Annotated in this window: 205 protein-coding genes and 3 tRNA genes (1 of these 208 only partly in view); 134 read left to right on the forward strand and 74 right to left on the reverse strand. The window is 59.1% G+C overall.

Annotated features, from left to right (window positions below):
• Positions 1-100: 100 nt before the first annotated feature.
• Together Q0Y02_RS00170 and Q0Y02_RS00175 are read right to left on the reverse strand one after the other, a co-directional pair.
• Positions 101-176 (reverse strand) — tRNA-Asn (locus tag Q0Y02_RS00170).
• A 68-nt stretch (positions 177-244) separates the two neighbouring features.
• The gene (locus Q0Y02_RS00175) at positions 245-1,435 is read right to left on the reverse strand and encodes a pyridoxal phosphate-dependent aminotransferase (protein ID WP_297762695.1); all 1,191 of its coding nucleotides are present in this window, start codon (positions 1,433-1,435) and stop codon (positions 245-247) included.
• Positions 1,436-1,989: 554 nt separating this feature from the next.
• On the opposite strand from Q0Y02_RS00175, the gene uvrB reads away from it, so the two are divergent.
• The gene (gene uvrB, locus Q0Y02_RS00180; RefSeq protein WP_297762697.1) at positions 1,990-4,008 is read left to right on the forward strand and encodes an excinuclease ABC subunit UvrB; all 2,019 of its coding nucleotides are present in this window, start codon (positions 1,990-1,992) and stop codon (positions 4,006-4,008) included.
• A 141-nt stretch (positions 4,009-4,149) separates the two neighbouring features.
• On the opposite strand, the gene cysZ is transcribed toward uvrB, so the two are convergent.
• On the reverse strand, positions 4,150-4,923 hold the full coding sequence (gene cysZ, locus Q0Y02_RS00185) for a sulfate transporter CysZ (protein ID WP_297762699.1): 774 nt from the start codon (positions 4,921-4,923) through the stop codon (positions 4,150-4,152).
• Positions 4,924-5,489: 566 nt separating this feature from the next.
• Here cysZ and smc point away from each other — a divergent pair.
• From smc to Q0Y02_RS00215, 6 genes are all read left to right on the forward strand, one after another.
• Positions 5,490-8,987 (forward strand): chromosome segregation protein SMC, encoded by a 3,498-nt coding sequence (gene smc, locus Q0Y02_RS00190; RefSeq protein WP_297762702.1) that lies wholly within the window; start codon positions 5,490-5,492, stop codon positions 8,985-8,987.
• A 58-nt stretch (positions 8,988-9,045) separates the two neighbouring features.
• Positions 9,046-9,969, forward strand: a complete 924-nt coding sequence (gene zipA, locus Q0Y02_RS00195) for a cell division protein ZipA (RefSeq protein WP_297762704.1) — start codon at positions 9,046-9,048, stop codon at positions 9,967-9,969.
• 271 nt (positions 9,970-10,240) lie between these two features.
• A complete protein-coding gene (gene ligA / locus Q0Y02_RS00200; RefSeq protein WP_297762706.1) occupies positions 10,241-12,577 on the forward strand; it encodes an NAD-dependent DNA ligase LigA in 2,337 nt (778 codons plus the stop codon).
• Positions 12,574-13,155 (forward strand): transglycosylase SLT domain-containing protein, encoded by a 582-nt coding sequence (locus tag Q0Y02_RS00205; protein WP_297762708.1) that lies wholly within the window; start codon positions 12,574-12,576, stop codon positions 13,153-13,155. Before ligA ends, Q0Y02_RS00205 begins: the two co-directional genes overlap by 4 nt.
• 251 nt (positions 13,156-13,406) lie before the next feature.
• The gene (locus Q0Y02_RS00210; protein ID WP_297762710.1) at positions 13,407-14,087 is read left to right on the forward strand and encodes a fimbria/pilus periplasmic chaperone; all 681 of its coding nucleotides are present in this window, start codon (positions 13,407-13,409) and stop codon (positions 14,085-14,087) included.
• A 14-nt stretch (positions 14,088-14,101) separates the two neighbouring features.
• Complete coding sequence (locus tag Q0Y02_RS00215; RefSeq protein ID WP_297762712.1) at positions 14,102-16,534, forward strand: TcfC E-set like domain-containing protein; 2,433 nt, start codon at positions 14,102-14,104, stop codon at positions 16,532-16,534.
• Positions 16,535-16,674: 140 nt separating this feature from the next.
• On the opposite strand, the gene Q0Y02_RS00220 is transcribed toward Q0Y02_RS00215, so the two are convergent.
• Entirely contained in the window at positions 16,675-17,583 is a 909-nt protein-coding gene (locus Q0Y02_RS00220; RefSeq protein ID WP_297762714.1) for a hypothetical protein, read from the reverse strand.
• Between the two features lie 70 nt (positions 17,584-17,653).
• The gene (locus Q0Y02_RS00225) at positions 17,654-18,196 is read right to left on the reverse strand and encodes a hypothetical protein (protein ID WP_297762716.1); all 543 of its coding nucleotides are present in this window, start codon (positions 18,194-18,196) and stop codon (positions 17,654-17,656) included.
• A 267-nt stretch (positions 18,197-18,463) separates the two neighbouring features.
• Here Q0Y02_RS00225 and Q0Y02_RS00230 point away from each other — a divergent pair, with 267 nt between their 5' ends.
• Positions 18,464-18,892: a hypothetical protein gene (locus tag Q0Y02_RS00230; protein ID WP_297762718.1), complete on the forward strand. Its 429-nt coding sequence runs from the start codon at positions 18,464-18,466 to the stop codon at positions 18,890-18,892.
• Positions 18,893-19,036: 144 nt separating this feature from the next.
• On the opposite strand, the gene Q0Y02_RS00235 is transcribed toward Q0Y02_RS00230, so the two are convergent.
• The 4 genes from Q0Y02_RS00235 to Q0Y02_RS00250 form a co-directional block, all read right to left on the reverse strand.
• Positions 19,037-19,279: a YheU family protein gene (locus Q0Y02_RS00235; protein WP_366516894.1), complete on the reverse strand. Its 243-nt coding sequence runs from the start codon at positions 19,277-19,279 to the stop codon at positions 19,037-19,039.
• A 118-nt stretch (positions 19,280-19,397) separates the two neighbouring features.
• Complete coding sequence (locus tag Q0Y02_RS00240; RefSeq protein WP_297762720.1) at positions 19,398-19,790, reverse strand: MAPEG family protein; 393 nt, start codon at positions 19,788-19,790, stop codon at positions 19,398-19,400.
• Positions 19,787-21,652, reverse strand: a complete 1,866-nt coding sequence (mnmC, locus tag Q0Y02_RS00245) for a bifunctional tRNA (5-methylaminomethyl-2-thiouridine)(34)-methyltransferase MnmD/FAD-dependent 5-carboxymethylaminomethyl-2-thiouridine(34) oxidoreductase MnmC (RefSeq protein ID WP_297762722.1) — start codon at positions 21,650-21,652, stop codon at positions 19,787-19,789. Before mnmC ends, Q0Y02_RS00240 begins: the two co-directional genes overlap by 4 nt.
• Before the next feature lie 131 nt (positions 21,653-21,783).
• Positions 21,784-22,437, reverse strand: a complete 654-nt coding sequence (locus Q0Y02_RS00250; protein ID WP_297762724.1) for a hypothetical protein — start codon at positions 22,435-22,437, stop codon at positions 21,784-21,786.
• 108 nt (positions 22,438-22,545) lie between these two features.
• On the opposite strand from Q0Y02_RS00250, the gene Q0Y02_RS00255 reads away from it, so the two are divergent.
• Positions 22,546-25,104, forward strand: coding sequence for an ATP-binding protein (locus tag Q0Y02_RS00255; protein ID WP_297762726.1), 2,559 nt, complete (start codon positions 22,546-22,548; stop codon positions 25,102-25,104).
• On the opposite strand, the gene Q0Y02_RS00260 is transcribed toward Q0Y02_RS00255, so the two are convergent.
• Positions 25,094-25,435 carry a DUF1275 family protein gene (locus tag Q0Y02_RS00260; protein WP_366516895.1) on the reverse strand — a complete coding sequence of 114 codons (342 nt, stop codon included), beginning with the start codon at positions 25,433-25,435 and terminating at the stop codon, positions 25,094-25,096. The genes Q0Y02_RS00255 and Q0Y02_RS00260 overlap by 11 nt on opposite strands.
• A 186-nt stretch (positions 25,436-25,621) precedes the next feature.
• Between Q0Y02_RS00260 and Q0Y02_RS00265 the strand changes: the two genes are divergently transcribed.
• From Q0Y02_RS00265 to cmoB, 3 genes are all read left to right on the forward strand, one after another.
• On the forward strand, positions 25,622-26,068 hold the full coding sequence (locus Q0Y02_RS00265; protein WP_297762730.1) for a hypothetical protein: 447 nt from the start codon (positions 25,622-25,624) through the stop codon (positions 26,066-26,068).
• Positions 26,069-26,255: 187 nt separating this feature from the next.
• Positions 26,256-26,987, forward strand: coding sequence for a carboxy-S-adenosyl-L-methionine synthase CmoA (gene cmoA / locus Q0Y02_RS00270; RefSeq protein ID WP_297762732.1), 732 nt, complete (start codon positions 26,256-26,258; stop codon positions 26,985-26,987).
• Positions 26,987-27,955, forward strand: a complete 969-nt coding sequence (gene cmoB / locus Q0Y02_RS00275; RefSeq protein ID WP_297762734.1) for a tRNA 5-methoxyuridine(34)/uridine 5-oxyacetic acid(34) synthase CmoB — start codon at positions 26,987-26,989, stop codon at positions 27,953-27,955. The genes cmoA and cmoB overlap by 1 nt, the downstream gene beginning before the upstream one ends.
• A 131-nt stretch (positions 27,956-28,086) precedes the next feature.
• On the opposite strand, the gene Q0Y02_RS00280 is transcribed toward cmoB, so the two are convergent.
• Entirely contained in the window at positions 28,087-28,779 is a 693-nt protein-coding gene (locus tag Q0Y02_RS00280; RefSeq protein ID WP_297762736.1) for a diguanylate cyclase, read from the reverse strand.
• Positions 28,780-28,995: 216 nt separating this feature from the next.
• Between Q0Y02_RS00280 and Q0Y02_RS00285 the strand changes: the two genes are divergently transcribed.
• Complete coding sequence (locus Q0Y02_RS00285; RefSeq protein ID WP_297762738.1) at positions 28,996-29,319, forward strand: hypothetical protein; 324 nt, start codon at positions 28,996-28,998, stop codon at positions 29,317-29,319.
• A gap of 191 nt (positions 29,320-29,510) precedes the next feature.
• Here Q0Y02_RS00285 and Q0Y02_RS00290 read toward each other — a convergent pair whose 3' ends face one another.
• A complete protein-coding gene (locus Q0Y02_RS00290) occupies positions 29,511-30,266 on the reverse strand; it encodes a hypothetical protein (protein ID WP_297762740.1) in 756 nt (251 codons plus the stop codon).
• 264 nt (positions 30,267-30,530) lie between these two features.
• On the opposite strand from Q0Y02_RS00290, the gene Q0Y02_RS00295 reads away from it, so the two are divergent.
• The 3 genes from Q0Y02_RS00295 (at position 30,531) to Q0Y02_RS00305 (ending at position 32,698) form a co-directional block, all read left to right on the forward strand.
• On the forward strand, positions 30,531-31,751 hold the full coding sequence (locus Q0Y02_RS00295) for a hypothetical protein (RefSeq protein ID WP_297762741.1): 1,221 nt from the start codon (positions 30,531-30,533) through the stop codon (positions 31,749-31,751).
• Positions 31,751-32,068, forward strand: coding sequence for a hypothetical protein (locus Q0Y02_RS00300; protein WP_297762743.1), 318 nt, complete (start codon positions 31,751-31,753; stop codon positions 32,066-32,068). Before Q0Y02_RS00295 ends, Q0Y02_RS00300 begins: the two co-directional genes overlap by 1 nt.
• Before the next feature lie 165 nt (positions 32,069-32,233).
• Positions 32,234-32,698 carry a phasin family protein gene (locus tag Q0Y02_RS00305; RefSeq protein ID WP_297762745.1) on the forward strand — a complete coding sequence of 155 codons (465 nt, stop codon included), beginning with the start codon at positions 32,234-32,236 and terminating at the stop codon, positions 32,696-32,698.
• Positions 32,699-34,045: 1,347 nt separating this feature from the next.
• On the opposite strand, the gene Q0Y02_RS00310 is transcribed toward Q0Y02_RS00305, so the two are convergent.
• The 7 genes from Q0Y02_RS00310 to Q0Y02_RS00340 all read right to left on the reverse strand — a co-directional run bounded on the left by Q0Y02_RS00310 (position 34,046) and on the right by Q0Y02_RS00340 (position 45,083).
• Positions 34,046-35,875, reverse strand: coding sequence for a long-chain-acyl-CoA synthetase (locus tag Q0Y02_RS00310; RefSeq protein WP_297762747.1), 1,830 nt, complete (start codon positions 35,873-35,875; stop codon positions 34,046-34,048).
• A 301-nt stretch (positions 35,876-36,176) separates the two neighbouring features.
• The gene (locus Q0Y02_RS00315) at positions 36,177-38,132 is read right to left on the reverse strand and encodes an acetyl/propionyl/methylcrotonyl-CoA carboxylase subunit alpha (protein ID WP_297762749.1); all 1,956 of its coding nucleotides are present in this window, start codon (positions 38,130-38,132) and stop codon (positions 36,177-36,179) included.
• Positions 38,133-38,323: 191 nt separating this feature from the next.
• The gene (locus Q0Y02_RS00320) at positions 38,324-39,130 is read right to left on the reverse strand and encodes an enoyl-CoA hydratase-related protein (RefSeq protein ID WP_297763803.1); all 807 of its coding nucleotides are present in this window, start codon (positions 39,128-39,130) and stop codon (positions 38,324-38,326) included.
• Between the two features lie 220 nt (positions 39,131-39,350).
• On the reverse strand, positions 39,351-40,508 hold the full coding sequence (locus Q0Y02_RS00325) for an acyl-CoA dehydrogenase family protein (RefSeq protein WP_297762751.1): 1,158 nt from the start codon (positions 40,506-40,508) through the stop codon (positions 39,351-39,353).
• Between the two features lie 192 nt (positions 40,509-40,700).
• Complete coding sequence (locus Q0Y02_RS00330; RefSeq protein WP_297762753.1) at positions 40,701-42,311, reverse strand: acyl-CoA carboxylase subunit beta; 1,611 nt, start codon at positions 42,309-42,311, stop codon at positions 40,701-40,703.
• Positions 42,311-43,180, reverse strand: coding sequence for an SDR family oxidoreductase (locus Q0Y02_RS00335; RefSeq protein ID WP_297762755.1), 870 nt, complete (start codon positions 43,178-43,180; stop codon positions 42,311-42,313). Before Q0Y02_RS00335 ends, Q0Y02_RS00330 begins: the two co-directional genes overlap by 1 nt.
• Before the next feature lie 115 nt (positions 43,181-43,295).
• On the reverse strand, positions 43,296-45,083 hold the full coding sequence (locus tag Q0Y02_RS00340) for an acyclic terpene utilization AtuA family protein (protein WP_297762757.1): 1,788 nt from the start codon (positions 45,081-45,083) through the stop codon (positions 43,296-43,298).
• Positions 45,084-45,399: 316 nt separating this feature from the next.
• Here Q0Y02_RS00340 and Q0Y02_RS00345 point away from each other — a divergent pair, with 316 nt between their 5' ends.
• From Q0Y02_RS00345 to Q0Y02_RS00415, 15 genes are all read left to right on the forward strand, one after another.
• Positions 45,400-45,996 carry a TetR/AcrR family transcriptional regulator gene (locus Q0Y02_RS00345; RefSeq protein ID WP_273008812.1) on the forward strand — a complete coding sequence of 199 codons (597 nt, stop codon included), beginning with the start codon at positions 45,400-45,402 and terminating at the stop codon, positions 45,994-45,996.
• Positions 45,986-46,180 carry a hypothetical protein gene (locus Q0Y02_RS00350; protein WP_273008811.1) on the forward strand — a complete coding sequence of 65 codons (195 nt, stop codon included), beginning with the start codon at positions 45,986-45,988 and terminating at the stop codon, positions 46,178-46,180. The genes Q0Y02_RS00345 and Q0Y02_RS00350 overlap by 11 nt, the downstream gene beginning before the upstream one ends.
• 347 nt (positions 46,181-46,527) lie before the next feature.
• A tRNA-Val gene (locus Q0Y02_RS00355) sits at positions 46,528-46,603 on the forward strand.
• Between the two features lie 34 nt (positions 46,604-46,637).
• Positions 46,638-46,714 (forward strand) — tRNA-Asp (locus Q0Y02_RS00360).
• Positions 46,715-47,382: 668 nt separating this feature from the next.
• Positions 47,383-48,759 carry a hypothetical protein gene (locus Q0Y02_RS00365; protein ID WP_273008810.1) on the forward strand — a complete coding sequence of 459 codons (1,377 nt, stop codon included), beginning with the start codon at positions 47,383-47,385 and terminating at the stop codon, positions 48,757-48,759.
• Positions 48,760-48,869: 110 nt separating this feature from the next.
• Positions 48,870-49,943 carry a cyclic nucleotide-binding domain-containing protein gene (locus Q0Y02_RS00370; protein ID WP_273008809.1) on the forward strand — a complete coding sequence of 358 codons (1,074 nt, stop codon included), beginning with the start codon at positions 48,870-48,872 and terminating at the stop codon, positions 49,941-49,943.
• Between the two features lie 78 nt (positions 49,944-50,021).
• On the forward strand, positions 50,022-50,951 hold the full coding sequence (locus Q0Y02_RS00375; RefSeq protein ID WP_273008808.1) for an NAD(+) kinase: 930 nt from the start codon (positions 50,022-50,024) through the stop codon (positions 50,949-50,951).
• Between the two features lie 144 nt (positions 50,952-51,095).
• On the forward strand, positions 51,096-51,368 hold the full coding sequence (locus Q0Y02_RS00380) for a DUF1315 family protein (protein WP_297762765.1): 273 nt from the start codon (positions 51,096-51,098) through the stop codon (positions 51,366-51,368).
• 126 nt (positions 51,369-51,494) lie between these two features.
• The gene (locus Q0Y02_RS00385; protein ID WP_297762767.1) at positions 51,495-53,981 is read left to right on the forward strand and encodes a hypothetical protein; all 2,487 of its coding nucleotides are present in this window, start codon (positions 51,495-51,497) and stop codon (positions 53,979-53,981) included.
• 104 nt (positions 53,982-54,085) lie between these two features.
• Entirely contained in the window at positions 54,086-56,698 is a 2,613-nt protein-coding gene (gene pepN, locus Q0Y02_RS00390; protein ID WP_297762771.1) for an aminopeptidase N, read from the forward strand.
• Positions 56,699-56,913: 215 nt separating this feature from the next.
• The gene (locus tag Q0Y02_RS00395; RefSeq protein ID WP_297762774.1) at positions 56,914-58,884 is read left to right on the forward strand and encodes a DUF1302 domain-containing protein; all 1,971 of its coding nucleotides are present in this window, start codon (positions 56,914-56,916) and stop codon (positions 58,882-58,884) included.
• Between the two features lie 45 nt (positions 58,885-58,929).
• Entirely contained in the window at positions 58,930-60,336 is a 1,407-nt protein-coding gene (locus Q0Y02_RS00400; protein WP_286828144.1) for a DUF1329 domain-containing protein, read from the forward strand.
• A gap of 116 nt (positions 60,337-60,452) precedes the next feature.
• Positions 60,453-61,544, forward strand: coding sequence for a YCF48-related protein (locus Q0Y02_RS00405; protein WP_286828145.1), 1,092 nt, complete (start codon positions 60,453-60,455; stop codon positions 61,542-61,544).
• A 10-nt stretch (positions 61,545-61,554) separates the two neighbouring features.
• Positions 61,555-63,936, forward strand: a complete 2,382-nt coding sequence (locus Q0Y02_RS00410) for an MMPL family transporter (protein WP_297762780.1) — start codon at positions 61,555-61,557, stop codon at positions 63,934-63,936.
• 239 nt (positions 63,937-64,175) lie between these two features.
• Positions 64,176-65,186 carry a quinone-dependent dihydroorotate dehydrogenase gene (locus tag Q0Y02_RS00415; protein ID WP_297762783.1) on the forward strand — a complete coding sequence of 337 codons (1,011 nt, stop codon included), beginning with the start codon at positions 64,176-64,178 and terminating at the stop codon, positions 65,184-65,186.
• Between the two features lie 287 nt (positions 65,187-65,473).
• Here Q0Y02_RS00415 and rmf read toward each other — a convergent pair whose 3' ends face one another.
• Positions 65,474-65,680, reverse strand: a complete 207-nt coding sequence (gene rmf, locus Q0Y02_RS00420; RefSeq protein ID WP_035247144.1) for a ribosome modulation factor — start codon at positions 65,678-65,680, stop codon at positions 65,474-65,476.
• 252 nt (positions 65,681-65,932) lie between these two features.
• On the opposite strand from rmf, the gene rlmKL reads away from it, so the two are divergent.
• The 3 genes from rlmKL to Q0Y02_RS00435 are packed head-to-tail and all read left to right on the forward strand — an operon-like array spanning position 65,933 to position 68,614.
• Positions 65,933-68,044, forward strand: a complete 2,112-nt coding sequence (rlmKL, locus tag Q0Y02_RS00425) for a bifunctional 23S rRNA (guanine(2069)-N(7))-methyltransferase RlmK/23S rRNA (guanine(2445)-N(2))-methyltransferase RlmL (protein WP_297762786.1) — start codon at positions 65,933-65,935, stop codon at positions 68,042-68,044.
• Positions 68,044-68,268, forward strand: coding sequence for a glutaredoxin family protein (locus tag Q0Y02_RS00430; RefSeq protein ID WP_297762789.1), 225 nt, complete (start codon positions 68,044-68,046; stop codon positions 68,266-68,268). The genes rlmKL and Q0Y02_RS00430 overlap by 1 nt, the downstream gene beginning before the upstream one ends.
• A gap of 40 nt (positions 68,269-68,308) precedes the next feature.
• A complete protein-coding gene (locus tag Q0Y02_RS00435) occupies positions 68,309-68,614 on the forward strand; it encodes a DUF6482 family protein (RefSeq protein WP_297762792.1) in 306 nt (101 codons plus the stop codon).
• Positions 68,615-68,685: 71 nt separating this feature from the next.
• Here the strand turns inward: Q0Y02_RS00435 and Q0Y02_RS00440 are convergent, their stop codons facing one another.
• The 3 genes from Q0Y02_RS00440 to lexA are packed head-to-tail and all read right to left on the reverse strand — an operon-like array spanning position 68,686 to position 70,526.
• Positions 68,686-69,516 carry a TatD family hydrolase gene (locus tag Q0Y02_RS00440; RefSeq protein WP_297762795.1) on the reverse strand — a complete coding sequence of 277 codons (831 nt, stop codon included), beginning with the start codon at positions 69,514-69,516 and terminating at the stop codon, positions 68,686-68,688.
• Positions 69,464-69,880 (reverse strand): DUF1499 domain-containing protein, encoded by a 417-nt coding sequence (locus Q0Y02_RS00445; RefSeq protein ID WP_297762798.1) that lies wholly within the window; start codon positions 69,878-69,880, stop codon positions 69,464-69,466. The genes Q0Y02_RS00440 and Q0Y02_RS00445 overlap by 53 nt, the downstream gene beginning before the upstream one ends.
• Positions 69,881-69,911: 31 nt before the next feature.
• The gene (gene lexA / locus Q0Y02_RS00450; protein ID WP_297762801.1) at positions 69,912-70,526 is read right to left on the reverse strand and encodes a transcriptional repressor LexA; all 615 of its coding nucleotides are present in this window, start codon (positions 70,524-70,526) and stop codon (positions 69,912-69,914) included.
• Between the two features lie 318 nt (positions 70,527-70,844).
• On the opposite strand from lexA, the gene Q0Y02_RS00455 reads away from it, so the two are divergent.
• A complete protein-coding gene (locus Q0Y02_RS00455; protein ID WP_297762804.1) occupies positions 70,845-71,495 on the forward strand; it encodes a cyclic nucleotide-binding domain-containing protein in 651 nt (216 codons plus the stop codon).
• A gap of 144 nt (positions 71,496-71,639) precedes the next feature.
• On the opposite strand, the gene Q0Y02_RS00460 is transcribed toward Q0Y02_RS00455, so the two are convergent.
• Positions 71,640-72,086, reverse strand: a complete 447-nt coding sequence (locus tag Q0Y02_RS00460; RefSeq protein WP_297762807.1) for a universal stress protein — start codon at positions 72,084-72,086, stop codon at positions 71,640-71,642.
• A gap of 270 nt (positions 72,087-72,356) precedes the next feature.
• On the opposite strand from Q0Y02_RS00460, the gene topA reads away from it, so the two are divergent.
• The 17 genes from topA (at position 72,357) to Q0Y02_RS00545 (ending at position 90,873) form a co-directional block, all read left to right on the forward strand.
• Entirely contained in the window at positions 72,357-75,092 is a 2,736-nt protein-coding gene (topA, locus tag Q0Y02_RS00465; RefSeq protein ID WP_297762810.1) for a type I DNA topoisomerase, read from the forward strand.
• A gap of 127 nt (positions 75,093-75,219) precedes the next feature.
• Complete coding sequence (locus Q0Y02_RS00470) at positions 75,220-75,750, forward strand: DUF6586 family protein (protein ID WP_272975633.1); 531 nt, start codon at positions 75,220-75,222, stop codon at positions 75,748-75,750.
• Between the two features lie 275 nt (positions 75,751-76,025).
• Positions 76,026-76,814, forward strand: coding sequence for an outer membrane lipoprotein-sorting protein (locus tag Q0Y02_RS00475; RefSeq protein ID WP_272975634.1), 789 nt, complete (start codon positions 76,026-76,028; stop codon positions 76,812-76,814).
• Between the two features lie 2 nt (positions 76,815-76,816).
• Entirely contained in the window at positions 76,817-78,100 is a 1,284-nt protein-coding gene (locus tag Q0Y02_RS00480) for a hypothetical protein (RefSeq protein WP_297762817.1), read from the forward strand.
• A gap of 201 nt (positions 78,101-78,301) precedes the next feature.
• Positions 78,302-78,937 (forward strand): TetR/AcrR family transcriptional regulator, encoded by a 636-nt coding sequence (locus tag Q0Y02_RS00485; protein ID WP_297762820.1) that lies wholly within the window; start codon positions 78,302-78,304, stop codon positions 78,935-78,937.
• 127 nt (positions 78,938-79,064) lie between these two features.
• Complete coding sequence (locus tag Q0Y02_RS00490; protein WP_297762822.1) at positions 79,065-79,535, forward strand: L,D-transpeptidase; 471 nt, start codon at positions 79,065-79,067, stop codon at positions 79,533-79,535.
• Between the two features lie 11 nt (positions 79,536-79,546).
• Positions 79,547-80,560: a beta-N-acetylhexosaminidase gene (gene nagZ / locus Q0Y02_RS00495; RefSeq protein ID WP_297762825.1), complete on the forward strand. Its 1,014-nt coding sequence runs from the start codon at positions 79,547-79,549 to the stop codon at positions 80,558-80,560.
• Between the two features lie 8 nt (positions 80,561-80,568).
• Entirely contained in the window at positions 80,569-81,726 is a 1,158-nt protein-coding gene (locus Q0Y02_RS00500; RefSeq protein WP_297762828.1) for a mechanosensitive ion channel family protein, read from the forward strand.
• Entirely contained in the window at positions 81,713-82,279 is a 567-nt protein-coding gene (locus Q0Y02_RS00505; protein ID WP_297762831.1) for a hypoxanthine-guanine phosphoribosyltransferase, read from the forward strand. Before Q0Y02_RS00500 ends, Q0Y02_RS00505 begins: the two co-directional genes overlap by 14 nt.
• A gap of 2 nt (positions 82,280-82,281) precedes the next feature.
• On the forward strand, positions 82,282-83,022 hold the full coding sequence (locus tag Q0Y02_RS00510) for an S-methyl-5'-thioinosine phosphorylase (RefSeq protein ID WP_297762833.1): 741 nt from the start codon (positions 82,282-82,284) through the stop codon (positions 83,020-83,022).
• A gap of 48 nt (positions 83,023-83,070) precedes the next feature.
• Positions 83,071-84,096 (forward strand): CNNM domain-containing protein, encoded by a 1,026-nt coding sequence (locus Q0Y02_RS00515; protein ID WP_297762836.1) that lies wholly within the window; start codon positions 83,071-83,073, stop codon positions 84,094-84,096.
• Positions 84,097-84,129: 33 nt separating this feature from the next.
• Positions 84,130-85,098: a cysteine synthase A gene (gene cysK / locus Q0Y02_RS00520; protein WP_297762839.1), complete on the forward strand. Its 969-nt coding sequence runs from the start codon at positions 84,130-84,132 to the stop codon at positions 85,096-85,098.
• Between the two features lie 153 nt (positions 85,099-85,251).
• Positions 85,252-85,515 (forward strand): hypothetical protein, encoded by a 264-nt coding sequence (locus Q0Y02_RS00525; protein ID WP_297762842.1) that lies wholly within the window; start codon positions 85,252-85,254, stop codon positions 85,513-85,515.
• 123 nt (positions 85,516-85,638) lie between these two features.
• On the forward strand, positions 85,639-86,829 hold the full coding sequence (locus Q0Y02_RS00530) for an NAD(P)/FAD-dependent oxidoreductase (protein WP_297762845.1): 1,191 nt from the start codon (positions 85,639-85,641) through the stop codon (positions 86,827-86,829).
• A 162-nt stretch (positions 86,830-86,991) separates the two neighbouring features.
• On the forward strand, positions 86,992-87,378 hold the full coding sequence (locus tag Q0Y02_RS00535) for a DUF6394 family protein (protein WP_297762848.1): 387 nt from the start codon (positions 86,992-86,994) through the stop codon (positions 87,376-87,378).
• A gap of 5 nt (positions 87,379-87,383) precedes the next feature.
• Entirely contained in the window at positions 87,384-89,102 is a 1,719-nt protein-coding gene (locus tag Q0Y02_RS00540; RefSeq protein ID WP_297762851.1) for an NAD-binding protein, read from the forward strand.
• Between the two features lie 79 nt (positions 89,103-89,181).
• Positions 89,182-90,873 carry an alpha/beta hydrolase gene (locus Q0Y02_RS00545; RefSeq protein WP_297762853.1) on the forward strand — a complete coding sequence of 564 codons (1,692 nt, stop codon included), beginning with the start codon at positions 89,182-89,184 and terminating at the stop codon, positions 90,871-90,873.
• A 54-nt stretch (positions 90,874-90,927) separates the two neighbouring features.
• Here the strand turns inward: Q0Y02_RS00545 and Q0Y02_RS00550 are convergent, their stop codons facing one another.
• The 7 genes from Q0Y02_RS00550 to Q0Y02_RS00580 form a co-directional block, all read right to left on the reverse strand.
• On the reverse strand, positions 90,928-91,359 hold the full coding sequence (locus Q0Y02_RS00550) for a thioesterase family protein (protein WP_297762856.1): 432 nt from the start codon (positions 91,357-91,359) through the stop codon (positions 90,928-90,930).
• Between the two features lie 196 nt (positions 91,360-91,555).
• The gene (locus Q0Y02_RS00555) at positions 91,556-91,915 is read right to left on the reverse strand and encodes a hypothetical protein (protein WP_297762859.1); all 360 of its coding nucleotides are present in this window, start codon (positions 91,913-91,915) and stop codon (positions 91,556-91,558) included.
• Between the two features lie 41 nt (positions 91,916-91,956).
• Positions 91,957-92,367 carry a roadblock/LC7 domain-containing protein gene (locus Q0Y02_RS00560; RefSeq protein ID WP_297762862.1) on the reverse strand — a complete coding sequence of 137 codons (411 nt, stop codon included), beginning with the start codon at positions 92,365-92,367 and terminating at the stop codon, positions 91,957-91,959.
• Positions 92,364-92,915, reverse strand: a complete 552-nt coding sequence (locus tag Q0Y02_RS00565; RefSeq protein ID WP_297762866.1) for an ATP-binding protein — start codon at positions 92,913-92,915, stop codon at positions 92,364-92,366. The genes Q0Y02_RS00560 and Q0Y02_RS00565 overlap by 4 nt, the downstream gene beginning before the upstream one ends.
• Before the next feature lie 4 nt (positions 92,916-92,919).
• Complete coding sequence (locus Q0Y02_RS00570) at positions 92,920-93,891, reverse strand: hypothetical protein (protein ID WP_297762868.1); 972 nt, start codon at positions 93,889-93,891, stop codon at positions 92,920-92,922.
• 374 nt (positions 93,892-94,265) lie between these two features.
• The gene (locus Q0Y02_RS00575; RefSeq protein WP_297762871.1) at positions 94,266-95,801 is read right to left on the reverse strand and encodes a glutamate synthase-related protein; all 1,536 of its coding nucleotides are present in this window, start codon (positions 95,799-95,801) and stop codon (positions 94,266-94,268) included.
• A gap of 153 nt (positions 95,802-95,954) precedes the next feature.
• Entirely contained in the window at positions 95,955-96,806 is an 852-nt protein-coding gene (locus Q0Y02_RS00580) for an SDR family NAD(P)-dependent oxidoreductase (RefSeq protein WP_297762874.1), read from the reverse strand.
• A gap of 251 nt (positions 96,807-97,057) precedes the next feature.
• Between Q0Y02_RS00580 and Q0Y02_RS00585 the strand changes: the two genes are divergently transcribed.
• The gene (locus tag Q0Y02_RS00585; RefSeq protein WP_297762877.1) at positions 97,058-97,966 is read left to right on the forward strand and encodes an oxidoreductase; all 909 of its coding nucleotides are present in this window, start codon (positions 97,058-97,060) and stop codon (positions 97,964-97,966) included.
• 103 nt (positions 97,967-98,069) lie between these two features.
• Positions 98,070-98,792 carry a YebC/PmpR family DNA-binding transcriptional regulator gene (locus tag Q0Y02_RS00590; protein WP_297762879.1) on the forward strand — a complete coding sequence of 241 codons (723 nt, stop codon included), beginning with the start codon at positions 98,070-98,072 and terminating at the stop codon, positions 98,790-98,792.
• A 55-nt stretch (positions 98,793-98,847) separates the two neighbouring features.
• Here the strand turns inward: Q0Y02_RS00590 and Q0Y02_RS00595 are convergent, their stop codons facing one another.
• From Q0Y02_RS00595 to mfd, 6 genes are all read right to left on the reverse strand, one after another.
• A complete protein-coding gene (locus Q0Y02_RS00595; protein WP_297762881.1) occupies positions 98,848-99,963 on the reverse strand; it encodes a dihydrolipoamide acetyltransferase family protein in 1,116 nt (371 codons plus the stop codon).
• Between the two features lie 181 nt (positions 99,964-100,144).
• Positions 100,145-101,152 (reverse strand): alpha-ketoacid dehydrogenase subunit beta, encoded by a 1,008-nt coding sequence (locus Q0Y02_RS00600; protein WP_297762883.1) that lies wholly within the window; start codon positions 101,150-101,152, stop codon positions 100,145-100,147.
• Entirely contained in the window at positions 101,145-102,215 is a 1,071-nt protein-coding gene (gene pdhA, locus Q0Y02_RS00605) for a pyruvate dehydrogenase (acetyl-transferring) E1 component subunit alpha (protein ID WP_297762886.1), read from the reverse strand. Before pdhA ends, Q0Y02_RS00600 begins: the two co-directional genes overlap by 8 nt.
• Before the next feature lie 20 nt (positions 102,216-102,235).
• Positions 102,236-103,288 carry a Glu/Leu/Phe/Val dehydrogenase dimerization domain-containing protein gene (locus Q0Y02_RS00610; RefSeq protein ID WP_297762889.1) on the reverse strand — a complete coding sequence of 351 codons (1,053 nt, stop codon included), beginning with the start codon at positions 103,286-103,288 and terminating at the stop codon, positions 102,236-102,238.
• Between the two features lie 231 nt (positions 103,289-103,519).
• Complete coding sequence (locus tag Q0Y02_RS00615; RefSeq protein ID WP_297762893.1) at positions 103,520-104,113, reverse strand: peptidoglycan binding protein CsiV; 594 nt, start codon at positions 104,111-104,113, stop codon at positions 103,520-103,522.
• A gap of 249 nt (positions 104,114-104,362) precedes the next feature.
• Positions 104,363-107,854: a transcription-repair coupling factor gene (gene mfd, locus Q0Y02_RS00620; protein ID WP_297762896.1), complete on the reverse strand. Its 3,492-nt coding sequence runs from the start codon at positions 107,852-107,854 to the stop codon at positions 104,363-104,365.
• A gap of 99 nt (positions 107,855-107,953) precedes the next feature.
• Here mfd and Q0Y02_RS00625 point away from each other — a divergent pair, with 99 nt between their 5' ends.
• The gene (locus tag Q0Y02_RS00625) at positions 107,954-108,241 is read left to right on the forward strand and encodes a hypothetical protein (protein WP_035247234.1); all 288 of its coding nucleotides are present in this window, start codon (positions 107,954-107,956) and stop codon (positions 108,239-108,241) included.
• Here the strand turns inward: Q0Y02_RS00625 and Q0Y02_RS00630 are convergent.
• Genes Q0Y02_RS00630 through Q0Y02_RS00655 form a run of 6 tightly spaced genes read right to left on the reverse strand, consistent with a single transcriptional unit; the run spans position 108,216 to position 111,949 of the window.
• On the reverse strand, positions 108,216-108,689 hold the full coding sequence (locus tag Q0Y02_RS00630; RefSeq protein WP_297762898.1) for a GNAT family N-acetyltransferase: 474 nt from the start codon (positions 108,687-108,689) through the stop codon (positions 108,216-108,218). The genes Q0Y02_RS00625 and Q0Y02_RS00630 overlap by 26 nt on opposite strands.
• Positions 108,689-109,105, reverse strand: coding sequence for a tail fiber protein (locus Q0Y02_RS00635; protein ID WP_035247238.1), 417 nt, complete (start codon positions 109,103-109,105; stop codon positions 108,689-108,691). Before Q0Y02_RS00635 ends, Q0Y02_RS00630 begins: the two co-directional genes overlap by 1 nt.
• A gap of 8 nt (positions 109,106-109,113) precedes the next feature.
• Positions 109,114-109,524 (reverse strand): tail fiber protein, encoded by a 411-nt coding sequence (locus Q0Y02_RS00640; RefSeq protein WP_035247240.1) that lies wholly within the window; start codon positions 109,522-109,524, stop codon positions 109,114-109,116.
• Between the two features lie 13 nt (positions 109,525-109,537).
• Positions 109,538-109,951: a tail fiber protein gene (locus tag Q0Y02_RS00645; protein ID WP_035247242.1), complete on the reverse strand. Its 414-nt coding sequence runs from the start codon at positions 109,949-109,951 to the stop codon at positions 109,538-109,540.
• 7 nt (positions 109,952-109,958) lie between these two features.
• Complete coding sequence (locus tag Q0Y02_RS00650) at positions 109,959-110,732, reverse strand: hypothetical protein (RefSeq protein WP_297762903.1); 774 nt, start codon at positions 110,730-110,732, stop codon at positions 109,959-109,961.
• A complete protein-coding gene (locus tag Q0Y02_RS00655) occupies positions 110,732-111,949 on the reverse strand; it encodes a hypothetical protein (RefSeq protein WP_297762905.1) in 1,218 nt (405 codons plus the stop codon). The genes Q0Y02_RS00650 and Q0Y02_RS00655 overlap by 1 nt, the downstream gene beginning before the upstream one ends.
• 282 nt (positions 111,950-112,231) lie before the next feature.
• On the opposite strand from Q0Y02_RS00655, the gene tesB reads away from it, so the two are divergent.
• From tesB to nqrM, 11 genes are all read left to right on the forward strand, one after another.
• Complete coding sequence (tesB, locus tag Q0Y02_RS00660; protein WP_035247246.1) at positions 112,232-113,110, forward strand: acyl-CoA thioesterase II; 879 nt, start codon at positions 112,232-112,234, stop codon at positions 113,108-113,110.
• Complete coding sequence (locus Q0Y02_RS00665; protein WP_297762907.1) at positions 113,107-113,694, forward strand: uracil-DNA glycosylase family protein; 588 nt, start codon at positions 113,107-113,109, stop codon at positions 113,692-113,694. The genes tesB and Q0Y02_RS00665 overlap by 4 nt, the downstream gene beginning before the upstream one ends.
• A gap of 412 nt (positions 113,695-114,106) precedes the next feature.
• Positions 114,107-115,546, forward strand: coding sequence for a glyceraldehyde-3-phosphate dehydrogenase (locus Q0Y02_RS00670; protein WP_084573447.1), 1,440 nt, complete (start codon positions 114,107-114,109; stop codon positions 115,544-115,546).
• Between the two features lie 269 nt (positions 115,547-115,815).
• A complete protein-coding gene (locus tag Q0Y02_RS00675; RefSeq protein ID WP_297762913.1) occupies positions 115,816-117,162 on the forward strand; it encodes a Na(+)-translocating NADH-quinone reductase subunit A in 1,347 nt (448 codons plus the stop codon).
• Between the two features lie 2 nt (positions 117,163-117,164).
• On the forward strand, positions 117,165-118,397 hold the full coding sequence (locus Q0Y02_RS00680) for an NADH:ubiquinone reductase (Na(+)-transporting) subunit B (RefSeq protein ID WP_035247253.1): 1,233 nt from the start codon (positions 117,165-117,167) through the stop codon (positions 118,395-118,397).
• On the forward strand, positions 118,398-119,195 hold the full coding sequence (locus Q0Y02_RS00685; RefSeq protein WP_035247256.1) for a Na(+)-translocating NADH-quinone reductase subunit C: 798 nt from the start codon (positions 118,398-118,400) through the stop codon (positions 119,193-119,195).
• Positions 119,195-119,860 carry an NADH:ubiquinone reductase (Na(+)-transporting) subunit D gene (locus tag Q0Y02_RS00690; RefSeq protein ID WP_297762918.1) on the forward strand — a complete coding sequence of 222 codons (666 nt, stop codon included), beginning with the start codon at positions 119,195-119,197 and terminating at the stop codon, positions 119,858-119,860. Before Q0Y02_RS00685 ends, Q0Y02_RS00690 begins: the two co-directional genes overlap by 1 nt.
• Before the next feature lie 12 nt (positions 119,861-119,872).
• Positions 119,873-120,493, forward strand: a complete 621-nt coding sequence (gene nqrE, locus Q0Y02_RS00695; RefSeq protein WP_297762920.1) for an NADH:ubiquinone reductase (Na(+)-transporting) subunit E — start codon at positions 119,873-119,875, stop codon at positions 120,491-120,493.
• A 16-nt stretch (positions 120,494-120,509) separates the two neighbouring features.
• Positions 120,510-121,739: an NADH:ubiquinone reductase (Na(+)-transporting) subunit F gene (nqrF, locus tag Q0Y02_RS00700; RefSeq protein ID WP_297762923.1), complete on the forward strand. Its 1,230-nt coding sequence runs from the start codon at positions 120,510-120,512 to the stop codon at positions 121,737-121,739.
• Positions 121,740-121,912: 173 nt separating this feature from the next.
• Positions 121,913-122,923 (forward strand): FAD:protein FMN transferase, encoded by a 1,011-nt coding sequence (locus Q0Y02_RS00705; RefSeq protein ID WP_297762925.1) that lies wholly within the window; start codon positions 121,913-121,915, stop codon positions 122,921-122,923.
• A gap of 1 nt (position 122,924) precedes the next feature.
• Positions 122,925-123,161, forward strand: a complete 237-nt coding sequence (gene nqrM / locus Q0Y02_RS00710; RefSeq protein ID WP_198030647.1) for a (Na+)-NQR maturation NqrM — start codon at positions 122,925-122,927, stop codon at positions 123,159-123,161.
• A 233-nt stretch (positions 123,162-123,394) separates the two neighbouring features.
• Here the strand turns inward: nqrM and Q0Y02_RS00715 are convergent, their stop codons facing one another.
• The gene (locus Q0Y02_RS00715; RefSeq protein WP_297762929.1) at positions 123,395-124,492 is read right to left on the reverse strand and encodes a GNAT family N-acetyltransferase/peptidase C39 family protein; all 1,098 of its coding nucleotides are present in this window, start codon (positions 124,490-124,492) and stop codon (positions 123,395-123,397) included.
• Between the two features lie 120 nt (positions 124,493-124,612).
• Here Q0Y02_RS00715 and Q0Y02_RS00720 point away from each other — a divergent pair, with 120 nt between their 5' ends.
• On the forward strand, positions 124,613-125,782 hold the full coding sequence (locus Q0Y02_RS00720; protein ID WP_297762931.1) for a patatin-like phospholipase family protein: 1,170 nt from the start codon (positions 124,613-124,615) through the stop codon (positions 125,780-125,782).
• Here the strand turns inward: Q0Y02_RS00720 and Q0Y02_RS00725 are convergent.
• Complete coding sequence (locus tag Q0Y02_RS00725) at positions 125,746-126,537, reverse strand: glycerophosphodiester phosphodiesterase (RefSeq protein WP_297762933.1); 792 nt, start codon at positions 126,535-126,537, stop codon at positions 125,746-125,748. The two genes, Q0Y02_RS00720 and Q0Y02_RS00725, sit on opposite strands and share 37 nt — an antisense overlap.
• A gap of 134 nt (positions 126,538-126,671) precedes the next feature.
• Between Q0Y02_RS00725 and Q0Y02_RS00730 the strand changes: the two genes are divergently transcribed.
• The 3 genes from Q0Y02_RS00730 (at position 126,672) to Q0Y02_RS00740 (ending at position 129,936) form a co-directional block, all read left to right on the forward strand.
• Complete coding sequence (locus Q0Y02_RS00730) at positions 126,672-127,826, forward strand: sulfotransferase (RefSeq protein ID WP_297762936.1); 1,155 nt, start codon at positions 126,672-126,674, stop codon at positions 127,824-127,826.
• A gap of 201 nt (positions 127,827-128,027) precedes the next feature.
• Positions 128,028-129,206: a glycosyltransferase gene (locus Q0Y02_RS00735; RefSeq protein WP_297762941.1), complete on the forward strand. Its 1,179-nt coding sequence runs from the start codon at positions 128,028-128,030 to the stop codon at positions 129,204-129,206.
• The gene (locus Q0Y02_RS00740) at positions 129,187-129,936 is read left to right on the forward strand and encodes a polysaccharide deacetylase family protein (RefSeq protein WP_297762944.1); all 750 of its coding nucleotides are present in this window, start codon (positions 129,187-129,189) and stop codon (positions 129,934-129,936) included. Before Q0Y02_RS00735 ends, Q0Y02_RS00740 begins: the two co-directional genes overlap by 20 nt.
• A gap of 149 nt (positions 129,937-130,085) precedes the next feature.
• Here the strand turns inward: Q0Y02_RS00740 and yecR are convergent, their stop codons facing one another.
• The 4 genes from yecR to Q0Y02_RS00760 all read right to left on the reverse strand — a co-directional run bounded on the left by yecR (position 130,086) and on the right by Q0Y02_RS00760 (position 133,401).
• A complete protein-coding gene (gene yecR, locus Q0Y02_RS00745; RefSeq protein ID WP_297762946.1) occupies positions 130,086-130,412 on the reverse strand; it encodes a YecR family lipoprotein in 327 nt (108 codons plus the stop codon).
• Between the two features lie 96 nt (positions 130,413-130,508).
• Positions 130,509-131,402, reverse strand: a complete 894-nt coding sequence (locus Q0Y02_RS00750) for a carbon-nitrogen hydrolase (RefSeq protein ID WP_297762948.1) — start codon at positions 131,400-131,402, stop codon at positions 130,509-130,511.
• 22 nt (positions 131,403-131,424) lie between these two features.
• Positions 131,425-132,432, reverse strand: coding sequence for an agmatine/peptidylarginine deiminase (locus tag Q0Y02_RS00755; protein WP_297762950.1), 1,008 nt, complete (start codon positions 132,430-132,432; stop codon positions 131,425-131,427).
• 42 nt (positions 132,433-132,474) lie between these two features.
• Positions 132,475-133,401, reverse strand: a complete 927-nt coding sequence (locus Q0Y02_RS00760) for a hypothetical protein (RefSeq protein ID WP_297762952.1) — start codon at positions 133,399-133,401, stop codon at positions 132,475-132,477.
• A gap of 169 nt (positions 133,402-133,570) precedes the next feature.
• Here Q0Y02_RS00760 and Q0Y02_RS00765 point away from each other — a divergent pair, with 169 nt between their 5' ends.
• On the forward strand, positions 133,571-134,806 hold the full coding sequence (locus Q0Y02_RS00765) for a lipoprotein-releasing ABC transporter permease subunit (protein ID WP_297762954.1): 1,236 nt from the start codon (positions 133,571-133,573) through the stop codon (positions 134,804-134,806).
• Positions 134,799-135,506: a lipoprotein-releasing ABC transporter ATP-binding protein LolD gene (gene lolD / locus Q0Y02_RS00770; protein ID WP_297762957.1), complete on the forward strand. Its 708-nt coding sequence runs from the start codon at positions 134,799-134,801 to the stop codon at positions 135,504-135,506. The genes Q0Y02_RS00765 and lolD overlap by 8 nt, the downstream gene beginning before the upstream one ends.
• On the opposite strand, the gene Q0Y02_RS00775 is transcribed toward lolD, so the two are convergent.
• A complete protein-coding gene (locus Q0Y02_RS00775) occupies positions 135,486-136,064 on the reverse strand; it encodes a DUF2062 domain-containing protein (protein ID WP_297762960.1) in 579 nt (192 codons plus the stop codon). The genes lolD and Q0Y02_RS00775 overlap by 21 nt on opposite strands.
• 298 nt (positions 136,065-136,362) lie before the next feature.
• Between Q0Y02_RS00775 and Q0Y02_RS00780 the strand changes: the two genes are divergently transcribed.
• The 8 genes from Q0Y02_RS00780 to murB all read left to right on the forward strand — a co-directional run bounded on the left by Q0Y02_RS00780 (position 136,363) and on the right by murB (position 144,848).
• Complete coding sequence (locus Q0Y02_RS00780; RefSeq protein ID WP_297762963.1) at positions 136,363-138,588, forward strand: DNA internalization-related competence protein ComEC/Rec2; 2,226 nt, start codon at positions 136,363-136,365, stop codon at positions 138,586-138,588.
• A gap of 56 nt (positions 138,589-138,644) precedes the next feature.
• Positions 138,645-139,274 carry a MotA/TolQ/ExbB proton channel family protein gene (locus Q0Y02_RS00785; protein ID WP_297762965.1) on the forward strand — a complete coding sequence of 210 codons (630 nt, stop codon included), beginning with the start codon at positions 138,645-138,647 and terminating at the stop codon, positions 139,272-139,274.
• On the forward strand, positions 139,271-139,696 hold the full coding sequence (locus Q0Y02_RS00790; protein WP_035247299.1) for a biopolymer transporter ExbD: 426 nt from the start codon (positions 139,271-139,273) through the stop codon (positions 139,694-139,696). Before Q0Y02_RS00785 ends, Q0Y02_RS00790 begins: the two co-directional genes overlap by 4 nt.
• A complete protein-coding gene (gene msbA, locus Q0Y02_RS00795; protein WP_297762969.1) occupies positions 139,693-141,435 on the forward strand; it encodes a lipid A export permease/ATP-binding protein MsbA in 1,743 nt (580 codons plus the stop codon). Before Q0Y02_RS00790 ends, msbA begins: the two co-directional genes overlap by 4 nt.
• A gap of 7 nt (positions 141,436-141,442) precedes the next feature.
• A complete protein-coding gene (gene lpxK, locus Q0Y02_RS00800; protein WP_297762974.1) occupies positions 141,443-142,426 on the forward strand; it encodes a tetraacyldisaccharide 4'-kinase in 984 nt (327 codons plus the stop codon).
• A gap of 165 nt (positions 142,427-142,591) precedes the next feature.
• Complete coding sequence (kdsB, locus tag Q0Y02_RS00805) at positions 142,592-143,350, forward strand: 3-deoxy-manno-octulosonate cytidylyltransferase (protein ID WP_297762977.1); 759 nt, start codon at positions 142,592-142,594, stop codon at positions 143,348-143,350.
• Positions 143,347-143,820 carry a low molecular weight protein-tyrosine-phosphatase gene (locus Q0Y02_RS00810; protein ID WP_297762980.1) on the forward strand — a complete coding sequence of 158 codons (474 nt, stop codon included), beginning with the start codon at positions 143,347-143,349 and terminating at the stop codon, positions 143,818-143,820. Before kdsB ends, Q0Y02_RS00810 begins: the two co-directional genes overlap by 4 nt.
• Positions 143,817-144,848, forward strand: a complete 1,032-nt coding sequence (gene murB, locus Q0Y02_RS00815; protein WP_297762982.1) for a UDP-N-acetylmuramate dehydrogenase — start codon at positions 143,817-143,819, stop codon at positions 144,846-144,848. Before Q0Y02_RS00810 ends, murB begins: the two co-directional genes overlap by 4 nt.
• 282 nt (positions 144,849-145,130) lie before the next feature.
• Here the strand turns inward: murB and rne are convergent, their stop codons facing one another.
• Positions 145,131-148,322: a ribonuclease E gene (rne, locus tag Q0Y02_RS00820; protein ID WP_297762984.1), complete on the reverse strand. Its 3,192-nt coding sequence runs from the start codon at positions 148,320-148,322 to the stop codon at positions 145,131-145,133.
• A 738-nt stretch (positions 148,323-149,060) separates the two neighbouring features.
• Between rne and Q0Y02_RS00825 the strand changes: the two genes are divergently transcribed.
• The 3 genes from Q0Y02_RS00825 to sppA are packed head-to-tail and all read left to right on the forward strand — an operon-like array spanning position 149,061 to position 151,663.
• On the forward strand, positions 149,061-150,014 hold the full coding sequence (locus Q0Y02_RS00825) for an RluA family pseudouridine synthase (protein ID WP_297762986.1): 954 nt from the start codon (positions 149,061-149,063) through the stop codon (positions 150,012-150,014).
• On the forward strand, positions 150,011-150,688 hold the full coding sequence (locus tag Q0Y02_RS00830; protein WP_297762989.1) for an HAD-IA family hydrolase: 678 nt from the start codon (positions 150,011-150,013) through the stop codon (positions 150,686-150,688). Before Q0Y02_RS00825 ends, Q0Y02_RS00830 begins: the two co-directional genes overlap by 4 nt.
• Complete coding sequence (sppA, locus tag Q0Y02_RS00835) at positions 150,689-151,663, forward strand: signal peptide peptidase SppA (RefSeq protein WP_297762992.1); 975 nt, start codon at positions 150,689-150,691, stop codon at positions 151,661-151,663.
• A 130-nt stretch (positions 151,664-151,793) separates the two neighbouring features.
• Here sppA and Q0Y02_RS00840 read toward each other — a convergent pair whose 3' ends face one another.
• Entirely contained in the window at positions 151,794-152,384 is a 591-nt protein-coding gene (locus tag Q0Y02_RS00840) for a nucleoside triphosphate pyrophosphatase (protein ID WP_297762995.1), read from the reverse strand.
• Between Q0Y02_RS00840 and Q0Y02_RS00845 the strand changes: the two genes are divergently transcribed.
• The 16 genes from Q0Y02_RS00845 to Q0Y02_RS00920 all read left to right on the forward strand — a co-directional run bounded on the left by Q0Y02_RS00845 (position 152,383) and on the right by Q0Y02_RS00920 (position 166,522).
• Positions 152,383-152,592 carry a hypothetical protein gene (locus tag Q0Y02_RS00845; protein WP_272963459.1) on the forward strand — a complete coding sequence of 70 codons (210 nt, stop codon included), beginning with the start codon at positions 152,383-152,385 and terminating at the stop codon, positions 152,590-152,592. The genes Q0Y02_RS00840 and Q0Y02_RS00845 overlap by 2 nt on opposite strands.
• 12 nt (positions 152,593-152,604) lie before the next feature.
• Complete coding sequence (locus tag Q0Y02_RS00850; RefSeq protein ID WP_035247324.1) at positions 152,605-153,120, forward strand: YceD family protein; 516 nt, start codon at positions 152,605-152,607, stop codon at positions 153,118-153,120.
• Positions 153,121-153,153: 33 nt separating this feature from the next.
• Entirely contained in the window at positions 153,154-153,342 is a 189-nt protein-coding gene (gene rpmF / locus Q0Y02_RS00855; RefSeq protein ID WP_035247326.1) for a 50S ribosomal protein L32, read from the forward strand.
• Between the two features lie 165 nt (positions 153,343-153,507).
• Entirely contained in the window at positions 153,508-154,533 is a 1,026-nt protein-coding gene (gene plsX, locus Q0Y02_RS00860; protein ID WP_272963460.1) for a phosphate acyltransferase PlsX, read from the forward strand.
• 90 nt (positions 154,534-154,623) lie between these two features.
• Positions 154,624-155,553, forward strand: coding sequence for an ACP S-malonyltransferase (gene fabD, locus Q0Y02_RS00865; RefSeq protein ID WP_272963461.1), 930 nt, complete (start codon positions 154,624-154,626; stop codon positions 155,551-155,553).
• 2 nt (positions 155,554-155,555) lie between these two features.
• A complete protein-coding gene (gene fabG / locus Q0Y02_RS00870; RefSeq protein ID WP_035247334.1) occupies positions 155,556-156,287 on the forward strand; it encodes a 3-oxoacyl-ACP reductase FabG in 732 nt (243 codons plus the stop codon).
• A 186-nt stretch (positions 156,288-156,473) separates the two neighbouring features.
• Positions 156,474-156,707, forward strand: coding sequence for an acyl carrier protein (acpP, locus tag Q0Y02_RS00875; RefSeq protein WP_035247337.1), 234 nt, complete (start codon positions 156,474-156,476; stop codon positions 156,705-156,707).
• Between the two features lie 236 nt (positions 156,708-156,943).
• Positions 156,944-158,182: a beta-ketoacyl-ACP synthase II gene (gene fabF, locus Q0Y02_RS00880; RefSeq protein ID WP_297763017.1), complete on the forward strand. Its 1,239-nt coding sequence runs from the start codon at positions 156,944-156,946 to the stop codon at positions 158,180-158,182.
• The gene (pabC, locus tag Q0Y02_RS00885) at positions 158,182-158,982 is read left to right on the forward strand and encodes an aminodeoxychorismate lyase (protein WP_297763020.1); all 801 of its coding nucleotides are present in this window, start codon (positions 158,182-158,184) and stop codon (positions 158,980-158,982) included. Before fabF ends, pabC begins: the two co-directional genes overlap by 1 nt.
• Before the next feature lie 166 nt (positions 158,983-159,148).
• Positions 159,149-160,207 carry an endolytic transglycosylase MltG gene (gene mltG / locus Q0Y02_RS00890; protein WP_297763023.1) on the forward strand — a complete coding sequence of 353 codons (1,059 nt, stop codon included), beginning with the start codon at positions 159,149-159,151 and terminating at the stop codon, positions 160,205-160,207.
• Positions 160,204-160,830, forward strand: coding sequence for a dTMP kinase (tmk, locus tag Q0Y02_RS00895; protein WP_290498111.1), 627 nt, complete (start codon positions 160,204-160,206; stop codon positions 160,828-160,830). Before mltG ends, tmk begins: the two co-directional genes overlap by 4 nt.
• Complete coding sequence (locus Q0Y02_RS00900) at positions 160,821-161,828, forward strand: DNA polymerase III subunit delta' (RefSeq protein ID WP_297763029.1); 1,008 nt, start codon at positions 160,821-160,823, stop codon at positions 161,826-161,828. The genes tmk and Q0Y02_RS00900 overlap by 10 nt, the downstream gene beginning before the upstream one ends.
• Positions 161,829-161,919: 91 nt before the next feature.
• A complete protein-coding gene (locus Q0Y02_RS00905) occupies positions 161,920-162,267 on the forward strand; it encodes a PilZ domain-containing protein (protein ID WP_062816575.1) in 348 nt (115 codons plus the stop codon).
• Between the two features lie 213 nt (positions 162,268-162,480).
• Positions 162,481-163,272, forward strand: coding sequence for a TatD family hydrolase (locus Q0Y02_RS00910; protein WP_290498116.1), 792 nt, complete (start codon positions 162,481-162,483; stop codon positions 163,270-163,272).
• Positions 163,269-164,606, forward strand: a complete 1,338-nt coding sequence (rmuC, locus tag Q0Y02_RS00915) for a DNA recombination protein RmuC (protein ID WP_297763039.1) — start codon at positions 163,269-163,271, stop codon at positions 164,604-164,606. The genes Q0Y02_RS00910 and rmuC overlap by 4 nt, the downstream gene beginning before the upstream one ends.
• Positions 164,607-164,887: 281 nt before the next feature.
• On the forward strand, positions 164,888-166,522 hold the full coding sequence (locus Q0Y02_RS00920; RefSeq protein WP_297763041.1) for a serine protease: 1,635 nt from the start codon (positions 164,888-164,890) through the stop codon (positions 166,520-166,522).
• On the opposite strand, the gene Q0Y02_RS00925 is transcribed toward Q0Y02_RS00920, so the two are convergent.
• Both Q0Y02_RS00925 and Q0Y02_RS00930 read right to left on the reverse strand, forming a co-directional pair.
• Positions 166,487-167,329, reverse strand: a complete 843-nt coding sequence (locus tag Q0Y02_RS00925; protein ID WP_297763044.1) for a hypothetical protein — start codon at positions 167,327-167,329, stop codon at positions 166,487-166,489. The genes Q0Y02_RS00920 and Q0Y02_RS00925 overlap by 36 nt on opposite strands.
• Positions 167,330-167,364: 35 nt before the next feature.
• On the reverse strand, positions 167,365-168,471 hold the full coding sequence (locus tag Q0Y02_RS00930; RefSeq protein ID WP_297763046.1) for an aminotransferase class V-fold PLP-dependent enzyme: 1,107 nt from the start codon (positions 168,469-168,471) through the stop codon (positions 167,365-167,367).
• A 155-nt stretch (positions 168,472-168,626) separates the two neighbouring features.
• Here Q0Y02_RS00930 and Q0Y02_RS00935 point away from each other — a divergent pair, with 155 nt between their 5' ends.
• Both Q0Y02_RS00935 and Q0Y02_RS00940 read left to right on the forward strand, forming a co-directional pair.
• Positions 168,627-169,262, forward strand: coding sequence for a TetR/AcrR family transcriptional regulator (locus tag Q0Y02_RS00935; RefSeq protein ID WP_290511076.1), 636 nt, complete (start codon positions 168,627-168,629; stop codon positions 169,260-169,262).
• Positions 169,259-169,810 (forward strand): DUF1285 domain-containing protein, encoded by a 552-nt coding sequence (locus Q0Y02_RS00940; RefSeq protein ID WP_297763051.1) that lies wholly within the window; start codon positions 169,259-169,261, stop codon positions 169,808-169,810. Before Q0Y02_RS00935 ends, Q0Y02_RS00940 begins: the two co-directional genes overlap by 4 nt.
• 157 nt (positions 169,811-169,967) lie before the next feature.
• Here Q0Y02_RS00940 and Q0Y02_RS00945 read toward each other — a convergent pair whose 3' ends face one another.
• The gene (locus Q0Y02_RS00945; RefSeq protein ID WP_297763055.1) at positions 169,968-171,674 is read right to left on the reverse strand and encodes a bifunctional protein-serine/threonine kinase/phosphatase; all 1,707 of its coding nucleotides are present in this window, start codon (positions 171,672-171,674) and stop codon (positions 169,968-169,970) included.
• 35 nt (positions 171,675-171,709) lie between these two features.
• Positions 171,710-173,179, reverse strand: a complete 1,470-nt coding sequence (locus Q0Y02_RS00950; protein WP_297763057.1) for a NarK family nitrate/nitrite MFS transporter — start codon at positions 173,177-173,179, stop codon at positions 171,710-171,712.
• Between the two features lie 322 nt (positions 173,180-173,501).
• On the opposite strand from Q0Y02_RS00950, the gene nirB reads away from it, so the two are divergent.
• The 6 genes from nirB (at position 173,502) to Q0Y02_RS00980 (ending at position 184,883) form a co-directional block, all read left to right on the forward strand.
• The gene (gene nirB, locus Q0Y02_RS00955; protein WP_297763060.1) at positions 173,502-176,030 is read left to right on the forward strand and encodes a nitrite reductase large subunit NirB; all 2,529 of its coding nucleotides are present in this window, start codon (positions 173,502-173,504) and stop codon (positions 176,028-176,030) included.
• A gap of 2 nt (positions 176,031-176,032) precedes the next feature.
• Complete coding sequence (gene nirD, locus Q0Y02_RS00960) at positions 176,033-176,377, forward strand: nitrite reductase small subunit NirD (protein ID WP_297763063.1); 345 nt, start codon at positions 176,033-176,035, stop codon at positions 176,375-176,377.
• 22 nt (positions 176,378-176,399) lie between these two features.
• Positions 176,400-177,632, forward strand: coding sequence for an FAD-dependent oxidoreductase (locus tag Q0Y02_RS00965; protein WP_297763066.1), 1,233 nt, complete (start codon positions 176,400-176,402; stop codon positions 177,630-177,632).
• On the forward strand, positions 177,629-180,241 hold the full coding sequence (locus Q0Y02_RS00970; RefSeq protein WP_297763071.1) for a nitrate reductase: 2,613 nt from the start codon (positions 177,629-177,631) through the stop codon (positions 180,239-180,241). Before Q0Y02_RS00965 ends, Q0Y02_RS00970 begins: the two co-directional genes overlap by 4 nt.
• Positions 180,242-180,569: 328 nt before the next feature.
• Positions 180,570-181,583 (forward strand): alpha/beta hydrolase, encoded by a 1,014-nt coding sequence (locus tag Q0Y02_RS00975; protein ID WP_297763073.1) that lies wholly within the window; start codon positions 180,570-180,572, stop codon positions 181,581-181,583.
• A 177-nt stretch (positions 181,584-181,760) separates the two neighbouring features.
• A complete protein-coding gene (locus Q0Y02_RS00980) occupies positions 181,761-184,883 on the forward strand; it encodes a hypothetical protein (RefSeq protein WP_297763075.1) in 3,123 nt (1,040 codons plus the stop codon).
• 361 nt (positions 184,884-185,244) lie between these two features.
• Here Q0Y02_RS00980 and Q0Y02_RS00985 read toward each other — a convergent pair whose 3' ends face one another.
• Complete coding sequence (locus Q0Y02_RS00985) at positions 185,245-186,318, reverse strand: 3-deoxy-7-phosphoheptulonate synthase (RefSeq protein ID WP_297763079.1); 1,074 nt, start codon at positions 186,316-186,318, stop codon at positions 185,245-185,247.
• Between the two features lie 274 nt (positions 186,319-186,592).
• A complete protein-coding gene (gene cobB, locus Q0Y02_RS00990; RefSeq protein ID WP_297763083.1) occupies positions 186,593-187,303 on the reverse strand; it encodes a Sir2 family NAD+-dependent deacetylase in 711 nt (236 codons plus the stop codon).
• Positions 187,304-187,336: 33 nt separating this feature from the next.
• On the opposite strand from cobB, the gene Q0Y02_RS00995 reads away from it, so the two are divergent.
• The 5 genes from Q0Y02_RS00995 to Q0Y02_RS01015 all read left to right on the forward strand — a co-directional run bounded on the left by Q0Y02_RS00995 (position 187,337) and on the right by Q0Y02_RS01015 (position 191,818).
• Complete coding sequence (locus Q0Y02_RS00995; RefSeq protein ID WP_035244741.1) at positions 187,337-187,711, forward strand: hypothetical protein; 375 nt, start codon at positions 187,337-187,339, stop codon at positions 187,709-187,711.
• Between the two features lie 52 nt (positions 187,712-187,763).
• The gene (locus Q0Y02_RS01000) at positions 187,764-189,296 is read left to right on the forward strand and encodes a bifunctional GNAT family N-acetyltransferase/carbon-nitrogen hydrolase family protein (protein WP_297763088.1); all 1,533 of its coding nucleotides are present in this window, start codon (positions 187,764-187,766) and stop codon (positions 189,294-189,296) included.
• Positions 189,297-189,637: 341 nt separating this feature from the next.
• Entirely contained in the window at positions 189,638-190,477 is an 840-nt protein-coding gene (locus Q0Y02_RS01005) for a nucleotide-binding protein (protein WP_297763092.1), read from the forward strand.
• A gap of 78 nt (positions 190,478-190,555) precedes the next feature.
• Positions 190,556-191,362: an abortive infection system antitoxin AbiGi family protein gene (locus Q0Y02_RS01010; protein ID WP_297763094.1), complete on the forward strand. Its 807-nt coding sequence runs from the start codon at positions 190,556-190,558 to the stop codon at positions 191,360-191,362.
• Between the two features lie 57 nt (positions 191,363-191,419).
• Complete coding sequence (locus tag Q0Y02_RS01015; RefSeq protein WP_297763096.1) at positions 191,420-191,818, forward strand: hypothetical protein; 399 nt, start codon at positions 191,420-191,422, stop codon at positions 191,816-191,818.
• A 105-nt stretch (positions 191,819-191,923) separates the two neighbouring features.
• Here the strand turns inward: Q0Y02_RS01015 and Q0Y02_RS01020 are convergent, their stop codons facing one another.
• Positions 191,924-192,148 carry a hypothetical protein gene (locus tag Q0Y02_RS01020; RefSeq protein ID WP_297763099.1) on the reverse strand — a complete coding sequence of 75 codons (225 nt, stop codon included), beginning with the start codon at positions 192,146-192,148 and terminating at the stop codon, positions 191,924-191,926.
• 311 nt (positions 192,149-192,459) lie between these two features.
• Here Q0Y02_RS01020 and Q0Y02_RS01025 point away from each other — a divergent pair, with 311 nt between their 5' ends.
• The 4 genes from Q0Y02_RS01025 to Q0Y02_RS01040 all read left to right on the forward strand — a co-directional run bounded on the left by Q0Y02_RS01025 (position 192,460) and on the right by Q0Y02_RS01040 (position 196,219).
• Entirely contained in the window at positions 192,460-193,311 is an 852-nt protein-coding gene (locus tag Q0Y02_RS01025; RefSeq protein ID WP_297763101.1) for a metal-dependent hydrolase, read from the forward strand.
• A gap of 13 nt (positions 193,312-193,324) precedes the next feature.
• Positions 193,325-194,839 carry an NAD(P)/FAD-dependent oxidoreductase gene (locus Q0Y02_RS01030; protein WP_297763104.1) on the forward strand — a complete coding sequence of 505 codons (1,515 nt, stop codon included), beginning with the start codon at positions 193,325-193,327 and terminating at the stop codon, positions 194,837-194,839.
• Between the two features lie 130 nt (positions 194,840-194,969).
• Positions 194,970-195,437: a DUF3465 domain-containing protein gene (locus Q0Y02_RS01035; protein WP_297763107.1), complete on the forward strand. Its 468-nt coding sequence runs from the start codon at positions 194,970-194,972 to the stop codon at positions 195,435-195,437.
• A gap of 71 nt (positions 195,438-195,508) precedes the next feature.
• A complete protein-coding gene (locus Q0Y02_RS01040) occupies positions 195,509-196,219 on the forward strand; it encodes a 16S rRNA pseudouridine(516) synthase (protein ID WP_297763111.1) in 711 nt (236 codons plus the stop codon).
• A gap of 157 nt (positions 196,220-196,376) precedes the next feature.
• Here the strand turns inward: Q0Y02_RS01040 and Q0Y02_RS01045 are convergent, their stop codons facing one another.
• Both Q0Y02_RS01045 and Q0Y02_RS01050 read right to left on the reverse strand, forming a co-directional pair.
• The gene (locus tag Q0Y02_RS01045; RefSeq protein WP_297763114.1) at positions 196,377-197,261 is read right to left on the reverse strand and encodes an oxygenase MpaB family protein; all 885 of its coding nucleotides are present in this window, start codon (positions 197,259-197,261) and stop codon (positions 196,377-196,379) included.
• Positions 197,262-197,388: 127 nt separating this feature from the next.
• Complete coding sequence (locus tag Q0Y02_RS01050) at positions 197,389-198,273, reverse strand: LysR substrate-binding domain-containing protein (protein ID WP_297763117.1); 885 nt, start codon at positions 198,271-198,273, stop codon at positions 197,389-197,391.
• 129 nt (positions 198,274-198,402) lie between these two features.
• Here Q0Y02_RS01050 and Q0Y02_RS01055 point away from each other — a divergent pair, with 129 nt between their 5' ends.
• Positions 198,403-198,603 (forward strand): hypothetical protein, encoded by a 201-nt coding sequence (locus tag Q0Y02_RS01055; protein ID WP_297763120.1) that lies wholly within the window; start codon positions 198,403-198,405, stop codon positions 198,601-198,603.
• A gap of 186 nt (positions 198,604-198,789) precedes the next feature.
• Here Q0Y02_RS01055 and Q0Y02_RS01060 read toward each other — a convergent pair whose 3' ends face one another.
• On the reverse strand, positions 198,790-200,445 hold the full coding sequence (locus tag Q0Y02_RS01060; RefSeq protein WP_297763125.1) for an electron transfer flavoprotein-ubiquinone oxidoreductase: 1,656 nt from the start codon (positions 200,443-200,445) through the stop codon (positions 198,790-198,792).
• 480 nt (positions 200,446-200,925) lie between these two features.
• On the opposite strand from Q0Y02_RS01060, the gene Q0Y02_RS01065 reads away from it, so the two are divergent.
• From Q0Y02_RS01065 to Q0Y02_RS01075, 3 genes are all read left to right on the forward strand, one after another.
• Complete coding sequence (locus tag Q0Y02_RS01065; RefSeq protein ID WP_035244876.1) at positions 200,926-201,675, forward strand: electron transfer flavoprotein subunit beta/FixA family protein; 750 nt, start codon at positions 200,926-200,928, stop codon at positions 201,673-201,675.
• Positions 201,675-202,604 carry an FAD-binding protein gene (locus tag Q0Y02_RS01070; RefSeq protein ID WP_297763129.1) on the forward strand — a complete coding sequence of 310 codons (930 nt, stop codon included), beginning with the start codon at positions 201,675-201,677 and terminating at the stop codon, positions 202,602-202,604. Before Q0Y02_RS01065 ends, Q0Y02_RS01070 begins: the two co-directional genes overlap by 1 nt.
• Positions 202,605-202,991: 387 nt before the next feature.
• Positions 202,992-203,759, forward strand: a complete 768-nt coding sequence (locus tag Q0Y02_RS01075) for an SDR family oxidoreductase (RefSeq protein WP_297763133.1) — start codon at positions 202,992-202,994, stop codon at positions 203,757-203,759.
• Between the two features lie 115 nt (positions 203,760-203,874).
• On the opposite strand, the gene Q0Y02_RS01080 is transcribed toward Q0Y02_RS01075, so the two are convergent.
• Both Q0Y02_RS01080 and Q0Y02_RS01085 read right to left on the reverse strand, forming a co-directional pair.
• A complete protein-coding gene (locus Q0Y02_RS01080) occupies positions 203,875-204,978 on the reverse strand; it encodes an NAD(P)/FAD-dependent oxidoreductase (RefSeq protein ID WP_297763136.1) in 1,104 nt (367 codons plus the stop codon).
• A 70-nt stretch (positions 204,979-205,048) separates the two neighbouring features.
• The gene (locus Q0Y02_RS01085) at positions 205,049-207,085 is read right to left on the reverse strand and encodes an LTA synthase family protein (RefSeq protein ID WP_297763139.1); all 2,037 of its coding nucleotides are present in this window, start codon (positions 207,083-207,085) and stop codon (positions 205,049-205,051) included.
• Positions 207,086-207,294: 209 nt separating this feature from the next.
• Here Q0Y02_RS01085 and Q0Y02_RS01090 point away from each other — a divergent pair, with 209 nt between their 5' ends.
• Complete coding sequence (locus Q0Y02_RS01090; RefSeq protein WP_297763144.1) at positions 207,295-208,080, forward strand: thioesterase family protein; 786 nt, start codon at positions 207,295-207,297, stop codon at positions 208,078-208,080.
• The gene (locus Q0Y02_RS01095) at positions 208,077-208,718 is read left to right on the forward strand and encodes a 1-acyl-sn-glycerol-3-phosphate acyltransferase (protein ID WP_297763147.1); all 642 of its coding nucleotides are present in this window, start codon (positions 208,077-208,079) and stop codon (positions 208,716-208,718) included. The genes Q0Y02_RS01090 and Q0Y02_RS01095 overlap by 4 nt, the downstream gene beginning before the upstream one ends.
• Here the strand turns inward: Q0Y02_RS01095 and Q0Y02_RS01100 are convergent.
• Positions 208,709-209,935 (reverse strand): GAF domain-containing protein, encoded by a 1,227-nt coding sequence (locus Q0Y02_RS01100; RefSeq protein WP_297763150.1) that lies wholly within the window; start codon positions 209,933-209,935, stop codon positions 208,709-208,711. The genes Q0Y02_RS01095 and Q0Y02_RS01100 overlap by 10 nt on opposite strands.
• Before the next feature lie 390 nt (positions 209,936-210,325).
• On the opposite strand from Q0Y02_RS01100, the gene Q0Y02_RS01105 reads away from it, so the two are divergent.
• Positions 210,326-210,592, forward strand: a complete 267-nt coding sequence (locus Q0Y02_RS01105; RefSeq protein ID WP_297763153.1) for an acyl-CoA-binding protein — start codon at positions 210,326-210,328, stop codon at positions 210,590-210,592.
• A gap of 19 nt (positions 210,593-210,611) precedes the next feature.
• Here Q0Y02_RS01105 and Q0Y02_RS01110 read toward each other — a convergent pair whose 3' ends face one another.
• The 3 genes from Q0Y02_RS01110 to Q0Y02_RS01120 form a co-directional block, all read right to left on the reverse strand.
• Positions 210,612-211,775: an OmpH family outer membrane protein gene (locus Q0Y02_RS01110; RefSeq protein WP_297763156.1), complete on the reverse strand. Its 1,164-nt coding sequence runs from the start codon at positions 211,773-211,775 to the stop codon at positions 210,612-210,614.
• Positions 211,776-212,042: 267 nt separating this feature from the next.
• Entirely contained in the window at positions 212,043-212,669 is a 627-nt protein-coding gene (locus Q0Y02_RS01115; protein ID WP_297763159.1) for a hypothetical protein, read from the reverse strand.
• A gap of 30 nt (positions 212,670-212,699) precedes the next feature.
• Complete coding sequence (locus Q0Y02_RS01120; protein ID WP_297763162.1) at positions 212,700-213,659, reverse strand: DMT family transporter; 960 nt, start codon at positions 213,657-213,659, stop codon at positions 212,700-212,702.
• A 289-nt stretch (positions 213,660-213,948) separates the two neighbouring features.
• Here Q0Y02_RS01120 and Q0Y02_RS01125 point away from each other — a divergent pair, with 289 nt between their 5' ends.
• Complete coding sequence (locus Q0Y02_RS01125; protein ID WP_297763165.1) at positions 213,949-214,701, forward strand: M90 family metallopeptidase; 753 nt, start codon at positions 213,949-213,951, stop codon at positions 214,699-214,701.
• A complete protein-coding gene (locus tag Q0Y02_RS01130) occupies positions 214,698-215,006 on the forward strand; it encodes an antibiotic biosynthesis monooxygenase (RefSeq protein ID WP_035244699.1) in 309 nt (102 codons plus the stop codon). Before Q0Y02_RS01125 ends, Q0Y02_RS01130 begins: the two co-directional genes overlap by 4 nt.
• Before the next feature lie 138 nt (positions 215,007-215,144).
• On the opposite strand, the gene minE is transcribed toward Q0Y02_RS01130, so the two are convergent.
• From minE to Q0Y02_RS01150, 4 genes are all read right to left on the reverse strand, one after another.
• Entirely contained in the window at positions 215,145-215,414 is a 270-nt protein-coding gene (gene minE / locus Q0Y02_RS01135) for a cell division topological specificity factor MinE (protein ID WP_297763169.1), read from the reverse strand.
• 3 nt (positions 215,415-215,417) lie between these two features.
• On the reverse strand, positions 215,418-216,233 hold the full coding sequence (minD, locus tag Q0Y02_RS01140; protein ID WP_290538225.1) for a septum site-determining protein MinD: 816 nt from the start codon (positions 216,231-216,233) through the stop codon (positions 215,418-215,420).
• 33 nt (positions 216,234-216,266) lie between these two features.
• Complete coding sequence (gene minC / locus Q0Y02_RS01145; RefSeq protein WP_297763176.1) at positions 216,267-216,992, reverse strand: septum site-determining protein MinC; 726 nt, start codon at positions 216,990-216,992, stop codon at positions 216,267-216,269.
• 505 nt (positions 216,993-217,497) lie between these two features.
• Positions 217,498-219,954, reverse strand: a complete 2,457-nt coding sequence (locus Q0Y02_RS01150; protein ID WP_297763179.1) for an acyl-CoA dehydrogenase — start codon at positions 219,952-219,954, stop codon at positions 217,498-217,500.
• Between the two features lie 219 nt (positions 219,955-220,173).
• Here Q0Y02_RS01150 and Q0Y02_RS01155 point away from each other — a divergent pair, with 219 nt between their 5' ends.
• From Q0Y02_RS01155 to Q0Y02_RS01170, 4 genes are all read left to right on the forward strand, one after another.
• Positions 220,174-221,043: a tetratricopeptide repeat protein gene (locus tag Q0Y02_RS01155; RefSeq protein WP_297763181.1), complete on the forward strand. Its 870-nt coding sequence runs from the start codon at positions 220,174-220,176 to the stop codon at positions 221,041-221,043.
• 344 nt (positions 221,044-221,387) lie between these two features.
• Entirely contained in the window at positions 221,388-221,726 is a 339-nt protein-coding gene (locus tag Q0Y02_RS01160; protein ID WP_297763184.1) for a P-II family nitrogen regulator, read from the forward strand.
• A gap of 10 nt (positions 221,727-221,736) precedes the next feature.
• Complete coding sequence (locus tag Q0Y02_RS01165) at positions 221,737-223,023, forward strand: ammonium transporter (RefSeq protein ID WP_297763187.1); 1,287 nt, start codon at positions 221,737-221,739, stop codon at positions 223,021-223,023.
• A 193-nt stretch (positions 223,024-223,216) separates the two neighbouring features.
• A complete protein-coding gene (locus Q0Y02_RS01170; protein ID WP_035244687.1) occupies positions 223,217-223,603 on the forward strand; it encodes an SCP2 sterol-binding domain-containing protein in 387 nt (128 codons plus the stop codon).
• Between the two features lie 105 nt (positions 223,604-223,708).
• Here the strand turns inward: Q0Y02_RS01170 and Q0Y02_RS01175 are convergent, their stop codons facing one another.
• Positions 223,709-224,260: a molybdenum cofactor guanylyltransferase gene (locus tag Q0Y02_RS01175; protein WP_297763193.1), complete on the reverse strand. Its 552-nt coding sequence runs from the start codon at positions 224,258-224,260 to the stop codon at positions 223,709-223,711.
• A gap of 143 nt (positions 224,261-224,403) precedes the next feature.
• On the opposite strand from Q0Y02_RS01175, the gene Q0Y02_RS01180 reads away from it, so the two are divergent.
• The 5 genes from Q0Y02_RS01180 to Q0Y02_RS01200 all read left to right on the forward strand — a co-directional run bounded on the left by Q0Y02_RS01180 (position 224,404) and on the right by Q0Y02_RS01200 (position 229,096).
• On the forward strand, positions 224,404-226,359 hold the full coding sequence (locus Q0Y02_RS01180) for an ATP-dependent DNA helicase (RefSeq protein WP_297763196.1): 1,956 nt from the start codon (positions 224,404-224,406) through the stop codon (positions 226,357-226,359).
• Positions 226,356-227,030 (forward strand): tRNA (adenosine(37)-N6)-threonylcarbamoyltransferase complex dimerization subunit type 1 TsaB, encoded by a 675-nt coding sequence (gene tsaB, locus Q0Y02_RS01185; RefSeq protein ID WP_297763199.1) that lies wholly within the window; start codon positions 226,356-226,358, stop codon positions 227,028-227,030. The genes Q0Y02_RS01180 and tsaB overlap by 4 nt, the downstream gene beginning before the upstream one ends.
• Positions 227,027-227,464, forward strand: a complete 438-nt coding sequence (locus tag Q0Y02_RS01190) for a thioesterase family protein (RefSeq protein ID WP_052042436.1) — start codon at positions 227,027-227,029, stop codon at positions 227,462-227,464. The genes tsaB and Q0Y02_RS01190 overlap by 4 nt, the downstream gene beginning before the upstream one ends.
• A 107-nt stretch (positions 227,465-227,571) precedes the next feature.
• A complete protein-coding gene (locus tag Q0Y02_RS01195) occupies positions 227,572-228,369 on the forward strand; it encodes an undecaprenyl-diphosphate phosphatase (RefSeq protein WP_297763204.1) in 798 nt (265 codons plus the stop codon).
• Entirely contained in the window at positions 228,341-229,096 is a 756-nt protein-coding gene (locus Q0Y02_RS01200; RefSeq protein ID WP_297763207.1) for a class I SAM-dependent methyltransferase, read from the forward strand. Before Q0Y02_RS01195 ends, Q0Y02_RS01200 begins: the two co-directional genes overlap by 29 nt.
• 181 nt (positions 229,097-229,277) lie before the next feature.
• Here the strand turns inward: Q0Y02_RS01200 and plsB are convergent, their stop codons facing one another.
• On the reverse strand, positions 229,278-229,353 hold the 3' end of the coding sequence (plsB, locus tag Q0Y02_RS01205; protein WP_297763209.1) for a glycerol-3-phosphate 1-O-acyltransferase PlsB. Its footprint extends 2,420 nt past the window's final position; 76 of the gene's 2,496 nt are visible here — the last part of the coding sequence; its start codon lies beyond the right edge, outside the window; it ends in the stop codon at positions 229,278-229,280.

Raw genomic sequence — 229,353 nt, forward strand, 5'->3', positions numbered from 1 at the left:
AATTCGCTGAATTCACCAATGATTAACTGTCGACCGCAGGGCGACCCATCATTGGGGTAAAGAAAAAGGGCTTACCCGATGGATAAGCCCTTTTCTTATTTGGCTCCGCCTGCTGGGCTCGAACCAGCGACCCAATGATTAACAGTCATTTGCTCTACCAACTGAGCTAAGGCGGAATGTCTTGAGGCGCGTATATTAGTGACGCCTTCCGGGGTCGTCAACACCCCGGAGGCGCGTTTGTTGCTTATTTAGCCAATGCTTGCTCAATGCGGCGCATGGCTTCTTTCAGCGTGTCCATGCCAACGGCGAAGGACAGGCGCATGCAGCCGGGCGCGCCGAAGGCGGAACCGGGTACCAGCGCCACTTCCGCGGTTTCCAGCAGCAGGGCGGCCAGGTCGGTGTCGGATTCCACGCCGTCCAGGTTGGCAATCGCTTCGGAGAAGTCCGGGAAGGCATAGAAGGTGCCGTCACCCTGGGCGCATTTCACGCCGGGCAGGGCATCCAGTGCCGCGGTGAGGTAGTCGTGGCGCTCTTTGAATGCCTTGACCATCTCGTCCACGCAGCCCTGATCGCCGGCCAGCGCGGCTTCTGCCGCTGCCTGGCTGATGGAGGCCGGGTTGGAGGTGGACTGGGACTGGACCTTTTTCATGGCCGCAATCAGCTTCTGCGGGCCGCCGGCATAGCCGATGCGCCAGCCGGTCATGGAGTAGGCCTTGGAAACGCCATTCATGACCACGGTGCGGTCGTACAGCTCCGGGCAGGCGTTGACGATGTTCACGAACGGCTTGCCGGTCCACAGGATGTGCTCGTACATGTCATCGGTGGCGATGATGATGTCCGGGTGCTTCTTCAGCACTTCACCCAGGGCCGCCAGCTCTTCGATGGAGTAGGCCATGCCGGAGGGGTTGGACGGGCTGTTGATCACGAACAGGCGGGTTTTCGGCGTGATGGCCGCTTCCAGCTGTTCCGGGGTGATCTTGAAGCGGCTGTTCACGTCGGTTTCGAGTACCTTGGGAACACCGCCGGCAACCAGCACCATGTCCGGGTAGCTGACCCAATAGGGAGCAGGGATAATGGCTTCGTCGCCGTCGTTCAGCAGGGCCAGGGCCATGTTGAAGAAGGACTGCTTGCCGCCGCTGGACACCAGGATCTGGTTGGGCTCGTAGTCCAGGCTGTTGTCGCGCTTGAACTTGTCGATGATGGCCTTTTTCAGGCCGGGAGTGCCGTCTACCGGGGTATATTTGGTCTTGCCGGCGTTGATCGCTTCAATGGCGGCTTGTTTGATATGATCCGGGGTATCGAAATCCGGCTCACCGGCACCCAGCCCAATAATGTCTTTTCCCTGTGCGCGAAGTTCACCGGCTTTGGCGGTGATGGCAAGGGTAGGGGACGGCTTGATGCGTTGTACGCGGTCGGAAAGGCTGATATCGGACATGCACTCCTCATTCGTCTAAAGAGTCGTATTGGCTGCGCTTTTGGCGCAGAAAGGGGCGTGTATTTTAGCGGGTCAGGGCTGAAATGTCCCGTATTTCCTTGTGGAGCCGGTGAGAGGTGGCGCGTCAACCGGGGCGCGGCTTGTAGGGCACGAGCTCTCTACAGAGCCTCTGTAGGAGTTCCCTTCCAGGGGACGAATCTGCGCAGGGCCTTTCAGGCCAGGTGAATACCGGCCGGACACTCTGCCATCATCCAAAACCTTCGCCCTTTGGGCGTTTCGCGCTGCGCGCGGTTCGTCCCTCGAGAGGAATTATTCGCTACGCTCACCCTTCGGGCCGCACGGAACTACGTGCGTTACTCCGCTACGCTCCGTTCCTATAGGGGTCTCGGCCTCGATTCGTTCAGCAAGCTGCATCTCCTACGGGGGAAATCCGGTGTTTCTGGCGTTGTTATTCCACCGCGCATTCACGCCGGCTCTGCTACACTATTTGCCGATTTTAAAACCATGATTTTGCTGCCTTCCTGGCTCGGGAGGGCGGCCACCAGGATATCTCCATGTCCGACAGCCTTTTCAAGCTTCACTCCGATTACCAGCCTGCCGGTGATCAGCCGAAAGCCATTGCCCAGTTGATCGAAGGGATCGACGACGGCCTGGGTCACCAGACCCTGCTGGGGGTAACCGGGTCCGGCAAGACTTTCACCATGGCCAACGTGATCGAGCAGACCGGGCGGCCCACCATCATCATGGCGCCCAACAAGACGCTGGCGGCCCAGTTGTACGGGGAGTTCAAGGAGTTCTTCCCGGAGAATGCGGTGGAGTACTTCGTTTCCTATTACGACTACTACCAGCCGGAAGCCTATGTGCCGAGCTCGGATACCTTTATCGAAAAGGATGCCTCGGTGAACGAGCAGATCGAGCAGATGCGGCTGTCTGCCACCAAGGCCATTCTGGAGCGGCCGGACACCATTATTGTGGCGACCGTGTCTGCCATTTACGGCCTGGGTGACCCGGCCAGCTACCACGCCATGGTGTTGCACCTGGTGCGCGGTGATCGCATCGACCAACGCGAGCTGCTGCGGCGGCTGGCGGAGCTGCAGTACACCCGCAATGAAATGGATTTCCGGCGTGCCACCTACCGGGTGCGCGGCGATGTGATCGATATTTTTCCGGCGGAAGAGGAAAAAGAGGCGGTTCGCATCGAGCTGTTCGATGACGAGGTGGAAACCATCAGCATCTTCGATCCGCTCACCGGCGAGGTGCTCAAGCGGGTAGGGCGCATTACCGTCTATCCCAAGAGCCATTACGTGACGCCCCGGGAGACCGTGCTCAAGGCGATCGAGATGATCAAGGAAGAGCTCACTGAACGGCTGGCCGAGCTCAAGGAACAGAACAAGCTGGTGGAAGCCCAGCGGCTGGAACAGCGGACCCGTTTCGACATCGAGATGCTGCAGGAACTGGGCTACTGCAACGGGGTGGAAAACTATTCCCGGCTGTTCTCCGGCCGGGCGCCGGGGGATGCGCCGCCGACCCTGTTTGATTACCTGCCGGAAAATGCCCTGCTGATCGCGGATGAGTCCCACGTGACCATTCCCCAGCTGGGTGCCATGTACAAGGGCGACCGTTCGCGCAAGGAAACCCTGGTGAGCTTCGGGTTCCGCCTGCCTTCTGCCATGGATAATCGGCCGCTGAAATTCGAGGAATGGGAGCGTCTGGCGCCGCAGATGGTGTTCGTGTCGGCCACGCCGGGCCCCTACGAGGCAAAATACGCGGGCCAGGTGGTGGAGCAGGTGGTGCGGCCTACCGGCCTGGTGGACCCGCAGATCGAAATCCGCCCGGCGATTACCCAGGTGGACGACTTGCTGGGCGAGGCCAAGGAGGCCATCGCCAAGGAACAGCGGGTACTGGTGACCACGCTCACCAAGCGTATGGCCGAGGATCTCACCGAATACCTGAACGAACACGGCATCAAGGTGCGCTATCTGCATTCGGACATCGACACGGTGGAGCGGGTGGAAATTATCCGCGACCTGCGGTTGGGCAAATTCGACGTGCTGGTGGGCATCAACCTGCTGCGTGAGGGTCTGGATATGCCCGAGGTGGCACTGGTGGCCATTCTGGATGCGGACAAGGAGGGCTTCCTGCGCTCGGATCGCTCGCTGATCCAGACCATTGGCCGGGCAGCGCGGAACGTGGATGGCCGTGCCATTCTCTATGCGGACAAGATGACCGGCTCCATGGAACGGGCCATCGATGAGACCAATCGACGCCGCGAGAAGCAGGAAGCCTTCAACAAGGAGCACGGCATCACGCCGCAGAAGCTCAACAAGAAGGTCCGCGACATCATGGACGACAGCGGCGGTAGCCGTTTCGACCGCAAATACAAGGGCGACAAGGGCAAGAAGGTGGCCGAGTCAGCCTCGAAATACGAAGCCATGTCCCCGGCGGAAGTGGCCCGCGAAATCAAGGCCCTGGAAAACAAGATGATGGAGCACGCCAAGAACCTGGAATTCGAGGACGCGGCGGCGACACGGGACAGGATTCATCAGCTGCGCGAGCTTGGATTTATGCGGTAAAAGGCAATTAACAGTTAACAGTGAATAGTTAACAGCGACGCGGAGCAGGATTGGTTTGGCCTGAAACCTAAGAGGCCGCGCCCACAGGTTGGGCGCGGCCTCATTGTTTGAAGATGGCGGCAAGCGTAGCTCGCGCAGCTGTTAACTGTTAACTGTTCCTTGTTCACTGAGCTCTTCCACCCAGATCAACGTCCCCGCGATCACAGCCACCGGCATGATGAACAGGTTCACCAGCGGCAGCATGGTCAGGCCCATGACCACGGCGCCGAAGGTGAGTACCAGCCAGCGTTTGCTTTTCAGGCGCTCCAGCATTACCTCAAAGGGCACCTGGCGGTTATCGGCGCCGAAGTCGATGTACTGCATGGCCAGCAGCCAGCCGGACCACAGGAACCAGATGGCCGAGGCGAACACGTTCACTACCGGGATGAAGTAGACCACCAGCACCACAAACAGAATCAGCACTGCCCGCCACAGCCAGTACCAGGTCTTGCGCAGTTCGCGCTTGAAAGTCCGCAGGATCATGGCCGGGATGGATTCGTCGGGCATGGGGTGGCCGGTGGTCTGGATGTCTACCTTTTCCGCCAGAAAGCCCATGAAGGGGGCGGCGATCAACTGCACGCCGATGGAGAAGACGCTGGCAAACAGTGCCAGCAGCAGGACCCAGACCAGCAGAATGGCGGCGTCGACCAGGAAATGCAGGGCCCCGTTGAGGAAGCTCAACGACCCGGTCAGTGCCCAGTCCGCTGTGGCCGCAGCGATCCAGCCAGCGATCCAGCTGCCGCTGAGCCAGTAGAGGCCGCCGAACACCAGGATGTTGAAGATCAGAGGAATGATCACATAGGTTCGCAGCTCCCGGCTTTTCGCCATGGTGACACTGCGTTTGAGATAGCTGATGGCGTCGGCAACTTGAGACACGGCAAATCCTTGGCTGTGAGAAAGCAGCTACAAGCTACAAGCAGACAGCGAAAAGGGAAAGCCCCTGCCGGCAAGTCTCATCCTCCCGTGCTCGTTGGAGCCTTGCTGGCAAGGTAAAGGGCTATCAGGGTCAGCCAGCCACCGTTTCCGGGTCACCGGTCCACTGTTGGAGCCTTGCTTGCAAGGCGAACGCCTTGACCGGGAGCTCTTTGCCTTGCGAGTAAGGCTCCAACGGGTGTCGGTGTAGGCAAGGGCTGGGCAGAGCGTGTGAACCGGGCCCGACTTTTGCACTTGTTTTCAATTCGCCTCCGACTTTGCAGGAGTCCATGCTTGCATGGCGAACCGCCCGGCGACGGCATGATCGCCATGTAACCAGAGCGCCCGGAGGGGCTCGGCATTCTTGGCCTTATTGTAAACAGGGCGTTGCGGCTGATGAATTCAGTCCGGGTTGTCGCTAGACTTACCCCTTTTAATGCCCACGGTGCGCCGTAATCGCTTCAGGGGGCGGCGAAAATCCCTGTTTTCGCCCAATTTTTGGCCTGTTGGCCCGAGTTTAAGCAGACACTATGCGACTGAAATCCATAAAACTGGCCGGGTTCAAATCCTTTGTGGACCCTACCACCACCAATTTCCCGGAGAATCTCACCGCCGTGGTGGGGCCCAACGGGTGTGGGAAGTCCAATATCATTGATGCGGTCCGCTGGGTGATGGGGGAATCTTCCGCCAAGCACCTGCGTGGTGAGTCCATGGCGGACGTGATCTTCAATGGCTCCAATGCCCGCAAGCCTGTGGCCCAGGCCTCCATCGAGCTGATCTTCGATAACTCCGATGCCACTGTCACCGGCGAATACGGCAAGTTCAACGAGATCTCGGTGAAGCGCCAGGTCACCCGCGACGGCCAGTCCAACTATTTCCTCAACGGCACCAAGTGCCGGCGCAAGGACATTTCCGACATCTTCCTGGGCACCGGCCTGGGCCCGCGCAGCTACGCGATTATCGAGCAGGGGATGATTTCCCGTCTGATCGAAGCCAAGCCGGAAGAGCTGCGGGTCTATATCGAAGAAGCGGCAGGGATTTCCAAGTACAAGGCCCGCCGTCGCGAGACCGAAAACCGCATCCGCCGCACCCGGGAGAACCTGGAACGCCTCACCGATATCCGTGACGAGCTGGAGCGCCAGCTGGAGCGCCTCAGCCGTCAGGCCAGCGCGGCGGAAAAGTACAAGCAGTACAAGGAAGAGGAGCGCCTCAAGGGCGCCCAGCTCAAGGCGTTGCGCTGGAAGGGGCTGGATGGCCAGGTAAAGCAGCTCGACCACGTGATTGGCGAGCTGGATGTCTCCATGGAAGCCAAGGTGGCCGAGCAGCGCCATGTGGACGCAGAAGTGGAGCGCCTGCGTGAGAAGCACCACGAGGTGCAGGAACACTTCAACCAGGTGCAGCAGCATTTCTACGCCCTGGGCGCGGAAGTGGCGCGGCTGGAACAGAGCATTCAACACCAGCGCGAGCGCAAGCAGCAGCTCTATGAAGAGCTGGACCAGATCAAGGCCAGCTGGCAGGAATCCGATGAACACCTGCGGGTGGACAGCGAGAAGGTGGCGGAACTGGATGCCATCCTCGCCGAGCGCGAGCCGGAGCTGGAGCTGATCAGTGAGCAGCAGGAAGCGTCCGCCGAGGCGTTGGCCCTGGCCGAAGAAACCATGCAGAACTGGCAGCAGGAGTGGGAAGAATTCAACGGCCAGTCCGGGGAATCCCGCCGCCAGGCCGAGGTGGAGCAGTCCCGCATTCAGCATCTGGAAAAATCCCAGGATCGCCTGAAAGAGCGGATCGAGCGCCTCAAGAAAGAACAGGAATCCCTGGATTCCGGTCCGCTGGCCCAGGAAATGCGCCAGCTGGAAGAGCAGGTGGAACAATATCGCGGCCAGTCAGAAGAAAACGAACTGCGCAGCGAATCCCTGCAGGAAGACATCAACCGCATGCGCCGGGAAAACGGCGACCGGGGCCGTCAGCTGGACGAGGCCCGCGAGAAGCTGCAAACCCTGAAGGGCCGTCGTACCTCTCTGGAAGCCTTGCAAAAAGCCGCCATGGGCGATGATGGGGCGGTGAGCGACTGGCTCAACCGTCACGAGCTGGATGCCGAACCGCGCCTGGCCGATCAGGTGCAGGTAGACGAAGGGTGGGAAAAGGCCCTGGAAGCGGTGCTGGGTGACAGCATCCAGGCGGTGGCGATCAGCGGCCTGGACCAGGTCAGCGACTGGCTGGGCGATCTGTCCCATGGCCGCCTGGCCCTGTTCAGCCCGGCCTCGGTGAAGGGCTCAGGCAGCAAGGGCAAACTGCTCCGAGATCATGTACAGGGCCAGGTACCGGAAGGCCTGCTCGCCGGCGTCTATGTGGCGGATGACCTGAACGCCGCTCTGGCCCTGCGCGGGCAACTGGACGCTTACGAATCCGTGGTCACCCGTGACGGCATCTGCCTGGGCCCGGACTGGCTGAAAGTGGCCAAAGAGGAAGATCAGGAAGCCGGTATTCTCGAGCGCCGTCGCGAGCTGGAGCAACTGGAGGGCGAGATCGAGACCCTGCAGGCCACCGTGGACGACCTGAAAGAACAACTGGACAGCACCCGGGAACAGATCGGTGAACTGGAAGAAGAGCGCGAGGACGTGCAGCGCCAGGCCAGCCGCATCAACCGGGAGCTGGGTGAGATCAATGCCCAGGTCAGCGCCCGCCAGGTGCGTCTGGAGCAGATCACCATGCGCCGTGAGCGTCTGGGCCGTGAGCTGGAAGAAGCCAATGAGCAGCACGCCCAGGAACAGGAACAGATGAAAGAGGCTCGGGGTGTGCTGGCAGAAGCGCTGGACGCCATGGAGGCCGACAGCGGTCAGCGTGAAGCCTTGCTGTCCCGCCGTGATGAGCTGCGCTTGCGTCTGGATGAGGCACGCCAGAAAGCCCGCCATGCCCGTGACCAGTCCCACCATCTGGCCATGGAAGTGCAGGGCGCCCGCACTCAGGCGGATTCCCTGCGCCAGAATCTGAGCCGCCTGGAATCGCAGGTGCAGGCCCTGGCCGAGCGCAAGGCGCTGCTGGAAGAGCAGACCAACGAGGGCGACGAGCCGGGCACCGAGCTGCAGATGCAGCTGGAAGAGAAACTGGAAGTGCGCCTGGAAGCGGAGCACAAGCTCACCGAGGCCCGCCGTGAACTGGAAGCGGTGGACCACGAGATGCGTAACCTGGAAGGCCAGCGCGGCCAGTTCGAGCGCCAGGCCCAGGAAATCCGCAGCACCATGGATCAGAAGCGGATGCAGTGGCAGGACCTGACCACCCGCCGCCAGACCGTGGCCGAGCAGCTGGGCGAGCACAACTTCGACTTGGACACCGTGCTGGAAAACCTGCCCGAGGAAGCCAACGAGCAGGAGTGGGCCCGGGAAATGGATATGATCGGCCAGCGTATTTCACGGTTGGGCCAGATCAACCTGGCGGCCATCGACGAATACCAGCAGCAGTCCGAGCGCAAGAACTACCTGGACAGCCAGAACGCGGACCTGGAAGACGCGCTCAACACCCTGGAAAACGCCATTCGCAAGATCGACCGGGAAACCCGGGCGCGCTTCAAGGAATACTTCGACCGCATCAACCGGGGCCTGCAGGAACTGTTCCCCAAGGTGTTCGGCGGCGGTCACGCCTACCTGGAGCTCACCGGCGACGACCTGCTCGATACCGGTGTGACGATCATGGCGCGGCCCCCGGGCAAGCGCAACAGCACCATTCACCTGTTGTCAGGCGGGGAGAAGGCGTTGACCGCTTTGTCCCTGGTATTCAGTATCTTCCAGCTCAACCCGGCACCATTCTGTCTCCTCGATGAGGTGGATGCGCCGCTGGACGATGCGAACGTGGGGCGTTTCTGTAACCTGGTGTCGGAAATGTCCGCAAAAGTACAATTCATCTACATTACTCATAACAAGATTGCGATGGAGATGGCTGCTACCCTGATGGGGGTCACCATGCACGAGCCTGGTGTGTCCCGTCTGGTATCGGTCGATGTGGAAGAAGCTGCCGAAATGGCGGCTATGTAAGGCAATCCGGTGCTCTCCGTAATGGTGGCACTTCAGCGCAAGCAAGGAAGATGAGGCAATGGGCCTGAATCTGGAAACATTGATTGGCATTCTGGTTATTTTGATCCTGCTGATCCTGGCGGACGGTGTCCGTCGTATGATCAAGGAACGGCAGGGTCGGCTGCGTATGCGTATCGACCCGCGTTACCGGGATGCTCAGGAAGACGAACCCGAGAAAAGCGATTACAACCCGGAGCTGATTGGCACCGCCCGTGTGGTACGTCGGGCCATGGAAATGGACTCGCAGGAGCGGGCTGACGCGCCGCCCACCATGATGGAGCCGGACGAAGCCGTTACCGAAGAGATCCCCACCGCCGAACAACAGAACCTGTTCGACGGCGACAGGGAGCCCGAGCCGGTGGACGAGCCCAAGACATACCGGGAACCGCCGAAACAACCGGAACCGCCCCGCGAGCCGCCGAAACCGGCAGTGGAGCAACGGCCTGTCGAGAAGAAACCGGTCGAGCGACCGCAGGAAAGAAAGACGGAGCGCCACCGCGAACCCCAGCCGGTGCTGGAAGTGATCGTGGTGCACCTGATTGCCCATCGTGGCGCGCCCTTTGCCGGTAACGATCTGCTGCGATTGCTGCTGGAATCCGGCCTGCGTTACGGGCAGATGAACATCTTCCATCGGCATGTCACTCTGGATGGCCGCGATGAGCTGCAGTTTTCCATGGCTAATGCGGTAGAGCCGGGCACCTTCGACCTGGACACCATGGAAGAGAAAACCTTTGCCGGTGTGACCTTCTTCCTGAAACTGCCGGGTGCCACGGACGCTCTGGGTGCGCTGGACAAGATGCTGTCCATCTGCCGCCGCCTGGCCAGTGAGCTGGATGGTGACCTGAAAGACGAACAGCACAGTGTGCTGACCCCGCAGACCATGGAACATTTGCGCCAGCGGGTGCAGGAATTCGAACGTCGTCAGCGGGTGCCGAGCGCGTAAAAAGCAGCTACTAGCTTCGAGCTGCTAGCTGCGAGGAAAAGCCGCACCGTTGCGGGCTGGAACGTAGGGTGCACTGAGCCTACGCGAACTGCACCATGCAAAGGCCGGAAAGGTGCAGTTCGCTTGGGCTCAGTGCACCCTACGTTTATTACGGCACCGTAGGAGCGCCGCTTGAGGCGCGAACCGGTGGAAAGAAGGCAACACCGATACAGCGCCGGTTCGCGCCTCAACCCGCCTCCTAAAAAGATAAGACACAGGAAATCCCCGTCCCGTGAGCCAGCCTTCCCAAGACATCATTCACAAAGCCCAGCACCTCCGCGATCAGCTCAATGACTGGTCCTATCGCTATTATGTGCTCGACGATCCGGCGGTGCCGGATGCGGAGTACGATCGTATTTATCGGGAATTGCAGGCCCTGGAGGCGGCGCATCCGTCGTTGGTGTCTGCGGATTCGCCCACCCAGCGGGTGGGCGATGTGCCGTTGGAGGCGTTCGATCAGGTGCAGCACGAAGTGCCCATGCTCAGCCTGGACAACGCTTTTGATGATGACGAGTTGCGTGCCTTCGACAAGCGAGTGCGTGAGCGACTGGATGTGTCGGACGCCGTGGATTATGTGGCCGAGCCCAAGCTGGACGGGTTGGCGATTTCCCTGTTGTATCTGGACGGCGAACTGGTTCGGGCGGCAACCCGTGGCGATGGCCAGACCGGTGAGAACATCACCGTTAATGCCCGCACCATACGTTCTGTACCTTTGACCCTACGGGGTGACAAGGTGCCTTCGCGGCTTGAGGTTCGGGGCGAAGTCGTGATGCCCCATGAGGGCTTTGCGGCGCTGAACGCCCGGCAGGAAGAGGCGGGGCAGAAGGTCTTCGCCAACCCCCGCAATGCCGCCGCCGGTAGCCTGCGGCAACTGGATTCGCGGATCACTGCCAGTCGACCGCTGGAGTTTTACGCCTATTCCATGGCGCAACTGGAAGGCGTCCCCGAACCGGCCACCCACGCCGACATGCTCGATGCCCTGCGCAGCTGGAGTTTGCGAGTCAATCCGGAAGTGCGCGTGTGTGCAGGGGTCGAGGCATTGCTGGATTTCTACCACGGCATTCTGGAAAAGCGTGACCGCCTCGGTTACGACATCGATGGTGTGGTCTACAAGGTCAACCGGTTTGATTGGCAGCGGGACCTGGGCTTTGTCAGCCGGGCACCGCGCTGGGCGATTGCCCACAAGTTTCCTGCCCAGGAAGAACTCACTGTGCTCAACGGCGTGGACTGGCAGGTGGGGCGCACTGGTGCCCTGACCCCGGTGGCGCGGCTGGAGCCGGTGCAGGTGGGTGGCGTTACCGTGAGCAACGCCACCTTGCACAATATCGACGAAATCCAGCGGCTGGATATTCGCATTGGCGATACCGTGGTGGTGTACCGGGCCGGGGATGTGATCCCCAAGGTAGTACGGGCGTTGCCGGAACGGCGCCCGGCGGAGGCACAGGGTATTTCCCTGCCGCCGAGCTGTCCGGTGTGTGGCAGCGAGATTCTCCGTGGTGATGACCAGGTGGTGGCCCGTTGTACCGGTGGCCTGATCTGCGGCGCTCAGCAGCGTGAGGCGATCAAGCATTTTGCCTCGCGCCGGGCCATGGATATCGATGGCCTGGGCGACAAGCTGGTGGATGCGCTGGTGGATCAGCAGCTCATTGCCACCGTGGCCGATCTTTACCGGCTGAAGGCGGAGCAGGTGGCTGGCCTTGAGCGCATGGGCGAAAAGTCTGCGGATAACCTGATCGCCGCGCTGGAAGATTCCAAGACGGTGGGCCTGGGGCGTTTTCTGTTTGCCCTGGGCATTTTGCAGATTGGCGAGGAAACGGCCAAAAGCCTGGCGGACTGTTTTGGTGACCTGGACACGATTCGTCGGGCCCCGTTGTTATTGCTGCTGGCGGTGCCGGATGTGGGCATGGAAGTGGCCAAGGCCATTGGCGCCTTCTTTGCCGAAGCCGATAACGAGGCAGTGATTGATGGCCTGCTGGCCGCCGGGGTGAACCCGCAGTCCAGCGGTGAACCGTCTGCGGCGTTTGTGAACGGCCTGACATTGGCGCAGCTGCTGAAATCCGCGAAGCGGTTGGGGATGAACCTTGAGGGTATCGGTGACAAGTCACTGGACGCGCTGGGCAACCATTACCGCAGCGTTACCGAGCTGAGTGCCGGGGCTGCGGAAGGCGCCGGTGCAGAACCCAAAGGGGTACGCTCCGGTGTGATGACGCAGCTGGCCAAGGCATTGGCGGACAACAGCTGGCAGGCCCGCTTGCAGGACGCTGAAGCCATGGTGGCCGAGCTGGTCGCCCGCGCTCCGGCGCAGACGGAAAGTCGCCCCCTGGAAGGGCAGACCTGGGTGCTCACTGGCACTCTGGAACAATTCACCCGTGACCAGGCAAAGCAGGGCCTGCAGCAGTTGGGAGCCAAAGTGTCCGGCTCGGTGTCCAAGAATACATCCATGGTAGTGGCCGGCGCTGCCGCCGGTTCCAAGCTTGCCAAGGCGGAGTCCCTGGGGGTTGAGGTCTGTGATGAGGCCGCGCTACTGTCCGTATTCGAACAACACGGTATTGATCCGGGAGCATTATGAGAATCAGGCTTACCCTGCTGTTGGCGGCACTGCTTCTGGGTGGCTGCGCTGGCACCCCGACCCAGACAGACAATGTCTGTGCGGTGTTCGACCAGCGGGGTGGCTGGTTCAACAACTGGTACAAGTACGCCAAGAACACGGAAAAGGAATACGGCGTGCCGGTACCGGTGTTAATGGCGACCATCTACAAGGAATCTGGCTTCAATGCCCGGGCCAAACCGCCCCGTACCAAGCTGTTGGGGTTTATCCCCTGGAAGCGGCCTTCCTCGGCCTACGGTTATCCCCAGGCGCTGGATTCCACCTGGCAATGGTATCAGGATGACACCGGTCGCCATGGTGCAGATCGCGATGACTTCAAAGATGCGGTGCGGTTTGTGGGCTGGTATCACTATCAGAGCCACAGGAAAAACGGCGTCGCCCGTAACGATACCTACAACTTGTACCTCAATTATTATGCAGGTCACGGCGGTTATGCCCGTGGCACCTGGAAGAACAATAAATGGATGAAGGGCGCGGCACAGCGCACCGCCAGCATGGCTAACCGCTATCAGCAGCAGATGAATAGCTGCGGGCGGTAGGAGAGCAGCTTCTAGCTACGAGCTGGAAGCTAAATCAAAACCTTCCGGCGCTGTTTCGCGTTGATTCATTTAGCAACAAACTTGCCCGCGTTGCCGCTAGCAGCTCGCAGCTAGTCACTGCCTTTTACCGCTGAACTGCCGTTTTTCCGGTCTTATCGGAATCCGGTCGGTTTGAATGTGGTTCGCTGTGAAAATGTGATCAGAAGCACAAAAAAGGTCTTTGCGGACCGATGGATTAAGGGGAACACACTTTGCGTTTTGTATTCGGTCTGCTGCTGTGGGCAGGTGGGGCCATGGCCGCGTATGCCATGCAGGTGGACAAGGCCATTGTTCATTTTCCCGCCGACAAATCACCGCGTCAGGATGTGGTCATCGGTAATCCCGGTGAGGAGCCCCTGTTTGTGGATGTGGGCATTCTTACCGTGAGTGATCCCGGTACCGATCGTGAGCAGCGCTTGCCGGTGAAGGATCCGGAGTCTGCGCCTTTAATTGCAACGCCACGACGGCTGATGGTGCCGCCGGGAGGAAGCCGCCGGGTGCGACTGGTGAATCTGGATGGTAATGGCGACATGGAGAAGGTCTACCGGGTAGATCTGAAGCCTGTGGCGCCGCCGGAGCAGATGGAGGGCACCGGAGTACGGGTGCTGGTGGGTTACCAGCTGCTGGTGTTTGTGGCCCCGTCGCAAAGCGGGGTGTCGCTGGAAGGCCAGCGCGATGGCAAGTCCCTGACGTTGACCAACAAGGGCAACGTCAATGTGCTGCTGCATGAAGGGGAGCAGTGCCCACCGAGCCCGTCGACCCAGCCCTGTCAGCCAGTGCAGGGGCGCCGCCTCTATCCGGGTAACAGCGTTACCCTGGCATTACCCATGGATGCGCCGGTGCGTTTCAATCTCACCACTGCCGGTGAGACCCGGCAGCAGCGTTACCCCTGATCGGAACGGTCGTCATGGGCAAGCGTTGGCAGGTCGGGTGGATTGCCCTGCTGGTTGCTGTGCTGGCAGGACAGGCCATGGCGGCGGATTATGCGGTGCCGCCCGGGTTCGAAACGCTAATGGAGCCGCAGGAAACCCTGGTGGATGTGTACTTCGGCGATCGCCTGGTGATGTCTACCCCTGCCCGTTATTCCCCTGAGGAAATCACCTTCCTGGAGCCGGATGCGTTGATCGGCGCCATGCCTCAGGTGAAACCGGAGCCCTGGCTGCTGGCGGTGCTGTCCACGCCGCTGGACCCCCACGGTGACAAGGTTTGTGTCAGCGAACACCAGCAGGACTGCGGTCTGATCGAGCCGAAAGTCGCCGGTGTGATTTTCGACGAGCAGCGCTTCCGGGCAGACCTGTTTATCCACCCCAACTACCTGGACGCCCCGGAAGCGCTGGCGCCCCGTTATCTGCCTGAGCCCACAGAAACCCGCTGGGGCGGTGTGCAGAATCTGAGCTTCAGTCACGCAGGGAGTGCCGAAGGGGAGAACAACACCAGTTTGTTTGGCCGTAGCCTGGTAGGCCGGGGGGCCCAGTATGGCTTTGCCAACTGGGTCAGCACCGATGAGCAGTCCCTGTCGATTGATGAGCTGGGCTGGCAGCGCAACTACCCGGATCACCAGGTCACCGCCGGCCTGTTTCAGCCCAACAGTGACATGCTGACGGTGATTGACCGCCAGCCGATCGCCGGGGTCGGTGTGTCCCGTTCGCTGGTGCGCCGTCAGGACCTTGAGGAAGCCTTTGCCACGTCCGTGGAAGTGTTCCTGTCATCGCGAAGCCGCATTGAGGTGTACAAGGATGGCCGCCTTTACGGCAGCCAGTTTCTGGAATCCGGGCGCCGCCGCCTGGAGACCGCCCGTCTGCCCACCGGGGCCTACACGCTGGAATTGCGCATCACCGATGCCAATGGCAACACCCGCGTGGAAGAACAGTTTTTTGTGAAAAGTCGCCGTCTGGCGCCGCAGGGCGAGAAGTTGTGGTTCGCCCAGCTCGGCCAGGCAACGGCCTTCGCCCGTGACCAGGTGTTGCCGGAAGACAGACAGACCGCCCTCTTTATGACGGGTTTGCGCCAGCGTTTCGCGGATTCCTGGGGTGGCGGGGTGGCGATGGCGGCTACCGGTGAGCAGGCCTTGCTGGAAGTCAGTGGTGACTGGTTTTCCCGTTATTCCCAGCTATTTGCCAGCACCTTTGTGGAAAGTGAGGGTGGCAGTGGTTTTACCCTGCGCGGTAATGCCAACTTCAGGGACTTGCGCTTCCAGTTCGACAGCCAGCGGGTCTGGACTGACGATCCGGCCGTCTTCGATGTTGAGTTTGATGTAGAGGAGTATCGGCTGCTGCCTCGCTCTGTGCGCCGTGACAGCGCCGAGCTCTGGGTGCCGGCAGGGCGAGGGCAGCTGGTATTTTCCCATCGTCGCCAGCGACTGGGTCGTGCCAACGAACAGACCATCAGTTCGGCAGCCTATCTGCATACCTTTCGGGTGGGCAGTGGTCAGGTGGTCAACCTGTCTGCAAGCCTGACGCGAAACGACGGTGACAATCAGATTCTGCTTGGCGCCAACTGGTTGATGACCCGTCCGGACTGGCAGCATCAGGCCAACCTGGGCTGGGTTCAGGACGATGCGCCCGGTACCGAGGATGGGGTGAATGCCGCCTGGGCCAGTGCCTGGAATGACCGGGACCGTTTTGATGCGGACCTGACGCTGGGGGCGGGGGTCAACTTTGATCCGGGTCGTCAGTCCGTGCTGCTCAACAGTGAATACGGCTCCCGCCATGGACGTGGTCGGGCCGATGTGGCCTTTAACGATTCCGACCGTGGTGGCCGCGATACCCTGACCAGCGTGCGTTATGACACCAGTCTGGTGATTGGTGATGGTGCCGCTCTGGGTGGTGAACAGCTGAATGATTCGGCGGTGCTGCTGAAGCTCGATGGCGCCGACGGCGCGTTATTCGACGTGCTGGTCGACGGAAATCCGGAGATGGTGGTGAAGGGGGGGAGCTCGGCCACCCTGACGTTACCGGCCTATCAGGTACACAAGATCGCCCTGCGTGATCGCGGTACCGACTTTGTGAATCTGGATAGCACGCCCCGCGACGTGGTGCTGTACCCGGGCAATGTGGCGATGCTGGCCTGGGAGCTGCAAAGAGTGATGGTGGCCCTGGGGCGTCTGCAGGATAGCGAAGGCAATATCCTTTCCCGTGCCCGCATTCAGGGTCCCGGTTTCGACAATCTGGTATTCACCGACGAGGATGGCTACTTCCAGCTGGAACTCCCGGAATCCAGTCTGGGCAGCCTTTATGTGGAAACCGCTGAAGGTCGCTGCACCCTGCAGACCGGGGCGGCGCAGATCCAGCACGGGGTGGCGCGGTTGGGGGCGGTGGTTTGTTCAGTTAACAGTGAATAGTTAACAGTGAATAGCTGCGCGTGAAAATTGGTTGTGTGTTGAAAACAAAGAGGCCGCGTCCAGAGTTTGGGCGCGGCCTCTTGGCGTTCAGAACCAACAAGCCGGTCCCGCGAAGCTGTTCACTATTCACTGTTAACTGTTCACTGCATTTCAACCATGATCGTCAGCACGCCGCTGTGGGTGCCGGATGCAGTGGCGGCGCTCATATCGGTAGCGAGTACGTCAACGCTGACGGTGGCATTGTTGCTGGCGCCACCATTGCATTGTGGGTCGCCGCTGCGGCTGTTACCCATGCCGGGCAGGGGGATGCCGGCGGTGGCGGTCTGGGCGCCGTTGCCATCGTTCCAACTCACCGCATAGGGCACGCTGCTGCCAGCGGATATCAGCTCAAAGGCGCCGCCGTTGCCGCTGCCGGTGAGGGTAACCGCGTACTGGCCGCCATTGGCCTGGTAAACGCAAAGGGTTTCGGAGCGGGTAATATTGTTGTTGCCATCGAACGTCCCCAGGGCGATGTCATCGATCTGGGTGACCTGGATGGAGTTGGGGATGGTGATATCCACGCTGACGGTGAAGTTGGCGGAAGACTTGCCCCTGCCTGAGTTGGTGGCGGTGAAATTGAACTGGCTAGTGTAGGTACCAGGGGGCACGGCCTGGATGTCTGTGCCACTGGCATATACGTCCAGACGGGCGTTATTGCCGCCGGGGCAGTAACGCGCAGCACCAGTAAAGATTTCTGCGGTAGAGAGGTTTGGTTGCAGTGTCGCTGCTTGGCCACCGACAAGGTCGTCCCACGACAGCGTAACCGGAATGCTGTCGGCGCCGGAAACTACCTCAAAAGGGCCCTGAGCCTCGACGGCATAATCAATCGGTGTGTTGCCTTGCGGATTGGGTTGCTGCACGGAGCTGACACACAGTTCAAAGCTGTGATTCAGATCGCCGCCGTTCCAGGTAAAGGTGGTAGTAAAGGCATTTGGATCGGTGCGGATGTGGGCCTGAGCATGTGCTGTGAAAAAAAGCAGCATGCTGCTTGCGATAATACGCAACCACATAGGGTTCTCTTTATCGTAAAATTAGCACTATAGCAGATGGGCCGGGGTTTCCGGCCCATCTGTCTGGTGCTTATTCCGCAGTGATGATCACGGTCAGTGTATCGGTGTGATCGGTAGCAGTAGTGGCTGCACCCACCTGATTCTCCGTAGCACTGACGCCGAGGGCCACATTGGGGCCAGAGGTCTGGCAGTTGGCTTCGGTGGTATTGCTGCTCGTGAGGCCTGTTTCGGCGGTATCTTCGGTCAGCGTAGTCCCATCCCAGGTTACAGAATAGTTGACCTCACTGGTGCCGCCGTCACTCAGAGTGAAAGCGCCGCTGGTACCGGCTCCGTTAGCGTCATTGCTGCTCTGCGCCACGACGCCATAGCCACCGGCCAGATTACGGAACACGCACACGTTATCGGTGGCGGAAAAGCTGTTTCCCTGGTTGATGGTCATGTCGTTCATGTCGCTGATCTTGATCAGGTCTGGCACGTTCAGGGTAATCACGGCAGTACCAGTGGACGAGGCACTGGCGCCGGTTCCCATGCTGCCATCGGATGCAGCCATGGCCAGGCCGGAGGCAAGCAGGGCGCTGGAGAAGATAGCCGGTACAAAGAATTTGATTGTCATGGTGTCATTCCCTTAAGCGGATGGACAAGAGTGTTATGTAAGCCTGGACAACCCCAATCGCGCCTCAGGCCTTATATTGAAAGCGATACTGCCATGTGTGCAGTGGAATGTGATCTGCATCTCGTTATTTATGCGATGGGCGGTGTCTCTGCTTTACTGATTTGCGTTCAGTACAGCAATTTCACGTGTTTCAACGATTTACCGCTCACAAAAGCGGATGGCTTTGCTAAAGTGCGGGTCAGATGAGCAGTGCAGTCAGGGGGCAGCTTGGATAACGAATCCATCGTTTACGGGTGTATAAAACATTTGCCGTTTGGCAGCTTGCAGGAACGCAAGACCCATTGCTTTCATAACCGCCGGGCCGTTCGCCAGCTCCCGCAGGCCGATGAATGGCCGTTCTTGTGCCGGGAAATGTTCTCTGTACCCGGCGATGACCTGATGGGAGGTACCTTCCAGACCCAGGTGATCCACTTCGGTATGTCCTACCGGGCGGTGGAGTATGAGTGGGAGCACTGGATCGCCAAGTTCGAATCCCTGCTCAAGAACATGTACTGGGTGAATGCGGTGGTACACCTGGAAACCGAGCTGTCCGGCTTCCACACTTTTGTCTGGGACAGTGCAGAAGTGTGCCATGAGCCTTCCGAGGCGCCGTTGAGAGTGCGTTGTGAGTGGGCGCGGGAAGGGGCGATCGCTTGAAAGGCAGTTAATAGTGAATAGTTAATAGCGTCGCGGGCTGGTTTTTCAGGTTTTTGAAGCGCAAGAGGCCGCGTCCAGACTTTGGGCGCGGCCTCTTTCGTTTCAGAACAATAAACGCGGTTTCGCGTAGCTGTTAACTATTCACTATTCACTGTTAACTGCCTCATTAGCCTGCTCCTTGCCCATCACCGACACGCTCTCCGTCACCTCATCGAATACCACAAACGCTTCCTGTTTCTTTAGCTGATTGCGGACCTGCTCCACTTTGGTGGAGGTGGGGATTTCCTGATCACCGTAATCGGTGCCGTCTCGGGTGACGAACTCTTCGATCAGGTTGGTGAGGGTGTCGGGTGGGAGGTCTTTCCAGGGGACGATGATGGGAGGCATAAGATTCCATGTTGACTGAGGCATTTATTCCGTAGGAGCGGCGCTTGATCCGCGAGTGCTTCGGCAATATTGCTCCAAATGCTTCGCGGCTCAAGCGCCGCTCCTACGGAAAGGGTCTTCAAATCACCAGCAGCTGAATACCGGCACCCAGTATCACCAGCCAGGAGGTCACCACGCCCAGCTGGCGAGCCAGGTTGGCGCTGCTGCGGGGGATTAGCATGCCGTAGCTGTAGAGGGCTCGGCCGCCTACCAGCAGGATGCCGTAAAGGTGCAGGGCGGTACTGCCGCCGCCGTTGATTTCCAGCAGGGCCATGAGGATCAGCGCTAGCGGAATGTATTCAATGGTGTTGCCGTGGGCGCGGATGGCGCGGCTTACGTCCTTGTGGCCGCCATCGCCCAGGGAGACTTTCTTGCCCAGACGAAGACGCACCACGTTGGCGGCCAGGGCGATGATCAGGAAGCCGCTGAGGGCGGCGTAGAGGGCGGTAATCGGCAAGCTGACTAGGGTCATGGCATCCACTCGGGTTGTTTTTTGCGTTTGCGGACAATAAACCGGGCCGGGGCCAGGGCGTCAATCATTTCCTGATCCGTCGGTAGCGGCTGGCCACAGATCATGTCGGCGATCAGCTCCGCACACAAGGGGCTGCCGGTAATGCCGCGGCTGCCGTGGGCCACATTCAGGTAGAGCCCTTGTGCCGGGCGGTGGGGATTGTCCGTGGCCACGGGCAACGGGCCGCACAGGGGGAGGAAATCGATGCTCTGGCAACGGAATGCCACACGCCGGTCGACGATCTGGATGTGGTCGCCACCCAGCTCCTGCCAGAGGGTGGGGAGGTAGTGCTTCAGCTGGGCCAGGTTTTCCGCATCGTCGCTGTCGGTGGCATGGGTGTGATCTTCGTGGAGCTTGAAGGTGGCGCCGACGCAGTGCAGGTCGTTCAGGGCCGGGGTCAGGTAACCGCCATGACATTGGGCCTGTTGCCAGCGTCGGGATGCCTCGGTGGCCCGACAATAGCTCACCTGCCCCCGGATATGTTTGAGCGGTAACCAGCCCAGGCCAGGCAGGGACTCGCTTTGCCCGGCGGTACAGAGGACGACGGCATCGGCACTGAGCGTCTCCCCGTGTTCCAGCGTCACCCGCGCCGGGGCGCCTTCTTCCAGGGACACCACCCGGGCTGACAGCTGGCTGATGGCGGGGTGGTTGAGCAGATGCTGGCACCAGCGGTCCGGCCGCAGATAGCCGCCGCCGAGCAGTTGCACGGCATTATCGCCGTAGGGCTGAAGCAGCTCCTGTGGCCAGGCCCCGGTTGCCATGGCCTGCTCCAGCTTGTCCCGCTGGCGCTCATCCACGTAGTGCTGGATCACCCCGTTCAGGTTGCCGTCTTCCGGTTGTGCCGGGTATCCGTGGCGGTGCAACCAGCGCAGGGCGTGGCCGTAGCTTTGCTGATAGAAGCGGTTCTGGGAGGTGAGATGGGGGCTGGGGGTGCTGTAGACCACCCCGGCCAGGTTGCCGGACGCATGGTTGGCGACACCATCCGGGTCCAGCACCGTTACCCGGCAGCCCCGCTCGGCCAGGGCCCGGGCTGTGGTGGACCCGGCGAGCCCGGCACCGACGACCAGGATGTGCCCTGATGCCGGTGCGGGGTGGGGGGCTTGCAGGCCCTCGATCTCGCCAACCAACATATGCCGTTTGTGGCCGAAACCATCGCGCTTGTGCATGACAAAGCCGACCTCGGCCAATCCACGACGGACAACCCCGGCGGCCGTAAAAGTGGCCAGGGTGGTGCCGGGCCGACTCAGTCTGGCCAGTTGGGCGAACAGTTCTGGCTGCCACATGTCCGGGTTGCGGGCCGGGGCAAAGCCGTCCAGGAACCAGGCATCCATCGGGTGGTGGAATTGTGGCCACAACGCCAGGGCATCGCCATGGAGCAGGGTCAGCTGCACACGAGGGTGCAGCTGAAGACGGTGAAAGCCCGGTGCGGGTGCCGGATACTCTGTCAGCAAGGTGTCTGCCAGAGAGGAAAGGGCAGGCCAGTGAGCCAGGGCCCTGGCCAGATCCGCTTTGCATAGCGGGTGCTTTTCCACGGAGATCAGGTGCAGCCGGGTGCTGTCCGGGGCATGTTCCAGAAAATCCCGCGCTGCCAGCAGGCAATTCAGACCGGTACCGAAGCCGGTTTCACCGATAACGAAAGTAGCGCCGGCGGCCATTGCCCGGAAGCGCTCCGGCAGTCGGTTGCCCTGCAGAAACACGTAATCGCTCTCGGCCATGCCGTCCTGACGGGAGAAATAGGGATCGTCAAAATCCACCGCCACCGGGGTGGTCTCTTGCCAGTCAACGATGGCCGGCTGGATGGGGGAGAAGGTTGGGGGTGTCATCGCGAGCCGGGATTGGTCTGCTGTTGGTGCCTGTAGGGAAGGCAGGATACCTTGCGGGTCTCACCATTAACAGGCATGGAGGCTGGGGTGAGATAGCGCCAGCAACGATTCGCAGGCTCGGACCGGGTTTATCAGCTGCCAACTGCCTTCTGTGCCGCCTTGAACTCGGCCAGCGCCCGTTTGCCATGCTGCAGCAGCCAGCGGGGACTCTGCTGGTAGCTGGCATTGTTGATGCGGATGTAAACACCATCGATCAGCGTTACCAGCAGGGACTGGTTCTGGATCGGCCTTCCCTTTTCCACCCAGCGCATTTGTGCCTGGGCGGAGGGCTGACCCTCCAGATCCAGCAGGGTTTCGCTGAGGATGGTCAAGGCATTGGCGCTGTCTTGCAGGGCCTGGTTCACCCGTCTTTGTCGTACCTCGCTGTAGTAACTGGCGACAGCACGCTGTGCCGGCATGTTATCCCAGCCCGCAGGCAGGCCGCTGAGGGTCAGCGATAACTGTTCTTTTTTATCTTCGCTTCGATAGTGCAGGGTGCGACCCCGTTGGGTACTGATTTCCCCGTCCAGTTTCAGACCGGCCAGGTGCTGGGGAGCCTGGAAGTGCGACAGGTCCACGGCCTGGGCGGTTGGCGTCACCGGCAGGCGTTGTTGGTCGCTTGATTCAGTGCTGAGTTTTGGCAGCTTCAGGGCCGTGGGGGGTTGCTCCCGGTTGGGCTGTGTGGCGCAAGAAACCAGGCCCAGCACAGCGATCAGCGGCAACAGATAGCAAACTTTTACATTCATCTTTGTCATCATGAGGCAAGGTGTTCCGGGTTTTCCTGATGTGGCGGCGATTTTCTGGTGGCACAATACAAGTTACCCGATGAGGATACCCTTTATAGGGAAAGGCGGATGGAAAAACCATCACATAACGGTATGCGCACTGGCGTTGCAATGGCATTGCTGTTTGCCATTATTACCGTCCCCTTTGCGATTGCGTCTTTCCTGATGGTTCAACACCGTCTGGATCTGCTGTCGGGTTACAAGACCATGCAGGGCGATCTCAGGTTGTTCGAAAGTGGTCTGGCTGCCTTTTCGCCCCTGGATGACATGCGTGACCTGGCTCCGGTGATGATTCATACCCAGCATCCGGAGATCGTGTCCCGCTTTGAACTTAGCGGGGCGAGAGCGGACAGCCGCTTACAGGCCTTTCTGGAGCAGGTGCGTGAACGGGATATTCCCGGCCTGAATGATCAGGCAGGGCTGCTCAGCGAAACCTGGTCTGGCCTGACGGTGAAAACCGGGATTCCCCTGGAAGACGTGGCGGGCCCCTACGATAACGTCAATCGCATTGCCCAGCGTCTGGGCAATGCCCTTTCCTCAGTACTGATCGCTTCGGATATGTCTGTGGGGGAGGGGTTGGAGCCCAATGAAGTGTTGTCCCTGACGCTGGGCTCGTTTCGTCAGGCACAAAATGACATCGGGTTGATTCGTGCCCTGGCGCTTTATGTCAGCCAGCGTGGAGGATACCTGGGGGATAACGACGCCCGTCGTCTGGAAAATGCCTGGCAGCGTCTGCAGCAGCAGCTCTCGGTCATCGACAGCGAGATCAAGGCGCTGTCCGCGAGAACCGGCGCCATTGAGCTGCAACAGCAGTGGCGACTGGTGAAGGACGAACTGCAACGGTTTCTATTATGGTCTGAACAAGAGCTGATTCTGGCGCCCCGGGTCCAGGTAAGCTGGGAACAGGCCTACGATCGCAGCCGCCACGCCATGCAGTCCCTGGATGGCTTGTCTGACAACCTGGTAGAGCTGTCAGTACAGTTGGTAGAGCACACTCGCCAGGAGAAACTGCGAGGCAGCATTTTCCTGATGCTGGCGGTGCTGTTGCTCTACGCCCTGGTGTTGGGTTTGGCGCTGCTGGTTTACCGCTCCAATTCCCGCGCCATCAGTGCTCGGGCAGAAAGTCTGGCCAAGGGGCAGTTCCTTGCTCGCATGAGCCATGAAATTCGTACTCCCCTCAATGGGGTGATCGGTCTGGCAGAGCTGTTACGTGAAACCGACCCTACGCCCCGACAGCAGGAATACATCAGCCTGATCGACAGTGCCGGGCGCACCCTCACCGCGCTTATCAATGATGTACTCGATTTCGCCAAGATCGAGGCCGGCAAATTGCAGTTGGTGGAAGAGCCGTTTGATCTGCCCCTGCTGATGGCCGAGTGCGCCCAGATGTTCAATCTGCCCGCCAGTGATAACGGAACCCTGGTGCTGCTCGATATGGACAGCAATATGCCTTCCCGGGTGGTGGGTGATCCTACCCGCCTGCGCCAGGTGCTGATCAACCTGTTGGGCAATGCGGTCAAATTCACCCGTAACGGCAGAGTGGTACTGTCTCTGGCCTATCGTCAGGTGAGTCATGAACAGCCCTTGTTCAGCTTTGCCGTGACCGATACCGGCATTGGCCTCAGCCAGGAAGAGCAAGCCCGGTTGTTTCAGCATTTTGCCCAGGCCTCGGCGGATACGGCGAAACGCTTTGGCGGTACGGGGCTGGGATTGTCGATCAGCCGTGAACTGGTGGCCCTGATGGGGGCAGACATCCGTGTGGAAAGTGCCCCCGGTAAGGGGGCTCGTTTCAGCTTCAGCGTTCAGATGCCAGCGGACAAGGGGGATGTGCCCACGATGGAGCAGGAGGCGCCACCGGCCTGGTTGTGGGATGTGCAGGGCAATCTGGCGGACTGGATGCTGGCGGATCGGCGGTTTCAGGCGGTTCAGCGGGTCAGTAACAGCTCGCAACTGGCGGCGCTGGGATCACTGGAAGGGGCTGGGGTTCTGTTGATCAACGGTATGCCTGACCGGGATCTGTTGGAAGAAACCCTGCAGCTGGTGCGCCTCAGTCAGGTGCCACTGCAGATTCTGCTGCTTACCGGGATGCGCTCGCACGCTCCCGACTGGCTGCCCCCACAGGTGCATTTGCTGCGGCGGTCGGTGCTCACAGTCAATGAACTCAAGCAGTTACTGGGTCGACAGATGCCCAGTAGTATTCCGATTATTTCACAGGTGGAAGGGGAAGAAGCCGTTGCCGCACTGCGGGTGCTGGTGGTGGAGGACAACCCGGTGAACCAGATGGTGACAAAGGGGTATCTGGAGCGGCTGGGAATCAGCCTGATTCATATTGCCGAGGATGGCGCCCGTGCGCTGGACATGTTCCAGGACGCTGCGGGTGCTTATGACCTGGTACTGATGGACCTGGACATGCCGGTGATGGACGGGTTCACCAGTGCCGGGCGAATGCGCGATTGTGAAGAACGCGAACACTGGCCTCCTTGCCAGATTCTTGCGCTGAGCGCCCATGCGGTATCCGAGCTGGGAGGGCGGGTACAGCGATCAGGAATGAACGGCCAGTTGATCAAACCGCTTTCTTTGACCGCTATGCGAGATGCCATTTCTCGGTACATGGACATCAAGGCGTGAGGTATTCGAGAAAATCCTGAAAGGGGAGAGGCATCAAGGGTGCCAGTGTTACCAGTAACCCCAGTGTCATCAGCACCAGGAGTTCCAGGCGCCAGGCCCGATGACGCCGCCATCCATGAAAACACAGAGCCACGGCGGTCAGAACCACGCCGGCATGGAAACTGGCCATGCTCACCAGTTGCCACTGCACATCCTGTAAAGCCAGCATCACTCCACATAGCATCAGAAGCAGGGCTCCGCAGGTCAGGGCATTGGCGGAGTCATGCTTGCGGAAAGCGGGCATATCGATATCTCCAATCGTGCAAGTGATCTTGTTTGATAGCCTAAGCAATAGTTATGCCTGTTTTGTCAGAGATTCTAGGAAGGATTAATGACTGCCGTATGAAGCCAGAATATTGCATTTCGTCACTTTTTTGCCATCTTTATGTGTGAGGGTGGTTAACTTATGTAGTGTTTAATTCGTATAATCCGCCTCTGACGATTGTGTCTTCCGGGTTTTGGGATAGAGGGTTCCTGCATGCGTTATTTGTCTTTTGTCCTGTTTGTCGTGCTGGCGCTGCCGGCCCATGCACAAATCAGTAGCGGCATGAGCGAGCGGCTGTGTCTGGCGGCGAGCCAGGAGAGTGCTTTCGGCGCCCTGGTCGATGATTTGATTGAAAGCGATGAGCTGGCGCTAACCTCCGGTGAGCAAGTGCTCTCATTGTCCTGCCAGGATGGCAGCAGCGTGCTGGAAAAGATGGTGCTGGCCCGTCAGGCAGAGAATCTGGAGTACGCAGTGATTGACCTGGGCCTTAACCTGAGCGCCTCCCAGGTAGCGCTCCATGGGCAGACCCTGCCCCTGAAAGAAGCCCTTCGGCGCCTTGGCGAGCAGGGTGACAGCGACGTTCAGGATTTTGTGCAAAGCTACCTGAGCGACCTGGCCGACGAAGATTTCAACCCGAACCTGCGGATCAGCCTGAAGTAAGGCAAATTCTGGCTTTGCTGTGGGAGCGGTCGTTCGACCGCGACCCTTGCCCGAAGCTATCGCGGTCGAACGACGGCTCCCACAGAGAACTGAAGGGGCTGCACTGATTGCGATCTGTGTTGTCCCCATTTCTACCCACCGGTATCACCCGCTATAATTCGCCCCGCATTGTGATACCGGAACCCCTATGTCTGATCAGCAGGATCGCATTTACGCCACGGCGCACCAGCAGGTGACCCGTTTCTCGTTCGATGACACCGTGGTGCGTGTCTTCCCGGACATGATTCGCCGCTCTGTGCCCGGCTACCCCACTATCATTGACATGATAGGGGTGCTGGCGGCTCGTTATGCCCAGCCGGATACCTGCCTCTATGATCTCGGCTGCTCTCTGGGTGCAGCGACCACGGCCATGGCAACGCTAACGGCAGATCAGGGCAACCGGTTGATTGCCGTGGATAATTCTGCGGCCATGATTCGTCAGGCCAGCACACTGATTGCGCAAACCGGGCAAAGCGAGCGGGTCAGTCTGCTGGAGGGCGATGTGGCCAGCATGGATTTCGAGCCGTGCTCCATGGCGGTGCTCAATTTCACCTTGCAGTTCATCGCCCCGGACAAGCGCGACGCCCTGATCCAGCGCCTTGCCGACGCTACCGTCCCTGGCGGGATTCTGGTGCTGTCGGAAAAGATCCGCTTTGCCGATGATGCGGAGAATGCCCTGCAGACCGAGCTGCACCATGCCTTCAAGCGTAACAATGGTTATTCGGATCTGGAGATCAGCCAGAAACGCACCGCGCTGGAAAACGTGCTGATACCGGAAACCCTGGCGGATCATGAAGCACGCCTGCGCCAGGCGGGTTATCGGGAGATCCATGTCTGGTTCCGCTGCTTCAATTTCATCTCTCTGCTGGCGGTGCGCTGATGCTGAAGGATTATCTGCAGCAGTGCGACACCGCGCTGCGGGAACTCTATGCCCAGCCCCAGCGGGACACGCTAATGGCCCTGTGCCGGCAGCGCCTGCTGGACAAGCCCCATGGTGATTTGCCCCGCTGGATGGCAGCGCTCAACGCGCTGCCCGAGGGGCCGGCGGACTGTGATTTCGCGGCGGATAGCCTACGCATTGGAAAGCCCGGTGAGGTTGATCCGGCAGTCGTGAAAGGCGCCCTGGAGGGATTGATTCCCTGGCGTAAGGGGCCCTTTAATTTCTTCGGCGTGCAGATCGACACCGAGTGGCACTCTGACTGGAAGTGGCAGCGGGTGGCGCCGCATTTGTCACCCCTGGCCGGGCGGCGTGTGCTGGATGTGGGTTGCGGCAGCGGCTATCACTGTTGGCGAATGGCGGCGGCCGGTGCACAGCAGGTGGTGGGTATCGATCCGACCATCCTGTTTCTGGTGCAGTACCTGGCGGTGCGCCGCTTTTCGCCTTCCACCGCGGTCTGGTTTCTGCCGTTGCGGATGGAAGAGTTGCCGACGCAGACGGAGAATTTCGATACGGTGTTTTCCATGGGCGTGCTCTACCATCGCCGTTCCCCGCTGGATCACCTGCTGGAACTGAAAGCGGTGTTGAGCGAAGGGGGAGAGCTGGTGCTGGAAACCCTGGTGGTGGAGGGTGATGCACAGACCGTGCTGATGCCCGAGGACCGTTACGCGGCGATGCGCAATGTGTTTTTCCTGCCTTCCGTGGCGATGCTCGAGCGCTGGCTACAGCGCTGTGGTTTTGTGGATATTCGCTGTGTGGATGAGAGCGATACTACGGTTGAAGAGCAGCGAGCCACGGACTGGATGCGGTTCCAGTCGTTACCGGATTTTCTGGACGCGGACGACCCGACCCTGACCCGGGAAGGTTATCCAGCGCCTCGCCGGGCCGTGCTCATTGCCCGCAAACCCTGACCTGCTGTGCAAGCCAGAGATAGAGAAAATCCTTACCATAAAAGCGCATAGCATTCTTTGCCCAATGACTGAGGCAGGAGGGGCGGTCTTTGCAGGGCGCGATGAGCGCAGCGGCAATATTGTCACTCTTTTCAGATCGCCTTCGCCTGGGTCGATGCTTCCAGTAACTGATCTACCAGCTTTAGCCTCAGACGTTCATCCAGAACGGATAAGGCAGGAGACAGCACTTCCATGAGCGAGGTCTGATCGGTGTCATTGGCCAACTCGAGCAGCTGCCGGGACAGTTGGCCGGTTGCCTCGGGGGCGGATTGCAGCGCGGCCAGTTGTTTGTGTGCTGATCCACTCAATGCAATATGAGTCGTTTCCGTGGTGTCTTCCAGGGTATTGAATGCCCGATTAAGCAGCTGCACCACGCCTTCCTCTTCCCGTTGGCTGGCACAATGCACGCCGATGCGTGTCGGCAGGGAAATGAAGAACTCATCCAGCTCGAATTCCTGGCTGCTGAACCACTGTTGTAGGCGTTGCGCCATTGCCATGGCGCCGTCCACGGCGGTGGCCGGCAAGACTACGAACAGGGATTGCCCTGACTGGCAGCTCACCAGACCGTCTTCACAGCGTTTGGTGGCATGCATTTGATGCAGAACTTTTGCAAGCAGGCGTTGAATTCGCTCGGCACCGATATCCGCCTTGACGGATCCCAGCTCCTGAAATCGGATAGCGAGAATGCTGAGGGGCTGCTGATGTCGCCGACACAGAGACATCGCCTGGTGAATCATCTGCTGGCTATGGCTGCTTGTGCTGCTGCTGGTTGTCACGGCAGTCATTGGGTACCTCGGGACCACACATTAAGATGACGTTCCATTCGTGGGAGCGTGTACGGGCTCTTAACAGTGGGCATCCTTTCCCTTGGTTTTTACTCTAATCAATTCCCTTGGGGTGGGCATTGCGCGCATACTTTATTTAACAACATTGTCTTGCTCTGTTACCAAAACCGGTTGTTAATCAGCCAATTAGAGCGGATGGAAAGAAGGAGTGAGGACATGTCCATAATCTGGGTGATCGCGACGGCGGTGTTGAGCTCGGCCATGACACTGGCGGTGGTGGCGCTTTGGGGGCGTTTCTACTTTCAGCCGCGGTTGCGTGACAACATGCAAAAAGAGCTGGATGAGCAGGTGGAAAAAGCCGCTGAGGTGCTTTCTTCGCGGGTGGAAGAGGGAGTGCGCCGCGGCCTGGTGGATGGCGTCCGTAATCTTGATACCCGGGAAGTGCTGGAAGGCGCCAGCCGCAGCCTGGCCCGTTCCAGCGCGGAGCTGGTCGGCGAACGCCTCGGGCAGATTTTTGGTGCACCGAAGAAGAATCGATAGCTACGAGCTACACGGGTTGGATAGGGCAAGCCAGAGATATCTACGAAGCTGCTGTAGGAGCGGCGCTTGAGCCGCGAACCTTGCACAGCAAGGATATCGCCCGCAGGGCGATCAGGAATCTCTGCGCTCGACAGGTTCCAGAAAGAACGATAGGCCTTGGCCTAACCCGCCTCGCAGCTCATCGTTCAGTGCTACAGCCTGCCCCTGGCGGGAAGCAGTCGAGCCAGCAGGAAGGCAATACCAAGGCTGAGCATGGCGAGGGACAACACATCCTGCTGCAATGCCTGCAAGGTGGTTTCCCACAGTGAGGAGGCCTTGAGTAGCGACAGCAGAATCAGCAGGGTACCGGTGAGGGTGAAGAACTGGTCCAGCTTGCGAGCTCGTCGTAATTCGCCGCGCAGGTGACGCAGCTCCTCGAGGATGTCTTCCTGAATCAGCTGCTGACGAGCCACCTGTTCTGCCAGTTCTCCGACTTGCTGAGGCAGGGTGGCCAGTTTCTCCAGCCACACTGGGTCTTCACGGCGCAGCAGGTCGAGCAACTCCTTGAGCCGGACATGGTCGTCGAGCCAGTTGCGAACCAGTGGCCACAGGCTGAAATTTTCAATCAGGTCGGTGAGCTGGGCGATTTGCCTGTCGCTGCCGGTAACGCGCAGGGATTCATGATCGGTCAGTGGCTCGCTGGCAAACAGCCAGTGCACCATAGCTCCCATAGGGCCGCGGACACGGATATCCACGTTGCCTTCGTAGTCGGTCAGCAGCTCCACGCCATCTTCATAGATCAGCACATAGAGCACCCAGAGCGGGCGCTCAGCACGAATCCGCACGACAGTGCCGTGCAGAGCGGCTAACCTGTCGCGGCCGGGCTGGCTACCTGTGAGCGCTTGATTGAGCGCGCTCTCCAAACCACCAAGCACAATCAGCTGGGGAAAACTACCGGTCTGAGGCATAAGTGACGGAAAATCCTGTCCTGAAATGGGGCCGCGCTGTCGCTTCGGGTCCCGATTTGTTGCCAAAAATTACGTTATCTTGCTTATATTTAGGGTGCCAGCTACCTATACTAGGCACTTTTATAATAAAGGGCACCTCCCATGATAGGTTGCTGCCTTAAAACGACATTGGCTTTTTAGACCGGGATTGGCGAAAGCGGGATATGTTTGTCTTGGCACTGTCGCGTTACAGTGCATAAGCCCTTGGAGGGGAGTTGTTTTTCAATGCTGGAATCATTGCTTTCGTACCCGGACTTCTGGAAGTACGTCAGTATACCTTTTATCGCCGGTGCCGTAGGGTGGATCACCAACTGGATGGCCGTCAAAATGACGTTCTATCCACTGGAATTCATTGGTATTCGGCCCATTTTCGGCTGGCAGGGGATCATTCCCTCCAAGGTCGAGAAGATGGCAGGTATAGTTGTCGACAAGGCCCTTTCCAAACTGGGCAGTCTGGACGAGTTCTTTCGCGAGATGGAGCCGGAAAAGATATCCGCCCACCTCACCCGCACCATCCAGCTACGAATTGAAGAGTACACCGACGAGGTGATGACCGAGCGCAATGCTGTGCTCTGGGAGAATCTGCCTCTGTTGGTGCGCAAGCGTGTCTACGCCCGCGCACGCCGGGCAATTCCAGCGGTCATGGACAATGTGGTTGATGACATCAGCCGCAATCTGGACAGCCTGGTGGACATGAAGCACATGGTCATCACCCAGATGAGCGAAGACAAAGCGCTCATGGTGCAGATGTTCCAGGAAGTGGGTGATCCTGAATTTCGTTTCATTACCAATTCCGGTTTCTACTTCGGTTTCCTGTTCGGTCTGATTCAGGTGCCGGTGTTCATCTTTGTGCCGGAAAACTGGGTGCTGCCGTTCTTTGGTTTTATCGTTGGTATTGCCACCAACTGGCTGGCTCTCAACCTGATTTTCCGACCGCTCAATCCGGTGAAAATCGGCCCTTTCCGCATTCAGGGGCTGTTCCTGAAGCGGCAGAAGGATGTGGCCGAATCCTTCGCGCGCCTTGCGACGGATGAAGTGATCACCCTACGCAATATCATGTACCAGGTGGTTAACGGCCCCCGTGGAGATCGCACCAAGGCCCTGATCAAACGCCATCTCAAGCCACTGCTCAATGGTGGTGTGGTGCGCACGGCTGCCCAGTTGACGGTGGGCCCTGAGGGTTACGCGGATCTCAAGAAAGCGGTAGAAGACAAAGCAGTGGATCTTGCCGTGGAGCCGTTTGAAGATCAGGGCTTCAACAAAGAGCGGGGCCTGATTGTCGAGAGGCTCATGGCTGAACGGATGCAGGCGCTCAGCTCGGAAGAATTCCAGGACCTGCTGCGGCCGGCCTTCCAGGAAGATGAGTGGATTCTGATCGTGGTAGGCGGCTTTCTGGGTGCCATGGCCGGGGTCGGGCAGCTGCTGTTCATGTTCGGAGCGGCCTGATGGAAACGCTGCAGATAGATATAGCCACTCTGGGGTGGCTGCTGTTTGCAGCGGCGGGAGCGTCTTCTCTGCTGACCCTGACCCTCATGGGCTTGATTGGCCATTTTTATCTGGGGCCCAAAATTGAACGCAAGGTGGATCGCCGTCTTGAAGAGGGTGCCAACCAGTTGGAAGAGCGCCTGAGGAAGCGGATTGTCGATCTGCTTACCGGCCGCTCCCGGGAAGTGATCCGCAACAGCGCCCGGGATCTGGCCCGGGGCATGGGCCTGATCGGCAATCGGCGGCCGGATGATAATGATGATCTGGATGAACAGTAGCCTGATCTGATGAGAAATTGATCACATAAACGATCATTGAGCAATTGTCAGACAAACCTGTGCAAACCTGCTTTACTACCCCCCTATAATTTACTCCTTCGCGTTGATGCCGTTGCTTGTTGCTGCGCTGCATCTGCTCGTGGAATTACCTTCGGAGTTTGGATCATGTCCGACGATAAGCAGAACGAAAAAGAAGAGCGGAATCCTAGCCCGCTGAAGGCTCTTAGTGGAGCTTCACGAGATATTCGCAAGTATACCCACCAGATCTGGCTTGCCGGTCTGGGGGCGTTCGCACGGGCCGAGGAAGAGGGTAGCGGCTTTTTTGATGCCCTGGTTGAAGCAGGCCGAGAAGTGGAACGTCACACCAAGGACAAGACCGAGTCCCGGGTGGAAGAGATTAAGGAACGGGTTCGCCATCATACCGGCGAGACCATGGACAAGATGGAGAAGGCCTTCGACGATCGCCTGAACAAGGCGTTGTCCCGCTTGGGGCTCCCCAACAAACGGGAAGTCGAAGAGCTGGAGAAACGGGTTCACGAGCTTACCAGTGCACTGAGCAAAGCCGAGGAAGATGTCAGTGCTTCCTCTGAATCCGACACTCCAAAACGCCGCAGCCGCAAGAAGAGCTGAGGCGTCCAAACAGTGTTGTAGCGCACACCGCTAACCCCTTAGTGGTGTCTTTTGACGGGTACCCCCTTGGTACCCGTTTTTTTTATGTTCGAAATAAGCTCTCTCGCGACGAAGCGTCGCCCAGGCAGGATATCCATAGGTACAGACGCTCTGTCTCAGTGACCGTTGGTGAGGGATGCTTTCATCGCGGGTGCGGCCCTGATTGACTCGGAACGACTGTGCCACGCTGTCACCCTTGGTAACGTCTTCATGCCCCAATTTTGTTCACAGGTTTCTGTCAATGGGCTTTTTCTGCAATAAAATATGACAAACCCGTGAATAGCTCATAAAAAACAGCGTAACTACATGAAATATAATGAATTTATTGATTGGTTAAAAAATGGGCATGTCGTCAATAGCCGTGAAAAACCGGTGAGATAGGGCGGTTGTGTACCGGCTATGCACAGGGTTATCCACAGCTTCTGTGGAAAAGAATTCAGAAGTTAGGATTGTGCCGATGTGTGGTAATGATCGGCTAGCTGAACGGCCTGCTTACGACAAGAAAATGGCGTTTTTACACAAGGCTGTTATCGGACGCATGCAACTGGCTGTCATCCGGTTGTCACCTGGCATGGCTAAAAAATCACCGCTAAGTTGCTGAGAATAATAAGATTTACGATATGTGTAATTATCCACCATTAAGTGAGAAAGGCCTTTTGCCGGGGGCTACAGACGGTTCTTCTCAGCTTTTCCACAATTTTATCCACAGAATTTGTGAGTAATCCCCTGTGATTGTGCTGATGCGCTCCGAGAGTTGAGGAAAGTGTCAATCCCTGTCCTGGTGGAAAATCATGCAAACAGCTGAAGTGCTTGCTATAAGAGGGCTGTAGAGTGTTTTCCTGAGGTCCTGCACAGAGTTGTCCACAGAGCATGGGGATAGTTGTTGGGGTGTGGAAGAATTATCTCTGTTGTGCGTTGGTGCAGGACGTTGTCCAGCGCGGCTGGTTATGGGGGTGGGGTTTGTGTTGCGAGACGTCTGCCAAAGGCAAATTGCTCTCCCGGGTGCCGCGTGAGCGAGGAGAATAACGTGCTGCATGATTCCTCTCCCTCAAGGCCGAGATGAGTCTCTAAATGGCCGCAAGCACCGGCGGCTTCCTGGATGTGGTGTGCAGTTCGCCTTGGGCCCAGTGCACACTACGCAATGCGTGGCGTCGGTGATCCAGATCTGAGGTTCGGTATCCGAAAGGGGGCGAGGGGCAAGACGCTCGAATTCTTACCCGGGAGCGGGTCGTTTGCGTTCCCGCTAGTCCATGATGAACAAAAAAAAAGGGTGCCCGAAGGCACCCCTTTTTTTCAGCAAGAGAAAGATCAGAAACGGTGCTCGCCGTTATCGATGCTTTCCTGACTCTCCTTGTCCAGCTGCTGGTAGCAGTTGGCCTTGGGAAGCAATACGTAGACCGCATTGTCCTGCTGGCTCAGGTCGTACTTCTGCTCTTTCAGTTTGTTCTTCTGGTGCTTGAAGGTGCCAGTGGTCTCCATGGCCTGCTCGTTGATACGCAGGAACACGGGAATGGCGTAATGGGGCAGCTCACGCTTCAGGTAGGCACACAGCCCCTGGAAGTCGAATTCGCTGTGGTGGCAGGTCAGGCGAACCTGTGCCATGCCGGCCCGGCCATTGGTGTTGGGGATTTCTACCCCGTAGACCACGGACTCCTGAATGCCGTCATAGCCATCCAGAATCTGCTCTACTTCGGTGGTGGACACGTTTTCGCCTTTCCAGCGGAAGGTGTCACCCAGACGGTCCACGAACTGCGCATGGCGGAAGCCGATATCGCGCATCATGTCACCGGTGTTGAACCAGGCATCGCCTTTCTTGAAGACGTCACGGAAGATGGACTTCTCGGTCTTCTCCGGGTCGGTGTAACCGTCGAACGGCGTCTTGTCGGTGATCTCGCCGAGCATCAGGCCGGATTCGCCTTTGCCCACCTTGATCATGTTGCCATTGCTGTCGCGTACCGGCTCGTCCCGTTCCTTGTCGTATTTGACGATGGCATAGCTGACCGGAGAGAAACCTACGGTGTTGTCGAAGTTGAACACATTGGTAAAGGCCACGTTGCCTTCGGAAGAGGCATACAGCTCTACCACGCGGTCAATGCCGAAACGATCCTTGAACTCTTTCCAGATGCTCGGGCGCAGGCCGTTGCCGACAATGGTATGAACCTTGTTGTCCTGGTCGTTGGGCTTTTCCGGTTGTTCGTGCAGGTAGCGACACAGTTCGCCCACATAACCGAACGCGGTACAGCCGTGGCGGCGGATATCTTCCCAGAAGCCGCTGGCGGAGAACTTGCGCGCCAGTACCAGTGTGCCGGCAGGGGCCAGCACAGACGCCCAGCAGATGACCATGCCGGTGGCGTGGTAGAAGGGCAGGGTAGTGTAAAGGCGATCGTCAGCGTTAAGACGCACCGCTGAATAACCGAAGCCACCGTAGGCTTTTTCCCAGCGACCGTGGTTGAACACTACGGCCTTGGGCAGGCCAGTGGTGCCGGAGGTATAAATATAGAACAGCGGATCGCGCAGGAAAGTCTGCTTGCTGGAAGCCGGGTTCTCGCTGGAGCAGTCCTTGATTTCGCTGGCCAGGTTCTTGTAGCTGGCGGGAGCCTCACCCGGGTTTTCCAGAGTGTCCTGGTCGGCGAAGAAAAAGAAATTGTCCTTCAGGTCCAGGTCGCCACGGATCTCTTCCACGGCGTCTACCAATTCCTCACCAATAATGGCGGCCTTGGGTTTCACCAGATTGAAAGAATGGACCAGTACCTTGCCACGCTGGGAAGTATTGATCAGCGCAGCGCAGACGCCCAGTTTTGCACAGGCGGCTACAGTGACGAGCAGTTCCGGGCGGTTTTCGATGTTGACGGCGATAGTGTCGCCTTTTTTCAGGCCGATGGAGGCCAGGTAATCTGCCAGTCGGTTAGCCCAGGCATTGAACTGCTTGTAGGTAAGCTCGGTGTCTTCGTAGATCAGGGCGGCGCCGTTGGGGTTCATGCCGGTGGCTCGCTCGATGGCCATGCCCAGCCCCAGAGGCTTGGTCGTGTCAGTGATCTTGGCCATCCGCGAGCCCTTGATCAGGCCTGGCAGATTGCTGACCACCTCGGGAACCTTGGACAGAAGCTTGGGCAACGTGATGATGTCGGCGTTGCTCATAGGATCTCCATTAGTCTGTGTTCTTGGAAGGCGCCCAGGCACAAAACACCACAGGATGAGTCGATACAGGCCAGTCATTCGATCACGGCATGTAAGCGGTTATCCGAAGGCTGTTCAGCCGGGAACCCAGTATTGGCAAGCGGGCGCTTACCTTAACCGTAGCACCAGGGCAGGGCAAGAGCCTTGCCCGGCCGCAGTGCCAGGGCAGATTGCGGCGGTCCGTTTTGGCCTTATCTGCCCGGTGCAAACTATTGAATCACAGTGGAGTGTCCCTCTCCGTTCGTAAAATGTCATTGACGGATTATGACTCCGGGTTGTCCGCCTTGATGCTGACCAGTAGTTGCTGGCGTTTCACTTGACTGCCAACCGCTAGATCCGCTGATTCCACGGTGCCATCACAGTCCGCCTTGAGACTATGCTCCATCTTCATGGCTTCCATGATTACCAGCACCTGCCCCCGCTGCACGGCCTCACCGGCCTTCGCGCATACCTCGATCACTGCGCCATCCATGGGCGCGCGGATCTGGCCGGAGCCGGCCTGATCGCTGGCGCCCGCTGCGCTATGGGTAGCATCCTCGAAACAGACGCTGTGGCCTTGGCATTGCAGCCAGCTTTGCTTGCCATCCTGGAACATCTGGTAGCGCTGGCGAATGCCGTCAATGCTGGCCAGGCCCGGGCCCAGAGGCTCGATGTGGTGGTTGTTCTCGCCGACCATCAGCTCGGCATGGTCATCGCGATAGCGGATATATACGGTTTGTTCGTGTTCACCACAGCGAAGCTGGACCGGTTGAGCCCCCAGGGTGCTGGAGTGCCAGCCACGTAGCTCGGCTGCCGGTGTCTCCACTTCACAGCGGAGCAGGGCGGCCAGGGCCCAGAGTTGGCTGGAAGGAGCCTCGCCGGCCATGCTGGCGTCGTCGGCAAAGTCCTGCCCAATGAATGCCGTGGTCGCTTCGCCCTGGGCAAATACCGGGTGACGCAGAATAGCGGCCAGGAAGGTCCGGTTATCCCGGACTCCCATCAATACGGTGTCCTCCACAGCACGGATCAGGCGTCGCCGGGCGTCTTCACGGCTATCGCCCACGGCAATGATCTTGGCCAGCATGGGGTCATAGTGGCTGCCCACCTCATAGCCTTCCGTCAGGCCGTGGTCGATGCGCACGCCATCGCCGCTGGCTGGCTGCCAGCACAGTACCGGGCCGGTCTGCGGCATGTAATTCTGCGCCGGGTCTTCCGCGTACAGGCGCACCTCCATGGCATGGCCGGTGAGCGTGACTTGGTCCTGGCTCAAGGGCAGGGGCTCGCCGCGAGCGACTTTGATCTGCCAGGCCACCAGGTCCAGGCCGGTGACCAACTCGGTAACCGGATGCTCCACCTGCAGGCGGGTGTTCATTTCCAGGAAGAAGAAATCACCTTCCGGCGCCAGCAGAAACTCCACCGTGCCGGCCCCCACATAGTTGCAGGCCTTGGCGGCATTGACCGCGGCTTCGCCCATTTGTTGGCGCAGGGCCTCGTCCACGGCCGGAGAGGGGGCCTCTTCCACCACCTTCTGGTGGCGACGTTGTATCGAACAGTCCCGCTCACCCAGATGGATAACGTTGCCATGGCGGTCGCCGAATACCTGGATTTCCACATGGCGTGGTTGCATTACGGCGCGCTCCAGAATCAACTCGTCGCTGCCGAAGGCACTTTTCGCTTCCTGCCGGGCGCTTTTCAGCTGGGCGGAAATCTCGCTGGCATCGGTGACCACGCGCATGCCACGGCCGCCACCGCCGGCACTGGCCTTGATCATCAGCGGCAGGCCGATGCGTTCGGCTTCCTGCAGCAGGGTGGCGTCGCTTTGGTCTTCGCCTTCGTAGCCGGGAATGCAGGGCACGCCGGCTTCGATCATGGCGATCTTGGACAGGCGCTTGGAGCCCATCAAGTGGATGGCATCTTCATCGGGGCCGATAAAGGTGATACCGGCATCCTTGCAGGCCTTGGAAAACCCGGCGTTTTCAGACAGAAAGCCATAGCCGGGATGCACCGCATCGGCGCCTGTCTTGCGACAGGCATCCAGCAGGGCATCCACATTCAGGTAGGAGGCGCTGGCCAGTGCCGGGCCTACACAGACGGCTTCGTCGGCCAGTTGGACGTGACGGGCACCGCCATCCGGCTCGGAATAGACCGCCACGGTCCGGTAGCCCAGAGACTGGGCAGTGGCGATAACCCGGCAGGCAATCTCGCCACGGTTGGCAATCAGGATTTTTTCAAAGCTCATTGTGGTTCCTTACCGGTGTTTGGGCCCGGTGGTCGTGATGCTTTTTCACCACAGAGGGCACAGAGTTCGCAGAGAAAAAACAATCTGATTCGGTTGCGCTTCAAGTGCCCACGCTCCCGAAGTCCCTCGGTGTTTTGTCTGCTTATGGTTTTACTCAGTGAACTCTGTGTCCTCTGTGGTAAATCAATCTTTTAGTTGTTCCAGGACGCAGGGCGTTTTTGTACGAACGCCATGGTGCCTTCCTGGCCTTCTTCGCTGTTCACGGCGGCGGCGAAATCCTTCGCCGCCTGGTCCAGCAACACCTCCATGGGTTCATGGCCCACGTTCAGCACCAGCTGTTTGGTCACCCGGTTGGCATGGGGTGCGCATTTGCGCACCGCTTTCAGGGTGTCTTGCAGCAGGACATCCAGGCCGTCTGCGTCAGCTGCCACTTCGTGAACGATGCCCAGTCGCCGGGCTTCTTCGCCCTGGAAGCGGATGCCGGTGAGGGCCAGCCGCCGGGCCTGGGTCAGGCCGATGCGCTCTACGACAAAGGGGGCGATCTGGGCGGGAATCACCCCCAGGCCGGTTTCCGGCAGGCCGAAGGTGGCGCCAGTGTGAGCGATGGCCACATCGGAGATGCAGGCCAGACCAAACCCGCCGCCCAGTACCGCGCCTTCCAGCACGGTAATCAGCACCTGGGGCTGATGATTAGCGGCGGTGATCATTTCCCCGAAACGGCGATTCAGTTTCTCAAAGGCATCGCTGTCGCCGCTGGCAGCCTGCTGGCGTGCGCCGGCCATATCCTTGATATCGCCGCCGGCACAGAAGTGACCTCCAGCGCCACGCAGCACGATGGCGCGCACGCCGGTGTCATCCTTCACCGCTTCGAACACCGCCATCAACTCGTTGACCATGGTCAGACTCATGGCGTTGCGGCTGTCGGGGCGGTTCAGGGTGATATGCAGAACCGGGCCGTCCTGGTTCAGCTGTAAGGTGTCTGTTTTCGGTAGCGTCATCATGCGCTCCTCTCAACATGTCTACAGGGCCGCTGTAGGAGCGCCGCTTGAGGCGCGAACAGAATATGAGTTGCGAGGCGCGAGTTACGAGGCCCGAAAACCTGAAACACGATGGTTCGGTTGTGCATTTCGCTTCTCGTAACTCGCTTCTCGCTCCTGGGTTTTCGCGGCTCAAGCGCCGCTCCTACAGCGGGCAGTATTCCGGGGCCGGGGTGTCCTGTTATTTTTTCTTGCCCGGCAGGATATCCATGGTCTTGCAGATAATGCCCAGCATGACTTCGTCGGCGCCGCCGCCGATGGAGCCCAGACGGCCATCGCGGTAGAGCTGGCCGGCGGGGTTGTCCCACATGAAGCCGTTGCCGCCCCAGTACTGCAGGCAGCCATCGGCTACTTCTCGGCTCAGACGACCGACTTTCAGTTTGGCCATGGACGCCAGCTGCAGCACATCCTTGCCGTTGATGTACATCTCGCAGGCCCGGTAGGTGAGGGCGCGCAGGGATTCCACTTCGGTTTGCAGTTCGGCCAGGCGGAAGTGCACGGTCTGGTTGTCGATCAGCGGCATGCCGAACACCTGACGGTCCTTGGCGTAGGCGATGGTTTCGTCAATCACGTGCTGCATGCCCATCAGGCTGTTGGCGGCGGCGAACAGACGCTCTTCCTGGAACTGCATCATCTGCATCATGAAGCCCATGCCTTCCTGGCCGACCAGGTTGCGCTGGGGCACGCGCACGTTGTCGAAGAACACCTGGGCGGTTTCCGAGGAGCGCATGCCCAGCTTGTGCAGGGGTTTGTCCACGGTGATGCCAGCGGCGTCTTTCGGCACGATGATCAAAGACTTGTTCATGTGCGGCTTGCCGTCTGAGGTCTGCGCAAGCAGGCAGAACCAATCAGCGCTGGGGGAGTTGGTGATCCACATCTTGGTGCCGTTGATCACGTAGTCGTCGCCGTCCTTGGTGGCAGTGGTCTTGATAGCGGCCACATCGGAACCCGCATGCGGTTCGGACACGGCGATGGAGGCCACCATGTCACCGGCAATGGCCGGTGCAAGATAATTCTGACGCAGTTCGTCGGAACCGAAACGGGCCAGGGCCGGGGTGGCCATGTCGGTCTGTACCCCGGTGGAAAGCGGAACACCACCACAGTGAGTGCGGCCCATCTCTTCGGCCATCACCATGCCATAGGAGTAATCCAGCCCCATGCCACCGAACTCGACCGGCTTGGTCACACCGAGCAGACCCAGATCGCCCATTTTCTTGAACACCTCATGGATGGGAAAGCGCCCGGCTTCTTCCCATTCCTTGACGTGGGGGTTCAGTTCTTTCTCGACAAAGTTGCGGACTGTGCGGCGCAGTTCTTCGTGTTCTTGAGTGAAAAGCATGGGAAGCGTCCTGTTTTGTTCAATGAAGTACGTTGTGTTCTGTTGTGCCTGTGCTACCTGGCGATGCCGGTGCGTGAATTAATAATTAATAGTGAATAGTTAATAACGAGACCCCTTTGAGGCCTTTCGTTTGGTGAAAACGGGATGGGGTTTTCACGTTATTAACTATTAATTCTTAATTATTAATTGCCTCTAAAGTCTTGCCACCCCGAACGCATTCGGGTGCAGTTCGCGATGTTGGGCGTCGGCGCAGATGTCCAGGGCATAGGCGACCACGCGGCGGGTGTCGCGGGGGTCGATGATGCCGTCGTCCCATAGCCGGGCCGTGCCGTAGAGCGCGGTGGACTGGCTGTCGAGTTTCTGGGCGGTGGTCTGCTGGAGCATGTCGAGCACCTTCTCGTCCGGCTCAATGCCGTTGGCGCGCTGTTTGGCTTCGGCCACGATGCGCAGCACCATGCCGGCCTGCTGGCCACCCATGACGGCAACTTTGGAGTTGGGCCAGGCAAAGATGAAGCGCGGATCGAGACCGCGGCCGCACATGGCGTAGTTGCCTGCGCCGTAGGAGCCACCGACGACGATGGAGATCTTCGGCACCCGGGCGTTGGCCACGGCCTGCAGCATTTTCGAACCGTGCTTGATGACGCCGTTCTGTTCCGCGTCGGTGCCCACCATGAAGCCGGTGGTGTTGTGAAGGAACAGTAATGGTCGACGGGTCTGGTCGCAGAGCTGGATGAACTGGGCGGCCTTGGCAGCGCCTCGCGGGGTGATCGGGCCATTGTTGCCGATGATGCCCACGGGCTTGCCTTCGATGGTGCTCCAGCCGCACACGGTGGCGCTGTCCCAGTCGTTCTTGAAATCCAGGAAATCGGAGCTGTCGGCGATGCGGGCAATGATCTCGCGCACGTCGTAGGGTTTCTTGGCGTCGGCGGGTACCACACCGAGCAATTCCTCGGCATCGTAGCGGGGCGGTTCGATCTCGTCGCTAGCCGGTGCTGCCCGGCGCCAGCCCAGCAGCTTGACCAGATCCCGGGCCTGACGAATGCCGTCCGCATCGTTTTCCGCCAGGTATTCGGCGGTGCCGGCGGTGCCGGCGTGCATTTCGGCGCCACCCAGTTCTTCATCGGTGGCGATTTCGCCGGTGGCGGCTTTCAGCAGCGGAGGGCCGGCCAGGAACATCTTGGCGCGCTCGCGGACCACTACCACGTAGTCAGACAGGCCTGGCTGATAGGCGCCACCGGCGGTGGCGTTGCCGTGTACCACGGTGATCTGCGGAATGCCGGCAGCGGACAGCCGTGCCTGGTTGGCAAAAGTGCGGGCGCCGTCCACGAACACTTCTGCCGCATAGTTCAGATTGGCGCCGCCGGATTCCACCAGGCTCACCACCGGCAGCTTGTTTTCCATGGCGATGCGCTGCAGGCGCAGGGTTTTATGCAGGCCAGAGGGCGAAATGGTGCCGCCCTTGATGGCGGAATTGGAGGCAGTAACCAGGCAACGAACGCCGGACACATAGCCGATGCCGGCAATGGTGCCGCCGCCGGCTTCGGTGCCGTCCTTGTCGTCGTGCATCTTGTAGCCGGCCAGGTTCATCAGGCTCAGGAATGGCGAGCCGGTGTCCAGCAGGCGCGAGATACGCTCGTGGGGTAGCAGCTGGCCGCGTTTCTCGAATTTGGCACGCTTGCCTTCGGCGGTATCCACCACGGCCTGCTCAATGGCGCGGAACTCTTCCACGGCGGCCAGCAGAGCGTCGCGGTTCTGTTGGTATTCCTCGCTGTTCGGGTCCAGTGCGGATTCAATGACTGACATTACAGGTCCTTGAAGACATCGGGGGTGGTGGCACGGTGGAAGCCGTCAAACGGCTTGCTCTTGTCGTGGTCGGGCAGCGGGAAGATCGCCACATTGCCCTGGCTGGCGGCGCCGTCGATGCGCAGGGTGTCGCCGCTGATAAAGGCGGCGGCGTCGCTGAGCAGGAAGCAGATGGCGCCGGACACTTCCGATTCGTTGCCCATGCGCTTGAGCGGTACGGCGGCGCGCAGGGTTTTCAGGGTCTGCTTGAAGCCTTCCGGGTAGGTGTCCATGCCGCTGGACATGATCCAGCCCGGGGCCACGGCGTTGACGCGCACCCCGCAGCTGCCCCATTCGTAGGAGGCGGTCTGGGTGAAGTTGACCATGCCGGCCCGGGCGGCGCCGGAGTGGCCCATGCCGGGCATGCCGCCCCACATGTCGGCGACGATGTTGACGATGGCGCCGCCGTTGCGGTTCATGCCCTGGGTGAACACTTCCCGGGCCATCAGGAAGCCGCCGGTGAGGTTGGTGCGCACCACGGTTTCCCAGCCTTTCTGGTTGATCAGCGCCAGTGGCGAGGGGAACTGGCCGCCGGCGTTGTTGACCAGGCCGTGAACTACCTCGACGGCTTTGTAGATCTCGGCAACGGTGGCCTTGACCACCTCTTCGTCACGGATGTCGCAAGTGAAGCCGATGGCCTGGCCGCCGTCTTCCTCGATCTCCGCCGCCACGGCATCCAGTTTTTCCTGCTTGCGACCGACCAATACCACGCGGGCCCCAAGGGAAGCCAGTTCATGGGCGGTGCAGCGGCCGATGCCGGAGCCACCGCCGGTGACGATGATGTTCTGGCCGGCAAACAGGTCGGGCTTGAATACGGAACGGTATGACATTGTCGTTAATCCTTGGTTTGTTCATTCCTTGTGGGAAGCGATGCTTGCATCGCGAATAACGTTGACTGCTGTTAACGCCGATTCGTCATGCACAGCATGACTTCCCACAACATCATCAATTGTCAGTCAGTGTCTTGGCGATTTCTTCACTCACTTTCACCGGCATATCCAACAACTGCTGCGCAAACGCCTTGCCCTGCGGGTCAATGCGCAGGGAGGCAATGCCCCCGCCGCCCAGGGCATTCTTCAGCAGGAAGTTAAAGGCATTCATGCCCGGCAGTGACCAGCGGCTGACGCTGCCGGTGTCCGGGTCGAGCACGTGCTGCATATAGTCGGCCACGGCGTCTTCCGTCAGGGCGGCATTGATGTACGGCAGGTATTCCGGCTGGCGGGCGATGACGCCAATATTGGCGTGGTTGCCCTTGTCGCCACTTCGCGCCCAGGCCAGTTTGATCAGTGGCACGGCCACCTCGCCGGTAGCGATGTCGCCCCGGTTGTCTTCTGGCAGGGTGTTGGCATCAAACGGTGTACCGGCCGGGATGGTCACCGGCAAGGTGTCGCCGCCCAGGTCCACGGTAACCGGAATGCTGTTCTTGCTGACCAGGGTGGAGAACAGACGAATGCGCGGAAACGGCTTGGGGCGTCCGCCTACCAGGCCGGACAGTCCCGGTGCCATGCCGGTGGCGGCCTGAGCAATTTCTCTGGCAAACAACCCCAGGGCTTTCTTGTCATCGTGCAGAGCGCCGATCTTGACCACCACTTCGCGGGTGTCACCGCGACGGGCCTGGGCGCCATAGGTGGTTTCGCTGCCGAGAATTTCCACGCTGGTCTCGCGCATGGGTGCCATGCCCAGTTGCTTGAACAGGCCGGCCACCTTTTTCAGGATGGCGTCGGCGACCACCTGGCCTTTCTGCGGAGCGTCGATGCCGCCCATCAGGAAGGAGGCGGTGATGCGATTGCCGTCCGGGTAGGTGGCGGAGACTTTGTAGCTGTCGGTGGGGGGCAGGCCCTGGGCGCCACTGACGCGAACCCGGTTGTCGCCGACCTGTTCCAGTTCTACTTGGGTAAAGTCACAGACCACGTCGGGCAGCATGTAGGCACGGGGGTCGCCGATTTCATAAACGATCTGCTCTCCGACGGTGGCCGTGTTGACCAGGCCACCGGTATTGTCAGGCTTGGTAATGACGAAGTGACCGTCCGCAAAACATTCGGCAATGGGAAAGCCCATGTTGTGGAAGTCAGGCACATCGCGCCAGTCGGTGAAGTTGCCGCCGGTGCATTGGGCGCCGCATTCGATCACATGGCCGGCCAGGGAGCCCTGGGCCAGTTTGTCGTAATCGTCTTCAGCCCAGCCGAATTCGTGCATCAGGGGGCCCAGTACCACGGCGGAATCTGCGATGCGGCCGGTGAGCACGATATCGGCGCCGGCATCCAGAGCTGCCTTGATGGGCAGGGCGCCCAGGTAGGCATTCATGGTGACTGTCATGGGGGGCAGGGGAGCGCCTGTGTCCATTTCCGTCACATCGGCAAAGTCGTTGCGGCGCGGGTTCAGGTCGTCGCCTTCTACCAGGGCGATTTTCATCTCGATCCCGGCGGCCTCGAACACCTTCTCCAGGGCCTCCCGGCAGGCGCGGGGGTTTACCCCACCGGCATTACTGACCACCTTGATGTTCTTTGCTTTGATATCCTTGGCCAGCGGCGCCATGACATTATTGACGAAGTCGTGGGCGTAACCGGCGCTGGGGTCCTTCATGCGGGCCCCGGCCATGATCGACAGGGTGACCTCGGCCAGATAGTCGAACACCAGATAATCGATCGCGGCCTGCTTGACCAGCTGGAAGGCGGCGCTGTTGGTATCGCCCCAGAATCCGGCGGCACAGCCGATGCGAACGGGCTCGGTCATGGTGGCTCCATTTGCGTGTATAAGCGTGGTCTCGTAAGCTACCAAGCAAGCGCTTGGTTTGTAAAGAGCCAGATGTCTTGCTGAGCATTTATTCGAAGCCGCTGTAGGAGCGCCGCTTGAGGCGCGAAGGGCTTTGCAGAGATGCGAGTCGCGAGCAGCGAATGGCGGAACTCGCTTCCTGCAATTCGAGCCTGTGTGGTTCGCGCCCCAAGCGGCGCTCCTAGGGGGTTTTTAGTGGGAGCATGGTGATTGTGCTGCGCTTGCAGCGTGCGTCCTGTAATCGGGATAATGCGGGGATACAAAAAAGAGGATACCAATGGCTGAGTCACTGGCAATTAATGGAATCGATGATTCTCCCCGCGGGCGCCTGCTCAGTGCGGCGGCCCACCTGTTTCGCGACAAGGGCTTTGATCGCACCACGGTAAGGGATATCGCTGCGTCCGTGGGCATCCAGAGCGGCTCCATCTTCCATCATTTCAAGAGTAAGGAAGATATCCTTTTTGCGGTGATGGAAGAGGTGATCCAGTTCAATACGGATCGCCTGCGCCGGGCTATTGCAGCTGAAGTCTCACCGAAGGGGCAACTGCGGGCACTGATCCGTGCGGAACTGCAGTCTATTGTCGGCGATACCGCTGAAGCCATGACCGTGCTGGTGACAGAGTGGCGTTGTCTCGGTGAGGACAGGCAGCGCAAAGCCCTGGAGTTGCGCGCCATCTATGAGCAACTGTGGCTTGATGCACTCAATGCGCTACATACGCAGGGGGCGTTCCGGGATGATCCCTTCATCGTTCGCCGCCTGCTCACCGGTATGACAGGCTGGGCGCCCAACTGGTTTGATCGGGACGGTTCCCTGACCCTGGATGACCTGGCGGACATTATTCTGGCTCGTGTGGTGGGTGAGCATGATCGGTAATGCCATCGGCTGGGGACAGAGCGGGTACTCCATTATCGAGGAAGGAGAGCTTAACCGTCAGACCTGGGCGCTGGATGTGCATCATTACCTGATTGCCAAACCGAGCGGGCAGGCGGTACCGGGCAGATTCACCCTGGAGCAGGCAAAGGCGAAGATTGAGGCGCTGGAGGCGGAAGAAAGCTGAAACGGCAAGCTGCCTAGCCGCTTGTAGGAGCTCATGCTTGCCCCCTCGGGCGACCAGGTCTGTCGGGCTTCGACAGCTTCTTCTTTGGGATCGGGAGCAACGGCCGGCACCGCCTTTTCCTCGCTGTGGCTCGGTTCGCCATGCAAGCATGGGTTATTCGCTTCGCTCACCCTTCGGGCCGCGCGGAACTACGTGCGTTACTCCGCTACGCTCCGTTCCTACAGGGCTATTCTGTGCAAGATTTGCCCGTTCCGCCCATTTTCTAGGCAAACGGACTTTTTTCTGCAAAAAGCCGTTGACACCCCCGGCCCAATCCCTAAAATGGCGCCCACTTCGCAGCGCGATGCGGGTGGTTAGCTCAGCTGGGAGAGCATCTGCCTTACAAGCAGAGGGTCGGCGGTTCGATCCCGTCACCACCCACCATATTTTGTAAGTGAAGAGTTCCGTAAGGAAAAGTGGAGCGGTAGTTCAGTTGGTTAGAATACCGGCCTGTCACGCCGGGGGTCGCGGGTTCGAGTCCCGTCCGCTCCGCCACTATTCAGCATTAAAGGCTCCCATTTATGGGGGCCTTTTTTGTTTCTGCTCCCCTGTCATCCTTTGTCTGACGCCTGATCTATTGCGGCTGTGCGTTGTGCCTTGCTCTGTTTTATTGCATTCGACGTCGAGCATCAGGCGTGATGCCTTCTATTTCATGAACTTGTCACCTAAACCCTGTCTAATTTCAGGCCCACAACACTGAAAAAGACAAGGAGGGCAAGCAAATGGAAGACTATCTGGAAGAGCGACTGGAAGAGAAGCAGCTGATGGAATGCCTGGAAGAGTGGCAGGAAGAAGACAGCTGGGTGGACGACGGAGAGGAGCTCTGATTCCTCTCCGTACCACCCCTCTCTGATTTTCCAGTCTCCATCCCTATCTGTTAATCCTTCGCGGTTTGATCCTACCCCCCCCCTTCAATACACATTGATTCTGGCAACGTGATGCCGTTATTGGTCTTCGTCAGCTGCTTTGCGGCATAGTAATGGGCGTATTTTCGTATGCTTTTTTTTTACTGCCATTCAGGTCACACTCTTTTATTAGGGGCTGACTATAATTGGCAGCACCCTGATTTTGCCGTCGCTACTGTGTTTTCTGGATCTTGCAGGGAGTGATGTTGTGGCGAGTCAGTGGCCAACTACAATAATTCTCAAGGGAAGGAAGGACACATGCCTCTATCCTCCGTGACGTCCGAAGCGATTCTGTTTTTTGATCATCGGGGCATTACCAAAAGCATGCTGTATGCGGATTTTGAGGCGATCCTCGATGGCATGGTGGGTGTGCCGGAATTTGCAGATAAGGAAGTTCGCGGTGCCTACTGCCTGGTGAATGGTCAGTTACGGGTACGTTCGCTGGTCCTTTTTACGATCGATTTTGATGAAGACGGCATGGCCGACACCACCTGGAATGTGCCGCTGCGCCATCTGGCAGAACATGCCGGGCAGGGGCCGGATATGGGGGCCGGGCCGATTCGTCTGGCCTGCCGCAGCCAGTGTCCGGTGGCCTGGCACCAGGATCAGATGTGGGATCCGGGCATGAAGCCGGGAGCCAACGACTTTATCGCCATTCGCGACACCATTCGTGAGCGCGGTCCGAAACTGGGGCTGGAAATCGATGACGAGCTGGATTCGACCCCTGCCGCTGCCCCGCCAGTCATTGGTGCCGAAACGGCAGCGCCCACCATTGCCCCGGACGATGACGAGAGCAAGAAAGAGGCCGATGAAGAAAGGGTGCGACTGGCTCGCATTATCAAGGAGCTGCGCCTGCGGGTACAGACACTGGAAAATTCCCAGTCCGAAGAAGTGGGCCAACTCCGCTACGCCGCTCAGCAAAAGGAGGAAATCCTCAATGCTCAGCTGGAAAAGGTTCTGGGCCAGTTCAAGACGCTCAAGTCCCAGAATGGGGCGTTGCGTGAACAGAATGATTCTCTCAAGGCTCAGGTGGTCTCACTGACTCAGAGCCTGGAGGAGCAGAGCCACCAAAGCCAGACTCAGGGCAGCGAACTGGAAGTGCTTACCGAACAGTACAAGCTGGCACTGGAGCAGCGAATCGAGGAGGAACGGGCGAAGCTTTCCGAGCAGATCCATGCCAAGGAAATGGATGTGCTGACCCGCGATGATCTGATTAACCAGCTCAAGGAGGAACTGGGCGAGCTAAAACGAAATCGGGTGAAGGAAGCCAGCACTGGAGCCCAGAAGATGCTGGAAAAACTGGAAAATCTCGGCCTCAGCTTTATCGCCTTCCACCCCGGTGCGGGGCATATTTCCATTTCGGCCGATCAGATCGGCAGTTACATGGAAAATCCAGTGGCTTTCGCTGCGCGTAAATGTCTCGTCACTGAAGATCACTACCGGGCCTGGCTGGCCCATTATGAAAATCCCGTGTGCCAGGTATCGGTGGGCTCTGATCAACAGCCCTGCGGTAAGCGAGTGATCCGGGTGGAAGTGCCTAACCAGTTCAAACCCGGCGTCTCCGACTGCAATGCCAATCGTTGTCCAAACTGTCGCAACGACTCGGCGATCGATAACGTGCTGCGCTTTCGCTGATAAACAGATGTGACTCAGTGCCACTTCACTGAAAAATGGTAGGTTTTTTGCATTATCTACGCTGAAAGCATGATGTTGTTGTCACAATAAGAACACCGGGAGCGGCAGTTATGGCACAGGAATCCATTGATAAAAGCCTTTTACAGACCTTTGTGCCAGTGAATGCGCTGTCTGGAGACCAGCTGGACTGGCTCCTGGATCAGCAGGAGGTGTGCCGTTATTCGTCAGGAGATGCCCTTTTTTCGCTTGGCGACAAGGACAACACCACCATCTATCTGCTCAGCGGCAAGGTAGAGCTTACCGATGAAGCGGGCAAAACCCGTACCGTCAGTGCCGGAGATACCGCATCCTGGCATCCGCTGGAGCATGCCCAGCCCCGCCGCAGTACGGCTCGGGCTCTGACCGAAGTCAGTGTGGTCCGCTTTGACAGCTTTCGGCTGGACACCATTCTTTCCTGGGACCAGTCTGCCGGTTACGTGATTCTCGATATCAACGCCAACTCCGCTTATCAGAATGATCGGGAGTGGATGATTCGACTGCTTAAATCCAAGCTGTTTCATCGGGTACCGCCCAGTAATATTCTGGAAATCTTCCGGCGCCTGAAGGCTCATCGCCACAAGCAAGGGGATGTGATTATCCGCCAGGGTGAGGCAGCAGACTGTTGCTACATTCTCAAGGAAGGCGTCTGTGAGGTGGCCATCAGTATGGGCGACAATGCCCCAACCCCCGTGGCCATGCTGGAAGAAGGGCAGTGGTTCGGCGAAGAGGCGCTGCTTTCCGGCAAGCCCCGTAATGCCACGGTGACCATGGCTACCGACGGGGTCTTGATGAAACTGGAGCGTCAGGACTTTGATGCCCTGCTGCGCGAGCCGATCATCAACACCATGCCCGCTGAGGATGTATTGGGCGCCGCAGAAAAGGGCGCCTGGTGGCTGGATGTGCGTACCAGCGATGAATTCGACCAGGAGCACCTGGTGGGCGCCACCAATATGCCGCTGAATGTATTACGGCTGAAATCCCGCCTGTTGGACCCCAGCAAGACCTATATTGCCTACTGTGATACCGGTCGACGTAGCGCCACAGCCGCTTTTCTGTTAAAAAACGCCGGCTTGGACGTAATCGTTCTGGATGGCGGCCTGAATGCCAATGCTGCTAACCTGAACGAGTACCTGACACAGGCCTGAATCCGCGGCTGCCATGCAGCAATCACGGATTCGGGCCAGGGTGGTCGCTCACCGGATGGAGGGCGAGCCCTTCACCGGATGCAGCTGCGGCTGCCCAGGATTCGTGTGGCGCAAGAGACTTTTAGCAATAAATTCCGCAATATCGGCTTGATTGCCCGTTCCGAAAGTGAACAGGCGCTGTATTCACTGCGCCAGTTGATTCACTTTCTCAACGGGCGTGACTGTACCGTTATCCTCGACAAGAACATCGCCGGCAGCCTGCCAGAAATGGGCCTGCAAGCGGCATCTGCCACGCAGATGGGTGAAGCCTGTGATCTGGTTATTGTGGTCGGTGGCGATGGCAGCCTGCTGGGCGCCGCCCGTACACTGGCCCGTTTTGATGTGCCGGTGCTGGGCGTCAACCGGGGTCACCTGGGGTTTCTCACTGACATCCTTCCCTCCGAAATCGAAAGCCGGGTGGGGCAGGTGCTGGACGGTGAGTACACCACTGAAAAGCGGTTCCTGCTCGATCTGGAAGTACGCCGGGGCAAGACCGTGGTGGGCGAGGGCTGCGCCCTGAATGATATCGTGCTGCTCTCCGGTGACAGTGTCCACATGATCGATTTCGAGCTGGTGATCGATGGCCATTTTGTCTATGGCCAGCGCTCCGATGGCCTGATCATCTCCACCCCCACCGGTTCCACGGCCTATGCGCTGTCCGGCGGGGGCCCCATCATGCATCCCAAGCTGGATGCCATGGTGATGGTGCCGCTCAATCCGCATACCCTTACCAGCCGCCCGCTGGTGGTGGCCGGGGACAGCGAGATCAAGATTCATATCACCACCGAAAAGGTCCGACCACTGGTCAGCTGCGACGGCACCGCCGGGATTCGCCTGCAGGTGGACGATGTAATCGCCATTCGCAAGAAGCCCCATCGTTTGCATTTGATCCACCCGCCTGGCCATGATTTCTACCAGGCCTGTCGCTCCAAGCTGGGCTGGAGTACCCGCCCCGGTGACAGCAGCTGAAACCCCGTTGATAGTTAACAGTGAATAGTTAATAGCTACAGGCAAACAGCGGCTTCCCTGTATCCGTCCCAGACTAGCCAGGCCGGAAACGGGCGTAAGCCCACCCCCGCCGAACTGGCGGGGTGCCTCAAACGAGTGAATGTCATGACCTACCAAAGCTTTAATGACCTGATCGCCGCCATGACGCAGGAAGTCTGTGACAACATGCGCCGCGCTATTGAAACCGGCAAGTGGGCGGATGGTCGGCCGCTGAGCCGTGAGCAGCGTGAAACCTGCCTCCAGGCGGTGATTGCCTGGGAGGCAAAGAACCTGCCAGAGGAGCAGCGCTCAGGCTACATGGAGCAGCAGTGCAAGAGTGGCAAGGACGAGCCAGAGGAGCAGCCGGTTACCCTGCGCGCCCCGGATCGTTTGCAGTAGCCAGACCGCCCGTCCCACGGGCGGTGACTGGCGGGTCGTCGCCCGGATACCGCCTGTCGGACCAACGTCAAGCTTTTCCTGCCAAAGACCGTTGGTGCTCTTCCAAACATACTGTATTCTTCCTAGGTGACAACTGTACTGTGTAAGTTAGCCGGCCTAGATTCGGCGCACGCGGACGATGTCTTTCTGGCTGCGTTATGGGAGATTGCGGCGCAGGCAGAAATAAAAAAGATAACAAACGGTTTGGGAGAACCCATGCATATCTATAAGAAAGTACTGCCTGCGGCAGTGGCCCTGGCACTGGCGGCCTGTGGTGGCGGCAGTGATACCGTCCCTGATCAAAGTGAGGGTGCTGCCCAAATCGGGACTTTTCCCCGTTTTGACCCCCTGGCATCTGATCTGCCCCTTAACACTGATCTAATCTTTGCAGCGGCCGCCACTTCTGACGGCACTGCCAACGTCGGGACTCCTACCAATGCGGTGGAGGCTGCACTCAATGATCTGGATGGGTTTTCCACGACAGCGTATTTCGACATTGGATTTGCTGGTGGTTCAATTGATGCCAGCACTGTCTGTGCGCTTGGTGATGCCTGCGTCCCCAATGTTTTCCTGATTCCGTTGAACAGCAATGGTGACGCACTGGATCCGGCAAACGTGGATCCTATGAATCCGGTAAATGCTGAGCAGATCCCCGGTTTCATTGCTTCAGTAGAATCTCTGGATGGCGGCACGGATAACGTTCTCCGTATTACCCCTGCGGAGCCAATGCTGGCTAAAACCAAGTATCTGGTTTTCGTGACGGATGGCATTCTCGATACGGATGGCGATCCGATTACTCCATCAAGCTCTTATCAGACTCTGGGGGAAAACGAGCCTGCTCTGACCTCCGCGTTGCAGCCTGTTCGCACTGCTGTGCAAGGGTGGGAGGCGATCGCTTCCGGCTTTCTTGCCCAGGCTTTGGAGCTTGATGTGGATGCGGCTCGTGATTCTGTGGTGATTTCCTATACATTTACCACTACTGATCCGGTAACTCCATTGGTTGCCATGGGGGCTCCCCGTGGCGCAATTGCGCAAACCCTGATTAATGGTGGTGCGGCACCAGGTGATGCAGTAACGGCGGCCAACAACCTGGAGAACGGAGGGCTACTGAGCACGCCGAAAGAGAGAACGATTGACGTAAATGCGGCAACCGGTCTGGATTTCTCGGCACTGACTGCCGGGCAGCTGGCTGCCGGAATTGGTACGCTTTACACCGGTAGCATTTCGTTGCCTTATTACCTGTCAGCGCCTGCTGCGCCTACAGATTTCAGCTTCCTGCAAAAAACCTGGAATGCGGACCAGGTGCTGGGCTCTCAGGTAGGACCGGGTATTCCGCCCGCAGATATTGACGGTTCTTACAATGTGACTTACCGCTTCCCCTTTGCCGCAGAGAGCGGTGAAGAGTTGGTGCCGCTTCAGGTTACTCTGCCGAACCCGGCTACTGCTCCGGCAGAACTGATGGGCGCTACCTGTGCCAATGTTCGTGATAACACGGGTTACCCTGTTGTCATTTATGTCCATGGCATCACTAGCGATCGTACGTCCGTTATGGCGCTGGGGCACACACTGGCATCCAAGTGTGTCTCCACCGTAGCAATTGACCTGCCGGTACATGGTGTGCCCGCCAACAGTGCTTTTGCAGCGGCGTTGAATGTGGAAAATAGTGCACTTATCCCTTTCTCCACCCTATACGGCGAAGATCTCCACGAGCGCCATTTCAATGTGGTTCAGGATGCTACGGGTAATCCTGCCCTGATGAACTTTGATACACCAACAGCACTTGATGGTTCTGGTGCCTGGTTTATCAATCTGGCCAGCCTCGGGAACACTCGCGATAACATGCGTCAGTCGGTGATGGATCTGATGAACCTGAATGCCAGCCTACAGGCAATCAGCGATCTGGATATTGCCACCAATGGCACGCTGGATACCGATAATGTGACTGTCGTGGGCGCTTCATTGGGTGCGATCGTCGGGTCTGTGTTTACCACCGTGAATCAGATAGCGATTGGTAACGACATGAATTTTGGTAGCAACCTGAATCCGATTAAAGGCTTGGTAGCGTCGGTAGGGGGGACACAGCTGACCCAGATACTTAACAACTCCCAGACGTTTGCCCCGCGTATTCAGGCAGGCCTGGCAGCTAATGGTGTCAATGTTGGTACCAGTAACTACGAAAAATTCCTCTATGCTGCACAAAGCACAGTAGCCTCTGGTGACCCGGTGAATTTTGCCGAAACCCTTGGAACACTTGGTGTGCCGGTGCTGATTCAGCAGGTGAATGGTGACATGGTGGTGCCGAATGGCGATCCGGCACTGCCGTTGATGGGGACAGAGGCGTTGGCTTCACTAACGGGTGCAACCCAGTTTGGCCCTGGTGCCGCTAATGTGACCGCCACACCGGGCTACGTGAAAATGACAGCAGGTGGGCATGGCTCGCTGCTGACACCGTCTGGCGGTGCGCCGCAGGTTACTGCAGAAATGCAGGCCCAGGTAGTCAGCTTTGTGTTGTCCTCAGGTGCACAGGTGGGCATAGGTACCCAGGCGCCTGGAGATGTGGAAGCTACTCCGTAATCCGGTTCCCATCCCTGTATCACAACACCCCGCTTCTGCGGGGTGTTGTCGTTTAGGGCAAGTGTCTAATATGGACGGCAACAGAAACGCAGCAGGAGTCATGCATGGAAACCGCGCATAGTGCAGTCAAGACCACGCGATTGGAAGAGTATCAGCCTCCAGTCTATCTGGTGGACGAAGTGGTTCTGGATGTGGATATCCATGATGGTGTGACGACAGTTACCAGTACGCTGTCGCTCCAACATAACCCGGCTTCTCCGGTCCCGGCGGGAGAGATGAGTTTCAATGGCGAGGGGCTTGTCCTGCGCTCGTTGGTCCTGGACGGTGTTGTGCTTGAAGAGGAGAGGTACGAGTACAGGGATTCTCAGTTGATTGTCAGGGGGCTGCCTGAATGTTGCCAATTGACGTCGATTGTAGATATCGAACCGGAAAAAAATACCGCACTCGACGGACTCTACCGCTCCAACGGCATGTACTGCACGCAGTGCGAGGCGGAAGGCTTCCGCCGTATCACCTTTTTCCCGGATCGCCCGGATGTGCTGGCCCGGTTTACCACTACAGTGCGGGCTGACAAGAAGCGCTATCCGTTGCTGCTATCCAACGGTAACCCGGTAGAGCAGGGCGAAGAGGGCGATCGCCACTGGGTGACCTGGGAAGACCCGTTCCCGAAACCCTGCTATCTGTTTGCGCTGGTGGCCGGTGATCTGGCCTGTCTGGAGGACAGCTATACCACCGGTTCTGGTCGTCAGGTGTCGCTGCGTCTTTATGCAGAGCACCGCGATCTGGACAAGCTGGACCACGCCATGCTGTCGCTGAAGAATGCCATGCGTTGGGATGAAGACAGCTACGGGCGTGAGTACGATCTGGATATCTACATGATCGTGGCAGTAAGCCATTTCAATATGGGGGCCATGGAAAACAAGGGCCTCAATATCTTCAATACTTCCTGTGTGCTGGCTCACCCGTCTACTACCACCGATGCCGGTTTTCAGCGGGTGGAGTCCGTGGTGGCCCATGAATACTTCCATAACTGGTCGGGAAACCGGGTCACCTGCCGGGACTGGTTTCAGCTCAGTCTCAAGGAAGGGTTTACCGTATTTCGTGACCAGCAGTTTTCTGCGGACATGAACTCCGCCGCCGTGCAACGGGTGGAGAATGTGGATTTTCTGGTCAACCATCAGTTCCCGGAAGATCAGGGGCCAATGGCCCATCCTGTTCGCCCTGCGCAATACCAGAAAATCGATAATTTCTACACGCTGACGATCTATGAAAAGGGCGCCGAAATTGTCCGTATGCAGTATCACCTGCTAGGGGCCGATGATTTTCGTCGCGCTACGGATCTTTACTTCGATCGGTTTGATGGTCAGGCCGTCACCTGTGATGACTTTGTTGCCTGTATGGAGGAGATCTCCGGGCGAGATCTGACTCAGTTCAAGCGCTGGTACAGCCAGGCCGGTACGCCGGTGCTGACTGTGACGGATCGCCTTGAGAACGGCCGGTACCAGCTCTCCTTCCGCCAACACACCCCCCCGACACCAGGGCAGGCTGAGAAGCAGGCGCTGATGATCCCGGTGCGTCTGGCCTTATTGGACGAAGCTGGTGAGCCGTTGCCGCTGGATGAGCAGGGCAATCGCGAGAAGGTCATTATTCTCGACAGGGAAGAGCAGATCCTCAGTTTTGATGCTGAAGGGCCGGTTACCCCTTCCCTGTTGCGGGGCTTTTCTGCGCCGGTGGTGCTCGACTACGCCTTCGACCATGACCAGCTAACCCGTCTGCTGGCCTACGACAGTGATGGCTACTGTCGCTGGAGTGCTGCCCAGCGGCTTTACTTCTCCGCGCTGGATCGTCTGGTGAACGGGACTGGCGACGCAGCCGCCGAGGCGCAAGCACTGGTGCCGGTATTGGAGCAAGTGATCGGTCGGGCTGATGAGGATCCGGCCCAAGCTGCTCTGTTGCTGTCATTACCTGGCGAAGTGGCCCTTGGAGACAGGCATGCGCCTCTGGACCCTGGCGGCGTCCATGCTGCCCACCGTGCCATGAAGCAGGCCTTGGGCAAGGCATTGCAGAGTCACTGGCTGTCACTGGCTGAGAATCTGATTGCAACCGAGCTGGAGATGGATGGTCGGGCCATGGGGCGCCGCCAGTTGCGCAATCTGGCACTGGATTACCTGGCAGCGTCCGGTCATCCGGAAGCGCCACGATTGGCAGCAGAACTGTTTGAATTGCCGTTATGCATGACCGAAGAACTGGCCGCACTGCGGGTGCTGGTGCATTACGATTTAGCCGGCGCCGATCAGGCTCTGTCCCAGTTCGCTGAACGCTGGTCAGATGAGGCCCTGGTAATGGATCAGTGGTTTGCCGTCCAGGCGGCGACTCCGGGGCCGGCCAGCTTGTCCAGAATAGAGGCACTGATGAGCCATTCTGCTTTTGACTGGACAGTACCGAATCGGGTGCGAGCCTTGCTGGGTACTCTCGCAAATGGCAACCCGTCTGCCTTCCATTCTCCCGACGGCGAAGGCTACCGCCTTTTCGCGGCAGCATTGAGTCGGCTAGATGGGATTAACCCCCAGATTGCTGCCCGGCTGGCCAATGCGGCCGCGCGTCTGTCAAAGCTGGAGCCCGGGCGCCGCAAGCAGCTAGCGTCGGCCCTGGAGCGAGTGGAAAAGGATGCCTCGGACAATCTCAGCGAGGTCCTTGGGCGGATTTTGGCTGTTTGATGCGAATCGACTACAAGATGAAAAAATAGTGATGACTGGCTGGTCGTTAAATGTACACTGAGGGGGGATTTCTTTTTCGTCCCGATATGTAAGAATTAAGACTTAGTCTGGGTAGTGGTGTGCATCGGGGAGAATGATGGGACCGATGATACAACGGGAGAAGCCGCTGCCCGGGCAAGAACAATAAAGCCATGCATGGCAATTCGGAGAGCTACATGAATAATAATCCCCTGCGCAAAACCAGGTTAGCGATGGCTGTTGCTGGTGCTGCAGCCCTTACCAGCTTGTCACTTCCTGCCTCTGCAATTCAGCTTCAATTCGATAACCCTGACTGGACCGGTCGACTGGATACTGCCTTGTCCGTCGGTGCGTTGTTCCGCACAGAAGGGCAGGACCGGATGTTGGCGGCCAACGAAGATGTGGTTGACATGACCCTTAAAGGTTATGGCTCCCAGGTCAACAAGAACGATGCCAACAACAACTTTGACACTGGTCTGGCGTCTCTGGTCTACAAGATCACCCCGGAGATGGAGCTGAACTGGCAGGGGCGTTATGGCATGTTCGTCCGTGCCACCGCGTTCCACGATGAGCAGATCATGGGCGGTGGTCATGATGGTGGCGCTCTGATGAAATCGGGTCCCTTCGTGCCGGGTAACGGGTTTACCCGTTATGCCACATACTCCGATTATGCCAACAACGGTATCGGTGACGATTTCAACAGTGATGCAGAGCGCTATGCGGGTCAGCGTGCTCGTATGCTGGATGCCTATGTGTGGGGGAGTTTCGATCTGTTCGAGAAGCCCTTGAACGTGCGTCTGGGTCAGCAGGTCATCAACTGGGGTGAAGCGCTGTTTATTCAGGGTGGCGTTAACACTGCCAACTACTTTGATCTCAATGCGCTGCGCTTGCCGGGCTCTGAAATCAAGGAAGCCCTGTTGCCACTGGATAGCTTGTACTTTTCCTACGGCCTGACCTTTAACGCGACACTGGAAGGTTTCTACCAGTTCGAGTGGGAAAATTCCGAAGATGCGCCAGCGGGCACCTACTTCTCCACTCATGATGCATTCCCGGGCAGGGGTGCTGACAACGTGATTATTGATGGTCGTGTCGTGGCTCTGGGGGCTGGTGCACCGGGTCTGGAAAATGCGTTCGCTGCCTACACGGCTCAGTTTGGTCCTGGCTACGAGTACGAAGCCACTCAGGTAACGGTTGATCGGATTCGTGATGAAGACGCGAAGGATAATGGCCAGTTTGGTTTGGCCTATCGCTATTTTGCCGAAGCCCTGAACGGTACGGAATTCGCGCTTTACTATACCCGCACTCATGCACGTACGCCTGTGGTGGGTTCCCGCATCAACAAGATCAACACCTCCGGCCTGGCGGGTGTGCCGGAAACCATTGACACCACCGAATACCAGATGGCCTATGTGGAAGACCAGGACATGTTCGGTGCCAGCTTCAACACTGTCGTCGGCACCATGTCTCTGGCGGGCGAACTGGCGTACCGCCCCAAGCGATCCATTATCAATGAAATCGGCGACAACCTGATCCAGTCTCTGGCTGGCGCAGCAGCAAATCCGGCCCCAACCCTGGGTGATCTGACTCCGCACTGTGTGCGGGCAGAGCTTGGTGGTAGCTGCCTGAGTTCCAACACGGCGGTGCAGGAAGGTCAGCTCTATTACTTCTACGACGAAGTGGAAAGCTATAACGGCTCCCTGGTCAGCATTTTCAACTTCGGGCCGACCTGGGGAACCGATGGTTTGATCGCGCTGCTTGAACTTGGCGTTGAGCACATCGAAGGCCTGGAAAACCCGGAACTGGAATATAACTCCACTGCTGCCATTCTTGGTTCCGAGGCCCAGATTCTGAGCCCGGATGATCCCAATAAATATAATCTGGATGATACATCCTGGGGTTATCGTGCGGTCCTGAAGGCGGATTACAACAATATTTTCGCCGGTATTTCCATGAGCCCGAGCGTGCGGATTGCCCACGATGTAAGTGGCAATTCACCAATCGGTGGTAACTTCATGGAAGACCGCAAAGCCGCTACCCTGGGGCTGGATTTTGTGTACCTGAACAACCTGGAAGTGGGCATGTCTGCCACCAGCTTCTGGGGCGCCAAATATTCCAACAAACTGGCGGACCGGAACAACGCTTCGGTTTCTGTTAAGTACTCTTTTTAATTTTTTCCGGGCCGGGTTTCCGGCCCGTTTATTCGGAGAGCAATCATGTTGAAGAAATTGACCGCCATGGGCAGCGCGCTTGCGCTGTCACTGAGCGTAGCGGCCAATGTGCAGGCTGCCGTGTCCGCGCAAGAAGCGGCAAAGTTGGGTAAATCCCTGACTCCGTTCGGGGCTGACGTCAAAGGTAACGGGAAAGCCGTTTCCACTGGCCTTGGCATTCCGGACTGGACCGGTGGTATCCAGAAGAAGGATATCCCCAAGGAATATACCCGCCCCGGCCAGCACCACCCGGACCCTTTCAAAAATGACAAGGTAGTGTTCACCATCACCGCCCAGAACCTGTCCAAGTATGCGGACAAGGTGCCTGAGGGTGTGCAGGGTATGCTGAAAACCTACCCGGATACTTTTAAACTCAATGTCTACCCGAGCCGTCGCTCTACCTCCGCACCGCAATGGGTTTACGACAATACCAAGAGCAATGCTACCAAGGCTTCGTTGGCAGAAACCGGTGTTAACAACGCATTCGGCGGGATTCCTTTCCCGATTCTGAGTGGTAGCAACGAAGACAAGGCCCAGCAGGCGATCTGGAACCATATCCTGCGGTGGCGCGGTCTGTACGTGGTGCGTCGTGCTTCAGAAGTGGCGGTGCAGCGTAACGGTGCCTACTCCCTGATCACTTCTCAGCAGGAAGTGTACTTCCGTTACTACGATCCCAAGTACAACTTCGACAGCCTGGACAACATCATTTTCTACTACCTGTCCTTCACCAAGGCGCCGGCACGTCTGGCCGGTGGGGCGGTGCTGGTTCATGAAATGCTGGACCAGAAGAAAATGCCGCGTCAGGCCTGGGGTTATAACGCCGGCCAGCGTCGTGTTCGTCGTGCTCCCAACCTGGCTTACGACACCCCGATCGCTGCAGCCGACGGCCTGCGTACTGCCGATGACACCGATATGTATAACGGTGCACCGGACAAGTACAACTGGAAGCTGGTTCATGAAAAGCCGGTGGAAATGTTTATCCCCTACAACAACTACAAGATGGACAGCCCGGATGTGAAATACGAAACCCTGCTGCAACAGGGCCACGTGAATTCGGACTACCAGCGTTGGGAGCTGCACCGTGTATGGGTAGTGGAAGCGAACCTGAAGGAAGGTGAGCGCCATATCTACGAGAAGCGTCGCTTCTACATTGATGCGGATTCCTGGCAGATCGCCGCCATCGACCAGTATGACCGTCGTGATGAGCTGTGGCGTGTAAGCCTTGCCTACATCAAGAACTACTACGAAGTACCGACCCAGTGGACCGCTCTGGACACCTTCCATGATCTGCGGGCCCAGCGGTACCACGTACAGTTCCTGGATAACGAAGAACCGTCCATTCTGGATTACAGCCAGCCGGTACCGGATGACCGCTACTTCCATCCGGCCGCCCTGCGCCGCCGTGGACGGTAATGACAAGAAAAGGCTGACCGTTTAACGGCAGCACTGGCAACGCGACCGGGACGCCCATGGCCCCCGGTCGTTTTGCACTCGGCTCGGCAAACGAGCCTTCGGGAAGAGATGGGACAATGAAAAAAACACTTTTGCTGGCTGCTGCAGCCATGCTGTCTGCCCCTTTGCAGGCACAGTTTATTGATAGCAAATCGCCGCTGGTTACAGCCAACAACTATCTGGACCTGGCCAATGCCAATGGCCGGATTGTGGCAGTGGGTGACCGCGGCAAAATTCTTTACTCCGATGATGATGGGGACCACTGGCAGGCCGCCAAAACGCCTGAAGAGGTGCTTCTGACAGCGGTTTGTTTTGCGGATGCCCGCAACGGCTGGGCCGTGGGCCACGATGCCGTGGTACTGGGTACCCGTGATGGCGGAGAAAGCTGGACGCTTCAGTACAGTGATCCGCTGGGTGGCAGCGATGATAGCGAACCCGCTGATGAGAGCATGGATGATCTGTCCATGGACGATATCTATGGCGACCCCTATGAGGACGATGCCTACGGGGATGACCTCTACAGCGATGATCCCTACGAGGAAATCGCTGCTGCACCTGTTGATACCTCCGGCGCGCCGCTACTGGATGTGCACTGTGAAAGCCGTGACAAAGCCGTGGCAGTGGGTGGCTATGGCTACTATCTGGAAACTTCCAACGGCGGCGATACCTGGAAAAAACGAACTGCTGCACTGAGTAATAATGATGGCTGGCACCTGTACGGCTATGCGGCCGCTCCTGCCAGCAGCGATCGCTATCTGGTTGGTGAAAAAGGCGTCATCTTTCGCTCTGCTGACAAGGGCCAGAACTGGGAGGCACTGACCAGCCCCTATGAAGGCACCCTGTTCGGTGCCACCCCGATATCCGATTACCAGGTGCTGGTTTACGGCCTGCAAGGCAATGTGTGGTTAACCGCCAATCGCGGCAGTAGCTGGGTCAAGGTGCCCACCAAGCTGACCCGTGGTGTGAATGACGGCACGGTACTGGACGACGGCACCGTGGTGCTGGTGACCAATGCCGGCGGTATTCTCACCAGCCATGATGGTGGTCAAACCTTCTCCCTGCGGTTCCTTCCGGACCGTGAATCCATCTCCGCAATTTTGCCCCGAAAAGCGGGCGGCGTTCTTGTCGCCGGCCAGGGCGGAGTGCGCGTGATTGAAGACGTAAAATAAGGGGCACAGCATGTCAGGTCGTATTTCCAAAACCATTGCCGGCGGGCTGTTTTCCATTCGTCCCGTTGTGCTGCTGCTGTTTATTGCAGCGACTGTCTTCCTAGGCTTTCAGGCCAGCAAGATTCAGCTTAATACCGATATCCGAAAGATGGTCCCGCTGGGTCACCCTTATATCCAGAACTTTCTGGAACACAAGGATGATATGAGCCTGGGCAACGATGTACGTGTCATCGTTGCAGAAACCCAGAGTGACGACATTTTCAATCCCGAGTACATGACCGCCCTGAAGGAAATCACCGATGAGGTGTTTGCTCTGGATGGTGTGGATCCCAGCAAGATCAGTTCCCTCTGGACCAGCAATGTACGCTGGAATGAGGTAACCGAGCAGGGCTTCCAGGGTGGTGAAGTGATTCCTGCCGGCTACGATGGCAGCGACGAGACGCTCGAAGACCTGCGCACCAATGTGCTTCGGTCTGGCCAGGTTGGCCGTCTGGTGGCGGATAACTTCCAGTCCAGTGTGGTGCATGCCCATTTGCTGGATGCGCTGGGTGAAAACGGCGTAGATATTCCCGTGCTGGCAGCACGTCTGGAGGAGATTCGCGCTACCTATCAGGAAAAGTACCCCAACGTTCGTATTCATATCGTCGGCCTGGCCAAAAAAGCCGGGGATGTGATGGCCGCAGCAGAAGAAGTAGCCATGTTCTTCTTCTTCACTCTGGCTTTGATTGCGGTACTGCTGCTGTTTGATACTCGCTGTTTGCGCAGTGCAATGACAGTGACCGTCTGCTCTTTTGTGGCGGTTATCTGGCAGTTGGGGATTGTCAGTACGCTGGGCTTCACCATCGACCCCTATTCCATGCTGGTGCCGTTCCTGGTGTTTGCCATTGCGGTGTCCCATGGTGTGCAGATCGTCAACACCCTGGCGAACTACGCGGCAGAAGGGCAGACCCCGCTGGATGCGGCGCGTAATACTTTCCAGTCCTTGTATGTACCGGGCATGGTGGCGCTGGTGTCAGATGCCATTGGTTTCCTGACGCTCTATATCATCGATGTAGGTGTGATCCGGGAACTGGCCATGGCGGCCAGTATCGGGGTGGCGGTGATCATCATCACCAACCTGATTGTAGTGCCGATGGTGCTTTCCTACCTGGGCGTGAGCGGTGCATCAGTGCGCAAGATTCAGGCGGGAGAGAAGAAAGATCACCCGCTGGCCGGCTTGTTTGCCCGCTTTACCCGTAAGCCTTTGGCGGCCCTCTCCATTGTGATTGCCGTGGCCGGTTACGGGGTTGGCATCTATATGAGCCAGGATCTGAAAATCGGTGACCTGGACAAAGGGGCGCCTGAGCTCTGGCCGGACCCGTGTGAAGAAATGGATTGCCCGCGCGGTTATGAACCCAAGCCCCGCTATCGCTATAACCACGACGTGAATTTCCTGGTGTCCAACTACTCTGTCAGTGCGGATGTGCTGGTGGTGATGGGCAAGACGCCGGTGGAGTCCTGTAACACTTATCCCGCCATGCAGACCGTGGATGATTTGTCATGGACCCTGCGCAATGTGGATGGGGTGCAGGATGTGGTTACCATTGCGTCGGCAACCAAGCTGATTTCCACCAACATGAATGAAGGCTCCCTGAAATGGGCCACCATTTCCCGGGATCAGTACGCGCTCAACAATGTCATGAGCTTCATGCCGGACAGCCTCTACAATCTGGACTGTTCCCTGGCACCGGTATATGTGTTCCTTGATGACCACAAGGCGGAAACTCTGGATCGCGTCACCGCAGCGGTGGCCGATTTTGCCGAGAAGCGCAACAACGAAGAGGTCATCGAGTTCAAGCTGGCGTCAGGCAATGCCGGTGTGGAAGCTGCCACCAACCAGACTATCGAGGCCAACCAGTATCCCATGCTCGCCCTGGTGTACGCGGTGGTATCGATTCTGGTGCTGATCGCCTTCCGCTCCATTCGTGCGGTGATTTGTATCATCGTGCCGCTGGGGCTGACTTCCATCCTCTGTCAGGCACTGATGGCGCATCTGGGTATTGGCGTGAAAGTGGCAACACTACCGGTGATTGCCCTGGGTGTCGGTATCGGCGTGGATTACGGTATTTATATCTACAGCAAGCTGGCCCACTACCTGAAACAGGGCATGGATCTGGAAGCTGCCTACAGGGAAACCCTCAAGACCACAGGCAAGGCGGTGGCCTTTACCGGCATCACCCTGGCCGTGGGCGTGATCTTCTGGGCATTCAGTTCCATCAAGTTCCAGGCGGATATGGGGATCCTGCTGACCTTCATGTTCCTGTGGAACATGATTGGCGCCCTGTGGCTGCTGCCCGCTCTGGGCTGCTTCCTGCTCAAGCCTGATGCGGCCCGCGCTCGTCAGAACAGCTAACTGACGCGCTGGTTTCTGTTGGTTATTTTCAAGCCCGGCTCTGCCGGGCTTTTTTTTGTTGTTCGTAAAGGCAGGGTATGCAAACAATCCGGCTTGGGAGGAGTCGGGTTCACAAGGGGAAGTGTCCGCCAATCCTGGCTACAGGGGCTCTTACTCACCAGGTCTGTCCGACACAAAACATCGAAGTGACGGGGTAGCTTGGCTATAATGCCGGCCATTATCACAATCCGGGTTGTCCCATGCTGTACTCCCTTGCTCGCCCTCTGCTGTTTTCCCTGTCTGAAGAACACGCCCATGAGCTCACTCTGGCCATGCTTCGCAAGCGGTCGGGTAAGCTGTGGCCGGGCAGTGTGCCGGCATCGCCACGGGAGGTGATGGGTATTGAATTCCCCAATCCGGTGGGCTTGGCAGCGGGTCTGGACAAGAATGGTGATTGCATAGATGGTTTGGCGGATCTGGGTTTCGGTTTTATCGAGGTGGGCACGGTAACCCCGCGTCCGCAGGCGGGTAACCCTAAGCCTCGCCTGTTCCGTCTGCCCAACGCCGAGGCGCTGATCAACCGGATGGGGTTCAACAATCTGGGAGTGGACTATCTGGTTAGTGCGGTTAAACAGAGCCGCTATAAGGGGGTGCTGGGTATCAATATCGGCAAGAACAAGGACACTCCTGTTGAAGATGCGGTTCAGGATTACCTGAGTTGCCAGCAGAAAGTCCACGCCTATGCGTCCTACCTGGTGGTGAATGTTTCCTCACCGAATACCCCCGGTCTGCGTAGCCTCCAGCATGGTGATGCGCTGAATGAATTGCTTGGCACCTTGCGCGAAGCCCAGACCCGTCTGGACGCGCAGCATCGCCGGCGCGTGCCGTTGGTAATCAAGATTGCTCCGGACAACAGCGAAGAAGAGCTGCAGGCCATGGGCGAAGCGTTCGTGCAGCACGGTATTGACGGCGTTTGTGTGGGCAATACCACCCTGTCACGGGCAGGGGTGCAGGGCCTCCCCAAGGGTGATGAGCAGGGCGGCCTCAGCGGCGCCCCCCTGAAACCCATTGCCAATCAGGCTCTGGCGACCATGAGCGAAACCCTGAAAGGACGAATCCCGATTATCGGGGTGGGCGGCATCAATAGCGCCGACGATGCGCTGGAAAAACAGCGCCTGGGCGCCGATCTGGTTCAGATCTACAGTGGCCTGATTTATCAGGGGCCGGGTCTGATTGGTGATATTGCCCGCGCTTGGCCCAAAGCTCTCTGAGCTACGAGCTACGCGGGTTAGATAGGGAAGGGCTGAGAAGTTGCCGGGACTTCGTCATTGCTACGAAGCCGCTGTAGGAACTGAGCGTAGCGGAGTAACGCACGTAGTCCCGTGCGGCCCGAAGGGGGAGCGAAGCGAATAACCCATGCTTACATGGCGAACCGTGCGAAGCACGGCATCGTCCGCAGGACGATCAAAGCTAGAAGCTAGAAATTAAAAAGGGCCCGGGAGGGGCCCTGTGAGTCGGCGTTTGATGCGCCGGCGTGGTGTTGAACGGGTTTCAGGTGTTAGCCGATATTTTTCAGGTTCTGAATGCTGGAGACCCCGAGCATTCCATGTGCGAAATCGGTGCGACCTTCGCGCCAGCCGCCCATCCAGTTGGTGCGAGCACTGAGGGCGCCAAACGGGCATTCCTCACGAGATTTTCCATCCAGGCCGGCGTTGTATCCCCGGCTGTAGGCGCGGTCGTCTTTGTTTCTTTTTTGTCGCTTCATAGACGCTTTCCCTTTCACAGATAGCGGTATTGAAAATGACCCCTGGCAGAGAACAAGGCCAGTTATCGGGGTCGACTCATTCAGTATGGGAAAGCGCTGGGGTAGTGTCGAATATCATGTAGCAATATGGTTCGTGCCTGTTAAGCATATGACGTATAAAGGACAACTTGACGACGATTTGTGTAACGCATTGAAAGTTAAATACTTAATTTTATCGTTACGCATAAAACAGTCACTTACGAGGTATCAGTAATGGAATTTGTGGCCACCAGCATGCCCGGTATCGCCGAGTTGCTGGCCGATGAACTGTCGTCACTGGGCATATCGGTAACAGAAACCGGTCGTGCCCATGTGGCATTTACCGGCGGTACCGCGGATGCACTTCGGGTCTGTCTGTGGTCGCGGTTGGCAGAACGGGTGCTGTTGCCCCTGGCGACCCTTGGCGTCACCCCGGACATCGCACCGGAAAAGCTGGCCGCCAGCCAGGACTGGCTGTCCCTGGTGGGCAATGATGCGCCGCTGCATATCCATCTTGAGCACGGACCGGGTGTTCGTGGGGATAACCGCATCAGCAGCAAGCGCTTTATTCAGGCTCTGCCGCCACAATTCACGGTATCCCGGGATGCCCGTGGCAGTTGCTGTATCCGGGCCCGGCTGGATCCCAATGAGGCGCATCTGTGGCTGGATCTGGCTGGCGATCCCTTGCATCGGCGTGGTTATCGGTTGGCCGGCGGTCGGGCGCCTCTGCGCGAGACCCTGGCCGCCGCCATGTTGTGGGCCGCCGGTTGGCGCCAGGGCAATCATCCGGCAGCGCTAATGGACCCGTTCTGCGGCTCCGGCACCCTGTTGATAGAAGCCGCACAGATCGCTGCCGGCTGGGCGGCGGGTGCCCAGCGCCAGCATTATGGCTTCCAGCAGTGGCGGGCGTGTCGCCGTCAGCTCTGGCAGGATGCCATGGAAGAGGCTGCCGAAAGCGCACGCAAGCCGCTGCCGGAGATGTCCCTGAAGGGATTTGATGTGGATGGCCGGGCGATCCAGCTGGCCCAGCAGAATGCCGATCGGGCGGGGGTTCGTCAGGTCATTCATTTCGAACGCCGGGAACTGGGCGCTCTGCGTTCCCGGGATTTTGCCGAGCAGGGCTTGCTGGTGGCGAACCCGCCCTGGGGCGAGCGTCTTGACGAGCAGCAACAGGCCGGCTGGCTGCATTTCGCCCTGGGCCGGTTGCTGGCCAAACTGGCGCCGAACTGGCAAGCGGTGTTGCTTGGCGCTGACGCGGAAGTCATGGATCGCTCCGGCATGGACCTGCAGAGCCAGTGGCGACTGAAAAACGGGCCGTTCAACAACTTCATTCGCCTGTATCACTCTCGCCAGCCGGCGCCGGTGGAGGTGGTGACCATCGCCGAGTCATCCGCCTTTGAGGTGCCGGAAGGGGCGCAGCCGCTGGTCAACCGCCTGCGCAAGAATGGCAAACACCTGCGCCGCTGGCTGGAACGCGAAGATATCCAGTGCTATCGCCTCTACGATCGAGACCTGCCCGAGTTCAATGTGGCCGTGGACATCTATGGTGACCAGGTGCTGGTGCAGGAATTCAAGGCGCCGAAAACCGTGGACCCGGAGAAGGCCAAACAGCGACGGGATCTGGCGGTCACCGCTGTCCGGGCGGCCTTGGGGGTGCATCGCGAACAGGTGCACCTGCGTACCCGGGAGCGCCAGAAAGGCAACCAGCAGTATCAGAAGCTGGATGGCCAGGGGCGTTACCGGCTGGTGCGCGAAGGCCAGGCCCAGCTGCTCATCAACTTGCAGGACTATCTGGATACGGGACTGTTCCTCGATCACCGTCCCACGCGGCTGAAGATTGCCGAGGAAGCCGGTGGCAAGCGCTTCCTCAACCTGTTTGCCTACACCGGCTCAGCCACCGTGCATGCGGCTGTTGGCGGCGCCAAACGCACTGTCACCGTGGATGCCTCCAAGCGTTATCTGGAATGGGCGGCCTGCAACCTGGCCGCCAACGGCTTTTCCACTGACCAGCATGAGATGGTCCGCGCTGATACCATGCGCTGGCTGGACGAATGTCAGGAGCAGTTCGATCTGGTGTTCTGTGATCCGCCCACTTTTTCCAACAACAAGTCGCGCAGTGACTTCGTGGTGGAAGAGCACCATGGTGAGTTGATCCGCAAGATCATGCGCCGGCTCGAGCCGGGCGGGGTACTGTATTTCTCCTGCAACTACCGCCGTTTTGAACTCGACCCGAGTATCAGCAAGTGGTATCAGGTAGATGATATTTCCCGCTGGAGCATCCCGGAAGATTTTCGCCGGAATGACAGGATTCATGTCTGCTATGCCATTCGGCATGTGGAGGACTGATGAGCGTAGTGCTTTACACCACGGTGGGCTGCCACCTCTGCGATCAGGCCCGTGAGCTGGTGTCCACTGTGGCACCGGATCTCACGCTGACACTGGTTGATGTGGCCGAGGACGATGATCTGCTGGCTCGCTATGGCGAACGCATTCCCGTGCTGATGAAAGAGGGGCGGGAGCTGGGCTGGCCATTCAGTCTGCTGGATGTACAGCAGTTTCTGGCAGGCTGATTGATGCAGGCTTCACAGCGGCAAGATCATCATTGTTGCCATGGAAACGATAAGCCCCAAAAAACTGCACAAGCGCAAGGCCGATGAAGTCGAGATTTTCTCGGCCTGCCTGTCGGTGTGCACGGTCAAGGTCCGCTTCGGCGATACCTGGTACTGGGTGGCCGACGACAGCGGCAAAATTATGCGCTTTAATGGCCCGGAGCATGCCAATAACCAGCTCCAGACCCTGTCCACTGGCACGGCACATCTGCTGCATCATTCCGCCCATGCGGAAATGGTTGGCCAGCCCGAAGGGGAGGTGATCCCGCCCCTTCGGGTGCGCTTTCACTGGCGAAGCCAGAGCTGAAACGTTGCCAGCCCCAAGCCGTCGGATTGGGGGCCTCCCACAACAAAGAATGGGATCCTGGATGCCTGGAGTCAGAGGTTAGGTGTAAACAGCGCTCGGGCATTGGCAGAGGTCAACTGCGCTACGCTGGCCACATCCTGCTCCCGCAAAGTCGCCACCCGTTTGCCAATCCAGGGTAGCAATGAAGGTTCATTGCGCCGTTTTTGCGGAGGGGGTTCCGGCAGGTCCCGGGGCAACAGATAGGGGGCATCGGTTTCCAGCAGCAGCCGGTTATCCGGGATATTGTGCACCAGCTCGGCCAGCGGCTTGCCGCGGCGCTCATCGCACACCCAGCCGGTGATACCGATGTGGCAATCCAGATCCAGATAATCGAAAAGCGCCTGACGCGAGCCGGTAAAACAGTGCACGACCGCACCGACAAGGTGATCCCGATGGGCTTTCAGAATGGGTGCAAAGCGCTCGTGGGCATCGCGTTCGTGGAGAAACACCGGTAGCCGGTATTCCACAGCCAGGGCGAGCTGGGCCTCGAAGGCACGTTCCTGGTCCGGGCGTGGGGAAAAGTCACGATTGAAATCCAGCCCCATTTCGCCGGCGGCTTTTACGGATTTCTGGGTTAGCAGTTCCCGTAGCTCCTTTTCCAGGGCAGGGGAGTAGAAACGGGCGCTATGGGGATGCAGGCCGGCAGTGGAAAACAGGTCATCGTGCTGGCTGGCCAGCTCCATGGCCAGGCGGGATTCGTCCACATTGGTGCCGGTCAGTAGTTGCCAGGTCACCCTGGCAGAACGGGCCCGTTCGAGTACCTCATCCTGATCATCCCGGAACTGCTTGTCGGTCAGATTGACGCCGATATCAGCCCAATGGGGAATGTCGGTCTTGCAGTGAGTAGTGTGAGGTTCTTTCATCAGGGGCCTGCTCCGCCAGTTGTTCGCGCAGGGATTCTACCCGACGACGGTTGGCACCTAAATCCCAGTAGCCCACTCGCGATGCGGAACGAACCTCTACCACGCCGTCTTCACGAATATAGAAGGTCACATCATCCACGAAACGCAGCAGTCGGCTGGAGAAGCGGGCCTGAATACGGGACTGGCCGACTACATCGAACTCGACGCGGTCAAGCTGCCGCAGCAGAGCCTGTAGACGAGTCATGCTGGCCTTGCGAGTTTTTGCTACTTGCAGAGGCGCTACCCGGCGATCTTCGTCTTTGGCCAGGCTGGAGACGCAGTTGGGCGAATCCGGGCAGGGAGCGAGCAGATGCGTATCGGACATGGCGGCAACACTCATAAATAGCAGAATGGCACTAGTAAGAATTCGGATCACGGATCAACCCCACGAAAATCCCCTCGATGATCAGTTGATCAGCCGGCACCTTGATGGGCTCATAGGCTTCATTAGCCGGTAACAGGGTGGCACTGGATTTGTTCAACTTTAGGGTCTTCACTGTGACTTCTTCGTCAATGCGGGCAACCACGATCTCACCGGAGCGGGCCACGTTCGATTTGCGCACGGCAATCAGGTCGCCATCAAAGATGCCTGCTTCGATCATGCTGTCGCCCTGTACCTTCAACAGGTAAGTAGGGCGTTGCTTGAACAGGCCCTGGGGCACCGGCACGGTGCGTTCCACATTTTCGATGGCCTCAATGGGGACCCCTGCGGCCACTTTGCCGACTATCGGTAATTCTTCTTCCGACCAGTAAGCATTGTCGAGCAATTGAATGCCCCGGGAGCGGTCACTGTGGAGTTTGATAAAGCCCTTGCGTTCCAGGGCTCGCAAATGGTCAGAGGCGGCATTTTTGGACTGAAAGCCCATGATGTCGGCAATTTCCGCGCGAGTGGGTGCCATACCGGTATCGGCGATACATTCGCGGATACAGTCCAGCACCTGTTGCTGGCGATCGGTGAGTTTGCTGCTCATAACCTTCTCCATTTTTCCCGCAGGATTTCGGTTCCATACCCGGGCGTCATAGACGCTTCTGGCTAACCAGGGTGTCAGCCAAGGCTGACAAACAGTGCTACAAAACCGATGCTAGCATAGGTACTGATAATATGAACAGTGCTATTTGAACAGTTGTGGTGGGCTGAATTTCACCGCTTTCGGGAGGATATCGTTGCCCTGTGACTGCGGTGGCACTAGCATAATGCAAGGAGCGTCTGGATGGTTGCGGGTCTTTGTGTTGATTCGCCCTGCAGGCAGGCTCTTCGATAATAATTCCATCAGACCTGGGGATAGTAGATGGAGCAGGCCAATAATAATGACTTCGGCCAACAACGGATCCGGCAGCTGTTATCCGGTGTTCCGTTTTTCAATGAAATTGCCCGTGACGATCAAAGCGAATTTGCCCAGCTTGAGCACAATACCCGCCTTTGGGTAGCCGGTTCCGGTGATACTGTGATTCGTGCCGGGGATGTGGATTCCACCCTGTATTTCCTGCTGCGAGGGCAGCTTGAAGTGCTGTCTGATACCACCGGCGAAGCGCCGCTTTATTACGTATCGCCGGGGGAAGTTTTTGGCACCCTTTCCATGTTGCTCGGTACCCCGCGCAGCGCCACTATCAAGGTGTCAGAGACTGCCCGTGAAGCGGTGTTGGTGAGCCTGGATTTCAATGAATTCAATGAGGATGACAGCCCTTATTCGTTGACCACCCGGCTGGCGTTCTTTCACATGATCGTTCACCACATCCGCTGGACCCTGGAAGTCAAACGTATGCAGTCGCCAGATCATGAACTGGTTCAGTCTATGCGCAAACTTCCGGTTTTCCATGGCGAAAAAGGCAGCCGCGAAGAACTGGCCGCCCTCAAGGTGCAGGCCCAGGGCCTGGCGGAGCTGCTATGTCGCTGGAACGAAGAGGGAGCGGAAGGGACGGGGGCGTTGCAGCTAACGTGAAGGCAGTTAATAGTTAACAGTGAATAGTGAACAGTTTCGCGGAACAGGTTTTCTGTTTTGTGAACGCAAGAGGCCGCGTCCAGGGGATGGACGCGGCCTCTTACGTTTCAGTCAGGGATGCGCCGGCACGCGCGCTATTAACTATTAACTGCCTTTCTGATCCACTTTCACCGCCAACACATCGCAATGCGCCCCCGGTACCAGGCCGCGGGCGGTAGAGCCCAGTAGCAGGGCCAGGCCGCTGCGGGTGTGGCTGCCGACCACGATCAGATCGGCGTCCAGCTTGTCTGCCTGATCGAGGATGGTCTTCTCGATGGAACCCAGCTCCACATGGACATTATCGGCGGGTATCTGATACCGGCCGGCATAGGTGTCGGCGGTTTCCCGGGCCTGTGTCATCAGGCCACTTTGCAGATCGGTCACATCCATGGGCACATCGGCACCATAGGCCAGGGCCAGGGGCTCGATCACATGGATCAGATGCAGTTCACCATCATTGCCTGAGAGTACCCCGGCGGCCCGGGACAACACCTGGGCAGACTCATCACTGCAATCAATGGCGACCAGAATTCGGCGATAGGGACTGGGCACGGTTCTCTCCCTGAAACGGTGTCTTTCCCGCAGTATAACGCTCTTTGGGTGGCTTGCCAGAACCTGTTTCTCACTGGGAGGGTTGCCGGGGACCCTCTCTCTGGTCTACTACTAAAAAAGGACGGTCGGTGACAGCAGAGCTTGACCCGGCCATACCGGCGCTGTCTAAATAGCGCCCGAAGAAGACTGGCGCCGCCTGTGCGACCGCCATATTGGGCACTGTAGCCGGTGCGCTCTGTTCAACAAACCGCCGCCATTGAGAACCTGAGAATGGGAAAAACTCTTGTTATTGTGGAGTCGCCTGCCAAGGCCAAGACCATCAACCGCTACCTGGGCGACGACTTCGTAGTGAAGTCCAGTGTCGGCCACGTACGCGATCTGCCGGTCAGTGGTGGCTCCAAGAAGAGCACCCCTCAGGAGCGCGCCAAGGAAGCGGCCTACACCCGCTCCCTGCCCAAGGAAGAGCGCGAGGCCTATAAAAAGAAGAAGGCCAAGGCCCAGTTGATCAACCGCATGGGCGTGGACCCGGAACACGGCTGGAAGGCCCATTACGAGATTCTTCCCGGCAAGGAAAAGGTGATTGATGAACTCAAACGTCTTGCCGCCAAAGCCGACCGCATCTATCTCGCAACGGATTTGGACCGCGAAGGGGAGGCCATTGCCTGGCACCTGCGGGAAGTGATCGGTGGCGACGATACCCGCTTTGATCGGGTGGTGTTCAACGAAATTACCAAGAAAGCCATCCAGGCCGCCTTCGAGCAGCCCGGCAAGCTCGACCTGAGCCGGGTGGAAGCCCAGCAGGCCCGCCGTTTCCTGGATCGGGTGGTGGGCTTCATGATCTCCCCGCTGCTGTGGGAAAAGATTGCCCGTGGCCTGTCCGCCGGCCGGGTGCAGTCCGTGGCGGTGGAACTGGTGGTGGAGCGCGAGCGGGAAATCCGTGCCTTTATCCCGGAAGAGTTCTGGGAAATGCACAGCGATACCCACAGCGACCAGGGCGAAGCCCTGCGCCTGGAAGTAGCCAAACACAAGGGCGTGAACTTCCGCCCGGACAATGGCGACGACGCGGAGCAGCACCGCCGGGCGTTGCAGCAGGCCGGCACGCTCACCATCAGCCAGCGCGAGCAGCGGCCCACCCGTTCCAAGCCTTCCGCTCCCTTTATTACTTCCACCCTGCAGCAGGCAGCCAGCACCCGCCTGGGTTTCGGGGTGAAGAAGACCATGATGATGGCCCAGCGCCTTTATGAGGCCGGCCATATCACCTATATGCGTACCGATTCCACCAACCTGAGCAGTGATGCGGTTGCCGCCTGCCGGGAATGGATTGGCGAGAAGCTGGGTGACAAATACCTGCCCGAGAAGCCGCTATCCTACAGCAGCAAGGAAGGCGCTCAGGAAGCTCACGAAGCGATTCGCCCTTCCGATGTACGCCGCACTTCCGATTCTCTCAAGGATATGGAGCGTGATGCTCAGCGTCTGTATGAGCTGATCCGCCGTCAGTTCATTGCCTGTCAGATGCCGCCGGCGGAATACTTGAGCTCCACGCTCACCGCCACCGGCAATGATTACGAGCTGAAGGCCAAGGGTCGCATCATGAAATTTGACGGTTGGACCCGCATCCAGCCGCCGGCCTCGCGCAAGGGCCAGGAAGATACCCTGCTGCCGGATGTGAAAGAAGGCGACACCCTGACCATCGACCAGGTGGACATCGATCAGCACTTCACCAAGCCGCCGGCCCGTTTCACTGAAGCCAGCCTGGTGAAGGAACTGGAAAAGCGTGGCATTGGCCGCCCATCTACCTATGCGGCGATCATTTCCACCATTCAGGATCGTGGTTATGTACGCCAGGATAACCGCCGTTTCTATGCGGAAAAGATGGGCGATATCGTCACCGACCGGCTGACGGAAAGCTTCCCCAATCTGATGGATTACAGCTTTACCGCCCGGATGGAAGAAACCCTGGATGAAATCGCCGAGGGCCGCCGCAACTGGCAGGATGTGCTCGACGATTTCTATCGCGATTTCGTGGGCAAACTGGAAGCCGCCCAGGGCGAGGGTAGTGGCAAGCAGGCCATCGGCGGCATGCGCGCCAACCTGCCCACCGATACCGATATTGAGTGCCCCAAGTGTGGTCGGCCCATGCAGATACGCACTGGCTCCACCGGGGTTTTCCTGGGCTGCTCAGGTTACAGCCTGCCGCCCAAGGAGCGTTGCACCGCCACCCTGAATCTGCTGCCGGGCGAAGAAGCGGAATCGGTGAATGCCGATGATGAGGAAGCGGAAGCCAAGGAACTGCGTAACAAGAAGCGTTGCCAGAAGTGCGGCACCGCCATGGAAAACTACCTGATCGATGAAAAGCGCAAGCTGCACATCTGCGGTAACAACCCGGATTGTGATGGCTATGTGATCGAGAAGGGCGAGTTCCGTATCAAGGGCTACGATGGACCGGTACTGGAGTGCGAAAAATGTAGCAACGAGATGCAGTTGCGCACTGGCCGGTTTGGTAAATTCTTCAAGTGCACCAACGAAGAGTGCGGGAATACGCGCAAATTGCTCAAGAGCGGCGAGCCGGCGCCGCCGCGGGCGGACCCGATTCCCATGCCGCACCTCAAGTGCGAGAAATACGATGATGATCACTATCTGCTGCGTGACGGTGCTTCCGGTCTGTTCCTGGCCGCCAGCAAATTCCCGAAAAACCGGGAAACCCGGCCACCGCTGATTCTGGAAATCCAGAGTGTTGCCGAGCAACTCGATCCCAAGCACAAGTACCTGGCCGAGGCGCCAGCGAAAGACCCGGAAGGCAATCCCGGGGTGCTGCGCTACAGCCGCAAGGCCAAAGAGCAGTACGTGATGAGCGAGATCGACGGCAAGGCCACCGGCTGGATGGCCTTCTATCGGGATGGCAAGTGGATCGAGGAACAGACCAAGAAGAAGGCGCCCGCGAAGAAGAAAGCGGCTGCCAAGAAGAAGGCCCCGGCCAAGAAAAAGGCCGCTGCCAAGAAATCCTGACCGCTTTACTTGTTGGAGCTATGCTCGCATAGCGAACCTGCTCGCGAAGACCCCGGTTTTCACCATGCGAGCATAGCTCCTACGGTCAGGTTAATCCGTTATACCCATCGTTTCTGCGAGTCCTCTCATGTCCCGAATGGTCCGAGAAAATGCCGTTAGTGGTCTGCGCGAGCGGATCTACTTTGCTCAGGCCCTGCTACGTCAGCTCACCCGCGAACAGGCCGACGCGGTGCCTGCGGTACGCCTGGCCCTGCGTGGTGCCGTGGTATTTCACCTCTATTCGGCCCTGGTCGGTCTGGCTCGCCAGTCTGCCAGCACCTATCAGGTAGCCGGTGCCGACCATTTGTTCAGCCTGGCGGCCCTGGTTCAGGCGTTTCGTGATTCTGAAGTGGAAGCCCCGGAAATGGCCATCCTCGGCCAGGCCCTGGCCGACCGCGCGGACCTGATCGCCTGGCTGGACGGGGAAATGCAGAACGCCATGGGCGCCGCCGGCCTGGCCCGCCGCCCAACCCCGCCCAGCGACGCCAACGCCCTCAACCTGATGGCCGAAGACCGCTACGCCCCCCTGGCAGAAGGCGACCTGGAACGCCTCAACAATGCCATTCAGCGGGTCAGTGAGCTGGTGGAGCATTGTGTGGGGTATCTGGAAGAGTGGTGAAAGCAGTTAACAGTTAATAGTGAACAGTTAACAGCTACGCGAATCGCGATTGTCTTTGCTTTTAACGCATGAGGCCGCGCTCATCCCTTTGGGCGCGGCCTCATGCATTTGAAATGAAACTTTGCTCAGCACGCGAGCTGTTAACTGTTCACTATTAACTGTTAACTGCTTTTTGTCCTCTTCAGCATCCCCCTTTCCGTTATCCTACCTATCATGGTAAACACACTGTTACCCACAACGGTGTGATCAACAAAATAACCAAATCGAGGTTCACCATGAAAGTTCGCCTGCTGCTGGCCGGCCTGGCTCTGGCCTGTGCCGTTCCTGTTCTCCATGCCCAGACGCCGGAAGAGAAAGGGCTGGAAATTGCCCGTGAAGCGGATCGTCGCGGGGCGGGGTTTGGCGACTTCCAGGCGGATATGCGCATGGTGCTGATCACCCAGCGCGGTGATACCTCGGAGCGGGAGCTGCGGGTCAGCACCCTGGAAGGAACGGGTGAGGAGGGTGACAAGAGCCTGACCATTTTCGATACCCCCCGCGATGTGCGTGGTACTGCCTTGCTCACCTACAGCTACAAGACCGGTGATGATGATCAGTGGCTGTATCTTCCTGCCCTGCGCCGGGTGAAGACCATCGCCTCGCGCAACAAGTCCGGCCCCTTCATGGGCAGCGAATTCAGTTTCGAGGACATGCGTGGCCAGGAAGTGGAGAAATACACCTACAAATACCTGCGCGACGAGCCCTGCGGCGAGCTGACCTGTTTTGTCATGGAGCGGTATCCCACCGATGAGAATTCCGGCTACACCAAGCAGGTCGCCTGGATCGACCAGCAGGAATACCGTACCTGGAAGGTGGACTACTACGACCGCAAGGAATCCCGCCTGAAAACCCTGACCATGAGTGACTTTGCCCAGTACCAGGAAAAATTCTGGCAGCCCGGCAAGATGGCCATGGTCAATCACCAGACCGGCAAGGCCACGGACCTGTTCTGGAGCAACTATCGCTATGACACGGGTCTGAGCGAAGCGGACTTCAACCAGAACAGCCTGAAACGGGCCCGTTGATCATGCTGTTGCGACAAACGCTGGTGGCACTGCTGGTGCTGCCCACCCTGGCCATCGGCTGGGAGTTTCGTGGCGAAACCGGGCTGGAGGGACGTTATTTCACCCAGGATTCCCCTTACCAGGCGGCGGACTATTCCACTAATGGCTCCGTGTATCTGAAAGGCGAGGTCTTTCACGAGTGGAACAACCGGGACGATCAGTTCATTTTTATTCCCTACGCCCGGGTTGACGAAAACGATAGCGAGCGGACCCATGTGGATATCCGTGAGCTGTCCTGGATCCACGTGGGTAGCGGCTGGGAATCCCGGGTAGGGATTCGCAAGGTGTTCTGGGGCGTCACGGAAGGGCGTCACCTGGTGGATATCATCAACCAGACCGACCTGGTGGACCAGGTGGATGGCGAGGAAAAGCTCGGCCAGCCCATGCTGAACCTGTCTACGGTACGTGACTGGGGTATTGTCGACCTGTTCGTGCTACCCGGATTTCGTGAGCGTACCTACGCCGGCGAAGAGGGCAGACCGCGTACACCGTTGCCGGTGTCCGACGATGCGCGTTACGAATCCGGCGCCGAAGACAAGCGCGTGGATGTGGGATTTCGCTACCAGCAGTATTTCAACAATGGCCTGCAGCTGGCCCTGTCACATTTCTCCGGCACCAGCCGCGAGCCATTGTTGCTTCCCGAAGCGCTTAGCCCTCAAGAGCTGCAGGCTCTGCTGCTCACCGGCAGCCTGCCTGCCGGCAGCGATCCGCAACTGGTACCGTTGTATAACGTGATTGATCAGACTGGTCTGGAGCTGCAGTACCTGAACAGCGGCTGGCTGTGGAAGCTGGAGGCCATCACTCGCTCTGGCCAAGGCGATCGCTTCAGCGCCCTGGACGGCGGCTTCGAGTATACCCAGGTGGGCGTTTTCGACAGTGCCGCGGACCTGGGCTGGTTGCTCGAATACCTGTGGGAAGACCGGGATGCGTTGCTGGCGTCGCCTTTTCAGGACGATGTACTGTTGGCGACCCGGTTCACCTTCAACGATGTGGCCTCCACGGAGATTCTCGCCGGTGTGATCTACGATCTGGAGAATGACGAGAAGGCCATCAATCTGGAATCCAGCCGCCGCTTCGGCAATAACCTCAAGGCCAGCCTGGAGGCCCGCTTTTATACTAATACTGCGAAACCTCTCTCCGCCTCGGAACTGTACCTGTCAGCCCTGCAGGGCAGGGCGGAAAATCCGGGCCTGAGCCCGGTCAGTCGTTCGGATTTCATCCAGGCGGAAGTGGTGTATTACTTCTAAGCTTTCCGTAGGAGCGTAGCAACGACCGCAGGTTGGCCCGAAGGTGAGCGCAGTAAATAACGTCGCTGGCGGCGCGGTAGCCTGATCTATGGAATCGCGCCGCCAGCGACGCTCCTACAGTGGGCCTTGGAATCATCCCTTGACCCCCTACAGACCCAAACGTATGTTTGAAACGTATGTTTTGAACACAGGGCAGGGCGCATGGCACAGGCGGGTACGGTAGACCGGATTCTGGATACCGCAGAGGTATTGTTTGCCCAGAAGGGCTTTGCGGAGACCAGTCTGCGTGCCATAACCAGCAAGGCCGGGGTAAACCTGGCCGCGGTGAATTACCATTTCGGTTCCAAGGAAGCGCTGATACAGGCGGTATTCGAACGCTTTCTGACGCCGTTCAGTGCGGCGCTCGGTGCCAAGCTGGATGAAATGGAAGCGACCGGTACTCCGGATACGCCGGAAAATGTGCTCGGCATCGTGTTTCGTCTGGCCCTGGGGACCCACCCGGAAGATCCCCAGCGCGCGGCCATCTTCTTTCGTCTCTCCGGGCAGGCCTACAGTCAGCCTCAGGGGCACTTGCGTGACTACCTGCACAAACACTACGGCGCTGTCTTTAAACGCCTGCAGGAGCACTTGCAGCGGGCGGTGCCGAGCGTACCGCCCATGGAGCTGTTCTGGCGTGTTCAATTCAGCCTGGGCGCCGTGATCTTTACCCTGTCCGGCATGCAGTCCCTGCAGGCCATCAGCAAGGCCGATTTCGACCTGGATGTGAGCACCGCGGATATCACCCGGCGGCTGCTGCCGTTCCTGGTCGGCGGCATTCAGGCGGATGTGCCGGAATAACCCGCTTTTCTGTAGGAGCTATGCTTGCATGGCGAACTGAGCGTAGCGAAGGTAATGTTCTAACTGGCTCATTCCTGCGGCCAAACGGTTTTTCGCCCTGCACGCATAGCGCCTACAAAAGGATGGTATGGAACTGATCATCAACCTCTCTGAACAATGGCTGGAACTGCGCGGTGAGCGCACCGAGCGTTTTCCCGTGTCCACTGCCCGCAATGGGGCAGGACAGGCCATGGGCAGCGAAGCCACACCGCTGGGTCAGCATCTGGTGCGGGCCCGTTTCGGTGAGGGTCTGCCGGAAGGTGCGGTGTTCAGCGGGCGCAAATTCGCCGGCGAAATCTGCGATACGGCCAAGGTCCGTGAGCATCCCCAGCGCGATTGGGTGCTCACCCGTATTCTCTGGCTGGGGGGCATGGAACCCGGTCACAATCTGGGTGGTGACGTGGATAGTTTCCGGCGCTTTATTTATATTCACGGCACACCGGACAGTGAGCCCATGGGCACGCCTGCATCCCATGGCTGCATACGCATGCGCAATGCGGATATGATTCGCGTCTTCGATCAGGTGCCAGTGGGCGCCGCTGTCACCATTACCGAATAATCAGGATTGCCATGCCATCCGTTTCCCCCCTGTTGATGCTTGATCTGGAAGGCCTCCAGGTCAGCGATGTGGAGAAAGACTTGCTCAGTCACCCGGGTACCGGTGGGCTGATTCTCTTTACCCGTAACTATCAGGATCGGCAGCAGCTCGCTGAACTGATTCGCCAGATTCGCGCGGTGCGCCCGGAGATACTGATCGCCGTGGACCAGGAAGGGGGGCGCGTACAGCGTTTCCGTGACGGTTTCGTGCGCCTGCCGCCGATGGCCGCACTGGGGCGTCGCTACGACCAGGCCCCGCAGCTTGCGATGGCGGAAGCCACGCTTCTCGGTGAGCTGATGGCCTCTGAGCTGACCGAGCTGGATATCGATCTCAGCTTTGCGCCGGTGCTGGATCTGGACTACGGCACCAGCACGGTAATCGGTGACCGCAGCTTTCATGGCGATGCGGATGCCATGATCGCTCTGGCCAGTGCCTTTATCGACGGCATGAGCGCCGCCGGCATGGCTGCCACCGGCAAGCATTTTCCCGGCCACGGCCATGTGGTGGCGGACTCCCATCTGGAGCTGCCGGTGGACCCGCGGCCGCTGGCCGAGATTGAAGCGGCGGACCTGCGTCCCTTTGTGGCCCTGGCCCAGAAACTGGACGGCATCATGCCTGCCCATGTGATCTATAGTGCGGTGGAAAACCAGACCGCCGGGTTTTCCCGCTACTGGCTACAGACCCGCTTGCGCGAGCAAATGGGTTTTCGCGGCGTGATCTTCTCTGATGACCTGTCCATGGCCGGTGCCCACGGCGTGGGCGGTTATGCGGAGCGGGCCAGGGCGGCGCTGGAGGCCGGATGCGACATGGTGCTGGCTTGCAATAACCGGCCAGGGGCAGAACAGGTGCTGGATTTTCTCGCCGCGACGCCTTTCAGTGGCCAGGTACCGGCCAGCGGTCTTCGTGCCCGCCCACGCCGCCCCATGGAAACCACCAAACGACACGCTGCCACGGAGTTGGCGGCGGCATTGACTGAACCTCGCTAAGGACTCACATGAACTGGGATTGGAACCAACTGCTGCAATGGCCGAACGTGGAGACCCCCACGGATATCTGGCTGACTCAATTGTTCATCATCGTGCTATGTACGGTGTCGGTGAATTTTATCCTGATGCGCGTCATTGATGTGCTTGACCGGTTGATCAACAAGACGGAAACCCTGTGGGACGATGCTCTGCTGGAAGCGGCGCGGATTCCCCTGCGATTGGTGTTCTGGGTCATCGGTTTGTCGATCTCCGTGGAGCTGTTGCAGGCAGTGACCGAGCAAGCCAATGAATTGTTCGATCTGGCTCCCAAGGTGCGGCAGATTGCCTTCATCATCATCATTGCCATGTTCCTCAACCGGTTTATCTCCTACACGGAGAAAAACCTGATCGACCCATCGCGCATGCGTAAACCCATGGATCAGTCCACGGCGGCGGCGATCGCCAAGTTGCTGCGAGTGTCGGTGATCATCACCTCCTTGCTGATCATTCTGCAGACCATGGGCTACAGCGTGTCGGGGGTGCTTGCCTTTGGCGGTATCGGTGGCATGGCGGTGGCCTTTGCCGCCAAGGATCTGCTCGCCAACTTTTTCGGCGGCATGATGGTCTACCTGGACAAGCCGTTCCGCATCGGAGACTGGGTGCGCTCACCAGACCGTTCTATCGAAGGTACCGTGGAGCACATCGGCTGGCGGCTGACCTGTATCCGCACCTTCGATCAGCGTCCGTTGTATATCCCCAATGCCATGTTCACCACGGTGGTACTGGAAAACCCGTCACGCATGTTTAACCGTCGTATCAACGAGAAGATCGGTATCCGCTATGACGACTGGCAGAAAATGCCGGGCATTGTGGCGCAAGTGAAACAGATGCTGATCGACCACGAAGAGCTGGAAACCGACAGCCGTACCCTGATCGTCAACTTCGACAGCTATGGCGCGTCGCACCTGGAGTTCTTTATCTATACCTTCACCAAGACCACTCAGTGGGTGCGCTACCATGAGATCAAGCAGGATGTGCTGATGAAGATCATGGCCATCGTCAACGAGCACGGGGCGGAGTTTGCCTTCCCCACTCGCACCCTGCATCTTGTCAGCCACAACGACGATCACCCCGCCACGGGCCTGGAAAACGACAACACTGAGGACGCACAGCATGTCCATCGCTGAGGAACTGCAACAGGAACTGATGCGGGTGCGCCGCGAGGCCATCGAGCTGCATTCTGCTGACCAGGTTCAGGAAGCCATCGCCAAGCTGGCCTTCGCGGTCACCGACGCCTACTCAGGCAAGGTGCCGGTGATGCTGACCATCATGAACGGAGGAATGATCTTCGCTGCCGAGCTGGTCAAGCGCCTGGATATTCCGCTGGAGATGGATTACCTGCACGCCAGCCGTTATCTGGGTGAAACCACGGGGGGGGATGTGGAATGGATTGTCACCCCCAATGCCAGCCTGGCCGGGCGAGATGTGCTGATTGTTGATGACATTCTTGATGTGGGTACCACCTTGCTGTCCATCATTGACGCCTGCAAGGCTCAGGGTGCGGCCTCGGTGAAGACCTGTGTGCTGGTGGACAAACAGCATGACCGCAAGGCAAAGCCGGGCCTGAAAGCCGATTTCACGGCCCTGGAAGCGGCGGATCATTATCTTTTCGGCATGGGCATGGACTACAAGGGTTTCTGGCGTAATGCGCCGGGGATCTACGCGGTAAAGGAACACTGAGTATGTTGGCGTTTATTGGCGGCACGGGTCTGACGCGCATGGATAATCTGCGCATTATCCGCAGACAGGCGATTTCCACCCGCTTCGGCGATCCGTCCGCTGCGGTGGTGGAGGGGGAGCTGGATGGCCAGAATGTGCTGTTCCTGGCCCGCCATGGGGACCCCCATGTACTGCTGCCTCATCAGGTGAACTACCGGGCTAATCTGGTGGCTCTCAAAGAGGCGGGGGCCTCCGCCATTGTGGCGGTGAACGCGGTAGGCGGCATCACTGCCCTGGCTCCCACCGGCGCCCTGGTGTTGCCAGACCAGATTATCGACTACACCTGGGGCCGGGAGATGACCCTGTTCGATGACCCGGCGGAGCCGTTGGTGCATGTGGATTTCAGCTGGCCGTTCGATAGCGCCCTGCGCAATGGCCTGAAGGAAAAATTGGCTGAGTCGGAGCTGAAGTGGAACGACGGCGGCTGCTATGCGGCCACCCAGGGGCCACGACTGGAAACCGCCGCCGAAATCCTTCGCCTGGAGCGTGACGGCTGCGACATCGTCGGTATGACCGGCATGCCCGAGGCGGTGCTGGCCAGGGAGCTGGCATTGCCCTATGCCATGCTGTCGCTGGTGGTGAATCCGGCAGCGGGCAAATCCAGCCATGAGATCACCATGGCGGAAATCGAAGCGGTGATTCACGATGGCATGGCCAATGTGTGCCGGGTGCTGGCGGATTTTGCCGGTAGCTACACAGCCTGATTATAACGGCCGCTGATTGCCAGCGGCTTTCGGAAGGAGCTTCGCACAGTGACCCTGCTGATCATCTTCGCCGCCGTCTCCATCGGCTTCTCCTTTCTCTGCTCGATTCTGGAAGCGGCGTTATTGTCGATTACCCCGAGCTTCATCGCCGGGCTGCGGGAAATCCGGCCCAAGCTCTACGAGACACTGCGCTCCTACAAGGACGATATCGACAAACCCTTGTCTGCGATTCTCACCCTCAATACGGTGGCCCATACCGTCGGTGCCACCGGGGTAGGCGCCCAGGTGGCAGTGGTGTTTGGCGAAGCCTGGCTGGGCGCGGCCTCTGCGGTGATGACCCTGGCCATTCTGGTGTTGTCGGAAATTATCCCCAAGACCATCGGTGCCAAATACTGGCGCGCCCTGGCGCCTATGCTGCCGCCGGTTCTCCAGTTCATCATGATTGCCCTGATGCCCTTTGTGTGGCTGTCCAAGCTGATTACCAGCCGCATTGGGGGTGGCGAGCACGATGTGGAAGTGCGCGCGGAAATCCGCGCCCTGGCCGACATGGGCAAGGATCAGGATGCCCTGGACGACAACGAATTCCAGGTGATCCAGAACGTCCTGCGCCTGCACGACATCAAGGTCGGCACTATCATGACCCCGCGTACGGTTTGCCGAACGGTGACCCCGGAGATGACCGTGGCCGAGTTTCTGGAAAAAGAGAAAGACCAGCCTTTTTCCCGTTTTCCGGTGATGACGGAGGAAGGCGAGGGCAAAGGTTATATCCACAAATCCGACCTGCTGGGCTGCGACCCGGAGCAGACCATGAGCGTGCTGGCCCATGAAGTGCCGCTGGTCCATACGGGTATGGGGATCGACAAGCTGTTCCACGCCATGTTGGCCCAGCGCCAGCACATGGCAGTGGTCTATGACGAGCACGGCACCTGGGTAGGGCTGATCACGTTGGAAGATATCCTGGAAAGTATTCTCGGCCGTGAGATCATGGACGAAACCGATCACGTGGCAGACCTGCGACTCTATGCCCGCCAGCGCTGGAGCCGGCGGTTGAAAAAGCAGGAAAAGCCGCAATAGGAAGCAGTATCAGCCGATTCAGGAGAGGCAACCATGACCGAAATCTACAAGGACAACAGCGAAACCATTGGCAAGACGCCGCTGGTGCGAATCAACCGCATCAGCCAGGGCAAGATTCTCGCCAAGCTGGAATCACGCAACCCGGCAGGCAGCGTAAAGTGCCGTATCGGTTCCTCCATGATTTGGGATGCGGAAAAAAGCGGCAAGCTCAAACCCGGCATGACTCTGGTAGAACCCACCAGCGGCAATACCGGCATCGCCCTGGCCTATGTGGCGGCGGCGCGGGGGTACGACCTGACCCTGACCATGCCCGATACCATGAGCCTGGAGCGCCGTAAAATTCTCAAGGCTCTGGGCGCCAAGCTGGTGCTGACACCCGGCGCCAAAGGCATGCCCGGTGCCATCGCCAAAGCCGAGGAACTGGTCAGCGACAATCCGGAAAAATTCCTGATGCTGCAGCAGTTCAACAACCCGGCCAACCCGGAAATCCACGAGAAAACCACTGGCCCGGAAATCTGGGACGCCACCGGCGGCGATATCGACGTGCTGGTCAGTGGCGTGGGTACCGGTGGCACCATCACCGGGGTGTCCCGCTACATCAAGAACCAGAAAGGCAAGGCCATAACCTCCATTGCGGTGGAGCCGGACTCCTCCACCATGATCACTGCTGCACTGAAAGGCGAAGAACCCACCCACGGCCCCCACAAGATTCAGGGCATCGGTGCCGGTTTTGTGCCGAAGAACCTGGATCTGTCGGTGGTGGATCGCTGTGAGCAAGTGAGCAACGAAGACGCCATGGAGTGGGCCCACAAACTGATGCAGGAAGAGGGCATCCTTGCCGGTATTTCCTGCGGCGCAGCCATGTGCGTAGCAGACCGTATCAGCCTGTTGCCGGAATTCGCCGGCAAGACCATTGTGGTGGTGCTGCCGGACTCCGGCGAACGCTACCTTACCTCCCCGTTGTTCGCGGATATGTTCAGTGATCAGGAGCTGAACCAGTAGGGCCCCGCCTGCGGGCGATCTTCACCCTGCGATGGTGGCCAGCCGCAACGCTAGCGGGCTTTGCCCGCTGGCGCTGTACAGCGCCGCCCCTGTGCCGTATAAATGCAAATTATTGAATTAAGAAAACCGCTGGCAAAGCGGTCTGGGGGAAGCATGAAAGCACCAATGTTGTTGCTGGCCGGTCTGGTTTCACTGGCCGGTTGCTATGGAGACAGTAGTGATGTGAGCCGTAGCGGTGAGGTGGAAAACCGCCCGCCACTGGGCCAGCAACAGCCAGCCGCCCGGCTGGTACCCGCCGATCAACAGATGGCCAGTGGCCGCTATCGCACTGATATCCAGGTTGCCAACGGCGCCCAGCCGGTACCCTCGAGCAGTGAAAATTACACCACCACTGCGGAAGTCTCCGTCATCCGCTAATCACTAAACCCGAATTCCCCACGCTTTGTGGGCGGATTAGCCGTCGGCGACATTCACCGTTCAACTGCGATGGCCTCAGCCTCTGATCCCCGCTATCCTTGCGGCCGGTAACCGGAGGGCTCCATGGCAGTCAGTACAGAAGTGGATATCGTCGTTATCGGCGCCGGCGCGGCTGGACTGATGTGTGCGGCTACGGCCGCCTATCAGGGTCACCGGGTGTTGCTGCTGGACCACGCCAACAAGGCCGGCAAGAAGATCCTCATGTCCGGCGGCGGTCGCTGCAACTTCACCAACCTGAACACCACACCGGAACATTTCGTTTCCGCCAACCCGCATTTCTGCAAATCCGCCCTCAAGCGCTACAGCCCCTGGCACTTTGTGGAGCTGGTGGAGCGCCACGGCATCGACCATGTGGAAAAAGCACCTGGGCAGCTGTTCTGTGCGGAATCCTCCAAGGAAATACTTGGCATCCTGCTCACCGAATGTGACTGGGCCGGGGCGGACATTTCCCTGAAGACCGAGATTCGCCGGGTGGAGCGGGCAGGGCAGGGCTTTGTGCTTACTACCTCTTCGGGCGTCATCCGTTGCGCGAAACTGGTGGTGGCCTGCGGCGGCCTGTCGATTCCCACCATGGGGGCCACCGGCTTCGGTTATCAGCTTGCCGAACAGTTCGGGCTCAATGTGCTGCCCACCCGTGCCGGGCTGGTGCCGTTTACCCTGCAACCGGATGACAAAGCCTGGTTGTCTGCCTTGTCCGGCATCAGCACCGAAGTAGTGGCGGAGGCCGGCGGCGCCCGCTTTGCCGAGCCCATGCTGATCACTCACCGGGGCCTGTCCGGCCCGGCCATGTTGCAAGTCTCCAGCTTCTGGGCACCGGGCCAACCGGTGACCGTAGACTGGCTGCCCGCCGTGGCCGATCCTTTCGCCGAGCTGGTGGCCGAGCGCAACCAGCATCCGAATCGCGGCCTGGAACGCTGGCTGCGGCAGTATTTTTCCCAGCGGCTGGCCGGGGCACTGGTAGAGCGATTCGGCTGGCAGGGCAACTTGCAGCAGTTCAGCAACGAGCGCCTGGCCAATGTAGCGGCCACCCTCAAGGGCTGGCAGTTCAAACCATCCGGCACTGAAGGCTACCGCACCGCCGAAGTGACCCTTGGCGGCGTCGACACCGACGCTATCTCTTCCAAGACCTTTGAAGTGAATGCCGTACCGGGGTTGCACTTCATTGGTGAGGTCCTCGATGTCACCGGTCAGCTCGGTGGCTTTAACTTCCAGTGGGCCTGGGCCAGCGGTTGGTGCACGGGGTTGGCGTTGTAGAGTTGCCAGCCCGGTGAAATACATGGCCTTACCGCCGGGAGTTGCAAATAAACAGTAGTGCGCGCTCAGCTCTGTAGGTAAGTCATCCTGTGGCACGCCTGTAGCCCACCAGTCCATTCCCTGCCACAATGATCGCCAACACCTCGGGCAAAACAAGGATGCATGATGAACCTCGAGAAGGTGGTTTTTGGTTTTTTCATTCTGCTTGCGCTGACGCTTAACTTCGGGTTCTTCTACGGCGAGATTGATAACCCGCAACACCATGACGTCTATGAGTTGTTTGCGGCACTGGTGGTCAGCCTGATAGCGACTGTGCTCAAGTTCGGCGAACGCACGCAGATTGGTGCTGTGTTGTTGGCTTCCTCCCTGGTGGCAGATCTGCAGTTAATCGTGGCCGCCATCGTTTGGGCGGTAGCGGTGCATGTGCTTGAAGTCGGGCTGACGCCGGCGGTAATGGCGTCCATTGTTTCCCTGTCAGGTGGTGCTCTGCTGGCAAACCTGGTATCCGCCGTGCTGTTGACGGTGGAAACCATCACCCTGCAGCGATAATAGCCATGCCTTCTGTCGTTCCCATGATCCTGCGGCGCATGCGTGTGCCGCTGGTGGTGCTGATTGTGGCTTACAGCATCGCCACGGTGGGTTTCACCCTGATTCCCGGCGTTGATGATCAGGGTAATCCCTGGCGGATGAGTTTTTTCGAAGCCTTCTACGTGGTCAGCTACACCGGTAGCACCATTGGCTTTGGCGAAGTGCCCTACGATTTTTCCGGTGGCCAGCGCATGTGGACCATGGTCAGTATTTATCTGACCGTGTTCTCCTGGCTGTATTCCGTGGGCATCATCATTTCCCTGTTGCAGGACAAGAGTTTTCGTCATGAACTGAGCCGGGTGCAGCTGCAGCGCAGCTTGCGGCGGTTTCGTGAACCTTTCTATGTGATCTGCGGTTATGGCGATACTGGCAAGTTGCTGACCCGCTCTTTGCTCAGCCGTGGCATGCGGGTAGTCATTGTCGACAAGGACCCGGAAGCCATTGATTCCCTGCGCATCAAGGATCAGGGGCTGTATGTGCCGGGTTTTACCGTGGATGCGGAAATCCCCGGGAATCTGGTCAAGGCCGGGCTCAAACATCCGTTATGTCGCGGTGTGCTGGCAGTGACCAACAATAATCACACCAATCTGAAAATTGCCACCACGGTAAAGCTGCTCAACAAGCACAGCCAGGTGTTCTGCCGCGCGGGCAGCGAAGAAAACGCCAACAACATGCTGTCCTTTGGCACCGACCTGGTGGTTAATCCCTATCAGGATTTTGCTCGGCGGCTGTTGCTGGGTATTCGCCAGCCGGATACTCACCGGGTGTACGACTGGCTTACCTCTCTGCCCGACGCCGCCCTGCCTGAGAGGCCCATGCCTCCCCAAGGCCGCTGGATCCTTTGTGGTTTTGGTCCCTTCGGTCGCGCCGTCTACGAAGCGCTCAGCAAGGAGGCAGGTATTGAACTGGTGGTGGTCACCCCGCATCCGCATCAGCCGGATGTGCCTGCGGGCAGCGTGGAAGGCAAAGGCACCGAGGCTGTGACCCTGCGCGAAGCGGGCATCGACAAGGCCGTCGCCCTGGTGGTGGCAACGCCGGACGACGCCGATAACCTGTCAGTGATGATGACCGCTCGTGAGCTGAACAGCAGTATCTACATGGTGGCACTGCAAAACCGCCTGCATAACCGTCTGTTGTTCCAGGCAGTCAATCCGGAATTGCCGGTGCAGACCAGCTTTCTGGTGGCCAGTCGTTTTCTTTCGGTTCTCAATGCGCCTCTGCTGAAAGAGTTTCTGCGGGAAGCGGAACAGCAGGGCAATGGGTGGAATGAGCAACTGCTGGAGCGTATGGCCGGTATCACGACTACGATCACCCCGGAAAGCTGGCACGTGCAGATAGGCGATGAAGAGACCCCCGCAGTGACCCTGGCTCTGCGTCTGGGGGAGCCGGTTACCCTGGGCAATCTGTGTCGTAGTCCCCGGCATCGGCTCACTTGTCTTGATGCGATTCCCCTGATGCTGCGTCGCAATGGCCGCAATACTCTCCTGCCCGATGAAAAGGAAAAGCTGGAGCCCGGTGACCGCTTGCTGTTTTGCGGCACGGACAAGGCCAATAATCAGATGCAATGGAGCCTGCGCCATCTTAACGCCTTGCGTTACGTACAGACGGGCCATCAGCGGCCGGATGGTCTGGTCTGGCGCTGGCTGGCCAAACGCCGGGCTGCACCGGCGGACGTGCGGGAATAGTCGCCAGTCGTCGCTTGCCTGCTTGCCGTGGTTCCCGGCACTTCCTATGATCGGTACTGCTGACTATGGGCGAGACTGAGTGGAAGACGACAACAATAACGATGCGCTGATCGGTAAAATCTACGAAACAGCGCTGTCCCCCGGCGACTGGGTCGAGTTGCTGGATACCATCGCCGGCTGGACCGATAACCGCCCGCAGCCCGGCCACACTGGCACGGCGCTGGAACCCCGACAATCCTCCAATGATGTGGATCAACTGATCGCCCACCTGGAACGAGCGGTGCGCAGCAGTGCCTACATGCATGCCCTGGAAGATCGCACCCAGGTGCTTAATGCCATGTATAACCAGATGCCCTGGCCCATGCTGATGCTGGATAACAGCATGCAGGTACTGGAATGCAATCCGGTGGCCAGACAGGTGCTGGCGGATGGCCCGGTGCAGCTGTGCGAGGATGGCACCCTGTTGTTTGCTGACCGGGAGCTGAAACAGGCCCTCGATCGCATCAACCGGTTGGCTGAGGGTCGCGAAACCCAGCTCATCAGTTCTCCCCAGGACGGGGTGTCCCTGTTATGTCTGCCGGTGCAGAAATCTGATGCACCGGGCAACATTGCCCAGCTGCGCACCATCGTCTGGGTGCTGGCCGGGCACAGCGTGGTGACACCATCCCCGGAGATGCTTCGCTCCCTGTTCAATATCAGCCAGGCGGAATCCCGTCTACTACACTTGCTGTGCAAGATCGGCAATCTGAGCCAGAGCGCCAAGCTGTTGAATGTCAGTATTCACACGGCCCGCACCCAGCTCAAATCCACCATGGCCAAACTCAATGCCAACAGTCAGGTACAGCTGGTCAGCCACGCCATGGGGCATGCCCTGGTGCAGGCGGCAAAACTCCCGCAGATCCAGCAGGATCGGGAATACACCCTGAGCCTGCCGGACCGGCGCGTGCTGAGCTGGTACGAATATGGTGACCCGCACGGCCGCCCGGTACTGACGCTGGATAACCTGGGGGCGGCGCTGCCGGATCACAGTTATTTTGATGACTGGTATCGCGAGAAAGGCCTGCGCGTGATCATGATTGTGCGCCCCGGCTACGGCATATCCACCTACAAGGCGGACATGGAGTTCCGGGATTTCGGGCCGGATATTCTGGCGTTATGTGAGCATCTTGAGTTGCATCGTCCGCCCATGGCCGCCTTTTGTGGGGGTGGGGCCTATGCACTGTGTGCGGCAGCCCTGTACCCGGACATCTTCGATCGACTCGGACTGTTGGCCAGTACTGTCCCCATTGAGCACTTCGAACTGGACAAGCTGGACCCGCTACACAACATGTTTCTGCGTCTGTTTCGGCGTGACCCCCGCTTGTTCGTGCTGGTAGGGCGATTAGGCATCCGGGGGGTACAGAAGGCGCCGGAGAAGTTCTTCGCCATGATCGCCAAAGGATTGTGCGATCAGGACAAAGCCGTGCTGGCTAACCCGGATCTGCTGCAGCGAACCATCAAATGTATGCGTCGCAGTCATTTCCAGGGCGCGCGCATCATGATTGATGAGTATCTGCGCATGCAGCATCCCTGGCAGGTGGATTTGAGCAAGATCACCATGCCGGTCATGCAGTGGCACGGCGAAGACGACCGGATTATTTCCATCGGTAGCGCTCGTGGCCTGGCGGGGGATTTACCCGGGGTGCAGTTACGCAGCTTTCCGGGCCTTGGGCGTTTTATGGTCTACCCGATGTGGAAGGACTTTCTGACCGAGCTGTTGGACTTGCCCTGAGCAGCAAGCTCATCGCATTGGTTAGTGCGGTTTGCTGGCCCAGTGTTAGCGGATTCAGTCCAGGTCGGCAAACTGTTCGCGGAACGCAGCCGGCACCGGCATGACTCCGTGCTTTTGATGATCAAAAAACACAAAACCCTGTTTGGCCAGCACCACCAGCCGTCCGGAAGGTTGTTTGGTGACCCGGAAAATCAGATCTGCTCCGTACTTGTTGAAGTCCATTAACCCAACCTCGAACTGAAGATCATCCTGGGCGAAACTTTCTGCCTGGTAGGTGGCCACCAGATCAGTCACCACAATGCTCTGCTTGTCGGTATCGAACTGGTCGAAACCGATGTGGCAGAAAAATCGGTAACGGGCTTCAGAGAGCAGGGAGATCATCTGGTCGTTGCCCACATGCTTACCGGTATTCAGGTCGGTCATGCGCACATTGATGGTGTGTGTGTAGAGGAATTGCTCAGGCAGATCGAGTGCAACGCGGGCCATGCTGCAGTCTCCAGCGGGGAAGGGAGTGGAGTGTAGCAAGGTCTATCGGGTTTAGTGAAACAGGATTATGTATTGGGCGGAGTGATATTCTGGCAAAACTTGCATCAGCACAGGAAGTCGTCTGAAGGCATCGTGCCATGGAAAAACGTAGGGTATGGAGCAGAAATGGTGCTGCTCCATACCCACGACGTGATGGTTAAACGCTCAGGTCAGCTTCAACCGATTGGCAATTGCGCCGTGCCAGCGCCAGATTGGATTTTCCCTTGTCCAGCACCAGGTACATGAACAGACCTTCATTTTTCGCCACTGGGCGGATGATATGATACTGGGTTCCCAGTGTGATCAGAATATCCTCGATGGTGTCTTTGAGTCCCAGTGATTTCATGGTTTTAAGCTTGGCACGAACCACCTCGGTGTTGCCGGCGGCGGCCAATTCAAGATCCAGTCCGGTCCCATCCTGACCCAGCACCATGCCACTGTTTGAATCAACAATAGCGGCACACATTGCACCATCGGATTCCAACAGGGTTTTCAGACTCTCAGTAACGTTGCCCATAACTTACTCCTATTATTTTATATTTTCCCTAAAGAGGGGAACTAACTGGCTGCTTTTAGTGATTCCGATAGAGCTGCACAACAGTTTTTGGCGCCCCAGATCAGTTGCCCGAGCTTGGAGGCGTCATTGGCGACTACGGCCAATGCCAGGGGAGGTGAGCAGTTGGGCACTTTCATCACGGCCACAACGCCCTCCTCGGATTCCACAATCATGCGGCTGCATTCAGAAATGCCCGCTTCTTTTGCTATTGCCGAGCTGATTGCTGCAAGAGAACTACCCATTGCGGCAAGCCGGCTGGCTTTCCCTTTATCGTTTTCCAACGTGGCTATTTCAAAGCCATCACTGCTCAGTAGTACAGCAGAGGTGATCCCCGGGGTGGAGTCCTGCAGGATGTGAAGCTGTTTCTGCGCCATTGCCACGGCAGAATCGCTAAGGGGGTTCCTGTCTTTCATACTTGCATCAGTTCCATTTCGTTGGCTTCGATCTGACAGAGGAGGGTTTCAACCAGAAGCAGAACGTCTTCACACTCTCTGACGTCTACGGAAATCACTGGTACAAACAGATGTTTGGCTGCCAGTTTTTCCGTAACCCGGTCGATACGCGCGAAGTCATCGCTGGAAATCCGGCCGATACCAATAACCAGAGGTGTTTCCCCATTGTTGGAAAAGGCGTTGGTATAAAGATCCAGGTGAGCTTCCAGATCCGGGTGTTCGCCATTCAGCAAGAGAATGACACCTGCGGCGTTGTTGGCGAGGATCGGCCACATGAACTGAAAACGTTCTTGCCCGGGTGTGCCGTAAAGGCGCACGCCACTACCGTCAGGCAGGCTGATATAACCGTAATCCAGACCGGCGGTAGTCATTTCCTTGTTGCACTGCTCTAAATCAGTGTTAACCACATCTGTGGAGACACATTCCTGATCACTGAGTTGAGTGATTGCCGTAGTCTTACCGGCGCCCATCGGGCCGGTGAAAAGGATTTTGAATTCGTTGCTTGTCATTATTTCAGCTCAATCCCAGACGTGTTCTCAGGCCTTTGATCATCCCTCCGAGGCGATGGTGCTCCGCGCCGGCTTGTACTGATGGGGCTATAGCAGAGGGGGCTCTCACCTGACTCACCAATAACCCGCTAATTTCACAAGCATTGATGAAGTGATAAAGCGCTTTGTCATCACAATGTGAAAGTGTCTTTAGCTCTGAAAGTGTCAGTGCACGGCGGGTCATCAGCGCACATAAGGAGAGCAATTGCCGGGATTTGTTCAACGCTGCAGCACTGGGCCAACGGCTCAATTTGAAATGGCTGTCTTCATCCAGCCAAGGCAACAGGGCATTGCAATGGTTGGCACCGGTTAGCCAGGCGAGCTCAAACAATGGCCGAGGCACCATGCCCTCGGAAACTGGTTCGCTGCTGGGGCTTAACGGGCTAAAAGACACCGGGCCCGCGGACAGGGCGTGTAGCAATGCCGGCCGTGCGTAAAATCGGTGGCTTGCGGGTTTTACCAGCAAAAGGCCTTCCGGACTTTGGCTGCTGTACAGTTCAGTCGATCCCTTGTTATTGATGACCCGGTATAAACTGGCACAAAAATCAACGGTAGGTAGTGATGAGTTGCCTTCTGATTCAGACACTTCACGATTATGCTCAGCATGATTGGATGACGTATCCAAAGACCGCAGTACCTCATCCAGCACATCGAGCAGCTGCATGACTCGAAATGGGTGTGGCAGCGCAAAAGCGGATGCTGGTTTTTCCTCAGAGCTGGGGTAAATCACGATACACGGTTTTTGGCTCAGGTCGTCCTGGCTGGTTTGTGCCTCTTGCAGGCTGGAAACCATGAGGACATCCGCCATCGCGGGTGTTGCCTGGCTCCAGTGTACTGAGGAACGGCCATCAATGATTTTCAGCATGGAAAGACAGGCACTGACCGTGTCATCTCCCAATCCGATAAATCCAAGACGCTGTGTTTGCATTTGTGCCATCCGAGATCCGGTAGTACCGGTTACTGCAATAGTGGCGAAAACTGCTAATCGCCATCAGTTAGTGATCTATGTCTCAATTATTAGTAGCGGGACGCCCAGCAGGGCAAAGGGATCGCGACAGGCGGAGACTTTCAAGGGATGAGTTGATGTTGCGATCACGTCCTGTTGACCGGCTTTGTTGGCGGTTTTCTGAAGCGAACGAACGATTTTTTTCTAACAGACTGATTGATAAGGTAAATATTGTTATTTGAAAAAATAAGTGACGCTGGTTGTGAGGTCACGAAATAAATGTACGCCTTTTCCTACATTTGCGATTAGCTTGTAAGACATTGCTTACCGATGGTCGAAATTCCCCACTCTGTTATCTTCCCTCGCTAGCCGATTCCGCCATAGCGAACACCGGCCAAGGCGGTCATTTCCCGATCAAAGGTCGCCAAGTCTTCCAGCGTAAATTGATTCAGATGATGGTGGCCGCAGGCGCGGGCCATGACTTGCATCAGTTCTGTGGCGGCATGGAAGAAATTGGCCAGGCGTTGGGCTGCGTGGTCCACGTCCAGTCGTTTTCGCAATTGCTCGTTCTGGGTGGCGATGCCGGCGGGGCATTGGTTGGTGTTACACATACGGGCGCCGACGCAGCCAATGGCCTGCATGGCGCTGTTGGACAGGGCGATGGCATCAGCGCCCAAGGCCAGGGCTTTGACAAAATCCATGGGCATGCGCAGGCCGCCGGTGATTATCAGGGTGACGTTGTCACTGGCGCCTTTGTCATCCAGATAGCGGCGTGCGCGAGCCAGGGCGGGGATGGTGGGGACGCTGATGTGATCGCGGAACATGGCGGGCGCCGCGCCGGTACCGCCGCCGCGGCCATCCAGGATGATGTAGTCGGCGCTGGCATCCAGGGCGAACTGGATGTCCCTTTCGATATGGTTGGCGCTCAGTTTGAATCCCACCGGTATGCCGCCGGACACCTCCCGCACCCGGTCGGCGAAACGTTTGAAATCATCGCTGCTATGTAGCTCCCGGAAGGTGGCCGGTGAGATGGCCGGTTGGCCTTCGGCAATGTGGCGTACCTGGGAAATCTTGCCCACGTTCTTGTTGGCGGGCAGGTGGCCGCCGGTGCCGGTCTTGGCGCCCTGGCCGCCCTTGAAGTGGAACGCCTGCACCTTCTTCAGATGGTCTTCGGTATAGCCAAACATGGCGCTGGCCAATTCATAGAAATAGCGAGAGTTGGCGGCCTGTTCTTCCGGCAGCATACCGCCCTCGCCAGAGCAGATGCCGGTGCCGGCCAGTTCCGCGCCTCGTGCCAGAGATACCTTCGCTTCTTCGGAAAGAGCACCGAAGCTCATATCCGAGACCATCAGGGGAATATCCAGCGTTAGCGGTTTGTCCGCTGTGGGGCCGATCACCAGATCGGTGCCCACCGGCTGGTCGTCCAGCAGCGGCTGGGTGGCCATCTGCGCCACCATGATCTGGATGTCATCCCATTTGGGCAGGCAGTCTCTCGGGACGCCCATGGCGGTCATGGGGCCATGATGGCCGACTTTATCGAGCCCGTTTTCCGCCAGGTCGTGGATCAGTGCCACGTTGGGTTCCTCGGCGGTGGCCTTGGGCTGTGGCATGCCATCGCGCTGGATACTCTCCGGGCCGGGGCCTTCTTCGCCCACCTGATCCTTGCTGAATCGCGCATGGGTGCCATCACAGTAGGGGAAGTTGGCGCTGTGCTTGCACATGCACAGGTAGCCCTCGTCCTTGTCGGCTTCGAAGCCGAGAGGGGTAATACCGGTGCCTGCGTGGGAGCCGTCGCAGAATGGCTGATTGGCGGAGCGACCGCAGCGGCAGAAGTAGTAGGTTTCACCGGGTTTGAGGTCGGTTTTATGCGGTTTGATATCGGCGATGACAGGCTTGGACATGGTGACTCCTGGCTGGCACTGCGGGCTGGGATACCTCGATCATGCCAGTGGTGGCGGGGGAGTCAACGCTTTGCACAGGACAGGATAGGGAACGCTCGCGACTCGACTCTTGCTGCCCCCCAAGGAGGCAGCAAGAGTCGAGTCACGCCCTTGCTAGCGGTTCGATTCGATGTTTCTAACCAGGCGGTGAATTTTATCGCTGCGATCCAGCAGCGCATCGCTGAGTGGGCTCATCACCCCCCGCAGCATGGACAAGGGTTTCCAGCGGGCCGGGGCAATAATAGCGGCGGAGCGGGTTGTCAGGCCGGCAACCAGGGCAGTGGCAATTTCCTCGGGTTGTACCTGTTTTCTCAGTACGGCTGGGAAGGCGCTTTCAATCAGCTCAGAAGCGGTGGCATGGCCACCGAAGGCCAGCTCGGTGATAGGCGTTGCCGTCCAGCCGGGGTAGAGCACGCTGGCGCTGGCGCCGGTACCGGCCAGCTCAGCCCGCAAGGCTCTGCCGAGCATTTCCACGGCTGCCTTGGAGGCGGCGTAGGGGGCATTGACCATGCCGTTGACGAACGAATAGATCGAGGAGGTGATGACAATCTGGCCATGATTACGCTGAACTTCCGGCAGGGCCGCACGCAGGGTGCGCCAGACGCCGAACAGATCCACATCGATAATTTTCTCGAATTCGGCTTCATCGCAGCTGGCGATGGTCGCCGGCTTGTTTCGCCAGGCAATGCCGGCGTTGGCAAAAGCGATATCCAGCCGGCCAAAGTGCTCTACGGCTTGCTGGACCACGGCTTTTGAGGCGCTGGCATCCGTTACGTCCAGGGGCAGGGAAAGCACGCGGGTGACATCAAATTCTGCGGCAAGTGAGTCCAGAGACTGCTGGGATAGATCGGTCAGCACCAGATTGGCCCCTTTTGCGTAGAGTGCTCGAGCACTCGCCGCACCAATCCCGCCGGTTGCACCGGTTATGAGAACCACCTTGCCATTCAGGTCATACTTCTTGCCCACGTGCTGATCTCCCTGTAAGTCGATGTGCCCGGTGGCCAAGACAGCTGCCACCGGTCGGTCAAAACAAGCACGGAACCATACCACTGATGCTGAGTGAGGGTCCTGTAGAATTCAGTAGTCGTCCGTTTCACGTTGGTCTGGGGGTTTGCCTGCGTTGCATGCCGTCACAAGATTGGCCCAGCAGGAAGGGGTGGTAGTCTCCGGTGCCGTGCACAATCATTTGCATCGCAACGACAGGAAAGGGTTCTCTCATGGGCAAATCAACCTGGCGGCCGGAGATGATGACGGATCTTTCCGGCAAGACGATTCTGGTAACCGGTGCCAACAGCGGCATCGGCCTGGAAGCGGTGAAGCTGTTCGCTGGTAACGGCGCAGAAGTGATCATGGCCTGTCGTAATCTGGACAAGGCCAACGTGGCGGCGCAGGCGGTGAAAGCCCTGCAGCCCGATGCCAGGCTGGTGATCATGGCACTGGATCTGGCAGATCTTGCCTCGGTAAAGGCGTTTGCCGATGCAGTAAAGCAGCGCTTTTCAAGGCTGGATGTGCTGTTGAACAACGCAGGCCTGATGGCTCCGCCGTTGCAGCGAACCCGGGATGGTTTCGAAATGCAGTTCGGTACCAATCACCTGGGACATTTTGCGCTGACCGGCCAGCTTGTTGAGCTTCTCGAGACTGCCAGCGATCCGCGGATTGTGCAGATATCCAGCCTGGCTCATCGGGGCGGGAAGTTGATGTGGGGGAATCTCAATGCAGAGAAGCGTTATTCCCGCTGGCCCTTCTATTGTCAGAGCAAGCTGGCCAACCTGATTTTTGCCAAGGATCTGCAGCGTCGGCTGCAGGCATCAGGGTCGGGCATCCGGGTCATGGCTGCTCACCCTGGCTATTCCGCTACCCACCTTCAGGATACGGTTCCCGGTGGTGGCCTGTTCAACAAGATAATGGCTCAGTCTGCACAGATGGGCTGCCTGCCCGGTGTCATGGCCGCCACCAGCGATGCGGTGGAGGCGGGTGGCTATTACGGCCCGGATGGCAAGTTGATGGAATTACGCGGCTATCCCGCCCCGGCCTTCGCCCGCAAGATCACGGACAACCAAGCAGTTTCACAGCGGTTGTGGGAGGAATCGGAGCGGTTGACCGGGGTGCATTATCTGAACGATTAGACTTCAGGAGTGATGTCGAGGGGTGTTAGTCGCCGGGCGTAGGTAATTTCCCGTTTTTCCCCTAGAATCTGCGGCTGACTATCAATCTCGGAGCAAGTATCCCATGGGCCGCGCCTACCAGAACCGAAAAGAATCCATGGCGAAAACCTCGGACATGAAAGCCAAGGTTTACAGCCGCTATGGTCGTGAGATCTATGTGTGCGCCAAGGCCGGTGGCCTGGATCCATCCGCCAATCTGGCCCTGCGTGGTCTGATTGACCGGGCCAAGAAAGATCAGGTGCCTGGCCATGTGATCGATAAAGCTATCGACAAGGCCAAAGGCGGCGGCGGTGAAGATTTTGCGCCGGCCCGTTACGAGGGTTATGGCCCGGGCGGTTGCATGGCGATCATCGAGTGCCTGACCGACAACCCCAACCGCACCTTCGGTGATGTGCGCGTAGCGTTCACCAAGACCAAGTGCAAGATCGGCACCCAGGGCACCGTGGCTCACATGTTCGATCATGCGGCCATTTTCGTGTTCCGTCATGATGATGAAGAAGCGGTGCTGGAAGCACTGATGGAAGCGGATGTGGATGTCACCGATATCGAGAGCGAAGACGGCATGCTCACGGTATTCACTCCCAACACCGAATATGCCAAGGCCCGCCAGGCGCTGACCGGTGCTTTCGAAGGGATCGATTTCGAGGTGGATGAAATCCAGTTCATTCCGCACAGCTTCACCACGGTGAGCGGCGATGACCGGGAGCTGTTCGATAAATTCCTGGCCATGCTCAACGATCTGGACGATGTGCAGAACGTCTATCACAACGTGGATCTGGCGGAATAACCTTCCCCTGTAGGTTGGGTTTCGTTCCACTCAACCCAACCTACGGTGGGCGGTGTCAGCGGCTCAGATCTGCCAGCAGGGCGGCCAGAAAGCGTGCCGCTTGCCCGCCATTCAGAGCGCGGTGATCAAAGGTCAGGCTGACCGGTAATTGGGTGTCTTCAAACAGCTCGCCATTGCGAATGCCCGGTTGGGTGAAGCGTTTTCCCGCCCCCACAATGGCCACTTGGGGAGGCACCACCACCGGGGTGGCGTAGCGGCCACCCAGGGTGCCGAAGTTGCTCAGGGTGAGGGTTGCGCCTTGTAATTCTTTGGCGGGAATTTTTCGCTGTTCCACATCCCGGCGCAGATGGTTGAGCCCTTCGCGCAGGTCCGTCGGTTCCCGGTTGGCCACGTCCCTCAGCACGGGTACGAACAGGCCGTCGGGGGTGTCCACGGCAATCCCCAGGTCCACCTTTTCCACCACCCGCATGCTCAGATGCTCGCCGTCGAACCAGGCGTTCACCCTTGGCTCTGCCTGGCAGCCGGCGACGATGGCACGAATCAGGCGCAGGGTAATATCGCTGTCCTGTGGCCAGTGGCTGACGCTGACCTGATCGAACAGGCTCACCGGCACCACCTGTTGCCCGGCGCTGGCCATGGTCTTCGCCATGGTGCGGGCCACGCCTTTTAGTGGCGTGCTGTCGCCGTGGCTGTGTTTCAGATTCGCCTGCTGTTGCACATCGTCCAGAGTGATACTGCCTGCCGGGCCGCTGCCCTTGATCTGGTCAAGATTGACGCCCAGGTGGCGGGCCAGGGCGCGGATGGCCGGGGTTGTGCTGTTGAGAGTGCCGCCGGAAGGACGGGAGTCGGGGACGGCGCCGACCACGAAACTGTCCGGATTTTCCGCATCCTCCTTGCTTTGCAGGTTGCCCACCACGGTCTGGCTGCCGCTGCCCTCGTCACCGGCAAAGGCCAGCAGCGGTTCGCCGATATGGACCAGATCGCCGTTGGCCACGAAGAGGGTGGCGATGATGCCGTCCTGGGGAGCGGGGATATCAACAATGGCCTTGGCGGTTTCCACGCTGAGCAGCAGGTCATCCACCTTCACGGTGTCGCCTTCCTTCACGTGCCACTCGACCACCTCCGCTTCCTGCAAACCTTCGCCCAGATCGGGCAGGGTGAAGTAGGGCATGGGACTGCTCCTTTGTTGTTCGCTGGCATACAACACGCTGCTTTCACTGTAGGAGCCATGCTCGCATGGGGAACCTGCTTGCGAATAAATGGGGCGCCCTGTCGGGCGGTTCGCCATGCGAGCATAGCTCCTACGATCCACCCGCGTTCCTGCGTGAAGCGTTTTGCGTGTCAGCGTTCTCTCAATACTCCAACGTTTTCTTTGCCGCCGCCACGATCCGCTCCACGCTCGGCATGTAGTGCTGTTCCATGGCGAAGTAGGGCATGGGGCAGTCGTAGCCGGTGACGCGCTCTATGGGCGCGAGCAGGTGCATCAGGGCGTCGCTGGCCAGGGTGGCGGCGATCTCGGCGCCGAAGCCCGCGTTGTGGGGGGCTTCGTGGACGATAACCACGCGGCCGGTCTTGCTGGCGGTGGCGATCAGGGTGTCCCGGTCCAGAGGGTTCAGGGTGGCCACGTCGATCACTTCCGCCTTGATGCCGTCTTCGGCCAGTTGCTCGGCGGCGGCCAGGGTTTCGTGGATCATGGCGCCCCAGCTGATCAGGCTCACGTCTTCGCCGGCTCGCAGGGTGAAGCAGCGGTCCAGCGGCAGAGGGTCATCGTCCAGTTCCACCGGTAGCCGTTGCAGGCGGTAGAGCCGTTTCGGTTCCAGGAACAGCACCGGGTCCGGGCAGGCGATGGCGGCGCGCAACAAGCCATGGGCTCTTGCCGGGGAAGAGGGGATCACCACCCGCAGGCCCGGGACATGGGCGAACAGGGCCTCGGTGCTTTCACTGTGGTGTTCCGGGGCATGGATGCCGCCGCCGAAGGGCGCGCGGATCACCAGAGGACAGCTCAGGCGGCCCCGGGTGCGGTTGCGCAGGCGGGCGGCGTGGCTGATCAGTTGCTCCAGGGCGGCGTAGATAAAGCCCATGAACTGGATCTCCGCCACCGGCTTCAGGCCCTGGCTGGCCATGCCCACCGCCAGGCCGGCGATCAGGTTTTCCGCCAGCGGGGTGTCCATGACCCGGCGGAAACCGAATGTCTCTTTCAGGCCTTCGGTGGCCCGGAATACGCCGCCGTTGGTGGCGATGTCCTCGCCCAGTACCACTACGTTTTCATCGGCTTCCATGGCGTGGCGCAGGGCCTGGTTGACCGCTTCCAGCAGGTTCAGCGGTACGCTGGTGTCCGGGTGTTGTTGGGCGCTATGCATGGTGGCCTCCCGTTTGCTCCGGGCTGAGCGTTGCCAGTGCGGCCCGTTGTGCCTTGAGGGCCTCGGGCAGCTCGGCGTAGAGATAGTCGAGCATGTCAGTGGGCAGCTGTGGCGGTTGGTTGAGGTACGTTTCCACCGCGTTATCCACCTGGTGCTGGCACTCGGCCAGCCACTGCTTCTCCTGCCCGGCATCCCAGTGGCCGGCGTCGGCCAGGGCCTGGCGTAGCCGTGCCACCGGTTCGCGCTGCCAGGCGGCGTGCAGGTCGCTGGCCTTGCGGTAGCGGCCGGCGTCGTCGGCGGTGGTGTGGTCGCTGAGCCGGTAGCTCACCGCTTCGATCAGGGTGGCGCCCTTGCCGTGGCGGGCCTTGTCCAGGGCGTAGTCCAGCGCTTCCAACAGGGCAGGCAGGTCGTTGCCGTCCACCTGGAAGCCTTCGATGCCGGCAGCCACGGCTTTCTGGGCGATGGTGTCGCTGGCGGTCTGCAGGCTGCGTGGCACGGAAATGGCCCATTGGTTGTTGTTGACCATCACCACCAGCGGCAGCTGCCAGACGCCGGCCACGTTGAGGGCTTCATGGAAGTCACCCCGTGAGGTGGCGCCATCGCCGCAGGTGGCCAGCACGGCGGCCTGTTCGTGGCACAGTTTGGCCTTGGTGGCGATGCCGGCGGCCTGGGTGAGCTGGGTGGCGATGGGAACGCAGTTGGGCAGGTCGCGGGCGGCGGGGGTATCCGCCGGGAAGGCGTTACCGCGCTCGTCGCCGCCCCAGTACTGGAGAATCTGATACAGCGGGACGCCGCGCAGGTACTGGGTGGCGTGGTCCCGGTAGTAGGGCACGAAGACGTCGCTATCGTGCAGGGCCATGCCGCCGGCGGTGGCGATGGCCTCGGCGCCCAGGCAGGAGGCATAGGTGCCCAGCTTGCCGGTGCGTTGCAGGTTCACCGCCTTCTTGTCGAAGGTGCGAATCAGCGCCATATGGCGGTAGCCGTCCACCAGCCGTGGCCAGTCCGTGTTCTCCGGCAGGTCCGGCAGGCGGTGGTGCATGTCATAGGGAGTGGAAGTGAACATGGCATCCTCCTTGGCGGCTTTTAGGCCGCTTTCCAGGCGTGCTTGCCGGTGTCATCGTGCAGACGCTGTTCTGCCTGCCGGTCGGCCATCTGCGCAGGGCTGATCTGGTTCTGGTCCGCCTGGTCCAGCAACTGGCAGAGGGTGCGGCCGATGCCGAGTACCTTGTGGCGGATGGCGCTGTGGCTCTCCTGTCGGTGGCCCAGGGCCAGGGAGATCAGGCCGCCGGCGTTATTGAGGTAGTCCGGGGTGTAGAGGATGTCGCGCTGGCGCAGTCGTTGAGCATCGTCGTCGCTGGCCAACTGGTTGTTGGCGGCGCCCACGATCAGTCCGGCCTGCAGGCGGGGGATGGTATCGGCGTTCAGCACGCCGCCCAGGGCGCAGGGCATGAAGATATCGCAGTTCACGTCGTAGATGCTGTCGGCGGGAACCCACTGGGTATTCAGGCGGTCTGCCAGCCGGTGGGCCCGGCGCGGGTCCAGGTCCGCCAGGGTCAGCCGGGCACCGGCCCGGGCCAGCATCAGGGCCAGCTGGCTGCCCACATGGCCCAGGCCCTGAATGGCGATGTGCAGGCCCCTGGCGCCATGGCGCTGGAAGCGGTGGCGAATCCCCGCATCCAGGGCGGCGAATACACCCAGGGCGGTATAGGGCGACGGGTCCATGCCGTCGCCGGAAAAGCCCCACACATGGCGGGTCTGGGTGGCTACCTGGTCCAGATCGGTGATTTCCGTGCCGGCGTCCATGGCGGTGATATAGCGCCCGCCCAGGCGGTTAACGGCGTCGCCGAAGGCACGGTAAAGGGCGGCCCGGTTGTAGGGTTTTTCCGGTTCCATGATTACTGCCTTGCCGCCGCCCAGCGGCAGGCCTGCCAGGGCGGCCTTGTAGCTCATGCCACGGGCGAGACGACAGACGTCATTGAGGGCGGTGTGTTCATCGGGGTAGGGAAGACAGCGACAGCCACCGAGGGCAGGGCCCAGTCGGGTGGAGTGCAGGGCGATCAGGGCGCGCAGACCGGTTGCCGGATCCCGGAATTGGTGGAGTTCGGCGACGTCGGTCTGTTCGAGGGTAGCGAACATGGCAACGGCTCCTTTCCCGGTGGGGCGGGTAGGCCCGTTCGGGATCGTATTGTCCGGGCCGGGTAGGGCCCTTGAATTTACTTTAGCGCGGGAAACGGCAGTGTGCCTGTACGGATCTGTTATTTCTGACAGGCGGCGTTATGGGGTGGGGGAATAACAACACACGGTAGGGTCGTCGTTGTAGGAGCGCCTCGAGAGGCGCTCCTACAGGTGCAGTAATATGGAAGGCCGTTAGCGGGTGATGCGCACCAGCATGCCGAACATGGGGTGGTCGAAGTAATAGACTTCATGGCCAGTGAGGCGACGGCTCTCGTTGATATCCACGTAGAAACGTTGGCCATTGCTCTGGGTATTGAACCAGATGCGCGGCTCAACGTGGACGTAGCGCGATTCACTGAAATGCAGGGTGCCTTCCAGTTCTGGCACATTGCCGTCCCCTGTGGCCAGGGTCTGACCACCGCTCAGATACACTGGCAAGGTATTGCCCTTGTCGCCAATGGGCTGGCTCCAGGCCTTGTGGTAGAGCTGGCGATAATCTCCGGTGCCGGCCATGCGTTCCATCATGTATTGCAGCACGGTCTGGTCTTCCGGCAGGGGTTGCCAGGCGCCGCGGGACAGGGCGTCCGGGTCGGCATACTCACTGGCTTGCGGTGCGCCGATGGTCACTGACCGCGGGGCGTAGCGAGGTTGCAAATCGGCGGGCCAGATTTCTTCGCTGCTGCCGTGATCACGGGCGAATATCAGGACTTCAACGTTGTACCAGCTCTGGGCAATGACAGGGGTGGCCATGAGGGCCAGCACAGCCAAAACGAATGCGCGAAGCATCGGGATCTCCTCTGGTGGCCTGTGAGCAGGCCTTATCTTGATACTGACGCGGAGGCGTGCCCCTCCTGCTGCCTGTCGGATGCTCCGCTGAGGGCGGAGAGTCCGGTGATTTCCTTACGCCTGTTTGTCCCGGTTAGGACCTGGCGTGTCCCCTGGAAATTGCACCCACGTCATTTTTTATTTCAACGACTATAACCAGTTCACACCGCCAATTCACGATTAACCACCTGGCCGGTCGTTTTTCACGAATTAGCTGCCTGTGTCCTGCTTGATGCTCTGGGCTGCCAGGCGCTTGAGCAGGGCGTCTACTACCTCGATGCGTTCCTCGGGCGTTTCACTGTCTTCCACAAAACGCAGTGCATTGGCACCCTCCAGCTTGTAGCGGTTGGGGCCGGACTGGACCAGCTTGACGATGGTCAGCGGGTCCACCGGGGTACGCTCGCCGAACTCCAGCTTGCCGCCACCGGCGTGAGCATCGAGTCGGGTGATGCCCAGTCTTTCCGCCTGCTGGCGCAGTTCGGTGACTGCGAACAGGTTTTTCACCGGTTCCGGCAGCAGGCCGAAGCGGTCGATCATCTCTACCTGCAGTTCTTTCAGGCCATTGCGGGTCTTGCAGCCGGCAATGCGCTTGTAGAGGGTCAGGCGGCCGAACACGTCCGGCAGGTAATCCTCGGGGATCAGCGCGGGGATGCGCAGGTTGAGTTCCGGGCCACCGCTGAGCGGTTTTTCCACGTCCGGTTGTTCGCCCCGTTTCAGGGCTTCCACCGCCTGCTCCAGCATTTCCATGTAGAGGCTGAAACCGATGGTGTGGATGTTGCCGTGTTGCTCTTCGCCGAGCAGCTCCCCGGCACCACGGATTTCCAGATCCTGACTGGCCAGCATGAAGCCGGCACCCAGGTCGGTGGCCTGTTCGATGGCCTCCAGTCGCTTGAGCGCATCCTTGCTCATCGCCTTGGGGCTGGGGGTAATCAGATAGGCGTAGGCCTGATGATGGCTGCGGCCCACGCGGCCGCGCAGCTGATGCAGCTGAGCCAGGCCGAGCTTGTCGGCCCGGTCGATGACGATGGTGTTGGCACTGGGCACGTCGATACCGGTTTCGATGATGGTGGAACAGACCAGCACATTGAAGCGCCGGTGATAGAAGTCGCTCATCACCGCTTCCAGTTCCCGCTCGCGCATCTGCCCGTGGGCAATGCCGATGCGGGCATCGGGCACCAGTTTGCGGATGTCGGCAGCTGTCCGTTCCATGGTGTCGATATCGTTGTGCAGGTAGTACACCTGGCCACCCCGAAGCAGCTCGCGGAGCAGGGCTTCCTTGATGGTGGTGTCATTGTGCTGCTGCACAAAGGTTTTCACCGACAGGCGTTTCTGCGGCGGGGTGGCGATGATGGAAATGTCGCGCATGCCGCTGAAGGCCATGTTGAGGGTTCGGGGGATCGGTGTGGCGGTGAGGGTGAGGATGTCACACTCGGCGCGCATCTGCTTGAGGCGTTCCTTGTGGCGTACCCCGAAGCGGTGTTCCTCGTCCACGATGATCAGGCCCAGATCGCTGAAAGACACGGTTTCCTGCAGTAACTGGTGGGTGCCCACCAGGATATCCACCTTGCCTTCTTTCAGGCGCTGCAACACCTGGGTCTTGTCCTTGGCGCTGCGGAAGCGCGACAGCACTTCGATGTTTACCGGCCAGTCGGCAAAGCGGTCGGTGAAGGATTCGTAATGCTGCTGGGCGAGCAGGGTGGTGGGCACCAGTACCGCCACCTGGGTCTGGTTTTCCACGGCCACAAAGGCGGCGCGCATGGCCACTTCGGTCTTGCCGAAACCCACATCGCCGCACACCAGCCGATCCATGGGCTGGCTGGACTGCATGTCGGCAATGACTGAGGCAATGGCAGCCTGCTGGTCCGGGGTTTCCTCGAAGGGAAAGCCGGCACTGAAGCGTTCGTAATCGTTCATGTCCACGTCGAACTGCTTGCCCTGGCGGGCTTCGCGGCGGGCGTAGGTGTTGAGCAGTTCAGCGGCCACGTCGTGGATCTTTTCCGCGGCCTTCTGCCGTGCCTTGCTCCACTGCTCTGTGCCCAGCCGGTTGAGCGGGGCGCTATCGCCACCGCCGTAGCGGCTGATCAGGTGCAGGGAGGACACCGGCACGTAGAGTTTGTCGCCGCCGGCATATTCCAGCAGCAGGAACTCGTGTTGCTGGCGGTCCACCTCCATGTGGATCAGGCCAAGATAACGGCCCACGCCATGCTCCATGTGTACCACCGGAGCGCCCTCGGTCAGTTCGCCCAGGGAGCGGAAGGCCTGTTCGGCGGCGCCGTCGTCGCTGCTGGATTTACGGCGCCGGCGTTGCAGTACGCGCTCGCCATACAGGTCGTTCTCGGTGACCACCAGCAGCTCGTGTTCGGGGGCGTAGAAGCCCGCATCCAGCTCGCCGCGGGTCAGGCTCCAGCGCTCTGGCTGGGCGATGAAGTCCGGCCAGTTGTCTTTCAGGGCCGGCTGGATGCCGATTTTCTGCATCAGTTCCAGCAGGGCTTCCCGGCGGCCGGCGGTTTCCGCACAGAGCAGAATGCGGGTGTCCGGATGGGCGTCGGAGAAGGTGTGCAGCAGGGCCAGAGGGTTGCTGGCACGCACATCCGCAGTGAGCGGCGGCATCCGGGTCACATCGAACTGGATAGCGTTACTGCTGGGGGTGGTGCTGTCTGCCTGGCGAGCCCGGGGATGCTGCTTGAGGGCCGCCGCCAGCTCTTCCGGGCGCAGATACAGTTTCCAGGGGGCCAGGATGGGCCGGTGGATATCGTGGCGTCGGGATTCGTAGCGTTGCTCCACATCGGCCCAGAAATGCTCTATGGCGCTTTGGCATTCGGCCAGTTCCACCAGCCGCACATCGTCGGGCAGGTAGTCGAACAGCGTGGCCATGTTCTCGAAGAACAGCGGCAGGTAGTACTCCAGACCGGGTGCAGACAGGCCGTCGGACACATCCTGATAGAGCGGTACACCACGGGTGTCCACGTCGAAGGTGTCGCGAAAGGCGGTGCGGAAACGGCTGATGCCGTCGGCGCTGAGCGGGTATTCCGCCGCCGGCAGCAGGGTGATGTCATCCACTTTGCCGGTGGAGCGTTGGCTTTCCGCGTCGAACAGGCGCAGGGATTCGATCTCGTCGTCGAACAGCTCAATGCGGAAGGGTTGATCGGCGCCCATGGGGAAGATATCCATGATGGCGCCGCGCACGGCGAATTCGCCGTGCTCATAAACGTTATCCCGCTGTCGGTAGCCGCAGGACACCAGGCGGCTGCGAGTGGCTTCCATATCGAAGGTGTCGCCCACCTTGAGCAGGAAGCTGTTGCCAGTGATATGCAGTGGCGGGGCCAGACGCTGCATCAGGGTATTCACTGGCACCACCAGGATGCCCTTGTGACTGCTGGGCAGCTGGTGCAACACGCGGATGCGATCGCTGATGATGTCCTGGTGGGGGCTGAACAGGTCGTAGGGCAGGGTCTCCCAGTCCGGAAACAGCATCACCGGCGTATCGTTGCCCTGATCCCCGCTACCGGTCAGGTAGAACTCCAGCGAGTCGGCAAGGTGTTGTGCGCGACTACTGTTGGGAGCCAGCACCACAAACAAGTGATCCTGGCTGCGCGCCAGTTCGGCCAGCACGGCGGCCATGCTACCGCTGTCCAGCCCGGCCCAGTCTTTATAGTGCTCGCGGCCGGTGGGGAAGAGGCTGCTGTCGGGGAGTAACTTCATTAAAGCCCGTGTCCTGCGTGTTCGGTGGGTGCGTATTGTAGCCAAGGGTGACGGTGCCGTCAGTGCCGGCTAGACTGCCGGTCTGATTGGGGAGGATGCATGATTACATTACAACAATGGAAAGATTGTGAAGGACAGGCGTTTACGCTGGAAAATGGCGATAGCCTGACCTTGGCGGAAGTGACGATGCCGATCTCGCCGGAGGGGTGGGAATGTTTCTCCCTGTTGTTTGCGGGGCAGGTGCAATTGGAGCAGGGCGCCACTGTCATGCGTAACGACGTGCTTGGTGAGACATCGGTGTTTGTGGTACCGGTGGGGCCGTTGGGCGCCAGTGATGGTACCTACCATTTCGAAGCGGTGTTCAATCGTCAGGTTGCCAGCGCATAAGCAGGTAGACACCCTTGTCTGCCTGTTCCACAAATCCCAGCCGCTCATAGAGCCGTCGTGCCGGGTTATTGGTTTCCACGTGAATAGTCAGGGGCTTGCCGGCCCGGCGAGCCCGGGCCTGCAGGGCGGCGAGAACCTGTGACCCCAGGCCGCTGCCACGAAAGGCCGGCAGCAGGGCAATATCCACGATGCGGATTTCCTGCTCCCAATCGGACAGGTACAGCCGCCCGGCTGTCTCCCCGCTTAACTCAATCAGATGACGCTCTGCTTCCGGATAATGCAGCAGGTAGTGTTCGTGCTGCGCCTTGGCCTGCATGGCCAAAAAGGCATCCTGCTGCCCCTGGGGCCAGCCGGTCTGCGCCACTTCTTCCTGGCGGGTGCTGGTGTAGATGGCCAGTAACATCGGTGTGTCGTTGTCACTGGCCGGGCGTAAACGGTAGCTGTGCATTACGAGCGGGAAGGGTAAATGCCGAACAGGGCCACAATGAAGTGCACAAAGAGCTGGGGGGTCAGCGATTCCTGGTTGTTCGAATGCGCCTGCCAGGTTTGTTGGGTTTTCCCCAGGCCGCGATCAATGCTGACGCTGGTAGTGGCAGCAACGGCACCACTGGCATTGCTGCCACTTTTGGCGCCCAGACGAGCCTGAGGAAGTCCCGGACCCGTGCCGGCGTGTACCGGAGAGCGTCCCCGACAATCCGGTAGACCGAATGTGGTTCTGCCATCACCGCCATAAATGGTGCCAAACAGGGAAAACAGCGCATCATTCTGTGATACGGCCAATAGTTGGCCATCGCAGAGTGCCCAGCCTCGCGGAGCAAAATTGCCCGCAAACATGCGAATTTCGCCTACAAAGGGTTCTGACATAGGAGCCTCTAGCTTCTGCTTGGGAAAAGCCCTTGCAGGGCAATGGCAAAGTTAAGCGCGATAGAATCCATCTGCGCACCATGGGTGGCAACCAGGGTGTTATTCAAGGTGCTGCCCAGATTGCGATCCAGGGTCAGGCTGTCCAGGGTGTCTCCATCATCGGCAGGCCCGGTTGTGTTCGCCGTTCCCCCTTTAGTGCCCTGATTGATGCTACCCGCTCCCGGATGCATGGGCGTGCGGCCGCGCAGGTCCGGAAGTGCAAAGCTGGTTCTGCCGTCGCCACCGTAGGTAGTGCCCAGCAGAGAATAAAGGGACTGGTTTTGATTGATCGGCAAGATTTGTCCATCGCAGAAGGCCCAACCGCGGGGCGCAAAGTTGAAGCCGTAAATGCGGATTTCGGCGAGAAAGGGTTCGCTCATCAGTAAAAGACTCCTAGCCTCTGGATGGGTATAGCCCTTGCAGAGCAATGATGAAATTCAGACCCAGATAAGGATGGCGCTGATCGCCAGCGGGTATTTTGGCGGCGATAGTGCGGGTGGTCTGGCTATTGCCCAGGTTACGGTCGGGCGTGACGTTCTGTACAACCTCTACCGGGTTGTTCTCGGCCACCTGACCAAGGCGATAACTTGGCAGCCCGGGGCCTCTGCCGGGATGTGCGGGCGCTCGGCCTTGCAGATTGGGTAAGGCCACTGTGGTACGACCATCCCCGCCATAAGTGGTGCCGATCAGGCTGAACAGGGCGGTATTCTGACTGATAGGCAAGAGTTGCCCGTTGCAAAAGGCCCAGCTGCGAGGGGCGAAATTACCCGCAAAGATGCGAATTTCAGCAATAAAAGGTTCGCTCATAGTGGCCTCACACGCTGATCAGCAGGTTACTGCCCGGTTGCCAGCTCAGATGAGCCAGCTGCTGGGCGCTGGTTTGGGGGAGTGCCAGTACCGGTGTAGCTCGGTCAGCCCAGCAGAGCTGCTTCTGGCAACGATCCATGATCAATAGCTGGTCGTTCACGGCGGTCAAGCCGCTGGGCATGGTTAATGTGCTGACTTCACTGCCCAGGCTGTCGCCTGTCAGGGTGAAGTGGTGCAGTCGCCGATCGCCGAGGGTGAGCAGGGTGATGCGCTCTGCGGTTTTGGCCAGAGAGGCGGGACCATTCAGGGGCCGGTCGCTTTGCAGCCAGACTCTGGATTCATTGCGCAGATGCAGTCGCATCAGGCGATGGCCGTGTACATCTGCGATCAAAGCGTGGTCACCATTGAGCACAAAGTCGGCAGGTTCCTGCAGATCGGTCAGACCAATATGGCGGGCCTGGCTACCGTTGGGCCGGAACCAGCTTAGCCGACGCTGGCTGCGGTCCAGCAGGACAGCGTTATCCCCATCCAGGGCCGCGGCAACGATGCGGGTTTCGTGGGGAGCGCCGGTGTCTAGACTGATGGTGCTACCGTTGCGATACCACTGGGCTTGGCGGCCATGGTCGGTGATCTGCAGCCGCTGGTTCTCGCCGAGGGCAATCGCCCGCGCTGCACTGACCAGTTCCACGCGGGCTGCCGTGGTGCCGGCGACCAAGGGTGTGCTGAGCAGGATCCCGGCCGCGCCGCCAGCCGCGATAAACTGCCGTCGCGTGATAGCCATTAGTTGGCTACCGCGCAAGTAATGGTAATGGCGGTAGGCGTGGCGGCCGCGCCAGTCTGCCAGGTTTCGCAACTGCCGCTCCAGGCGCCGGCGGCACTGGGGTAGCTGTTGGTAATGTAGCTATTGCTGGCACACTGAACGCCACCGGCCAGTACCACGCCACTGTCACATTGGCAGCTTGTCGCACTGGTGCAGGCCTTCTGGGCTACATTGCTGGTACTGAATGTGCCGGCTGGGCCGGTCATGCCGGTGAGCCCTATAGGGCCCTGGTTACCTGTGTCGCCTTTTGGGCCTGCGGGACCGGCGATGCCTTGCGGTCCGGCTTCACCCTGAGGTCCTTGATCACCGGTATCGCCCTTGGGGCCGATGGGTCCAGCGGGGCCTTGGTCTCCAGTGTTGCCTTTAGGACCAGTGGGCCCAGCGATACCTTGCGGTCCGACTGCGCCTTGTGGGCCTGTATTACCGGTATCCCCTTTGGGACCGATAGGACCGATGGGGCCCTGGCTGCCAGTCTCGCCTTTGGGGCCAATGGGGCCGGCGATGCCTTGTGGTCCAGCTTCACCCTGTGGACCTTGGGGGCCCGGTGCGCCCGCCGGACCGGGTTGCCCCGTATCACCCTGGGGCCCAGTGGGGCCGGCTTCACCAGTGTCACCTTTGGGGCCGACCAAGCCGCTGTCCGGCCCTACCCACTCACCATTTTCATTGATCAAAAGCTGATCGGCGACGCTTACCGTGCGCGGAGTGATATCCCCGTTGACCTGCTCGGCTTCGCGGGCCTGCAGGGCATAGGGCACGCTGCCGGTGGTGACGACAAGGCGCGGAGACATTTCACTGTCGCCATTAATCGCCAGCCCCAGTTCTACCTGATTGCTTTCCAGCAGGTCATCGGGCAGGGGGTTGCTGTCGCTATCACCCAACACCAGGCTGTATCGGCCGTTCTCAACGCTGACGGTCATGTCTTCGGTCCAGAGGACTGCGCCAAGACCGAGGGGATCGGTGTTGGTCCCTCCATCATTCTGGTAGTCGGTCGTCCGCCCGGATAGATCGTAAAGGGTTGTGGTCAGAGTGTAGGTGCCATGCAGGGGCAACTGGCTGGAGCGATCGCTGAGATAGCCTTGTATGACCAGGCGTGATGGAACGGTGGCTTGCACGGCCTGAGAGAAAAGCAACATGCAGAGCGCCATGGCCGCCAGGCCACCGCGGAGAAGCTGAAACATCGAATTGTCCCCCCGAAGGCGATCTAGGCGCCCCCTTTGTCTATTTGTGCATATAGTAAACAGTGTGACTCAGTTCAAACAAGCGCTAAAAGTGATGTTTTCTCTGGCGTTGTGCCAAGCAGGAGGACGAGACCACAGTGGTGTTGTTAATTTCCTGGGCTGCCTCTGCGCCCGCGAAGAACCCCGGCAGGTTGAGCCGATTCGTGATTTGACCTCAAATTTTAGCGGGCTTGCGGTTACCATGACCCGTTATTGATTGTGTTTTGCGCTGAGGATACGTCTATGAATGCATCGGTTCGGGAGCTGATGACGCTGTTTGATCTGGAACAGCTTGAGAATAATTTGTTTAGAGGTCAGAGCCAGGCCAATGGCCAGCAGAGTGTGTTTGGCGGCCTGGTGGCCGGTCAGGCGTTGCTGGCGGCTTCGAAAACCGTGCCGACGGACCGGTCGGTGCACTCTCTTCATGCCTATTTTCTGCGGGCCGGGGATTTCACCAAACCCATAGTCTATGACGTGGACCGCATTCGAGACGGCAGGAGTTTTACCACCCGCCGGGTCAACGCTATCCAGCATGGCCGGCCGATTTTCTCGCTGGCGGCGTCGTATCAGGTTGAAGAGGAGGGCGTTGCCCATCAGGTGCCCATGCCGGAGGTGGCCGGTCCGGAAGGTCTGGAGAATGACGAGGCAGCCCGACAGAAGCTGGTGGCCCGGTTGCCGGAACAGTATCGCGAGGCGTTTCTGCAAGACCGGCCGGTAGAGTTCCGCCCGGTGACCCCCCGTGATCCGATTTCTTCCCAGCCGGAACCGCCGTTGCGGGAGGTCTGGTTCAAGGTGGTCGATTCTGTCGACGCAGACCCCATGACCCAGCGGGCCTTGTTGGCTTATTGCTCGGATTTCGGGCTGATGGGGACGGCCATGCTGCCCCACGGCATGAATTTCTGGCAGCCCCATGTGCAGTGCGCCAGCATTGATCACGCCATGTGGTTCCACGGGGATTTCCGCATTGATGAATGGCTGCTCTATCGTAGCGAGAGCCCCTTTGCCGGTGGCTCCCGGGGCATGAACTTCGGCTCCATCTATCGTCAGGACGGCACCCTGGTGGCATCTGTGGCCCAGGAAGGGCTGATGCGCCTGCACCGCTCGGACAGCCCGGCGGCATGAGCAAGCTGATCCCTCTGCTGGAAGAGGTGAGGGCCTGCCGGCTGTGCGAGGCCCATCTGCCTCTGGGGCCGCGCCCGGTGGTGCGCGCCGGGGAGGGGGCCCGGCTGCTGATCGTGGGGCAGGCGCCAGGCACTAGGGTCCATGAAACCGGCATTCCCTGGAATGATCCTTCCGGGGACCGGCTGCGCGACTGGCTGCAAATGGACCGGGATGCCTTCTATGACGAAAACCGCATTGCCATTATTCCCATGGGGTTTTGTTATCCGGGTCGCGGCAAGGGGGGCGATCTGCCGCCCCGCCCGGAATGTGCCCCCCAGTGGCATGAACAGTTGCTGGCGGAGCTGCCGGATCTGCAGCTGACCCTGCTGGTGGGGCAGTACGCCCAGAAGTACTACCTGCCGGAGCCGGGCAAGACCCTGTCAGACAATGTTCGTGATTTCGCCCGGACCCTGCAGCATGGCTACTTCCCGCTGCCTCATCCGAGCCCGCGAAACCGGTTATGGCTGCGCCAGCGGCCCTGGTTCGAGGAGGAGGTGTTGCCGGTGTTGCGTGAACGTGTGAAAGCTTTGGGAGTCTCTGCATAACCCCTTGCGTACTCAGCGTGGCCTGAAGCGTGCAGATGTTGTGTCTTGTCTCGACGGGTAGGGTGGTTTCCTTTCCTAGAGGCAAGGCGCAGCAGATGTGCGCTTCAGGACACGCCCTCCGGGTCTTCCAGGCTGGCCCGTACTCGTCGTTGCGCTTTTTCGATGGATGGACATACACCTTCAAAAGCGCGCCTAGATTACGAGCCAGCCTGAAAGACTGAGCATGCAAGGGGTTGTGCAGAGACTCCCATGTTCGTGAAACCGTAATATCCCCGCCATTTGGGTGGATAAACGCGGCGTTTGGCGATATTATTCGCGCCCCAAACTCCACCGCCGGTGAACGTAGAAACCGGGCATTTCGGTGCCAGCCACGGTTTTCTTCACCCGAACCCAACCTGAGAGGGGCATCTCCGTGAACAAACTGGAAGACCACTTCGGACGCTGGAAGAACCGCGAAGAAATCGCAGAAGCCATGATCCCGATGATCGGCAAGCTGCATCGCGAAAAGAACATCACTACTACAGTTTACAGCCGCTCCCTGGTCAACAAGTCTGTTATCCAGATCCTGAAAGCCCATCGTTTCGTCAAGCAGGTCGAAGATTCCGAGCTGTCTGTGGTGGATTCCTTCCCGGTTCTGCAGGAAGTGAACAAGCTGGACCTGGGCCCCTGCCGCATTGATATCGGCAAACTGGCGGTAGAGTACAAGAAAGATAATCGCGGCCTGTCCATTGAGGACTATGTCCGTGAAGAGCTGGCTGAAGCGGTCAATAACAAGGGGCCAGAGCCCAGCTCCACGGACGTGGTGCTGTACGGTTTTGGCCGTATCGGCCGTATCCTGGCCCGTCTGCTGATCGAGAAAGCGGGTTCCGGCGATGGTCTTCGCCTGAAGGCCATCGTGGTGCGCGAATCCGGCAAGGGCGACCTGCAAAAGCGTGCCAGCCTGCTGCGTCGTGACTCCGTGCACGGCCCGTTTGCCGGCACCATCGCCGTGGATGAAGACGAAAACGCCATCATCGCCAACGGCAACTTCATCAAGGTGATCTACTCCAGCGATCCGTCTTCCATCGATTACACCGAGTACGGCATCAACAATGCCGTGGTGATCGACAACACCGGTAAGTGGCGTGATTCTGAAGGCCTTTCCCAGCATCTGCAGTGCAAGGGCGTTGCCCGTGTGATGCTGACTGCACCGGGTAAGGGTGATATGAAGAACATTGTTCACGGCGTGAACAATGACATGATCGAAGACAGCGACAAGATCATTTCCGCTGCCAGCTGCACCACCAACGCCATCGTGCCGCCACTGAAAGCCCTGGAAGACAAGTTCGGCATCGAATACGGCCACGTGGAAACCGTGCACTCCTACACCAACGACCAGAACCTGCTGGATAACTTCCACAAAGGTCCTCGTCGTGGTCGCTCCGCGCCCCTGAACATGGTGCTGACCGAAACCGGTGCGGCGACGGCTGCTGCCAAGGCGCTGCCGTCCCTGCAGGGCAAGCTCACCGGCAACTCCATCCGGGTGCCGACCCCGAACGTGTCCATGGCGATCCTTAACCTGACCCTGGGCAAGGAAACCACCCTGGAAGAGCTCAACGAGTACCTGCGCTGGGTGAGCCTGCACTCTCCGCTGCAGCGTCAGGTGGACTTCGTGAGCAGCCCGGATGCGGTATCCACCGACTTCGTGGGTTCCCGTCACGCTTCCGTGATTGATGCGGAGGCTACCATTGTCAGTGGGCGTCATTGCGTACTGTACGTGTGGTACGACAACGAGTTCGGTTACAGCTGCCAGGTACTGCGTATCCTGCAGCAGATCTCCGGAGTGGAATACCCGGCGTACCCGAAAGACTGAACTGCGTTTGAAAAGAAGCCCGCGCTGCGGGCTTTTTTTCGGTGCATCACCGGGTTTTCTTTTGCAGCAAAGTGGTTCTGTGCGACGAAAGACGGGTCGCACGGTGCTGGCGAACGGGCAGGTGCGTCTTTATAATGGCGCCGCCGGCTTGTTGCCGGCTCCCAAGTGCAAATTCCGGTTTTAGCGAACATCCACGGCATTTCCCGCTTTTCGGGGCTTGCAGGCGGATGTGCCTCGACTTCAGCAACACGCAACGTGGGCGAGAAACTATGATTAAAGTCAGGAAGGGCCTGGATCTGCCCATCACTGGTGCACCGCGCCAGGCGATTGAGGAAGGCCACCAGGTTCGTTCTGTTGCCGTGCTCGGCGGTGACTATGTGGGCATGAAACCCACCATGGAGGTCCGCGAGGGAGACGTGGTCAAGAAAGGCCAGTTGATCTTCACGGACAAGAAAACCGAGGGTGTGAAATACACCGCTCCTGCCGCTGGCAAGGTGGTGGCGATCAACCGTGGCCACAAGCGCGTCCTTCAATCGGTAGTGATTGAAGTGGCCGAGCAGGAAGACGAAGTCACCTTTGATTCCTTCAGCGCCGACCAGCTAGCCGGCCTGGACCGTGAAGCGGTTCAGCAGCAGCTGGTGGACTCTGGCGAGTGGACCTTGTTGCGGACTCGCCCCTTCGGCAAGGTACCGGCACCGGGTAGCACCCCGAATTCCATTTTCGTTTCCATTCTCGATACCAACCCGCTGGCCCAGGAGCCGGCACTGGTGATCAAGGAAAACGAACAAGCTTTCCGTCACGGTCTTGCCGTGTTGAGCCGTCTTACCGATGGCCCGGTATGGGTATGTCGTGGCGCCAACACCGATCTGCCGAGCTTCGCCGGCGGCCAGGTCCGTGAAGAAGCCTTTGCCGGCAAACACCCGGCGGGCAATGTGGGTACACACATTCATCACTTGGATCCGGTTAGCCTGAAAAAGATCGTCTGGTCTGTGGGTTATCAGGACGTGATTGCCATCGGGAAATTATTCACCGAAGGCAAGATCTACTCCTCCCGGGTAGTGGCTCTGGCTGGCCCACAGGTGAAAACGCCGCGTTCCCTGCGTACCCGTGTGGGTGCCAGCACCGACGACTTCGCCCAGGGTGAGCTGAAAGAAGGTGACAACCGCCTGATCAGTGGCTCCGTCTTTGGCGGCCATAATGCCCAAGGTCCGGTGGCTTTCCTGAGCCGTACCGGTAACCAGGTAACGGCGCTGTGCGAAGGCCATAAACGCGAATTGCTGGGGTACATCTCCCCGGGCGTGAATCGCTTCTCGGTGCTGAACATCTACCTGTCCAAGCTGATGCCGGGCAAGCGTTTCAACTTCACCACTACCACCAACGGTTCCGAGCGGGCCATGGTGCCGGTGGGGGCCTACGAGGAAGTGATGCCGCTGGATATCCTGCCGACTCAGTTGCTGCGTGCGCTGATCGTTGGTGATACCGACAGTGCCACGGCACTGGGCGCGCTCGAGCTGGTGGAAGAAGACCTGGCCCTGTGTACCTTCGTGTGCCCGGGCAAATACGAGTACGGTCCGATTCTGCGCGACAATCTCACCACCATTGAAGCGGAGAGCTGAGCATGGGCATGAGAAGTTTTCTGGACAACAAGGTCGCCCCGCATTTCCACGAGGGTGGCAAGTTCGAGAAGTATTACACCTTCTACGAAATGTTCGACACCATGCTGTACACCCCGGATTCGGTGACCCGGTCCTCTGCGCATGTACGCGATGGTATCGATCTGAAACGGATCATGATGACGGTGTGGTTCTGCGCCTTCCCGGCGATTTTGTTCGGGCTGTGGAACACCGGTTATCAGGCCAACCTGCAAATCGCTGAAGGCTTCAGCCCGATTCCCGGCTGGCGCAGTGATCTGGTGATGGCCCTGGCAGGGTTTGATGCGGCCAGTTTATGGTCCAACCTGCTGCATGGCATGGTCTATTACGTGCCGATTCTGATTGTGGTCTACCTGGGTGGTTTCATCTGGGAAGGCCTGTTCGCCTGGAAGCGCGGCCACGAAGTGAACGAAGGTTTCTTCGTGACGGGTATCCTGTTTACCCTGATTCTTCCTCCGGCTATTCCCCTTTGGCAGGTATTCCTGGGTATTTCCTTTGGTGTGGTCATCGGTAAGGAAGTGTTCGGGGGTACTGGCAAGAACTTCCTCAACCCGGCGCTGGTCGGGCGGGCGTTCCTGTTCTTCGCCTATCCGGCAGAAATGTCCGGGGATGCGGTATGGACCGCGGTGGATAACTTTTCCGGGGCGACCCCATTGGCGTTGGCCGCTGCCGGTCAACTGGACTTCGCCAGCAATCTGACTGCCGATGCCGGTGCCAATATCTCCTGGATGCAGACCTTCCTGGGCGGTATTCAGGGCTCCATCGGTGAGACATCAACACTGGCGATTCTGATAGGTGGCGCGGCGCTGCTGCTTACCAAAGTGGCCTCCTGGCGCATCGTACTGGGTGTATTCCTAGGTATGGTGGCGCTCAGTACTCTGCTGAATGCGGTGGGCTCAGCTACCAACCCCATGTTCGCCATGCCTTGGTACTGGCACCTGACCGTGGGCAGCTTTGCCTTCGGCATGATCTACATGGCCACTGACCCTGTGTCGGCCTCCATGACCAATGTGGGCAAGTACATCTTCGGTGCTCTGATCGGTGTCATGATCGTATTGATCCGGGTGGTGAACCCGGCGTTCCCGGAGGGCGTGATGATGGCAATCCTGTTCTCCAACCTGTGTGCGCCGTTGATCGACCACTTTGTTGTGCAGGCGAATGTTCGTCGCCGCCTGCGCCGGACCGGGGGAGAAGTGTAAATGTCAGCAAATAAAGAAAGTGTCGGCAAAACGCTGCTGGTTGCCTTTCTGGTCTGTGTGGTTTGCGGTGTGGTGGTTGCCACCGCTGCGGTAAGCCTGCGACCGGTACAGAGCAAGAACCAGCTGCTGGACAAACGCATGAACATCCTGCAGGCCGCTGGTCTGTACCAGCCCGGTGTGGATGTGAACGAGGTGTTCAAAAGCATTGAACGCCGCTTTGTTGACATCGACACCGGTGAATACGTAGAGATGCCGGAATCCTATGACCAGCGCAAGGCAGCCAAGGACCCCCAGCGGTCCGAACGCCTCAGCGGGAAAGAGGATATTGCCGGTATCAAATCCCAGGCGAACGTTGCAGAAGTGTTCCTGGCCCGCGGTGATAACGGTGACCTGAGCCGCATCATCCTCCCGGTGCATGGCTATGGCCTGTGGTCCACCTTGTATGGTTTCCTGGCCCTGGAGCCGGATGCCAACACCGTTTCCGGTCTGGGTTTCTATGAACACGGCGAAACCCCTGGCCTCGGCGGCGAAGTGGACAACCCGAAATGGAAAGCCCTGTGGGAAGGTAAAAAGCTTTATGGTGAGCAGGGTGAAGTAGAAATCCAGGTGGTCAAAGGCGCCGTGGACAGCAAGACGCCGAACGCCGAACACAAGGTGGATGGCCTTGCCGGCGCGACCCTGACCAGCAACGGTGTCAGTAACCTGCTGCGCTTTTGGGTCGGTGAAAACGGTTTCGGTCCTTACCTCAAGCGCATGCAGCAAGGTGAAGTGGTCGAACAGCAGGAAGGAGACGCGTAATGGCGGAGAAAACGAAGGACATCCTTTTAGGTCCGATTTTCGACAACAACCCCATCGCGCTGCAGATCCTCGGTATCTGCTCCGCCCTGGCGGTAACCAGTAACCTGAGCACGACGGTGACGATGTGTATTGCATTGACCACCGTCACCGCGTTCTCGAACTTTTTCGTCAGCTCGATTCGCAATTACATTCCGTCCAGCATCCGCATCATTGTGCAGATGACCATTATTGCCTCGCTGGTAATCGTGGTGGACCAGTTCCTGAAAGCCTACGCTTACGGCATTTCCAAGCAGCTGTCGGTGTTCGTGGGGCTGATCATCACCAACTGTATCGTGATGGGCCGGGCGGAAGCCTTCGCCATGAAGAACCCGCCGATCCCGTCCTTCCTGGATGGTGTGGGTAATGGTCTGGGTTACTCGGTGATCCTGCTGGGTCTGGGCTTCATTCGTGAACTGCTGGGCGCCGGCAGCCTGTTCGGACACCAGATCCTGACCAAGGCCGCTGACGGCGGTTGGTTCGTGACCAACGGCATGATGCTGTTGCCGCCCAGCGCCTTCTTCCTGATCGGTCTGTTCATCTGGGCGATCCGGGTCTGGAAGCCTGAGCAGGTAGAAGAAGATACCTTCAAGATGAAGCCACACACCCGTGTCAGCGACGCGTTTTAACGGAGACGAGTAATGTTTGAACATTATCTGAGCCTGTTCGTCCGCGCCGTCTTTGTTGAAAACATGGCGCTGGCCTTCTTCCTGGGCATGTGTACCTTTATTGCCGTGTCCAAGAAGATCCAGACCGCGATCGGTCTGGGGGTTGCGGTGGTAGTGGTACTGACCATCACCGTGCCCGTGAATAACCTGATCCTTACCTACCTGCTGGACGAGAACGCCCTGGCGTGGACCGGGATTGAATCCCTGGCCAGCCTGGACCTGCGTTTCCTGGGCCTGCTCAGCTACATCGGCGTTATCGCCGCGCTGGTGCAGATCCTGGAGATGACCCTGGACAAGTATGTGCCCAGTCTCTACAACGCCCTGGGTATCTTCCTGCCGCTGATTACCGTGAACTGCGCCATTCTGGGTGCGTCATTGTTCATGGTGGAGCGGGACTACAGCTTTGGGGAGTCCATGGTTTACGGCGTGGGTGCCGGGGTTGGCTGGGCGCTGGCGATTACGCTGCTGGCCGGTATTCGCGAGAAGCTGAAGTACAGCGACGTGCCGGACGGCCTGAAAGGTCTGGGCATCACCTTCATCACCGTGGGGCTGATGTCTCTGGGCTTCATGTCTTTTTCCGGCGTGCAGCTGTAAGCGAAGGGGTTGAATCATGAGTTTTGAGATTATTCTCGGTGTGGTCATGTTCACCGCCATTGTGCTGGCACTGGTGGCGGTGATCCTGGTGGCGCGCTCCCGGCTGGTAGCCAGCGGGAACGTGCACATCAACATCAACAGTGATGAAGAAAAATCCATCGACGCCCCGGCTGGCGCCAAGCTGCTGGGTACCCTGGCCAACCAGGGTATCTTTCTGTCTTCCGCCTGTGGCGGTGGTGGCACCTGTGCCCAGTGTAAGTGTCAGGTTCTGGAAGGTGGTGGTGATATCCTGCCTACCGAAGAGGGGCATTTCACCAAGGGCGAGATTCGCGACGGCTGGCGCCTGAGTTGCCAGGTGAACGTGAAGCAGGACATGAAGATCGAAGTGCCGGAAGAGTTCTTCGGTGTGAAGAAATGGGAGTGTGAGGTTATCGCTAACGATAACGTAGCCACTTTCATTAAAGAGCTGACGCTGAAGCTGCCGGAAGGCGAGAACGTGGACTTCCGCGCTGGTGGTTATGTACAGCTGGAAGCGCCGCCGTTCGACGTGAAATTCGCTGATTTCGATATCAGCGAAGAGTACCGCGGTGACTGGGAGCGTTTTAACTTCTTCGATCTGAACTGCAAGAACAACGAGGAAGTGATTCGCGCCTATTCCATGGCGAACTATCCGGAAGAGAAGGGCATCCTCAAGTTCAATATCCGGATCGCCACTCCGCCTCCGGGTTCCAAGGATATCCAGCCCGGGATCATGAGCTCCTACGTCTTCAACCTGAAACCGGGTGACAAGATCACCGTGTTCGGTCCCTTCGGCGAGTTCTTTGCCAAGAAGACCGATGCGGAAATGGTCTTCATCGGTGGTGGTGCCGGCATGGCGCCCATGCGCAGCCATATCTTCGATCAGCTCAAGCGTTTGAATTCCAAGCGCAAGATCAGCTTCTGGTACGGTGCCCGTAGCTGGCGTGAGACGTTCTACAATGATGAATATGACCTGTTGGCCGACGAGAACGACAACTTCGAATGGCATTTGGCGTTGTCTGATCCCCAGCCCGAAGATAACTGGGACGGACTCACCGGCTTTATCCATAACGTGCTGTACGAGCAGTATCTGAAGGACCATCCGGCCCCTGAAGACTGCGAGTACTACATGTGTGGGCCGCCGATGATGAACGCCTCGGTAATCAAGATGCTTGATGACCTGGGTGTAGAACCGGAAAACATCCTGCTGGATGACTTCGGCGGATAACACCAAAAACGCCGACCTGCGGGTCGGCGTTTTGTTGTTAAGCCTTTTTTATTATGTAGGAGCTATGCTTGCATGGCTAACGGGACGGCAAGTTCCGAGTAGTGAGGTTCGCCTCACGTTGGCCTTTGCCAGAGTGTTTCCTGCAGAACGTTGAATTCCCTTGGATTACAGGTATGGCCCGTCTCGTTTTTGCTCTTGTCGTTTTTTCCGTTGCACTGCTCACCGCCTGTGACGACAGCAAAAATCGCCTGTCTGTTCTCAGCGGCCCGACCATGGGTACTACCTGGAGTGTGAAGTTCAGCGGTACGCCGAAGGAAGGCATAGACGATCTGAAAGCGGATATCGAAGCCGCCCTGGAGCAGGTCAACGCAGAAATGAGCACCTATCGGCCGGACTCCAATCTGAGTCGTTTCAATGCGGCTGACGCCGGCACGCTGATGGCGTTGCCGGAGGATACGGTCAAGGTACTGTCTGCGGCGTTCAGTATTTCTGCAAAAACTGGCGGGGCCTATGACGTAACGGTGGGGCCACTGGTCAATCTGTGGGGATTTGGCCCGGACCCGGACCGTTTTGAACCGCCGTCAGCGGACGAAATCAACGCCGCCATGGCGCGCGTTGGCTGGCAACAGTTGTTGTTGAATGACAATGAGCTGCTGCAGCCCGGTGAGGCGTATGTGGACCTGTCCTCCATTGCCAAAGGTTTTGCCGTGGACAAGGTGGCAGAACTGCTGGAAAGCCAGGGGCTGAAAAACTATCTGGTGGAAGTGGGTGGCGAGTTGCGCGGTAGTGGTAAAAAGCCCTATGGTCAGCCCTGGCGGGTAGCCGTGGAGCGCCCGATTGCCGGTGTGCGGGAAGTGGAACAGGTCGTGGTTCTCAAAGACATGGCCGTGGCCACTAGTGGCGATTACCGCAACTTCTTCGAATCGGATGGGCAACTGTATTCACATACCCTGGATCCGAGAACCGGTTATCCTGTGGATCATATGCTGGCATCGGTGTCGGTGCTGCACGAAAGCGCCATGATGGCGGACGGTCTGTCCACTGCCATGACCGTGCTGGGCCCGGAGGCAGGTATGGCGTTTGCCAAACAGCACGAACTGGCCGTGTTTTTTATTGTCAGAAAAGGTGAGGGCGTAGAAGAAATTTCCACGCCTGCCTTCGATGCAATCGTGGAGGAGAAATAACATGTTGATGACCATTATGGCCGCAGTGATTTTTATCGGCCTGCTTTTCTCGGCCATGGCGGTCGGCGTGATTCTCTCCAACAAGCCGATCAAGGGCTCCTGTGGTGGCCTGGCCACTCTGGGTATGAAAGAAGGCTGCGAAATCTGCGGTGGTGACCGAGGCAAGTGTGAGGAAAACACTCAGAAGGTGGACGGTGAAAAAGCCGCTGCCCTGGGCAAGGACGTGATGAAGATGTGATTCACGCCTTCCGGCAAAAAGCCCGCCTTGCGCGGGCTTTTTTGTGTCTGCCTCTTTGGGGCAGGAAAAACATTTTTTACCACAGAGGGCACAGATTTCACTGAGAAAAAGAAAACACTAGGGTTGAAGTTCGTGGGAAGAATTATTTCATGCTAACGCGCCGCAGGAGGGATCAGGTTTTACCTCTGTGACTCTGTGCCCTCTGTGGTAAAAACCATACCCCCAACACCAGGCTAAACACTCAACACCACCGCCGTGCGCAGTTTGGCCTGGCCGTACTTGCGCATCTGGTCGAACTTTTCCCGGGTGATCGGCACATGCTGGCAGTCCAGGGGGACTTGGTCCTCGCCCGGGTCCGGGTCGTGAATATAAAAGCATTCCTCATCGCTGCCACTGATGGCGACCCAGTGCGGGGCCTTGCGGCCATCCAGGCGCCAGGTGCTGATCAGCACCAGCACGATGTTGCCGGCGGTGATGGCGTCGTCCAGGTCCGCGGCACTGAAATCCTCGTAACAGACCGGCAGGGATTGAGCCTTGCAGGCCTCCACGAAATAGTTGTGAAGGGTGGTGATCACCGCCTTCTTTTCAGGGTCACGGACCGAATCGACAAACAGCGGGCCGGTCTGATTGCACCAGACACGCGCTTCGAGGCCTCGCAGACGAGCGGCCAGGGCCAGCCCCATGGGGTGGCAACCACCGTGACCGGCGGTCATGAAGATGGTAGTGGCTTCGCGCCACAGCAACAGTTCTTCGGTGGTGCTGGGTGGTTGCTGCTTGAGCGCCGCCAGAGCCATCATCAGACAGGCCGGCCCGCAGGTGAATGGCGTGGTCTGCTGCACCCAGGGCAAATGCAGCCGTTCCGCGTTATCGGGCAGGAAGAGGAGGCGCTTCTGGTAGCGCAGGGCATCCTGGTGGTCTTCGTAGTAATCCGGGGTCTGGGCAAAAAGGCGGTAGCCGCGCTTTTCGTACAGGGCGATAGCGGCAGCGTTATCCTTGCGCACTTCCAGACGCAGGTAGGGGCGGCGCTGTAGCAGGGCGTAGTCTTCTGCAACTTCCATCAGTTTTTCCCCCAGATTGCGTCCCCGTTGCTGCGGATCCACGGCGATGGAGTAGAGTCGCGCCAGGCGGGTGCCCGGTTGCAACAGCACAAGCACATAGCCTGCCAGCGCATTGTCATCATCAACGGCGACAATCAGGCCGCTGTGTTGGCGTTTGAGCCATTTACGAAAGCTGCGTCGGGAAAGACGGTCCGATGAGAAACAGCGCTGTTCCAGCGCGGTGAGGGCGTCCAGGTCATCGGTGGTGGCGGGGCGTAGCTGAAAGCGGTACATAAAGCGGGTTCCAGAAGATGCCCCAGCATAAGGCAGGGAACCGGCAGATCGCCAGTGGTATTGCGGCTGTGGTGACAGAATGTCTGCCACGGCATACTGGTGGAAATTTGGAGGGTGGAAATGCAGAAACAGGACCCGGTTCGTGGGTTGATATTGTCCGGGGGCGGCGCCCGTGGCGCCTATCAGGTCGGGGTGCTGGCAGCGATTGCTGAATTGCTGCCTCGCGGGGAGCCAAATCCGTTTCCGATTATCTGCGGAACTTCCGCAGGGGCGATCAACGCGGCGTCACTGGCCGCCAATGCCGGTAATTTTCGCACGGCGATTCGCGGGCTGGAGCGCGTCTGGGCCAATATTACCGCCGAACAGGTGTACCGCACGGATACCTATGCGCTGCTGAAAGCCGTGGTGCGCTGGCTGTTTTCCGGCGTCACCACCGGCAAGACGCCGGAACGCAGTGCACTGCTGGACAATATGCCGTTGCAGCGCTTGCTTACCCTGGTGATCAATTTTCGCCGTATTCGCGAGAACCTGGATCAGGGCCATTTGCGCGCGCTGGCGATCACCGCTTCCGGTTATGCCAGTGGTGAGTCGGTGAGTTTTTTCCAGGGTGACAGTGAATTGCCTGAATGGGTGCGAGCCCGTCGCAAGGGTAAGCGCTCTGACATCGATGTGCAGCATCTGCTGGGGTCTGCGGCCATCCCTATCCTGTTTCCCGCCAGCAAGGTAGACGGTGCCTATTACGGTGATGGCGCCCTGCGGCAACTGGCGCCATTGAGCCCGGCGCTGCATCTGGGCGCGTCCCGGCTGCTGGTGATCGGGGTGTCCGGCAACATGAGTGCGGGGCATCAGCGCCAGCTAAGCGGTTATCCGTCCATGGCCCAGGTGCTCGGCCATGTGCTCAACAGCGTCTTTGTGGACACCCTGGAAGGGGATGTTGAGCGCCTGGAACGGATCAACCGTACCTTGTCTGCCATGAGTGAGCGTTCCCGGCGCAAGCATGGTATCCAGCTGCGACAGGTGGATGTGCTGAAGATCTACCCATCTCGGCCCATTGACGAAATTGCCGCCGAACACATCAAGGAATTGCCCCGGGCGCTACGTTTCTTCCTGCGGGGCTCCGGTGCCACCCGGTCGCCGGGGGCCAGTGCCATGAGTTATCTGCTCTTCGAGCCCGGCTTTACCCGCAGCCTGATCGAGATGGGCCGCAAGGATGCCATGGCGCGCAAGGAAGAAATTCTGGCGTTCTTCGCGGATCAGCCGCTCAGTGCGGCGGTTTCCGAGGAGGAATAACGGGGGCTGCGACGGAAATGGCTGACAAAGCTGGTGGGGTAGTCGGTGATGATGCCATCCACCTGCAGTTGGGCAAGGCGGTCCGCTTCGGTGAGATCATTCACCGTCCACACTGACACCTTCAGACCCCGTTTGCGCGCCCGGCGCATTAACGCCGGGGTCACCAGCGAATAGTGGGGCATCAGCCAGTTGCAGCCCAGGCCGTGGGCCCGGCGGGTGGGTTGCAGGTAGCGGTACTGACACACATAACCCCTCTCCACATCCGGCGCCATTGTGCCGATCATGCGCAGAAAACCGGTATGGCTGGAGGTCACCACCACCCGCGATTGCAGCTGCTGCTCATGGATCATGTGAGTGAGGTGATGGGCCAGCTGATGCAGCACCACCCGATCCGCGCCTTTTACCTCGAACTGAAAACGCATGGCCGGGCCACACAGTTCCACCACTTCCTGTAGAGAAGGAATGCCCGTGGGGCTGTGCCAGCCGGGGGTATTACGACGGGCATCCATGGTGCCCAGTTGCGAGCGGGTGTACTGGCGCACATCGCCGCGCATGCCTGTGGTGCGAGTGACGTCGCTGTCGTGCAGCACGATCAGATGGCCGTCGGCGGAGAGCCGCACATCCAGTTCCATTTCCGTGACACCGGCCTCCAGTGCCACCTGAAAGCTGGCCAGGGTATTTTCCGGGGCTTCGCCGCGTGCGCCCCGATGGCCGACCAGTGTCGGGTGGCGAGGGGCTGTGCTGGGTGCTGTCATCGCGATAGTCATACCACTATTGTTTTGGTGAAAGATGACAGCGCGATGACCTGGAGACAAGAGGGAAAATTGTCATTTTTATGACATGGGTGAGGCGTAGCGTGCACGCTGCATGGAATAGCCGGGAGAACGGTTTGGCAGTACTGAAACGCTATGTGCAGTTTTTTGTGATGAGCTGGCTGCCGGCCTACGATGGTCGGGCAGGGCGGTTTTCCCTGCAGCGGCTGCTGGTCATGACGCTGTTCTGGCCACTGTTCCTGCTGGTGCAGGCCATCAATGGCCTGGGCCTGCTGCTGGATTATTTACTGTTTCCTGATTTTCGTCGCGTCCAGGTGCGTGAGCCGCTTTTTGTGGTGGGCGTGCCCCGCAGCGGTACCACCTTCCTGCATCGCCTGCTGGCCATGGACGAACGCTTTACCACCACGGCCCTGTGGGAGCTGTTGTTTGCTCCGTCGATTACCCAGCGCTATTTCTGGACCGCTATTGCCCGTCTTGATGGATGGATAGGCCGGCCGGCGGGGCGCTTGCTGTTATGGATCGAACGGCGCCTGCTCGGCGGCCTGGATGGCGTGCACAAGACCGGGCTGCTGGACCCGGAGGAAGATTACCTGGCATTGATGCCGGTGTGGGGCTGTTTCCTGCTGGTGCTCGCCGTGCCGGTGCCGGCCCTGTGGCGTCTTACCTATCTGGACCGGGATGGCACCGACAAGGAAAAGGAGAGGCTGGTCGCGGCGTACCGGCGCTTTGTGCAGAGGCATCTTTATTTTCATGGTAGCCATAAACAACTGCTGTCCAAGAACCCGTCTTTCACGCCCTGGATGGCAACGCTCGCAGAGGCCTTCCCGGATGCCCGCTTTATCGGCTGTATTCGTAACCCCAGCGCGGCGGTGCCATCCCAGATCAATTCCATCCTGATTGGCGCGCGCCTGTTTGATGGTCGCGATACCACCGAGTACTGGCGCCAGGGCTTTATGGCCATGCTCGATTATTACTATCGCCATGTGCTTGAGGTACTGGCAAGCCTGCCGCCGGAACGCCAGGTGCTGTCGGTAATGGAACAACTGGCCCCGGCGCCGGCGGACACCGTGTTGGCGTTTTATCAGCGCTTTGGCTGGCAACCCGGCACGGCTTTTCGGCAACAACTTGACGCGCAAGAGCGCAAGGCAAAACAGTACCGCAGCGATCATCACTACTCGCTGGAGGCCCTGGGTGTCAGTGGTGAGGAGTTGCTGCAAACCTTTGGTTGGGTCTACGAACGCTTTGGCTTTGCCCTTCCGCCACGAGACTGACCGATACCGCAAGAAAACCCGTTTTCACCACAGAGCGCACCGAGAACACAGAGTGAATCCATGTTTTTCCTCGGTGAACTCTGTGCCCTCTGTGGTAAAAATTCTTTTTTCTTACGCCTGTTACATCTTGTCGCAATTACACCGTCATAGCGCGGCAATGCTGTCACATTATCGACATGAGTGGCGCTGATACTGGCGCCCATGGATACCAAAGAGCTACGCATACTGTTTGTGGTGGATGCGATCAAGGGTCGGAATGGCGTTGGCGCCTACTTCCAGGACCTGGTCTCGCATCTCAAGGACCATGTGGCCCAGGTGGAACTGGTGCAGCCCTGCATGGAGGAACCGCATCCCTGTCAGGGTGCCTCCATGCCAATCCCCGGCGACCCCACCCAGCGACTCTTCTTTCCCAAGGTGCGTGAATTGAGCGCCCTGGTCTGGGAGATGAAACCCCACGTTATCGTGATTCCCGGCCCCGGTATTTTTTCCATGATCGGTTACTGGATCGCCCGCAAGTGGGGCATCCCGGTCTGCGTCACCTTCCAGACCGATTACAACAGGCTGGTGGAATTGTACTGGGGGCGCCGCCTGGCCAGGCTGGCCGGCGGGCTGCTCAACTGGGTCAACCGCACCCTGTTCCAGGGCAGTGAAACCGCCGCCACCATCTGTGAATCCATGATCGCCCAGGCCCGCGCCGCCGGCGCCCGCAATCCGCAGTTGGTGGGCACACCGCTGGCCCGGGAGTTTGTGAACACGCCGGTCACCCGGTTGCATGACAGCGTAAGGCGGGTCTGTTATGTGGGCCGGCTGGCGGCGGAAAAGAATATCGAGTCTTTCCTGGCACTGGCGGCGTCGCGGCCAGACCTGCAATTCGAAGTGGCCGGCGACGGACCACTACGCAGCAAGGTGGAACAGGCTTGCAAGGCATCCGCCAACCTCACCTTTCATGGCTGGTGTAGCCGTCAGCAGGTAGTGGACATTCTCGACCGCTGTCAGGTGCTGGTGTTGCCCTCATCGGTGGAAGCGTTCGGTACCGTGGCGCTGGAAGCCATGGCCCGTGCTCGGTTGGTAATCACCACACCGGCCTGCGGCATCAACGAATGGCCCGCCCTGGCAGCGGGGCTGTGGATCATGGAGCCCCAGGAAAGCCTGAACCAGACCCTGGACCGATTGCAGTCGTTGAGCCCGGTAGTGCGTGACCTGAAGGCGAAGCAGGCCCGGCAGGCGGCATTGGTCATGAATGGGGATGCTATTGAGCATTGGGCCGGAGTGCTGGGCCAGTGTGCCCAGATGGTACCCGCCGCCAATCGTTCCCTGCCTTCCCCGACCCTGGCGCTGCTGCGTCGCTTGAGCAGCAACTATGCCCGCAGCGCCCTCTGAGCCGCTACCGGCACCACGCGCTCTGGTCTCCATCCACGATGTGATGCCGGAAACCCGCCAGCAGGTCAGTCAGATTCTGGCTCTGCTGCCTCAGGCTCCGCAGGCGGTGACCCTGCTGGTGGTGCCGGGGCGGGATTGGCAAACAGCGGATCTGGACTGGCTGCACCAGCTTCAGCAGCAGGGGTACCCGCTGGCCGGCCATGGCTGGCTGCATCGCTGTGAGCCCCCGATCAGTCTTTATCACCGCCTGCACAGTCTGCTGTTATCACGGCGGGTGGCGGAGCATCTTTCCCTGTCGGCCAGTGGTATCGAGGCGTTGATACGCAATTGCCACCAATGGTTTGTGGATCAGGGGCTGCAACCCTGCGAGCTGTACGTACCCCCGGCCTGGGCCATGGGCGCGATTCATCGCCAACAACTGGCGGACATGCCGTTTCGGCTATTCGAAACCCTGAGCGGTGTTTACGATGCGCAAGCGCAAAAGATGCATCCGCTACCGCTGGTGGGCTTTGAAGCCGATACCCCGTTACGGGAGTGGTTGCTGCGCGGTTTTAATCATCTCAATTGGCGCAGGGCAAGTCACTCGGATCAGCCACTGCGCATTGGTATTCATCCCCAGGATCTTTCCTTGCGGTTGCGCAATCAGGTCATTCCGATGGCGCAGTCGGTATCCGCCAGTCTGACCTACGGGGACGCGGTGGACCTGCAAAGAGATCCCCGCCTTCTTTAATAACTCTGATAAATGTCTGCGGCGCTGTGAGCGTGCGGAAATAAAGGGCGGCCCCGGTTTCGTTTTTTGCTGTCACTTATTTTTGAAACAATCAGGAGGCTTTCAGCCTCCTGGGCCGCATCAACAGGCTTTGGCCTTGTTGAAAACGCTTACTGCTGAGATTGCTGGGCCTTGGCCGTGCACTGGAAGGTAGTGCTCAGGGTCCAGGCGATACAATCGCCATCCTGGGTTTCTGTCTTGCAGGATTTGCTGGGTGTGTCAGAGGGCAGAGCGCCGTTGTAACCCCAGCTCTGGCACTGTGCGCTGGCTTTCTGCAGGCCCTGTTGCCAGTCCACCTTGGGGCTTTGCATCAGGCTGTAGTCATAGGACATGACCACGGTGCCTTCGGACTGGTTGCCATCACTGACCATCATGGCAGAGGGGGCAGCGCAGCCGGCGAGCAAGGCGGCTGCGAAGAGAACGGATAGGCGTGTCATTGTGCGCTCCATATTAAATAGCGGAAAAACGGGAAAAGTACTTTCCGTGAGCATTGGCCTCAAGGGGCTTTCTGTAATGTTGTCGACCGGGTCGGGTCAATCCCGATACCGTTTGGTCAGATCGCCGTAGGCATCCACTCGCCGGTCACGCAGATAGGGCCAGATGCGGCGTACGGACTCGCTGCGCTGCATGTCCACGTCGGCGAGTAGCACCTGTTCGCTATCATTGTCTGCCTGGGCCAGGAACTCGCCCTGGGGACCGCAAACAAAGCTGTTACCCCAGAACTGGATGCCACCGTCATCTTCAGGGCTTTGTTCGAAGCCGGTGCGATTGGCGACCAGTACTGGCAATCCATTGGCGATGCCGTGGGCACGCTGGATGGTGATCCAGGCGTTGAGCTGACGGTGTTTTTCCCCGTCATCGTCACTGGGGTCCCAACCGATAGCGGTGGGGTAGAGCAGCAGGTCGGCACCGGCCAGGGCCATCAGCCGCGCGGCTTCCGGGTACCACTGATCCCAGCAGACCAACAGGCCCAGTTTGCCGACACTGGTTTCGACAGGGCTGAAGCCGCTACGGCCATCGTTGAAGTCGGCATCACCGGGGGTGAAGTAGAACTTCTCGTAGAAGCCCGGATCATCAGGAATGTGCATCTTGCGATAGATGCCAGCCAGGCTGCCGTCTTTTTCCAGCACCACGGCGGTGTTGTGATAGAGGCCGGTGGCTCGCTTTTCGAACAGGCTGCCGACGATGACAATGCCCAGTTCTTTGGCCAGCGCCCCCAGCGTATCGGTGCTGGGGCCGGGGATGGTTTCTGCCAGATCAAACACGGCGGTGTCTTCGGTCTGGCAGAAATACAGGCTGCGGTGCAATTCCTGCAGAAGTACCAGCTCGGCGCCCTTGTCAGCGGCCTCGCGAACCAATGCCAGGGAATGATCCAGGTTGGCTTGCAGATCACTGTGGTTTTTCTGCTGGATAACGGCCACGCGCATGAGTATCTCCTAAAAACCTTGTTCAGACCGCGCCACGGGGCAGTTGCATGGTGACACAATGCAGGCTGCCGTGTTGTTCGATCAATACCCGACAGTTTACCGGAGTCACCTGTCGGTCACCGGATACGCTCTGCAAGGCATCAATGGCCTGCTGATCCGTATCGCAGCCATAGATTGGCAACAGGATTTTCTCATTGGTAATAAGGAAGTTGGCATAGGTGGCCGGTAGCCGCTCGCCTTCCCGGTTGAACTGCGGGGTGGGCAGGGGCAGGGGCACCAGTGTCAGATTGTGTTGCCGGGCCAGTGTCTGTAGTTCGTGCTCCATGGCGGCAAGGCTGGCGTAGTGGCTGTCTGCCTGGTTCCGGCATTGCACATAGGCGATGGTGCGGGTATCCACGAAGCGGGCCAGCGTGTCCACATGCGCGTCCGTGTCGTCGCCTTCCAGCTCACCGTGATCCAGCCACCAGATATCGGTAACGCCCAGTTGTTCCTTGAGCAATGCGACCAGTTCTGCCTCGGACAGGTCCGGGTTGCGGTTGGGATTGCGCAGGCAGTGGCGGGTGGTCAGCAGATTGCCCTGGCCGTCGGTGTCGATGGCGCCGCCTTCCAATACCAGCGAGGGGCTGTGCAGTGGTAGCTGCCAGGGCAGGCGACGGTTCAGGGTGTTGTCCATGTCGGCGTCAAACTTGCCGCCCCAGCCTGTAAAGGTGTAATCCAGCAGCTCAACGTTGCCGTTATCTTCCACTGCAATAGGGCCGAAATCCCGGGCCCAGGTATCGTTGTAATCGGCAATGATCAGTTCAAGGCGGGCAGTATCCAGGCCGCGATCGGCGACGAGGGTGTTGACGCGTTGTTCGCTGGCAGTATCACGGCATACCAGCCGCACCTGTTGATGGTCCAGCAGGGCGGCGAGTAGATCCAGATAACAGTGTTCGGCGTCGGCCAGATGATTCACCCAATCGGTGTGGGTGTCGGGCCAGGCCAGCAGCACCCCCCATTGGGGGTGCCATTCAGGAAGAAGTCGGCGCATGCTCGGGAAGTCCGCTAGGAGGGGGCGATGCGCGCGAGTTTGCTACCGGCGTGCATCCCAGTCAATAGAGAAGCCGCCTTGCGATTCTTCCTCCACTTCCTCGACCTTCTGCTCGGCCTCGTCAGCCTGTTCCTGTACGTCGGCCTTTACCTGTTGTTCGGCTTCGTTGACCTTTTGCTCTGCGTCAGCGGCGGCCTGGTCGGTCTGTTGCTCGGCATCAGCAGTCGCGTCAGCCGCTTTTGCTTCTACCTGCTTGGCTTCGGCTTTTGCTGCCTCAGCGGTTTCTTCGGCCTGTTGCTGCTTTTTGGCGGCAGCCTGCTCGGGAGTCACTTCGCCGGCGATGATGATGCGACCGGTAACCGGGTCAAAGCGAAATTCGCCGTCGGCCGGGGGTTGCTCTGTGGATTGGGGTGGGGTGGCCGGTTCTGTCACCGCCTCCTGCGCATCCTCTGTAACCTTCGCTTGTGGCTTGGGAGTCGGTTCGGACTCTGGCGCCGGTTCAGGGGCCTGTTGCGAGGCTTCTGGTTCTGCAGTCTTGCTGGTGGCAGGTTCTGGCTGGGCCGGGGCGTCTTGTTCCGTTTCCGCGCCAACAAAGCTGCCGGTTACCGGATCGAACATGGGCGGGGCGGCGCTCTCCGGCGCTGCTTGCTGTTCCTGTTCAGTGTCGGCTGGGGTTTCCTCAATAGCAGGCAGTTGCCGAGTGCCGGACACCACATCCGGTGCGGCACTAGCCGGGCGGTCGACCACAGTATGCAGGCTGATGCCGTTTTCGAAGTAGACGGTGAAGCCGTCGTAGTTCCAGCGGGTAATGGCCGGTGAGCCCACCGGGCCCCGGACGGAGGCGGGTGAACCGAAGTCTGCCCGTACCTGCGCTTCTGACATGCCGCGCTGGGGAGCCTCTGCGGCCTGGGTTGTAACAGGCATGGCCAGCGCTGCCGAGGCCAGCAGCGTCATTATTCTTATCTTCATTTTTTCCCCCGGCGAGATGTATTTTCTTTCGATATTAGAAAGTTACAGACGCTTATTCAACCATTTTGCTAGATCATGAGCGCGGACACTGTTCACAAAGCAGAATGAGTAATGTAGCAGTTTTCCAGAGCCGTGGTATTTGTCCCGGGTTTCGGGTTAAATGCGCTCCATGTTTCGACCTCTATCCTTTTATGTGGGGCTGCGCTACACCGGCGCCCGCGCCCGCAACAGTTTTATATCCGTGATTACGCTGATTTCCGCATTGGGTCTGATGCTGGGGGTTGCCGTACTGATCACGGTCCTTTCCGTTATGAATGGTTTTGACCGGGAATTGCAGACGCGCATTCTTGGCATGGTGACCCATTTGTCCGTGCAGGGGCGCGAGCCGGTCCAGGACTGGCAGGCGCTGGCCAACCGGCTGGGGCATCACGATGAGATTGAAGCCGTGGCGCCCTTTGTGGAGCTGGAGGGCATGCTCAGCCATCGTGGCAATGTTGCCGGTGCCATGATCAACGGCATCGAGCCCCGGGCCGAGCGCAAGGTATCCATCGTTGGCGATTTCATGGAGCAGGGCGAGCTGGAAAAGCTGGCCCCCGGCGAGTTTGGCATGGTGCTCGGCTATGGCCTGGCCCGTCGTCTTGGCGCCGAACTGGGGGACAAGGTTACCCTGGTACTGCCGGAAGCCACCATTTCCCCTGCCGGGGTGATGCCCCGTTTCAAGCGTTTCACCGTCACCGGGATATTCCGGGTGCGGGCGGAAGTGGATTCCCTGTATGCCTACGTCAATGTGCAGGACGCTGCCAAGCTGGCCCGCCAGGCGGGGACTGTACAGGGCGTGCGGCTGAAGCTTGATGACCTGTTCAGCGCCCCGGCCATGGGCTGGACGCTGCAGCAGGAGCTGGGCCCCAATTACTACACCCGGGACTGGACCCGCAGCCACGGCAACCTGTTCCAGGCCATCAAGATGGAAAAGACCATGATGACGCTGTTGCTCAGCTTTATCGTGGCAGTGGCGGCGTTCAATATCATTTCCAGCCAGGTGATGCTGGTCACCGAGAAGCGCGGCAATATTGCAGTGCTGCGTACCCTGGGGGCCTCGCCGGGTACCATCATGCGTATCTTCATGGTCCAGGGCACCGTCATCGGCTTTGCCGGTACCTTGCTGGGCACTGGCCTTGGTGTGCTGTTGGCCACCAATGTGAGCAAGCTGGCTGAGTGGGTGGAGAAGACTTTCAATACCCGCCTGTTTGACGCCTATTTTGTGAACTATCTTCCCTCGGAGCTGCAGTGGTCCGACGTGATCACTATCGTCTCCATTGCCCTGGTGATCAGCTTTTCTGCCACCCTTTACCCATCCTGGCGTGCCAGCCGGGTGCAACCGGCGGAGGCCCTGCGTTATGAATGATTCCCGCAATGCCACCGGCACCGGTGTCGTGCTGCAAGCCGAGAAACTGGTGAAGAGCTACGACGAAGGCAACAACGAGCTCGAAGTGCTCAGCGGTGTGGATCTGACCGTGACCCAGGGAGATATCCTGGCGATCATCGGCACTTCCGGCTCGGGCAAGTCCACCTTGCTGAATCTACTGGGGGGCCTGGATCGGGCAACCCGTGGCAGTGTCTCCATTGCTGGCAATGCGCTGGCGACCATGAGTGATCGTGACACTGGCAAGCTGCGCAATCGCTATCTGGGCTTCGTCTACCAGTTTCATCACCTGTTGCCGGAATTCACTGCGTTGGAGAACGTGGCCATGCCGCTGCTGATTCGTGGTGACAGCCCGGCAAGCTGCCAGGAGAAGGCGGCGGCCACTCTGGAGAAGGTAGGGCTGAAGCATCGTCTCAAGCACAAGCCGTCGGCACTGAGTGGCGGGGAGCGCCAGCGGGTAGCCATTGCCCGGGCTCTGGTGACGGAGCCGGCCCTGGTGATGGCGGACGAGCCCACCGGCAATCTGGATGAGCGAACCGCTGCCCAGGTGCAGGCACTGATGTTGGAGCTCAACGACACTTTGGGTACCGCGTTCATGATCGTTACCCACGACCGGGAATTTGCTTCCCGTTGCCCGCAGCAATACGAGCTGCATGATGGCTTACTGCGGCGGCTCGACTGAGTCGTCGCCCTCGGTCGTTTTTTCTTCTTCCTGTTTGCGCGCTTCCCGTCGCAGCACTCTGGCGCGTCGGTGGGCACGCAGATTCCAGCTGCGTACCACGGCCAGTCGCCAGGCCACTTTCACGGCGGCATAGGCGAGCCCGCCAAATACCATCGCGCAAATCACTGACCCCAGCCATAGCGGCACCAGCTGCTCCACAAACCAGGCCACGGTGATGCCTTCGCCGGTATGGGGCGGCATGCCCAGCATCCAGGCGCCAATGCGGTAAGTGAAATAGAAAATCGGTACGTAGGTGACCGGATTGGAGATCCACACCAGCACCACTGATAGCGGCAGGTTGCAGTGGAAGCGCACAGCGAGCAGGGCGGCCAGGCCCATCTGCAAGGGAATGGGCAGCAGCGCAGTAAATACCCCGATAAAGGCGGCACCGGCCAGTGAGCGCCGGTTGATATGCCACAGGTTCGGATCGGCCAATACCTCACCCAGAAAGCTCAACGCTTTGTGTTCGCGCAGGCGATCCGGTTTTGGCAGGTATTTTCGGAAGATCCGTTTTGGCATGAACTCACGTCTGCAGACCGTGTCGGGAAAATCCCGTAAATGTCGTGTCGGTATCAGCTTAGGTGCCCGGCAGGCGGGGTACCACCCGACTTGTGTTATGCGTTGGAAGCCTCGTCAGAGGTTTCATGGCGCATGGCGGGCATGAGATAGCGTCAGAAACTTACCTGGCTGCACCCCGCGGCTGGCTATTATGCCCGGATCGGAAAAAAAGGCATACACCTACACGGGGCTTTGTGTCTCCTGGACATCATACAAAGACTGACCGTGAAGAAAGCGACTATTTTCCACCGGAGCATGGATGCGATTGTGGTGTTTATCGGCGGCGGTGGCGACAGCATGCTGGCTGGGCGTGTTGTGGCCGCTGCCGGTACTGTTGGTAGTAGCGGTTCTGGGTTGGCGGCGCGGGCGGCGTTGGCTGGTATGGTTGCCGCTGCTGTGGTGTTACGGCGTGGTGCAACTGCACAGTGGCGTGTCAGCAAGGTTGCCTGCTTCCCTGGAAGGGGAAACCCTGGCCATGCAAGGCGAGGTGGTGGGGCTGCCGGCCACGATTAACGAGTTTCGTTTCGGCCGTTGGCGATATCGCCAGACGCTGACGCTGGATGTTTGGGGCTCAAGCCGCTGGCCCGGGATCCACCGTATTCGGGTGAATGCCTATGAGCTGCCGGTGCAGGTGACGGCAGATCAGCGGCTTGCACTGATGGTGAAGCTGAAAGCCCCCCGTGGCGTCTACAATGTCACCGGGGTGGATGCGGCCCGGCGGGACCTGGCTGCGGGCATTGATGCACGGGGAACGGTGCAGTCGTGGACCGTGCAAGGTAGTGATAAGGGGCTGGATCGTTGGCGACAGTGGTTGTCGGACTGGGTGGTAGAGCAGGTATCCGTGTCGCCGGCGGGCAGGGCGATCCTGCCGGCCCTGGTGGTGGGTGATCGGTCGAGGTTGTCCAGCCAGCTGTGGCAACAATTTCAGCTCACCGGTGGTGCCCACTTGCTGGCCATTTCCGGGCTGCATATCGCCATTGTGGCCGGTTGGTTTTGGTGGTTGGGCCGCTGGTTGCTGGGGCCGGTGGTGCAGCGCTTGGTTCCGGGGTTAACCGCTTTTACGTTGCAGCAACTGGCCTGGGGGCCGGCACTGGTGGCGGCACTGGGTTATGCCGCCCTGGCCGGATTCAGCCTGCCCACAGTACGCGCGGTGATCATGCTGGCGGTGGTGGCGGTGGCGCAGTGTGCTCGCGTGTCTGTGCCATTGTGGAAGAGCCTCGGGGTGGCGCTGCTGATGGTATTGCTGCTGTTTCCTCTGTCGGCGCTCTCGGAAAGCCTGTGGTTGTCGTTCGGCGCCGTGGCCGCCATTGCCATGCTGGTGACCAGTCATGGGGCCCGCTGGTTACTCGTGCTGCTGCCGGTGATGATGGCTATGCTCGGTGCCATTCTATTTCAGCAATGGTCAATCAGTGCGCCACTGGCCAACCTGGTTCTGATCCCCTTGTATACCTGCATCGTGGTGCCGCTGGCCTTGCTGGGTAGCCTGTTGCAGCAGGGCTGGCTTGTGCAGGGGGCGGCCACCGGTACGGAGTTGTCTGCGTGGCTGATGGCATCGCTGGCGTCCTCGACCAGTGCCTGGCGGTTACCGTTGCCAACGGCAACCAGTGGGCTGTTTGCGATGGTGGCACTGGCTCTGCTGCTGGTGCCGGCATTGCCGTTTCCACGGCGGTTGCTGCCGATCCTGTTGTTGCCCTGGTTGTGTCAGCGACCCGCGTCATTACCCGAGGGGGAGTGGCAGTTGGTGGCGTTTGATGTGGGGCAGGGGCTGGCGTTGGCGGTGCGCACCCGGGAGCATCTACTGATTTACGATACCGGGGCTTCATGGCCCGGTGACAGTATGGCCCGGCGCATTATACTGCCGTGGCTGGCCCGCCAGGGACTGACGCCGGATCGCATTATTATCAGCCACGGGGACAATGATCATGCCGGTGGCATGAAGGTGTTAGCCGGTATGGCGCCGGTGTTGAGCGGTGAGCCGCAACGTGTGCCGAATAGCGAGGCATGTAGGGCGGGGCAGCAGTGGGGCTGGGATGGCGTGACGTTTACGCTGCTATGGCCCGGGCCGAAGGAGGTGCCGGGCAACGAGTCAAGCTGTGTACTGCAGGTGTCCGGCGCCGGGAGATCGTTGCTGATCCCCGGTGATATTGGCAAACAAAGTGAATATCGATTGCTGGGTTCGCTGCCGCGCACGGATTTGCTGGTGGTGGCGCACCATGGCAGCAACAGCAGTACCAGTGCAGCCCTGTTGCGACAGGTGCAGCCCGCCTATGCGCTGGTCAGTGCCGGTTATCGGAATCGTTTTCATCACCCGCACCCGCAGGTGCTGCAACGGCTGGGCAATGCCGGGGTCACAGTTCTACGCACCGACCGGGATGGCATGATTGTGTTTCGCTGGGGTGCCGCTGATAATGTGCCGCTTATAACAACATGGCGCCAATTTCGTGAAAGACCCTGGCATCGGCCAGCGGCCTGGCGTTTCTGGTAACGATTAACCCGACGCGCGCTCTTAAAGCGACGCCGTGAGTGAGGGGAGAAGTTAAGGTGCAGGATCTTGTGCAGTCCGGGGGTTGGATGATGCTCCCGATCTTGATCTGTTCGGTGGTGGCTCTTGCCATTGTGGTGGAACGTTTCTGGACCCTGCGTCCGAGCAAGTTGGCGCCGGCAGATACCGTGCCGCAGGTGCAGACGCTGCTCAAGCGGGGTCTTCTCAACGAGGGCAATCTGGTCAAGCTGCGTGACAGCTCGCCGCTGGGTCGCATTCTGGCTACCGGGTTAGCCAATGCCCGCCATGGTCGCGACATCATGAAAGAAAGTATCCAGGAAAGTGCCACCAGCGTGGTGCATGAGCTGGAAAAGTTTCTCAGCACTCTGGGCTCCATCGCGGCGATCACGCCGCTGCTTGGCTTGCTGGGCACAGTGATCGGCATGATCGATGTGTTTGCCGCCATCATGATGCACGGCACCGGTGATGCGGCCCAGTTGGCCGGCGGCATTTCCCAGGCGCTGCTGACTACTGCTGCTGGCCTGGTGGTGGCGATTCCTGCCATTTTCTTCCACCGTTTCTTTGTTCGTCGCGTGGAAGAAATCACCATGGAACTGGAGCAAAGCGCCGTACATGTGGTGGATCTGGTACACGGTGATCGTGAGGCGGATCCGGGGGGCAAGGCGTGAAGTTTCCCCGGCCCAGCCAGGAGGAAATCAGCGTTAACCTGACACCACTGATTGATGTGGTGTTCCTGCTGCTGATTTTTTTCATGGTTTCTACCACGTTTGATGACAAGACCCAGTTGTCCATCACGTTGCCGGAGGCTGAAGCGGCGCCGTTGGCGCAGTCTTCGGACCAGGTGGAGGTGACGATCACGTCGACCGGCGATTATCTGGTCAATGGCGAAAAGCTGGCGGCCAGTGATAGCAAGACGCTGCGCACCGCGCTGCTGAAACTGGGGCAGGAAAAAACCGACTTGCCGCTGCAAATCTATGCGGATGCCAATGTGGCCTATCAGTCGGTGGTTCGCGTTTATGACGTGGCCGGACAGCTGGGTTTTGTTAAGCTGTCGCTCACTACTCGCGAATCTCCCAACGAGGCACAATGAGTCAATCCTCTGTGGACGTGTGGCCGACCTACAAGCGGCTGCTCAGTTATGTTCGACCGTACTGGTTGATGCTGGTCATCAGCGTCATTGGTTATGCGCTCTACGCGGCGACTCAGGCCGGCGCTGCCCAGCTTGCCGGCTTCCTTGGTGAAACCATTGTCGAGCCCACTGAGACCCGGGTCCTACTGGTATCTATCGCGCCACTGGTACTGGTGATTTTCCAGGGCCTGGGCCAGTTCATGGGCAGCTACTCCATGAACTGGGTGGCCCAGCAGCTGGTGTATGTATTACGCAATGACGTCTTTGGCCATGTGCTGCGTTTGCCTCAGTCGGAATATCATCGCAATGCGTCCGGGCGCATCATGTCGAAAATCATTTTCGACGCCCAGCAGGTCACCAGTGCCGGTACCGATGCCATCATCGTGATTATCCGCGAAGGGCTTACGGTGATTGGGCTGACCTCCTTTTTGCTCTGGCAGAACTGGAAGCTGACTCTGATCCTGGTGGCAGTGGCGCCATTGATTGCTCTGGTGGTGAATGTCACCAGCAAGCGCTTTCGCAAGATCAGTCGTCGTATCCAGTCTTCCATGGCCAACATTACCCATTTTCTCGGCGAAGCTATCGAGGGCAGTGGGGAAGTGAAAATCTTTGGTGCCCAGGAGCAGGAAGCCGATCGTTTTCACGGCGTCAGCCGCAGCTTTGCCAAGCAGAATGTGAAACTCAACGCCAGCAAGATTGCCAGCACGGTGATCGTGCAGTTGTTTGTGGCAGTGGGCATCGGTGCGATCACCTTTCTCTACATAAACCTGATGGGCGAAGATCTTTCCGTGGGTGGGTTTCTGTCCTATATCGCCGCTGCCGGCATGATCCAGAAACCGCTCAAGCAGCTCACGGATGTGAACGTGAAAGTGCAGCGTGGGGTGACCGGTGCGTCCAGTCTGTTCGAATTGCTGGATACCGAACAGGAAGAGGATGCCGGTACCTATGTACTGCCAACCAAGGCACGTGGGGATATCGAGTTTGACGGCGTCACCTATGGTTATGATCCGGCGCAACCGGTTCTCAGGAATCTGAGTTTCTCCATCAAGTCCGGTGAAACCGTGGCACTGGTCGGGCGATCCGGGGCAGGGAAGAGCACCATCAGTGCCATGTTGCCCCGCTTCTTCGATCCGGATCAGGGCCGCATTCTGCTTGATGGCGTACCGCTGCCGGAAATCCAGCTTACCGACCTGCGTCACCAGATTGCCATGGTCAGTCAGCGGGTGGTGCTGTTCAACGATACCGTGCGCAACAACATCGCCTATGGTGAGCTTCGTGGCGTGGATGATGCAGCGATTGAACAGGCCGCCCGTGACGCTCATGCCTGGCGCTTTATCGAGCAGCTGGAGTATGGCCTGGATACCCGGCTTGGGCAGGACGGGGTGCAACTTTCCGGTGGCCAGCGCCAGCGAATTGCCATTGCTCGCGCGTTGTTGAAAGACGCACCGATTCTGATTCTGGACGAGGCCACCAGTGCCCTGGATACGGAATCCGAGCACCATATCCAGCAGGCGCTGGAACAGGTCATGGCCGGGAGAACCACGCTGGTAATTGCCCACCGTCTCTCCACTATTGAAAAGGCCGACCGGATTCTGGTGCTGGATCAGGGGCAGCTGATCGAGCAAGGCTCCCATCAGGAGCTGCTGGACAGGAATGGTCTTTACACCCAGCTGTACCGCATGGATTTTGCCGAGGAGTAGGTTGGCCATGGGCTCTCTGAGCGAATGGATTCAACAGGGCTGGTACAAGGGTAGCCCCTGGCTGGTGCCGCTGCGGCCGTTATCCATGCTGGTGTCCCTGGAAGCCAAGCGACGGCTGCAACGGTTTCGCAAGGAAAAGCCGGCGCCGCCGGTGCCGGTACTGGTGGTTGGCAATATCACCGTGGGCGGCACCGGCAAGACACCGCTGGTGATTGCCCTGGTGCAGGCCGCCGTTGCCCGTGGATTGAAGGTGGCAGTGGTGTCCCGGGGGTTCGGTGGCAAGACCGATCAATACCCCCTTCTGGTTACTGCCGACAGCGATGCCCTGGAAGTGGGCGATGAGCCGGTGCTGATTGCCCGCCGCACCGGGGTGCCGGTGATTCTGGACCCGGACCGCCGCAACGCCCTGGACGTGGCCATCCGTGACCATGCCCCGGATCTGGTGATCAGCGATGACGGTTTGCAGCATTATGCTCTGCCGCGCAGCGCGGAAATTGTTGTGGTCGATGGCCAGCGGGGTCTGGGTAATGGCCGCTGCCTGCCGGAAGGCCCCCTGCGCGAGCCGGCCACCCGCCTCAAGGAAGTGGATTTCGTGGTCAGCACCGGCGGTGGCTGGAGCGGGGCGCATCCGATGATCATGCGCCCTGCGGATATCACCTCGCTGGCTACCGGGGAAACGCTGGATCATCAGACTTTCCTGCGCGACCATCCCCAGGTTCATGCGGTGGCGGGCATCGGCAATCCCAAGCGGTTTTTCAATCTGCTCAGCATTCTCGGCCTGAGTACTACCCCCCATGTATTTCCTGATCATCATGCTTTCCAGCCAGCGGACCTGGCGTTTGCCGATGGTCTGCCGGTGCTGATGACCGAAAAGGATGCGGTAAAATGCGCCCCCTTCGCCGAGCCACACTGGTGGTACCTGCCGGTGACGGCCAGTCTGCCGGAAGGGTTGCTGGAGCAGATGCTGGACCGGGCGCTGGGAAAGGAATAGCTACAAGCTGCAAGCTACAACGCGGAATGGGCTTTGTTTTATTGTGAGCGTTGCTGGCCGCGCTTAATCTTTGGTCGCGGCTGATGCGTTTCAGAAACAACAACCTTCTGATCGCGTTGTAGCTTGCGGCTTGAAGCTTGCAGCTTTTTTGAAAGAGGTTTTCTGATGAGTTTTTATGTGGTGGTGCCTGCCCGTTATGCATCGACCCGTTTGCCGGGCAAGCCGCTGGCGGATATCGCCGGCAAGCCCATGGTGGTGCGGGTGGCCGAGCGTTGTCAGCAGAGCGAGGCGGGGCAGGTCTATGTGGCCACCGATGACAGCCGGATCGCCGAGGCCCTGGAGGGGCAGGTGCCGGTGGTAATGACCCGGGAGGATCACCCCTCCGGTACCGACCGTCTTCAAGAGGTGGCCGCCAAGCTGGAATTGGCCGATGACGATATCATTGTCAATGTGCAGGGTGACGAGCCTCTGATCCCGCCGTCGGTGATTAACCAGGTGGCTGCCAACCTGGCCGCCAATCCTGCCTGTCAGATGGCCACCCTGTGTGAACCTATCGAAGATGCCGATCATCTGTTCAACCCCAATGTGGTGAAAGTGGTGTTCGATGATGATGGTCGAGCGCTGTATTTTTCCCGGGCGCCGATTCCCTGGCATCGCGATGCCTTTGCCGAAGGCGGCCGGGATATCAGTGGCGGCCAATGGTGGCGGCATATCGGCATCTATGCCTATCGGGTGTCTTTCTTGCACCAGTATGTGCAGTGGCCCCCGGCCAAACTGGAACAACTGGAATCCCTGGAGCAGCTGCGGGCTATGGCCAATGGTGTTGCCATTCATGTGGCACCGGCCATTGAGGTAGTACCGGGTGGTGTGGATACGCAAGCGGATCTGGAACGTCTGCGCGCGGCGCTGGGAGGGCGGGCATGACAGTTTCTGTGCTTTTTGTTTGTCTCGGTAATATCTGCCGCTCGCCCACCGCTGAAGCGGTCTTTCGTGAGCGTGTCATTGCCGCTGGCCTGCAAGAGCAAATCCGTATCGACAGCGCCGGCACCGGAGACTGGCATATCGGTCGCGCCCCGGATCCTCGTACCCGGGAAGCGGCGGCCCGCCGGGGCTACCAGATGGATTCCCTGCGCGCTCGACAGGTGGGCCCGCAGGATTTCTACGAGTTTGACGTGGTGCTGGCCATGGACAATGCCAACCTGGCGGATCTGCAGGCCATGCAGCCATCGGATGTGACCGTGACCCTGGGGCGCTTTCTGGACTACTCCAGCGGGGCGTCAGTGCGTGAAGTGCCGGACCCCTACTATGGGGGCGAGGACGGCTTTGACCGGGTGCTGGATTTGATTGAAGGCGGTGCCGATGGACTGCTGGATGCACTGCGAGAGCGCCTATGAGTCAGCCCCAGCCACCGTTAGTGGAAGCGGATGCGGATTTGAGCGCACTCAATACCCTGCGCCTGCCTGCCCGTGCCCGACGACTGGCCAGGCCGGCGACCCTGGATGCCCTGGAACAGGTGCTGGCCGAGCGTGACCCGGCCGAGCCGTTACAGGTGATCGGCGAGGGCAGCAATCTGGTTATCAATGACGATTTGCCCGGTCTTACGCTGTGTCCGGCCATGGACGGTATGGCCTGGGTGAAAGAGGACGCGCAGTTCGTCTGGGTCGCCGCCGGGGCCGGGGTGCACTGGGATGACCTGGTGGCCTGGACGGTGGAGCAGGGCTGGCAGGGGCTGGAAAACCTGTCGCTGATTCCCGGCACTGCCGGGGCGGCACCATTCCAGAATATTGGTGCCTATGGGGTGGAGCTGTCCCAGGTGCTGGAACAGGTCACGGTAATGGAAGTGGCCACGGGCCGGGTGACGCACTTTGCCGCTGGCGACTGTGAATTCGCTTACCGGGACAGCCGCTTCAAGAGCCGCGACCGGGGCCGCTATGTGATTACCGGTATCGAGTTGCGCCTTAACAAGGTGCCGGCCTGCAATGTGAGTTATGGCCCCCTCAAGGATCACTTTGGCCATCTGCCCGTGGAGGATGTGTTGCCGGCAGCCGTCCGTGAGCGGGTGATTGCCGTGCGCCAGAGCAAATTGCCCGACCCAGCGGTACTGCCCAATGCCGGCAGTTTTTTCAAGAACCCGGTGGTGAGTATCGACAAGGCGGGGCAACTGAAAAAGAGCTTTCCGGGTCTGGTGGGCTACGAGCAGCCCGAGGGCATCAAGCTGGCCGCTGGCTGGCTGATCGAGCAGGCTGGTTGGAAGGGTCGCAGGTTGGGGCCCGTGGGCATGCATAGTGAGCAAGCCCTGGTGTTGGTCAATCATGGTGGCGCTACCAGCGAGGATGTGCTGGCACTGGCGTCTGCCGTGCGTCGGGATGTGTGGGAGCGTTTTGGTGTCAGCCTGGAGCAGGAACCGATCCTGCTACCGTAGAAGCGCGCAACTGAGCCGCTCTAGGAGCGTGCTTGCACGCGAAGGTTCGGCTGCAGGCTCCCTCCTGCAACGGAACGTCAGATACTGAATTCCTCCCTGCCGTCACAGATTGCGTAGGGTGCACTGAGCCTAAAGCGAACTGCACCATTCGAACGCCGGGTTGGTGCAGTTCGCCTTAGGCTCAGTGCACCCTACGTCTTGGAAAGATGCTGGGAGCAGTACCCATAAAAAAAGCCCCGCTAAAGAGCGGGGCTTTTTTTATGGGCGAAGTATCAGCTTACCTCAGGATTCCGAGGAAGCGTCCTCTTCTGCAGCTTTGGCGGCGGCTGCCGCTTCTGCCTGCTGCTGCCGGCGGCGCTGGCGCGGGTCGTTGCTGGCCCGGCCCATTTCTGCGGCGGCGGGTTTGGCTTCTGCACGTACCGCTTTCACCTCGGTGGCCCGGCTGGGTAGCTCATTGGCTTCTGGCTTGGGGGCCTCTTTCGGCTGTTCCGCTTCACGGGGAGCCGGCGCGGTGCGCTGGTAGCCCGGTTGACGCGGATCATTGCTGGCTCTGACCGTGGCATCCTCCTCGGCGGCGCTTTCTTCTGCCACTGGTTTGCTGGCAGCAGGCTTGTCTTCCGCTTTAGCCGGAGCAGGGGCTTGTGCAGCTGCGGGCTGCTCTGCTTTGGGCTCGTCGGCTTTCGGTGTTTCGGCCTGGTGAGCGTCAGCTTCCTGGGCGGGTTTCTCTGCAGCAGGCGCTGGCGCTGCCGGTTTTTCTTCCCGCTTCTCGGGCGCTTCAGCTTGCGGTTCCGCCTGAGCTTTTACTGGCGGCTCTTCCTTTACCTGCTGCTCGGGTTGCGGCTCTGCTTTCGGCGCTTGCGGCTTTTCCGCAACCGGGGCCGGGGCGGCAGGCTGCTCTGCTGTTTGCGCGTTGGCGTCTTTCTCTACCGTTTCGGCTTTGGCCGTTTCCTGCGGCTGTGCAGGCTTGGCAGCGCTTTCAGTCTCAGCTTTCTCGGTTTTCTCAACCTTGGTAGCTGCCTGAGGCTGCTCACCAGCAGTCGGTTCCTGTGCCGGAACCAGCTTCGCCGGCGGATGGCCTTCGTTGTCCATCACCGTTGGCTGGGCAGGGGCGCGAGTCGATTGCGGCTTGTCGTCCTGCTTTACGTTGCGGGCCGGCTGGGCCTTCTGCTCGCCAGCGGGCTTGTCGCCATTGGCTGCGGATTTTGCCGGACGCTGACGTTCGCGCAGCGGACGGTCATCCTTGGCCTCGTTGCGACGGGGCGCCTTGGGGCCCTTGCTGTCGCTGTTGCCTTCGGTGTTGTCCTGCTGCTGGGGCTTCTTGTTACGTGGCTTGTTGCCGCCATCGCTCTTGTCGCCCTTGTTGTCGTTGCGACCGTCATTGCGGCCTTCATTGCTACGACCGTCGTTACGGTTGTCGCCGCCACGGTTGTCGTTGCGGTTACGACGATTGTCGTTACGGCCGCGACGCTCGTTGCGGTTGTCGTCCTTGTTGTCGCCGGAGCGCTCTGCAGAACGGTTGTCGCCACGATTATCAGACTGGCGGTTGTCGCTCTTGCGATTGCCACCGTCCTTGTCGTTCTGGCGTTTGTTGCGCGGGTTGCGATTATCGTTATCGCCACCCTTGCCGCCACTCTTGCTGGCATCCTGCTTGTTACGGTTGTCGTTACGGTTGCGGTTGTTGCCGCCACGACCACCGCGGGTGTTCTGCTGGCGCGGGCTACCCTTGCCCTGGGGCTGGGGTTTCTTGGCCTTGGGCTGCTTGGGCTCGCTGGTAAAGATCTGCGCCAGCCAGGTGAAGAAACGGGCCAGGATGCCCAGATTTTCTGTCGTGGTAGCCGCGGGTGCCGGAGCCGGTTTCGGCGGCGGCGGGGCGGTGTCCGGCGCCATCAGTTTGACGGCCGGCTCCTGGGTCTTGATTTCGGTGTCCTGGGCGGAGGCGATATCCGCATCCTTGTTCCCTTCCAGCAGTTCCAGTTCATGGCTGGGCTGGGCGATGGTCTGATCATCACGAATCCGTTCTACCTCGAAATGCGGGGTTTCCAGATTCTGGTTGGGGATGATGACCACGCGAACATTGTGCGCATCTTCGATGGCGCGCAGGGGCTCACGCTTCTCATTGAGCAGGTAGGTGGCCACGGCCACCGGCACCTGGGCCTGGATCTCGCCGGTGCGCTCTTTCATCACCTCTTCTTCAATGAGGCGCAGGATGCTCAGAGCCAGGGATTTCACATCACGAATGTGGCCCTGACCGTTACAGCGCGGGCAGACAATGCTGGAGGTTTCCCCCAGGCTCGGGCGCAGCCGCTGACGGGACAGTTCGAGCAGACCGAAGCGGGAAATGCGACCCAGCTGGATGCGGGCGCGGTCGGCCTCCAGGGCATCGCGCATGCGATTTTCCACGTCCCGCTGGTTGCGGGCCGGACCCATGTCGATGAAGTCCACTACGATCAGGCCGCCGATATCGCGCAACCGCAACTGGCGGGCGATTTCATCTGCCGCTTCCAGGTTGGTGTTCAGGGCGGTTTCCTCGATGTCCGCGCCCTTGGTGGCACGGGAGGAGTTGATGTCGATGGACACCAGCGCTTCGGTAGGGTCGATAACAATGGAGCCACCGGAAGGCAGTTTCACTTCACGCTCAAAGGCGGTCTCGATCTGGGACTCGATCTGGAAGCGTGAGAACAGCGGGGTTTCGTCGCTGTACAGTTTGATCTTGTGCTGGAAGTCCTGCATCACCTGCTGCACGAAGCCCTGGGCTTCGTCGTAGACTTTTTTGGAGTCGATCAGGACTTCGCCGATGTCCTTGCGCAGGTAGTCGCGGATGGCACGGATGATAACGTTGGATTCCTGATAGATCAGGAAGGGTGCCTTGCGATCCTGGGAGGCATCGTCAATGGAGTTCCACAGCTTGAGCAGGTAGTTAAGATCCCACTGCAGTTCCTCGGCGCTGCGGCCCAGTCCGGCGGTACGCACGATCACACCCATTTCATCGGGGATGGTCAGCGCGCCCAGGGCTTCCTTGAGCTGCTGGCGTTCTTCGCCCTCAATGCGACGGGAAATGCCACCGGCACGGGGGTTGTTGGGCATCAATACAAGATAACGACCGGCCAGGCTGATGAAGGTGGTGAGGGCGGCGCCCTTGTTACCACGCTCTTCCTTGGCCACCTGGATGATGACTTCCTGACCTTCCTTGATCACTTCCTTGATGTTGATGCGACCCTGGATGTCTTTCGGGTCTTTCTGGAAGTACTGGCGGGAAATTTCCTTGAGGGGAAGAAAGCCGTGACGCTCAGCGCCGAAGTCTACAAACGCGGCTTCCAGGGACGGTTCCACCCGGGTGATCTTGCCTTTATAGATGTTGGCTTTTTTCTGTTCACGGGTTCTGTGTTCGATATCCAGGTCATACAGCCGTTGGCCGTCGACCAGTGCCACCCGAACCTCTTCAGGGTGAGTGGCGTTAATAAGCATACGTTTCATGGTGCTACCACAAGTTTGTGGTGGCATGAGGCAGGGCCGGAATGTAACCGGTAGCAGACCAGGGGGAGTGCTGGCAGGCTTGTCACGGGCAGGGCGCACGCGGGGCGTGTTTAATCGCTTTCCTGGGTGATTATAGTGCCTGAGTCAGCGGCTCTCCGAGTTGTGTGCAATGTTTAGTGCGTAATCGTACTGGCAATGGGCCAGCCTGTAATGCTTCACGCGATTGCCGTGGTTTGTCGTCACACAGCAATGTGTAAACTCTTGTCTGTCTGTTTTCCAGGTCGTTTGACCGGCGCTGCAGCCACCATCGTTAATGTTCAGGGTCCGTCATCGGACGCTGTTTAAACGGGTTCATCTGCAGCGTTTGCCCACACTGCAATCTGCGAATGGGCGTTAACGCTTTATTGTAGACCTGAGGCGGGCTCTGTCTTCTCGGCTATGCCGGAGTGGGCCAGACGGCGAATGTTCGCTGCGCGTCGCCGTCGCCTATATTCAGGTCGACGCTTGACTATAGCAGCAAAAGACAAGGGGGATCAATCAGATAGGAAGGGGGGCAGTGAACAGTGAATAGTTAACAGTTAATAGTTTCGCGGTATCGGCTCTATGTTGCTGATAGGTATGTGCCCGCGCTTAAGGGGTGGGCGCGGCCCGGGGCATTTTAGGTGGGGATGCGCTTTTGCGCGGAACTATTCACTGTTAACGGTTCACTATTAACTGCTTTTCTATAGAATCGCCGCCATGTCAGACGAGACCCCCGCAGCGGACCGTGTCAGCTTCGTGACCATCGACGAAGGCCGGCATGGTCAACGCCTGGACAATTTTCTCTTCACCCATCTCAAAGGGGTGCCCAAATCCCGTGTCTACCGGATCATTCGTTCCGGGGAAGTGCGGGTGAACAAAGGGCGCGCCCGGCAGACCACCCGGCTCGCCACCGGAGATGTGGTGCGTATTCCGCCAATCCGCACCAGCGAATCCGAGGCCCCGCCGGTGGTCAGCAGTGGTCTCACCGAGCGCCTCAGCCGGGCCTGTATCTATGAGGATGATCAGCTTTTCATCTTCAACAAGCCCGCCGGTCTGGCGGTGCACGGTGGCAGCGGGGTAAGCCTCGGGTTGATTGAGGCCCTGCGGGTGATTCATCCGGCGGAAAAGGAGATGGAGCTGGTCCATCGGCTGGACCGCGATACCAGTGGACTGATCATGGTGGCTCGCAAGCGTGCCTTCCTGCGCAAGATGCAGCGACTGATGCAGGCAGGAGAGGTAGAGAAGCGCTACTGGTTACTCTGTCAGGGCTTCAAGGGCAAAGAGCGCACCATGGACGCGCCACTGCTGAAAATGCAGAACGGCAACGAGCGGATTGTCCGGGTGTCCCGGGAGGGCAAGGCGTCGGTCACCCATTTTCGCATGCTGGAACGGCTGGCGGATGTGCAGCTGGTGGAGGCGACCCTGGAAACCGGCCGCACCCATCAGATTCGCGTTCACAGTCAGTTTGGCGGTTTTCCGTTGCTCGGGGACGATAAATACGGCACCGACAAGGGGGCCGCGTTACTCGCCAGCATTGGTCACAAGCGTCTGTGTCTGCACGCCCGGACTCTGGTCTTTCCCCATCCCAATACCGGCAAGAAGCTGACCATCACCGCGCCGCTGGATGAGGATTTCGAGGCCATCCTGAAGACGCTGCGAGGTGCCCGGTGAACTACGATCTGGTGATTTTTGATTGGGATGGCACCGTGATGGACTCCACCGGGCGTATTGTCAGCTGCATGCAGCTGGCGGCGGTGGATCTGGGGCTGCCTTCATTGCCCGATGAAACCGTGCGCGGCATTATCGGTTTGGGGTTACCGGAGGCCATTGGGTCCCTTTACCCGGTACTGGACGGTGTGGGTATCGAATCCATGCGCGAACGCTATGCCTTTCACTTTATCGCGGCGGAAGCCACTCCCAGCGCACTTTATCCGGGGGCCGAATCGTTGCTGACTGGACTACGGGAAGCGGGCATGAAGCTGGCGGTGGCCACGGGGAAGAGCCGCAAGGGCTTGCAACGGGTATGGGGTAACACCGGACTTGATCGCTATTTTGATGCCTCCCGTTGTGCCGACGAGAGCCACTCCAAGCCGCACCCGGCCATGGTGCTGGAGCTGCTTGAGGAGATGGCGGTGCCAGCGCAAAGAGCCATTGTCGTCGGCGATACCACCTTTGATCTGGATATGGCCAGAGCCGCCGGTGTTGACCGTGTGGCAGTCAGTTATGGCGCTCATCCGGTAGAGAAACTGTTGCCTTGTGAGCCTCTGGCTGTCATTGATAGATTGCATCATCTGCTGCCAGTGCTAGGGCTGGCAGCGACTGAACTGGTTACGGAGAGTCTGTAAATGGAAAATCAGCCCCCTTCATCCCGTCCCGGGAACGAGCGTGAGTGGAAACTCATCGAGAAGCTGCTGGGTCAGGCCCAGGAAGAACACCGTAAATCCCGTCGCTGGGGGATTTTCTTCAAGATTCTGACCTTCGTTTACCTGTTCGTGTTGCTATTTATCATGCTGCCGGGCAAGGCGGGAGAGACCATGAAGGTCACTGAAGAGCATGTGGGCTTCGTGACGGTCTCTGGTGTGATCGCGCCGGATCAGGATGCCAGTGCGGATATGATTGTTACCGGGCTGACGCGGGCTTTCGAAGCGGAAAATACCAAGGCGATTGTTCTCAAGATCAATAGCCCGGGTGGCTCCCCGGTGCAGTCCAATCAGGTGTACAACGCGATTAAACGCCTGCGCGCCGAATATCCCGAGAAAAAGGTCTACGCTGCCATCACCGATCTGGGGGCGTCTGGCGCCTACTATATCGCCTCAGCCGCTGATGAAATCTACGCGGACCCGGCCAGCATCGTTGGGTCCATCGGCGTGATCATGGCCGGCTTCGGTTTTGAGGAAGCCGCTGAGAAACTGGGTGTAGAGCGTCGCGTGCTCACCGCTGGTGAAAACAAGGCGGTGATGGATCCCTTTTCCCCGATCAGCCCGGAAGACCGTAAACACATGCAGGTGATGCTGGATGAAATCCATCAGCAGTTTATTACGGCTGTAAAAAACGGTCGTGGTGATCGTCTGAAAGCGGACACCCATCCGGAAATCTTCTCTGGCCTGTTCTGGACCGGCGAGAAGGCCATGGAACTGGGCCTGGTGGATGGCTTGAAGAGCCCCGGTAATGTGGCCAGGGATGTGGTCGGCCTGGAAGAGATGGTGAACTACACCGTCAGTCGCTCGCCCTTCGAAGAGTTTGTTCGCCGTTTTGGTGTGTCCATCGGTGAGGGCGTGGCTAACAAGCTGGGTCTTTCCGCAGCGCCGGAAATTCGTTGAGATAATGACAGCTACGAGCTACGAGCTTAGAAGCTAGAAGCTAGAAGCTAGAAGCTAGAAGCTAGAAGCTAGAAGCTAGAAAAACGGGTTCCGAAAAGCGGCATGGCTCTCGGAACCCGCGCTGTTGCCTTTACAGAGGCAGAGCGACTCCTTCCGCTGCCAGAAACTCGGTCAGCAGAATCAAGGGCAGGCCCACCAGGGTGTTGGGGTCCCGGCCTTCCAGGGCCTTGAACAGGACAATACCCAGTCCTTCAGATTTGAAGCTGCCGGCGCAGTTGAGCGGCTGTTCTGCATCCACATAGCGTTCTATCTGCGCGGGACGAAGAGTGCGAAATTGCACATGGTAGGGGTCGCAGGCCACCTGGGTGCGCCCGGTGGCAGTATTGAGCAGGCAAAGGCCGGTGAGGAATGTAACCCGCTGGCCGCTGGCGGCGCTGAGCTGTTCAATGGCCTTTTCCCGGGTGCCGGGCTTGCCCAGTACCCGGTCGCCAATCACTGCCACCTGGTCAGAGCCGATGATCAGGGTATCCGGGTGTGACCCGGCCAGAGCGGCGGCTTTTTCCCTGGCCAGACGCATTACCAGTGCCACCGGGGATTCGCCGGCCAGGCGGGTTTCATCGATATCCGGGCTCTGGTGGATAAAATCCAGCCCCAGTTTGTCCAACAACTGGCGACGGAAGGGCGAGGACGAGGCAAGTAACAGGGCAGGGGTGTCAGTCATGATTATCTCCGCTTCTGGCGCGGCAGAGTGTAGTGATTTTCCCTTGATGGAAGAAGGGTTGAGGGCAGATAAAGCCGTCAAAATGAGCGGGTTCGGCCTGATTTATGCACTCAGCCCGGTAATCTTTTTCCCGGATACGAAAAACTCTTTTGCTGTCAGCGATTTAGCTGGCCACATTAACTTTGACAGGCGGGCCTTGCGGCCCTAGAATTGCGCGCTTATGTTTTCAGGGCAACTGCCACAGTTCCTCGATCCCCGCAAATATGCGGATCAGGGTCGCGTCGTTGAGGGCCGGCTTACCGTTAGTGACCTGCCTCGCCTGCAGGATTACCGCGAAAGTCTGGACCAGCCAGTAGTAATTTCGCTGGCGTTCGGTCGTGATGAAGAGGGGCATCGGCGTATCGAGGGCGAGGTCAGCACGCAATTGGTGCTGCCGTGTCAGCGCTGCCTGGAGCCAGTAGTTTGTGACGTGCACGCGACCATTGATGTGGCGCTGGTACGGAACGAGGATCAGGCGAAAGCCTTGCCGCAGCGACTGGATCCCTGGCTAGTGGGTGATGATCCCATGGTACTCACCGACCTGCTTGAAGAAGAGCTGTTGCTGGCCATGCCGTTGGTGGCACTGCATGACTCTTGCCCGACAGTGTTACCGCACGAAAGCGGTAAACCTGAGAAACAGGAAAACGCGGATAACCCTTTTGCCGTTCTGGCCAAATTAAAAGGTCAAGGCAAGTAAATTCAGGCTGAATAAACGCCCGAGGAGTTCGAAATGGCTGTTCAGAAGAACCGTAAAACCCGTTCCAAGCGCGGCATGCGCCGTTCTCACGACGCGCTGACTTCTGCCGCGCTGACCGAAGATACCAATACCGGTGAAGTTCACCGTCGTCACCACATTTCCCCTGATGGCATGTACCGTGGCCGCCAGGTGATTCGTCAGGTCGAGACCGACGACGAATAAGTGACGCGGGAGCCTCGGGCTCCCGTTTTGCTGTGTGCCTGTAGTAGGCACCCAGAAAATCCTCCTCCGGGAGGATTTTTTGTAAGTGGATGATAGCCACCATGTTTCCATGGGCGGAAATTTGGCAGAATAGCCGCCGCTGAATTGATAACAAGGAAACAGCCCATGTCGGTTGTGACGTTGGCGGTGGATGCCATGGGGGGAGATCACGGTCTTGCCGTGACAGTGCCCGCCGTGGCAACAATGCTTTCCCGCCAGGAACATCTGCACATCATTCTCGTCGGCCAGCCTGAACCGCTGGCGGACGCCATAAAGAAGGCTGGTCTCGATGGCCATGCCCGCATCACAGTCCAGCCCGCCAGCGAACTGGTGGCCATGGATGATTCTGTGGCTGTAGCGATGCGCCAAAAGAAAGACTCCTCCATGCGTGTGGCCATCAATATGGTCAAGGAAGGGCGCGCTCAGGCAGCGGTCAGTGCCGGTAATACCGGTGCTCTGATGGCGGTGAGCCGCTTCGTGCTCAAGACCCTGCCCGGGGTGGATCGTCCTGCCATCTGCACCGCCATTCCCACCGTGTCCGGCCACTGCCATATGCTGGACCTGGGCGCCAATGTGGATTCCGAACCCGAGCATCTGTTGCAGTTTGCCCTGATGGGGCAGGCGCTGGTCAATGCGGTGGATGGCGTGCGCCACCCCCGGGTGGCCCTGCTCAACATCGGTGAGGAAGACATCAAGGGCAATGAGCAGATCAAGGAGGCCGCCGGCCTGCTGCGTGATGCCCCGAACATTAACTACGCCGGCTTTATCGAGGGTGACGGCATCTTTGCCGGTGAAGCGGACGTGGTGGTCTGCGATGGCTTCGTGGGTAATGTGTCGCTGAAGACCATGGAGGGCGTGGCCAAGATGCTCAAGAACATGATCCGTGAAGAGGCGGAACGTTCCTGGCTGCGCAAACTGTCCGCCTTGCTGGCCCTGCCGGTATTTCGCGGTCTGAAATCGCGCATGGACCCGGACCGATACAACGGCGCCAGCCTGGTTGGTCTGCGCGGTGTGGTGGTGAAAAGCCATGGCGGTACCACGGTGGAAGGCTTCGCCAGTGCCCTGGAAGTGGCCGAACTGGAAGCTCGCCGCAATGTGCCGGCACTGATCCGCGATGCCCTGGCACCAGTGGGCAGCAGCGCGGACGCCTGAAACAGTACATTAATACTTTGTTGCAGGGTGGGCCGGACAGCCAGTGGCAAAGCCGGCATACTGCGACCTGCATTGTTAAGGGGATAGTGAATGTCCAAAACTGCTTTTATTTTTCCCGGTCAGGGTTCCCAGAGCCTTGGCATGCTCGCTGACTTTGCCGACCGTCCGGCGGTAAGGCAGACCTTTCAAGAAGCGTCCGGCGCCCTCGGCCTGGATATCTGGGCCCTCTGTCAGGATGGTCCTCAGGAAGCTCTGAACCAGACTGAAAATACCCAGCCCCTGTTGCTGACGGCAGGTGTTGCCCTGTGGCGGCTGTGGGAGCAGAGCGGTGGTCCTCGCCCCAATTTGCTGGCTGGCCACAGCCTGGGTGAATACACCGCCCTGACCTGTGCCGGTGTGGTCACCCTGGGCGATGCGGTGCGTCTGGTGCGTACCCGTGGACAGCTGATGCAGCAGGCCGTGGCCGCCGGTGAGGGCAAGATGGCAGCCGTGCTGGGTCTGGATGATGATCAGGTCCGCGCGGCCTGTGAGCAGGCCGCCGATGGCGATGTGGTTGAAGCGGTGAACTTCAATGCCCCAGGCCAGGTAGTCATTGCCGGTTCCGCCGCCGCGGTGGAGCGTGCCATCGCCGCCTGTAAGGAAGCCGGCGCCAAACGCGCCATGCCTTTGCCGGTCAGCGTACCTTCCCACTGTGCGCTGATGAAGCCGGCAGCGGATCAACTGGCAGAGACTCTCAAGGCCACCAGCTTTCATGCAGCGGAAATGCCGGTCATCAATAATGTGGATGTGGCAATGGAAACCGCGCCGGAGCAGATCCGCGAAGCGCTGATTCGCCAGCTCTATTCGCCGGTGCGCTGGGTGGAAACCATTCAGGCCCTGAAAGAGCAGGGTGTCAGCCACGTATATGAATGCGGGCCGGGCAAGGTGCTCAGTGGTCTGATCAAACGGATTGACCGGGACATCGCTGCCCGGCCGCTGGAAACCGGAGAGGCCTTCGAGGCAGCTCTGAAGGGAGAATAAGGATGTCAGAAAAGAAAGTCGCCCTGGTTACCGGTGCCAGTCGCGGTATCGGTCGTGCCATTGCCGAGCAGCTGGTGGCAGATGGCTTTTTCGTGGTTGGCACTGCCACCTCGGAAAAAGGCGCTGCGGCTATCGGTGATGCACTGGGTGCCAACGGTGCCGGCAAGGTGCTGAACGTGACCGACAAGGAATCCGTTGCCAGCACGGTGAAGAGCATCAATGACGAGTTCGGTGCCCCGTTGGTCTTGGTGAATAACGCAGGGATTACCCGCGATAACATCATGCTGCGGATGAAAGATGACGAGTGGGAAGATGTCATCAACACCAACCTGAATTCCCTCTATCGGGTCAGCAAGGCCTGTCTGAAAGGCATGACCAAGGCCCGTTGGGGGCGCATTATCAATATCAGCTCCGTGGTCGGTACCATGGGGAACGCGGGCCAGGCGAACTATGCCGCTGCCAAGGGTGGAGTAGAAGGTTTCACCCGTGCATTGGCGCGGGAGCTCGGCTCACGTAACATCACAGTGAATTCCGTGGCGCCGGGCTTTATTCAGACGGACATGACGGAGGCCCTGCCCGAGGCGCAGAAAGAGGCGCTTCTGGCGGGTATTCCGCTGGGTCGTTTGGGTCAGCCTGGGGAAATTGCCAGTGCAGTTGGCTGGCTTGCCAGCGACGGTGGCGGCTACGTCACCGGGACCACTTTACATGTCAATGGCGGCATGTTTACCGGGTAGCTCAAAAAACGGGCACCGGAGGGTTTCTGAAAAAGCGGTCTAATACGCTGTTTTTACAGAAGAAAATATTTGGAAAAACTTCAGGTAACGGCACTGGCTCAGTTGGGTTGCAAGCGCAAACAGCGTTCACCTAGAATAGCCGCTGACAGGTGCTAGCACACCATTAATCAGGAGAGTTATAGGATCATGAGCAGCATCGAAGATCGCGTAAATAAAATCATCGTTGAACAACTGGGTGTTAAGCCGGAAGACGTAAAACCAGAAGCGTCCTTCGTTGAAGATCTGGGTGCCGACTCCCTGGACACCGTTGAGCTGGTGATGGCCCTCGAAGAAGAATTCGAAACTGAAATTCCGGACGAAGAAGCGGAGAAAATCAACACCGTTCAGTCCGCTGTGGATTACATCAAAGCCCACAGCTGATTTCAGTTGTTGAAGCAGTACCAGGAAAGCCGCAAGGTTCTATGAACTTGCGGCTTTTTTGTTGCCGCTGAAGTCACACTGGCTTTGCCATCATGAGTGGCCAAAGTGAAGGGTGTTCTTCGAGCTAATTCATGGCTGAACGTTGATTTTTGCTTACACAACGGCGACGAGCATCGGGATTCTTTGTAGTAATCTTGTGCATAGTGCCCCAACAATAAAGGATGGGAGGTATTCGGGTGACGTCACGTCGAGTAGTGATTACAGGTCTGGGAATGTTGACCCCGCTGGGTGCGGATGTGGCTTCCACTTGGGAAGGTATCAAAGCAGGTAAGAGCGGTATCCGTAACATCGAGCATTTCGATACGGAATCCTTCGCCACGCGTTTCGCAGGCCTTGTGCCGGAATTCGACATCGCCGACTACCTGTCTCCGAAAGATGCCCGCAAGATGGATGTCTTCATCCAGTATGGTCTGGTGGCGGCGATTCAGGCCATCCGCGATGCCGGTCTGGATATGGAGAAGGAAGATGCCGACCGTGTAGGTGCGGCGTTCGGCTCGGGAATCGGTGGCCTGACCAATATTGAAGACAACCACCGCAAGATGCTGGATTCCGGCCCGCGCAAGCTGTCCCCGTTCTTCGTGCCTGGCACCATCATCAACATGATCGCGGGTAATCTGGCCATCATGTACGGCATGAAGGGGCCCAACTTTGCCATCACCACAGCCTGTACCACGGGTACCCATAACATCGGTTTTGCCGCCCAGCAGATCATGCTGGGTCAGGCAGACGTGATGGTAGCGGGGGGCTCCGAGAAAGGCTCCACGCCGTTGGGCATGGGCGGCTTTGCTGCAGCGCGAGCGCTGTCGACGCGTAATGATGACCCTCAGGGCGCCAGCCGCCCCTGGGACAAGGGCCGTGATGGCTTTGTGCTGGCCGATGGTGCCGGTGCGGTGGTGCTGGAAGAGTACGAACACGCCAAGGCCCGTGGCGCTACCATCTACGCCGAGCTGGCAGGTTTCGGCATGAGTGATGATGCCTATCACATCACTGCACCAGCAGAGGGTGGAGTGGGTGCCATGAAAGCCATGGAAAATGCGCTGCGCAATGCGGGAGTGGCCGCGGACGAAGTGGATTACATCAACGCCCACGGCACCTCCACACAGATGGGCGACCTGGCGGAAATTGCTGCCATCAAGTCCCTGTTTGGCGAGCATGCCGGGAAACTGGCGGTGAGCTCCACCAAGTCCATGATCGGTCACCTGCTGGGAGCGGCCGGTGCGGTAGAGGCGATCTTCTCCATCCTGGCCATTCGTGACTCCATTGCGCCGCCCACCATCAACCTGGATGAACCCGATGAGGGGTGTGATCTGAATCTGGTGGCAAACACGGCCCAGCAGTGCAATATCGACTATGCGCTGTCCAACTCCTTCGGTTTCGGCGGTACCAACGGTACCCTGCTGTTCAAGAAGGTGTGATGGTCGACCCCCGTGATCGCGGACTGGCCTATGGCGACGGGCTGTTTGAAACCCTGAGGGTGACGGCGGATGGCGCAGTGCCGCTCTGGCCCTGGCATCTGCGGCGTTTGCTGCGCGGTACCAAGGCGTTGGGGCTGCCATCCCTGCCGCAAACCCGTTATCTGTCTGCTGTTGAAGCAGGGGTTGCCGCTCTGGGCGGAAAGCCCGGGGTGGTCAAGCTGACCTTGACCCGGGGGCCGGGGGGGCGCGGTTATCTGCCTCCCTCGAACCCACAACCAACGTTGTTATGGCAGGCCGGTCCGCTGCCAGCCTGGTCCCTCCCGCTGCGTGAGCAGGGCATTGTGCTGGGTCTGTGTGGTGAGCCATTGCACCCGGAGGCCCTGGCCGGGCTCAAGCACCTCAATCGTCTTCCCCAGGTACAGGCTCGCCGCGAAGTGGCTCGCCAGGGTTGGCACGAGGGGCTGTTGCTCAGTCCCCGTCGCCAACCGCTGGAAGCCACCTCGATGAACCTGTTCGCCCGGTTTGATGGCTATTGGTGGACGCCGGACCTGCAGGCGGCACGGGCGGGCGTGGCGGGGGTGATGCGTGAGTGGCTTGATGAGCACTTGACGGAGCAGGGGGAGAGAGTGGTTTGCGATCTGCGGCCGCTGTCACAGCTTGTTGACGCTCAGGGGCTGTTTTTGTGCAACAGTGTTGTCGGCGTGCTCCCGGTGCGTAAACTGGCGCAATGGCAGTGGCCGGTACTGGATTCAGTGCTGCAATTGCAGCACTCTGTGGATGCCCTTTTTCTGCCACGGTAACACCGCTGCCAACCTGCCTGAGACATCAGGATCCCTGAGCTTCCCGGTGATGGGCGCCTTGAGAGGTGGAGTTTTTCCCCGCTGACTCACGCGCCCCGCTGGGTGATCGTTCTGCTCTGGCAAAGAATTTATTTCATTCCGCAACACAGGCCCTACAATTTCTCTCATGCGTAAAAAAATTCGAATTTTCGGACTCCTGGTGGTGTTGCTGGTGGTCGCCATTCCTTTGGTGACGGCCTGGGTCAGCAGCTACTTGCACCAGCCCTTGCCGCTGACAGAGCCCAGTGTGGTTGAGGTTCCCCGTGGTGCTGGTTTGAGTCAGGTGCTGCATGCGCTGAAAAAACGCGGCTTGCTGGGCGAAGGCTATCAGGCGGATTTTCGCCGTGTAGGGGCGCGGCTCTATAGCAGCCTGACGGATATGGACGGGCGCATGCATGTGGGCGAGTATCGCTTGCGGCCCGGTGACTCCCTGCTCAGCCTGCTGGAAAAAATGGATCGTGGTGAAGTGATTCAGCGCAGCCTGACGCTGGTGGAAGGCTGGAACTTCCGTGAGCTGCGCCTGCGGTTGGCGGCTCAGGAAAGCCTGAGCCATACCCTGGACAGCCTCACCGATGACCAGATCATGGAAAAGCTGGGCCGCCCGGACCTGCATCCGGAAGGCTGGTTTGCGCCGGAAACCTACTTTTATACCCGTGGTACCTCTGACCTGACCATCCTGCGCCGGGCGCTGGAACGGCAGGAAGCCTTGCTGGAAGAGGCCTGGTCACAGAAAGCGGATGACCTGCCCATTGATAGCCCTTATGAAGCGCTGATCCTGGCTTCCATCATTGAAAAGGAAACCGGGGTACCGGACGAGCGCCCGGAAATTGCCGGCGTCTTTACCAACCGCTTGCGCAAAGGTATGCGACTGCAGACCGATCCCACCGTGATCTACGGTATGGGCGAGGCCTATGATGGCAATATTCGCCGTTCCGATCTGCGCCGACCTACCCCCTACAACACCTATACGATCTCCGGGTTGCCTCCCACCCCCATCGCCATGCCCGGGCGTGAAGCGATTCAGGCGGCGGTCAATCCGGCGGAAACCGAGTCCCTGTTTTTTGTCGCCCGGGGCGATGGCAGTCATTACTTCTCCAAAACCCTGGCACAACACCGCAAGGCCGTTCGTGACTATCAGTTACGCCGTCGCGAGGGGTATCGCTCCTCGCCGGGGGGCTCACAGTGAGGGGCCGTTTCATCACCCTGGAAGGGGGCGAGGGAGCCGGCAAGAGCAGCAACCTGGACTGGCTTGCCACCCGGTTGCGCGAGGCAGGCAAGACCGTGCTGGTAACCCGTGAACCGGGTGGTACGCCGCTGGCGGAATCCATTCGTAATGTCCTGCTGGCGCCCAGCGATGAAAAAATGGCGGATGATACCGAGTTGCTACTGGTGTTCGCGGCCCGGGCCCAGCACCTGGCAGAAAAGATTCGTCCGGCTCTGGAGCGTGGCGACTGGGTGCTCAGTGACCGGTTTGTGGATGCCACCTGGGCCTATCAGGGGGCAGGGCGAGGCCTCAATCGCGACGCCATTGCCCGTCTGGAGCAACTGGTGGTTCGCGATACCCAGCCCGACATGACCTTGCTGTTTGATGTGCCGGTGGACGTGGGCATGGCCCGTGCCGGCAAACGGGCGGCGCTGGACCGCATTGAGCAGGAAGACCGGGCGTTCTTCGAGCGGATTCGCCAGTGTTATCAGCAGCGGGCCGGCAACGAACCGGGCCGCTTTCGGGTGCTGGATGCCTCATGCGATCTGGAGCAGGTCCGTGCCCAGCTACAGCCACTGCTGGAGGAAATGCTCACATGGTCGTAGAGCGCGCACGTATCCAGGTACCGTGTCCTTGGCATCAGGACACTATGGCCCAGCTGTTGGATCAGCATCAGCAGGGGCGCCTTCCCCATGCGTTGCTGATCACTGGCGCGAAAGGGATCGGCAAGCTGCGGCTAGCGGAGTCGCTGGCGCAGACATTGCTCTGTGACAACCCGGCCGGGGGGCTGCCCTGTGGCCAGTGTCAGGGGTGCCAGTTGAGTGCTGCCGGCACCCACCCGGACCTGCACCGGCTCAGCCCGGAAGACAAGAGCAAGGTCATCAAGATTGATCAGGTACGCAAGCTGGTGGGCTTTGCCACCCGCACCGCCCAGTACAGCGGCTACCGGGTGGCGATTGTGGCGCCGGCGGAGGCGCTCAACCGCAACGCCCAGAATGCCCTGCTCAAGACCCTGGAAGAGCCCGGTGGCCAGACGTTGTTGCTGCTGGTCTGCGATCAGCCGACCCTGTTGCTGCCGACGATCCGCAGCCGCTGCCAGCAGCGCATCCTGCCTCTGCCGCCCCAGGAGCAGGCTCTGGAGTGGTTGCAGGGCCAGGTAGGGGAGAGTGCCCGCTCGTTGCTGGATGCGGCTCAGGGGGCGCCTCTGCGAGCCCTGGACCTGGAGCAGGCGGAGTGGTTTGCCGATCGGGCCCGTTTGCTGGAGGTGCTGGTGTCGGTGGCGGAAGGGCGTCAATCGGTGGCTCAGGCGTCCCCCATGCTGTCAAAGCATGATCCCACGGAAATGGCCGGGGTGATCTATGGCTGGCTGTCCCGCTGCCTGAATCAGGCCTATTCCGGACAGCAAAGCGCCGATGCCTCACTGGCGCCCTTGCTGACCCGACTGTCCCGTGCCGTGCCGCCGGCGCGCCTGTTGCGCGCTGCCCAGCGAGTACTGGAAGGGCGAAGAGCATTGATGTCTGGGGCCAATCCCAACAAGGACCTGCTCTACGAACAGTGGTTGCTGGTGCTGGTGGGCGTTGACGCTGCGGCGGCAGCCCACTAATCTTTACCCTATTAATAATAAAGTCTTACTGGTTGTGCCATGCCGCTGAGGGGCATGGGGACAGCCGGTATGTCACACGAGGCACCCCCCTATGAAAATGCCCGGCGGCCGCAGCGGCATCCTGTCGCTTTCCATCAAGGACAAGGCGGTACTGTATTCCGCTTACATGCCCTTCATCACCAATGGCGGCCTGTTCATTCCCACCGACAAGCAATACAAGCTGGGTGAGGAAATCTTCCTGTTGCTCAACATCATGGATGAGCCGGACAAGATCCCGGTGGCCGGCAAGGTGGTCTGGATCACACCGAAAGGGGCCCAGGGCAATCGCAGTGCCGGTATCGGCGTGCAGTTTTCCGACCAGGACGACACCGCCCGGGTCACGATCGAAAACCATCTGGCCGGCTCCCTGGAATCCGACCGTCCTACCCATACCATGTGACAGGCTTTTACCACAGAGGCCACAGAGCTCACTGAGGAAGAAGCATTTTCTTGGTCGTTATGATCTGTGGCGGTGGAAGCTGACGGCGTGGGATTGCACGACAGAATCTTTCCGGTCCTAGTGCTTTTACTCAGTGTCCTCTGTGCCCTCTGTGGTAAAACATCCACCGGGATGCCTGCTACAATGCCCGCGTTTGTCATGCTGGAGCATTGAATGTCTGACGTCGCTTTTGTGGATTCCCACTGCCACCTGGATCGCCTCAATCTGGACGCCCATAACGGGGACTTTGATGCCATGATGGCCGCCACCGCCGAGGCAGGCGTGAGCCACATGCTGTGCATTGGCGTGGACCTGGAAACCTTTCCCGATGTGCAGGCACTGGCCGAGCAGCATGACCATGTTTATGCCAGTGTCGGCGTACATCCGCTCTACAAGGAATCCCGCGAACCCCAGGTCAGTGAGTTGGTAGAAAGGGCATCGCACCCGAAAGTGGTCGCCATTGGCGAGACCGGGCTGGATTACTTCTACGCCAAAGAGCAGCGGGAGTGGCAGCAGCGATATTTCATTGCCCATATCCATGCAGCCCGAGAGACCGGGCTGCCGTTGGTGATCCATACCCGTGGTGCCAAGGACGATACATTGGCGTTGCTCAGAGAGCATGGTCAGGGGCAGGTGCGTGGCGTACTGCATTGCTTTACCGAAGACCTGGACATGGCGCAGCAGGCCATCGATATGGGGTTCTATATTTCCATCTCCGGCATTATCACGTTCCGCAATGCGCAAACCCTGCGTGACACCGTCAAGGCTTTGCCGCTGGAACGCCTGCTGATCGAAACTGATTCCCCCTGGCTGGCGCCGGTACCGTTCCGGGGCAAGCCCAATGAGCCTCGCTATGTGGCCCAGGTGGCTGAATGTGTGGCGGAGCTAAAGGGGGTTGAGGTCGCTGAACTGGCGCGCATTACCCGCGACAATTTCTTTACCCTCTTCAACAAGGCGCAACCATGAATCCGAATCTGATGCTGGGGCTGGCTGCCCTTGGTGGTGCAGTCTTTGCGGCGCTGTTGGTGCTGTTATTCGAGCGCAGTCGTAGCGCTGGCCGGGAAGCGGAACTGGTGGCCCAGAAGCAGGCACTATCGGAGCCGCTGGCCCAGGTGCCGCTGCTGCGAGAGCAGCTTGAAACCAGCCAGCGCCGTTTGCAGGACAGTGAGTCCCGTCTGCAGCAGCTGGCCTCGGACAAGGCACGGCTGGAAGAGCGGTTGGCCGGCCAGGAAGAGAAACTGACCTTTGCCGAGAAGAGCCGCGAACAGCTCAAGCAGGAATTCGAAAACCTGTCCGCACGGATTTTCGAGCAGCGGGGCAAGCAGCTGCAGGAACAACAACAGCAAGGGCTGGACGGCATGCTCAAGCCGTTCCGCGAGCAACTGGCGGACTTCCGCCGCAGGGTCGATCAGATCCACAGTGACGAGACCCGGGCCCAGGCTTCCCTGATCGAGCAGCTGGGCCAGTTGCGCAGCCTTAACCAGCAGATGCACGAGGATGCCCGTAACCTTACCGATGCCCTGAAAGGGCAGGTGAAAACCCAGGGTAACTGGGGGGAAATGATCCTCGAGCGGGTGCTGGAATCCTCTGGGCTGACCCGTGGCCGCGAGTATGAAACCCAGGTCACCCTGAAAGACGACAGCGGCCAGCGACGCCTGCCCGATGCCATCGTCCACCTGCCCGAGAACAAGGACGTGGTGATCGACGCCAAGGTGTCCCTGGTGGCCTATGAGCGGTTGTCATCGGCCTCCACCAGCGAAGAGCGGGAGCAGGCCCTGCGCGATCACCTGATGTCCCTGCGCAGTCATATCAAGGGCCTGGACATCAAGGATTACAGCGGCCTGGAAGGCATTCGCAGCCTGGACTTCGTGCTGCTGTTCATTCCCATCGAAGGCGCCTTCATGGTGGCCATGGAGCAGGACTCCAGCCTCTATACCGATGCCTTTGCCCGCAACATCGTGCTGGTCAGCCCAACCACCTTGCTGGTCACGTTGCGCACCATCCAGAACATCTGGCGCTACGAGTACCAGAACCGCAATGCGCTGGATATCGCCGCCCGTGCCGGCAAAATCTGTGATCAGGTGTCGTTGGTCACGGAATCCCTGGAAGACGTGGGTGACAAGCTGGCCAAGGCAACATCGTCCTGGGAGCAGACCCGCAAGCGTCTTACCAGCGGTAATGGCAACCTGCTTCGCCAGGCCCATCAGTTGAAAGATCTGGGTGCCAAGGCTCGCCGCAGCCTGCCGGCACCGGATGAGGAAGAAGACACTGAAGACCTGCAGGACGACAGTACCGACTGATAAGTCAGTCGGACAATGCGGTGTGAATGTTGTAAAAGGTTGCTTTTATATCAAGCGTTTTGCATGATAAAAAATATGCAGTAAAACTTCGCGCAATGTGACGCTATATGTCGTTAAAAACGACAAAAATAGCGATAAAATGCCCGGACTTGGCAGTCATTTTTAATTATTTTCTGGCACCAATGTGCCATCGTTCTAATATCAGAACCAGGTCACAGGTATAAGCCGAAATCCTTAGTTAGTATCCGTTGCGTAACGAAACGCTAACTGAGGGTAATTTTATGTATCGTTTGATGGTGGCCCTGCTGCTGGGGGCGGGTCTGGTTCAGACGGTATCGGCGTTGGAAGCCCAACCCCGGGTTATCGGGGGACAGGATGTCACACAGGTGCGGCCGTGGATGGCCGAGGTGGAAATCAGCCGGTCCGGCAATCCCAATTATACGGCGACGCTCTGTGGCGGCACTCTGATTGCTCCCCGCTGGGTGCTGACTGCCGCCCACTGTGTGGCCAGTGTCGAGGCGGACATGCTGTTTGTCTCCCTGGGCAGTGTTAATCGCACTAGTACAAAAGCGCCGGAGCAACTGGCGGTAACCGAACTGCAGGTGCATCCCGCCTACAATGCCACCCACTTCCATAATGATCTGGCCCTGCTCAAGCTGGCGGCGCCGAGCCGCTTCACGCCACTGGATATGGCCAAGCCTCACATTGTTACCGAGCTGGCGGTGGGCAACCACGATGAAGCCCTGCAGGTACTGGGCTGGGGTTCCACCACCCCGGATGGCTTTGCCCTGACCGAGACCTTGCAGAAAGCGGATCTGGACTTCGTGTCGCCGGACTATTGCGCCAGCCAGTGGAGTAACCTCACTGGCAACCAGATTTGTGCCGGTGAAATGAACCCCCAGGGTCAGAAGCAGGATTCCTGCCGTGGCGATAGCGGCGGGCCGCTGGTTTATCGCAAGGATGACCAGCAGTGGCTGGTGGGGGTGACCAGCTACGGCCATGAAACCTGTGCCACCGATGGTGTGCCGGCGGTCTATAGCCGTGTGGATCGATACCTGCCCTGGCTGGAAGAGACTACCTCCGGCGGACTGGTGGACCTACAGACCGAAGGCCTCAACGGCGATCAGTACCGCAACACGTCCAGTGCGGTGACCCTGTATCCGCGCATTGCCAACACCAGTACCCGCAATGACGCCCGCAATGTGGGCCTGCGTATCGAGCACCAGGCCGGTCTGTCTGTGTCAGTCCCGGGCCTGTCCTGCCGGACCTATACCGGCTACACCGATTGTCGGAACAGTCTGTTCCTGGCGCTGGGACAGACCAGTGCCACCTATGCCGTGACTCTGAAGGCTTCGTCCCGCTGGGCGGATCAGGTGCGAGTCAGCCCGATCAGCGACTCTTACGATTACTTCAGCCTGCGCAGCGAAGCGTTCAATCTGGTATTCAGTAACGAGCCGGATGTGGTGCTCAGCCTGACCACCAACCGCGGCAGTGATGGCCATGTACGCGTCAGTGCCCTGGTGCGCAATGCGGCGACTCATCAGACAGCGGCACGGGTGCGTCTGGGCTTCACCCTGCCTGCAGGGTGGGAAACCGTTGAGCTGCCGGGCAACTGCAGTGGCAGTCGTAACATTCAGTGCGGTCTTGGGGATCTGGGGCCGGAGCAGTTTGTGGCCCAGCAATTGCTGCTTTCCGGTGAGGGTTATGACCCCATGACCGTGCAGGTGTGGACCGATAACGGTGACTTTCCTACCGGCGACAGCAAAGCGTATACCCGTCCCGCTCAAGCTCGTAGCGCCAGCAGCGGTGGCGGCACGACGGCAGGGAGTGACAGTGGTGGTGGCGGGGGAGGTAGCTTGTCGTTCCTGGCGCTGCTGGGCCTAGCCCTGGTTGCCACTCGACGGCTCCACCAGTGACAGATGGCGCTGGCGCTCCGGCGCCAGCGCGCCCTGATTGCCTTTCCAGGGCACCGCATCCATGCCCTTGGGGACTTCCGCGAGCTGGAACGGCGCCTTGATAATCTCGAAGTAGGGCGAGTGATCGAAATCTGCGGCGGTAATGGCTCGTGGCTGTAGTCGAAGCAGGCGGCTACCGGAGCCGTTTTCCTTCACCAGCGGCAGCACCGGGAACTGTACGAAACTGAACGCATCGGCAACGACGGTGCCAGTCAGTGCCCGGGCCAACTCCCCGGCCCAGCGCCGGAACAGGTTGACGCGCCAGCGTAGCGGCAGCCATCGCCATGGCATCAGGGTCAATAACGCCAGCGCCACCCAGGACTGGCTGCCACCGGCGCCGATTCGGCTGATGGCATAGCGCAATACGTCCTGGGCTTCATTGTCACTCAGTCCCTGGGCCCGGCAGACACGTATCTGTCGGCCTTCCAGGGCAGACAACGGTTCCACGATCAGGCCCCGTTCCAGGCGCGCATCAATCACCAGTTGGGTATCCGGTTCGCAGGGGGTGTAATCCCCCAGCAAGGCACGCAGGGCCGGGTCAGCCACGTCATGAAGTCGACCGATATAGAGCACCGCCCGGGCAAAGCGGCTGTCGCCGATTACCTTGAAGGTGCGGTCCACACTGCTATGGCCGGCCACCAGCAGCACATCACAGGGCTTGAGTACGGTGCGCAGGCTGTCCAGGTCGGCACTGGGCTGGCCACTGAACGGCTCGTCTCGCTGCAGGCGGCGGCAGATCCATTGATAAAAGGCCAGTTGGCGACTCATGGGCACTCCATGTGCGGGAAACGAGGTTCTGGAGCTTACAACAGGCTCAGGGCCCGGTCGATGACCGAATAGTCGGTATAGAAATGCGGTGAAAAACGCACCCCGCCACCTCGTTCCGCACAAACCACGCCGGCCTGTCGCAAGCGCTGGAAGGTGTCTGCTGGCGTTTCACCGGGCAGGGTAAAGGTGACAATCCCGGCCCGGCGCTGCCGGTCTACCGGGCTGAGTAGTGAGGCACCCCGTTCCCGCAAGCCGTCGATCAGCCGCTGGATGCGATCCTGCAGGGCCTCGGCGACGTGCGTCATCCCTTCCTCTTCGAGCAGGGACAGGGATGCCTCCAGGGCATGTGCGCCGAGCATATTGGGGCTGCCGCATTCGAAACGACGGGCATTATCGGCCACTTGCCAGTCGGTGGTGGTGTAGTTGCCGGCATTGGCCACCATATGCCAGCCGTGCTGGCGCAGGGTCAGTTTGTCCTGTACTGCCTTGCGGCAGTAGAACAATGCCAGCCCCTCCGGGCCCAGCATCCACTTGTGGCCGTCGGCCACCACAAAATCCGCCTTGGCCTGTTCCGCCGAAAAGGGCAGGGCGCCGAGGATCTGGATGGCGTCCACACAGAACAGGATGTCCCGCTCCCGGCAGGCGGCGCCGATGGGCGCCATGTCCATCAGCAGGCCGGTGCCGTATTGCACCGCGGACAGGGACACCAGCCGGGTTCGGGGCCCCAGTGCCTCAATCACTGCCTGTTCCGGTTGCGGCGTATCCAGGCTTACGGCGATCACTTCCACGCCCTGATCCGCCAGCGCTTCCCAGGGGATACGGTTGGACGGGAACTCCTGATTGCTGATCACGATTTGGTCGCCGGGCTGCCAGTCAATGCCCTGGGCAATCACCGACAACCCCTCTGAGGTGTTTTTCAGCAGCGCGATCTCGTCGGTGCTGACCCCGCCAATCAGCCAGGAAAGTCGCTCACGCAGGCGTTGTTCCACTTTCAGCCAGTGGGGGTAATCACGGGCACCGATCTCACAATTCTGGCGAGCGAATTCCGCCACCGCATCGCGGCTACGGGCAGGCCAGGGCGCCACCGCAGCGTGGTTGAGATAAAGCAGGTCTTCACGGTGGGGAAATTCCGGGTGAGCCATGATGTCTCCATGCTGGGCGGGTAAGTCATGACGCTATGCTACCCCCTGAGGGATTTCCATCAATACAAGCCTGTGTTTATAAAAAGGGAATACGTTAGAATTGCGGCAGTTAAGCCGTCTTTACGTCTGGTATGGCGGGTTCGAAGGAGAAATAGATGGGTGACCTGGAAAAAGCCACGCGCAAGGCGCAGGAATTTCGTCAACGGGAGCGCCAGATTCTGGATGCAGCCCTTGAGCTGTTCCTGGAAGAGGGCGAGGACCGTGTGACCGTGGAAATGATTGCTGACCGGGTCGGTATCGGCAAGGGCACCATCTACAAGCATTTCGAGACCAAGAACGAGATTTATCTGCTGTTGATGCTCCGTTATGAGGAGGATCTGGCCGAGGTATTCCAGACCATCTCCGGCGGCGATGACAAGGAGCGGCTGGCACGGGAATATTTCCGTTTCCGGATCAGTGATCCCAAGCGTTACCAGTTGTTCGATCGCCTTGAGAACAAGGTGATCAAGGACCATGCCCTGCCGGAACTGGTGGACAAGCTGCATCGCATTCGCGAAGCCAACTTTGCCCGCCTCACCGATATCGTCAAGGCGCGTATTGCCGAAGGGTCACTGGAAGATGTGGACCCGATCTATCACATCTGTTCCGCCTGGGCGCTGGCCCATGGCGCGGTGGCGCTGATGGAATCCCCGTTCTACCAGAAGCTGATCGACGACAAGGATGACTTCCTGGATTTCCTGATCGAGATCGGCATTCGCATGGGCAACAAGGGGCAACGGGGGCCACGATGAAACAGGCGGAGGAACTGCTGGCGCTGCTGGAAAAGGCAGGCAAGGATGAAAGCGGCCTGCCGCCAGTGCACCAGTGGAAGCCGGAACGGCATGCGGACATCGACATGCGCATCGCTCGGGATGGCACCTGGTACTACCAGAACTCCCCCATCCAGCGTGAGCGTATGGTGGCGTTGTTCTCCACCATTTTGCTGCGCGAAGGCGATGACTACTTCCTGATCACCCCGGTGGAAAAGCTGCGCATCCAGGTAGACGATGCCCCCTTCGTAGCGGTGGAAGTGCAGCGCCTGGAAGAGGGCGGGGTGAAAAAGCTGGTCTTCACCACCAATGTGGGCAGCCACGTGGTGGCCGGCGACAAGCACCCTCTACGCGTGGAAACCGACCCGCAAACCGGCGAGCCTTCACCGTATCTGCTGGTACGGGAAAACCTGGAAGCGCTTATCGGCCGTTCTGCGTTTTATCAGCTGGTGGATTGGGCGTTTGAGGAAGAGGGAAAGCTGTTTGTGGAAAGCGATGGTCGGCGTTTTGAGTTGGGCAGCCTAGGGTAATTAATAGTTAATAATGAATAATTAATAGCTGCGCGATATGTGTGTAGCCATAACATAAACGCATGAGGCCGCGCCCATACTCTGGGCGCGGCCTCATGCGTTGCAAACAAGACAATAGGGTATCGCGCGTTATTAATTATTAACTATTCATTATTAATTATCTCGTCGCGACGCTAATCAACAACAACACCACAAGCACAATACTGATCCCTTTCCAGATCCGAAGCTGCCGGACATCGTTGTCCACCGCCGGTTTGCGGCTGCGTATGGGGCGGCGCAGGGCGTCGCGGAATTCGGCAGCGTCGCTGAAGCGTTGTTTGGGTTGATGTTGCAGGGCGATCTGCAGCACGTTGTTGATCCACAGCGGCACAAAAGCATTGTGACCTTGCAAGGGTGGTAGGGGGCGATGGGCGGATTTTTCGTAGCGGCCCTGCCACGGCAGCGAACCGGTGAGCATTTCATGGATGATCACCGCCGCGGAAAACAGGTCGCTCTGTTCGCTGGGGGCGGCGCCATCCAGCAGTTCCGGGGCGCTGTAATCCCGGGTGCCCAGGGGGATACCCGCATTGTGTTGCTCCATGCCGCGGCAATGACAACTGCCGAAATCCACGATGCGGACCAGACCGTCGGTATCCACCATGATGTTGTCCGGCTTCAGGTCGCCGTGAATCACATCGGCCCGGTGCAGGGCACGGATGCCGTTGAGTAACTGATCGGCCAGATACAGTTTTTCTTCCACCGCCACATCCGGGTGTTCTTTCAGCCATTGTTGCAGCGTCACACCGTCGATGAACTCCAGATGCTGATAGAGGCAGCTGGGGTTGTCCGGCAGTGGCAGGGTGCGCAGCAGGTGGGCATTGCGCAGGCGTTGGCCTACCCAGCCCTCCATGACAAACCGCTCAAGGGCATCCCGGTCGTCTTCCAGATTCACCGACGGTGTTTTGAGCACCGACTGCTTGCCGCTTTCATCTTCCACCAGATACAGGTGGCTGCGCACACTGGCATACAGCTCCCGTTTTATGGTGAAACCGTCGACACGAATTCCCGGGCTCAGCGGCGGGGGCAGTGGCAGGCTGCCGCGCTGGCGAAGGGCTTCGTCGGCGCTGGCGTCGGGCAGGCCATCCACCTGCAGCACCTGACAGCTCAGGTTGTCATCGCTACCGCTGGCCAGGGCCGCTTCCACCAGGCTGCGGGCAGCCACTTCTGGCTGGCCACTGGCACGCACGATGCCCTGCATGCGCGAACGGGAGAGGAAACCATGCACGCCATCACTGGTAAGCAGGAACACATCGCCTACCTGCAAGTCGCTGCTGCTGTAATCCACATCCAGACGGGTATCGCCACCCATGACCCGGGTGAGAACCTGGCGGTTGTCCCCGATCATGCGGCTGTGGTCACGGGTCAGGCATTCCAGACGCTCATTCCGCAGTCGCCAGATACGCGAATCGCCCACCTGGAAAAGGTGTGCGGTTCGCGAGCGCAGGATCAGCAGGGACAGGGTGCACAGGTGGCTTTCCCCGGCCAGGGTCTGCCGGCACAGCCAGCGGTTCAGGGCTTCCAGTACCCGCTGCGCGGAGCGGGGCACACTCCACAATGATGGCGTTGCATAGTAGTCATTGATAAAGCCGAGTACACAGGATTCCGCGGCTTCCCGTGCCGCACCGGCGCTGGACAAGCCATCGGCCAGGGCGGCGACAATGCCCTTGGTACGCAGCAATGGGCCATCAGGAATCTGCATGGCCAGGGCATCCTGATTATGCAATTTGGGCCCGGCATCACTGTACTGGCCGATGCGGACCTGCGGGTGCAGGTCCGGCTCGGGGGCAATGGCCGGTGCCTCGGCCGTGACGTTGGCAACATCCATGATCAAAACTCCTGTGTATGACCTGCCGATAACACTCAGCCCACCTCGATGAGCTGAACGTCGCCTTTCTCGTCGATTTCCGCAATGTGCCCTTTAGGTTCATCCAGGAACTGCACGGCGGCCAGGGCCACGGCAGCGCTGGCGGCAATCACCAGGAAGAAGGTGGACGGGTCCACAAAGGTCAGCACAGTGAGGAAGATCACCGCACCGGCGTTACCATAGGCGCCGACCATGCCGGCGATCTGACCGGTAAGGCGACGCTTGATCAGCGGTACGGTGGCAAACACGGCACCTTCACCAGCCTGCACAAAGAAGGAACAACACATGGTGGCAATCACCGCCAGGGCAATGGGCCAGCTGCTGCCGATCTGACTCATCAGGCCGTAGCCCACCATCAGACCGCAGAGCAGAATGGCCAGGGATTTCTTGCGCCCGAACTTGTCGGATACCCAGCCACCACCGGGACGAGCCACCAGATTCATAAAGGCATAGCCGGAGGCCAGCAGACCGCCAGTAACTGCTGACAGGGCAAAGGTATCGGTAAAGAACAGTGGCAGCATGGACACCACCGCCAGCTCGGAGCCGAAGGTAACCATATACGCCAGATCCAGAATGGCTACCTGTTTGAAACTGTAGCGGTCGTGCTCGGGAACTCCCTCCTTCAGGTGTTCACGGTTTACCCGCCAGGCCTGGCCAAGCTGTACTACTGCCAGGCTGATAATCAGTGCGGCCAACAGAATCTGTGTGGTTTGGCCGAACAGATTCAGGTTGGTGGGCCCCAGGCGCCAGACGATAACCAGCAGGGCGATATATAAAGGCAGGCTCATTGCCAGGTAGAAGAACAGGTCTTTCCGGGTGCTCACCTCCAGCGCGCTGGCTTTCTTCGGCTTGAAATAGGACGCGCCCTGGGGCGTGTTGCGTGCCCGCCACAGGAAGAAAATCCCGTAGAGAAAGGAAACGGCACCGGTGGTGGCAATGGCCCAGCGCCAGCCGTCATCGCCGCCATAAAAGAGAGCCAGGGAAGGCAGAGTAATCGCCGCGGCAGCAGAGCCAAAGTTGCCCCAGCCACCATAAACGCCTTCCGCCAGACCGACTTCCCGGGCCGGAAACCACTCGCTGATCAGGCGTATGCCCACCACGAAACCGGCACCGACAAAGCCCATCAGCAGACGAGTCACGGCCAGCTGTTCATAGGTAGTGGAAAGAGCAAATGCCCAGCAGGGCAGAGCGGCCAGCATCAGCAGAGAGCCAAACACCAACCGGGGTCCAAAGCGATCGACCAGGGAACCGATCACCACCCGGGCGGGAATGGTCAACGCCACGTTGAGAATCAGCAGCGCCTTAATTTGTTCGGGAGTCAGATCGAAGGCGTCCCGCAGATGCCCCATTAATGGCGCATGGGAAAACCACACAACAAAGGTAATAAAGAACGCCAGCCAGCTCAGGTGTAACAGGCGGATGCGTGGCGCGGAAAGATTCAACAGATTCAGCTTTTGATCGCTCATGACTTCTCCATGCATGGGCGGTTAACGACAGGCTGATCTGAGCAACTCCTGTGCCACCTTGCTAAGTATCTGTTTTCAATGAAGTAAAAGTGAATTAACCGGGGGGAGAGCAATAACTGTGCGCAAATCGGGAGCGTTTATGGGTCATCTCGGTGCACGAAAAAATGCATTTTTCTCGTGCACGAACGCATTAAAAGAAAGCAGGGTTTCTGTGGTTATTGCCCAAAAAATAAAATAAATCCATTAAAAATAATGAGTTAGCAAGTTGGCACAGGCCTTGCTCAGTGATGGGTGTCAGTTATGCACCGCGAGGGTGAGCCTTATGGCAAAGCAACAACTTCTACTTATTGGCCACGGCATGGTGGGCCAACGTTATCTAGAGTCGCTGGTGGCCCAGGGTGGCCGCGAGCACTTCGACATTACCGTACTGTGCGCCGAATCACTGCCGGCCTATGACCGCGTGGGGCTAACCAGCTACTTTTCCGGCAAGACCGCCGACGACCTGTCGCTGGTGCCTGAAGGGTTCTTCGCCGAACACGACATTACCCTGAAGCTGAATACCAAGGCGGATGCCATTGATCGTGGTGCACGCACCGTCACCACCAACACGGGTGAAACGCTCAGCTATGACAAGCTGGTACTGGCCACCGGGTCTTATCCGTTCGTGCCGCCGATACCCGGTAACGATCGTGATAACTGTTTCGTGTACCGCACCATCGATGATCTGGATGCCATGATCGCTGCCAGTAAAGGCGGCAAAGTGGGCACCGTTGTGGGGGGCGGGCTGTTGGGCCTGGAGGCAGCCAAGGCATTGCATGACCTGGGCCTGCAAACCCATGTGGTGGAGTTTGCCCCGCGTCTGATGGCTGTCCAGGTGGACGACTTTGGTGGCGGCCTGCTCAAGGACAAGATTCAGGAGCTGGGTGTCACCGTACACACCAGCACCGGCACCAAAGACATTGTGGACGGTGAAACCTGCAAACACCGGATGAACTTCGGTGAAGACAATTACCTGGAAACCGATGTGATCGTGTTCTCCGCCGGCATCCGTCCCCAGGACGAACTGGCCCGTGCCTGTGAGCTGGAGCTGGGCGAGCGTGGCGGCGTCGTGGTGAACAACCACTGTGTGACCTCTGATGACAGCATTTATGCCATCGGCGAAGTAGCGTTGTGGGAAGGTCGCATCTTCGGCCTGGTGGCGCCGGGCTACCAGATGGCAGAAATCGCCGCTGAGCACCTGATGGGCAAGGTCGAAAACCAGTTCCAGGGTGCCGACATGAGCACCAAGCTGAAACTGATGGGCGTGGACGTGGCGTCCATCGGTGATGCCCACGGCAACACTCCGGGTTCACGCAGTACCGTGTTCATGGATCAAACCGCCGGCATCTACAAGAAGGCGGTGATCAGTGAATGTGGCAAGAAACTGCTGGGCGCGGTTCTGGTGGGTGACGCCAACGACTACGGCAACCTGCTGCAGCTGTGCCTGAACGAGATGGACCTGCCCGGTGATCCGGCGGCACTGGTGGCGCCGGTTTCCGATGGTGCGCCCCTGCTGGGTGCCGATGCGCTGCCGGACACTGCCCAGATCTGTTCCTGTAATAACGTCTCCAAGGGTGATCTGTGTGCTGCCATTGATGGTGGCGCCATGACCGTGGGTGATCTGAAGTCCTGCACCAAGGCTTCCGCCACCTGCGGGGGGTGTTCGGCGCTGGTGAAACAGGTGCTGGACAGTGAGCTGGAAAAACGTGGCGTGGAAGTGAACAACCACCTCTGCGAACACTTCCCGTATTCCCGCCAGGAAATCTATCACCTGGTAAGGGTAGGGCAGATCACCACCTTTGATGAGCTGCTGGAAAAACACGGCAGCGGCGAAGGCTGTGATATCTGTAAGCCCACCGCGGCTTCGGTGTTTGCGTCCTGCTGGAACGATTATGTGCTGAACAAGCCCCACGCGGGCCTCCAGGACACCAACGATTACTTCCTCGGTAACCTGCAGCGCGACGGCACCTATTCCGTGGTGCCCCGTGTGGCCGGCGGTGAAATCACCCCGGACAAGCTCATCGTGCTGGGCGAAGTGGCCAAGAAGTACGACCTCTATACCAAGATCACCGGTGGCCAACGGGTGGATCTGTTCGGTGCTCGCGTGGAGCAGTTGCCGGACATCTGGCGCACCCTGGTGGATGCCGGCTTTGAAACCGGCCACGCCTACGGCAAGTCCCTGCGTACCGTGAAATCCTGTGTGGGTTCCACCTGGTGCCGCTACGGGGTGAAGGATTCGGTGGGTACCGCCATCCAGGTGGAAGAGCGTTACAAGGGCCTGCGCAGCCCGCACAAGATCAAGATGGCCGTAAGTGGTTGTACCCGTGAATGTGCTGAAGCGCAGAGCAAGGACGTGGGTGTGATCGCCACCGAGAAAGGCTGGAACCTGTATGTCTGTGGCAACGGCGGCATGCGCCCGCGCCATGCGGATCTGTTTGCATCTGACCTGACCGATGAAGAGCTGATCAAGACCGTGGACCGTTTCCTGATGTTCTACATCAAGACGGCGGATCGTCTGCAGCGTACCAGCGTCTGGCTGGAAAACCTGGAAGGTGGCCTGGATTACCTGAAGCAGGTGATTCTGGAGGATTCCCTGGGCATCGGTGCCGAGCTGGAAGCGGAAATGGCACACGTGATCGACACCTACCAGTGTGAGTGGAAGACCACCATCGAAGACGACGAAGCAGTGAAACGCTTCAAGCATTTCGTCAACGACAACAGCGCCGACGACAACCTGAAATACGTGCGCGAGCGCGGCCAGCGTCGTCCGGCCTTTGAACATGAACGTATCGAACTGGTCGAGGAGGCATGAGCATGAACAGTTCCGTTGCCGTGCAATGGCAAGCCGTGTGCAAGCTTGATGACGTATTACCGGGCACCGGGGTAGGCGTACGCCTGCCCGGTCGCCAGGCCGCCCTGTTCCGCACCCGCGATGGCAGCCTCTACGCCCTGGATAATCGCGACCCGTTCAGCCAGGCCAACGTGCTGAGCCGGGGCATTCTCGGGTCGGTGGGTGATAAGCGTGTGGTAGCGTCGCCGATCTACAAGCAGCATTTCGATCTGGAAACGGGCCAGTGTCTGGAAGACGAAGCCGTTTCCCTCACGGTCTATCCGGTAGAAGTGGAAGGCGACGTGATCAAACTGGCCGTCCCGGCCTGAATACCGCAAAGGCGAAGCAGTAATGAAGCGACTGGTGGTAATTGGTAACGGCATGGCGGCGTGCCGCCTGCTGGAAGAGCTCACCCACCTGGCACCGGATCTGTATCAGATCACGGTGGTGGGGGAGGAGCCCTTTGCCGGTTACAACCGGGTCATGCTGTCACCACTGCTTTGTGGTGGCACGGATGAAAAGACCATCACCACCTATCCCCACCAGTGGTATCGCGAGCGGAGTATACGTCTGATTACCGGTTCCCCGGTGGTGGAGATTCATCGTCATCGCCGCCAGGTGATCACCGCGGCGGGGCATGTGCTTGAGTATGATCGTCTGCTGTTGGCCACCGGCGCGGCACCGCGTCAGTTGCCGGTGGACGGTGTGGCACTGAAGGGCGTCATGAGCTTTCGTGATCTGCATGACGTCAGGACATTATTGTCGCTGCCGGCAGCCCGGGTAGTGGTGGTGGGCGGCGGCTTTTTAGGACTGGAGGCGGCCGATGCGCTGGTGAAACTGGGCCACGATGTGACCCTGGTGCACAGCCGTGGGCACCTGCTTAACCAGCAACTGGATGAAACGGCAGGCCATCGCCTGCAACAGGATCTGGAAGCCCGGGGCCTGAAATTTGTCATGCAGGCGCGCACCCAATCCATCGAAGATAACGGTCACGGCGGTGTCGCGGCCGTACATCTGGGCGATGGTCAGCGCCTGCCCGCCGACTATGTGGTGCAGGCGGTGGGTATCGTGCCCCGCGCCGAGCTGGCCGCCCGGGCTGGCCTCACCGTTAACCAGGGCATCCGCGTGGACGATACCCTGCAAACCTTCGACCCGGCCATCTACGCCATCGGCGAATGCGTAGAGCATCGCCAACGCACCTTCGGCCTGGTTGCACCCTTGTATGAGCAGGCATCCGTGTGTGCCAGCCACCTTGCCGAGCTGGGTCATCGCCGTTACCTGTATGCGGACAGTGCCACCCGCTTGAAAATTTCCGGTATCGATCTGGTGTCCTTCGGGGATTTCTCCGGAGAGGGGGACACCCTGCAGCTGGCGTTGCCCGGTGGTTATCGTCGTCTGCAAATTCGCGACAATCGCATCATCGGCATGGTGTTGTATGGCGATGTGGCTGAAGCCCCTTTCTACGAAACCCTGTGGCGCAACTGCACGGATATCAGTGCCATGCGCGCCACCCTGTTACTGGGTGAAGCCTTCTGCAATCTGCCCGGCAATGGTGGCAACACGCAGGAGGAAATTGCCGCATGAGTATTTGCACCACCTGTCCTTACTGCGGCGTGGGCTGCGGTATCAAAACCGATGGCATCACACTGCAAGGTGACAAGCAGCACCCGGCCAATGCCGGGCGCTTGTGTGTGAAAGGCTCCTCGGTACTGGAAACCCTGGGCGATCAGGACCGCCTGTTGCAGCCGGAAGTGAATGGGCAAGTGGTGCCCTGGGATCGTGCCCTGGATGAAGTGGCCGACCGTTTCCGTCGTATCGTTGATGAACACGGCCCGGATGCGGTGGCATTCTATGTGTCCGGCCAGTTGCTCACCGAAGACTATTACGTGGCCAATAAACTCATGAAAGGGTTTATCGGCAGCGCCAATATCGATACCAACTCCCGCCTGTGCATGAGTAGCGCGGTGGTAGCCCACAAGCGCGCGTTTGGCGAAGACGTGGTGCCCGGCTGTTATGAAGATCTGGAGCTGGCGGACCTGGTGATCCTCACTGGCTCCAACACCGCCTGGGCGCACCCCATCGTTTACCAGCGCATCGCCGCCGCCAAACAAGCGCGCCCGGACATGAAAGTGGTGGTGATTGATCCCCGCCGCACGGCCACCTGTGACCTGGCCGATCTGCATCTTGCCATTCGCCCGGGGCAGGACGTACCCCTGTTTAATGGCCTGCTCACCTGGTTGGATGACCACAACGCCCTGGACCAGGATTACATCGACGCGCACACCGAAGGTTTTGATAGCACCTTGCACACAGCGCGCAAGCAGGGAAATGACTGGCACGCACTGGCCGAGCAGATGGGTGTCAGCCAGGTGGATCTGACCACCTTCTACCACTGGTTTTCCGCTTGCGAGCGTACCGTCACCGTGTTTTCCCAGGGCGTTAACCAGGCTCGCAACGGCTCCGATCAGGGCAATGCCATTATCAACGCCCACTTGGCCACGGGGCGGGTGGGCAAGCCCGGTGCCAGCCCGTTTTCCATCACCGGCCAGCCCAACGCCATGGGCGGTCGCGAAGTGGGGGGGCTTGCCAACCAGCTTGCCGTGCACCTGGATATCGATAACCCGGAACACCATGCCGCGGTGGCGGATTTCTGGCAGACCGAGACGTTGGCAACTGAAAATGGTCTCACCGCCGTGGACCTGTTCAATGCGGTGGAAAGCGGTCAGGTAAAAGCGGTGTGGATCATGGCCACTAATCCGGTGGATTCCCTGCCGGAAGCCGATCGGGTACGCCATGCCCTGATGGCCTGCGACACCGTGGTGGTGTCCGATTGCGTGGCCAGCGGCGACACCCTGGCCTGTGCCGATATTCGCCTGCCGGCCCTGGGCTGGGGGGAAAAATCCGGCATGGTCACCAACTCCGAACGGTGCGTATCCCGCCAGCGTCCTTTTGTGAAAGCCCCGGGCGACGCCAAGGCGGACTGGTGGATTGTCACCGAAGTGGCTCGGCGCATGGGCTACGACTACGCGTTTCCCTATCAGCACGAACACGAGATTTTTGCCGAGTACTCGGCGCTCACCGCATTGGCGGGCAGATTTGGCAAGCGGCTGGATATGACCGCGGCTGCGGGCCTGAGCGCCGACCAGTATGAGCAGTGGCAGCCACAACAATGGCCCCTGCAAGGGAACCCTCGCTGCTTTGCCGACGGACACTTCGCCACGCCGAATGGTCGTGGCCGTTTCGTTGCCTGTGAGAATCCCAAAGTTCGCAAGATCGGCGATGCCTTCCCGATTATTCTCAACAGCGGCCGTATTCGCGACCAGTGGCACACCATGACGCGCACCGGCCGTGCCGGTCGCCTGTTTGCCCACCTGAGCGAACCCTTTGCCGCGTTGCACCCCGAGGACATTGAGCGTTACCGATTGAAGGAGGGTGGTTTCGTGCGCCTTTCCAGCAAGGTCGGTGACGCCCTGGTGCGGGTAACCAGTGATACTGGGCAACGCCCCGGCACTGCGTTTATGCCCATGCACTGGACCGATCAGTTTTCTCGCCGCGCCCGGGTGGATGCCCTGGTGCCGGCACGTCTGGATCCGCATTCCGGCCAGCCGGCGTTCAAACATACGCCGGTCAACGTCAGCGACTGGCAACCCCGCTGGCATGGCTGGTTGTTCACGGTGGCACCCGCGCCCGCTGTGGAGTACTGGGCCCGAGTTCCCGTTGATGCTTTTTTGCAGACGGGCCAGGTACAGCGCTATCGGCTGGCCGGCGATGCGGACCTAACCGAACAACAGCTTCACGACTGGATGCCCGAAGCCGCTCAGTGGTTGGCACTGAACGATCCCGCCAGCGGACATTTCCGTCGCGCCGCCCTGGACAGTGAGGGCCGATTGCTGGCCTGGCTGGCCATCGGCGAAGAGCTGCCGCTGTGCGATGTGGAATGGCTGGCAAACTGTTTTGCTGATGAAGCAGAAACCCAGCACCTGGCATTGCTCGCTGGCCAACCGGTGGATGCCGGCCCGGACCTGGGGCCGGTGATCTGCAGTTGCTTCCAGGTCCCCCAGAAAACCATCGAAGCCGCCGTAGAAGCGGGCGCCGACAGCGTGGAAGCCATCGGCAAAGGCTGCCAGGCAGGCACCAACTGCGGCTCCTGCATTCCGGAATTACGCGGCCTGCTGGAAACCTGCAGCGTTTGAGGCTCCTTCAAACAATGATCGAAACGTAGGGTGGGTTAGCCGCAGGCGTAACCCACCATGGCCAGGTCAGAAATTGGTGGGTTACGCCTGCGGCTAACCCACCCTACACATTGATCGCCGATTTTTTTGTAGGAGCTATGCTTGCATGGCGAACGGATACTCGTCGCGCAGAGAGGCTGCTGGCAAATTAAGTGGTACAACAAAAATAAAAATGGAAGGCGATGCAGATCTGTTTCGCACGTTTCTACATTTCCCGCTTTCCTGTCACCTTGTCCCTATCACTATCAGCGCTTAGTCTCGAAGCATCGGTTTCGATGTGACGCAAGCCATGACGAGCAACAAGACAGATTATCCAGCATTGAGCTGGCAGGGCAGGGTCATCAACGCGGTGGCCAAGGGCATGGTGAAACCGGTTATCAGCCGGCTGAAATTTTCCCGCCGTTTCATGAAGTTTTCCCAGCTCGGTTTCGATGCTGTCACGTTGGCATTGCCGGTGCCGTCCGACGTGCATATCTCACGGGCCCAGGTGGGCGGGGTGCCCGGCGAATGGTTGATCACCGGGCGGCGCGTACGTAGCAACCGGGTGGTGTTGTACTTCCACGGCGGTGCCTATTTTTTCGGTTCGCCCCGTTCCCATCGAGCCGTTACCTGGCGGCTCAGCCATTACTGTCGCGCCAAGGTGTTAGCGCTGGATTACCGACAGCCGCCGGACTGGGCCTACCCGGCACCACTGGAAGATGCGGTGCGCGCCTACAAGGCATTGCTGGATACCGGCTACAGCAGTGAGCATATCGTCTTTGCCGGGGATTCCGCCGGCGGCAACCTGGCGCTGGTTACCATGCTGCGGTTACGGGAACTGAAACTGCCGTTACCCTCATCGGCGGTGCTGATCAGCCCCTGGGGTGACCTGTCCTGCTCCGGTGACAGCATCCGTGACAATGCAGACAAAGAACCGCTGATTCCCCTGGGGGCGCTGAACTTTGTCTCCGCGTCATACAGTCAGGGTTACGATCCCGCGTCTCCGATGATTTCACCGGTATTTGCCGACTTCACCGGCCTGCCGCCGTTGCTGGTGCAGGTGGGCAGCACCGAGCTGCTCTACAGCGATGCGATCCGTATTGCCGGGCAGGCAGAAAAGGCGGGCGTGGATTGCCAATTGCAGGTCTGGGAACGTATGCCCCATGTGTTTCATGCCCTGGCCGCCTGGCTCCCCGAGGCCGGCCTGGCGTTGCAGGAAATCGGGGCCTTTGTGCATGGCCATCTCAACGATCGTGATCGAGACAGTCATGTCCGCGCGCGGGCAACGGTGGTCGGCAGGCTGGATTCCGCAGGCAAAGTGTAAATTGTTATCAAAAGTAGCCCTGACCTGAGTTCAGACACGGTTCCGTAACGCTGGCTACGCTTGATTACAGTTGGCCAACTTCCTTGCTCTACAGCAGATTGCACATCCCTTCCATAGTCGCTGATGCCAGTCTCCGCTCGGAGACCATAACGACAAAGTACGATGGAGGGGTTCATCTTGGCTAATCAACTCAAACTTCTGGTAGGCAGCAGCGCCCTGGCGGCACTGCTGACGGCCTGTGGCGGTGGAGGCAGCAGCTCAGCGCCTGCCGACTCTGGCCCGGCCGCGCGCGCCCTGCCTCCAGAAATCGCAGAGATCATCGACGATCAGAACGAGCTTACCGATGCCTTGTGTCCTGGTGCGTCCGGTGATGCCGGGGAAGACGGTTCCGTCGATCCGGAAGCCTGTCTGGATGAAAGCGAAGACGCTGCCGAGGAAGATACCGGCTACGAGCTGTCGCTGAATCCGGTAGTACAGCAGTTCTGCCCGGAAGCGGCACAGGTATTCGATGCCACGCTGACGTTCAATGGTGAAATGCTGGATCAGGATTTCATCTACGATACCGACAGCTCCTTTGACGGTAGCGCCACCTTCCCGGCGGCCTGTCTGCAGGAAGCGGCCGGTAATTTCCAGAACATCGGTGACATGATCGGTGGCTCCAACCCGCTGACCGAGCAACTGTGTCCGGAAGCGGCGGCGAATAGCCCGATTGATCCCGCGGCCTGCTTTACCGAAGCCGTTGGCGGCGGTGGCGACTTGCCCGGTGGTGATGGCGGTCTGCCCGGTTCTGACCAGTTGCTTGCGCAGCTTTGCCCGGAAACCGGCGAACAGGAGCTGGGCCCGGAAACGCCAGTCAACTGTCTCAACGAAGCCAGCCGTGCCTACATGGACATCTACAACATGCTCACCGCCAGCAATCCGCTGACCGAGCAGATTTGTCCTGAAGATAATGCGGATGGTCGCATTGATCCGCCCCAGTGTTTTGCTGAAGCCCTGATGGGCGGTGGCATTCCAGGTGGTGGTGATGGCGGCGGCGGTGGCGGTGACGGCGGTAGCAATCCGTTCGCGCCTGCCCTTGAGCAGTTCTGCCCGGAAACCGCCATGGCGGACCTTGGCCCATCCACCCCGATCGACTGCCTGGCGGAAGCTGGCGGTAACTTCCAGGACGTACAGGACCTGCTGCTGGGTTCCAACCCGCTGACAGAACAACTGTGCCCGGAAGCGGCGGCGAACAGCCCGATTGATCCCGCAGCCTGTTTCTCTGAAGCAGCCGGTGGCTTTGCCCCGGGTGGCGGTGGTCTGCCAGGTGCCGACGGCAACCCGCTGGAGCCGGTACTCGCGCAGTTCTGCCCGGAAACCTCCATGGCCGACCTGGGCCCGACGACCCCGATCGACTGTCTGACCGAAGCCGGTGGTAATTTCGGCGACGTGCAAGACCTGCTGCTGGGCTCCAACCCGCTGACCGAGCAACTGTGCCCGGAAGCGGCTGCCAACAGCCCGATCGATCCCGCTGCTTGCTTTGAAGAAGCCGCCGGTGGCTTTGCCCCGGGTGGCGGTGGTCTGCCGGGTGCCGATGGCAACCCGCTGGAGCCGGTACTGGCGCAGTTCTGCCCGGAAACCTCTGAAGCCGACCTGGGTCCGACGACTCCGATCGACTGCCTGACTGAAGCCGGTGGTAACTTCGGCGACGTGCAAGACCTGCTGCTGGGTTCCAACCCGCTGACCGAGCAACTGTGCCCGGAAGCAGCGGCGAACAGCCCGATTGATCCCGCAGCCTGCTTCGAAGAAGCAGCCGGTGGCTTTGCCCCGGGTGGCGGTGGTCTGCCGGGTGCCGATGGCAACCCGCTGGAGCCGGTACTGGCGCAGTTCTGCCCGGAAACCTCCATGGCCGACCTGGGTCCGACGACTCCGATCGACTGTCTGACGGAAGCCGGTGGTAACTTCGGCGACGTACAGGACCTGCTGCTGGGCTCCAACCCGCTGACCGAGCAACTGTGCCCGGAAGCGGCGGCGAACAGCCCGATTGATCCCGCAGCCTGCTTCGAAGAAGCAGCCGGTGGCTTTGCCCCGGGTGGCGGTGGTCTGCCAGGTGCCGATGGCAACCCGCTGGAGCCGGTACTGGCGCAGTTCTGCCCGGAAACCTCTGAAGCCGACCTGGGTCCGACGACCCCCATCGACTGTCTGACGGAAGCCGGTGGTAACTTCGGTGACGTGCAGGACCTGCTGCTGGGTTCCAACCCGCTGACCGAGCAACTGTGCCCGGAAGCGGCGGCGAACAGCCCGATTGATCCTGCTGCCTGCTTCGAAGAAGCAGCCGGTGGCTTTGCCCCGGGTGGCGGTGGTCTGCCGGGTGCCGACGGCAACCCGCTGGAGCCAGTACTGGCCCAGTTCTGCCCGGCGACGTCTGAAGCCGACCTGGGTCCGACCACCCCCATCGACTGTCTGACCGAAGCCGGTGGTAACTTCGGCGACGTGCAGGACCTGCTGCTGGGTTCCAACCCGCTGACCGAGCAACTGTGCCCGGAAGCGGCTGCCAACAGCCCGATCGATCCCGCAGCCTGCTTCATGGAAGCGGCCGGAGGTTTTGCGCCGGGTGGCGGTGGTCTGCCGGGTGCCGATGGCAACCCGCTGGGTCCAGTGCTGGAGCAGTTCTGCCCCAACACCTCTGATGCGGATCTGGGCCCGACCACGCCGATCGACTGCCTGACCGAAGCCGGTAACAGCTTCGGCAACGTGGAAGAGCTGCTGTTGGGTCCCAACCCACTGACCGAGGCGCTGTGCCCGGAAGCGGCGGCCAACGCGCCGATTGATCCGGCAGCCTGCTTCATGGAAGCGGCCGGTGGTGGTCTGCCCGGTGGTGGCGGTGGTGACAACCCGCTGGCCCCGCTGCTGGAGCAGTTCTGCCCGGAAACCGCTGCTGGTGCGATTGGTCCCACCACGCCCACTGACTGTCTGACCGAAGCCGGTGCCGGCCTTGCCGCTCTGGAAGAACTGTTGGGCCCGCTGAGCGAGCCGAACCCGCTCACCGATCAGGTGTGCCCGGAAACCTCCGGAACCGGTACCGTGGATCCGACTCAGTGCTTCATCGAGTCCCTGGACAACGTGGAGCTGCTCAACTCCGAGCAGATCGGTCTGCTGCCCGGCTGTCCGCTGCTGAGTGCCTTTAATGACGAAGGCAATCTGTCGCTGACTCTGGGTCTGGCTTGTCTGGCGAACCAGGAAACTGGAGAGGGCATCTCTCTGGAATCCGGCAACGCCCTGACGGATCTGTTCGACAGCCTGCTGGGTGGCTTGCTCTAAGCATCTGCTCAGTAACGCAACATAAAAAAGCCCGGCCTTCGCGCCGGGCTTTTTTTATGGTCGCAAACACCGACGGATTACCAAGCGTAGGGTGCACTGAGCCTAAGGCGAACTGCACCATCAAACGCCGGATCGGTGCAGTTCGCCTTAGGCTCAGTGCACCCTACGCGGTCGGTGGCGACGGTCAGGGGGCAGATTGAAGGGAACCGTTTTATGGAAAAAACCAACTGTAGGAGCCAGCCTGCTGGCGATTGATGCGCAACACCAGCAGATCGCCAGCAGGCTGGCTCCTACAGAGGATCAAAAACCCCGGACACAAAAAAAGCCGCCATCAAGGCGGCTTTTTCGTATCAACCAGCGATCAGCCGTTGCGCTTGGGCAGTACGTCGCGGAGCTTGTCGGCCATGTCGCGAATGGCTTTCTCGGTGGTGTCCCAGGCGATACAGCCATCGGTAATCGACACGCCGTATTCCAGGTCGTCCAGATTCGCCGGGAGCTTCTGGTTACCGAATTTCAGATGCGATTCCACCATCAAGCCAACAATGGACTGATTGCCTTCCAGAATCTGGTTGGAAATGTTCTCCATCACCAGCGGTTGCAGGCTTGGGTCCTTGTTGGAGTTGGAGTGGGAGCAATCCACCATGATGTTGGTGGAAACCCCGGCTTTCTCCAGCGCTTGCTCAGCCAGCGCCACGGAAACGGAATCGTAGTTCGGCTTGCCGCCGCCGCCACGCAAAACCACGTGGCCGTACTGGTTGCCCTTGGTGGTGGTCAGCGCCACGCGGCCTTCCGGATCGATGCCCAGGAAACGGTGCGGGTGCTTCACGCTGAGCATGGCATTGACCGCCACATCCAGGCTGCCGTCGGTGCCGTTCTTGAAGCCCACCGGGCTGGACAGACCGGAGGACATTTCCCGGTGGGTCTGGCTCTCGGTGGTACGGGCGCCGATGGCGTTCCAGGCGATCAAGTCCTGGACGTACTGCGGGGTGGTCGGGTCCAGCGCCTCAGTGGCGCTTGGCAGGCCCAGCTCGGCCACATCCAGCAGCAGCTTGCGGGCAATGTGCAGGCCGTCCTGCACCTTGAAGGAATCGTTCATGTAGGGGTCATTGATCAGCCCCTTCCAGCCCACCGTGGTACGGGGCTTTTCAAAATAGACGCGCAGCACCAGGTAGATGGTGTCCTTCACTTCCTCGGCCAGCGCCTTCAGCTTCTGCGCGTACTCCATGGCCGCCTTGGTGTCATGGATAGAGCAGGGGCCAATCACCACGAACAGACGGTGGTCCTTGCGGTCGAGGATATTACGGATCGTCTCGCGGCCCTCAATCACGGTCTGCAGGGCATTGTCAGAAAGCGGCAGCTCTGCCTTCAGCGCATTGGGGGTGATCAACACTTCCTGTGAAGCGATATTGAGATCGTCTACCTGTTTATCGGTCATGATGGTCTTTACTACCTGTCGTTGCTGGAGGCCCCGGGCCCCGTTCTATGGCGGGCGGCTCTGGCTGACACTCCTTTTGTAGAGGTGAAGCAGTCTAGCCCAATCAGGCGGTTATAGAAATATCACGGGGCCTGTCTGTGTCATAGGGTGGGGCAATCATAATGAGGCGGGAGAGCAATTTCGGCCGTCTTTTCGCGATGCAAGCATCGCTTCCCACAGCGTTCTCGCCATCGCCGGGTTTTTGTGGGAAGCCATGCTTGCATGGCGAATTGGCCTATACCTGGGCTATCAACTCTTCCACATACGCAGGCACCAGCTCCGTGGCCAGCCCATGCTTGTGCTCGGCAAAGGCGGTGAGCCGCTGGGAGGGCTCCAGATTCAGCTCTACCGTATGCGCCCCGTGGCGGTTAGCTTCTTCCACAAAGCCCGCTGCCGGGTACACATTGCCGCTGGTGCCGATGCTGATAAAGCGGTCGCAGCGGGCCAGGGCCTGGTAGATGCGTTCCATTTCCAGGGGCATCTCCCCGAACCACACCACGTGGGGCCGCAGGCAGCCCTTGGCGCCGCAGAGCGGGCAGGGCAGGGTCGGGGTCAGCTCGCCGGTCACCTCCACCAGGCCGCCGCTGGCCTGGCAGCGGCCCTTGAGCAATTCGCCGTGCATGTGAATCAGGTTGCGGCTGCCGGCCCGTTCGTGCAGGTTGTCGATGTTCTGGGTCACCAGCAGCACCTGGCCGGCGGGAAAGGCCTGTTCCAGCTTCGCCAGCGCCTGGTGGGCCGCATTGGGCTTGATGGCCGTGCTGAGCAGTTGTTCACGGCGTTTGTTGTAGAAGGTCTGCACCAGGGTGGCATCGCGCAAAAACGCCTCTGGCGTGGCCACATCTTCCACCCGGTGGTTCTCCCACAGCCCGTCGGCGGCGCGGAATGTCTTGATACCGGATTCCGCCGAGATTCCCGCGCCGGTAAGTATTACAATGTTTTCAGCCATTTATCCGTCCGATTAGTCAGGATTATTTGTTTCATGGATACCATTATCGACCTACAGGAAAACCTCCCGTTGCCCCGGCGCGGCAATGTCACACTGCTGCATTTTCACCAGGGCATGGTACTGCTGGTGGGGGAGGATGCCGTGGGCCTGTACCGCGACCGCGTGGCCATCGACGACCCACTGGCCAATGGTGTCATCGGCTATGAAACCATTCCACCCTCCCTGCAACCGGACTGGCAGGATGACTGCGGCTTTGTGAACGAGCATCAATCCGGCTATGTGGGTCTCAACGGCGGTGGCGTGATTTTTATTCGCCCTGATGGTGTGGCGCTCTATCCCAGCGGCATGCATGCGTTGCAGAATCGGGACATGAGCTGGCTGATTCCCTTTCCGCCGCTTAATGCATAATTTGCCCGGCACCGGTGATCCCGGAGCCGGCTTCTGAAGGAGCTGTTCTGTTATGGCAGAAGAAACCACTCGCCTGCGTCTGCGCACCCTCACCGAGGAAGATTACCCCGCGCTGGCGCTTCTCATGAACCAGGTCTACCACGACATCGGCGGTGCCTGGCCGGAAGAGACCATCAAGACCCTGATCCGCATTTTCCCGGACGGGCAGCTGGTGATCGAGGACAACGGCGAGCTGGTGGCCACCGCGCTGACCATCAAGGTAAAATACGACCGTTTCTCCAACCCGCATCGCTACGAAGACCTGATCACCGATGACAAGGTGCAGTCCCACGACAAGAAGGGCGATGCGCTCTACGGGCTGGATGTGTTCGTGGACAAGGAATACCGCGGCTACCGCCTGGGCCGCCGCCTTTATGAAGCCCGCAAGGAACTGTGCCGCGAGGAAAACCTGCGCGCCATCCTGGCCGGTGGCCGACTGCCCGGCTATACCAACTATTCCGACCAGATGCCGGTCACCGAATACATCGAGCAGGTAGAAGCCCGCGCCATCTACGATCCTATCCTGTCGTTCCAGCTGTCCAACGGCTTCGACGTGAAACGTCTGATGAAGGCCTACCTGCCGGAAGACGAAGATTCCCACGGCTATGCCACCCTGCTGGAATGGGACAACATCCTCTACGAACCGGAAGACGACGACGCCGAATGGCCGCGCCGTACCGTGGTGCGTGTGGGCGTAGTCCAGCGCCGTATGCGCGCCGCCCGCGACGTGCAGGACCTGCTCAACCAGGTGGAATTCTTCATCGATGCGCTATCGGATTATCGCGCCGATTTCGCCGTGCTGCCGGAATTCTTCAGCGCGCCCCTCATGGGCCTGCGCCCGGAACTGAACTCTGTGGAAGCCGTGCGCTTCCTGGCCAGCTTCACCGACGAAGTGCGCGATGCCCTGGCCGACATGGCAGTGAGCTACAACATCAACATCGTCGGCGGCTCCATGCCAGTCATCGAAAATGAAAAAGTCTACAACGTGGCTTACCTGATGCGCCGCGATGGCTCCGTGGAAGCCCAGTACAAGATCCACATCACCCCCCACGAACGCCGCGACTGGGTCATCCAGGGCGGTGACCGGCTGCAGGTGTTCGACACCGACGCCGGCAGGGTGGGCATCCTTATCTGCTACGACGTGGAATTCCCCGAACTGGGCCGCGTCCTGGCGGACGAAAAGATGGACATCCTCTTCGTACCGTTCTGGACCGATACCAAAAACGGCTACCTGCGCGTACGCCACTGCGCCCAGGCCCGCGCCATCGAAAACGAATGCTACGTGGCCATCGCCGGCTCCGTGGGCAACCTGCCACGGGTCGACGCCGTGGACATCCAGTACGCCCAGTCCTCGGTGTTCTCCCCCAGCGACTTCTACTTCCCCCACGATGCCATCATCAGTGAGTCGGTGCCCAATACCGAAATGCTGATGTTTGCGGATGTGGATCTGGAGAAGCTGAAACTACTGCACCGGGAAGGGTCGGTGACCAACCTGCGGGATCGTAGGCACGATCTGTATAGCCTGGATTGGAAGAATAAAGGCTGAATTCCACCAGGGCAGGGCCGTCCGGCCCTGCCTGCCTTCGCCCCGACGCGCACCGTAGGAGCGGCGCTCGAGCCGCGAACAACCCCGCCAAAATCGTACTCACGTCAGACAGCTGTGCTCAAACAGGTAGAAGAGAACCTTATACCCGGCCTATCAGGAAATGACGCCTTCCTCATACCATCGCCCACGGAAAGTATGCCGTTGTAACCCGTTGAGATTTCTGCTTTTATCGGTCGGTATATGAATTTGATAGATGTGGGAAGCTTGCGCTTTGATTGGATATTAGAGCGGGCTTCCTAATGCCAGTTAGGGCAATTCAGCACTTATTAGGTAGAAGAGTTATGGGTGAAGTATTTCCAGATAAGTACTGGCACTGCGATGTTGAGTTGGTAGGAGATAGTAAGAAGAATGACAGGTCTGCTGTGTTCAATGATTTAACATTTGACGAACTCAGCCAGCAAATAGTAGCACCTTGGCACTCTGGTAGAGCTTTCACTGTCGATGGCATGGTCATCAAAAATATCGATAATGTTCAAAAAATTAAAATCACAAATACGCCTCAGCCGAAGTCCTACTACGCAGAGCAGCATAATAACAGGATGAGAAAATCTCGTATCGCTGATATGGCAACCAACAGAAGCCTGCTGCCTTTATCGTCCGGAAAGGACTATACCCATGACCTTTTGTTTAAAGAACAGGAAGTCATAAATACTACGGGAGCCGTAGTGTCTGAGAACAGTAATAACGTATTTATAGTGCATGGCCATGACGAACAAGCAAAACAGTCATCTGCTAGGTTTATTGAAAAGTTGGGCCTAAATGCGGTAATTCTTCATGAGCAAGCAAATGAAGGAAAAACCATAATTGAAAAGCTAGAAAAGCATGCGGATGCTGCTTACGCTGTAGTTCTTTTTACACCCGATGATGTGGGGGCAAACTCTGAAACACCAGAAAACCTACACCCGAGAGCTCGGCAGAATGTGTTAGTTGAACTTGGTTATATGGCTGCAAAGCTCGGCAGAGATAAGGTGTGCGTTCTTAGGAAAGGAGATGTGGAAATCCCTTCTGATTTTCTCGGTGTTCTATATATAGATATCGATGCAGCAGGTGCGTGGAGGCTGACGTTAGCTAAAGAGTTAAAGGTTGCTGGCTTAAAAGTAGACCTAAACGAGGCCATGTAGGCCCTAACGAGGTGCTGTTGGCGGACTGGTTTCCCGCTGCGCTCCAAACCAGCCGCAAAGCAGGGCGTTGAGGATAGTATGTCACTCTGTCATTTCGTATTCGGTTCTCTGTACCGCGAAGATCGACTTGAAGAGCAAGCTGAAGAATTTATCGAAAAAATCTTGTTGCCACGCTCGCTGAAGGCGTCTCCATGTCCTGAATTCCTGCCGATAGTTAACAATCCAGGTGCAAAATGGGCGGTTCCGAAGTCTGCAGTCCAACTAGAGGGAGGAGGAGTCTCGTTTGGAAGGTGGGTACAGTCTCCTCCGGTTAGTCTCCTTCCCTGCGACGTGTGGATGATTAGCTTTTGCGATGTCCCGCTCAAAAAGCTCCATCAATGGGGGCCATCAAACCATTATGGACAGCTTGGAATTGTATTCACGAATGACTTCAAGCGTCGCCATGGCATTCGCAACGTCCAGTACTACAAGCTCCGCGGCTTGGAGAAAGACAGGCTTGTAAAAGAATATAATGCTGCTGTCAGCCGGTCTGATGCAGTAGAAAGGGAGAGGCTTAGTAAGACACTTCTTGGTTTTAGAAAGCCAGAGGTCTTGTGGCGAGAATTCGAAGAACTATTCGGAATGCTGAGGGTAAGTGTTACTGGCGATGGGGCTACAAACATTGACCACATTACGTACTCTCGCTATGAGACTGGATATGTCTTTAGTGATGAGCGGGAAGCACGCTGGGTTACTGAAGAGGGAGCACAGTTTTTACCATTCGAAGAGAAAGACGTACTCAAACTAATTGTTCCTAACTTGGAAATCGGCACTCAGGTTGGGAATGCTTTGGAAGCTTCATGGGCTCACGTGCCTGAATTGATGGTGTATCCAAACAGTCCTTAACAGTCAAAGCCACGAGGGTCATATTTTGCCCCGTGCCTTAAATCCTGAGGAGAGACAATGAACGTCAACCTGGTCAGAAACGGTTTTATCGCCGCCGCACTAATGAACATCGGCGGCGTCCTGCTTTTTTCCCGTGCCTTCACCAATGACGCCATCAATCAGGCCGATCCGGTGGTGATGTCTAACTTCGGGTTGCTGATGATCGTGGTGTGGGGGCTGGCCTATCTGGGGGCGGCGTTTGTCCAGGGCAATATCCGCTGGCTGGCGGCGGCGTTTGCCATCGAGAAGCTGGTGTACGTGGTGGTGTGGGGGCTGTGGATGTCGAACCATAGCCTTGGTGCGGTGTATGACCAGGATCTGTTTGCCGGGGTGTTCTACAGCATCTACGGGCTCAACGATCTGGCCTTTATGTTGTTCTTTGGTTGGGTGTTTCTTTCGCAACGGTCGAGTGGCTGATCGGATTCAAACGTTGCCAGATGGCTCGTTTGTTCGCGCCTCAAGCGGCGCTCCTACAGGGATCGCCGTCCGGATCGCCGCTTTTTTTAAATCGTAATGCGGTGTCTACTGGATCTGCTCCAACGCTTCCCGGGTCTTGGCGTTCTGCTGATCCGACAAACGATTCACCTGGTCTTCGAAGGCCTTCAACTCTTCGGCATTACGAGGGGCCTGAACGGCGGTGCCGGCACCGTTTTCGGCGTCCAGGCTCGGTGTTGGGGTGTTTTTCAGCTGAGTCATGACCAGCCAGCCTACAGCGAGCAGGGCCAGCAGTAATCCGATCAAACGCATAGTGTGGTTTTCCTGGGTTTTGGTGTGGCTTCGACCTTCACAGCCCGGGAGCTAGTGGTCAATCCGCTGCGGGTATGTGGTCTTATTTGGCTGACGTATGCGGTTAGCGCCAGAAGGCTGCCCTGGAATTTAGTCGTCCTGCCCCTGCGTATCCCTCTGTTTTGGTAAACGATATTTGTCTGTATGTATTCCTTTTCCCGCCTGATTTGACCCATATCAACAAACAGTGACATTACTCAATGTAACCATTGAGCCTGTCATCCTCATGGCCCTAGCATCCGATCAATCCGATCTGTTGAAGGGGCATGACAATGACAATTCAGGTTGATCCGGTACGCCGGAATCTCAAATTCGGGCTGCCCGCCGGCAAGGCACTGAGCTGGAATCCGGGCGGGCTGCACATCACCCAGTTCTATAACACCCTGTCGATTTTCTTTCCGGCGGGGGAGCGCTTTTTTATCCAGAGCGTGCGCAACTACCGCCAGGAAATCACCGACCCGCACCTGAAGGAACAGGTCTCGGCCTTTATCGGCCAGGAGGGTTTCCACACCCGTGAGCATGAGGAATACAACGAGGCACTGGTGGCCGAGGGGATGCCGATCGAGGCCATGGATGCGGTGGTGGTGCGGTTGCTGGAGCTGGTGAAGAAGGCGCCGCGTTCGATGCAACTGGCCGCCACGGTGGCACTGGAGCACCTGACCGCCGTGTTGGGGGACATGCTGCTGCGCAATACCGAATTGATGGAAGGGGTGGACCCGCATTACTCGGCGATCTGGCGCTGGCATGCCATTGAGGAAACCGAGCACAAGGCGGTGTGTTTCGATGCCTTCGAGCAGATGGTGGGCAAGGGCATCAAGGCCTATGGCCTGCGTGTGGGCGCCTTTCTGTTGGCCAATGCGTTGTTCTGGAGCCTGTACCTGCCGTTCTACACGGTGATGGTGGCGAAGGGCGGCGGCCTGTTGAACCTGAAGGGCTGGTGGAAGGTGATCAACCTGACGGTGGGGCGCCCGGGCGTGCTGCGCCGGGCGCTACCGGACTGGCTGGATTTCTTCCGCCCCGGCTTTCACCCCTGGATGCATGACAACCGGGAATTCCTGGACCAGGCCGAGGCACTGATGGACGAAGTGGCGGCCTTTGACGTGAACCGGCTGAAAGCCGCCTGAGGAGGGCAGGTACATGACCAGTAAAGCGAAGATTTCTGCAAAGACGATTTCCGTGGATGTGGCCATCGTGGGCGCCGGTTTCGGCGGGCTTTGCATGGCGATTAAATTGCGTGAAGCGGGCAACGAGGATTTTGTGATCCTGGAAAAGGCGGCGGAAGTGGGCGGCGCCTGGTACTTCAATGGCTATCCGGGGGCGGCCTGCGATGTGCAGTCGCACCTGTATTCCTTTTCGTTCGCCGGCAAGGCGGACTGGAGCAAACGTTATGCGCCCCGGGATGAAATCGAGAACTACATTCTCGATACCGTGGAGCAATATCAGCTGCGGCCCTTTATCCAGTTCAACCAGGAAGTGAACGAAGCCCATTTCGATGAGAGCACCGGGCGTTGGACGATACGCACCGCCGCGGGCATGACCATCGATTGCCGCCACTTTGTGCTGGCCTCCGGCCCGTTGCACGTGCCGAATGTGCCGAACATCAAGGGCCTCAAGCGCTTCAAGGGCAAGGTGATGCATTCCGCCGAGTGGGACCATGGCTATGATCTGGTGGGCAAGAAGGTGGTGTCCATCGGCACCGGTGGCAGCGCTATTCAGTACTGCCCGGAAATCGCCCCCAAGGTGAAGAAACTGTCCGTGTTCCAGCGCAGCGCGGCCTGGGTGATTCCCCGGGATGAGCGCGGTTACTGGGGCATTCAGCAGCGGCTGTTCAAGCGCTTCCCGGCGCTGCGCATACTGCATCGGGCGCGGCTGTACTGGAGCAATGAATCCCGGGTGGCACCGGCCTCTAGCCCGAAGGCCGCGCAACTGCTGGGTGCCTTGTGCAAGCAATTCATCCGCCTGCAAGTGAAAGACAAGGCCCTGGCGAAAAAGCTGACGCCGGATTACACCTTCGGCTGCAAGCGGGTGCTGATTTCCAACAAGTGGTACCCCATGTTCAACCGCGACAATGTGGAGCTGGTCACCGCCGGTATCCGCGAGGTGAAAGCCAACAGCGTGGTAACGGAAGACGGGGTAGAGCATGAAGCAGATTGCATCATTCTCGGCACCGGCTTTGTGGTGGATCCGCGTATCTATATGAAAGATTTTCCGCTCACCGGCTTGCCGGGCCATGATCTTCATAAGGATTGGGCCAAGTCCGCGGAAGCGCATTACGGCGTTACCGTGAGCGGCTACCCGAACCTGTACATGCTGGTGGGGCCGAACACGGGCCTGGGCCATAATTCGATTCTGTTCATGATCGAGTGTCAGGTGAAATACATCCAGCAATGCATGGCGCTGCTGCGTGAGGAAGGCGCGGATTATCTGGATGTGAAACCGAAAGCCCAGGAAGCGTTCAATGCCACGGTGCAGCGCCGTCTGCAGGGCACGACCTGGACGTCTGGCTGTACCAGCTGGTATCAACAGGACGATGGCAAGAATTTCGCCCTGTGGCCGGGCTCCACCTGGCGCTACTGGCTGCAAACCCGCAACGTGCGCTCCACGGATTATGAGTTTGTGTGCGCGAATGCCGAGGAAGCCGTGGAAGCCTGACGGTGTCTTGAGTGAATGGGTAAAAGGTAGGGGCAGCCAGGGCTGCCCCTTTTTTTGTGTATGGGGTGTCTGGCATTGCGGATGGCTTGTGGTAAAAAAGGGGGGGAATAAACAGGTCAGAGAGTCGTCGATGAAAAGAATGGTCCCGGTTATCGCTGCAGCCGTGACAGTGCTGGCACTGTACGGGCTGGATAACCTTCGAGATGACAGCGCCGTAAGCCAAGCTCCCACTCAGGCTCCACAACCGACATCGGCCGCGGTTGCCGGTGATCAGGTTATTCAGGCGGCCTATGAAAACCGGCAAAGCGATGTTCAGGTGGAAGGCGCCGGTCGGGTGGTCAAGGTACTGCCGGATGATAACGAAGGCAGCCGCCACCAGAAATTCATTCTTGAGCTCGCCTCTGGCCAGACCATTCTGATTGCCCATAACATCGATCTGGCGCCACGGATTCCGGACTTGCGTGAGGGCGAGAGCGTCAGCTTCTTCGGCGAGTACGAGTGGAACGAGCGGGGTGGGGTGGTTCACTGGACCCACCATGATCCGCAAGGGCGCCACGTGGATGGCTGGCTGAAACATGATGGCAAAACCTTTCAGTAGCCTGCCGATGTGGCTTTCCACTCCTGCGGGCGGGAGATTGTATTCTCTGCGCCGCGCTCTATGATCCCGCCATGACTTCCCGATACCACCGCCTGGACCGTTTTCTCAGCAACCGCCTGCAAATCAGCCGCAGTAATCTGCGGCTGTCGCTGGCGGCCGGGCGCGTGCAGGTTAATGGCCAGGTGGAGCGTGACCGGCAGCGACGGATTGGCCCCTTTGATGTGGTGGTTTGCGATGGTGAGATTCTGCAGGCAACCCGCCCTCGTTATCTGATGCTCAACAAGCCCGCCGGGGTGGTCAGCGCTACCTGTGATGATCATCACCCCACAGTGCTGGATCTGCTACCGGAGGATCAGCGTGAGGGATTACATCTGGCCGGGCGGCTGGATTTCAATTCCACCGGCCTGGTTCTGCTGACCAATGATGGCGACTGGTCCCGGCAGTTGAGTCAGCCGGAGAATCAGGTGAGTAAGCATTATCGGGTGGCGGTGGAAAAGCCGTTAGCCGAAAAGTACGTGGCGGCGTTCGCCGAGGGTATGTGGTTTGAGTACGAGGGCATTGTGACGCGCCCAGCTACGCTGAAGATCCGCAGCACGTTCGAGGCTGACGTGTGGCTGTGCGAGGGCCGCTATCACCAGATCAAGCGCATGTTCGGGCGTTTTGATAACAAAGTGCTGACGTTGCATCGGTTGGCGATTGGCAACCTGGTGCTGGATGAAACGTTGAAGCTGGGTGAGTGGCGAGAACTTTCGGAGATGGAGCGCTCCTCTATCTTTTCATGAAAGGCCGCCGTCACAGGTTGCGTAGGGTGCACTGAGCCTAGGGCGAACTGCACCATCAAACGCCGGTCCGGTGCAGTTCGCCTTAGGCTCAGTGCACCCTACGTTTTGGAAAGCCGTGGGGGTTTGCGGTCTCTTTCATTCCAATCCGCGAAGCCCCTTAAACCAGTGGCTTGCCCTTCTTCAGGCGCCGGCGGAAATCCCACAGCACCAGGTTGTAAGGCGCCTGCCGGATGACGCGCGGCAGCAGCAGACTGATGCGGCCAATGGTGCGCACGGTGCGCTCGAAACGCCGCTGTTTTTTGTCATTCCATTCCAGCTGCATTTGCTCACGAATCTCGGGTGGCAGGAAACCGGTGGTCACAAACCGGTTGAAACGCCCCAACAGAAACCGGGTTGGCGAGCTGAGGAATGTCAGGTCGGCAATCATCATCAGATACTGGCGGATGCGCTCGTCGATGTGCAGCTTCTGCAGTCCTTCCTGCCAGTAGGCGTCAAACGCTTCCAGGTCTTTCGGCCAGGTGTCCTGGCGAACCTGCAGGGTGGTGCCCAGCGGGTGGGCCAGCTGGTAAAAGGTTTCCTGTTCCTGCCGGGTCATTGGCCCATGCAGTTTCTGGTGGGTGTCCACGAAACCCCAGTAGAGACAGGCGGCGACCCACATCTGCAGGTTTTCATCGAAGGCGTTGTATTTCACCGGTGAGTCTTCGGTGGAGTGTACCTGGGCATGGGAGCGATTCACCGCTCTGCGGTAGGCCAACTTCTCTTCACTGGTGCCCATCATGGCGACGGCCAGGTAGGTGAAGGTGGTGCGTGAGCGCTTGATCGGATGATGCAGTATCGAGCCACTTTCCACCCGGCTTTCCGCCACCCCATAGCCCACCGCAGGCAGGGCCAGTTGCAGGATGATGTTGGCGCCACCGGCCAACAGCATGGCGCCATCGAAGATACCGGGGAATTGCTGGTCCAGTTCCCTGGCGGTGAGGGGAGTGGGCCAGTCGTGTTCCAGTCGGGCCTGGCGGCTTTCCAGATTGGCTTGAGCTGTCATTGTTTTTCTGTCCTCGCAGTCAGCGTGGTGGTTCATACGCTTGTTTCATTTCATGCTAGCGAGGAGTGCGCCATCAAACAATGAGACAAAATTAATTATTTGTATCATTGTGGCTTTTTCTGACCGGCTATAGCCGTAGTGCTCGAAAAACCGCTCGCACATGGCCGGCGAGCACATGGGTGGCAGAGCCTTCTTCACCCCGATAAAGCATGGCGATCTGGTAATCGCCAAGTTCGGGTAACTGGTATTCATCGCCCAGTTGCTGCAGGGGCGGCTGAATCAGGCTGAGGGGGAAGGGGCCAATGGCCAGATCGGCCTGCATGGCGGCTTCCTGGCCGGCGCAGTGTTCGCTGGTGTAGGCGACCCGGTAGCGGTGATCGCTTCGGTCCAGGGCCTCCAGGGCCATCTTGCGCCAGGGGCAACCCTGGCTGGCCAGCGCCAGGGGAAGGGGCGTCTGGCTCACCGCGATACCCCCCTGGGCGCCGGCCCACACCAGCGGCTCGCTATGCACCACTTCCCCCCGTGCCGGGCGGCCCTGTTTGCCCGTGGTGACCATGATCAGATCCAGCTTGCCGGCATCCAGCTGCTTGAGCATGTCGGCGCTGCGACCGACGATTACATTTACCTGTACCGCCGGATGGGAGCGGGAAAACTGGGTCAGTACCTGGGGCAGGATACGGGTGCCGATATCGTCCGGGGTGCCCAGTCGTACCGTGCCTTCCAGCTCCGGGGCGGTGAAATGGCTGATGGCCTCCTGGTTCAGTTTCAGCAGGCGCCGGGCATAGCCGAGCATGGCTTCGCCCTCGGCCGTGAGACTCACCCGGCGGGCTTCGCGCAGGAACAGACGCTGGCCTACCTGTTGTTCCAGTCGCTTGATCTGCATGCTCAGTGCAGAGGGGGTGCGGAACACTTCGGCGGCGGCCTGGGTGAAGCTTTCGGTCTCGGCGATGGCCACGAAGCTGCGCAGGATTTCCGTGTCCAGCAGGGGCTGAAGAGGGCTGTCCGGTGGCATGTTTCACCTTTCAGAAAAATTGAACGATAGGTAAAGATCTTTTCGATTTACTGATAGTAAACCCGATTGCATCATGGAGGCCAATCACAACCCAGCCACTCCACAACGTTCTCGAACAGGGAGGAGACCATGAAACGCAATGACCCCCAGACACTGGAAGCTCCCCAGCGGATTCAGTCCCGCAAGCCGGATCTTTCCATGCCGCCGATCCCGTCGCTGGCATTGATGGATGAGCTGGACTATCGCATTCGTCTGGCCTGGTATCGCCTGCGCAAGAATCGCGCGGAGCGGCGAGCCCGGGTGATCCAGCGGCTGCAGCGTCCGGTCTGAGTCTGCCACTCGCAGGCAGTGCCTTGTGGGGCTTGTATGACCAGGGGCTGCCCGGCCCCTGGTCTTTCGCGATGTGAAACATCGCTTCCCTCAAGCCCACAAGGTTCAATTACCTGCCTGCCATCCACAAAAAAGGCGCCTGAGAAGGCGCCTTTTTTGTTTGCAACACGGAAGCCGTGCGGCCAATTACATGTTCGGGTAATTGGGGCCGCCGGTGCCTTCCGGAGCCACCCAGTTGATGTTCTGGGTTGGGTCCTTGATGTCGCAGGTCTTGCAGTGCACGCAGTTCTGGGCGTTGATCTGGAAACGCTTGTCGCCAGTGTTCTCGTCCTCAACCACTTCGTACACACCCGCCGGGCAGTAACGCTGGGCCGGCTCGTCCCACTTGGGCAGGTTCACCTCAAGCGGTACGTTCGGGTCTTTCAGCGTCAGGTGACACGGCTGATCTTCTTCGTGGTTGGTGTTGGACAGGAATACGCTGTCCAGCTTGGCGAAGGTGATCTTGCCGTCCGGTTTCGGGTAGTCGATCTTCTTGCTCTGATCTGCTGGCTTCAACGTGGCGTGATCCGGAGTGGTGTCACGCATGGTGATTGGCAGTTTGCCGTTGAACAGGTTGATGTCCACGAAGGCAAAGGCAGAGCCGATGAAGTTACCGAACTTGTGCTGAGCCGGGCCGAAGTTGCGTTGAGCGTGCAGCTCTTCGTGTACCCAGCTCTTGTCGAAGGCGTCCTTGTACTCGGTCAGCTCGTCGCTGCCACGGCCGCCTTTCAGCGCTTCTGCCAGGATTTCGGCGGCAATCATGCCGGACTTCATGGCGGTGTGGGTGCCCTTGATCTTGGCGAAGTTCAAGGTGCCAGCGTTACAGCCCACCAGCAGACCACCGGGGAAGGTCATTCTCGGCAGAGACTGCAGGCCACCTTTGGAAATGGCACGGGCGCCGTAGGAAACACGCTTGCCGCCTTCCAGGTGCTTGCTGATTTCCGGGTTGGTCTTCCAGCGCTGCATCTCGTCAAACGGAGACACATGCGGGTTGGAGTAGGCCAGATCGGTGATCAGACCCAGGGCAACCTGGTTGTTCTCGATGTGGTACAGGAACGCACCACCCGGGGAGCCGGACTCGGTGAGCGGCCAGCCGGCGGTGTGAACCACCAGACCTTCTTGGTGCTTGGCCGGATCGATATCCCACAGTTCCTTGATGCCGAGCCCGTAATGCTGTGGGTCGGTACCTTCGCGCAGGTTGAATTTTTCCTGCAGCTGTTTGCCCAGGTGACCACGGCAACCTTCGGAGAAGATGGTGTACTTGGCGTGAAGCTCCATGCCGGGGGTATAGCTGGGCTTGTGCTCGCCGTCGTGGCCGATGCCGGAATCGCCGGTGGCGATACCTTTCACCGAACCATCTTCGTTGTAGAGTACTTCGCTGGCGGCAAAGCCGGGGAAGATCTCGATGCCCAGACCTTCGGCCTGTTCTGCCAGCCAGCGGCACAGGTTACCCAGGGAAATGATGTAGTTCCCTTCGTTGTGCATGGTCTTGGGTACGAACAGGTTCGGCACTTTCTGTGCCTTTTCCGGGCCGGTGAGGTAGTAGATTTCGTCGCCGGTGACCTTGGTGTTCACTGGAGCGCCCATTTCCTGCCAGTTGGGAAACAGCTCGTTCAGGGCGCGCGGCTCAAGAACCGCACCGGAGAGAATATGGGCACCGACTTCGGAGCCTTTCTCTACCACGACCACACTGATTTCCTGACCGGTTTCCTGGGCGATCTGGCCCAGACGGCAGGCGGTTGCCAGACCGGAAGGACCGGCGCCGACGATGACTACATCGACTTCCATAGATTCGCGTTCCACAGCCTGTCTCCTCGCTATCGATTGCGTGTTCGGCCCTGAAGCCACTGAGAAAGGGGTTCTGAAACACTCTGCCACAGAAAAACCTTTCTCAGCAGCCACCTGGGGCCAGCCTTGGGGTGGCGCGGAGTATATAGAGATAGGCGAAACCGCACCACTGCCTGGGTTGGCCGCAACGCCCGCTGCATTGTTACCGGGTGTTGATCCGGCGGGGCGGCGCACTGCAACCATTTCAAACAGGTGTTCGGATTATCCCTTGCTAGCTGGTTGATTTACAAGGAAATGGCCGACTGCAAAGTCACGAAAAGTGGACACCTTGTGTGGTCTATTTGCAGCAAAATCATTCGCTTACAGATTTTCGGCCTATTGACCTGCTTTGGCCGAGCGTTCAAGATAGCGGCTCTTTCGCGGGGGTGGACCCGGCAACGGCGTCAATTATCGCCTCCTTCTACATGTCACCCAATGGAACATTCCGAGGATCCTATGAAGGTTCTTGTACCCATCAAGCGAGTCGTTGATTACAACGTCAAGGTTCGCGTGAAGGCTGACAACACTGGTGTTGATCTCGCCAATGTCAAAATGGCCATGAACCCCTTTTGTGAAATCGCTGTAGAAGAAGCGGTACGTCTGAAAGAGAAGGGTGTGGTTACCGAAATCGTTGCTGTTTCCATCGGTCCCAAGACCGCTCAGGAACAACTGCGTACTGCCATGGCTCTGGGCGCTGACCGCTCTATCCTGGTAGAAACTGACGAAGACGTTCAGCCGCTGGGCATCGCCAAAGCGCTGAAAGCCATCGTTGATGAAGAGAAGCCTGAGCTGGTTATTCTGGGCAAGCAGGCTATCGACGGCGACAACAACCAGACCGGCCAGATGCTGGCTGCGTTGACCGGCATGCCGCAGGGCACTTTCGCGTCTGAAGTGGACGTGGCCGACGGTAAAGTGAAGGTTACCCGTGAAATCGACGGCGGCCTGCAGACTGTTGAGCTGAACCTGCCGGCAGTGGTTACCACTGACCTGCGCCTGAACGAGCCGCGTTACGCGTCTCTGCCAAACATCATGAAAGCCAAGAAGAAGCCGCTGGATACCAAAACAGCCGCTGATCTGGGCGTTGACCTGACTCCGCGTGTGACCACTGTCAGTGTGGAAGCCCCGGCCGAGCGTCAGGCTGGCATCATCGTTGGCTCCGTTGACGAGCTGGTCGAGAAACTGAAGAACGAAGCGAAGGTGATCTGATGAGTGTATTAGTTTACGCCGAACACGATAACGCCGCGCTCAACAAGGTCACCCTGAGTGTGGTTGCTGCTGCCAAAGAGATCGGCGGCGACATCACTGTGCTGGTAGCCGGTAAAGGCTGTGGCGCTGTTGCTGAAGAAGCTGCCAAGATTGATGGCGTTTCCAAGGTGCTGTGCGCTGACAACGATGCTTACGAGCATCAGCTGGCCGAAAACATTGGCGATCTGGTTGCCGAAGTTGGTGCCGATTACAGCCACATCCTGGCTGCTGCCACCACCACCGGCAAGAACTTCGCGCCCCGCGCGGCGGCTCTGCTGGACGTGGCCCAGATTTCCGAAATCTCCGACGTGGTTGACTCTGATACCTTCAAGCGTCCGATCTACGCCGGTAACGCCATTGCCACCGTTAAGTGTGGCGATGCGAAGAAAGTTATTACCGTACGTGGTACTTCCTTCGATGGCGTTGCAGCAGAAGGCGGTTCCGCTTCTGTTGAGAGCCTGGACGTTGTCAAAGATGCTGGCATTTCCTCCTTCGTGGGTGAAGAGCTGGCCAAGTCTGATCGTCCCGAGCTGACCTCTGCCGAGATCGTTATCTCCGGTGGTCGTGGCATGGGTAACGGTGAGAACTTTGAAATCCTGTACAAGCTGGCTGACAAGCTGGGCGCTGGCGTGGGTGCATCCCGTGCTGCCGTTGACGCAGGTTTCGTACCCAACGACATGCAGGTCGGTCAGACCGGTAAAATCGTTGCGCCGAACCTGTACGTTGCTGTGGGCATCTCCGGTGCCATTCAGCATCTGGCCGGCATGAAAGACTCCAAGGTCATCGTTGCTATCAACAAGGACGAAGAAGCCCCCATCTTCCAGGTGGCGGACTACGGCCTGGTGGCTGACCTGTTCGACGCAGTACCGGAACTGGACGGCAAGCTGTAAAAAGCCTGCAGTCAAGCACCAGAAAAACCCGGCCTTGTGCCGGGTTTTTTGTTTCTGGGTTACAAGCTACGCTCAATGGCGTGGGGAAGCCCCAACCGTTCCGCGAAATTCTCAATTTCTACGAAGCCGCTGTAGGAGTTCCTCTTGAGGGACGAACCGAGCGACAGCGAGGAAAACGGTTCAGATATCACAAACGTTCTCTGTCCCTTGGGAACAGGAAATCACTCCCTTCGGTCGCCTCGCTTCGCGAGGTTCGTCCCCTGGAAGGGAATTATTCGCTGCGCTCACCCTGCGGGCCGCCCTGGCGGGCGTTACTCCGCTACGCTACGTTCCTACAGGTGCCTTGAACCTCATCAGGACGACCAAAGCTGAAAGCTGGAGCAAATAATGTTTTCGGGAAAAACCGCGTTAATTACCGGCGCCTCCAGTGGCATCGGTGAACAGATGGCGAGGCAACTGGCTGCCGTGGGCTGCAATCTGATTCTGGTGGCGCGTCGCAGGGACAGGCTTAACGCCCTTGCCGGGGAACTGGTGTCGGTCACCGTTGATGTGATTACGGCGGATCTGGCGGATCCTGAGGCACCCGAAGCGGTGTTTGCACAGACGCAGGCCGCCGGGCGGCAGGTGGATATTCTCATCAACAATGCCGGCTTTGGTTTTCAAAAACCGCTGTTAGCGGTGGATCAGCTGGGCATGGTTGATGTGAACGTACGCAGCCTGCTGGCGATGACACAGCTATTTGCCGTGCCAATGGTGCAACGGGGCCAGGGCTGGGTGCTTAATGTGAGCTCGGTGTCAGCCTGGTTTCCGATTCCGGGCATGGCCACCTATGCCGCCAGCAAGGCCTGTGTGCTGCATCTGAGCCGTGCTCTCCATGAAGAACTCAAGCCTGCGGGCATTGTGGTGACGGCATTGTGCCCTGGCGGCACCCGCACCGAGTTTTCGTCCATCGCGCGTGACAGGATGGATCCGGATCTGGAAAAAGCCATGATGCCTGCTGACGTGGTGGCAGCGGCAGGATTGAAAGCGCTGGCCAAGGGGAAAGCAGTGGAGGTTCCCGGCGCGTTGTATCGAATCATGGTCGCCCTGGTGCGGGTCTTGCCCGCTAGCTGGGTGACGCGCCTGGCGGGGAAAGTGATGGGGCGTCATCACTGATGCTGCTCTCAATTTCCGGTGAGCGTAGGGTGCCACTGAGCCTAAGGCGCACTGCACCGATCCGGCGTTTGAATGGTGCAGTTCGCCTTAGGCTCAGTGGCACCCTACGTAAGATCTAACTGTGCTTGGCGATATCTTCTGCAATGGCCAGTGCCGCAGTCAGCCCCGGGGATTCAATGCCCAGCAGGTTGATCATCCCTTTGATGCCGTGCTCCTGTTCTCCCTGTATCAGAAAATCCCGATAGGGTTCTCCTTCCATAAACAGCTTGGGCCGGATGCCGGTGTAGGCGGGGGAGAGTCTGTCTGCGTTCAGGCTTGGCCAGTAGCGTCGTATAGCGTCTTCGAAGTGCGGCAGCCGTGCGGTGTTGACCTGGTAATCCCTGTGTTCGATCCATTCCACATCCGGGCCGAAGCGGGCCTGGCCGGCCAGGTCCACGGTGAGGTGGATGCCCAGTCCGTCTGCTTCCGGTAGCGGATAGATCAGCCTTCGGGTGGGGCTGTGTCCACGGAGGGAAAAATAATTGCCCCGGGCCAGCCGTTGTTCGGGAATCTTTTCTGTGGGAAAGCCGTTGCAGCGTTTCAGTAGGGGAACGGCATCCAGGCCGGCAGTATTGATCAGTTGTCGGCACTGCAATGCGAAAGGACTGTCGTCGCTGTCCACATGGAGCAGGAAATGTCCGGGTTCACAGTCGATCCGGCGCACCCGGTGGTGATAGCAGAGCAGGGCATGATGCTCCTGTGCCTGCTCGGCAAGGCGCCCCATCAGCGCATGGCTGTCGAGGATGCCACTGTGTTCGCTGAGTAGGGCTTCGCCGGCATGCAGCCAGGGTTCCTGCTGCTGCAGCCACTGCTGACTGCAGCGGTGTAATCCTGTGGCACCGCTGTTCAGAGCGTTGTGATGCAGTTGCTCCAGTGAGTCCTGTTGTCCTGCATTGGCTACGATCAGCTTGCCGCACTGTCGGTGAGGAATGCTTTGCGCCTGGCAATACTGGTACAGCAGGGTGTTGCCGCGCAGGCACAGGCGGGCTTTCAGGGAGTCTGGCGGGTAATAGAGGCCGGCGTGGATGACTTCGCTGTTTCGGGATGAGAGATGCTCGCCAAAGCGGGGTTCCTGCTCCAGGAGCACCACGGACCGTGTCGGGGCGAGTGCACGGGCAATGGCCAGGCCGATAACGCCTGCGCCGATGATGACGGTGTCGGTGGTTTCCCGTGGTTGCACTCTGTGTAGCCCATAAATAATAACGCCCTCAGTCTGAGGGCGTTATGGGTGGCGGACAAGGGCCTGCGGATTACTCGTCCACGTTGTCGTAGAACATGTAGCGTGCGGTTTCGTATTGCCCGCGAGCCAGTTTGAACAGTCGGTCAAAGACTTCCGGATGCTCTGCGGCCACGTCCTGTTTCGGGGTATCACTATGTAGATCATGCAGGGTGGCGCTATTGCCATTGGCATTGATACGCACCAGAAAATTCTTCGTCACCATGCCGTAGATTGGGGTGGGGCCTTCCCGCAGCACCACAAAACTGGCGCGATCACCTTCCGGGGCGGGAATCTGGAAATCCCGGCCCAGCGTGGTGTTGCGGTAGTTGAGTCCCAGCATCCCGGCAACGGTGGGTAGTACATCGACCAGGCCGACCGATTCCTCAATAACCCTGGGTTTCAGGTGGCGGGGTGAGTAAATGATATGCGGGACATGGTTACTTTCCAGCCCCAGCTGATCCATCGCCGGCATGTGGGGCAGGGTGGTGATGCGGTTGCTGTGGTCACCAAAGAACACAAAGATGGTGTTGTCGAAATAATCACTTTCCCGGGCCCATTTCATGTACTCGCCCACGTTGTAATCGAGCAGCCGTACGGCGTTGAACTGAGCGGCGCTGCGGAAGCCGTATTCGGCCAACTCCTCATCGGACAGGTCCGTGCGCGGCTGAAAGTCACCGTTATTGTCCGGGATGGTGAAAGGCCGGTGGTTACCGGCGGTCTGGATGAAGGCAAAAAACGGCTGATCATTCGGCAGGTCGGCGAGAATCTGGTTGGATTCGCGGAACAGGTTCAGATCGGAAATGCCCCATACGTCCACGTCCGGTGATTGCCAATCACCTTCCTGATATAGCTCCAGGCCATCGATGGTTTGTTGCACCAGACCATCAATGTTGGCCCAGCCGGCATTACCGCCAATGAAATAGAAATTCCGGTAACCCTCGAATTCATTCAGCACCGTGCGTTGGTGGCTGGTCAGCGGGTTGCGGCTGGCGCTTTCGGTGGGAGCCACATCAGGGATGCCGGTAAAGGTGGCCCATATCGTCTTGGCGGTGCCGGTCACAGGCACATAGAAATTTTCGAAGCGCCAGCCATCCCGACCCAGCTGGTCCAGATTGGGGCTGCTTTCCACCGGTAATCCGTAGCTGCTGACACGACTTGCGCCCAGGGATTCCAGCATCACAAAGACCACATTCGGCGGGCGCTCATAGTCGAGTTTGTGACTCTGTACGTCCACCGTCCGTACGAAGTTGAGGTCCTCACGCTGGTCGTCAGGGATGCCGAGATGCTCGGCAATGAGCGGGTAATACTCGGCAACCTGTTCCTTGTCGAAGGGGGACACCGGAATCAGCAGGGTGTCGCGGAAGTAGAGGACCGGATTCAAGCCCAGGGCGCCGATGGCCCGGTCGCCGGACACAAAGGCTTCACTCCAGCGCAGCGGAATGGGGTTAAGGATGTTGATGTTGCTGACCCGGCCAAGAATGGCAAAGAAGAACAGGGTAAAGCAGACCAGAAAACCGACGGTGGCCTGGACGCCGGAGATGCCGGCGGCAGTCCGTTGCAGCAGTTTGCGTTCGGCGATACGAGCCAGCCAGTAACTGCCGGCCACGCTGGCAACCAGGCCAAGGGTAATCCAGATCACCGGGTAGCTTTCCCACACCATCAGGGTGGAATCGCGAGTGTCCTGCAGGAAGCGCAGGGCGGTGACGTTGAGCCGTTCACCGAGATAGGCGTAGTGGCCAAAGTCGAGAATATAGGTGAGACCAAGCAACGCCAGCGCAACGATCAGGTAGCCATGGGCAAGAAGGCGCATCAGGCGGCTGTTTAGCAGATTGAAGCGTGGCAGATAGGCCAGCGCTGCCAGAGGAAGCATCATCAGCAGGGCCAGACGCAGATCAAAGCGCAAGCCGATACCCAGGGCACTGAGAATGGCGCCGCTCTCATAATCCGGGTTACCCGGTACCTCGGAGAAGCCAAAATAGAAAATGGCCCGCAGGATGACCATCAGGCTGAAAAAGAGGGCTGTCATGGCCAACAGATAGTGCAGACGTCGGGATTTCAACCAGGTCATGCCGATTACTCCGTACTGGCGGAACTGAAAAAAACAGGCGCCTATGCTACCGGGAAGGGCCAGTTTGCGCATGGCCAAATCACCACTTTTGCCGGTTATTTGGACAAATTCCAGCAGGATGTCGTAGCCGGCCTGGGCAACGACGGGATAATGGCTTTAACCCATCTGTTTGCAGTGGTATTAAAGGCGTTCGCTGACGGGAGACAGAGATGAATTTTGACGAGATCCTGGCCACGGTGGATGGCCAGGGTAATGGCATGATGCCGGAAGGCTGGGGGCAGGGGCGAGCCCTGTTTGGTGGGCTGGTAGGTGCCGTATTGTTTGATCATCTGGAAAAAACCGTTGCTGCGGGCAGGACGTTGCGCAGTTTTTCCCTGTCCTTTGTCGCGCCCATGGCGCCGGGTCCGATCAGCTTGCACAGCGAGGTGTTTCGGGAAGGAAAATCGGTGATGCAGGCCATGGTGTCGGCCCGCCAGGAAGGGCAGGTGGTGGCTGCCATGCTGGTGAGCCTGGGTGCAGCCCGGGAGTCCCGGGTGATCGTGGCGCCGCCGGCAGCTCCGGCCATGCCAGCGCCGGACCGTTGTATCGAGCTGCCCTTCATTGCCGGTCTGACGCCGGATTTTCTGCAGCATTTCCAGATGCGTTATGCTGATGGCATGCCCCCTTTCAGTGGTAGTGAAGTGCCCGATTTCAGCGGCTATATGGGCTTTCGCACGCCACCGCAGGCCATGAGCACGGCGGCGTTAATCGCGCTGGTCGATACCTGGCCACCGTCGGTGTTGCCCATGTTGAAGAAGCCGGCCCCGGCCAGTTCGTTGACCTGGACCATGGAACTGCTCGACGATCCGCTCTCGCGCCCTGCGGATACCCTGTGGCAGTATCGGGTTAAGACCGACCAGAGCAGTGACGGTTACGGTCAGAGCCAGGCGACAATCTGGGATGGGGAAGGCAAAGCGGTGGCGCTGAGCCGCCAGACATTTACGGTATTTGCATGAAAACAGAATTACCGCCGATCAAGGCGAAAACCTTGGGTGACAGTGTTCCACGGCGCGGGCACTGGCTGCTGGCCGGCCTGGGCCGGGTTATTCTTTCTGCCATGGGATGGCGGATCGTCGGCACACTGCCCAATGTGGAGCGCGCGGTTCTGGCGGTAGCGCCGCACACCTCCAATATGGATGGCGTGGTGGGTATCAGTGCGATTCAGTGCCTGCGAATCCATGTGAAGTTCATGGCGAAACACACCCTTTTCGAGGGTCGGCTGGGCCGTCTGATGGTTTGGTTGGGCGGAATACCGGTGAACCGTGACAGCGCGGACGATGTGGTGGATCAAACGACGGCGGTGATGCGCGAGAAACCCTTCTGGCTGGGTCTCGCACCAGAGGGCACGCGGGAGGGGGCCGAGCGCTGGAAAACCGGCTTTTACCGCATTGCCGAGCAGATGCAGATCCCCATCGTGGTGATCGGTTTCTGTTATCAGCGGCGCCAGGTTCGTATTGTCGGCAGTTTCATGCCCAGCGGTGACATTGAGCAGGACATGGCCAGGATTGTGCAGGCACTGGCGGATATCGTGCCGCGCCGTCCGGATCGCTTGTCCGCCCCGTTGCGGGCGATGGGGAAACAAAATCAGGCCTGAGCAGTGCGCTCTTGCTCGTCCATGCGGCTGAGAAACTGTTGGCGCCGCTGGGCCGATTGCAATGCAAAGGCCAGCGGCCGGTGCAACTCGTTGAGCAGGGCCTCATCGGCGGCAGAAAACGCTTGAGAGCCGGCCACTTCCACGATACCCAGCGCAAATTCCCCCTGATGTATTGGCCACAGTAGCAGGGTGGCAGGTTTGCGTTTGCCTTCTCCGACTTCCAGATCCAGGTAGCCTTGCGGGACACTGTGTTGCTGTATCAGCAGCTTCTGGTTCAGGGCTGCGCCGAGCAGGGTTTCATCCTGGGGGACGTTGCGGCGTTCTGAGGCGCTGGCATTGAGCCCCCAGCCTGCCTGCCGGACCAGTTCCTGCTCCTCCAGGGTGTAGGCGGCGCCGGCTTTCGCGCCGATCTGTTCGATTAGATAACCGAGCACCCGCTCGAGAAGCTGCGCCGGTGTCAGATTGCCGGCAATCCGTTCCAGAAAGAGGGTGAGCTGCTGTTGGCGAAGGGTGTCTTTTTCTGCCTGTTCCCGCCAGCTGGCCAGCTGTGAGGATTCACTTTCCAGCAGCAGATTGTTGGCAAAGTTACGGCGGGCACTGACATCCAGAATGTAGCCATTGAGCGCACAGATAATCAGCGGAATGACGAAGTACAGCAGCATGGACAGCAGCGGCAGGGGCAGTTGCTGAAACAAGGCAGCAAGCAGGGTTACCGCCAGGGCACACAGGCAACTGATCAGCGTCTGCCGCGGTGGCAAGCGCAAGATGGAAAAACCGATAATCAGGATATAGATGGTTTCAAAGGCGGAAATCTGCCCGGGGAAAAGACCGTGAAAGCGGATGGCACCGAGCAAGGTGCCGGCCAGCGCGATGCCGAGTGCCAGATACATAACGCCGATGGTGTGGGCGGTTAGCCAGGACAGCCGGGTACTGCACCACAGAGCCAGCAGTGACAGCGCGACGGGATAGACCCCGTAGTTTCGCCAGGCGACCATCTCTGCGGTATCTACCAGCAGCATTACCGGTAGCACTACCACCAGGTACAACAGCCCGAGCAGATAGACAGAATGGCTTATCAGATCCCGGGCGCGCCGGTGGGCATGCTCGCGGTAGCGGGCTTCCAACTCGCCATCAAAGGTGACCAGAAGGCTGTCGAGCGCGCTGCGCAGGACGCCTTCCTGGTTTTTGCTGATCGCTGCTTCCGATGCTGCGGGCATGGCGTTACCTGATTATTATTCGGTTTGAGGAGCCTCTGAATAACTCCTTGCGTGCTCAGCGTGGCCTGAAGGGTGCAGCTGTTGTGTTTTGTCGCGACGGGCAGGGTGGGTTCCCTTTCCTAGCGACAAAGCGCAGCAGATGGGCCCTTCAGGCCGCGCCCTTCGGGTCTCCCAGGCTGGCCCGCACTCGTTGTTGCAATGTCTTGATGGGTCGACACACACCTTCGACATTGCGCCTAGATTGCGAGCCAGCCTGAAAGACTGAGCATGCAAGGAGTTATCCAGAGGCTCCTTGATTCGCAGGCTGTGACAGCGCAGTATTTTGACAGCCTGATCGCGAATAAAACCTGTCGCGATATTCAATAATGATCACAACCAACAGGAAGCATCATGACCGATACTGCCCGTTTTGAACAAGCCCAAAAAGATGTGAAAACCCTGGATCGCAAGCCCGGCAACGATGATCTGTTGTTTTTGTATGCCCATTTCAAGCAGGGCAGTGCTGGCGATGTGAGTGGCAAACGTCCGGGCATGCTGGATATGGTGGGCCGGGCCAAGCATGACGCCTGGGCCAAGCTCAAGGGCATGTCTGCGGACGACGCCAAGCAGAAGTACATCGACAAGGTGGACAGCCTGCTGAAAAGCCACAAGGGCTAAAATCGCAACCCTTGATGATTCACCCCCTTGCCTGCAGCAGTTGGGCCTTGCCCAGCTGCGCTTCCCCGGCCAGGTTGCGGTAAAACCGTTGTAGCTCTGGTAGCTGGGCTTTCAAGGCCTGGCGAACCTGTTGCCGGGCATCCTCAATTTCCGTTTCTACCCGCTGTTTGTCCTTCTGCATCTGTTTTTTTCGTTTTTCCAGTGCCGGTGGCAGGGCCGTGCTGCCCAGTCTTTCCAGGCGATCTTCAATACGTTGCAGGCGATCCCGGGCGTCTGTCAGACGGGCCCGGAAGTCTTCCGCATCCGGGGCATTGGCCAGAACCCGCTGCAGGTCGGTAATTTCCTGTTCGGTAGCGGTTTTTTCCATGTTGGCGGCAGTGCGAAAGGCGCCATTTGAAAGGTCCCGGGCGGTGGCGTGCTGGATGGCGTTATGTAGGTTTTTTTCCTGCTCGCGAAGGCATTTGCGTACATTGCTGGCGTTGATCAGCTTGCCGGTGGCGTCCAGTACCTGGCTGTCGCGGTCGCGGATCATGGCCAGCACCAATTGGTCCATCACGGTGGTGCTGTTGCCGGCAACACTGTTGGTCAGCGAGCGATAAAGGCGATCTGGCTCATCGGCCAGGGTTTGCAGGGCCTTCATGTTTTCCGCCACTTTGTTCAGGGCAAGGTTATAGACCGGTAGGGCCTGCTCAATGGCTCCTTGTTTGCGCCAGTCATCGCCGGCCAGTACCAGCCCGGAGACGGCTCTGGGGTTACCGGGGAAACGTGCGGCAATGCGAACGAACCAGGTCCTTGCCCGCTCGCGGTCCCCGTCCCGGCGATAGCTTTCTGCCAATAGCAGTGCCGCATCCACCGCTGCAGGACTGTTCTGTTCCACCTGATTCAATTGTTGCCGGGCGAATTCGGTATCACCATCGCGCAGAGCCATGGCTGCCAGGCGCAGGCGGGCATAGTTGCCCAGGATAGGCTGGTTAATGCCAGGAGACTGGTCGTTGTAGCGGATCAAGGCAGGGGTGTGACTGTTACTGGCATGCCCTCCCAGTATCTCCAGCAATTGCTGGTCCTGGTTGGAAAGAATCAGAGGGTGTGACGAATCTTCCCTGCAGTCAGCAGGAGCTGCCTGCAGACCGGGGGTCAGCAGTATGCCGAGAAGGCAGAAAACAGCCAGGTTGATTGCTCTCATTGTCCCATCGTTTTGTTATTGGTTATCAGGGCTGAACACTCAGGCAGTACCGGTAAGCGATAATGCGATGGCAGTGCACATTATAAACGGCGCTTTCCTGCCTGAGACAAATGGTGCGCCAACTGTGGGAGGAGAGAAGGAACTGGGTCACAGGGCGATACACAAATATGCATACGATGGATGGCGGGTGGCTTCACGCCGAAGGTTTAGGGAAATCGTCCCGAGGGTTTTGCCGGCGCCTTGCGGGCAAGGCCCCGGCGGCAAGAATCAGAAGGCCCGGAAGTTGACGGCAATAATGCTGATCACCGCCATGGCCACCAGCAAACCCACCACCATCAGGACAGTGGCAATGATGCCAAGCACCTTGCCGGCGGTGGTCATGCCTTCCCCTGACGGGTCCATGTTACCGCTGCCCATGGCGTGGAGATCCTTGTTGCCCAGTATCCAGGCGACGATGCCCAGCGGGGCAAACAGCAGGATCCCCAGCAGACCGAAGGTCAGCACCAGCCCGCCTCGATGGGCCGGGAGATTACCTTCGGGACTGGGCTGGACCTGAGGGACGGCGGATGCGCGAGTACTGAGAGACTGGCGACCGGCAAAGGCGGCAAATAACAGCAGGGCGCTGATGACCAGATAGAACAGGTTGTAGGCGGCGGTGGCGATGAGTGAGTAGGTATCCGAGCTGATCACGTCATCAAACATCCATTCCAGCAGCACGGTCTGGTTGAAGATGATCCAGCCATTCTGCAGCAGGGTGAGCAGGCCGGCGATCAGAACGAGCATGGCTGCAGTGCGGGCACGCTGCATGAATATCCCGGCGAGTACAAAGGCGGTAATGGCCACCAGAGTGCCGGGGGCGATAGCGGGGATCAGGGAGAGAATATCGGGTCCCATAAGACATCCTTTTCGTCGGGAGTGAGCAAATTAATGGTGAGTGGAAACGCGTGACAGAGCCTGTTTGAGAAGGCTTCTCACTGCCCGCCAGCGATTGACCAGCAGTGACAGGAAAATCAGGGCGCAACCGGCCAGCTGCATCAGCGTCATCTGCTCGCCGAACCAGGCGGCCGCCATCAGGGCGGTCCACATGGGTTCGAGGACCATGATGACAACGCCGTGGCTGTGCAGTGACAGGCTTTGCGCATAGGTTTGCACAAGAAAGCGCAGGGCGGTACCCACGGTGGCGCTGAGGATGACCCAGATTGCCAACTCGAAGGTGGCGTTTGCCGCGGCCTCGCCCCAGGGCTCGAAAATGGCGGACAGGCTGCCCGTCAGCACACCGACCACCGCCAGCACCACCGTGGTCAGGGCCAGGGCGGGGATGCGCGGGTGCTCAATGGGGTTGCCGTTGCGGTCAGTGGTGGAAATGGTATTGGCGGCCCGGGTGTTAAGGTTGAAATAGAGCGCGAAGATGGTGGCGGCTGCCACGAAGAACAGCTGTCCCGCCTCCAGATGCAGTCCTTGCTCCAGGGACAGCAAGGCCAGGCCCGCAGCCGCCACCGGTAAAGCCAGCCAGGTACTGCCGGGTACTGGTTCGGCAAAGATCAGCCGGGCAATCACGGGTACCAGAACCACGCCCAGGCTGGTGAGAAAGGCGCCTTCGCCCACATGTTCGGCCATGGCCAGCCCCATGACCCAGCAGCTCATGGCGATGCCGAATACGGCGCCTACCCGGACGCAACGGAATAGTTGCCGGGCGCTGAGCCGACGTAGCTGGCGGTGGGCGACCATGGCCAGAAGGCTTGCGGCCAGCAGGAAGCGCAGGGACATGAACAGCAGTGGTGGCATCGCCAACACCGCCTCCCGCGAGAACATCCAGCTGATGGAGGCCAGCAGGGTGACCACCAGAAGCAGCAGATCGGCTTTGTGAGCTTGGCTTACAGGCACTGAACAGGATTCGCTTGGCAAAAGAGCTGGCGATGGTAGCACAGGGCCTGTGCCGGGTAACGACTGTTCAGGCGACATATATCAGGTCAAAGTAGACACGCATTACCCTGAGCCCGGATCGATTCATGGTGCAGACGAATGCGGGTGAATCGCTTCAGGGCAGCAGTGAGTTGCCAGTTGAAAGTCGTGAAAAGACCAGCATTCACATTGTTATGTGCCGTGATGCTCCCGAGTGTTCCAAATTATGCATGGCCCTGAAGAGGGCGTGGTGTTCGACGTTGAGGTAACAATGTTTGCAGCCTGGCGAAACTGGCGTGACACGCGCCGGGTCAAGAAGATGGGGTATACCGAAGCAGAGTGGGATGCGGCGGTGGGCGACTGGCCGGTGTTGCAGCGGTACCAGGGTGACGAACGCGCCCGCCTGCGGGATCTGAGCTTTCGCTTTCTGGCGCGCAAGAGTGTGGCGCCGGGGAACAGCTTCGCCATTACCGACGCCATGTGTCTGCGTATCGCCACTATGGCCTGTGTGCCAATTCTGGAACTGGGGCTGGACTGGTATGACGGCTGGTATACGGTAATTCTCTATGAGGGCGATTTCATTCCCAATCGGCCCTGGCAGACTGAGGATGGCGTGGTGCATGCCAGCAGTCCGGTGCTGGCTGGTGAGGCGTGGCATCAGGGCCCGGTAATACTGTCATGGGAATCGGTGCTTGAAGCCGGGCAGGGCAGTAACGTGGTGATCCACGAGATGAGCCACAAACTCGATATGCGACGCAACGGTGCCAATGGCGCACCACCGCTGCATCCGGGTATGAATCCGCGCCAGTGGCACGAGACCTTCACGGCGGCCTGGGATCGGCTGTTCGATGATTATGAGCAGCACAGGCCCTTATCTATTGATCCCTATGCACTGACCGGGCCGGGTGAGTTCTTTGCGGTTTGCAGCGAAGCCTTTTTTGAGGCGCCAGAATCGTTGCACCGGGACTGGCCGGATCTGCACCGGCTGCTGGCGCAGTTTTACCGACAGGGAGAACAGCCATGAAATTTATCTTCGAAGTGCGGGTGAAGCCGGGCTTTACCGTAGAGGAATATGCTCAGGGCTGGGTGGAAGCCAGTGAAATCATTCAGCAGACGCCGGGCGCCCGGGGCACCTACCTGCACCGCAAGATCGGCGAACCGGACAAGGTGCTGGCCATTGCCCACTGGGATAGCAAGGCCCACCGGGATGCCAAGGACGACAGCCGCAGTGAAAAGGTGAAAGCGATCCTGGCCAAGCATGCCAAGGTATGCGAGGTGACGGTGATCGGGGAGTTTGATGAACCGGAATGGCAGGTGCTGCCGGAATAGGCTGGCTGCTGTAGCTCGTCACCCCGCACGTTTACAGCGGCTTTGTCGATGTCACGGATCGCGCCGCAGCGGGACGTTCGTAGATTTTCCGGGGAATGGAAAGAAAAGAGCCGCCTGGCGGCGGCTCCTGGTGCCAGCTCAGTACTGCTGCTGGGCTTCTTCTTCCGGCAGGGTGATGTTCAGCTCGAGAATTTCACAGCCGGACTCGCGGTCCACCTGCACATTCACGGCGTCTTCCCCAACCGGGACATACTTGCGTACCACCATTAGCAGCTCTTGCTGCAGCTGCGGCAGATAATCCGGACCGCCACGCGTGGAGCGTTCGCGGGCCACAATGATCTGCAGGCGTTCCTTGGCCACTGATGCGGAACTCTGCTTCTTGGGAAGCAGGTAACTGAAGATGCTCATCCCTTAGCCTCCAAAAAGACGGCCGAACAGACCTTTCTTGTTAACGTTGACGAAACGATGGGGCAGCTGGTCGCCCAGGAAGCGGGCTACCGCATCGCTGTACGCCTGACCGGCATCGGAATCGATATCGAGGATCACCGGGCTGCCGGCGTTACTGGCGTTCAGTACCGCCTGGGATTCGGGAATCACGCCGAGCAGTTCAATGGCGAGAATTTCCTGCACATCCTCAACGGACAGCATCTGGCCGTTCTCCACGCGCTCCGGAGAGTAGCGGGTGAGCAGCAGGCGGGCGGGAATATCTCCTTCGCCTTGTTCGGCATGGCGGGTCTTGCTGGCCAGAATGCCGATGATGCGGTCGGAGTCACGGACACTGGAGACTTCCGGGTTGGTCACTACCACTGCCTCGTCAGCGAAGTAGGCGGCCATCAGGGCGCCTTTCTCGATGCCAGCCGGGCTGTCGCAGATGATGTAGTCCATCTTCATGTCATCGCGCAGGGCATTGAGCACGCCTTCCACACCTTCGGTGGTGAGGGCGTCCTTGTCGCGGGTCTGGGAAGCGGGAAGGATGAACAGGTTGTCCACCTTCTTGTCCTTGATCAGCGCCTGTTTGATGTTGGCATCGCCACTGATCACGTTCACCAGGTCATAAACCACGCGGCGTTCACAGCCCATGATCAGGTCCAGATTGCGCAGGCCCACATCGAAATCAATCACGGTGGTTTTGAAACCGCGCAGGGCAAGGCCGGTGGCCAGCGCTGCACTGGTGGTGGTTTTGCCGACGCCACCCTTGCCGGATGTCACGACCACAATCTTCGTCACGCTCTTTCTCCTTACCTTCGTCTTTCTGTGGCGCTAGCTCAGCGCGGTAAATTGCATGGCGTCACCTTCCAGGGACAGATAGACAGCCCGGTTGCGGTGCGCTTCGGGCAGATCTTCGGCTACCCGGTAATGGCCGGCAATGGATACCAGTTCGGCATTCAGTTGCTGGCAGAAAATACGTGCGCTGCCATCCCCGCGGACGCCGGCGAGGGCGCGGCCACGCAGTTTGCTGTAGACATGGATGTTGCCTTCCGCCATCAGCTCGGCGCCGGTGCTTACCGGGGCCAGCACGATCAAATCGCCACGGCTGTAGACCTGCTGGCCGGATCGAACCGGTTGGTCCACAACCAACGTCTCGATGCGCTGGGTGGCGGTGGGCACTTTTTCTGCTTCTGCCTGTGGCGCGGGCTCGCTGCGGCGAGGCACATCGCGGCCACCGGACAGGCTCAGGGTGCCCAGTCCCAGCATGGCAGCGGTATCGTTATCAATGCCGGTCGTGCGGGCCAGGGCCACCAGGTTTACCCCCAGGCTACGTAACGTGTCCACAGCGGCCATCAGGGCCACCGGATCCACATCCAGGTCCTGACTCACGTCAATGACCACCGGGGCTTCTTGCAGCCACTGGGCTGCATCTTCCAGCCGTTGGCTGACTTCCTGATGCAGCAGGTTGGCATCCAGGTTTTTCAGTTGCAGGACCGTCATCATCAACATGCGGCCCTTGAACTCGAGAACGGTATTTTCTTCGACGACTGCTGTCATTCCTGACCTGTTGTCCGAGGGGCAATAGGCGCAAGAGATACGCCGGGCCCAGGTGGGGCGTAATTTTGGCAAAGCCTAGACGAAAGCGACGAGCCGTAAAAGCGCCAAAAGGGTGATATGAATGTTAAATCTGCGTGATATGGGGATGACAGCGGAATAACTGGTGGAAAAAGCAGCATTTTCATCGCTGACGTGGCTTTGTGGCTTTTTGTGAAACTGTGGACCGGTTGGCGACCTTGCCAAAAATCTCCAGTAGGAGGCTGCTGCGACGAAGCCGCTGTAGGAGCTATGCTTGCATGGCGAACCGCGCGTATAGAGGCGGCAGAAGTCAACATTTATCCGCCATCGTTTCTGGAGAGACCTGTCGAGCTCTGAGATTCCTGATCGCCCTCCGGGAGATTTCCGCGCAAGCACGGTTCGCGATGCAAGCATGGGCTCCTACGGGGGCTCGGAGAATGGAGAAGGAAAAGCGGAGGGGCATTTCGGCCCCTCCGCCTGGTTGGGTTTACATCATCGGGCGTTCTGCGTGCACGTTGACGTCCTTCAGGTCCATATCGAAGGCGTCGGTGAGCAAGCAGTCGTAGCGCATGGCATCGTATTCGTTCACCGGCTCTACCTGGTCGGCGTCGATGATGCCTTTGCTGGCCGCGTCCTGAAGCTTTTCCAGCACGCTGTTGCCTTCCAGTTGTCCCTTGCCGTCGGCTTTCAGGAACGCCAGGTAGGCCGGCTCCACTTCCAGCAGTTTGTTGAAGGTGGCTTCCACGCGTCCGATGGCATCTTCCGGGTCCTGGGAGATATAGGCCGGTTCTGCCAGTGCATCGCGCACCGAGCTGGGCGCCATGATCATGTCACCCAGAGTGCGGATCTGGTCGTCGCTGGGGGCCTGAGCCTTGCAGGGGCGACCGAACGGGAAGAACAACCCTTTCAACGCATAGCCCACGCCGAAGAAACCGAAGTTGCGGTAGAAGGCATCCAGGGCGTCATGGGCCTTGCTGAACGACCGGCGCAGCGCATAGCTGGCGTGGGCGTCGTTGGCCTCGTCCCGTGGCAGGGTGGCGTGATATTTGAGAATGGAACAAGCGATCAGCAACTGGCTATGCACATCGCCTAGCCGCGCAGAGAGCAGCTCGCGACGTTTGAGATCGCCACCCAGCAGGGCCAGCGCCATGTCCGCAGTACTGGAGAGCACCGCACTATAGCGGTTCACCAGCCGATACCAGGGGGCACTGAAGGCGTCCGCATTGCCCGGTGCCTCGGACAGGTAGGGACCAGCAAGCGCCTGCATGATACCGCTACTGATATTGCCCAGGGTGTGGCCGGCATGGGAGAAGAACAGGGCATCGAAATCCTGCAGCCCCTGTTTCTTGTCTTCCGCCTGAATCGCCTGCAATTCGTCATACAGGTATGGATGACAGCGCATGGCGCCCTGGCCGAAGATCATCAGCGAGCGGGTGAGGATATTCGCCCCTTCCACGGTGATGGCGATGGGAGTGGACTGATAGGGCAAGGCCAGGAAGTTACGCGGACCCAATTGAATGCCGCGCCCGCCAGCGATGTCCATGCCGTGATTAATCAGCTCACGCATCATTTCCGTGGCGTGGTACTTGGCCATGGCGGTAACGACTGATGGTGCGCCGTCTTCCAGTGAACGGGTCACCAGGTGGCGGTAGGCTTCCAGCGTGTAGCCAATGGCGGCCACTTCGGCAGAGGCTTCCTGCACCCCTTCGAACTGGCCCACCGCGGTGTTGAACTGACGACGGATACGAGCGAAGGCGCCGGTCATGCGGTAACCGACTTCGCCGCTGGCAGTGGCCAGGGCGGGCAGGGAGACACCGCGACCGGCACCCAGACACTCGATCAGCATGCGCCAGCCACGACCTGCCATGTCCGGTCCGCCAATGATGGTGTCCAGCGGTACGAACACATCCTTACCATTGATGGGGCCGTTCATGAACGGAGAGCCAGGGTAGTGGCGACGGCCGATTTCCACCCCGGGAGTGTCAGCAGGGATCAGCGCACAGGTGATGCCAAGCTCTTCCTTGTCGCCGAGCAGTTTCTCCGGGTCGTAGAGCTTGAAGGCCAGACCTACCACCGTGGCCACCGGGGCCAGGGTGATCCAGCGCTTGGCAAAGTTCAGGCGCATGCCCAGCACTTCCTTGCCGTCAATCTCGCCCTTGCAGATTACGCCGGTATCCGGGATGGCGCCGGCATCGGAGCCCGCTTCCGGGCCGGTGAGGCCGAAGCAGGGGATCTCGTCGCCCTTGGCCAAGCCGGGCAGCCAGCGGTCTTTCTGTTCCTGGGTACCGTATTCGGCCAGTAGTTCACCGGGGCCGAGAGAGTTGGGCACCATGGCGGTGACCGCAGCAGTCAATGAGCGGGTGGCGATCTTGCTCATGATGCGGCTCTGGGCATAGGGAGAAAATGCCTTGCCGCCGTACTCCTTGGGAATGATCAGGCTGAAGAAGCCCTTGTGCTTGAGGAAATCCCAGACTTCCTCAGGCAGGTCTCTCAACTCGTGGAAGATTTTCCACTCATCCAGCATGTCGCACAGTTCCTGGACCTCGTTGTCCACAAACGACTGCTCTTCCTCGGTGAGCGTGGAAAACTGGATATGGGCGAATTTTTCCCAGTCCGGGCGACCGGAAAACAGATCGGTTTCGAACCAGGTGGTACCGGCTTCAATAGCCTCGCGCTCGGTGTCGCCGATGGCTGGCATGACCTTGCCAAGGGCGTTATAGACCGGCTTGGTGATGAACTTTTGGCGCAGGTCGACGTGGTTGAGCAGGGCAACGCCGGCGGCCAGCAGGATCAGTGAAACCGGATGAACCAGCCAGGGGGCCAGGAAGGCGCTCAACAGCCAGACAACCACAAAAACTGCGCTGCCGATGCCGCGACTGATGCGCTGATAGAACAGGGTCATCAGCGTGGCAATTAACACTACAATAGCCAACAGGCTAAGCATGGTGATCTCCTTTGCCGTGAACCCGAGCCCGCCTGGACCCGGGTTGTTTTGAATACAATCCAGCGTACTCACAGGTCATGTACATGGCGTGAAGCCCTACAGACCTTACTGTTTTGAGTCTAACCCGTGAAAGTGATCAGTTGCACAGGATTTAACCGGATTTAATGGCAGTCATCCCTTACAATCGCACCCAGTTTTAAAGCTTTCAGGAGCACGGCGTTGCAACCGAACAACTACATCATTGAAGCAACTGAACAGAACATTCAGCAAATTCTTGAACAGTCGCGGCAGGTGCCGGTGATTGTGGATTTCTGGGCGAGCTGGTGTCAGCCCTGCCTGCAGATGGCACCGATTCTGGAGCGCCTGGTGAATGAGTACCAGGGCAAGGTGATGCTAGCCAAGGTCAACGCCGATGAGCAGCAGATGCTGGCAAGCCAGTTCGGGGTGCGCAGTCTGCCAAGCCTGAAACTGGTCTATCAGGGGCAATTGGTCAGCGAGCTGGATGGTGCCCAGACAGAGGGGGCGTTGCGCCAGTGGCTGGCTCCTGTGGTAGACCCGGAAGCTGCCGAGCAACAGCAGGAAGAGGGCTTCATTGAGCAGATCCGCATGGCCATTGAGGCCGGCCATGGTGACCAGGCAGAAGCGGCCCTGCGGCAGACCTTGCAGCAGAGCCCGGACAAGCACGCGATCCGTGCAATGCTGGTGGAATACCTGCTGGGTGATGGGCGTCTGGACGAGGCGCAGTCGCTGCTGGCGGAGGTAACCGAGGATGTGGAGCCATTACGGCCGTTCCGTGCCCGCTTTGCTCTGCTGGAAAAACTGGAAGGCGAGAGCCTCTCTCTGGCAGAGCTCCGTAAACGCATCAGCGATCAGCCCAACCCGGAAGATCTCTATGCCTTTGGCTTGCAGGCAGCGGCGGCCGGCCAGTTTCAGGCGGGCCTGGAGGCGCTGCTGCAACTGCTGAGCGAGCACCGGGATTTCCGCGACGGCATTGCCCGCAGCGCGCTGCTGGAAGTCTTCCAGTGCCTGCCCAAGGGGGACCCGCTTGCCAGCGAATACCGCCGCAAGATGTTCAATTACCTGTATTGATCTGTCGCCACGCCTCCCCCTGGCCGGGCAGGCGTGGCACTTCTCTCCTTGCTGAATCCCCCCGCACGTCGATGCGCTGCGTCTTGCTGGTGCATCTGCATGTCTGTTTTTTCTGGATTCTTCCTGGCTGCATCATCTTGGCATGCCAAAATGCATTAAATAAGTGCGTTTGTGTGGTGCACTGGGTCTATTGTGGTGCATATTTTGGGTGCGCTGCGGCCAAGTGACTGAAATCAAAAAGCAATATTGCTGGCCTGATTCTTGTATGCGCTATGCCGGTGCAAACTTTTCGGCACGTATTGTGTTGGTGCAGCCGTTGGCTGCACGTGGATCAGGAGACAACCATGAAAATGCTGACAGCGGTGATCAAGCCGTTCAAAGCGGACGAAGTCCGCGATGCGCTGGCCCAGGTTGGGGTGCAGGGCATGACTATTACTGAAGTCAAAGGGTTCGGTCGCCAGAAGGGCCACACGGAGCTGTACCGGGGTGCAGAGTACGTGGTCGATTTCGTGCCCAAGGTAAAACTGGAGCTGGCGGTGCGCGAAGAGGACCTGGATCAGGCCATCGAAGCCATCATGAAGGCCGCGGGTACCAGCAAGATTGGTGACGGCAAGATCTTCGTCAGTGATCTGGAACAGGTAATCCGCATCCGTACCGGTGAAACCGGCAACGAAGCCATTTAAGGGGGCCACGATGAAAAAACTGCTTGCTGTACTGTTGATGTTTCCGTCCCTGGCCCTGGCCGATGGCCTCGACACCGGTGACACCGCCTGGATTCTGACGGCCACTGCGCTGGTGCTGTTCATGACCATCCCAGGCCTGAGCCTGTTCTATGGCGGCCTGGTGCGTAGCAAAAACGTACTCTCCGTGTTGATGCAATGCTTTGCCATTACCTGTGCGGTATCGCTGGTATGGCTGATCTGCGGCTACTCGTTGGCGTTTTCCGATGGCGGCAGCATGAATGCTTGGATCGGTGGTCTCGATCACGCTTTCTTTGCCGGTATCGGCAAGGACACTCTGGAGGGGACGCTGCCGAAAAGCCTGCACGGCCTGTTCCAGATGACGTTTGCCATCATCACTCCGGCGCTGATCGTGGGTGCCTTTGCCGAGCGCATGCGCTTTGGGCCCATGCTGGCGTTTTCCGTGCTCTGGCTGCTGGGTGTGTATGTTCCTGTCTGCCATTGGGTGTGGGGCGGCGGCTGGTTGGCCGACCTGGGCCTGTATGACTTTGCCGGCGGCACCGTGGTGCATATCACTGCCGGTGTGGCGGCGCTGGTCGCGGCGCTGGTACTGGGCGGGCGCAAAGGCTTTCCGGAGCAGGGCATGATGCCCCATAACATGACCATGACGTTGACCGGTGCCGGCATGCTGTGGGTAGGCTGGTTCGGTTTCAACGGTGGTTCTGCACTGGCTGCCGGCGGCGACGCCGCCATGGCCATGTTGGTCACGCACATTTCCGCAGCGGCGGGTTCTCTGGCCTGGATCACCATGGAGTGGAAAAAATTCGGCAAGCCCTCGGCACTGGGCATCGCCACCGGCATGGTAGCGGGTCTGGGTACCATTACCCCGGCCTCCGGTTTCGTCGGGCCGGCGGCAGCACTGGTGATCGGTCTGTCTGCGGGTGTGATCTGTTTCTACTCGGTCATCTTTATCAAGCACAAGCTGAAGATCGATGATTCCCTGGACGTGTTCCCGGTGCACGGGGTAGGCGGCATTCTCGGTACCTTGTTTGCCGGTATCTTTGCTTCCACGGAACTGGGCCTGTTCTCCGGTTACGGTTTTGCCAAGCCGGAATTCACCATGCTGGATCAGTTCGGGGTGCAGGCGTTGGGCGTAGTCGCCACGTTCGTTTATACCGCTGTGGTGACCTGGGTGTTGCTCAAGCTGATCGGCCTGTTCGCGGAACTGCGTGTGGACAAGGACGAAGAAACCCAGGGGCTGGATATTGCGCTGCACGAAGAGCGTGGTTACGACCTCTGATTACCCCTGCATGACAACCACAAAAAGCCCGGCCTTGTGCCGGGTTTTTTGTCCCCGATAGACGCTTGTACGGCTATTGCCACCCCCCGGGCCTTTCTATAAGGTACGGGTAAGTTTCGAACGCTTGTTTGAATGGTGATGCCTGATTACACGGGGTGTCGAAGCCACAACGATAGGTTAAGGAGATATAAGAATGAGCCTGGAATTTTTGTCTGACGAGTGGTTTGCGAAAGTAAAAGAGATCCGTGACGGTGCCGGTGATGTGGAAACCCCGGCTGCCCTGGCAGATCTGGTAATCAACATCACTGTATCCGGCGATGGTGGCGACAAGGAAATGGCGTTGGTCGGTGGCATGATCGAAGAAGGTCATCACGCTGACGCGCCGACTACCATGATCCTGCCGGCTGATCTTGCCAAGCGCATCTTCATTGAAGGCGACCAGTCCGCTGGTATGCAGGGCTTCATGAGCGGCCAGATCCGTATCGAAGGCGACATGAGCAAGCTGATGGCGCTGCAAACCGCCCAGCCTTCTGCTGACCAGGTTGCCCTGATGAAGCAGATCCAGGAAGTGACTGCCTGATCGCCAGGTTTATCGCTTGCTGACAATGCCCGCCTCGTGCGGGCATTGTTGTTTTTGGGGATGCGCTTTCACAAGAAAGCCGGTGTCTGCGGGTGGGGCGATCTATCAGCTATCCTTGCCATGCAGGCTGTGATTCAGGTTCTGCAATGGTGTGGCCACGGCTACCGGATGTATGGGCAGTTGATCCAGCCAGCCATAGGCGCTGCGGCCACCGTTATCCAGATAGGTGCGCAGCGACTCCCGCCACTTTTCTGCATGCAATGCGAGACAAAGGGGCTGGCGGCGGATCGGATCCTGGGCGACACAGACATGGTCCGGCCCGGCTTTGTTCAGCAGGTCGCCGGGCAATGAGGCGGGAGGCTGGACCAGATCGCAGGGCAGGCACAGACAGAGCCCCTGGCTGGCATCCAGTGCCGCTTCCAGACCGGCCATTGGCCCCTGAAACCCGTCCCGTTCATCACTGACCACCTGATTGGCCCAATGCCGGTAGGTGGCCTGATTCCGGTTGGCACTGATGACGATACGGGTGGGGGAGGGCGCCAGGTGATCCAGCAGGTGAGCGATCAGCGGCTTGCCGTCCAGCTCCAGTAATCCCTTGTCGGCGCCGCCGACCCGCTTTCCCTGGCCGCCGGCGAGAATGATCAGGGTGTAGTCCATGGGGTGCCTCCATTGATGATGGGATGTCTGAGCACAGAAACCGTCCGTTGGCGGGTTTTCCGCGTCGCGTGGGAGGTGCTGCTTGTGGCGTCTAATGCTATGCTCTGTCGCTTGCTTCCTTTCTGACATCCTCAGGACATCGTGTGACCAGCGCCCGTAACCATCTTACCGATCTGACGCGCTTTGCGCCGCTTTTGCCGGGCTATCACCCCCGTGAACCGCAACTGGCCATGGCGGATGCAGTGGATGCGGTCATCGGCACCGGCGGGACCTTGATGGTCGAGGCGGAAACCGGCACCGGCAAGACCCTGGCGTACCTGGTGCCGGCCCTGTTGTCAGAGGGGCCAACACTGGTGTCCACAGGCACCAAGAGCCTGCAGGATCAGCTTTTTTTCAAGGATGTGCCGCTGGTCAAGAAGGCTCTGGGGCTGCCGCGCAAGGTGGCCCTGTTGAAAGGGCGCGCCAATTATCTCTGTCCCTACCGGATGACCCTGCATCAGGAAGAGGCCCGTTTTCTGACCCGGGAAACCGCCGAGCAATTGCAGATCGTGGCTCACTGGGCTGGTCGCACGAAAACCGGTGATATCGCCGAGCTGCAACAGATTCCCGAAGACGCGCCGGTATGGCCCTGGGTCACCAGTACCGCCGACAATTGCCTGGGTACTGACTGCCCCAATTACCAGGAATGCCCGCTGATGAAGGCCCGCAAGGAAGCCCAGGAAGCGGACCTGGTGGTGGTCAATCATCATCTGTTCTTTGCCGATGCTGCCCTGCGCGGTAACGGCTCGGCCTCGGAACTGCTGCCCAGTGCCAATACGGTGATCTTCGATGAGGCGCATCAGCTTCCGGAAATCGCTGCCGCCTTTTTCGGCGATACTCTCAGCACACGGCAGGTCCAGGAACTGGGCCGCGACAGTTTGTCCGAAGCCGGACAGACCACGGCCGACCTGGCGCGTCTCAACCAATTGATCGCAGCGGTGGAGAAGGGCTGCCTGGATTTGCGTCTGAGTCTGGGAGACGGCGAGCGCCGCGAGCCCTGGTCCGAAGTGGCGGAGAAAGAGTCTGTCATCGAAGCGGGCGAGACCCTGCTGGACGCCCTGCGTGATCTGGAAATGTTCCTCGGCCCCCTCGCCAAGGCAAGCCGGGGCATGGAAGCCTGTGCCCGCCGAGCCAGCGAGCAGGTAGATTGCCTGGCGGCCTACCTGAAAGGGGAACAGCCCAACCGGGTGTACTGGTTCGAAACCTTCAAACGGACTGTGGTGCTGCATAGCACGCCCCTGTCCGTGGCAGCCCAGCTGCGTGCCCAGCGTGAGCGCCAGCCGTGCAGCTGGGTGCTTACCTCGGCGACCCTGTCTGTGGGCGGGCGCTTTGAGCATATCCAGAAGCGCCTAGGCATGGACGCGGCTACCACCCTGCGGCTGGAAAGCCCGTTCGATTTCAAACGCCAGGCGGTGTTTTATGCCCCTGACGGTCTGCCTGCGCCGAATGACCCGGGCTATACCGCAGCGCTTTGCGATGCCATGGTGCCGGTGATTAATGCCGCCAAGGGCCGCACTTTTTTCCTTTTCACCAGTCACAGAGCATTACGGGAAGCGGCCCAGTTGTTGCGTCCTCGTCTGGATTACCCCTTGCTGGTGCAGGGGGAGTCCGGTCGGCGGGAGTTACTGGACAGTTTCCGGGAAAAAGGTAATGCGGTGCTGTTGGGCACCAGCAGTTTCTGGGAAGGCATTGATGTGCGCGGTGAGGCCCTCAGTTGCGTGATTATTGATAAACTGCCGTTCGGCTCGCCGGGTGACCCGGTGGCGGCGGCACGTATCGAACATATCAATCGCAATGGTGGCAATGCCTTCCGCGATTATCAGCTGCCCCAGGCAGTGCTGGCATTGCGCCAGGGAGCCGGGCGTCTGATTCGCGATCCCAAGGACACCGGCCTGCTGGTGGTGGCGGATCCTCGCTTGCTGACGCGCAGTTACGGAAAGCTCTTTGTAAACAGTCTGCCAAACATGACCCGCACCCGGAAGCTGGACGTGGTACAACGGTTTTTTGATTACCTTGCCCGGCAACAAGAAGGGCAGACAACGGAACAGATAGAATCATGACACGAATTCTGGCTCTGGAAACCGCCGGTGAAACCTGTTCGGTGGCCATCATGGATGGCGACGAGGTGCTTGAACATTTCGAGCAGGCGCCACGGCGTCAAACCGAACGGGTGTTGCCGATGGTGGAGGCACTGCTGGCGCAATCGCAACTGTCGCTTGGCCAGCTGGACGGCATTGCCTTTGGCCATGGTCCCGGTGCCTTTACCGGTGTGCGTGTCGCGGCTGCGGTTACCCAGGGCCTGGCCTTTGCGGCGGACTTGCCGGTGATCGGGGTGTCCACTCTGGCGGCCTGTGCACTCAGCGCTCAGGATACGATCCCACACCGGGATGTGATCGCGGTGTTCGATGCGCGCATGGGTGAGATCTATCTGGGCGCCTATGCCTGTGAGGGTGGCGTTGCCAGAACCGTGTTCGACGACGGGCTGTTTCACCCGGACACCTTGCCCTCTCTGCCGCAAAAAGACTGGCTGATTGTCGGCTCCGGGCTGGTTTATCGTGAGGCCCTTTGCAAGGCCTATGGCGCAAGTCACTGTGAGGTCGACGTGCATCCCCATGCGAAAGCGGTGGCGCAGCTGGCATTATCCGGTTTCCAGCGCGGGCAGGGGGTGAGTGCAGAACTGGCACAGCCGGTCTATCTTCGCGATCAGGTAATTCAGGGAGCAGTACGATGATCAACTGGGACCTTCCCAATGTCCATGAACTGGCGGTGACTGTGCCAGCCGAAGCCATCGATGTGATGGGGCACGTCAACAACACCGAATACCTGCGTTTCATGGAGAAAATTGCCTGGGACCATACCGCCAGCCTCGGGTTGGGTTGGGATCTGTACCAGAAGCTCAACCGGGGCATGGTGGCCCGGCATACCGAAGTGGATTACCTGGCGCCGGCCTTTGAAGGCGAGCATCTGAAAATCGGTACCTGGATTGTTGAAAACGACCAGCGCATCAGTATCACTCGCCGTTACCAGATCGTTCGCGAATCAGACGGGCGAACTCTGCTGCGCGGCCGTACCCGCTGGGTGTGTGTGGCACTGGATTCCGGCAAGCCCCGTCGCATGCCCCCGGAGTTTTTGCAGGGTTACAAAATCACCGCCACAGAAGAGTAAAACGTTGCGAGTGACGGGACGCGCATTTCGACGCGCCATTCCCGTCGTGATCGTCGCCCCTCGCAACTCGTTCTCGTCACTGACGTACCATTCAACAAGGACATTCCATGGATTGGTTCCAGGCCCTGGTGCTTGCCCTGATACAGGGACTTACCGAGTTTCTTCCCATTTCCAGTTCTGCTCATCTGATTCTGCCATCCCAGGTATTGGGTTGGCCTGATCAGGGGTTGGCCTTTGATGTGGCCGTGCATCTGGGCACCCTGATGGCGGTGATGGCCTACTACCGGCGGGATCTTTTTGCCATGGTTGGCGGTGCCGGCAAAGCGGTGACCCAGCGCACCATGAACGACGATCTGAAACTGGGGCTGCTGGTAGTGCTGGCTACCATTCCCGCGGTGGTGTTCGGCTTTCTTGGTGATGACTGGATTGAACGGGAGTTGCGTTCTGCACTGGTAATTGCCGTTACTACCCTGGTGTTTGGCGCGCTGCTGTGGGCTGCCGATGCCTTCGGCAAGCGTCAGTTCAGTCTTGTAAGACTGGGAGTGATTGGTGCGATTTTTATCGGTCTGGCTCAGGCCCTGGCACTGATTCCCGGTACCTCGCGAAGCGGTATTACCATCACGGCGGCATTGGCGCTGGGTTACCAGCGCGAGGATGCAGCACGCTTTTCCTTCCTGCTTTCCATTCCTGTCATCCTTGGCGCCGGATTGCTCAAGACAAAGGATCTTGTCGAGCAGCAGGTAGCGGTGGACTGGGGGCTGATGGCCCTGGGCGCTGTGGTCAGTGCGATTACGGCATATCTGACCATCGTATTCTTCATTCGTCTGCTTGAGCGCATCGGCATGTTGCCGTTTGTGGTGTACCGCCTGATCCTTGGTGTTGCGCTGCTGGCGTGGCTGGCCTGATTCCATGGTAGGGGCGGTGCTGGGCCTGTTGCCCGGGTGTCCTGAAGGGCTTCCCGGTACGCCGGTAGAAGAAGCTGACAGAGCTGTGCAACTGGGCCTGCAACTGGTGCTGGGCTGGCACGAAGAGCGTCTCAGCCTGTGGCGACCGCAAGGGCGGGAAACGCCCTTGAGCGTGAGCTTCAATGATGGCAAACAGGGCTACCGGCTGACAGCGGAGCGAGTCCGCCACGAACGATTGATCAAGGCACTGGGAAAAACCCGGGACGACACCTTTACGGTTCTGGATGCTACCGCCGGCCTGGGCCGGGATGCGGCCCTGATTGCCACAGCCGGGTTCCCGGTATTGCTGGCGGAACGCTCGCCGATTCTCCATGCCATGCTTGCTGACGGGCTGCGGCGGGCGCCTGCAGAGCTCGCTGCTGCCATGCAGTTGCTACCCTGCGCCGATGCCGGTGCGCACACCTTGCCACCGCTGCATGCGGTCTATCTTGATCCCATGTTTCCATCACGGGACAAAAGTGCAGCGGTAAAAAAAGACCTGCAATGGCTTCAGCAATTGGCAGCGTATCCGGATCACCGCGAGGAAGCGGCGTTGCTGGAGTGGGCACTTGGACTCAACCCGCATCGGATAGTGGTGAAACGGCCTGGCAAGGCAGAGTCGCTGGCAAAACGCAGTCCTCACCACCAGATAGCGGGTAAGGCTATTCGCTTTGATGTCTATGAGTAAACAGCACGCTTGGCGAGAACTTCCGGACCATTATGAATAAAGTGAGCCACATCGATTTCATGTTGGCTGTCGTTGCTTTGCTGTTGACCGAGTGATGATCGCCCTCAGGCTGGAGCCAGGGAGAGGGCACCGGATAAAGAGTTGAGCACCGGATGCCATCCCATACGGATTGTTGTGAGACTTAGGTCTTGGCCGGCTCTACCAGGTGCTCAATGTCTGTCACCCGCGTCACCCGTTGAATCGCGTCGCTGATATCC

This window comes from uncultured Alcanivorax sp., from assembly GCF_947258575.1.
Lineage (GTDB): Bacteria > Pseudomonadota > Gammaproteobacteria > Pseudomonadales > Alcanivoracaceae > Alcanivorax.

Excerpts from the sequence above, each read along its gene's own strand:
- Q0Y02_RS00175 (WP_297762695.1), bottom strand. The coding sequence starts at position 1,435 with ATGTCCGATATCAGCCTTTCCGACCGCGTACAACGCATCAAGCCGTCC.
- uvrB (WP_297762697.1), top strand. The coding sequence starts at position 1,990 with ATGTCCGACAGCCTTTTCAAGCTTCACTCCGATTACCAGCCTGCCGGT.
- smc (WP_297762702.1), top strand. The coding sequence starts at position 5,490 with ATGCGACTGAAATCCATAAAACTGGCCGGGTTCAAATCCTTTGTGGAC.
- zipA (WP_297762704.1), top strand. The coding sequence starts at position 9,046 with ATGGGCCTGAATCTGGAAACATTGATTGGCATTCTGGTTATTTTGATC.
- Q0Y02_RS00205 (WP_297762708.1), top strand. The coding sequence starts at position 12,574 with ATGAGAATCAGGCTTACCCTGCTGTTGGCGGCACTGCTTCTGGGTGGC.
- Q0Y02_RS00215 (WP_297762712.1), top strand. The coding sequence starts at position 14,102 with ATGGGCAAGCGTTGGCAGGTCGGGTGGATTGCCCTGCTGGTTGCTGTG.
- Q0Y02_RS00220 (WP_297762714.1), bottom strand. The coding sequence starts at position 17,583 with ATGTGGTTGCGTATTATCGCAAGCAGCATGCTGCTTTTTTTCACAGCA.
- Q0Y02_RS00225 (WP_297762716.1), bottom strand. The coding sequence starts at position 18,196 with ATGACAATCAAATTCTTTGTACCGGCTATCTTCTCCAGCGCCCTGCTT.
- Q0Y02_RS00235 (WP_366516894.1), bottom strand. The coding sequence starts at position 19,279 with ATGCCTCCCATCATCGTCCCCTGGAAAGACCTCCCACCCGACACCCTC.
- Q0Y02_RS00240 (WP_297762720.1), bottom strand. The coding sequence starts at position 19,790 with ATGACCCTAGTCAGCTTGCCGATTACCGCCCTCTACGCCGCCCTCAGC.
- mnmC (WP_297762722.1), bottom strand. The coding sequence starts at position 21,652 with ATGACACCCCCAACCTTCTCCCCCATCCAGCCGGCCATCGTTGACTGG.
- Q0Y02_RS00250 (WP_297762724.1), bottom strand. The coding sequence starts at position 22,437 with ATGAATGTAAAAGTTTGCTATCTGTTGCCGCTGATCGCTGTGCTGGGC.
- Q0Y02_RS00255 (WP_297762726.1), top strand. The coding sequence starts at position 22,546 with ATGGAAAAACCATCACATAACGGTATGCGCACTGGCGTTGCAATGGCA.
- Q0Y02_RS00265 (WP_297762730.1), top strand. The coding sequence starts at position 25,622 with ATGCGTTATTTGTCTTTTGTCCTGTTTGTCGTGCTGGCGCTGCCGGCC.
- cmoA (WP_297762732.1), top strand. The coding sequence starts at position 26,256 with ATGTCTGATCAGCAGGATCGCATTTACGCCACGGCGCACCAGCAGGTG.
- cmoB (WP_297762734.1), top strand. The coding sequence starts at position 26,987 with ATGCTGAAGGATTATCTGCAGCAGTGCGACACCGCGCTGCGGGAACTC.
- Q0Y02_RS00280 (WP_297762736.1), bottom strand. The coding sequence starts at position 28,779 with ATGACTGCCGTGACAACCAGCAGCAGCACAAGCAGCCATAGCCAGCAG.
- Q0Y02_RS00285 (WP_297762738.1), top strand. The coding sequence starts at position 28,996 with ATGTCCATAATCTGGGTGATCGCGACGGCGGTGTTGAGCTCGGCCATG.
- Q0Y02_RS00290 (WP_297762740.1), bottom strand. The coding sequence starts at position 30,266 with ATGCCTCAGACCGGTAGTTTTCCCCAGCTGATTGTGCTTGGTGGTTTG.
- Q0Y02_RS00295 (WP_297762741.1), top strand. The coding sequence starts at position 30,531 with ATGCTGGAATCATTGCTTTCGTACCCGGACTTCTGGAAGTACGTCAGT.
- Q0Y02_RS00300 (WP_297762743.1), top strand. The coding sequence starts at position 31,751 with ATGGAAACGCTGCAGATAGATATAGCCACTCTGGGGTGGCTGCTGTTT.
- Q0Y02_RS00305 (WP_297762745.1), top strand. The coding sequence starts at position 32,234 with ATGTCCGACGATAAGCAGAACGAAAAAGAAGAGCGGAATCCTAGCCCG.
- Q0Y02_RS00310 (WP_297762747.1), bottom strand. The coding sequence starts at position 35,875 with ATGAGCAACGCCGACATCATCACGTTGCCCAAGCTTCTGTCCAAGGTT.
- Q0Y02_RS00315 (WP_297762749.1), bottom strand. The coding sequence starts at position 38,132 with ATGAGCTTTGAAAAAATCCTGATTGCCAACCGTGGCGAGATTGCCTGC.
- Q0Y02_RS00320 (WP_297763803.1), bottom strand. The coding sequence starts at position 39,130 with ATGACGCTACCGAAAACAGACACCTTACAGCTGAACCAGGACGGCCCG.
- Q0Y02_RS00325 (WP_297762751.1), bottom strand. The coding sequence starts at position 40,508 with ATGCTTTTCACTCAAGAACACGAAGAACTGCGCCGCACAGTCCGCAAC.
- Q0Y02_RS00330 (WP_297762753.1), bottom strand. The coding sequence starts at position 42,311 with ATGTCAGTCATTGAATCCGCACTGGACCCGAACAGCGAGGAATACCAA.
- Q0Y02_RS00335 (WP_297762755.1), bottom strand. The coding sequence starts at position 43,180 with ATGTCATACCGTTCCGTATTCAAGCCCGACCTGTTTGCCGGCCAGAAC.
- Q0Y02_RS00340 (WP_297762757.1), bottom strand. The coding sequence starts at position 45,083 with ATGACCGAGCCCGTTCGCATCGGCTGTGCCGCCGGATTCTGGGGCGAT.
- Q0Y02_RS00345 (WP_273008812.1), top strand. The coding sequence starts at position 45,400 with ATGGCTGAGTCACTGGCAATTAATGGAATCGATGATTCTCCCCGCGGG.
- Q0Y02_RS00350 (WP_273008811.1), top strand. The coding sequence starts at position 45,986 with ATGATCGGTAATGCCATCGGCTGGGGACAGAGCGGGTACTCCATTATC.
- Q0Y02_RS00365 (WP_273008810.1), top strand. The coding sequence starts at position 47,383 with ATGCCTCTATCCTCCGTGACGTCCGAAGCGATTCTGTTTTTTGATCAT.
- Q0Y02_RS00370 (WP_273008809.1), top strand. The coding sequence starts at position 48,870 with ATGGCACAGGAATCCATTGATAAAAGCCTTTTACAGACCTTTGTGCCA.
- Q0Y02_RS00375 (WP_273008808.1), top strand. The coding sequence starts at position 50,022 with ATGCAGCTGCGGCTGCCCAGGATTCGTGTGGCGCAAGAGACTTTTAGC.
- Q0Y02_RS00380 (WP_297762765.1), top strand. The coding sequence starts at position 51,096 with ATGACCTACCAAAGCTTTAATGACCTGATCGCCGCCATGACGCAGGAA.
- pepN (WP_297762771.1), top strand. The coding sequence starts at position 54,086 with ATGGAAACCGCGCATAGTGCAGTCAAGACCACGCGATTGGAAGAGTAT.
- Q0Y02_RS00395 (WP_297762774.1), top strand. The coding sequence starts at position 56,914 with ATGAATAATAATCCCCTGCGCAAAACCAGGTTAGCGATGGCTGTTGCT.
- Q0Y02_RS00400 (WP_286828144.1), top strand. The coding sequence starts at position 58,930 with ATGTTGAAGAAATTGACCGCCATGGGCAGCGCGCTTGCGCTGTCACTG.
- Q0Y02_RS00405 (WP_286828145.1), top strand. The coding sequence starts at position 60,453 with ATGAAAAAAACACTTTTGCTGGCTGCTGCAGCCATGCTGTCTGCCCCT.
- Q0Y02_RS00410 (WP_297762780.1), top strand. The coding sequence starts at position 61,555 with ATGTCAGGTCGTATTTCCAAAACCATTGCCGGCGGGCTGTTTTCCATT.
- Q0Y02_RS00415 (WP_297762783.1), top strand. The coding sequence starts at position 64,176 with ATGCTGTACTCCCTTGCTCGCCCTCTGCTGTTTTCCCTGTCTGAAGAA.
- rmf (WP_035247144.1), bottom strand. The coding sequence starts at position 65,680 with ATGAAGCGACAAAAAAGAAACAAAGACGACCGCGCCTACAGCCGGGGA.
- rlmKL (WP_297762786.1), top strand. The coding sequence starts at position 65,933 with ATGGAATTTGTGGCCACCAGCATGCCCGGTATCGCCGAGTTGCTGGCC.
- Q0Y02_RS00430 (WP_297762789.1), top strand. The coding sequence starts at position 68,044 with ATGAGCGTAGTGCTTTACACCACGGTGGGCTGCCACCTCTGCGATCAG.
- Q0Y02_RS00435 (WP_297762792.1), top strand. The coding sequence starts at position 68,309 with ATGGAAACGATAAGCCCCAAAAAACTGCACAAGCGCAAGGCCGATGAA.
- Q0Y02_RS00440 (WP_297762795.1), bottom strand. The coding sequence starts at position 69,516 with ATGAAAGAACCTCACACTACTCACTGCAAGACCGACATTCCCCATTGG.
- Q0Y02_RS00445 (WP_297762798.1), bottom strand. The coding sequence starts at position 69,880 with ATGTCCGATACGCATCTGCTCGCTCCCTGCCCGGATTCGCCCAACTGC.
- lexA (WP_297762801.1), bottom strand. The coding sequence starts at position 70,526 with ATGAGCAGCAAACTCACCGATCGCCAGCAACAGGTGCTGGACTGTATC.
- Q0Y02_RS00455 (WP_297762804.1), top strand. The coding sequence starts at position 70,845 with ATGGAGCAGGCCAATAATAATGACTTCGGCCAACAACGGATCCGGCAG.
- topA (WP_297762810.1), top strand. The coding sequence starts at position 72,357 with ATGGGAAAAACTCTTGTTATTGTGGAGTCGCCTGCCAAGGCCAAGACC.
- Q0Y02_RS00470 (WP_272975633.1), top strand. The coding sequence starts at position 75,220 with ATGTCCCGAATGGTCCGAGAAAATGCCGTTAGTGGTCTGCGCGAGCGG.
- Q0Y02_RS00475 (WP_272975634.1), top strand. The coding sequence starts at position 76,026 with ATGAAAGTTCGCCTGCTGCTGGCCGGCCTGGCTCTGGCCTGTGCCGTT.
- Q0Y02_RS00480 (WP_297762817.1), top strand. The coding sequence starts at position 76,817 with ATGCTGTTGCGACAAACGCTGGTGGCACTGCTGGTGCTGCCCACCCTG.
- Q0Y02_RS00485 (WP_297762820.1), top strand. The coding sequence starts at position 78,302 with ATGGCACAGGCGGGTACGGTAGACCGGATTCTGGATACCGCAGAGGTA.
- Q0Y02_RS00490 (WP_297762822.1), top strand. The coding sequence starts at position 79,065 with ATGGAACTGATCATCAACCTCTCTGAACAATGGCTGGAACTGCGCGGT.
- nagZ (WP_297762825.1), top strand. The coding sequence starts at position 79,547 with ATGCCATCCGTTTCCCCCCTGTTGATGCTTGATCTGGAAGGCCTCCAG.
- Q0Y02_RS00500 (WP_297762828.1), top strand. The coding sequence starts at position 80,569 with ATGAACTGGGATTGGAACCAACTGCTGCAATGGCCGAACGTGGAGACC.
- Q0Y02_RS00505 (WP_297762831.1), top strand. The coding sequence starts at position 81,713 with ATGTCCATCGCTGAGGAACTGCAACAGGAACTGATGCGGGTGCGCCGC.
- Q0Y02_RS00510 (WP_297762833.1), top strand. The coding sequence starts at position 82,282 with ATGTTGGCGTTTATTGGCGGCACGGGTCTGACGCGCATGGATAATCTG.
- cysK (WP_297762839.1), top strand. The coding sequence starts at position 84,130 with ATGACCGAAATCTACAAGGACAACAGCGAAACCATTGGCAAGACGCCG.
- Q0Y02_RS00525 (WP_297762842.1), top strand. The coding sequence starts at position 85,252 with ATGAAAGCACCAATGTTGTTGCTGGCCGGTCTGGTTTCACTGGCCGGT.
- Q0Y02_RS00530 (WP_297762845.1), top strand. The coding sequence starts at position 85,639 with ATGGCAGTCAGTACAGAAGTGGATATCGTCGTTATCGGCGCCGGCGCG.
- Q0Y02_RS00535 (WP_297762848.1), top strand. The coding sequence starts at position 86,992 with ATGATGAACCTCGAGAAGGTGGTTTTTGGTTTTTTCATTCTGCTTGCG.
- Q0Y02_RS00540 (WP_297762851.1), top strand. The coding sequence starts at position 87,384 with ATGCCTTCTGTCGTTCCCATGATCCTGCGGCGCATGCGTGTGCCGCTG.
- Q0Y02_RS00550 (WP_297762856.1), bottom strand. The coding sequence starts at position 91,359 with ATGGCCCGCGTTGCACTCGATCTGCCTGAGCAATTCCTCTACACACAC.
- Q0Y02_RS00555 (WP_297762859.1), bottom strand. The coding sequence starts at position 91,915 with ATGGGCAACGTTACTGAGAGTCTGAAAACCCTGTTGGAATCCGATGGT.
- Q0Y02_RS00560 (WP_297762862.1), bottom strand. The coding sequence starts at position 92,367 with ATGAAAGACAGGAACCCCCTTAGCGATTCTGCCGTGGCAATGGCGCAG.
- Q0Y02_RS00565 (WP_297762866.1), bottom strand. The coding sequence starts at position 92,915 with ATGACAAGCAACGAATTCAAAATCCTTTTCACCGGCCCGATGGGCGCC.
- Q0Y02_RS00570 (WP_297762868.1), bottom strand. The coding sequence starts at position 93,891 with ATGGCACAAATGCAAACACAGCGTCTTGGATTTATCGGATTGGGAGAT.
- Q0Y02_RS00575 (WP_297762871.1), bottom strand. The coding sequence starts at position 95,801 with ATGTCCAAGCCTGTCATCGCCGATATCAAACCGCATAAAACCGACCTC.
- Q0Y02_RS00585 (WP_297762877.1), top strand. The coding sequence starts at position 97,058 with ATGGGCAAATCAACCTGGCGGCCGGAGATGATGACGGATCTTTCCGGC.
- Q0Y02_RS00590 (WP_297762879.1), top strand. The coding sequence starts at position 98,070 with ATGGGCCGCGCCTACCAGAACCGAAAAGAATCCATGGCGAAAACCTCG.
- Q0Y02_RS00595 (WP_297762881.1), bottom strand. The coding sequence starts at position 99,963 with ATGCCCTACTTCACCCTGCCCGATCTGGGCGAAGGTTTGCAGGAAGCG.
- Q0Y02_RS00600 (WP_297762883.1), bottom strand. The coding sequence starts at position 101,152 with ATGCATAGCGCCCAACAACACCCGGACACCAGCGTACCGCTGAACCTG.
- pdhA (WP_297762886.1), bottom strand. The coding sequence starts at position 102,215 with ATGTTCACTTCCACTCCCTATGACATGCACCACCGCCTGCCGGACCTG.
- Q0Y02_RS00610 (WP_297762889.1), bottom strand. The coding sequence starts at position 103,288 with ATGTTCGCTACCCTCGAACAGACCGACGTCGCCGAACTCCACCAATTC.
- Q0Y02_RS00615 (WP_297762893.1), bottom strand. The coding sequence starts at position 104,113 with ATGCTTCGCGCATTCGTTTTGGCTGTGCTGGCCCTCATGGCCACCCCT.
- mfd (WP_297762896.1), bottom strand. The coding sequence starts at position 107,854 with ATGAAGTTACTCCCCGACAGCAGCCTCTTCCCCACCGGCCGCGAGCAC.
- Q0Y02_RS00625 (WP_035247234.1), top strand. The coding sequence starts at position 107,954 with ATGATTACATTACAACAATGGAAAGATTGTGAAGGACAGGCGTTTACG.
- Q0Y02_RS00630 (WP_297762898.1), bottom strand. The coding sequence starts at position 108,689 with ATGCACAGCTACCGTTTACGCCCGGCCAGTGACAACGACACACCGATG.
- Q0Y02_RS00635 (WP_035247238.1), bottom strand. The coding sequence starts at position 109,105 with ATGTCAGAACCCTTTGTAGGCGAAATTCGCATGTTTGCGGGCAATTTT.
- Q0Y02_RS00640 (WP_035247240.1), bottom strand. The coding sequence starts at position 109,524 with ATGAGCGAACCCTTTCTCGCCGAAATCCGCATTTACGGCTTCAACTTT.
- Q0Y02_RS00645 (WP_035247242.1), bottom strand. The coding sequence starts at position 109,951 with ATGAGCGAACCTTTTATTGCTGAAATTCGCATCTTTGCGGGTAATTTC.
- Q0Y02_RS00650 (WP_297762903.1), bottom strand. The coding sequence starts at position 110,732 with ATGGCTATCACGCGACGGCAGTTTATCGCGGCTGGCGGCGCGGCCGGG.
- Q0Y02_RS00655 (WP_297762905.1), bottom strand. The coding sequence starts at position 111,949 with ATGTTTCAGCTTCTCCGCGGTGGCCTGGCGGCCATGGCGCTCTGCATG.
- tesB (WP_035247246.1), top strand. The coding sequence starts at position 112,232 with ATGAATGCATCGGTTCGGGAGCTGATGACGCTGTTTGATCTGGAACAG.
- Q0Y02_RS00665 (WP_297762907.1), top strand. The coding sequence starts at position 113,107 with ATGAGCAAGCTGATCCCTCTGCTGGAAGAGGTGAGGGCCTGCCGGCTG.
- Q0Y02_RS00675 (WP_297762913.1), top strand. The coding sequence starts at position 115,816 with ATGATTAAAGTCAGGAAGGGCCTGGATCTGCCCATCACTGGTGCACCG.
- Q0Y02_RS00680 (WP_035247253.1), top strand. The coding sequence starts at position 117,165 with ATGGGCATGAGAAGTTTTCTGGACAACAAGGTCGCCCCGCATTTCCAC.
- Q0Y02_RS00685 (WP_035247256.1), top strand. The coding sequence starts at position 118,398 with ATGTCAGCAAATAAAGAAAGTGTCGGCAAAACGCTGCTGGTTGCCTTT.
- Q0Y02_RS00690 (WP_297762918.1), top strand. The coding sequence starts at position 119,195 with ATGGCGGAGAAAACGAAGGACATCCTTTTAGGTCCGATTTTCGACAAC.
- nqrE (WP_297762920.1), top strand. The coding sequence starts at position 119,873 with ATGTTTGAACATTATCTGAGCCTGTTCGTCCGCGCCGTCTTTGTTGAA.
- nqrF (WP_297762923.1), top strand. The coding sequence starts at position 120,510 with ATGAGTTTTGAGATTATTCTCGGTGTGGTCATGTTCACCGCCATTGTG.
- Q0Y02_RS00705 (WP_297762925.1), top strand. The coding sequence starts at position 121,913 with ATGGCCCGTCTCGTTTTTGCTCTTGTCGTTTTTTCCGTTGCACTGCTC.
- nqrM (WP_198030647.1), top strand. The coding sequence starts at position 122,925 with ATGTTGATGACCATTATGGCCGCAGTGATTTTTATCGGCCTGCTTTTC.
- Q0Y02_RS00715 (WP_297762929.1), bottom strand. The coding sequence starts at position 124,492 with ATGTACCGCTTTCAGCTACGCCCCGCCACCACCGATGACCTGGACGCC.
- Q0Y02_RS00720 (WP_297762931.1), top strand. The coding sequence starts at position 124,613 with ATGCAGAAACAGGACCCGGTTCGTGGGTTGATATTGTCCGGGGGCGGC.
- Q0Y02_RS00725 (WP_297762933.1), bottom strand. The coding sequence starts at position 126,537 with ATGACAGCACCCAGCACAGCCCCTCGCCACCCGACACTGGTCGGCCAT.
- Q0Y02_RS00735 (WP_297762941.1), top strand. The coding sequence starts at position 128,028 with ATGGATACCAAAGAGCTACGCATACTGTTTGTGGTGGATGCGATCAAG.
- Q0Y02_RS00740 (WP_297762944.1), top strand. The coding sequence starts at position 129,187 with ATGCCCGCAGCGCCCTCTGAGCCGCTACCGGCACCACGCGCTCTGGTC.
- yecR (WP_297762946.1), bottom strand. The coding sequence starts at position 130,412 with ATGACACGCCTATCCGTTCTCTTCGCAGCCGCCTTGCTCGCCGGCTGC.
- Q0Y02_RS00750 (WP_297762948.1), bottom strand. The coding sequence starts at position 131,402 with ATGCGCGTGGCCGTTATCCAGCAGAAAAACCACAGTGATCTGCAAGCC.
- Q0Y02_RS00755 (WP_297762950.1), bottom strand. The coding sequence starts at position 132,432 with ATGCGCCGACTTCTTCCTGAATGGCACCCCCAATGGGGGGTGCTGCTG.
- Q0Y02_RS00760 (WP_297762952.1), bottom strand. The coding sequence starts at position 133,401 with ATGAAGATAAGAATAATGACGCTGCTGGCCTCGGCAGCGCTGGCCATG.
- Q0Y02_RS00765 (WP_297762954.1), top strand. The coding sequence starts at position 133,571 with ATGTTTCGACCTCTATCCTTTTATGTGGGGCTGCGCTACACCGGCGCC.
- lolD (WP_297762957.1), top strand. The coding sequence starts at position 134,799 with ATGAATGATTCCCGCAATGCCACCGGCACCGGTGTCGTGCTGCAAGCC.
- Q0Y02_RS00775 (WP_297762960.1), bottom strand. The coding sequence starts at position 136,064 with ATGCCAAAACGGATCTTCCGAAAATACCTGCCAAAACCGGATCGCCTG.
- Q0Y02_RS00780 (WP_297762963.1), top strand. The coding sequence starts at position 136,363 with ATGCGATTGTGGTGTTTATCGGCGGCGGTGGCGACAGCATGCTGGCTG.
- msbA (WP_297762969.1), top strand. The coding sequence starts at position 139,693 with ATGAGTCAATCCTCTGTGGACGTGTGGCCGACCTACAAGCGGCTGCTC.
- lpxK (WP_297762974.1), top strand. The coding sequence starts at position 141,443 with ATGGGCTCTCTGAGCGAATGGATTCAACAGGGCTGGTACAAGGGTAGC.
- kdsB (WP_297762977.1), top strand. The coding sequence starts at position 142,592 with ATGAGTTTTTATGTGGTGGTGCCTGCCCGTTATGCATCGACCCGTTTG.
- Q0Y02_RS00810 (WP_297762980.1), top strand. The coding sequence starts at position 143,347 with ATGACAGTTTCTGTGCTTTTTGTTTGTCTCGGTAATATCTGCCGCTCG.
- murB (WP_297762982.1), top strand. The coding sequence starts at position 143,817 with ATGAGTCAGCCCCAGCCACCGTTAGTGGAAGCGGATGCGGATTTGAGC.
- rne (WP_297762984.1), bottom strand. The coding sequence starts at position 148,322 with ATGAAACGTATGCTTATTAACGCCACTCACCCTGAAGAGGTTCGGGTG.
- Q0Y02_RS00825 (WP_297762986.1), top strand. The coding sequence starts at position 149,061 with ATGTCAGACGAGACCCCCGCAGCGGACCGTGTCAGCTTCGTGACCATC.
- sppA (WP_297762992.1), top strand. The coding sequence starts at position 150,689 with ATGGAAAATCAGCCCCCTTCATCCCGTCCCGGGAACGAGCGTGAGTGG.
- Q0Y02_RS00845 (WP_272963459.1), top strand. The coding sequence starts at position 152,383 with ATGATTATCTCCGCTTCTGGCGCGGCAGAGTGTAGTGATTTTCCCTTG.
- Q0Y02_RS00840 (WP_297762995.1), bottom strand. The coding sequence starts at position 152,384 with ATGACTGACACCCCTGCCCTGTTACTTGCCTCGTCCTCGCCCTTCCGT.
- Q0Y02_RS00850 (WP_035247324.1), top strand. The coding sequence starts at position 152,605 with ATGTTTTCAGGGCAACTGCCACAGTTCCTCGATCCCCGCAAATATGCG.
- rpmF (WP_035247326.1), top strand. The coding sequence starts at position 153,154 with ATGGCTGTTCAGAAGAACCGTAAAACCCGTTCCAAGCGCGGCATGCGC.
- plsX (WP_272963460.1), top strand. The coding sequence starts at position 153,508 with ATGTCGGTTGTGACGTTGGCGGTGGATGCCATGGGGGGAGATCACGGT.
- fabD (WP_272963461.1), top strand. The coding sequence starts at position 154,624 with ATGTCCAAAACTGCTTTTATTTTTCCCGGTCAGGGTTCCCAGAGCCTT.
- fabG (WP_035247334.1), top strand. The coding sequence starts at position 155,556 with ATGTCAGAAAAGAAAGTCGCCCTGGTTACCGGTGCCAGTCGCGGTATC.
- acpP (WP_035247337.1), top strand. The coding sequence starts at position 156,474 with ATGAGCAGCATCGAAGATCGCGTAAATAAAATCATCGTTGAACAACTG.
- pabC (WP_297763020.1), top strand. The coding sequence starts at position 158,182 with ATGGTCGACCCCCGTGATCGCGGACTGGCCTATGGCGACGGGCTGTTT.
- mltG (WP_297763023.1), top strand. The coding sequence starts at position 159,149 with ATGCGTAAAAAAATTCGAATTTTCGGACTCCTGGTGGTGTTGCTGGTG.
- Q0Y02_RS00900 (WP_297763029.1), top strand. The coding sequence starts at position 160,821 with ATGGTCGTAGAGCGCGCACGTATCCAGGTACCGTGTCCTTGGCATCAG.
- Q0Y02_RS00905 (WP_062816575.1), top strand. The coding sequence starts at position 161,920 with ATGAAAATGCCCGGCGGCCGCAGCGGCATCCTGTCGCTTTCCATCAAG.
- Q0Y02_RS00910 (WP_290498116.1), top strand. The coding sequence starts at position 162,481 with ATGTCTGACGTCGCTTTTGTGGATTCCCACTGCCACCTGGATCGCCTC.
- rmuC (WP_297763039.1), top strand. The coding sequence starts at position 163,269 with ATGAATCCGAATCTGATGCTGGGGCTGGCTGCCCTTGGTGGTGCAGTC.
- Q0Y02_RS00920 (WP_297763041.1), top strand. The coding sequence starts at position 164,888 with ATGTATCGTTTGATGGTGGCCCTGCTGCTGGGGGCGGGTCTGGTTCAG.
- Q0Y02_RS00925 (WP_297763044.1), bottom strand. The coding sequence starts at position 167,329 with ATGAGTCGCCAACTGGCCTTTTATCAATGGATCTGCCGCCGCCTGCAG.
- Q0Y02_RS00930 (WP_297763046.1), bottom strand. The coding sequence starts at position 168,471 with ATGGCTCACCCGGAATTTCCCCACCGTGAAGACCTGCTTTATCTCAAC.
- Q0Y02_RS00935 (WP_290511076.1), top strand. The coding sequence starts at position 168,627 with ATGGGTGACCTGGAAAAAGCCACGCGCAAGGCGCAGGAATTTCGTCAA.
- Q0Y02_RS00940 (WP_297763051.1), top strand. The coding sequence starts at position 169,259 with ATGAAACAGGCGGAGGAACTGCTGGCGCTGCTGGAAAAGGCAGGCAAG.
- Q0Y02_RS00945 (WP_297763055.1), bottom strand. The coding sequence starts at position 171,674 with ATGGATGTTGCCAACGTCACGGCCGAGGCACCGGCCATTGCCCCCGAG.
- Q0Y02_RS00950 (WP_297763057.1), bottom strand. The coding sequence starts at position 173,179 with ATGAGCGATCAAAAGCTGAATCTGTTGAATCTTTCCGCGCCACGCATC.
- nirB (WP_297763060.1), top strand. The coding sequence starts at position 173,502 with ATGGCAAAGCAACAACTTCTACTTATTGGCCACGGCATGGTGGGCCAA.
- nirD (WP_297763063.1), top strand. The coding sequence starts at position 176,033 with ATGAACAGTTCCGTTGCCGTGCAATGGCAAGCCGTGTGCAAGCTTGAT.
- Q0Y02_RS00965 (WP_297763066.1), top strand. The coding sequence starts at position 176,400 with ATGAAGCGACTGGTGGTAATTGGTAACGGCATGGCGGCGTGCCGCCTG.
- Q0Y02_RS00970 (WP_297763071.1), top strand. The coding sequence starts at position 177,629 with ATGAGTATTTGCACCACCTGTCCTTACTGCGGCGTGGGCTGCGGTATC.
- Q0Y02_RS00975 (WP_297763073.1), top strand. The coding sequence starts at position 180,570 with ATGACGAGCAACAAGACAGATTATCCAGCATTGAGCTGGCAGGGCAGG.
- Q0Y02_RS00985 (WP_297763079.1), bottom strand. The coding sequence starts at position 186,318 with ATGACCGATAAACAGGTAGACGATCTCAATATCGCTTCACAGGAAGTG.
- cobB (WP_297763083.1), bottom strand. The coding sequence starts at position 187,303 with ATGGCTGAAAACATTGTAATACTTACCGGCGCGGGAATCTCGGCGGAA.
- Q0Y02_RS00995 (WP_035244741.1), top strand. The coding sequence starts at position 187,337 with ATGGATACCATTATCGACCTACAGGAAAACCTCCCGTTGCCCCGGCGC.
- Q0Y02_RS01000 (WP_297763088.1), top strand. The coding sequence starts at position 187,764 with ATGGCAGAAGAAACCACTCGCCTGCGTCTGCGCACCCTCACCGAGGAA.
- Q0Y02_RS01005 (WP_297763092.1), top strand. The coding sequence starts at position 189,638 with ATGGGTGAAGTATTTCCAGATAAGTACTGGCACTGCGATGTTGAGTTG.
- Q0Y02_RS01010 (WP_297763094.1), top strand. The coding sequence starts at position 190,556 with ATGTCACTCTGTCATTTCGTATTCGGTTCTCTGTACCGCGAAGATCGA.
- Q0Y02_RS01015 (WP_297763096.1), top strand. The coding sequence starts at position 191,420 with ATGAACGTCAACCTGGTCAGAAACGGTTTTATCGCCGCCGCACTAATG.
- Q0Y02_RS01020 (WP_297763099.1), bottom strand. The coding sequence starts at position 192,148 with ATGCGTTTGATCGGATTACTGCTGGCCCTGCTCGCTGTAGGCTGGCTG.
- Q0Y02_RS01025 (WP_297763101.1), top strand. The coding sequence starts at position 192,460 with ATGACAATTCAGGTTGATCCGGTACGCCGGAATCTCAAATTCGGGCTG.
- Q0Y02_RS01030 (WP_297763104.1), top strand. The coding sequence starts at position 193,325 with ATGACCAGTAAAGCGAAGATTTCTGCAAAGACGATTTCCGTGGATGTG.
- Q0Y02_RS01035 (WP_297763107.1), top strand. The coding sequence starts at position 194,970 with ATGAAAAGAATGGTCCCGGTTATCGCTGCAGCCGTGACAGTGCTGGCA.
- Q0Y02_RS01040 (WP_297763111.1), top strand. The coding sequence starts at position 195,509 with ATGACTTCCCGATACCACCGCCTGGACCGTTTTCTCAGCAACCGCCTG.
- Q0Y02_RS01045 (WP_297763114.1), bottom strand. The coding sequence starts at position 197,261 with ATGACAGCTCAAGCCAATCTGGAAAGCCGCCAGGCCCGACTGGAACAC.
- Q0Y02_RS01050 (WP_297763117.1), bottom strand. The coding sequence starts at position 198,273 with ATGCCACCGGACAGCCCTCTTCAGCCCCTGCTGGACACGGAAATCCTG.
- Q0Y02_RS01055 (WP_297763120.1), top strand. The coding sequence starts at position 198,403 with ATGAAACGCAATGACCCCCAGACACTGGAAGCTCCCCAGCGGATTCAG.
- Q0Y02_RS01065 (WP_035244876.1), top strand. The coding sequence starts at position 200,926 with ATGAAGGTTCTTGTACCCATCAAGCGAGTCGTTGATTACAACGTCAAG.
- Q0Y02_RS01070 (WP_297763129.1), top strand. The coding sequence starts at position 201,675 with ATGAGTGTATTAGTTTACGCCGAACACGATAACGCCGCGCTCAACAAG.
- Q0Y02_RS01075 (WP_297763133.1), top strand. The coding sequence starts at position 202,992 with ATGTTTTCGGGAAAAACCGCGTTAATTACCGGCGCCTCCAGTGGCATC.
- Q0Y02_RS01085 (WP_297763139.1), bottom strand. The coding sequence starts at position 207,085 with ATGACCTGGTTGAAATCCCGACGTCTGCACTATCTGTTGGCCATGACA.
- Q0Y02_RS01090 (WP_297763144.1), top strand. The coding sequence starts at position 207,295 with ATGAATTTTGACGAGATCCTGGCCACGGTGGATGGCCAGGGTAATGGC.
- Q0Y02_RS01095 (WP_297763147.1), top strand. The coding sequence starts at position 208,077 with ATGAAAACAGAATTACCGCCGATCAAGGCGAAAACCTTGGGTGACAGT.
- Q0Y02_RS01100 (WP_297763150.1), bottom strand. The coding sequence starts at position 209,935 with ATGCCCGCAGCATCGGAAGCAGCGATCAGCAAAAACCAGGAAGGCGTC.
- Q0Y02_RS01105 (WP_297763153.1), top strand. The coding sequence starts at position 210,326 with ATGACCGATACTGCCCGTTTTGAACAAGCCCAAAAAGATGTGAAAACC.
- Q0Y02_RS01110 (WP_297763156.1), bottom strand. The coding sequence starts at position 211,775 with ATGAGAGCAATCAACCTGGCTGTTTTCTGCCTTCTCGGCATACTGCTG.
- Q0Y02_RS01115 (WP_297763159.1), bottom strand. The coding sequence starts at position 212,669 with ATGGGACCCGATATTCTCTCCCTGATCCCCGCTATCGCCCCCGGCACT.
- Q0Y02_RS01125 (WP_297763165.1), top strand. The coding sequence starts at position 213,949 with ATGTTTGCAGCCTGGCGAAACTGGCGTGACACGCGCCGGGTCAAGAAG.
- Q0Y02_RS01130 (WP_035244699.1), top strand. The coding sequence starts at position 214,698 with ATGAAATTTATCTTCGAAGTGCGGGTGAAGCCGGGCTTTACCGTAGAG.
- minE (WP_297763169.1), bottom strand. The coding sequence starts at position 215,414 with ATGAGCATCTTCAGTTACCTGCTTCCCAAGAAGCAGAGTTCCGCATCA.
- minC (WP_297763176.1), bottom strand. The coding sequence starts at position 216,992 with ATGACAGCAGTCGTCGAAGAAAATACCGTTCTCGAGTTCAAGGGCCGC.
- Q0Y02_RS01150 (WP_297763179.1), bottom strand. The coding sequence starts at position 219,954 with ATGCTTAGCCTGTTGGCTATTGTAGTGTTAATTGCCACGCTGATGACC.
- Q0Y02_RS01160 (WP_297763184.1), top strand. The coding sequence starts at position 221,388 with ATGAAAATGCTGACAGCGGTGATCAAGCCGTTCAAAGCGGACGAAGTC.
- Q0Y02_RS01165 (WP_297763187.1), top strand. The coding sequence starts at position 221,737 with ATGAAAAAACTGCTTGCTGTACTGTTGATGTTTCCGTCCCTGGCCCTG.
- Q0Y02_RS01170 (WP_035244687.1), top strand. The coding sequence starts at position 223,217 with ATGAGCCTGGAATTTTTGTCTGACGAGTGGTTTGCGAAAGTAAAAGAG.
- Q0Y02_RS01175 (WP_297763193.1), bottom strand. The coding sequence starts at position 224,260 with ATGGACTACACCCTGATCATTCTCGCCGGCGGCCAGGGAAAGCGGGTC.
- tsaB (WP_297763199.1), top strand. The coding sequence starts at position 226,356 with ATGACACGAATTCTGGCTCTGGAAACCGCCGGTGAAACCTGTTCGGTG.
- Q0Y02_RS01190 (WP_052042436.1), top strand. The coding sequence starts at position 227,027 with ATGATCAACTGGGACCTTCCCAATGTCCATGAACTGGCGGTGACTGTG.
- Q0Y02_RS01195 (WP_297763204.1), top strand. The coding sequence starts at position 227,572 with ATGGATTGGTTCCAGGCCCTGGTGCTTGCCCTGATACAGGGACTTACC.